Source organism: Nocardia sp. CDC159 (assembly GCF_023740735.1).
In the GTDB taxonomy this organism is placed as follows: Bacteria; Actinomycetota; Actinomycetes; order Mycobacteriales; family Mycobacteriaceae; genus Nocardia; species Nocardia pulmonis.
On record NZ_JAMRXH010000004.1, the window covers coordinates 165,390 to 394,348 of the forward strand.

The following is a 228,959-nucleotide window of genomic DNA, read 5'->3' on the forward strand; positions in this document are numbered from 1 at the left end:
CAGCACGCAGACGAAAGCGAAAGTAGGCAGCCGAACGTGAGTGCCATTGCATTGGGGATCCCGTCCGCACCGGCGGCGGTCCTCGCGCCCCGGCGGAAGACTCGCCAGCTGATGGTGGGCAAGGTCGGGGTCGGCAGTGATTTTCCGGTTTCGGTGCAGTCGATGACGACGACCAAGACCCACGACGTGAACTCGACCCTGCAGCAGATCGCCGAACTGACCGCCTCCGGATGCGACATCGTTCGCGTCGCCTGCCCGCGCCAGGAGGATGCCGACGCCCTCGCCGCGATTGCCAAGAAGTCGCCGATTCCGGTGATCGCCGATATCCACTTCCAGCCCCGCTACATCTTCGCGGCCATCGATGCGGGTTGTGCCGCGGTGCGGGTCAATCCGGGCAATATCAAGGAGTTCGACGGGCGGGTCAAGGAGGTCGCCAAGGCGGCCGGTGCCGCGGGCATTCCGATCCGCATCGGCGTCAACGCCGGATCGCTGGACAAGCGGATGATGGAGAAGTACGGCAAGGCCACCCCGGAGGCGCTGGTCGAGTCGGCGCTGTGGGAGGCGAGCCTGTTCGAGGAGCACGGCTTCGGCGACATCAAGATCTCGGTCAAGCACAACGACCCGGTCGTGATGGTCGAGGCCTATCGGCAGCTGGCCGCGCAGTGCGATTACCCGCTGCATCTGGGCGTGACCGAGGCCGGTCCGGCCTTCCAGGGCACGATCAAGTCCGCGGTAGCCTTCGGCGCGCTGCTGAGCGAGGGGATCGGCGACACCATCCGGGTCTCGCTGTCCGCGCCGCCCGCCGAGGAGGTCAAGGTCGGCAACCAGATCCTGCAGTCGCTGAACCTGCGGCCGCGCAAGCTCGAGATCGTGTCCTGTCCGTCGTGCGGCCGGGCGCAGGTCGATGTGTACACCCTCGCCAACGAGGTGACCGCCGGGCTCGAGGGTATGGAGGTCCCGCTGCGGGTGGCCGTGATGGGCTGTGTGGTCAACGGGCCGGGTGAGGCGCGGGAGGCGGATCTCGGTGTGGCCTCCGGCAACGGCAAGGGGCAGATCTTCGTGAAGGGCGAGGTCATCAAGACCGTGCCCGAACATCTGATCGTGGAAACCCTCATCGAGGAAGCGATGAGGCTCGCGGAAGGGATGAGCGACGACGCAGGCACCGGCGAACCGGTCGTCACGGTCGGGTAGACCGCCGCTGACCAAAAACCAGCACGTTTACATTGTTCGTGGCAGGCTGTGAACGTGCGGAGTGTGCTGGAGCCGAGCCGCCGGACCCGCATCTCCGGGGCTCGTCAGCTTGCGAATCGCGATCTGGCCCAGGTGCTGCGAGTTCTGGATAGCGACCCGGTGGCGAGCTGTATGGTTGCCGCCCGATTGCAGGAATACGGACTGGATTCTCGCGGCGGGCACGGGGAGCTGTGGAGCCGCGGCGGTCCGGCCGCGTCGCTGTGCTTCTCCGGGGCGAATCTGGTTCCGCTGCGCGGCGGCAGCGAGGATCTCAAGGCCTTCGCCGAGCGGGCCACGCGCTGGCCGCGGCTGTGCTCGTCGGTGGTCGGCCGCCAGGAGCTGGCCCTGCCGCTGTGGGAGCTGCTCGCCGATCACTGGGGTCCGGCGCGGGACCTGCGCGACGAACAGCCGCTGCTCGCGCTCGACGGGACGGCCCGCACCGCGGCCGATCCGAAGGTGCGGCGGGTGCGGCCCGACGAGTTGGATCGGTACCTGGTCGCGGCGGTCGCGATGTTCACCGAGGAGATCGGCGTCGACCCGCGCAGCGGCGACGGCGGACGCGGCTATCGGCGGCGGGTGGCGAGCCTGATCCAGGCCGGGCGCGCCTGGGCCCGATTCGAGGACGGCGAGGTCGTGTACAAGGCGGAGGTGGGTGCGCTGTCGCGGCGCACCGGCCAGATTCAGGGCGTGTGGGTGCATCCGGAGTGGCGCGGGCGCGGGCTGGGCGCCTCCGGTACGGCGGCCATCGCGAATACCGTTGTCGCGTCGGGTCGTACCGCGAGTCTGTACGTGAACTCCTACAACGAGGTGGCCCGGCGGGCCTACGCGAAGGTGGGATTCCGGCAAGTCGCCACATTCGCCACGGTTCTGGTGGACTGACGCCGAGTGTCGCCCGGTTCGCGGGGCATCGGCTGTTTACCATCTGTGCCGTGTCCGACCGTCTCGCCGACCGTGTCCGTGCGCTCGCCGCGGGAGTTGTCGGCCTAGCCGTGGTCGTCGCGAGCGGTTGCACGGGAACCTCGCAGGGGCCCATCCCGACGGCGGACAAATTCGTCGGGGCGTTCGCACGCCACGATCTCGCGGCCGCGGCGGCGCTGACCAACCAGCCCGAGAAGGCCGGTGCGGCACTGGGGTTGGCGTGGGACAAGCTGCAGGCCGAGAAGTTGACCGCGTGGGTAGGAGCCGCACATGTGACGGGGGATACCGCCACCGTCGACTATACCTACGAGTGGCGGCTGCCCAAGCAGCGAACCTGGACGTATACCGGGCAGTTGCAGATGGGACGCAGCAAGGGCCGCTGGCAGGTGCGGTGGACCTCGGCCGATATCCATCCGAAACTCGGCAACACCCAGACCATGGAGCTGCGGGGCAATCCCGCGCCGCGGGCCCGGGTGAACGAGCGGGCGGGCACTGACGTGCTGGTTCCCGGTGTGGTGCACCGCATCTCGTTCACCGCCGCGGGGGCGCCCGATCCGGATGCGGTGGCCGCCGAACTGGCGGGCGCGCTGGGGCGATTCGACGGCAGGGTCACCCCCGAGTCGATTCTCGACGGCGCCCGTGCCGGTGCGTATCCGGTTGCGGTGCTCTCGGACCGGGAGTTCGAACAGGTGGACCCCGCACTGCTCGAACTGCCGGGGGTGAGCGCCGAGCGGCAGTGGGATCTGGTGCCCACCGATCGCGGCTTCGCGCCCGCCCTGATGGCCCGGGTGCGCCGGACCGTCATCGACGAGGTGGAGGGCCGGGCGGGCTGGAGTGTGGTCACCGTCAACGCCAATGGCGTGGACGTCGATGTGCTGAAAGAGGTCGCGCCACAACCGGTTCCGTCGTTCTCGCTGAGCATCGACCGGACGGTGCAGAATGCCGCGCAGCATGCCGTCGACGGGCGCGCCGAGCAGGCTGTGATGGTCGTGCTGCAGCCCTCGACCGGGGCGATCCTGGCGGTCGCGCAGAACCGGGCGGCCGATGCGGACGGTCCGGTGGCCACCACGGGGCTGTATCCGCCGGGCTCGATATTCAAGACCGTGACCGCCGCGGCGGCCATGACGGCCGGGCTCGCCGGACCCGATACCGTGCTGCCGTGCCCGAGCACGACCGTGATCGGCAACCGCACGATTCCCAATTTCAATCTGTTCACCATCGGCGACGCACCCATGGCCCAGGCCTACGAACGCTCCTGCAATACCGCCTTCGCCACGCTGGCCAGCAAGTTGAAGCCCGACGCGCTGACCGTCGCCGCCGCGAAACTCGGTGTGGGCCCGGACTACACCGTCTCCGGACTGCCCACGGTCTCCGGCTCGGTCCCCGCGGCGGAGGACCTCGTGCTGCGCACCGAGAACGGCATCGGGCAGGGCAGGGTTCTGGTCAGTCCGTTCGGCATGGCCCTGCTCACCGCGGCCGTCGCGCACGGTTCGGTCCCGACGCCCTATCTGATATCGGGCCACCCGACCGCCATCACCGGCGCGGTCCCCGCCTACCCGCCCGCCATCGTCAACGGCCTGCGGATGATGATGCGCAAGGTGGTCACCGGGGGAACGGCCGCGCGGATCGCCGATCAGGGCGAGGTGTACGGCAAGACGGGGGAGGCGGAGGTGGAGGGCGGCTCGCACTCGTGGTTCATCGGGTACCGCAAGGATCTGGCGTGGGCGACGCTGGTGGTGCGGGGCGGGAGTTCGGACAACGCGGTCGCGCTGACGCGGGACATGTTGGCGGCGTTGCCACCCGGGACGGCGTGAGCCGCGGTCAGGGCAGGTACAGGGACTGGCGAAGGCGTCGATCCCGGCAACTGCGTGCCAGGGGACGGAGCGGGTGTTGCCGGGATCGACAGGGGTTCGCGACTATCGATATTCGGTGCGATCAAGGAGAGTGCACCCGGTCGGGCGCTGCCGAGCGGGAATGGGGGACGGGGCCGGACATCTCGGCGGACGCGTCTCCGAGCAACTCGACGACGCCCGCCCCGGCCAGGATCATGCCCACGGTGACGAGGGCCAATGTCGAACGCTTCATGGTCTTCTCCCTTGTGGGTGAGTGAGATCGAAGGCTCGAACGTGCGATTCGCCGACTGTTGGCCGACTCGGAAAACGGTAGCCCGACAACGCTGGAAGATTCAACCCCCAACCTTCCCGATCGGATGTATGTGAGGAATGTCCGACCAGCTCAGGGGGTATCCGGCGGCGCTATTCGGCGCGGCGCAGGCTCGCCGCGAGGTGGTGCTGTTCGGGTTGCCCGACGGCTGCCATCCGCAGGCTGTAGTCGATGGTGTCGCCGGAGAGGTGGATCGAGCGACCCAGGGAGGTGACGATTTTGGCGGTCGTGGTGCGACCGAGGGCGGTCGAGCCCAGTTCCATCCGCAGGCTGTCGTCGCCGACCTTCAGGGTGCCCTCGCAGATCTCGGTGATGCCGGTGGGGTGGGCCAGGATCAGCTCGATGCGGTCGGGTCCGGCGCAGCGCAGATAGCCGGTTTCGGCATGCAGCGGGCGGCCGTCCTCGGCGTGGCGGGTGCGTTGGCGGTAGGTGAGGAATGGGCGGCCGACATGTCCGAAGTGAATCTCCTCGTGGTAGTCGAACGATGCGATCGTCGGATACTCGCCGCGGCCGGAACCGCGCCAGACCCCGAGCAGCGGGGCCAGGTGGGCGATATCGGGGTGGGGTGCGACGGGAGGCTGGGCTTCGGGCACGGCGGCCAGCATAGTGGGCGGACGCGCATTCGGGGCCCCGACCGCGCGCGCGGATGCCGCTCGAGGGAGCAGGGGGTCTTGACGGCTCGGGCTCGGCTGCGCCTCCGCCGCTTCCGGCGATGTCTCTGTTGTGATGGTGCACAGGGAGGTGGCGCGATGACCCTCGAGGTGCCGCGGCGGCGGGCCGCGATGCAGGGGTGGGTGCTCGCGCTGCGGTTGATCCGGCCGTCGGTGCGCAATGGCGAGGTGCTCACCGCGGTGCTCGCGCCGACAGTGTTCACCCTCGGGTTCTACGTGCCGCTGAATCGAGTGATGAATTTCGTGGGCTTCGGGCTGAGCAGTTATGCGCAGTTCCTGATGCCGATGATCGTCATGCAGGCGGTCTCATTCTGCGCGACGGCCGCGGCGTTCCGGGCGGCCGCGGACGCACGCGACGGATTGACCGCCCGATTCGCGACCATGCCGATGCCGTCGGTGACGCCGCTGCTGGCCCGGACCGCCGCCACCGGATATCGGATCGCGCTGTCACTGCTGGTCGCACTGGTGTGCGGGCATGTGATCGGCTTCCGGTTCTACGGAAGCTGGTGGCACACCGCGGGTTTTCTTGGCTTCGGGCTGCTGGTCGGGGTGATGCTCGGTCTGGCCGGGGACGTGCTGGGGACCCTCTCGAAGAGTCCGGAGGCGACCACGCAGGCGCTGATGCTGCCGCAATTGATCCTCGGCATGGTGTCCACCGGCTTCGTCCCCGCTCACCAATTCCCGCGCTGGATCCAGGGATTCGCGCGCGATCAACCGGTCTCGCAGTTCGTGGAGGTCATGCGCGCGCTGGCCGGTGACCGTTCGGGTCGGACCGCGGTGGTGAGCTGGGCGACGCTCGGGCCCGGAATCGCCTGGGCGAGCGCCGGATTGGTGAGTTTCGGCGGCGTGGCCGTCATCGTGGCGTTGCGGCGGCAGCGATGAACGTCGAATTGCCGGTGGTGACCCGGCGGACCGAGTCCGGGCGGTATGCGCTGTCGCAGACGCTGATCCAGACCCGGCGGCTGCTCGTGCGTTGGCGGCGCGACCCGTTGACGATGGCGCAGTCGCTGGTGTTCCCGGCCGGATTGCTGATTGTGCTGAATACCGTGCTGGGACGGCAGATCTCGGCGTTCTCCGGGGTCAGCGCGCTGTATGGATCGGTGCCGATGGTGACACTGGTGTCTGCCATGTCCGGCTCGCTGGCCGGGGCCGTCACCCTGGGCCGCGAGCGCGACGCGGGGCTGCTGGCCCGGCTGTGGGTGCTGCCGGTGCATCGCGGCTCAGGTCCCGCGGCGCGGGTGCTCGCCGAGGGCGTGCGCATCCTGACCTGCACCCTGGTGCTGTTCGGGGTCGGAGTGCTGCTCGGTTTTCGATTCCGGCAGGGCGCCGCGGCCGCGGTGGCGCTGGTGTGCGTGCCGGTGGTGTACGGGCTCGGCTTCGCCACGCTGGTCACCGCGGTGGCGGTGTGGACCGCCAAACCCGCTCTGGTGGAGGCGATTTCGCTGGGTTCATCGCTGCTGATGTTCTTCTCCACCGGCTTCGTGCCGCTGGCGGCCTATCCGGACTGGGCGAAACCGATTGTGGCGCATCAGCCCATGAGTCATGCCGTGGACGCCATGCGCGGACTGTCGCTGGGCGGGCCGGTGCGCGGGCCGCTGCTGGCGACGCTGGCCTGGTCGCTCGGCGCGATCGCGCTGTTCGCGGTGCCCGCCTACCTAGGCTACCGGCGCGCCAGCCGCCGCTGATCAGCGCAGGCCCTCGGCCACCTCGGTGATCATCTCCGCTGAATCGCGCGGGCTCAGCGCCATCGCGCGCAACTGGTCGAACATCACGCCGAAGCGGCGAATCTCGTTGTGGCCCTCCACGATGTCGTCACCGGCGATGCCCTCGACGTAGACCAGTTCGGGGTCGGCGGGGTCGGGGAAGTCCAGCAGCACGAACGAGCCGACCATGGCCGGATGCGCGCCCGCCTTGAACGGCAGGACCTGCAGGATCACATTGCGCTTATCCGATTCCTCGGTCAGCCGCAGCAGCTGTTCGCGCATGACGTCGGGACCGCCCACCACCCGCCGAATCGCGGCCTCGTCGAGCACCACCCACAGTTCGAGCGGATTGCCGTCGCGAATGAGCACCTTCGAGCGTTCGACACGGGCGCGCAGCCGCTGTTCGATGACGGCGGTCTCGACCTTGGGCATGGCGGTGTCGAGCACCGCCCAGGCATACCGTTCGGTCTGTAAAAGGCCGGGGATGAACGAGGTCTGGAACAGCCGCGCCGACAGCGCCTCGGTCTCGAAGTTGATGTAGGCGGCGTACACCTCGGAGACGGCCGCCTCGAATGGCCGCGACATGCCGGGCTTCTGCGCCTCCGACAGCAGTTGCAGCGCATCCGATCGCTGCGGATCCTCGACCCCGTACAGATCCAGCATCGCCATCAGGGTGCGCCGCTGCGGTCGCGCCTGGGCGGTCTCGATCCGGTACAGCGTGGTGACGTTGATGCCGGTGCGGGCGCTCACCACCTCCTTGCTGAGGCCCGAGTTCTCCCGCATCTCGAACAGCAGCGCCGCCAGCCGACGGAGCCGGACCGTCAGAACGGTGCGCTTACCTGCCATCGCGCGAATCCTCCTTGGCGCAGCGGAGTGGTGGCGGAGGGGCCGTAGGCGGTGAGCATACATCTCGGACCGTACGCTCAGGACGGTTCGTGCTGTCGCGCTGCGATGTCGCCCGCGCGGGTGAGCCGCGGGTCGTGCTCGATGATGTGCTCGCGATGTAACTCGACTGTGCGCTCCTCGATGGTAGCGGTGCTGAATCGCGCGATCGCGCAGCGGTTTTCGGCTACGGATCGTTCCGCGGCGGTGGAATCCGGCCATCGGGTTCGGTGCCCGCGTCGCGCTCGATCTCGTGCAGCTTATCGATCAGATCCAGAATTGCCTCGCGGCTGCGTTTGGACAGTCCGACCGAGCGCATCGCGATCGTCCGGACGCCCCGCTCGCGCAGCACCGCGGCGAAGTCCAGATCCGCGCTGGTGGCGTCCTCGTCGAGGAAGAACGCGGGGGGTTTTCCGAAGAACGCCGCCAGCGCCTTGAGTCGCTCACCCGTCGGGTTGGTGTGCTCACCGGTGCGCAGCTTGTGCAGGGTGACCGCGGAAATCTGCAGGCCGGTCGCCTCGCGGATCTCGTTGGCGATCGCCTTGACGCCCGGCACGCGGCGCCCGGCCCTGGCATAGTGCTCCTCGATCAGCGCGTTGAGCTTGTCCGTCAGTCCGCTGATCGGCTGTGGCCCCTGGTCGCTCACGATGTTGCACCTCCTAGGCCAGTGTTCCCCCATGCTTCTTGTTTAGCAAACTGAACAAATTTGGGGCAAGACGCAAGACCTGTGTTCACTTGGGTTGACGGCGGGTCAACCGTGGGCATAGTGTGCCGGGCAAAGCCGTTGAACCACTGTCGGTTCGAGACGTGCTGGTTTTACTTCCACCCGGAGACGACTCGGATATGATCGGCACCTCTCGGCGAGGTGCGGATCGAAACGAAACGGCCCGATTGGGGCTAGGGGGTTGAAAGGGGTTGACTCCTCGGAGAATAGCCGACTTTCGCTGTACCTGAAAGTGATCGAGTAGTCAGCTGTGCTGCTACGATTGACCTGAAAGAGCAGGCTTATGGCCGATGAGGTTTGTACCGACTCATTAGTTCCGCTCGCGGGGGGTATTTGTTCGGTCCACGACTGGCTGTCGCGGGCCTCGTCCATTCCAGTCGAATTGGTTCCGGTGGACTCGCTCACCATCGGATATTCGGCGCGGGTACGCAGCGAAACGAATGCCGAGCACATTCGGACCCTTTCGGAGGTGGAGTCGCCGCTGCCTCCCATCATCGTCCACCGGTCCACCATGCGGGTCATCGACGGCGCCCACCGGTTACAGGCCGCGCTGGCGCTGAATCGAGATACCATCGCCGTCAGGTATTTCGACGGCAGCGAGGAGGACGCTTTCGCCCTGGCGGTCCGGGCGAATGTCGCACACGGGCTACCGCTTTCGCTGGCCGAGCGCAAGTCCGCGGCCCGGCGTCTGATCGAATCGCATCCGCAGTGGTCGGATCGGCTGATCGCCGGAATGGTCGGACTGTCGCACAAGACGGTCGGGGGGCTGCGGCGGCGTTCAGATGGGGAAGATCTCCAGTCGAACGATCGGCTCGGTCGGGACGGGCGGTTCCGGCGGCTCGACATCTCCGCGGCCCGGCGATCGGCCGAGGAGTACATCAGGACCAATCCCGGTGCGTCGCTGCGGGAGATATCGAAGTCGGCGGGCATCTCGATCGGGACCGCGAAAGACGTGCGGGACAACATGACTCGCATCGTGGTGATCCCGCAGGAGTCCGAGGTCACCTCGCTGCCGGAGGAGGCGGCGCGGCGGGCGGGGGCGGGTGCCTCGGTGCAGCAGGCGATCTTGAAAAATCTACGCAACGATCCCGCGCTGCGGCTGAAGGACAACGGGCGGCAGCTGTTGCGACGCCTCGCGCTATCGATCATGAACGTCCATGAATGGGAGGAGATGACGATAGAAGTGCCATCGCATTGTCGCGGTGCACTCGCGCGGCTGGCCCGGGCCAATGCCAAGTCGTGGCACGACTTGGCCAGCAGATTGGAAAACGGAGCGGCCTAGCGGCGAAGGCGGAAAGGGGTGGCAACCCATAGGGGTTGCCACCCCTTTTTTATGTGTGTCGGAGGGTGACCGAAAATGTTCGACTGAACACGGGTTTGCGCTGAAAACTTGTTTCCAAGCGGTATTGCTGGCCGCTGCGAATCTCTGTTAGAAATACGTCCGGAGCGGAACAATCGGCTCCGCATGAAATGAGATTCAAGGAGATGAAAATGATCGACGTGACCAACGTTGCCGACCTGCAGGACTTCGACGCCACCTCGGCTTCCGCCGAGCGTGTCGCCTCGATCTCGTCCAACGGCTGCTAATTATTTCCAGCCGTGTTGCCGGTGCTCATGGGCCTTGCGCTCATGGGCACCGTCCCGGCGATTCACACCGAAGATATGTGGAAGTAGAGGTTCACCGATGAGGGTTCTCTTGTTTGTCACGGGAGCATTGAACGCCTGCTTTCTGCCGGTGTGGATCAATTGGATGAAGGCCAATCGCCGAGACGATTCGATTCGGATCGTGCTGTCGCGGTCGGCCACCGAATTCGTCACCGTCCGCAGCGCCGCCGCGCTGTCGGGCACCGCGATCGCGGTGGACAGCTGGGACGATCCGGTGCTGCTCGCCGAATCGCCCTCCCCGCATACCTGGCTGGCAGGTCACGACCTGATCCTGGTGGCGCCCGCGACGCTGGACACGCTCGCCCGGATCGCGTCGCTGGATGCCGCCACCCCGATGCTCAACGCCCTGCACTGCACCGCGGCCACCACCTGCCTGGCCCCGAATCTGCCGCCCGGGGCGGATCGGAACCCGGCCGTGCTCGCATTGCTGAAAACGCTGCGGGAACGGCACAACACCCTCGTGGTGGAACCGGTGCTGCGGCCGAGTGTGAGCATCGACGACCATGCCCTGGTCATGCCGCCCATTTGGGATGTTTTCGCGATGTTGGACGCTCGGGCACAGGACGAGGCGGCGTAACAATGCAGTTCTATCTCGAAACTCTGGCCGATCCCGAATACTTCGCCCCCTTGGAAACGTGGCGGCTGGATGCGATTCGTAATCCACATCTCGCCGCGATTCCGAGCGGTCCGATCGACTGCCCCGACATTCCCTCCCCATGGCACGCCGAGCAGCGCGGGCCGTGGACGGTGGTCGCACCGATCGGGCATCAACTCCAGCCGCAGGGATGGAAGGCGCATTTGGCGCCGATGCTCGAGGACGTCCGCGACGTCGTCGAGCGGACCGCCCGGCTGTGTGTCCGGCGCGGCTGGGCGTTCAAATATCTGAGCCGATACGAATACGCCTGGGCGCTGAACGGCAAGTACGCGCCGCGGGAGGCATCGGGAAAGATCGTGGTCTTCTATCCGAACGCCGACACCGATCCGGATGCGTTCTTCCGCAAGCTGTTCGAGGAGTTCGGCGCGCTGCGTGGGCCCCGCATCCTCGGCGACCACCGGCTCGGGGACTCGATCGTGCACGCCCGCTACGGGTCCTTCGTCGCCCGTCACGTCCCCGACGCCGAGGGCGAGCCGGTGTTGGCCATGGCCGATGCGACCGGTCGGCTGATACCCGATCGGCGCGGTGTGCGCCCGCACACTCCCGAATTCGTCGAGCGCCCGGCGATTTTCGACGAACTGCCCGCCGACCGCCCCGCTGGCTCCGACCGCCCCATCTACCGGGTGCGCGGCGCGTTGCACATGTCCAATACCGGTGGCGTCTATCGGGCGACCAACACCGAGACCGGCGACGAGGTGGTGCTGAAGGAGGCCCGCCACCATACCGGCCGCGACGCGGGCCTACGCCCGGCGACCGAACGGCTGCGCGCCCAGCGCGACGCCATGCGGCGGCTGCGCGATATCGGCGCCGTGCCGGAGGTGCTCGACCATTTCACCCAGGGCGACAGCGACTTTCTGGTCTACCGCTTCGTCGAGGGCTCCACCCTGCAGGAGTGGTCGGCGGCGCGCAATCCGGCCCTGATCCAGCCGCAGCCGGATCGTCCGGTGCCGTGGGAGGCGGCGCAGCGTTTCGCGGCGGCGGTGACCCGGCATATCGAGCGGCTGGCCCGAATCGTGGCCGATGCGCACCGCGCCGGGGTCGCGCTGGTGGATCTGCATCCGGCCAATGTCATCGTCGGGTCCGACGGCGAACTGTGGCTCATCGACCTCGAGGCCGCGGCCGACGCCGAGGACGAATCGGCCGTATTCGTCGGTGCGCAGGGCTTCTGCCGTCCGGGAGTCGGGGGTAGGGCCGCCGACGAATTCGGGCTCGCGGCCGTCGAGCTCTATCTCTACGTGCCGATGCTGCCCATGACGTCGTATGTGCCGGGCGCGCTGGCAGGTCTGATCGACTTCGCCGCCGCGACCTTCCAGCTGAGCCCGCAGTGGCGCACGGATATGCGCAAGCGGCTGGGCGTGACCGAACGCACGGGCACCTTCGTCGCCGCCGAGGCGATTCGCCCCCGGCTGGAACGCTATTGCGCCACGCTGGCCGAAACCCTCAGTGGGTGTTGCGATTTCGAGGACAGATACCCGATCCCGTGCAGCCCCACCGGTTTCGGCGAGTTCACCCGCTTCGGCATCAGCCATGGCCCGGCCGGTGTGGTGTGGGCGCTCTCCCGCCACGGCGCGGTGCCCGAACCGGTGGCCACCGGCTATCGCACCTGGCTGGGGAAGAATCTGGACCACTTCGGCGCACTCGGCAACGGACTGCTCGACGGCTGGTCCGGCAATATCGTCGTGAGCGCGGAAATCGGCGCCGACGATCTGGCCGAACAACTGCTCGACCGCTTCCTCGCCACCGCCGAGATCACCGCGAGCGGCACGAATGTCCGCGGCGGGCTGGCCGGGCAGATCCTGCTCGCCGTGTGGTGCCGCAACGCGGGTCTGACGGTGACGCCGGAATGGCTCGAATCGGCCGCCGACGAACTGCGTCGACGCGTCGAGGCGATTCTCGAACGCGGTGAGGTGGTGCCGACCGGGCTGCTGAACGGCCTGTCGGGCGCGGCGCTGGCGCTGATCCGCGCGCACGAGGTGGTACCCCGGCGCGCCTACCTCGCCACCGCCACCGCCGCGCTGGACGCCGAACTCACCACCTATGAGCCGCACGACGCGGCCGAGGGCCTGCTCTTCCACTGGGACAAGCGGATTCGCCTGTTGAGCTATCTCGATCGCGGTAACGCCGGGCTGCTGATCGCGGCCGCGGAAAGCGGCGGCAGGTGGCATCCGGGCGCACGAACCGTCGCCGCGCTGCAGCGGGCCGCCTGCAGTCGGGTCGGCGTGCAGCCGGGTCTGTACATCGGCCTCACCGGCGGGCTCGCCGCCAATGCGGTGCTGCGCCACCGGACGGACTGGCTGGACGGCGAGTATCTGGACCGGTGCAACGAGGCGATCGCCGCGAGCGTCGCGACCTTCTCCGGCCCGGGCGCCGGCGGCTTCCACGTGCCCGGTCAGCTGTCGGCCCGCGCCGCGGTGGATTTCGCCACCGGTGCTGCGGGTGTGCTTGCGGCGCTGTCGTTCTGGTCCGGGCGCTCGTCGGCGTGGCTGCCGGGAATCTGCCGATAGGGGAGACGATGACGGTATCGCGTGGGCAGCCGAGGCGGGAGCGACCGGTGGCCGTGGTCACCGGTGGATCGCGCGGCATCGGCGCGCGGATCTGTGACCGCCTGGTCGCGGCCGATTACGAGGTGCACTTCTGCTATCGGCAGGCCCGGCGGCGAGCCGACGCCACGCTGACCCGGCTGCGGCGCCATCCCGGCGCCGCGGCGCACGCCTGTCAGGCCGATATCACCGATCCCGACCAGGTCACCGCCTTCGCCGCCGCGGTGGGCCGTGGCGTCGACGTGATCGTGCTGAACGCCTCGGGCGGTATGGAGCGCGACGCCGCGCCCGGCTACGCGGAGCGGATCAACGGCGAGGCCCAGGTGGCCGTGCTCGACGCCTTCGCCCCGGCGCTGCAGCCCGGTGCGACGGTCGTCTATCTGACCAGCCTGCAATCGCATCGGTTCGGCGCGATCGAGGAATACGACAGCTATCTCGGCATCGCGCGCAGCAAATATCGCGGGGAACGGTTGGTCGCCGCGTGGTGTGCGACCCACGCGCCACAGGCGGTGTACACGGTCGCGGTCAGCGACATGGTCGACGGCACTCCCGCCGCCATGCTCATGGACCTGCGCGAACCCGCCGCCTCCGCCGAGCGCCGCCGGGCCGCCGAGCGCTCGGGCGTACCGCTGCCGACGGTGGATGCGGTTGCGGCCCACGTGGTGTCGATAGCGCTCGCCGACCGTGCACCCGGTGCGTATGTGGACTATGTCGCGGGCGGGGCGATCACCGAGGCAGCGGTACGACAAGTCGGATCCGATCGGAAGGAGTACCCATGCACGACGCCGTTCGCCGTGCCGCGACCCGAGGCGTGCTGATCGCAGTGACCGGTGCCGCCCTCACGGGCTGTATCGGGATGAACGAATTCGACAAAGGCTCTGGGCCCAAGGGGGATTCGGTGACCTCGGCGCAGGCGCGGGAGGTGTTGCTGCAGGGACTGGGCGTCGGGGCGTTCGCCGACGCGTGCGACCGGATCGACTGGGCCTGCCCGATCACCGAGGTGGTGGCCGAATCCGATTATGTGGTCACGATCCGCTCCTCGGTGTCCGACAGCCGATGGGAGCCCGCCGGACGGGGCGCGCGCAGCGCTCTGAAGTATCTACGCCAGTCCCAGCCGATGTCCCGGGTCACCACCGTGAAATACACCAATGCCAAGGGCAACGTCCTCGACACCGCGGACCGGCTCACCTCCTCGATCGGTGACTGCCCGTTACCGTGCGGGAGCCCGCGATGAAGAATCCGTCGAAAACCGCACTGCTGCAAGATGTCCGCGCCTCGGCCGACTACGCTCAGATCGTCGACGCCGGATGCCGGGCGGCCGCGCTGATCGAATGCCGCCGCGAACGGATTCGCGAGATCATGGTCGAGATCGCGACCTTCGACAGCATCGAGACCGAGATCGAGGACGCGATCCGCCTGTTGCGCACGGCGGGAGTCGAATTCCCAGCCTACCGCCGCAGCGATCCGGACACTCAGCTGCGCGTATTCCTGCCCGCGAACAACCTGCTCTACAGCCTGGCGCTGTTCGTGCTGCTGCCCTCGCTGTATCTGGACAATGTGCTGGCGCGTCCGGCCAGCCGGGTGCAGTCGCTGTATCTCCAACTGGCGCAGCTGCTTTCCGACGGGCCGATCGATATCGCCGCCCGGCTGCGGACCTATTCGCAGCAGTCGTTCATCGACGTGTCGCAGGGCAGCGTCGTGGTCTTCAACGGCCGCCCGGACAACGGCCGGACGGTGCACGCCGAATGCGCGAGCGGACTGTTCCTCGGTTTCGGCGCGGGCATCAATCCCATTGTCGTCGGGCCGGATCTGGCCGGTCCCGAACTGCACACCGCCGTCGACGCGACCCTGCGGGCGCGGCTGTACAACAACGGTCAGGACTGCCTGTGTCCGGACGTCGTCTTCGTGGACGCCGCGGTGGCAGCGGATTTCGCGACCGAGCTGATCCGCCGCCTGCGCCGGATCCCGGTCGTGTCCAGCGGCGCGCATCCGGGGCTGATCAGTTCGCCACTGGCCGACACCGAGACCTACGACCGGGCCGTCGCGGCGGTGACCGCGCTGGACGCCACGGTCGTGTGGTCGGGTAAGGCCAGCGCGCATCCGCGGCACTGCCCGACGGTGGTGTCGGTGCGGCGGATCGACGAGGGACCCGCACATGCCCCGGAGCTGTTCGGGCCGATCTTCAATGTCGTGGTCTACGACCGGTTCGACGAGGTGGCGTCGTTTCTGACCGCACCCGGCAACGCCGAGCTGGGCATGTACGTCAGCGCGTTCGGCGTCGCGGAGCTGGTCGGCGTGGAACGGCTGGGCACTGCCCGGAATACGGGTTCGCGCACGGCCTTTCAGTTCGAGAGCGGTCACGAGCCGTTCGGTGGCTTCGGCGTCGACGGCACCCTGCTGGCCGGTGCGGGCCTGACCCCGACCGGCAAGCCGCTGCTGTTGTCGGCGGAGCTGGCCCGCCGCTCGTCTGGATACGGAGCTGCGCATGCGCGATGAGGACAAACCGCGGCTGGGGCAGATCCGGCGCGAAACCGTTGCCGCGCTGGACTTCCTGCGCTGGCACAGCCAGATCGGCAAGGTGCTGAGCCGCTACCTGCTCGAGCTGCCGGAGCCGGAGGCCGAACGCAATGCGGCCAATATCGTGTTTCGCTCCCCGGAGGTCATCGACTGGGCGGCCGCCACCTACGCGCTCGCCGAGCACGAGGAGCGGCCCACCCTGCCGACCGAGGTGCTCAATGCCGACGGCTGCCGGGTGTTCGGCAACGGCACCAAGCGGGGCTGGCGCGGTGCGGCGCTGGCGGTGTGCTGCGAACACGAGATGGCCCTCGACGTGCTGGCGGCCCTGGCCGACGGCACCGGCGAGCCGCTGTGCGTGCTGCTGGAGGCCGAGTTGTCCACGTTTGCGGCGGCGCAACCGGCGGTGCGGGTGACGATCGGCAGTTTTCGCCATGGGTGAGAGCCACGGGCTGCCCGTCGTCGACGGTGCGCGGCTGAGCGCCGCGAGCCTGGAATCGCTGCGCCGCGAACTGGATTCGGTCGCCGTGCCGGGGCGGCACGCGATCCTCGCCCCGGCCGACCCGCGCGCCTGCGCGCACACCTACCTGGCCGCGCGTTCGCTCGGGGTGCCCCTGGTGCTCGGCACGCCGCAGCAGCAGGCGCGGGCCTTCGAGCCGTATCGGCGGGTGGCCGGGTTGACCGTGGTGTCGTGCCCGACGCCGCAGCTGTCCGAGCCGGTCGCCGTCATGGCCACCACCTCCGGCACCAGCGGCAGCGGCCGGTACGTGGCGTGGTCGGCGCGATCGTTGCGCTACCAGGCGCATACGACCGCCAAACGGCTGGGCACCTCCGCGGCCACGCGCTACGCCATGGCGCTGGGACTGGGCAGCTCCTACGGCTTCAGCGTGCTGAACCTGACCCTCGAATGCGGCGGCGAATTCCGGGCCCGCGAGGTCACCGCGGTGGGACCGCTGGTCGAGCTGTTGAAGGCGGGCGGCTGCGACAGCCTCGACACCGTGCCCGGCGTGTGGCGCTACCTGCTGCAGGCGATGCGCGAGGACGACGAACTGGCCGCGGCCGTGCGGCGGCTGGCCGTGCGCGGGGTCGGCGGCGAGGTGATCTCGCACCGGCTGCTGGATGCCTTCCACGATCTGGACGCGCCGCTGCACAACGGGTACGGACTGACCGAGGCGGGCCCGAATGTGGCGATCTCGATCGGTGAGCACTATTCGCGCCGGCACGTCGGAACGCCGTTGGCGGGCACCGACGTTCGCATCGTCGACGACGAGATCCAGGTTCGCAGCGACAGTGTCGCGGCGTATGTGTGGGACGGCCGCACGCGGCGGCTGACGCCGAATCCGGATCTCACCGACGACGGCTGGCTGCGGACGAAGGATATGGGCGCGCTGGAATCCGGCGGCCTGCTGGCCGTGCACGGGCGGTTGGATTCGGTGCTGGTCAGCCACGGCACGAAACTGCATTCCAGCGTGCTCGAACAGCATGTCCGGGGCACGGGAGATCGGCCACTGGAAGCCGCTGTGCTGCAGGTGGATCCCGAGCGCGACGGCCGAGTTCGACTGGTGCTGGTGGCGATCGCCGCGGAGATCGACCGATCCGGCGACCTCGAGCGCTCGATCGTGGCCGATGCCAAGCGGTTCCCGGCTCAGTTCAAGGCGCGCGACATCCTGCTGATGGATGCGGCCGACGTCCCGCTGACCGCGGCCGGGAAGCTGGATCGCCGTCGGCTCCGCGCCGCGGTGGCGGCACATCTGAACGGATCGATGGAGATGCCATGCAAGCAACTGTCGTAGATTACGTCGGCGCCCATCGCGTCACCGATATCGACGGGGCCTCGGCGTTCGAGCCCGGACCGCATATCCTCGGCGCGCGGATCGCGCAGCGGCCGCGGGCCGAGGTGCTCGCCCACTGCGTGGACCTTCTGCTCGAGCGCAATCCGGGACTGGCCGAATCCCGGCTGGGCATCGTGGAGGCGGCACAGACCACGGGCCGGTATGTCCCCGCGAATCTCGAGGAGTATCTGCCGCCGCCCAGCCAGACCCTCGCGCGGTTCGCGGATCGGCTCGGCGAGCGGCTGCTCATCTCGCACGCGTGCGCGTCGGGTGGGCTGGCGCTGGCGATGGGTGCGGCGCTGCTGGGGCGCGGCCGGTTCGACCGTGTGCTGGTGCTCGGCGCGACGGCCCCGGGCTTCATCGAACGGGCCGCATTCGCCAGCTCGGGTGCGCTGTCGCCGCACGAGTACTGTCGACCCTTCGACGCCGCGGCCGACGGGACGGCGCTCGGTTTCTTCGTCGGCGCGGTGCTGCTCGGGGCCGAGCCGGTCGCGGGTCGTCCCGTGATCGGCGGCATCGGCATTCAGACCCTCGGCCTGGGTGCGCAGTCCGATCCGGCCAGCCAGCTGTGGTGTATGACCAGCGCGGTGCGCCAGGCGGGGGTCACCCCACAGTTCGTGTCCGCACATGCCACCGGAACCCAGCACGGGGATCGGGTGGAGCTGGACGCGGTCGCGGCCCTGGGCCGTTCACTCGATACCGAGCTGCACGTCTCCTCCTGTAAGGGCGAGGTCGGCCATTCGGTGCATTCGGCCGGATTGGCCTCGGCCATCGTCGCCCTCGAGACGTTGCGGCGTGGCCGGATCTTCGGCACCCGGCACTGCCACGAACCGATTGCCGCGGCGGGAGCGCAGGTCGTCGCGCACGGGAAGACGGTCGACGATGTCGGCCCGACGGCGGGCATCGTCAACGCCTTCGGTTTCGGCGGGACGTCCTGCTCGATTTTGGTCCGGAAATGAAGGGAGCCAATGCAATGGACAACAACACGATGGAGCGCGAGCTGCTCGAGGTGGTCGCCACCGAGGTCGAGCGGATCAACGATCTGGACGACACCCCGGCGGTCTCGCTGTCGGACACCATCACCGACGATCTGGCGCTGGATTCGCTGGGCGTGCTGGAGCTGGTGCTGCGGTTGCAGTCGGCGTTCTCGGTCTCGCTGACCGAGGACGAGGTGGTCGCGGCGACCACGGTCGGCGACCTGCTGAAGTTGCTCAACAGCAAGAATCCGGTGCTGCGATGATGAAGCTCGTCGCGCTCGAACCCGTGCTGACGCAGGAGGATTCGCAGCGCGCCGCCCGGCTGATCGCCGCCAATCCCATCTCGGCCGTCTCCACCGCCGGACCGCAGTGGGTGCGCGAAGGCGATGCGGCGGCGCTGCTGGAACAGTCCGCGGTGGCGTTCGTGCTCGCGGGCGGGGAATCCGGGCTCGGGGTGGTGCGCGTACAGCGCCTGCAGACGCCCGGCGTCTTCGAGATCGCGCTGCACAGCGCCGACGATGCCGCATTGGAATCGGTCGGCGTCGCGGCCGGGCTCGACGAGCTGCTGCGCTATGTCACCGCCACCACCGAGGTGCATCGGCTCGAGCTGTGGTTCGGGGTGTACAACCGGCTGCTGCTGGACTACTGCCTGGAATCCGAGCGGTTCCGCTGCGAGGGCGTGCTGCGCGACCGGTATTTCGCGGCGGGGCGCTACTGGGACGGGCTGGTGTGGTCGGTCACCGGCGAGCGGCTGCGGTTGCCCGAAAACGATTCGGCCGCGGCCGAATTCGAGCAGGGCTACCAGCGCACCGCGGCCCGGCTGCGCCGGATCATCCGCGACCAGCTGACACCGCCGGAGGCGGGCCGGTGACGATTCTGGGCCGGTGGACCCGGCTGGAGGAGAGCCGGGACGTGGACCCGTCCGCCATGCTGGCCCGGGTCTTCGAATCCTCGGCGCAGCGGCTGTTCGCCGGATCCGCGCTCGCGCCGGTCGACGCGCACGGACTAGGCAGCATGGCCGCCGCCTCGGATCGGTTGCTGGGCTATATCTATCGCCGCGACGAAGCCGCCGCCCGGCCGATCGGCATCTACGATTGCCGCCTGGCCGATCCGGGCCGGATGCATGTGGGCGTGGTGCTGGCCGGGGACGCGGGCTGGGGCGACGGCGTCGGCATGGACGCGATGCTGGCGCTGCTGCGATATCTGTTCCACTTCGAGGCCCGGCGCGGCTTCGAAATGGCCGCGGCCGTGCACAACCCGCATACCGTGCGGATTCTCCTCCATCGCGGGGTGCGGCCGGAGGCGGTGCTGACCGATGCGGTCGCCGACGGCGCGCGGCTGGTGGAACTGGCGGTCGGGACGTTGACGGAACCGGAATTCGCCGAGGTGGGCTATGAGGTGCCCGGATCGAGCGAATTCGACGACGGGCGCTGGGTCGCGGTCAGGGATCGGGTGCTCGCCCAGATTGGGGAGCGGTCATGACCTTCGGCGATATCGAAACGGCCGGACCGGCACGGGAATTGGCGGAATTCGTGGGCCGCGCGGCGGGCCGGTCGCGATCGATCGTGGTGACCCAGGAACGGATTTCGGCATTCGGGGAGATCACCGAGGATCGGCAGTGGATCCACATGGATCCGCCGCGGGCCGAGCGCATCGGAGGCACCATCGCGCACGGAATGCTGATCGCCTCGCTGATCCCGGTGCTGCTCGGCGAGATCATCGAACCGCCCGCGGGTGCGCCCATTCGGTGCGATCGGATTGTCAATCTCGGTTTCGAGCGGCTGTCGTTCGCGACGCCGGTGCGGGCGGGGACCGCGATTCATCTGGAGGGGAATGTGGTCGAGGCGGTCGCCGCCGGACGGCAGCGGGTGGATGCGCGCTGCGATGTCACGGTGTGGACCGACACCGCGCCGCCGCGGGTGAGCGCGGCCGGTGTATTGCGTTTGCGGTTCCTGCTATGAGAAGGCTTGCGGTGGACGGTATCTGGGCGGAAATGGTCGACATCCTGGAGCGTCGCGGACCGCGGCTGTACATCGGGGTGCCCGGGGACGAACCCGACATCATCGATGCGGCCCGGGCGGCCGGGGCGACCTGGTCCGCGCAGCAGGATCAGCGCACCGCGGGCTATGCCGCGGTGGGATGGTCGCGGATCACCGGGCGCGCGGCGGTGCTCGCCACCGCCAGCGGGCCGAATCTGCTCAATGCGCTCATCGGCATCGCCGAGGCGTACACCACGCGCACACCGCTGCTGGTGGTGACCACGGTGGTGCGCGATGCGGTGGTGGGTCGCGGGGGGTTCCAGGAATTTCCGGTGGCCGGACTGTCCGGCGGGTTGTTCACCTGGACCCATCGCATTGCCGATCGGGCCGAATTGTCCTGGGCCGTCGCCCGCGCCCTGCACCTGGCCGAGCACGGCCGGGGCGGGCCCGTACATCTACTGGTCGATCCCGAGCTGGTCGACGCAGAGGCGGTCGAGATGCCCCGAAACATCGAAGCGGGGCAACCGATTCCACCCGGGCAGACCGCCGAGGCGCTGGGCCCGGTGCTCGCCGCGCTCAGCGCCGCGCGCCGGCCGGTGCTCCTGTTCGGCGGGGGCACGCGGCGGGCGGACGTCGTTGAATTCGGTGTGCCGCTGGCGGATTCGCTGAACGCGCTGTGCCTGGTGACGGCCTCGGGGCGCGGGGTGTTTCCGGAGGATCATCGCCGCTTCGGCGGGGTGGCCGGGCTGTATCTGCCGCCGCAGACCCGGGCGGCACTGCACGACGCCGATGTGGTCGTGGTCCTCGGCAGCCAGCTGGAGGAGACGGCGCTGATGGGCTGGGAGCATCCCGACCGGTCCTGCCTGGTGCACGTCGACACCGATCCGGCCGTATTCAATCGCGCGGTGGCGGCGCGCTTTTCGGTGCTCTGCGAGGCCGGGTTCTTCGTGCGCGTGGCCCACCGCGAGCTGCCCGCGCCGACCGCGCACGCGGCCGCGTGGTGGACACCCTGGCAGCGGGTGACGGGTGAGACGGCCGGTGGCATCGAAACCGTGCGATTCTGGTCGGCATTGCGAGAGGCATTGCCCGGCAACGGGATCGAGGTGATCGCGCAGGAGAACGGGCTGGCCGATCTGTGGGGTTACTACGCGCCGTGCTTCACCCTGCCCGCGGGCATCGCGCCGCTGGTGCCGGGCGAGCAGACGCCGCTGGGCTTCGGCCTCGGCGCGGCGCTGGGCGCGGCGCTCGGCGGGCGGCGCGCGCTCGCGGTGGGCGGCGACGGGGCCTTCCTGACGAACCTGCCGACGCTGGTGGCGGCGGGGCGGGCGCGGGCCGATATCTGCTACATCTGTCTCGACAACGGCGGATTCGGCTGGCCCTCGCTCGCTCGCGACGATACCGGTATGGTGGATTTCGATGTGGCCGATGGCATTTCGGCGCTGGCCGGTACGGCCGGATTCGGCGTGGAGATGGTGTCGAAGGCGGAGTCGCTCGCCGAGACGCTCGCCGGTGCACTCGCTGCCAGCGGTCCGCGTCTGGTTGTGGTGCGACTGTGCGATCGTCCCTCCTTTCCGCCGACGGCCCCCGGTGATCTGTAGTAGCGTTCTGACCAGATACTTCTGGATGAAAGGAAGTGTTGTGACGGGGAACCCGCAGCTTCCGGTCCTGCGGACGGATGCCATCAGCGTGACCTTCGGAAAAAGAGATGCCGCGGTGGCCGCGCTGGACGGCGTCGATCTGGCGATCGCGCCCGCGAGCTTCACCGTGATCATGGGCCCGTCCGGATCGGGTAAGACGACGCTGCTCAGCTGCCTGAGCGGCCTGCTCGCCCCGACCAGCGGCACCGTGCACTACGGCGACACCAGCCTGTACGCGCTGTCCGATCCGGAGCTCTCGCGCCTGCGGCTGGAACAGTTCGGCTTCGTCTTCCAGGAGTACGGCCTGCTCGAATCGCTGTCCGCGCGCGGCAATATCCTGCTGCCCGCGCGCGCCGCGGGCAAGCGGGTGGACCGCACTCGGCTGGCGGCGCTGTGCGACGACCTGGGCATCACGCGATATCTGGATATGCGCCCCGACGAACTGTCCGGCGGCACCCAGCAGCGCGTGGCCTGCGCCCGCGCCCTGATCGCCGAGCCGCGGGTGATCTTCGCCGACGAGCCGACCGGCGCGCTCGATACGCACAACGCGGGACTCATCCGGCAGCTGCTGCGCCGGATCGTGGACGAGCGCGACATCTCCATCGTCGCGGTCACCCACGATCCACAGTTCGTCGAGTACGCCGATCGCGTGCTGCTGATTCGCGACGGGCGGATCGAACACGATCTGGTCGACGCCACCGTCGAGCAGGTGGTCGCGCACTCCCAGCAGCGGGTGGCCGTGTGAATTCGTCCCATATGCGCATGACCTGGGGCGTCGCGGTGGGCCAGCTGCGCCAGTATCGGCGGCAAACCGTGCTGGTACTGGTGGTTTCGATCGCGCTGCTGGTATCGCTGCTGATCCCCGCGGGTCTGTATCTGTCCTATCGCGACAAGGTCGCCCACGCCATCGAGACCACGGTCCTGCCGGGCGAGCTGATCGTCACCGCCGATGCCGCGCTGCCGGGCGCCGCCGTGGCCGATGCGCTACGCGCCGCGCCGCAGGCGTGTGCGCTGTCGCAGTTCTCCGGTCAGGTGGTGGTGTACACCGCATCGGCGGCCTCGGCCTCGGTGCCCGGATCGTTCCTCCGATCCGACGGCGGTTGTGCGGGTTCGGAGCCCGCGATCGCGCCCGGCGAGATCCTGGTGCGGCCCGGTACCGGGGTCGTCGGGGTGATGGGCAGCAGCGGCGCGCGGGCCACCGTCACGGCCGATACGCCGACGCCGACGAGCGCGGCGGCGGTGCGCTTCGCCGACGAGCCGACCGCGCGCGAAATCCTCGGCGTGCCGGGTGGTTACACGCTGGTGACGCTTGCCGGTCCGGACGCGCGCGCGGCGGCCGATCGGCTCGCCGCGGCCGGGGGCACGGTCAGCACGCGGGCAGCCTATCTCGATCGGCTCGCGGGCGAGCAGATCGCGAATGTGAGCTTCGTCGGGGTCATCGCGATCACCTTCATCGTCGTGCTGATCGGCGGCCTGACCGCCGCCCTGGTCTTCTCGCTGGCCCTGCTGGCGATGCAGCTGCGACCGCAACTGGACACGCTGCGGCGAATCGGGGTGTCCCGCTCCCGGATTCGGGCCGTGCAGGCCGTTCAGGCGGCGCTGATGCTGGCGGTCGCCGCCGTGATCGGCACGCTCATCGCGGTGTTCACCGATGCCGCGGTGCCGCCGGGGCGGGTGCTGCTGGGCACCTTCCCGGTCGACGGGGTGCTCCTCGGACCGGCGCCGGTGGCCGCGGCATGGGTGGCGCTGGCCGTGGTGTTCATCGGCGCGTGGTTCCTGGGTGATGCGATTTCCAGTGGTACTCGGCAGGTTTCGGCGGCGCACCCGGCGCGGCTCGGTGCGGTGCGGCGCATACTGCCGCCGGTCGTCGCGGTCGGTGCGATCACCGCCGGGCTCTGGTCGACGCTCGAGTCGCGGCTCGGCTTCGGCGGTCTGGTCGCCGGGTACTGTCTGGTGCTGGTCGGGCTGTTCCTGCTGGCCGCCCCGGCGCTGCGGGTGTTTCGGCCCTTCGGCGAGATCGGCGCGGCGCGCGGCCGACTGCTGCCGTGGTTCGGGATCGGCAGCGTGGCACGGGTGCGAACACAGGCCGCGGTCGCGGTGTCGTGTATCGGATTCACCGCCTCGCTGGTCTCGATCATCTCGGTCTTCGCCACCTCCACCGACGCGTCCATCAACCGCCAGATCGATGCGAATGTCGGCGCGCAGGTGGTCATCGAGCCCAAGACAGGATTCGTGATCGCCGGTTCCGATGTCACCGCGCTGCGTGGGGTACCCGGGCTGGCGGGTGTCGTGGCCGTCGCGCCGCAGGCCGGGGTCGATCTCGCGAACCGATCGAGCAACGGGGTCGCCATCGACGGTCGGCTCGACAGCGGCGCGTTGCAGATCGCGATGGTCGACGGCGCGGCCGACACCAGCGGCGGGCAGGTGCTGCTGTCGCGGACCACGGCCGCAGACCTCGGTGCGCGCGTGGGTGATTCGCTGCCGCTGGCCGGTACGCCGGTGCGCATCGGCGGCATCTACGGCGATGCGCCCACGCTCGGTGATTTCGTGGTGCCCGCCGATCCATCCTTCGTCTCCGGATTCCAATATCTGCTGATCAAACAGAGCGATCCGGCCGCCCGCGCGGGCATCGACGCCGTCGCGGCCACGCTGCCCAATCTCGCCGTGCGCTCGATCTCGGAATACACCGTGCAGCAGAAGGCCGAATCGCGGGTGATCATCGCGGCGCTGACCCAGCTGTCCACGGTGGTCGGCGCGGGCCTGCTGCTCGCCCTCGGCGTCGTGCTGGGCGTGCTGACCGGCGGGCGGCTGCGGGAGTGGGCGACCTTCCGCCGACTCGGGTTCAGCCGCGGACTGGTGTTGCGTACCGTCGGTGTGGAGGGTGCGGTGGTCGCGATCGTGGGCGTGCTGGCCGGATTGGCGGTCGGATCGGCCTTCGGCTACGCGGTGTGCAAATACCTGCGGTGGGTGGGCCTCACCGATGTGGTGTTCGATCCGGTCACCTCGGCGGGCGCGGGCGTGGCCCTGGTCGCCATCGGGGTGGTCGTGTACGTGATGGCGTGCTCCAGCACGCTCCGGCAGTTGCGGTAGGGCCGCAGGGAGGGGTCGGCGTGAATCCGATTGCGGGACTGGGCGACAACCCGATCGTCGCCGTCATTCTGTTGTGTGAGATCGGCTTCTGGGTCACCGTGGGGCTCGGCCTGCTGCTGCGGTATGTGCTGCGGCTCGGGACGCTGAGTTCGATCGTGCTGGCGCTGGTGCCGCTCATCGACGTCATCCTGGTCGTAGCCGTGGCGCTGGACGTGCATCGCGGCGCCGAGGTCACCGGCGTGCACCGGATCGCCGGAATCTATCTGGGCTGGACGGTGGTGTTCGGCAAATCGACCGTCCGGTGGCTGGACTCCTGGTTCGCCTACCGGTTCGCGGGCGGGCCGCGGCCGCAAAAGCGGCCCAAGGAGGGGCCGGAGGCGTATCGCGCGGAAATGAGGTCGTTCATCAAGTGGCTCGTCGCCGCGGGAATCGCGCTCGTGGTGTGCTTCGGACTGTCGGTCACGGTGGCCGATCCGGCCCAGGCCACGGCCCTGCGCGGAGTGTTGCAGCCGCTGGGCGTCATCACCATCGTGTGGTTCCTGACCGGGCCCGCATGGGTGAAGGGCAAGAAGGAGGTCAGCCGGTGAACGCGCAGCGGCCCGTCGCGATCGTCACCGGCGGCGCGCGCGGCATCGGCGCGGCCTGCGCGACCAAACTCGCCGCCGACGGATACGACATCGCGTTCTGTCATCGCCGGGTCGGGTCGGCCGCCGACGAGGTGGAGGCCGACTGTCTCGCGCACGGCGCCAAGGTCTTTCGTCGCACCTGCGATGTCGGCGACGCGGCGGCGGTCGAGGAGTTCGTGAGCGGTGTGCGCGAACAGCTCGGCGATCCGGCGGTGGTGGTGGCCTCGGCCGGGATCACCCGCGACGCGCTGCTGATTCGCGCCACCGACGACGACTGGGACGAGGTGCTGCGCACGAATCTGTCCGGGGTGCGCCACGTCTGCAAGGCGGTCGTCCCGGTGATGATGCGGCGAGGGGCCGGATCGATCGTCGCGCTGTCCTCGGTGGCCGGGCTGGCGGCATCACCGGGCCAAACCACCTACGCCGCGACCAAGGCCGGGATCATCGGGTTCGCCAAGACACTGGCGCTCGAGGTGGCGCGGTTCGGCATCCGGGTCAATACGGTCGCGCCCGGACTCATCGCGACGGATATGACCGAGGCGATGGGCGCGGAGGCACTGGCGGCGGCGCGTAAGACCATTCCCATGCGGCGGTTCGGTGAGCCCGATGATGTGGCCGCGCTCGTCGCGTTCCTGGCCTCGCCCGCGGCCGGTTACATCACCGGGCACACCTTCTGTGTCGACGGCGGCCTGACCGCCTGAGCGGTGAATTCGCTCCGGCACAACGTATCTCGATTTCATTGACGCGACTTTCGCGGCTGGAATAAGGTCGGTGGCGAGCGGTTTCGTCAGCGATGGTTGTTCGCGCACGCTGTGCATTTCTCGGGAAAGTTGTTCGGGGAGGAGTTCTTTTGACTGACGTGCAGATCCGGCCGATCGGTTGGGGCGGTCGGTTGCGGGCAGCGGTCGCATCCGGTAACCGGGAATATCCGCCGATCATGCTCATTCCATCGGTCGGCGAATATCCGATCTACGACGAGAAGCTGTATTCGGTGATGACCTCGGACACGGTGCGGGTCACCGCCTTCGAGCGGGCGGTGCGCAGCTGTGCGCCGGGGCGTACGGTGCTCGATATCGGCACCGGGGCCGATGCGAACTGGGCCATTACCGCCGCGGCCGCCGGTGCCACCCGGGTCTGGGCCGTCGAGGCGTTGCCCGAATCGGCCGAGCAGGCCCGCAAGGTCATCGCCGAGCACGGATTCTCCGATGTCGTGACCGTGCTCGAGGGCGACTCCTGGAATATCGAGCTGCCCGAACGCGCCGACGTCTGTGTTTCCGAAACCATCGGTACCATCGCGAGTTCCGAGGGGATCTGCGCGATATTCGACGATGCCCGGCGGCGGCTGGTCCGCGACGGCGGGATCTTCATTCCACATCGCGCCGAAACCGTCGCGATACCCTTCGATTTCGATGCGGTGCTGCGTGGGGCCCGCCCGGCCCTCATGGATGAATACGCACCCTATGTGGAGCGGGTCTTCGATTCCGTGGGACGGGCCTTCGAACTTCGCCTGTGCTGGACCGAAATCCCCGAGATCGGTCGGCTCGCCGATCCGGTCGTGGTGGAGACCCTGCATCTCGGAGCGGCCGACCACGAATATCCCGCCACCAGATCACGGGCGCGAATTCGGCGGCCCGGCACCTTCGGCGGAGTCGCCCTGGGGATCCGGCTGTGGGTGAGCCCGCGGGACGAGTTGCGCATCGATTCCCTGGTGCAGCAGACGTCCTGGCTGCCGGTCTTCGTACCCGCCGACGCCGAGCGGCCGCGGCGCATCGAGGTCGGCGACGAATTCGAGATCGAATTCGACGCGAATCCGAGTCTCGATGGTATCCACCCGGACTATCGGCTCGGGCTGCGTTTCACCGGCGATGCGGGCGACGCGCTGAGGTGGGATGCGAAGTATCTCGGCGCCGCCGGTCCGCGGTCCAATCCGTTCTATCGCCGCCTGTTCGCCGACGAGTTGCCCGCGTGAGGATCTCGGCCATCATCCTGCGGCATCGGGGGCTGCTGATCGCCGGGACGCTGCTGGGGCTGGCGGGGGTGGCCGCCACGCTGGCCCAGCCGCTGCTCATCGGCGGGCTGATCGGCGTTGTCGCGGCGGGAGGTTCGGCGATCGGGCCGATCGCGGCGCTGTGCGGCCTGTTCGCGGCCGATGCGCTGCTGGCCGCCGCGCATTTCTACGCCATCGGCCGGGCCGGTGAGCACATCGTCCTCGATATGCGCACCACCCTCACCGGGCGGCTACTGCACGCCAGGATGGCGGCGTTCGGGCGGCTCGAGCACGGCGAGCTGTTCACCCGGACCATCGCCGACACCGCCCTCGCGCGGGCGGCGCTGACCTCGTCGGTGGCGCAGATCGTCACGAGCGGTTTCCTGGTGCTCGGCTGCGTCGCGGCGATGGGCTGGATCGACTGGAAACTGTTGCTGGTCACCGTCGGATGTCTGGGCGTCGCCTCGGCGGTCAGCGTGGCGCTGGCCCGTGCGGTACGCGCCGCCTCGGCCGAGAATCGAGCGGACAACGGCCACTACGGTTCCGGTGTCGCCCGGATCTTCGGCGCGTTGAGCACGGTCAAGGCGTCGCGGGCCGAGGAGCGCGAGGGCGCGCGGCTCGACGGTCTGGCCCGGACGGCCTGTGCGAGCGGCATCCGGGTGACCCGGCTGTCGGCGCTGTTGATGCCGACCATCAATGTCGGCCTGCAGACGTCGGTGGCCGTGGTCATCGCGTGGGGTATGGCCCGCACGGCGGCGGGGTCGCTGTCCATCGCGAACCTCACCGCGTTCGTCATGTATCTGTTCTATCTGGTGTCCCCGCTGGTGACGCTGTTCATGGCACTGGGGGAGTTCCAGCAGGGGCGGGCGGCGGTGGACCGGGTGGTCGATCTGGCGGGCATCGAGCAGGAGCCCGCCGTCGAAACAACGGTGGGGACGGGGGCGCTCGCGGTTTCGGCCCGTTCGGTGGGTGCCTTATCGGGTGCGGCTCTCGAGTTCGACGGGGTCACGTTCGCCTATCCCGATGTCGGCGCGCCTGCGGTCGAGGAGGTGTCGTTCGCATTGCCCGCGACCGGGGTGACGGCGATCGTCGGGCCGTCGGGCTCGGGGAAGACCACGCTGTTCCAGCTCGTCGAGCGCTTCCACGCGCCGCAGCGGGGCGTGATTCGGTTGGGCGGCAGCGATATTGCCGCGCTGCCGCTCGGTGTCCTGCGGGCGCGGGTGGGGTTGGTCGAGCAGCATTGTCCGCTGCTGCGCGGCACCGTCCGGGACAACATCGCCTACGCCTGCCCCGACGCCACCGACGACGAAATCGCCTGGGCCATCACGGCTGCCCACCTCACCGAGGTCATCCAGGGACTGCCGCACGGACTCGACACCGAACTCGGCGAGGGCGGCGCGGGCCTGTCCGGCGGTCAACGGCAGCGCGTCGCCCTCGCCCGCGCCGTACTCACCCGCCCCGATGTCCTGTTACTGGACGAGGCGACCGCCAATCTGGACTCCGATTCGGAAACCGCCCTGCGCGAAACCATCGCCATCCTCGCAACCCGCTGCCAGGTGATCACGATCGCCCACCGGCTCTCCACGGTCGTGGACGCCGACCGGATCCTGCTCATGCAGGACGGCCGGTTGCACGCCGTGGGTACGCACACCGAACTGATGGACACCCACGACACCTACCGCCGATTCGCGCGCCAGCAATTGGCCGTGCGCTGGTGAACGGCAACGTCTTAGGATCGGCTCGTGCCGAACGACATGCCGTCCGAAGGTCCCGCCGTGCCGATCCTGCCCGCGCGCGACCTGGCGGCCACCCTGGCCTTCTACGCACGGCTGGGGTTCGCCACCGAGAGCTATGACGCGGGTTACGGTTTCGTCCAGCGACACGCGATCGAGCTGCATTTCGCGGCCACACCCGAACACGATCCGTGGCGGAGTGCGGGGATGGCCTACGTTCCCATCGACGATGTCGATCGGGTGTACGCGGCGTTCGTCGCCGCAGGAGTATGGCGCACGGATTCCGGCGATCCCCCCTGCACCGATGCCGAACTGCGCCGCCGATGGAACATCGGCGAGGGACTTGCCCGAATCACCCCGCCCGAAGACAAGCCGTGGGGGATCCGCGAATTCGCGCTCATGGATCCGAACAACAATCTGCTCCGCTTCGGCCGGAGCAGCTGAGCGCGCACCACAAGCACCGAGTGCCGTAGCGGTATCCGCAACCCGGTGCCAGGTGACCACGACCGGTGCGGAAGGTGTGCTCTCTCAGAAGGGGCCGAGTGTTGCCGGGGCGTCGCCGGTGTGGAGGCGGCGCAGGAAGCCGAGGATTCCGGAGTGGCCGTAGGCCCAGGAGACCGCGCGGCGCTGGTCGGCGGGGTCGGCGGGGTTGACATGGGTGCCGTCGGTGAGGTCGTGGGCCAGCAGCTGGGTCGCGGCCGACCAGGCGGCCTCGGTGAAGTGGGCGTCGCGAGTGGCGTCGGACAGGCGCAGCAGGAAATCGCCCACGCCCGCGATGCCGCAGCAGGCGCTGGGATCGTTCAGTTCGGGAAGCCATGTCGCACAGGTGGTTCCGGCCGCGAGGGCCAGATCCATGGCCTCGGCGTCCCCGCGCAGCGCCGCCACCCGCAACAGTGTGGTGCCGATACCGGCCAGGCCGCGGCACCAGGACACGCACAGCCGTGCGGCGGTCCGGTCGGAGGAGCGGTCGATGAGCGCGCGGGTGTGCCGATAGAGCTCGGCGAGCCGGATGTTTACCGCGGGTTCGTCGGCGGGCAGGGCGCCCAGCCGGACGAGCTGTGTCAGGAAGGCGATGATTCCGGCCTGTCCGTGTGCCATTCCGATCGAGGCGTCGATGCCCGCGGCGGGCGGGAGATGATCTGGGGGACAAGGCTTCCGATCCTCGGTGCGATCGAGAAATCGGCTCGCGCAGGCGCGCGCCGCGGCCAGGTGGCGCGGGCGATCCTCCGGTGGCGTCGACACGGCCTCGGCGAGCAGGCAGTGGCCGAATCCGATGCCCGCTCCGCCCTCGACCAGATCGTCGCCGCCTGGTCGCCGATCCCATTCGGCGAGAACGGGATTCGTCGGCGATGGCGCATCGATGCCCTCGTCGCGCACGCGTCGCAGCAGGACGTCGATACCGGTCGATCCGACGAACAATCCGGGCGGCGTCCGGGTCCGCCGCGCGGTATCGGCCGCCGCATGCGCCAGCCGCCGGACCGCCTCGGCGGCCTCCGGTCGATCCAGGTGATGCAGCAGTTCCAGTCCGACCCCAGCCGCACCCTGCAGTGCGCCCGGTTCGGGCCAGCCGCCGGGCTGGTCCAGCAGCGCGTTGGTCCGTTCGATGATGGCGGCCCGCAGTTGATCGACGAGATCCGCTGGGCCGCGGTATATTCCGGCCACCGGAATGGCGATGGTGCGGAACCGCTCGGGATGTCCAGAGCCGAGTGCGCTCAGTGCCGCCCGGGGGCGATCGGGATCGGGGTCCAGCAGCCCCGCGATGCAGCGGATCAGCGGGGGCGGCTCCGGACCGTAGATGCGCCGGATGGCCTGGCGGGCCCGGCGGCGCGGAGTGTCCGGATCGGGCCCGGGGGCGGCGGGATCGGCGCCGGTGGCGGCGAACAGCAGCGTCATGCCGAGCGCGTACAGATCGTCGGCGATCGTGGTCGGCGCGCCGGACAGTTGGGCGTGGGTGGCGTAGCCGGGTGTACCACCGGCGGGGCGAACCTCGCCGTGATTGCACAGCCCGAAGTCGATGATCGTGGGCTCGCCGGTGTGCTGGCGGATGACGATGTTCTTCGGCGACAGATCCGCGACGATGAACCCGCGGGCGTGGATGTCGCCGAGAATCCGCGCGAGCCGGGTCGCGAGCCGATCCAATGACCGGCGCGTCTGCTCTGCCGGGCGTGCGGCCGCAACCCGATAGCGTCCGTTGCGCGCGACGTCCTGGGCAAGGGTGAACCGGCCGTCGAAACTGGTGACCAGGTACTCGTCGACACCGTGCCGGAAGTGATCGAGATACCTTGGCACGCCGCTTATTTCGCTGAGCCGCTCCAGAACGTAGTGCTCGTTGCGCAGCCTGACCCGGGCGTCGTGCCCGTCATCTGACTCGGCGACCCGCGCGCGCGCCTGTTTGACGACGACGCGCTCACCGGTGCGGACATCCTGCGCGTAATACACGTTGCCACTGAGGATTTCGACGAGACCGTACTTCGGTGCGTCGGCGGTCTCCAGGAATGGATCCACCGCCCAGGGCGGTTGCTGCTGGACCGATCGGGAATGCCAGGGAACGCCGCGCCGCCCGAAGGAACCATAGCGGTAGTAAACCGGTGCGTCCTCGGCGACGCGGTTGTCTCCGGGCACCCGCGGCGCGGCTTCGCCGCGCAGCAACTCGGCCAGCAGCGTGCCCAGTTCGCGAATCTGCGCCGGGCTCGGATAGATCGTCCACGCCTTACCGCCCGCCTCGCCGCTCACGGCCTGCAGCGCTGCCGCCGAACGGATCATCCTGAAATGGCAACCGGCCGCGAGCAATTCGGGCACCACGATCTCGGCCAGCCGTTCCAACTGCGACGGACGCGCGGAGATGTGCAGCTTCCATCCGTGATCGCGCAGCGATACCTCGGGATTGTGCACATGCAGCCAGGTCGCGGAGAGGTGCGCGCAGCGACCGTACTCGGTCGCCGCGCGCATCGCGTCCTGCTCGAAACCGTAACCACCGCGCATCGCGCTACCCGTCGTCGGTCGAACCACTCCGCTGCATGTTATGTACGGCCGACAGTCGGTCCCAGACAGAATTTTACGGGGGTTGACCGGATGAGCAGGCGAAACCCGTTGGCGCCCAAGGCGTCAGGGGTTCTTGACCTACCTGCTCGGCGCCCCGGCCGCGGTTCGGTTCGCGACCGCCTGGGTCGCCAGCTCCGTCAGGCGATTGCGGTCGAGCTTGCCCGACAGCGTCAGCGGCAGCGACGTCAGGTACACATACCGATCGGGCAGCATGTATTTCGGCAGCCGCTCCGCCAGCGCCGTGCGCACCGCCTCGGCCAAGGCGTCCTGCTCGGCCTGGTCCCCGTCGGCGACCAGACAGGCCGTCAGCAAGGGCGAACCTATCCGCCGCGGGACCACACACAGCGCCGCGTCGAGCACCCCGGGCTGGGCGCGCAGCACGGCCTCGATCTCACCGAGTTCGATGCGGTAACCGCGCAATTTGATCTGATCGTCGTTGCGGCCCAGGTACTCCAGCCCGCCGTCGGGCAACCGGCGGGCCAGATCGCCGGTCCGGTAGTACCGCGTCTTCGCGCCGGAGGAGTCGTCCCAGACGAAGCGCTGTGCGGTGAGTTCGGCTCGGTTCAGATAACCGCAGGTGACGCCCGGGCCGGACACCCACATCTCGCCGATCTCGCCGTCGGCGACGGGCCGATGCGGCGGCTCGGCGCCACGCAGCTCGATGGTCAGATGCGGCAGCGGAACACCGATGGGCGAGCGCACCACGCCGTCCGGATCCGCCTCGGTGATCTGGCGGAATGTGCAGTACACCGTCGTTTCGGTGGGACCGTACATATTGATCACCGTCGGCCGGTGGCCCTCGCATTGAGCCCAGAACCGCCGCACCGCACCCAGATCGATACTCTCCCCGGCGAAGATGATGTACCGCAGCTGTTCCGCCGGGTACCGGGTGAGGCTGGTGAACTGCCGGAACACCGACGGCACCTGAGACAGCACCGTCACCCGCTCCTCGGTCAGCACGCGCACCAGCGAAGCCGGTACCTGGGTGGCGTCGTGCGGGACGACCACCGCCTTGGCCCCGACGGCCAGCGGGGCCCACAGTTCCCACACCGAGACGTCGAAGCTGAAGGAGTGGAAGATCGACCAGCAGTCCTCCGGGCCGACCGCGAACAGCGGTAGCGCGTTGTCGAGCAGGCCGAGCACATTGCCGTGGGTCACCACGCAGCCCTTCGGCGCCCCGGTGGAACCCGAGGTGTAGATCACATAGGCCGGATCGCCCGGCCCCACCGCCACCGGCGCATCGGTCGGATCGCCCGGAGCGATCGGGGTGTCGAGGTTGTAAATCCGTATCGCGGCGGGCAATTCGGTCTTGGCCAGCGCGGCGGTGGAGCCGACCACGAACCCGGTGCCGGAGTCGGCCACGATGTAGTTCTGCCGGTCCACGGGATAGGTCGGATCGATCGGGACATAGGCCGCGCCGCAGCGCAGGATGGCGATCATTCCGACGACGACGTCCAGCGTCCGTTCCGCCAGCAGGCCGACCAGATCCCCCTTGCGCACACCCTGATCGGTGAGCCGCTTCGCCACCGCCGCGGTCCGGAAGCGCAGTTGTTCGTAGGTCAGAGTGTGCTGGGTGTCCGACAGCGCCACCGTGTCCGGTGAGTTCAGCGCAGCCTTGGTGAGGACGTCGTCGAGCGATTCGAGCTTGGTGGGTGTTGCCATGGGTCGACCTCTGTATTCGATGGGCGCGGTCTAGACTTTCGCTTCGACGTCGGCCTCGACCGCACTGGTGAAGACGCGCAGGAACAGCGGAATCAGGGCCAGGGTCATGATGGCGAAGACCCCGAAGGCCAGCTTCGCGTCGAACCACTGGGCGATCACGCCCGCCAGTGCGGAGCCCAGCGGAATCGAACCCCAGCCGAACAGGCGGTTGGCCGCGCTGTAGCGGCCCATCATCTCCTGCGACACCAGCCGCTGACCGATGGTGCGGGAGTTGACCGTCCACAGCGTGCCGCCCATGCCGCCGAGAAATGCCGCGGCGCCGACAATCCACACATTCGTGGTGAGTGCGGGTGCGGCCGTCATTGCCAGGGTCAAGATGATGTTGCTGAACATCACGCGGCGACGGCCGAACAGCCGGTTGCTCACCCCGACGACCATCGTGCCGACGACGCCGCCGACGCCCAGCGCGCTGACCATGGCGCCGTAATAGCCTGCGCTCAAACCCATTCCACTCGTCGCGACCAGCGGCATGAGGCCGAACCAAGCGCCCCAGCAGGCGCACAGCACCGCGACCACGATGCTGAACGTGCGCAGCAGTCGGTGCCCCAGCAGGAACTTCAGCCCCTCGGCAATCTGTTCGTGCACAGTCACTTTGGGCTGCTCCTCGGTCCGCGCGACGCGGAAGGTGCCGACCAGGAACAGCAGGATGATCACCGACAGCGCGTACGCGACCACCGTGGAGCCCAGCGCGATGGCCGTTCCGGCGGCGACCAGCAGGCCGCCCAGGAACGGTCCGGCGAATTCGTTGCAGACGGTTTCGGCCCCGGTCAGCCACTGGTTGGCCTTCTCCCGCCCGGCCGGGACGATCGCGTCCGGAATGAGCGCACCCGCGGAGGTCAGTGCGATGACCTCGGCCACGCCCAGTACGAGGCCGCCGACGTAGAGCATCGGCAGGTTGATCGTGTCCGCGAGTACGGCCCCGAACAGTCCGACCACCACCACGATTCGCATGCCGTTGGCCAGCCACAGCAGCTTGCGGCGGTCGGCGCGATCCACCAGCACGCCCACGTGCATGGCCGCGAACAGCCACGGCAGGGTCAGGGTGAGCAGCACCAGCGAGACCAGGGCGGGCGATTTGGTGAGCGTCGTGGCGATCAGCGGCAGCGCCACCTTGGTCACGCCGTCGGCCAGATTCGTCACCGCGGTGAACGAGACCAGTACGGCGGTGTTGCGGCCGATGGTTTCGGTGCCCGGCTCCGTGCGCGCGGCCACCGCCTCTTGGGGTTCCGTCATCGTCTTATCCCCTTTGTCGATATTTCTTGCCGCCTGCCGATGCGGCAGGTGATTACCCCAAGCATGCCGTGCCACAGGCGATTACGGAATACGGTGGGTGGCCGGGGACAGCGGAAAAACATCAGGTCGTGGCGACGTAACAGCTTCGGTGTATCGCTGGTACATCGAGAACACATCCGCGCTTGGAAACCTGTATCTCGAAGGCGCCTGCCACCGTGACTCGGCGAGGTTCGAGGACAACCGGACCATCCCAAACCGATGCGCCTTCGCTCCCCGATAGAAAAAGAGACAGACGATGCTGATCGACGCCAAACAGCAATACGATTCCCAGGGTTTCTGCGTGATGCCGCAGCGACTCAGCGATGCCATGCTCGCACAGGTTCGCGAGAGCATCTCCGAAATCTCCGGTATGACCCGTCCCGAGGTCGTCTACGAAAAGGACGGAAAGACGGTCCGCGCACTGCACGGCTGCCACCGGTTCGACGATGTATGCGCCGATCTGGTGCGACTGCCGCTGTTCGTGGAGCTGGCCGAGTCGATTCTCGGCGAGGAGGTGTACGTCTACCAGTTCAAGGTCAACATCAAGAACGCGGTCGACGGCGAGAGGTGGCCCTGGCACCAGGATTACGCGTTCTGGAGCATCGAGGACGGCATGCCCGCCGACCGCGCGATGAACATCGCGATCAACCTCGACGACGTCTACGACTGGAACGGGCCGCTGCAGGTGCTCGCGGGCACCCATCTGCTCGGGCTCATCCCCTCACCGGACCACGGCGCGACCTCCGGCGGCGACTGGCGTGACCACGTCTCCGCCGATCTGACCTACACCGTCGGTGACCAGGAGGTCGAGGAGCTCGGCAAACGGCACGAGCTGCATCGGCTCACCGGACCGGCCGGGACCATCTCGGCCTTCCACCCGAACATCGTGCACTCCTCGGCGCGCAACACCTCGAGCGATCGCCGCACCATCCTCTACATCACCTACAACGCGGTGTCCAACTCGCCGCGGCACGCGCATCGGCCGCATTTCCTCGTCGATCCGATCACCACGGCGGTGCGCAAGCTGGACCAGCCGCTCGCGCTGACCCCGGCCTAGCCGAGGTCGACGATCGCGAGAAGCCCAGCTCACGGCGCTCGATGTGCCGGGCCACAGCGGCGAGAAATTACGAGCACATCGAGCGCACATCGGCCTCGAGAAGTATGTGAAAGAAGAAGTTTCATGGACACCATCGATGAAAGCAGAGGGACCGTGGCGGATACAATGGACCTCGATGTCGCCATCGCACGTCATGCCACGGCGGAATTCGACGATTCGACATCTCTCGCCGATGCCGGGCTGGAATCGTTGTCGCTCATCAGGCTTGCGGTGGAGGCCGCGACCGACGAGGACGCAGAAATCGACGCGACCCGACTCGTCGACATTCACACCATCGGCGATCTGAAAGTCTGGCTGCGCGAACTCGCGGCCGCGGCTGCGGAGGCACAGGCATCATGACGGCGCTGAATTCCGACGTATTGACGCTTACCGACTCGCAAAAAGGACTGCTGGTCGTCGACGGCTGGGTGCCCACGCCGGAAATCTACAACCAGCTCATGCGATTCGATATCGATCCCGAACTGCCCGAATCCGCGGTGGCCGAGGCGATTTACACGCTGGTGACCATTCAGCCCGCCCTGCGGCAGGTGTTCCGGACCAAGCCCGAATTCCATGCCCTGTTCGCGCCGACGCCGCCACCGGAGGAGTTTCCGCTGGAGGTGGTCGAGACCGACCCGGACACCTTCGAGGACGGCGTGTGGGATGTGGTGCGGCGCATCGGATCCCGTCCGTTCGATCTGGCCGTCGGGCCCGCCTACCGGTTCGGGCACGTCCGGGCCGACGACGGCAGCGCGGCGGCGGTGCTGCTGTGCGGCCATCACGTCGTCGGCGACGGCATCTCGATGGGTCCGATCATCCGCGATCTGCAGGACGCCATCACCGGTAAGTACGACGCCGAGGCGATCTCCGCCAAGCAGGCCGAGCGGGAGAGGGCATTCGTCAAGGAGCTGGCGGCACAGGATCGGGCGACCAAGGCGGCGGTGGCCACCGAGCGCGCCAAGATCTGGGCCAAGGAGCTTGCGGATGTGCCGCCGCTGGTGCTCGACCCGCGCCCGGACCGGCCGACCGAGACGAAATTCCGTGGCGCACGGCTTGATTGGCGGCTCACCGAGGAGCAGTCGAGCGCTGTCAACGCGATGTGCAAGCGGCTGTCGGTGAGTCCGTTCGTCCTTTTCACCGCGCTCTACGGCGCGACGATGGCCCGGCACGCCGGTGTCGAGCGGCTGCTGGTGGGCAGCCCGTTCGCCGCGCGGCGCACAGTGAAATCCTTCGATCTGGTCGGCTTCTTCGTGCAGACCCTGCCGGTGACCGTCGAGGTCGACTGGACGCGCACGGTGGACGAGCACATCGGCCGGACGGTTCGCGATGCGGTCGACTACTGCCGGTCGAATCTGGACATCTCGTTCAACCAGCTCGTGGCCGAGGTGGGGCAGGATCGCACCAGCAATCGCAACCCGCTGTTCGCGTGCATGCTCGCCATGCAGGACACCTATGTCAACGCCGACAAGGGGCCGATCCTCGGGGTGAGCGAACCCGGTAACGGCACCGCCAAATTCGATCTGTGGCTCGGCGCCACACCGGTCGACGGCTGCTGGCTGCTCGAGCTGGAATACGACATCGAGCTGATCCGGCCCGAGGTCGCCGAGGGCATCCTCGACTCGCTGCGGACCGCGCTGCCGCGCGCACTGGCGGACGGGTCGGCCCCGCTGGCCGCGCTGTTCGCCGATGCCTCACTGGCACAGAGCCTTCCGGCTCCGGCCTGGCAACTGCCCGGCGCCACCCTGACCGAGCTGATCGACGCCGCGGCGCTGCGCACCCCGGACGCGGTCGCGGTCGAGGAGCCCGGCAAGCAGTTGACCTACGCCGAGCTGATCACCGCGTCCGAGCAGGTGGCCGCCGGATTGATCGAACACGGCACGGCCGCCCAGGATGTCGTCGCCATCGCCACCGAGACGCTGGTCAGCACGGTGGTGGCCATGCTGGCCATCCTGCGCTGCGGCGCGACCTTCCTGCCGGTGGATCTGACCCTGCCCGCCGAGCGGCTGGCCGGAATGCTGAGCCGGTCCGGCTGCAAGATCGTCATCGGTGACGGGGTGGACGCGCCGGGCGTGCGGACCATTCAGTGCGCCGAATTGTGCGGTCCCGCACGGATCGAGGGGCTGCGCGGTGATCCGGAGGCGGCCGCCTACCTGATGTTCACCTCCGGCTCGACGGGCGTGCCCAAGGGCGTGCTGATGGGTCAGCGGCCGCTGCTCAATCTGGCCGCGTGGCAGCTGACCGCGCTCGATCACGGTCCGGAGACGCGGTTCTTCCAGTACGCGCCACTGGGTTTCGATGTCTCCTACCAGGAGATCATCCCGACCCTGATGACCGGCGGCACGGTCGTGTCCCGGCAGCCGGTGGACCGGCGCGACTTCCCCGCGCTGGTGCGCCGGGTCGCCGAGACCGCGGTCACCCATCTGTTCCTGCCGGTCGCGGCGCTGCGGCCGTTCGTGCAGGCGGCGCGGGCCGAGGGGCTGCGGTTCCCGGCGCTCACCCACTTCTGCGTCTCCGGCGAACAGTTGCTGGTGGACGAGGAGATCCGAGCCTTCTTCGTCGAGCACGAGCGGTGCAAACTCATCAATCTGTACGGCCCGACCGAGACCAATGCCGTCACCGAGCACACGCTGCGCGGGCCCGACGGGCCGTGGCCGGTGCACGTGCCGATCGGCTCGCCGATGCCCGGCGTGGCCGCTTACATCGTCGACACCTCCGGACACCTTGCGCCCGTGGGGGTTCCGGGTGAGCTGTACATCGGCGGCAGCGTGCCAGCCGACGGCTACCTCGACGATCCCGAGCGCACCGCGGCCGGATTCCTGCCCGATCGCTTCGCCGGAGCCGGACGAATGTACCGGACCGGCGATCAAGTGGTCCGCGATGTCACGGGCGCGCTGATCTTCCTGGGCCGCAGGGACGCTCAGCTCAAGATCCGCGGCTACCGGGTCGAACTGGGCGAGATCGAGGCGGTCGCCACCCGCGCCGCCGGGGTGGCGCAGGCGGTCGCGGTGGCACACGGCTCCGGGGCCGAGCGGGAGCTGGTGCTGTTCCTGCGCTGGGAGGGCGATGCCGCGCCCGACCATGCCGCGGTGCGCACCGTCCTGTCGCGGGCGCTGCCCGCGTACCAGGTGCCCACCAAGATCTACGACATCGATACCGTGCCGACCTCGCGCACCGGCAAGACCGACCGCAATGCCCTTGTGGCACTTATCGATACGCTGACCCCGACCACCCCGGCCGACGCGCCGGAGCCGGAGTTCGCCGACGATCTGGAGCGGGAACTCGCCGAGATCTGGGCGGGCATCCTCGAGGTGGAGCGGCTCGAGCGCGATCGGTCGCTGCTGGAATACGGGGCGCATTCGCTCAATGTGTTCACCGCCTTCGCCCAGATCGAGGAGCGCTACGGGACGACGGTCGAGGTGCCGGACTTCTTCCGGGATCCGACCATCGCGGCGCTGGCCGACCTGGTCCGGGAAAAGGTACCCGCATGACCGCGGCGAATCCGGGCAGCCTGGTCACCCTGGTTCGGCGCGGGCGACGTCCGGCCTGTGTGATGCTGCCCGGCTCCGGCGGCGGGCTCTCGCCGTATCTGCGGCTGGCCCGCCATCTCGGCAAGACCTACAACGTGTACGGGGTCCTGCCGACCGGCATGCTGCCCGGCGAGCGGCCGGAGGACACCATCGCCGAGATGACCGCGGCCGTCGGGCGCGCGCTGGACAACGGCGGGATCCGGCCGGAGGTCGTCTTCGGCTGGTCCTTCGGCGGCATCATCGCCTGGGAGCTGAGCTGCGATCTCGCCGCGACCGGCGCCCGGCCGCGGGTGGTCATCGTGGACAGCTCGCCGCTGCCGCGCCGGGCCACGGCCGCCGAGGATCACGAGATCCAGAGCCGGATCCTGGCGCAGCTGGGTCCGCTGGCCAAGCCGGATCTGATCGATCGGGTGCTGAACATCTTCGCCGCCCAGATCGTCGCGCTGCGCGAGTACGAGGCCGAGCGGCACTACGACGGTCGCGTGCTGCTGCAGATGTGCACGCCCTGGGATACCGAGGCGACCGCCGCCGCGGTGCGGCGATGGAAGGAACTGGCCGGTGATCTGACCGTCGGCACGCTCGACGCCGATCACTACGACGTATTCGAACCGCCCTACCTGCCACAGCTCGTCGCCGCCATCGACGAGTTCCTGGGGAGCGCGGCATGAGCTCGGGCGGCCTGCCGCCGCATGTGGTGAGCAACAACAGACAACGAAGGGAAAGACCCATGCGAACCCTGTACGAATGGTTCTCCGACAGCGCCGACAGATATCCCGACACGATCGCGATCGAGGTCAAGGACGTCGCGATGACCTATCGGCAACTGCGCGCGGCGGCCGAATGGATGTCGGCGCGGATGGTCGAGGCCGCGGGCGGAAGGCCCCGCACGGTCGGACTGCTGACCTCGCGCGATATCGTCAGCTACGTCGGCTATCTGGCCGTGCAGCGGCTCGGTGCGATCGGCGTGCCGCTCAACCCGGCCGCGCCCGCGGTGCGCAATGCCGACATCACCCTCGAGGCGGCCATCGATCTGACCATGATCGACAACACCTCGGGCGAGGGTCTGCAGGAGTACCGGGAGAAGTCCGGCGTGCGGGTGCTGGACATGACCGGCGACAACTGGCGCGGCCTGTTGCGTCCGGATCCCGCCGCCGAGGTTCCGGAGCAGGGCAGGCCCGCGCCGACCGATCTGGCCTACATCACCTTCACCAGCGGTACCACGGGTAAGCCCAAGGGCGTGCCGACGATGCACCTCAGCGTCGACGCCTTCCTGTCCGACATCCTGACTCGCTTCGAGCTGCGCCCCGATTCCCGCGTATCGCAGACCTTCGAGATGTTCTTCGACGGCGTCGTGATCGAGAGCTGGGGCGCGTGGGGTGCGGGCGGGACGCTGTGCGTGTGCCAGCATTCCGACATCTTCACGCCGGTGAAGTTCATCAACGAGAAGCGCCTGACGCACTGGATGTCGGTGCCCTCGGCGATCTCGTTCGCCCGGCGGCTGCGCGCACTGCAGCCCGGCTGTATGCCGACTCTCAAGCGCGGCATGTTCGGCGGCGACGCGATGAATATCGAGCAGGCCGAGGCCTGGGCCGCGGCCGCGCCGAAGGCGGTGCTCAACAACTGCTACGGTCCGACCGAGACCACCATCATCATGACCGGTTACGAGGTGCCGCAGAACCGGGCGGACTGGCCGGAGACCTCCAACCGGTCGGTGCCCATCGGCTATCCGTATCCGCATCTGGAATGGGTGCTGCTGGACGACGATCTGCGGGTGTCGGACGACGGCGAGCTGTGTGTGCGTGGGCCGCAACGTTTCCCGGGTTATCTCGATCCGGCGGAGAACTTCGGACGGTTCGTGTTGGTGGAGTCCGACCGCGGCTCCATCTACGATGGTGACGGGCCGGTGACCGATGAGCACTACTACCGCACCGGCGATCGTTGTCGTATCGAGCACGGCGAACTGGTGCACCTGGGCCGCATGGACGGCATGGTCAAGGTGCGCGGAAACCGGCTCGAGCTGGGGGAAATCGAGTCCGCACTGCGTCGGCATCCGGCCATCGAGGATGCGGTCGTCGTCACGGTGCCCGACGCGGAGGGGGAGATCGATCTGCATGCGGTGTACACCGGCGGTGAGGTGACGATCGCCGAGTTCAACCAGTTGCTCTCGCGGCTGCCCGGCTATATGCATCCGCGCAAATTCCATCGCCGCGACACGATTCCGCTGACCGGTCTCAACAAGGTCGATCGCCGCGGTCTGTCCGCGGAGCTGGCTCGGCAGCTCGGTACGGCGGAAGCGGCCACGTCATGACCGGCGAACCGATTCCGGTCGAGCCGACCGCGCTGCAGGAGGCGATGTGGTGGCTGTGCCAGCGCGTCCGGGACGAGTCGGTGTACGCCATCACCTGGCGGCTGGCCTGCGATGCGGCGCCGGATATTTCGGCGCTGCGAGTGGCCTGGCAGGCGGTGGTCGACCGGCACGAGGCGATGCGCCTGTCGTTCGCGCTGCGCGACGGCGCGATCGAGGCGGCCGTGGCGCCCGCGGCGCCGGTGTCGGTGCGGTCGATCGAGGTGGACGATCCCGGTTCGGCCGGGACGGACGCGCTGCTGCTGGCGATCGCCGAGGAACTGCACCGGCAGCCGTTCGATCTCGCCCGCGCGCCCATGGGGCGGCTGACTCTGGTGCGGGTGGGTGAGCGGTACGAGCTGATCCTGACCGTGCACCACATCGCGCTCGACGGCTGGGCGATGCAGCTGCTGTTCTCCGATCTGGCCGAGGCCTATGCCGCGGCGCTGCGGGGGGCGGTGCCCGCCTTCGCCGCACCGGCGCCGTCGTGGGCGGAGTTCGCCCGTGAACAGGCGCGGGCGCGCCGGGCGGGCAAGTGGCAGAAGGGCATCGATCACTGGCGCAAGACCCTGGACGGGGTAGTCGCCACCACGGTCGCCGGTGATCGGCCGCGCTATGCCGGTGCCGGTGGGGTGGGCGCGATCCTGCGGCACACCTTCAGCGACGCGGCCGTGGAAGGCGTTGCCGCCCTGTCGAAGTCGGCCTCGACCACCTCCTTCGCCGTCGTGCTCGCCGCCGTGCAGGTGCTGCTCGCCCGATCGGGAGAGAGCTCCGATGTGGTGGTCGGCGCGCTGGCCGCGAATCGGATGAGCACCCGGGAGCAGCGGCTGGTCGGCTATACGGTCAATCTGTGCGCGCTGCGGGCGACCGTGGCCGAGCAGGACACGCTGGCCGAGGTGACCGGCCGGGCCCGCCAGTCGCTGTGGCAGATGCTCGCGCATCAGGGCGTCCCGTATCCGGTGGTGTTCTCCGAGTTGACCGAGTCGGCCCGGGCCGGGCTGGGCGACATCGTCCCGGTCATGCTGAACTACCTCGGACCGATCGGCGGTGGGCTGAAGCTCGGCGAGATCGGGATGACGCTGCTGCCCAGCCCGAACATCGCGGCGCGCACCGATATCGCGATCGCCTACTGGGACACCGAGAACGGCGGCATCACCGCCGAGGTGGAGTACAGCACGGCCCGCTACGACCGGGACACGGTGGTGCGGCTGCTACAGGATCTCGATGCGGTGCTGGCCCTCGGTGTCGAGCCCGACCGGCGGGTCGCGGAGGTGCCGGTGCGGACGAAATCGGTTCCCGCACAGGTCGATCACCATGTCGGCGTGCGGCCGGAGCAACCGGTGGACGCCGGTGCGGCGGCCGTGGACGAGGCCGAGCAGACCGTGCGCGACGTCTGGGCCGAGTTGCTCGGCTATCCGCCGGCATCGCGCGACGACAACTTCTTCGAAAGCGGTGGGCATTCGCTCAACGCGGTGGAGTTCGTCACCGCGCTAGTCGAGGCGACCGGATCACCGCTCGACCTCGCGACCTGGTTGGCCGAGCCGACGCCGCGCGGCATCCTGGCCCAGCTCGAGGGGGCGCGCCAGGCCACCGGCGCGGAGCGGCAGAGCACCGTGGTGTCGCTGCGTCCCGGTGCCGGGCTGCATCTGCATCTGTTCGCGGGTGCCGGTGGGTCGGTGCAGGACTATCGCGCGCTGATCGAGGCGCTACCCGCGGACTGGCGGGTCACGGTGTCGCAGGAACGCGAAGCGATGGAAGGGATTCCGGCCATGGCGGCGCGGTTCCGGGCGGACCTGGAGGCCGAGGGGCTGCGGCCGGATCTGCTCGGCGGCTGGTCGATGGGTGGGCAGTTGGCCTTCGAGGTCGCGATCGGGCTCGAGAATGCGGCGCCGGGCATCGTGCTGATCGACACGATTCCGCCGGTCGGCTTCGATGTGGAGGACGAGCCGCTGGCCCAGCGCCTGGCCGATTTCGCCGAGACGATGTGCCTGGCTCTCGGTGTGCGGCTGGCGGGTTCGTCGGTGGTGGCCGGTACGGCGGAGGACACCCTGGTGGTGTTGTCCGCGCGGCTGCGGGCCGCCGGTCACGAGGTGTCGACCGCGGCGCTGGCCGAACGCTGGCACACCCACGATCGGCACTATCGCGCGCTGTCGGCGTATGTGTCCGAGCACGTGCTCGCGGCACCGGCCACGATGCTCACCGCGGCCGTCACCGATGCCGACGCGGCGCGCTGGATCGGGCGCTTCGCCGAGGCGCCGCGGATCGAGCGGGTGGACGCCGATCACTACTCGGTGCTGCGGACACCGGCCGTCTCGACGGTCGCCAGGGCCATCGAGCGGTTCGCCGAGCTGGCGGTCCCGGTGCGGACCTCCACTTCCGGATGAGACGAGGGGGTGCCTGCTCCACCAAGAGCGGAGGAGGCACCCCTTCTGTTAGCAGTTACCTCGGTCGCGGGGATATGCCATTGTGACTTCAACTAGGTATGAGGGAGGTTCGGTGACGACATCGTCGGGGTCGGAACCGTCGCCGATCACATTCAGAATCTTGGGTCCCGTGGAGTACCTGGGACCGGACGGTTGGGTCTCCATCAGCGCGACCAAGCAGCGCACGCTGCTGGCGATGCTGCTGCTCTACGCCAATCGCAGTGTGCCCGCGCAGCAACTGTATTCGGAGCTGTGGCCGGATCGGCCGCAGGCGCGGGTGAGCGGACTGCTCGCGGGATGCATGTGGCGGCTGCGTGCCGCGATCGGTGACGAGGGTGGCACCAGGCTGATCACCACCGCCGGGGGTTATCAATTCGATGTGCCGCCGGGTGCGGTCGATCTGCACGTCTTTCAGACGCTGCTCGCCGAGGGGCGCGCCCGCCGAGCCGCCAACGACCTTGTGGGGGCGCTGGATTCGTTCACCCGCTCGCTCGAGGTCTGGCGCGGTGATGCGCTGGCCGATGTCGCGGCCACCCCCTCGATCATGGCCGAACAGTCGCGGTTGGAGGAGTCGAGGCTGTCGGCGGTGGAGGGGCGCTGCGGGGTCGAAATCGATCTCGGCAGGCACGAGGAGGTGCTCCCAGAGCTGAAACGGCTTGTCGCCCAGCATCCCCTGCGGGAACGGCTGCACGGTCTGCTGATGACCGCGCTGTACCGGTGCGGGCAGCAGGCGGAGGCGCTCGGGGTGTACCGGGATCTGCGCAACGTGCTCGTCGAAGAGCTCGGGGTCGAGCCGAGCCGTCCGCTGCGCGATCTGCACCAGCGGATCCTGCTGGAGGACCCCGGGCTGCTGACGACCATTGTTCCGGCCGCGGCCAAAGCCGCTGCCGCGCAGCGGGTGCCAGCCGGGCCGATCGCCAAACCACAGCTGCTGCCGCCCCCGCCGCGGGTCTTCGTCGCGCGCGAGGACGAGCGGCGCAAGCTGGCCGAGCAGCTGGTCGAGCCCGACGCCGTGGTATCGGTGCACGGCGCGGCCGGGATGGGCAAGTCCGCGCTGGCGCTGGTCGCCGCGCACGATGTGGCCGACCATTTCGCCGACGGGCAGGTCGCCGTCGATATGCGCGGGTCCACCTCCGCGCCGCTGCGCCCGATCGATGCCATGCATCAGGTGTGCGAGGCGTTCGGCGTGGTCGCGGCCTCGGTGGTGCTCGGTCACGATCAGGCGCTGCCGCGCTGGCCGCAGGAGCTGTCCAATCGCCGGGTGCTGCTGGTGCTTGACGATGTGATGAATATGCGGCAGGTGGGGCCGCTGCTGTCGGCCGCACCATCGGGGTGGTCCATTCTGCTGACCGGATGTTCGGCGGTCGGGGCGGTGGACAGCCGCAGCCATCTGCTGCTGAGCAAGCTTTCCGAGCAGGGTGCGATCGAGATGCTGCGCCGGTTGGTCGGCGAATCGCGGGTCGACGCCGATCGTGCGGCCGCCGCGCGGCTGGCCCGGCTGTGCGAGTACACGCCGCTGGCGCTGCGGATCGCCGGGGGCAAGCTGAGTACTCGACCGGAGTGGAGTGTGGCGGATTTCGCCGAACGACTCTCCGATACGCACGTGCGGCTGGATCTGCTCACCCACGGCGAGCTGAGCATGCGCGATCGCCTGACGGCCTGTCGCGCGCGGCTGGCGCGCGGCAACGATGCCGTGGGGTTGCGTGCGCTGGAGTTGCTCGGCGCGCTGGACCTCCCGGTCGTGACGGAGATGGATCTGGTGAAGCTGCTCGACGCCGCACCGGCGGCCGCGCATCTGGTCGCCGAGCGGCTGGTCGACGTCGGGTTGATCGAATCACTTCAGTTGGGGCGCTATCGAATTCCCGCCGCGGTTCGGCTGCTGGCCCGCGAGACGCAATCCGATCTCGCGATGGGGCGGGTGGCAGTCCAGCGGGTGGTGGACTACTACGTGGACGCGATCCGCGGCTGTGTCTCCGACAGCCGGCCGGGCGCCCAGCCGCGCGCGTGCATGCCCGGCAGGCAGGATCGGTCCGCGTGGTACCGAGCGCACCGGGCGACCCTGAGCCAACTGTCGTTGATCGACCGCACCGATGAGCTGCACAAGGCGGTCGACGATTTGAGGAACGCGTTGGGCGCCGGGAAATAGAATTCCAGCCAAAACTTCCGGGGGCTTGACTCTCGGGGTCGGTGGGTCAATCCTGTTCCGCGAGAGCGGAATTCAGCCAATGCCGCGAAGCGATGCGTTTCCGATTTGTCCGGATGTACAGTGGGCAACGGCGGCTTGGGGGAGCCGGGCTGAGCAGGGGCAGAAGGAGGTACCCACGTGCCTGGGGTACGGACCGGCGGGCGGCATTCTCGCGTTCTTCTATACGAAAGCAATGAGCTGGTGCGTGCCGGGATCGTCGCGATTCTCGCGGCCGAGCCGGACATTTCCGTGGTCGCCGATGCGGTCGGCGTCGGCAGCATCGGCGGCCTGATCCGTCGGCACGCGCCCAATGTGGTGGTCAGTGAGAGCGAGCCCGCGCTGCGGTCGGCGTTCGGCGAGTTGCCGGTGATCGCGATGTGCGATTCGATCGTCGAGGTAGACCAGGTGGTGCGGGCCGGCGTGCGCGGCATCGTGCTGCGCTCGGACGCGCGTCGCCGACTCGTACGGGCGGTCCGCGAGGTCGTGTCCGGTAACGCGTATATCGCACCGTCGGCCGCCGGATATGTGCTCGATCAATTGTGCGTTCGAATTCCGACCGTCGACCCACTCGTCAGCCGCGGCTTCGAATTGCTCACCGCACGGGAGCGCGAGGTATTGCGATTGATCGCCATGGGAATGAGCACCGTGGAAGTGGCCGCGACGCTGCACCGCACCCGCGCCACGATCAAATCCCATATTTCCCATATCCTGGCGAAATTGGGGGTGCAGGATCGCGGCCAGGCGATCGCGCTGGCCTACCGGTTCGGCCTGGTCTCCGTGGGCGACCGGGCACCGGCCGAGCCCGTCTATCTCACCGCGCTGTCCGGTTAGCGGACGCGCGCGGCGTGGCCGACCGCACCGGTGGCCACGCCGCGACGCACCGGCTCAGCGCGAGATGTGCATCATCCAGCCGGTTCGCCGGTAGCCGATGCGGTGGTAAATGCGTTCCTCGGCAGGGGTTTCCGCCATCAGGAACGGTGTGGTGATACCGGCCGCCGGACAGGAGCGGGTGAGCATGCCGACCAGCGCGGTGGCGATGCCGCGGCGGCGGTAGGTCGCCCGCACCCCGATCGCGGCCACCTCGCTGATGCCGCTATGCGGCGTGCCGCACAGACCCGAGCCCACGCCGTGCCCGGTGCGCCGGTCGCGGGCGAGGGCCACCAGGCCGCCGCCGTCGACGGTGCGCCGCAGCCGGGCCAGGTCGTGCGGGCTCGGCGCGGGCGCCCCGTAGGCGTCGTTCTGGACCGCGGCGGCCATCCACAAGTCGTCATCGGTCGCGGCGAGCAGCAGCTCGATCGAGTCGTCGGTCGCGTGCGCGACGGCGTCGGCGGGCGGACAGACCGAAATCGGCAGCCGCGCCTCCACGCGGAATCCGGCCGCCAGCAGCGCAGGCTCGAGGCGCGGGCACGGTTTTTCGAGATACTCCAACCTCGGTGTGCGGCCGCGCTCGGTGAATGCCGCGACCAACTCCTCGATCTCGGCCGGTGCCGGGTCCGCTCCGTCGTCGGGAACGGCGTAGTTCCGAAAGGGGCCGGAGTCCTCGGAGTCGAGCAGCAGGACGAATCGACCCACGCGGTGCGTGTGGTCGGCGGTCTGGGCACGCAGATAGGCGTGCAGATCGGAATCGAACGATTCGAACACAGGAAATGGCTTCCTTCGTCTTCGGGAAATGTGAAACGGACACGGCCGCCGCACGCCCGAAGCCGATTACCGGAACACCATCCGGAGGTCGGCGCGCAGCGGCCCACGCGAGGTCGCTGGCAATGGCCTCACCCTTCCTGTGGTCGATGAACGATCTGCCCGAACCTATCGATCGATGCGGGGACCGATCAAGTGAATTTCGCCGGTCGGATGCTCAGTTGTCGCTCCGATCGTGGTCTGTGTGCGGGACGACCGCGGCCGTGGTGGCATCGATGTCGACGTGGTGAACGGCGCCCTGCGGGTCGGCGATCTCGAATTCCCATACCTGGCGGCCGTGTTCGTCACCCAGTTCGGCGGAGGTCACCCGGCCGCCCGGTACCGTCGCCAGTGCCGCCTGTTCGGCCTGCTGTCGGCTGACCGGCGGTTGGGCCACCGTCGTACCGGGTTGGCTCGTCGTCGCCGACAGCGGTGTGGTCGCGGGCGCCGTCGTCGGGTTGGGGGAGCTGTCGTCCCCGCAGCCTGCCGCCGTCAGCGCCAGTATTGTTCCGGCCGTCAGTAGGGTCGCACGCAAAGCTCGTCCTCGGGAAGGGCTCGCAATCGTCATTACTACCGCCACCTCGATTCTCGTTGCGTTGCTGTCATTTCGCCGACGAGATACCCGCTTGCTGCCGGGATAACCGGAGGGCGGTGCGAGCGCGGAAAATGAGTGGCCTCGCCCGGTATCCGGGCGGCACCATGGTCGGCATGTTCCGGCAGCTGTTCGTCGCTACGCCCGCGGGTGCGGGCGCGATGGCTGCTGCCCTGGTGGTCGCATCCGCATTCGACGGCGCACGACGCTGACCTTCCCCGGGGAGTCCCGGGACCTCGGACGGGGGAGGTGGTTCGGCGCTGAGGTCCCAGCGATACACGACTCCCAGGGAGGGATTCCCGTCATGGCCAAGCAGGCCTTCATTCGCACCAAGCCGCACGTGAACATCGGCACCATGGGGCACGTCGACCACGGTAAGACGACCCTGACCGCCGCCATCACCAAGGTGCTCGCCGAGCGCGGCGGCGGCGCGTTCGTACCGTTCGAGCGCATCGATCGCGCGCCGGAGGAGCTGGCGCGGGGCATCACCATCAATATCGCGCACGTCGAATATGAAACGGCGACACGGCATTACGCTCATGTCGACATGCCCGGCCACGCCGACTTCGTGAAGAACATGATCACCGGCGCCGCCCAGATCGACGGCGCGATCCTGGTGCTGTCGGCGCAGGACGGCGTGATGCCGCAGACCGTCGAACATGTGCTGCTGGCCCGGCAGGTCGGGGTCGAGCACATCGTCGTCGCGCTGAACAAGGCCGATATCGGCGACGCGGAACTGCTGGAGTTGATCGAGCTGGAGGTCCGCGAGCTGCTGACCGCGCACGGCTACGACGGCGCGGGCACCCCGGTGGTGCCCGTCTCCGGACTGCGGGCGCTGCAGGGCGATCCGTACTGGTCGGCGGCGGTGCTGCGGCTGCTGGACGCGGTGGACACGCATATCCCGATGCCCGTGCGCCATCTCGACGCGCCGTTCCTGCTGGCGATCGAGAACGTGCTCACCATCACCGGCCGCGGCACCGTCGTCACGGGGGCGGTGGAGCGGGGCCGGGTGCACCGGGGTGATCCGGTCGCGGTGCTCGGCTACGGCCACGACGTCGAGACCGTCGTGACCGAGGTCGAAACCTTCGGGCGGACAATGGAGTTCGCTGAGGCCGGGGACAATGTCGCGCTGCTGCTGCGCGGGGTGGGTCGCGGTCAGGTCCGACGCGGGCAGGTGGTCGCCGCACCCGGCAGCGTCGCGGTCCACACGCGCTTCACCGCCCAACTGCACCTGCTGTCGGCGGACGAGGGCGGTCGCCGCACCCCCATCGCCACCGGTTATCGACCGCAGTTCTATCTGCGCACCGGCGACGTGGTCGGCGACGTCACGCTCCGTTCCGGGACGCTCGCCCTGCCGGGCGAGACCGTCGAAACGGAGGTGCGGCTGGGGCGGCCGGTCCCGCTCGAGCCGGGCCTCGGGTTCGCCGTTCGAGAGGGCGGGCGGACCGTGGCCGCGGGGACGGTACTCACCGTCGAATAGACGGCTGGTTGGCCCGCCGCCGAGGCGGGCCAACCAGGCTCCTCCGGCCGAGCCGCCAAGGATATTGGGCGACAAGGGTTTACGAAGTCTCTTAATGGGACTCATTGTGCTGCAAGGATATAACGAGTGACTGGATCTGAAAATCTTGGGGTATTTCCCTGTTCGCCTCTTGTAGTGCCCGTCACACCGCACTAGCCTGGCTGACATCTCAAACCTCCCATTCGGAAGGAAATTCGATGAAGACGCTGAGGTCGACGGTTGCCGGTGCCCTCGCTGTTCTCGCAATGGCGCCGGTGGTGGGCAGCGCCCCGGCCGGTGCGGCGACGTCCGAGGAGCAGATGCTTTCCGTGGTGAACGCGGCACGGGCGCGCTACGGGGCGTCGCCGATGGTGTGGGACGCCGACGCCGCCGCGAGCGCGGTGCAATACGCCCGAGCCTGCAAGTTCGAGCATTCGGCCTCGAACGGCCGCTACGGCGAGAACCTCTACGCGGGGACCGGTGAGCGCACCTTCCAGCAAGCGGTCGACAGCTGGATGGCCGAGGCGAAGGACTACGACTACAACAATCCCGGATTCTCTCCGAAGACCGGGCATTTCACTCAGGTGGTCTGGAAGGGCAGTACCCGGCTGGCCGTCGGCATCGCATCCTGCCCGGCGGGCACCATCTTCTCCCGGCCCAGCACCTTCGTGGTGGCCCGCTTCGTTCCGCCCGGCAATGTCAGCGGCCGGTTCGCGGAGAACGTCGGACGGCCACAGAACTGACCCTGTCTCGGTGCGCCAGTTGGCGCACCGACCGGTAGGAAAAGTCCTGTTGGACGGGCTTGTCCGGTTCTGATGTGCGGTAAGGGGACATTTACCACCGCAATGCGGTCGCAATCTTGCGTTCTTGCATTTGTAAGAGCATGATCCGAGCTAGCCTAGTTGTGGGCCACCGATCCGAAGAGCGGTACATCTGAACCCGGAGACCAATCATGTTGGTGCGATTAGTGTTGCAGTCGGGTACACGCGGGGAGCGGCGATGACCACCATGTCGATAGCCGGTGTACTGCCGACTGCTCCGCAATTGCTCTGTGCTTTTCAAGGCCGTCGATTCCAGGATCGGGCGCTGCTGCGTTCCGCACGCGCGCTCGCCGAATTGCATACTCGCCGGGCGCAGATGCGCGACCCGATCATGATCGCCGAGATCGATTGCCGACGGGGGGAACTCGTCGACGACATCAACGATTGGGTGGAGCAGGAGCTGCCCCAGCATCGGAACGGGGCGTCGCTGCATACCGAAAGTCTTGGTGCGGTGGTCGATCGCATGGCCCGGAGCTGGGTCGATGCCAATCAGGCCATTGATGTCCACGGCGCGCGCAGCGACAACACCCATAAACACTGGTATCACTTGGCCGAACTCGTCGACGGTTACACTGATCTCGTAATCGACGTGGCCGGTGGCCGCCGCCGGTTACCGGAGCAGTGATTCTGGGCCCCGACGCATTGACCCACTGGTCATTGCTCCATCGGTGACGTCGCCCGAGTAAGCGCTATACGGCCAGTGGCGCATCGGGCCGGGACGTCGCCCGCCGAGACGGCGGGCGCAACGGGGCGCCCCGCCCGGCGTGCCGCGTGGTCGACTGGCGCGGCACGCCCGTTCGTTCTCCAGGCGCGAACAATAGGATCGAGCGCGCGCCTGGCTGATTACTCAGCGCTCGACCGCGCGGCCGCGCAGCCTTCCCAGGATCAGCAGCGCGATGAGGGTGACCGCGGCCAAGAGGGTGGTTCCGGCTGCCGCGTCGAAGACCTCGCCGCGGTCGGTTGCGGCGAAGATGGTGATCGGCAAGGTCTTCCAGGTTGCGGGGTAGACGATGACGGTGGCGCCCAGCTCGCCCATCGACAGCGCGATCGCCAGGCCCGCGGCCGCGCCCAGGGCGGGTAGCAGCAGCGGTAGCGTGATGCGCAGGAGCACTCGCACCGGTCCCGCGCCCAACGATTCGGCGACCTGGCGGTAGGCCGGATCGAGCCGGTCCAGCGCGGCCGAGACCGTGCTGCAGGCGTAGGCCAGCACCAGCACCGAATGCGCCACGATCACAATCCATTTCGTGCCGCCCAGGAGCAGCGGGCGCTCGTTGAAGGCGATCAGCACACCGAGGCCGATGGCCACCGACGGGACCGCGACGGGCAGGTGGAATACCGCATCGGTGATCCGCCGCCACCAGCCGGGCGCCTCCCGCGCCGCGAGCGCCGCCCACGTGCCCAGTACCAGTGCGGCGGCCCCGGCCAGTAGCGCGGTCTGCAGGCTCACCGCCAGACTGGCCGCGTCCGCACCGGACAGGACGTGGCCGAAATTCGCAAATCCGAGGTCCGAGGGCAGCGGTCCGGTCCATCGCCCCGCCAGCGCGGCCGCGACGACGGTCGCGATCGGCGCGGCGAAGACGATCAGCACGACGAGCGCGAAGGCGCCCAGCACCAGCGCGCGCCCTGCCCGAGTCCACACCAGCACGGCTCAGCCCTCCTTTCGAATCCTGGTGAACCAGGCGAAGATCAGCCGGTACGAGAGGTACAGCGTCAGCGACAGCACCACCTGCACCGAGGCGAGCACCGCCGCGCCCGGCAGATCGAAGGTGACGATGCCGCGGGTATAGATGAGCGCGGGCAGCGTGATGACGCCCTTGGCCCCGGTGAACAGCACGATGCCGAACTCGTTGAGCGTCAACAGCAATACCAGGCTCCCGCCCGCCGCCAGTGCGGGCCACGCCTCGGGCAACACCACCTGCCGCAGCACCCGCCACGGCGACGCGCCCAGACTGGCGGCCACGTCCAGCTGCTCGCGCGGCAACTGCGCGAAGGCCGCCAGCAGCGGCCGCACCACGAACGGGGTGAAGTAGGTGATCTCGGCCAGGATGACGCCGGTCGGGGTGGTGAGGAAATTGACTGTGGGGGAGTCGGTTCCGGTGATTCGCGCGAGCAATGCCTGCACCGCCCCGGCGGTGCCGTAGAGGAACGTGAAGGCGAGCGTGATCAGAAACGACGGCAGCGTGAGCACGGTATCGATGAGCCGCCCCACCACCCCCGAACCGGGAAACGGCACGAACGCCAGCACCACCGCCACGAAGGTGCCCAGCACCAGGCAGCCGAGGGTCGAAGCCGCGGCAATGGACACCGTGTGCCACAACGCATCCCGGAACGCCTGCGAGGCGAGCACTCGCGACCACACCGCGGTGCCGCGCCCGGAACCGGTGTCCGAGGACTCGAGCAGTACCCGCATGATCGGATATCCGGCGATGAACGCGACCACCAGCAGCGGCGGCAGCGACCACAAGATCGGACGCCAATTACCCCGTGTGGCAGGACGTTCCGGTGGCTCGCCGACCTTCGGCTCGTCAATCGTCGCGACGCTCATGCCCGACCACCCCCGCTGTCTTTCCGGCGTGCCTTCCACCGGAATCGGCCGAGATCCCGGCGGAAGGCGCGCCGCCAGGACGGAGTCGTGGCGTGCCAGGATCGGCAGGTGGGGACGCTCACGCCCGCACCTCCCCGACGGCGGCCGGGATCAATACGCCCGCTGGATCCGGGAAACGGACGCCCACCACCGCGCCGACGGCCGGGTCCGCGTGCCCGGGCACATCGGCGGTCAGGCCGGTGGGCAGGCCGTTCACATCCAGTTCGAGGCGGGTGGTGGACCCGCGCCAGACCGCGGACACGACCGTGGCGGGTATGGCGTCGCGCTCGGTGGTGGCGCCGATCCGCAGGGTGTGTGGGCGGATACAGAGCAGGCCCTGGTCGTCGGGCGCCCAATCCAGTTGGCCCACACCGGGTGTCGGCGCCTGCGCGCGCAGCGTGCGGGCGCCCACCGTCACCAGGGCGGCCGTGCCGGAGACGCGGTTGACCGTGCACGGCAGCAGATTCGCGCCGCCGAGGAAGGCGGCGGTGAACGAGCTCGGCGGACGCCGCCAGAGATTTTCCGCGGTATCGATATCGACCAGGCGGGCGTCGCGCATGACCGCGATGCGGTCGGCCAGGGCCAGCGCCTCGGCCTGGTCGTGGGTGACGTACAGCATCGCGGTGTCGGGCAGCGCGTTGCGCAACTGCTGCAGTTCGGTGAGCATGGCCTGGCGCAACTGGGCGTCCAGCGCGGCCAGCGGCTCGTCCAGCAGCAGGACCCGGGGCCGGATGGCCAGGGCGCGGGCAATGGCCACGCGCTGCTGCTGACCGCCCGACAGCTCGCGAGGGAGTCGTCCGGCGTAATCGGCCATGCCGACCATCTCCAGCGCCTCGGTGACGCGGTCGCCGATCGCCCTGCGCGGCACCCGATGGGCCCTCAGGCCGAAGGCGACATTGTCGTGCACCCGCATATGCGGGAACAGCGCATAGGACTGCACCACCACGCCGATGCCGCGCGCGGCCGGGGACAGGTCGGTGACATCGCGACCGGACAGCCGGACGGTGCCCGAGGTGGGTCGGACGAATCCGGCCAGTGCCTTCAGAGCGGTCGACTTGCCGGAACCGCTGGGCCCCAGCAGCGCAACGGTCTCACCCGCGGCCACCCGCAGGGTGAAGTCGATCAGCGCCGCGGTGGCCCGGCGGCCGCGCCCGTATCGGACGCCGACCCGGTCGAATACGATGGCGGGCTCGGCATCGGCGATGCCGGTGACCGAGACGGCGGTCTTCGGTGCGGACATGGTTGCGCTCCTGGGGATTTCGGGTCAGCTACCGGTGGCCTTCTGATAGGCGGCGATATCGCCGTCCAGCTCGTCGAGCACCCTGTTCCAGTCCGGGTGCACGACGTTCACGCCCGCGAGGTAGGCCGCGGGCGACATGGTGCCCGCCGGGGCGGCGGCATCCTTCAGATCCGTGCGGACCGGGACCGCCATCGCGTCCGGGCCGAGGGTCTGCTGCACCTCGGCCGAGAGCAGGAATTCCATGAGCCGCTTCGCCGAATCCCGATGCGGCGCACCCTTTGCCAGCCCCATCACGTACGGGACGGCGACCGTGCTGCGCTTGCCGTCGGCGGTGGCCGGGAAGAACAGTTGGAACTTCGAGCCCTTGTCCTTGATGCTGGCCAGGTTCATCTGGATATCGCCGTTGGCGACCAGCAGTTCACCGTTGTCCACCTTGGGTTGCAGCTTGCCGGTGGAGGAGGACGGGCCGACATTGTTGGCCTGCAGCTTGGTCAGGTAGTCCAGCGCGCCCTGCTTACCGTAGAGCTGCTGCAGCAGGATCAGCACGGCCGTGCCGTCCCCGGCCTGGCCCGGGGTGGAGTACTGGATCTTGCCCTTCAACTCGGGCTTCAGCAGATCGTCCCAGGTCGATTTGGTGCTGTCGACCGCGGGATTGGCGATGAAGCAGAGGTGGTTTCCGGCCAGTGTCACGTACTTGCCGCCCGGATCCTTGTCGGTCTCGGCGATCGCGGCGGTGTCCACGCCACTGTCCCGCAGTAGGCCGGAGCGATCGGCCTTCTGGATGAACGGCGGCAGCGTGACCACGATATCGGCCTGCGGATTGGACTGTTCCTTGTCGACCCGATTGACCACCTCGCCCGACCCGGCCTCGACCAGGTTCACCGCGATTCCGGTCCGCGCCTCGAACTTCGCGAACTGGGTCTTGTACCAGGAGCCGAGACCGTCGGCGGAATACACTGTCACGGATTTGCCGTCGGAGGTGGCGGTGCCGGTGCCGCCGCAGGCGGCGGCGGTCAGGGCCAGGGCGGCGGCCGAGGCGACGGCAACGGTGGCGCGTGCCACGCGGATGGTCGAAATGCGCACGGTTACTGCAACTTTCGTCGGGTGCGGTGGGGTTACTTCAGCAGGAGGTCGGCGAATTCGCGGACCGATGCCACGATGTGGGTCGCTCCGGCGGCGCGCAGCCGTTCCTCGGTGTGCGCACCGGTCAGGGTTCCGGCGACGACGCTCGCGCCCGCCGCGCGGCCGCTCGCGATATCGCTGGTGGTGTCGCCGAGCACGGCCACCCGTTCGACGGCGTCGACGCGCAGGCGCAGCAGTGCGGTCAGGACGAGATCCGGATACGGGCGGCCGCGACCGGCCTCGGCGGGGGAGAGGGTGAGATCGGCGATATCGTTCCAGCCCAGGGCATTCAGCAGCTTGCCCTGGGTGCCGCGGCTGAACCCGGTGGTGAGCGCGACCTTGATCCCGGCCGTGCGCAGCGCCGTGATCGCCTCGGCCGCACCCGCGATCGCGGTGGCCTCGGCGGCGAAGTCGTCGTAGGCGGCCTCGAAGGTGCGGTTGGCCAGCTGCGCGCGGTTCTCGTCGCCGAACAGGGCACGAAAGACCGTGATCTTGGACTGCCCCATGGTGTCCAGCACGTAGGCGCGGGCGCCCTCGCGCTCGGGGCCCGTCTCCGGCAGCCCGGCGGCCGTCGCGGCGGCGTCGAAGGCCCGCAGCACCAGCCCGCCGTCGGCGACGGTGGTTCCGGCCATGTCCAGCACGGCCAGCTCGATCTGGTAGTCGGACAAGGGGTTTCCTCTCAGAGGTCGAGCAGGTCGGCGGTTTCCTCGCCGAGGGCGGGTCCGAGCGTCATGCCGCGACCGCCCGGGCCGGTGATCACCCAGACGTTGTCGGCGGCCCGGGCGCGGGTCACGATCGCGGCGGGGTCGATGCTCTGGCTGTAGACCCCGGCCCAGCGGCGCACGATCCGGGGGAGCCGGCGGCCCAGCAGTTCCTCGGTGACGGCGGTGAGGTGTTCGTAGGGGGCCTCGTCGACGTCGAAGGCGAACGGTTCGTCGTACTCGTGGGTGTCGCCGATGGTCAGCCCGCCGTGCAGGCGCTGCACGCACAGCAGCTGCATCCGGTGCCGGGCGGCGGTGAAGGTCTGGGCCTGTTCGCGATTCAGATGTTCGAGCGCCGGGCCGGCGAAGCCCGGATAGTAGCGGAAGCTGTCGCCGTCGGCGATGGCGGTGGTCAGCGCCTCGCCCAGCGGGGCGGTCTGCATCATCTGCAGGCGCACCCGGCGAACGGGGAGGTCGCCGACCAGCTCCCGGGTCAGCCCCGAATGCGCCGCGCCCGGACAGACCAGCACCCGATCGCCCTCGAAGCGGCGGCCCCGATCGTCGATCACGGTGGTGCCGGTGATCGTGCGGGCCTCGGCCCCGGCATAGAAGCTGTAGCGGCCGGTGGCCTCCATATACGCGCGCAGGGCGGGCATGGCCTGGCGCGACTCCACCGCCGCATCGGTCGAACAGTGCAGGCCCGCAAGGAATTTGCCGCGCAGCGCCGGATTGATCGCCCGCACCCGATCCGGATCGAGCAGTTCGAAACCGCGCTCGGCGGCGCTCGACCCGGCCGCGGCCGCCTCGGCGACGGCCAGTTCGGCCTCGGTGCGCACCAGCGTGATCGATCCGGCCGGGCGGAAACCGACGCCCGGCACCCGGCCGCCGATCTCCTCCCAGATCCGGCGCGAGCGCAGTGTGATCGCCAATTCCCCTGCGCTGCGGCCCGATACCCACACCAGACCGAAATTGCGGACGGTGGCGCCACGCGCCTCGGTCTCGCGCTCCACCTGCACGACCTCGTGGCCGCGGCCGATCGCCGCGAAGGCGTGCGCGGTGCCGAGGATCCCGCCGCCGATGATGACCAAACGCATGGGCAGCAGCATGGGCAATGGTCTAGACCGACGGGTGTGCGGTATGCCAACGCTGGGTTAACAATTGGTATAGACCAATCTCGGGTACGCTGTCCGCCATGGAGGTGACGCGGCTGCCGAAGGCGTATCGGGTGCGCACGCAGATCGAGCGCATCATCGACGAACTGGCCGAGGGCGATCCGGTGCCCTCCGAGCGCGAACTCGCGGGCCGGTTCGAGGTGGCGCGCGAGACCGTGCGGCAGGCCCTGCGAGATCTGCTGGTGGAGGGGCGAATTCGCCGCCAGGGTCGGGGCACGGTGGTCTCGCGGCCGAAGATGGTGCAGCCGCTGTCGCTGCGGTCCTATACCGAGGCGGCGCTGAGCCTGGGCCGCAAGCCGGGGCGGGTGCTGGTCGGCTGGGCGGATGTGCCCGCCGACGGCGACACCGCCGCCGCGCTGGATGTCGAGGTCGGCGTGCCGGTCATGCATCTCGAGCGCATCCTGCTCGCCGACGGCGAGAAGATCGGCCTGGAAAGCACGTTCCTGAGCCGGGAACGATTCGGCGGATTGCGCGGCGGCTATGATCCGACCACCTCGCTGTACGCGGCCATTCGCGCGGCGGGGGTGGTGTTCGGCTCCGCCCGCGAGCGCATCGAGACCGTACTGGCCTCCCCGCGCGAGGCGGCGCTGCTGGAATGCAGTACGGCGCTGCCGATGATCCTGTTGCACCGCCGCACCGTCGATTCCGGCGGTCGCCCCATCGAGCGGGTGCGTTCGCTCTACCGCGGCGACCGCATCGCCTTCGAGGCGCTGTTGCGCGACTAGCGCTACGCCTCGAACAGCAGGTACAGGCCGCTGAAGGTGATCGCGACCATGGCGAGCATCAGGGCCAGCTGTCCGGTGAGCCGGTGGGCGGGGGAGAGCAGCCGCAGGCTGCGGTCGTGCGCGGCGGCCACGCCGAGGATGTGACCGGTCAGCACGGCCAGGACCTTGATGCTGCCGAGCAGGGCGGGGTGGGTGGAGAGCACGTAGCGCACCTCGAGCCCCAGCGTCGCCTGCCCCTTCTCGACCAGGAAGGTCAGATAGTGGGCGATGAGATAGCCCGCGACGATCGGAGTGAGGCTGTGCGCCAGCCGATTCGGCAGCTGGGCGCGTTCGCTCGGTTCGAGTCCTCCGGCCGCGCGGGCCGCGGTGCGGAAGACGAGATAGACAACCGTGATGAAGGTGAACAGTCCCACGGTGCGGACGAGAGTGGCGAGCGCCGCGCCCTCGCCGACGCCGTCGGCGAGGGCGCGCCAGGCCGGCGAGGCGGAGAAGCTGTCGAACAGTGTCGATCCGAGCAGCGTGGCCGCCACCGCCGCCGAACCGGGCAGGGCCGGGGTGCCGGCGAGGTTGTGCAGCGGCGAGCGCAGCACGAAATCGCCGTTGCCGTCCCGCGCGAGCGGGCTCAGTCGGCCCAGCAGGCTGCTGTACACCTCGAGCGGATCGGCGCGCTCGGCCCAGATCGGGCCGAACAGCAGCAGGCCGCCGGTGCTGACGACGAGATAGCCGAGCACCCAGACGGCCACGGCCACAACCGAACTCGGCTCCGGCGAGGCGAGCTCCAGCCAGGCGAACGAGAAGAGTCCGGCCGCCCCCGGCCACAGCCCCCACGAGTCCGGATAGCGCAGTCGTCCCGCGCCGTGCCCCGACAGGCGGTGCAGCGCCCGCGGCGGAGACAGGAATTTCCACACCGGCCCCAACGCCATCGAGGCCATCATCACCCCGACCCACACGTAGATGTAGACGATGCCCGGCACCGGATTTCGCTGCGCGTCACTCGGACCGAGACCCGCCCCGACGAGCAGACCCACCGTCGCGGCCACACTGATCGCGGCCACCGCGATCCGCGTGCCCCGCGCATCGATGACACGGCGCAATCCCGCGGGCAGGGGCCGACCGGGAGCGTCCGGACGCAGCCGCGGCGTGCGCCAGAACAGGAACAGGATCGCGACCGAGAAGGTCAGCGCCCACGAACCGCCGATCAGGGCGTAGGACAGGGGAATCGGCAGATCGGCCGCACCGCCCAGGCCGTGCGCGCGGACGACCTCGGTCACGGGCGCACCAGCAGGGTCGTGACGGTGCGCCGGGCGTGATGCAGTTCGACATCGGCCCGGCCCGGGACGGTCACGGTGAATTCGAACCGCTGGTTCGGGGCGGCCTCGATCCGGAAGGTGTGCTCGGGTGCGGAGTGCACATGCAGTTCCTCGGTGGTATCGCTGTCGACGAGCAAGACGATCGGGCGCCCGGCCCGCGCTTCGGTGCTGGTGTTGGTCGGCGTCACCGCACCGTTGGCGATGTGGACGCGCACCGTCACCGGCTCGGAAGTGTCGGTGCCGCCCGATGTTTCGGCTCCGCAGCCAGCGATCGCGGCGATCACCAGCAGTGCGCCCCACGCGCGTGCTCTCACCCGTCCTCCTTCGCGCAATACTGTTCGTGCTCCTCGCAATCCCCCGCGCGCCGATCGCGCAGGGCGACCAGCAGCACCACGGCGACCACCACCACGGCCGGTGCGAACGCCGGTACGGCCAGCAGCAGACTGTGGTCCGCCAGCACCGTCACGCGCTCGGCCGTCATCGGCTGATCACCGAATCCGGTGCCGCGCCGCGCACCCGGGGACATCGGTCGTTGATCCGGCTCGCGCCCCACGACAGGGCACCGATCAGGGCCAGGCTGCACGCGAGCACGACCAGCGATGCCGCGGCGAAGAGCCAACCGGGCGCGTCGAAGGAGCGTTCGCGCTGCAGGACGGTGATCTCGGGGGTGAACGGGCGGTGGAAGGAGGCCAGAGCCGGTACTTCCTCGGCGCCGATCGCGGGATCGTCGGGCATGTAGATGGGCAGGGCGGTCAGCGTCCGGCCGTCGTGGATGCGCAGCACGGTCTTCCAATTGCCGTATGCGGGAACCGGTGTGGTGGAGACGAAGTGCTCGCCGTCGACGCGCCGCAACTGATCCACCATCAGCCCGCGACCCGGGCTGTCGTTGCCGACACCGCCCTGCCAGGCCAGGATCTGCACCCACTCCGGATCCGGGCCGACCAGGCCGGTGGGGTCGAGGCGGATATCGGCGGTCACCATGCGCCCGCCGTCCGACTGTCCCGCATCGGAGAGCGCGACGGTGGCGCCCGCATTGCGCGGCACCTCGACAACCAGGCCGTTCGTGGTCGCGGCCGCGAGAATCAGTACCGCGGCGACCATCAGCCCGCGCCGAACAGGCCTGCGTGGCAGGGCCTCACCGCGTACCACCATGCCCAGCAGCCCGCCGACCACCCCGCCCGCGATGCCGACCGGCACCGCCATGGCCAGCAGCTCCGGCCACATCGAGGCGGGCCAGCGGTTGACGAACATCCGCTGCACCCACAGCGATTCGAGCCACATCCCGGCCGTGGCGATGGCGAAGCCGCACAGCGCGCCCCACCACAGCGGTCGGCGTAGCAGGGGCAGCAGCGCCAGCAGCTCCACGATCACCGCGGCGCCCAGATACAGCGGAAAGACGTTGGCGGGGGCCTGGATCAGCGGTCCCGCGACGAGGAAGGCCACGACGGTGCGGACCACGACCGCGAAGGCCACCGCCACCAGGGTGCTGAACGGGCCCAGGGTGGCTCGCGCGGCGACCAGGGCGATCGAGGCCGCGACGACGAACAGCATGGGCTGCAGAACGAGCCGGAACTGCTGCACGCCGAAGTCGTATTCCACCGGGAACACCGACAGCCCGATCAGCAGCCCGCCGTAGGCGAAACAGCGCAGCATCCACAGCAGCCGGTTGTCGCGCCGACCCGGATCGGGGCGGTGGTTGCGCCCCTCGAACTCCAGCAGCAGCACCGCGACCAGCGACAGGCCCGCGCCGCCGATGAGCATGAGATGTGTTGGGCCCCAAAGCGTCACGTCCTGCCCGAACAGCCGATGCCAGAGGTCGTCGAGCGGGAAGCCGACGAGGGCGTAGAACCCGGCCGCCGCCAGCAGAATGCCGCCGACCGGTGCGTACCAGGTGCGAGTGATCCGTACCGCGGCCGGGCCCGGACGCTCGTCCAGCGGCAGCACGATCGCCGTCATGCCCGCGGTGAACAGGAAGAACAGGCCGACGAGGATGAAGTAGTGCGCGGGATTGGCCAGCGGTCCGGGATCGCGCCCCTTGCCGATGTGCAGGCTCACATCCCAGATGAAGCCGAGCAGCGCGGTCAGGATCGTGCCCAGGAACAGCGCGACCGGCAGCGCGACCCAGCCCGGCCGATTGAACCGCTGTCCCAGCCGATCGGCCGCCGCCCCCAGCCAGTGAATCCGCCTGGTGCGGTGCAGATATCCCACCCACAGCAGCAGGAGTGCGATCATCCCGGCCGAGGCGGTCAGGATGACGACCTGGTCCAGGGCCGCGCCCCCGGCCTCGGGGCCGCGGGCGGCCAGGGTGTGCGATACCGCGTACGTCGGGTCGGCCACGGCGATACCTCCGCCTTCAGAGAACATCCGTTCACTGAATTACCAACGCGGACGCGGAATATGTATCGATCTTGTCCTGCAGCGGATTTCGGCCATGTCGATTCACCGCACCTGGGGAATATCGAGAGCTTTTCGTTGGGTATCTATCAAAACGCGGAGACCTGTGTCACACTCGTTGATAGATCAGCCAGTCTTTATCTATCAATCCCGGGGTCGGTTCGGCTTCGAAGGAGAGGAGTCGACAGTGACCACAACGCAACCCGAGCCCGCACCGACATCCGCGCTGCGGACGGTCGGTCCCGGCTCGGCGACCTGGCGGTGGGGGGTGGATTGGCGAGTGGCGCTGGCCAGCCGGGCAGTGCTGTTGCTCGAGGTGGCGCATCCCGTGGTCGGTGCGGGAGTCATCGATCATTCCGAGTTCCTCAGCGATCGGTGGGCACGCATCTCGCGGACGTTCGCCTCGGCGCGGCGGGTGGCCGGATTTCATGGGCCCGATGCCGCCGTCGCGGAGGGGCAACGGTTGCGGGAGGTGCATCGCACCATCTCCGGGGTCGACGCGCACGGCCGCCCCTATCACGCGTTGAACGCCGACGCCTATCTCTGGGTGCATGCGACCGGCTATGCCGGCCCCGCCGTGGTCCGTCGAGCGTTCGGCGACCGCGTCGAAGCCGACCGTGAGGAGGCGCTGTTTCGGGAGTGGCAGGACCTCGCGGGCATCCTGCGGATTCCCGGCCGGGTCGTGCCGCGGACGCGGGCGGAGTTCTGGACCTATTACGAGCACACGGTCGAGACCGTGCTGGAGCGCAATGCCGCCACCGATCTGATCCTCGAACTCGACCGCAAGCCGATGCCGGTGCCCCCGAATCTCACTGTGCCGCAGCCTGTATGGAACGGACTCGCGACACCGCTCGCGGCTTTGCTGCGGCTGACCACGGCCGGCATGCTGGCGCCGACACTGCGGGCGCGACTCGGCGTGCCCTGGTCGTCGGCGCGCGAAAAGCGCTTCGGCCGCGTGGTCAGCACGGTGCGGGTGCTGGATCGACTGCTGCCGGAGCGAATTCGTCATCCGGCGGCCGAGCGCACCGACGTGCTGCCCTGAAATCCCTGTCCCGTCGACGAAGCCGGAAAAGGAAACGCGATATGCCCCAGACATCACCGACCGACTCGAATGCCGCGTCGACACCGCTGAATCGACGAGCGCGACGGCGGGAAACCGACGCGGTCGATACGCGGTTTCTCACCGACGAGATGACACCGTGGCTGTCACCGGCCTACGGCGCGGCGAATGTCGTCATGCAGCTGGCCAACGCCGGGGTCGCCTACGGCGTGATGGAGAGCAGGGTCGACAGCGGCAACCTGCACAAGCACCCGTTCAAACGCGCCCGCACCACCTTTACCTACATCGCCGTGGCGGTGGCGGGCAACGCCGAGGATCGCCGCATCTATCGGGACGCGGTCAACGCGGTCCACGCCCAGGTGCGATCGACTCCGCAAAGCCCCGTGCGCTACAACGCTTTCGACCCGGCGTTGCAGCTGTGGGTGGCCTCCTGCATGGCGGCCGTATTCGAAGACACCCGCAGGCTACGACGCGGCCGCACCCGCCACGATCCGGACACCATCTACCAGGCCGCGTCGGTCTTCGCGACCACATTGCAGGTGCCGCGGGAGATGTGGCCGCCGAATCGAGAAGCCTTCGACGACTACTGGAATCAGCAGCTCGACCGGCTGGAATTCGACCAGCGCATGCGCGAGTTCCTGATCGGCATTGCGCGCCTGGACTTCCTTCCGACCCCGATACGATGGTTGTTCGGTGGCTGGAATCTGTTCCTGACACTGGGTTATCTGCCACCGCGGCTACGCGACAAGCTCGACGTCACCTGGACCGCGCAGCAGCAGCGCCGATTCGACCGCTGGCAGAGCGTATTCCGAGTCCTGGACCGCCTCACGCCCCGGGCCGCGGTCCGGATGGCGGTACGGCTGGTCGTCTGGGATATGCGGTTGCGCAACAAGATCGGGGCCACGGTCGTATGAACACCCACGCGGAATTCTCCGGCTCCACAACCGCGCTGCTGGTCGATGGTGTGCCGATCGAGCTGATCTCGCCGGAGTCGCTCACCGCCGAAATGACCGGCCACTGGACTTATCTGCTGCTCGAGGGAGCGGCCTTCGTGATGCAGGGCATGCACCCGATCATCGCCGACGTGGTCGACCGTTACTCGGTCGCCCGCACCGACCCCCTCGGCCGCGGCATTCGCTCGGTGGACTCGGTACTGCGCTGGGTATACGGCGGACTCGAGGCCATCGAGGAAGGCAGGCGACTACGGTCGCTGCATCAACCGCTCCAGATGCGCAACACCGAGGGCCGCCGTATCAGTGCGCTGGATCCCGGTGCCTACCAATGGGTTGTCGCCACCGCCTACATCACCACCCTCAACGCGGGCCCGCTGCTGATCGGACGCGAGTTCACCACCGCCGAACAAGAAGAACTACTGCGCGACAACGTACGGCTGGCCCGCATCCTGCAGGTGCCGATGCGGGGCTACCCCACCACCCGCGAGGAATTCGACGCCTACTTCACCACCATGATCGAAACCACCCTGCGGGCACACCCCGACGTAGTGGACGGACTGGCCCAGCTGCGCCGCGGTCTACCTCACCCCGAGGCGCTCTCCCGCATCCCCGCACCGATGCGGCCGATGGTCGTCGTCGCCGCGCGTCCACTGCTGCGAGTGGTGTACCTGGCCATGGTGGCGGCCATGGACGAACGCATCCGTGCCATGCTCGGCGTCGAGCTGAGCCCTCGCGAAAACACCCGCGTGCGAGCGATTTTCACCGCGGTCCGGATGGCCTACCGGATCCTGCCGGACCGGCTCACCTATTTTCCGATCGCCTACCACGCCCGCAAGCACCACCAATGCATCCGGGCGATGAAACGACGGGAACTGAACTCCGCCGCGTATCGGGTGCGGCCGAAGCAGCCGACAGGCTGAACCCCGAACCTGTAGTTACTGGCTATTCTCTTGCTCTCCATAGCTCGGAGCCGGTCGACAGGAGAACTTGCTGTGCGCTCTTGCACGGCACTCCGCACATTGCGGCGATGTAGCTCCCGCCCTTATGTGAGTTTAGATTCCATGAAAACCCATCCGGAAGAACGAGATGCGTGTCACACTCTGATAGTTCTCTTATTGCATATCTATCACTCGGGACAGCGGAGCTCGAGGGAGAGGAGTCCGCGATGACGGCCGCCCAGCGCGACCGTGCGCCCGAAGTCGGGCCGCACACCGGCTCCGATCCGATCTCGCTGCGGCAGCGGGCTTTCGAGCTGGCCTGGTATTTCGTGACGGCCGGGTTCGCCTTCGTCGAGGCGTGCGGACGGACGGTGTCGATGCTGATCGCGGCCGCCCGCTGGACCGTCGTCGACATCGTCGGGCTGCGCTTCTCCTGGGCCGAATTCGTTACTCAGGCATGGTTCATGGTGCGGGTGTCGGCGCCGCCGGCGGTATTCATCTCGATCCCGTTCGGAGTCACCACGATCATCCAGGTGTCGGGACTGACGACGCAGATCGGCGCGACCTCGGTCGCGGGCGCGGCCGGCGGGCTGGGGATCATCGGCCAGGCCGCGCCAATGGTGGCCGCGCTGCTGTTGGGCGGTGCCGCCGGGTCGGCGATCGCCTCGGATCTGGGGGCGCGCACGATCCGCGAGGAGATCGACGCCATGCGCGTGATGGGCCTGGACCCGACGCGGCGGTTGGTCGCGCCACGGCTGGCCGCGATGGTCGCGGTGGCACCACTGCTGTGCATTCTGGTCATGATCGTCGGCATCTCGACGACCTTCGTCATCAATGTCACCGTCATGCACGGGGCACCGGGCAGCTTCCTGTTGTCGCTGTCGGCGTTCTCCTCCTCGCTCGACGTGGCGATCGCGCTGGGCAAGGCCGTCGTCTTCGGCGTCGCGGTGGTCGCGGTTGCCTGCTACTGCGGGCTGACCGCCCGCGGCGGGCCGCGCGGGGTCGCCAATGCGGTCAACGCGGCCGTCGTGGTCGGCATGGTGACGGCGTTTCTGCTGAATCTGCTGATGACCCAGCTGTTGAGCATGTTCCACCCACCGAGGATCGGCTGATGACCGCCCTACCGACCCATCCCGAGGCCGGGCCGGACCGCTCCGGCCCGCCGACGGCCACCACGAGCACACCGTCGAGATATCGTCCGCCGCTGTTCGGTCCGCTCGCGATGGCCGGACGGCCGGTCGGCACCGCCTATCGCGCGGTTCAGGCGGTCGGGCATCAGGTGAGCTTCGCCGTCGGCGCGGTGGCCGCGGTCCCGTTCGCGCTGCTGCACTACCGACGCCAGATCGCTCTGCAGATTCGCCACATCACTTGGGGGGCAGGCGGAATCGTCGTCGGCGGTGGCACGGCGATCGTGCTGCTGTTGATCGGGGCAGCCGTCGGCGGGGCGATCGGAATCATCGGCGTGATGTTTCTGAACATGGTGGGCATGGGTCCGCTGGCCGGATTCGTGTCCGCCTACGGCAACACCCGCGAGATCGGCCCGATGATCGTGGCGCTCGGGTTCGCCGCGCAGGCCGGATGCCGGATCACCGCGGAGCTGGGATCTATGCGTATCAGCGAGGAAATCGATGCGCTGGAAGCGATTTCGGTGCGGCCACTGCCGTTCGTGGTCACCACCCGGCTGATCGCGACGGTCGCCACGATCGTCCCGTTCTACGTGTTCTCCCTGACCATCAGCTACGCCTCGGCGTCGATCTTCGTGCAGTTCCTGCACAGCGAGACCGCCGGGACCTACCAACATTATTTCCGAAACTATCTGTCGGGCAACGATATCGGACTGTCGCTGGTGAAGGCCGTGATATTCGTCGCGGCGGTTGTGCTCATCCACTGCTATCAGGGGTTCTACGCCGTCGGCGGCCCGGTGGCGGTCGGCGAGGCGTGCGGGCGGGCCATCCGCGCCAGCCTGGTGGTGATCGTCGTGCTCGACATGATGCTGACCCTGCTGTTCTGGGGGACCGACACCGGCATCAGGATCTCGGGGTGAACCGGCGATGACGACATTCCAGGATCTGTCCGGACGCTCCGCCGGCCCGTTGGCGCTGTTCGTCCGCGGCGCACTGGCCCTGCTGGCGGTGGCGATCGCCGCGACCGCCGTCCGCTACGCGACGACTCACCGATCCGGCGCCGCCGAGCTGCGGGTCGTCACGGTGACCTCCGCCGACACCAGCGGTGTGAACGTCGGATCCCCGGTTCTGTTGCGCGGCACCCACATCGGTACCGTCACCGCCATTGCGCAGGGCTCGGCCAGCCAGCGGATCGTGCTGTCGCTGGCGACGTCCGCGGCGAATCTGCTGACCGACGCGGCCACCACCCGGATCGCGGCCACGAATCTGTTCGGCGCGGCGGGCGTGGAGATCGTTCCCGGCGACCGGCCCGGTCACCGGCTGACACCGGGCACCCTGCTGGCAGGCCAGCAGCAGGTCGACCGTAGCCTCATCGACGTCCTGCGCCGATTCGGCCGCATGCTCGGCATGGTCGATCTCGGTACCCTGACCGATCTCGGCTACAACAATGCCGACACCGCCATCACCGGCGCCGCGGACGGCATCCGGCTGGCGACCGTACTCACGGATCTGATGCTGCCGCCGGGCGCCGACGCCCGCACCTACTTCCCGATCCGCGACGGGAGCGTGACGCTCGAGGCGGCGGCACCGCTGGCTCCGGCGGTGCTGGCCCTGGCGCGCTCCCTGCTCGACCACAGCGACGCGCTCGTGACCCACCGGGCCGGGCTGTCTGCCGCACTGAGCGGAGTGAGCGATCTGTTCAGCTCCGTGGGCCGACTGCTCGGCGACGATCCCCACCTCGTCCGCGAGCTGTCGACCGCCTTCGACACCATATCCGGCCCGGCATGGCCGGTGGTCGTCTCACTCGGCTCGTTGCCGATTGCGTATTCACAAGCGGGACAGATGATTTCACGAATCGATCGGGCGATTCCGATCCGCGACGGCAAACCGGTGCTGCAGGTCGACATCGCCTCCCAGCTGCCGTTTCTGACCGCAAGTGCCACGGGAGGTGCCTCGCGATGAGATTGCCCCGCAGATCGCTGCTGTGGCTGGCGCTGTTCGCGGCCGCGATGTCGGTGGGCGCGGCCGGATTGATCCGGCTGCTGGACCGCCCGGTTCCCGACTCCACCGCCCGGTACTCCGCGGTGTTCACCGACATCTCCGGGCTCTACACCGGAGACGATGTGCGGCTGGCCGGTGTCGCAGTCGGGAAGGTGGCCTCGGTCGAACTGTCCGGCGGGCAGGCGGTGGTGGGATTCACGCTACGGCCCGATGTGCCGATCCGCACCGGCACCGTGCTGGCCATCCGATTCCAGAACCTCACCGGTGAGCGCTACATCGCGATCCAGCACGGCGGCGAAACGCCGGGCGCACCCATCCCGCCTGGCAGCCGCATCGACACCGCCCACACCCGCCCGCCGATCGACCTCACCGCCGTATTCAACGGTCTGGCACCGATTTTCGACACGATTTCACCGACCGACGTCGACAGGCTCACCCGCGGTCTCGCGGCCTACCTGGAAGGCGACGGGGCCGGGCTGGGCCCGCTGCTGGCCGATATCGGCTCGATCACCCAGGCGGTGGGCAGCCGGGATCAGTTGATCGGTTCGCTGGTCGCGAACCTCCAATCCGTCGGTGAGACACTGCAGGGTCGGTCGGCTCAGGTCACGACCCTGCTCACCAGGATCAAGGTCCTCATCGACACCCTGCAGTCGCGTCTGGATGCGATCAACCACACCCTCGACGTGAGCCCCGCCGCCGTCGGCCGCATCGGTGCGCTGCTCGCCCACCTGAACGATCAATGGGACACCCTGGCCCCCGAAACGCTCGCGGCCCTGGTGCGATTGGTCGGCCAGGGCCGGGTCGACGACGCCGAGAGTCTGTTGAAGACCCTCCCGATCGGGATCGACTCCGTGCGCACGCTGCTCGAGCAGCTGCGCCGGATCACCCCGACCTCGTGTGACTCGCCCGATGCGGCCACCCTGATTCCGCAGTCCATCACGGTCGGCGATCGGACGGTGCAGCCATGCCGTTGATCGCGACCGTCCGCGCGGCCGCCCGCGGGCTGCGCCACGACCGCTCCGCCGGGACCGACCGGATGCGCGCCCTGCTCACCGGTGCGGGGGCCATCGCCGTCACCGTGATCGCGCTGCTGGCCGCCGCGGTCTTCTACTTCGTTCCGCCCACCGAACAGAGCGTCACCGCCCACCTGGCCGCCGCGGCGGGCGTCCGGCCCACCGATCAGGTCCGCGTCGCGGGCATTCGCGTCGGGCAGGTGCGCTCGGTGCGGCTGGACGGTCATCGGGTCCGGGTGGTGTTCGGGCTGCGCCGCGACGTGCACATCGGCGAGCGCACCCGCCTCGACGTCAAACTGCTCACCCCGCTGGGCGGGCGCTACCTGCAACTCACCCTGGCCTCCGGGGACACCACGCGCACCCGCTCGATACCGGTCGAGCGCACCACCGTTCCCTACGACCTGCCCGCACTCACCCAACGGGTGACCCAGGGCATGCGGGAGGTGGATCCGACGGCGCTGCGGCAATCCCTCGCCGCGCTGCGGGCCGCGGCCGAGCACAGCGACAATCTCGTGCCCTCGATCATCACCAATCTGCAGCGCCTGATCACCACGATCGGTGTCCACAACGCCGACATCGACCGCGCCCTGTCGGTGCTGAACGAGTACTCCGATGCGATGGTCGCCGACAAGACCACGCTGACCGAACTCGTCGCCCACGCCAACGATGTGTCCCGGGTTCTGGCCCGGCGTCGCGGCGAGATCACCGAGATCATCGTCGGCATCGCGCAGCTGTTCGCATTCGTCCATCGGCCGCTGATGCTGTACTCCGGCAAGATCGAACCCGCTCTGGACGGACTGCGGCAGCTGCTGCTCACCGCGGACAGCGCCCGCGCCGATATCGATCACCTGCTCACCTCCACCGGCGCATTGCTGCGCACCTGGAATGCACTGGCTGGCAACCCCTGTCCCGCCTCCGAACCGGAGTGCCCGCGATGAAACACACCATCCGCCGTGTCATCGGCAGCGCCGCAACACTTCTCGTCACCACCACCGCGGTGGGCGCGTGGTCCTCGGTACCGAATCCACTCGCCGACACCGCCGCGGTGTGCGCCGAATTCACCGACGCCGTCGGCCTCTACGCCGGGAACTCCGTCACCGTGCTCGGTGTCCCGGTCGGCAAGGTCACCACGGTCGAACCCGCGGGTGACCGGGTGCGGGTGCATATGTGGGTCGACAGCGATATCCGGCTGCCCGCCACGGTGGGCGCGGCCACGCTGTCGGATTCGATGCTGACCGATCGCCATGTCGAGCTCACCGGCACCGATGCCGCGGGGCCGGCGCTCGATCGGTCCGGCTGCATCCCGCTCGACCGCACCCAGACTCCGAAATCGGTCAGTGATCTCTACGCGTCGGCGAACAAGCTCACCGCCGCCCTCGGCGACGGCGGCGACACCCTAGGTGCGCTGCTGTCCACCGCCGCCCAGCAGGTCGGCGGCCAAGGCACCGCGGTCCGCGATCTGCTCGCCCGGGCCTCGGCGCTGATCGGCGACCCGAACGCCCGCGACCGACAACTGAGCCAGCTGTTCGACAAACTGGCCGGACTCACCACCACCGCGGCCGCCGATGCCTTGCTGCTGCAGCGGGCCCTCGACGAGACCGGCCCGGCAATGGACACCTTCTCCACCAACTTCCGCGGTGGCGTGCGCGACATCGTCGGCACCGGAACCGAATTCTCGCCCGTGCTGGGCCGCATCCACGACCAGTACTACGAGCTGCTGATGGCCGTGCTGGACATCGCCGTGCCGGTGGCCCACGCGGTCGTGCCGCTCGCTCGTCCCATCGGCACCATTCTCGATCTGCTGCCGCTCGCCCAGAACGCACCGGCCACAGGAGCGCCGCGATGAGTCCCCGTACCGTTGTGCTGCTGCGCCGGGCCGTGGCCTCGCTCGCCATCTCGGCCACCGTATTCACCGCTGCCGCATGCACATTCGATCCGGCCGATGTTCCGCTGCCCGGCTTTCCCGCCGCCGGCGCCGGCTACCGGCTGCATGCCGAATTCACCAGTGCGCTGAATCTGCCGCAGCGGGCGCCGGTCAAATCCCAGGGCCAGGCCATCGGCTCGGTCGCCGGAGTGCGGCTGGCCGGTGAGATCGCGGTCGTCGACCTCGACATCGACACCGGCATCACCGTCGCGGCCGGCACCCGTGCCGAACTACGCCAGGACACCCTGCTCGGCGATCTGTACCTCGCCCTCGATCCGCCCGCGAAACCCGCGGGCGCACTAGCGCCCGGAGCCACGATTCCGATCGCGGACACCACCGCCAGCAATATCGAAGACCTGCTGAACGGCCTGGCCAGCATGGTCAACGGCGGCACGGCCGGAATCCTGGGCAGGGCCGCCCGACAGGTCGGTGCGGCATTGCCCGACGATCCGCAGCGCATCCGCGACATCGCCGCACGCCAGGCGCGGATCGTGCACGAACTCGACGCCAACCGTGCGTCGTTCGACCGGATGCTCACCGACGCCGAAGCCACCGCGCGCGCCCTCACCGCCGATCGCGAAACCATCACCCGCACACTCACCGAGTGGCCTGCCCGTCAGGACGGGATCAACGCCCTCGTCCCGACCTTCGCCCGCTACTTCGACTCGATCCCGCAGTTCGCCGTACCGGTGGCGCAGATGGCCACCGACGCTCGCGCGCGGGAGATCACGGCCATCATCGACATGCTGGCACCGCTGCTGCGCACCACCGTCACCCTCGATCTGACCCTGCCGAAACTGATCGGCCCGCTCGATGCGCTGATCACCACCAAACTCGTCCCCCTGGCCGCCGGACAGGGCGGCATCGACGCCCGCATCGCCGCACCGCCGGTGTCACCCGACGTCCTGAGCGTCCTGCGAGCCACCGGAATGGTGACCAAATGAGAGCATCCGCGCTGTCCGCCGTGGGGCTTGTCGCCGCGACCCTGCTGACGGGCTACTACCTGATATTCCATCAACTCGGCGCCCGCCCACTGCGGCATACCATCACCGTCACCGCCCAGCTGCCCGCTTCCGGTGGACTGGAGCCGGGCGCGCCGGTCACCGTGCGCGGCATCAAGATCGGCGCGGTGCGTTCGGTCTCCCCGACCACCGCGGGCGTCACCATCGAGCTCGGACTCGACTCCGACAGCCGCATTCCCGCGACGACGCCGTTCGTCATCGAGAACGCCAGCGCCATCGGCGAGCAATTCCTCGACTTCCGGCCCACCGGCACCGCGGGGCCCTACGTCGCCGACGGCGCCGTGCTGCCGCCCGGCCGGGGCACGATCCCCGTCAGCGTCGGACAGGCGACCGACGCCATGGCGGCCATGGTGAGCAGCATCGACCCCAACGATGTCGCCACCGTCGCGCGCTTCCTCACCGACGCCGCCGGCGGCTCGCAAGCCGATGTACGCAACCTGGTCGCGTTCGGACACCTCGTCGATCGGTCGCTGACCGAACGCACGGGCACGGTCGCCGACCTGTTCGACGCGATCAGACGGCTGGCGGCGCTGGGCGCGGCGAACACCACCCAGCTCGCGGCCCTGGCCGTTTCGATAGAAGACCTGGCGCAGGTGTGGCCCGTGATCGGGCCGCTGTTGCCTGGTGTCGCCGATCACCTCGCCGACAACGGGCACAAGGCGGCACTTCTCGTCGACGGGGCAGCACCTCGCCTGCGATCACTGATCGCGGACGGATCGACCTTCGTCGATCAAGCCGTACCCGATCGCTACCGACGCACCGACGCCCTGGCTCCCATCGACGTCGGATCGTTCACCAGCCTGCTGCTGACCATGTTCCCCGAATCCGGGCGCATGCAGCTGCCACCGCCGACGAAATGAGCCCTGCCATGATCACCACCGACAACTGCCCCGAGGCCCGCGCGAAAGACGAGTCCGGACACGATGATTCGCGTACCGAGCCCCCGACCGACGACAAGGTGGCCGAAAGCCGCACCGGCGCAACGGAAGAGCGAGTCGGCGCTCCGGACGAGCGAGCGCCACGGTGGCGGCGGCACGCCCTGACCGCGGCCGTCGTCCTGCTCACCGGTGCACTCGGCGGCACCGGCTGGGTGGCCGTCGACCAGCACCGGCGCGTCGGTGATCTGACCCCCGTCAGCGCCCGCTACCACGACGAGCAGGCGGCTCTGGCGGCCGCGACGATGTTCTTCGCCACCGTCACCACCTACGACCACCGCAACCTCGACGCCTACACCGGCGCCGTCGCCGACGCCTCGACCGGCACCTTCCACGACCGCTACAGCGCCGCGGGCGGACCCATCAAACAGTTGCTCTCCGACGCCCAGGTGATCTCCACCGGAAAGGTGGTCAGCGCTGGCATCGCCGGGTACACCGGCGATCGCATCACCGTCATCGCCTTCATCGACCAGACCTACCAGAACAAGGACACCGCGCAGCCGCGCACCGAAACGCTGCGGATGAGCGCCGATCTCGTCCGCGTCGGCGACCGCTGGCTCGTCTCCGATATGAGCCCCAAGTGAACCGAGCGCCCGCGACGCCGCGCCGACAACGCGCGCGGTGACTACTGCGGTCGACAGCGAATGCGGTGATAGAAAGGGGAAAGTCCAAAAACCCCGATCAAACGGAGTCCAAGTGGTCGATCCCGCAAGTCTTCTCGGCTTCGTGCCCGACGGGTTGGGCACCCTGGATCCGACCGCCCGCAAGATCGTCACCGCCGCGCGTATCTGCTTCACCGACAGCGGGTTCGCCGACACCACAATGCAACGCATCGCCGACGCGGCCGGGGTCGGCGTGGCCACGGTGTACCGCCGATTCGGCCACAAACAACAGCTGGTGCGGCTGGCCATCATGGATGAGGCATTGCGCGTGGCCACGCTGCTCGCCGAGGTCGCCGACCACACGACCAGCCCCGAGGACACCATCGTCGAGGTGTTCACCACCTTCGTCCACGCGGCATCCGCGCCGAAACTGCTCACCCGCAGCATCCGCGAATCCCCCGCGGCCGGGGAGCTTTCGGCCTTCCTCACCAACGAAGCGGCCATCGCCGTGGCCCGCATGCTCGTCACGGCCCACCTCGACCGGTGGCAGACCAGCGGAGAGCTGTCCGCCGATCTCGACACCGCCGTTCTCGGCGAAATGATCGCCCGCCTGATGATGTCCCTGGTCGAAACCCCCGAATCCGTCATCCCGGTCCAGAACGTCGACCGGGCTCGCGACTTCGCCCGAAGCTACCTCGTACCACTCGTACAGACCTGGCGCACACAACCATTCACCGCGCGACGTCCTGCTCCTGGATGACCGACACCGACTGTCTGTCGGATGGTTCGGGGAGAACTTGGCGCGGAGTGCGGGATCGGTGATCCGCAATCGGCCGCGCCGAACCGGTCGGCCCCGTCCGGACGGACTGATCGCCGTCGCGGCCGGGAGAATCGGACCGCGGTCCGGATCAATTGCCCGGTCCGCATGCGCTCCGTCGCTGCGGATACGCTAGTGAGCATGTCTGTCCGCACCCGCAAACCGCTCGTTCCCGGAACTCTCTCGCCGATCCGCGAGGTGCCGCGCTCGATCGAACGCCCGGAGTACGCGTGGAAGAAGACCGTCAACGAGGGCCGCGAGCCGTGGGTGCAGACGCCGGAGACGATCGAGAAGATGCGCCTGGCCGGAAAGCTGGCGGCGCAGGCGCTGCAGGAGGCGGGTAAGGCGGTCGCGCCGGGGGTGACCACCGACGAGCTGGACCGGATCGCGCACGAGTTCCTGTGCGATCACGGCGCGTATCCGTCGACGCTGGGCTACAAGGGTTTCCCGAAGTCCTGCTGCACCTCGCTGAACGAGGTCATCTGCCACGGCATCCCCGACTCGACGGTCATCGAGGACGGCGACATCGTCAATATCGACGTCACCGCCTACATCGACGGGGTGCACGGTGACACCAACGCCACCTTCCTGGCCGGTGATGTCGACGAGGAGGCGCGGTTGCTGGTGGAGCGCACCCGCGAGGCCACCATGCGGGCCATCAAGGCCGTGCGGCCGGGTCGCGCGCTCAATGTGATCGGCCGTGTCATCGAGTCCTATGCCAACCGCTTCGGCTACGGCGTGGTCCGCGACTTCACCGGCCACGGCGTCGGCCCGACCTTCCACAGCGGCCTGGTGATCCTGCACTACGACCAGCCCGCCATCGAGACCGTCATCGAGCCGGGCATGACCTTCACCATCGAGCCGATGATCAACCTGGGCGGCATCGACTACGAGATCTGGGACGACGGCTGGACCGTGGTCACCAAGGACCGCGAGTGGACCGCCCAGTTCGAACATACGCTGGTGGTCACCGAGGACGGCGCGGAAATCCTCACGTTGCCGTGAGCGGTGCCCTGCTGGTCGCGGGGACGACCTCGGACGCGGGCAAAAGCGTTGTGGCGGCGGGCATTTGCCGGATGCTCGCGCGGCGGGGCGTGCGGGTCGCGCCGTTCAAGGCGCAGAACATGTCCAACAACTCCGTGGTCACCCTCGACGGCGGTGAGATCGGGCGGGCGCAGGCGCTGCAGGCGCGGGCGTGCGGGCTGGAGCCGAGCGTGCGGTTCAATCCGGTACTGCTCAAGCCCGGCAGCGATCGGCGCTCGCAGCTGGTGGTGCGCGGGCGGGCCGTGGACACCGTCGGCGCGGCGGACTACTTCCGGCACCGTCGGCGGCTGCGCGCGGTGGTGGCCGACGAATTGGCCGCCCTGCGCGCCGAATTCGACGTGGTGATCTGCGAGGGCGCGGGCTCACCCGCCGAGATCAATCTGCGCGCGACCGATCTGGCGAATATGGGCCTGGCGCGGGCGGCGAGGCTACCGGTGCTGCTGGTCGGCGATATCGATCGCGGCGGCGTGCTGGCCCATCTGTTCGGCACCGTCGCGATCCTGGAACCCGAAGACCAGCAATTGATTTCGGGCTTCATCGTCAACAAGTTCCGGGGCGATGTGGACCTGCTGCGCCCCGGCATCGATCAGCTGACCGCGCTGACCGGTCGCCCCACCCTGGGCGTGCTGCCCTACGCCGAGGAGCTGTGGATCGACGCCGAGGACTCCCTCGGCACGGTCGCCGACGCCCCCGTCGGCCGCCCGCGTCCGCCGATCGGCCGCGATTGGCTGAGCGTGGCCGCGATCCGCCTGCCCCGCATCTCCAACTCCACCGATGTGGAGGCGCTGGCCTGCGAGCCCGGCGTCGCGGTGCGCTGGGTGAGCGAACCGTCCCGCCTCACCGAGGCCGATCTGGTGGTGCTGCCCGGCACCAAGGCCACCGTGAGCGATCTGAACTGGTTGCGCCGCACCGGAATCGCCGACGCCCTGACCGCCCGCGCCGCCGCGGGCCGCCCCATCCTCGGCATCTGCGGCGGCTACCAGATGCTCGGGCGACGCATCGTCGACCGCGTCGAATCCGGCGCGGGTGAGGTCGCGGGCCTGGGCCTGCTCGACCTCGACGTCGAATTCGCCGATCCGAAGATCCTGCGCCGCACCGAGGGGTACGGCCCGGACGCAATCCCGGTGCGCGGCTACGAGATCCACCACGGCCGCGTCCGCCGCACCACCGATCCAGCCTGGCTGGACCTCGACGACGGGCCGGAAGGCAGTGTGCGCGGCCCGATCTGGGGCACCCACCTGCACGGCCTGCTGGAATCCGACGATTTCCGCCGCAGCTGGCTGCGCGAGGTGGCCGCCCACTCCGGCCGCAGCGCCTTCACCGTCGCACCCGACACCTCGGTCGCGGCCGTCCGCACCGCCCAGCTCGACCTCCTCGCCGACCTGATCGAAGAACATCTCGACCTCGACCACCTGGAGCGCCTGCTCACCGCGGGCGCACCGATGGGGTTACCCACGCTCGCGGTCGGCCTGGACGCCCCTGACGAGCCCTTGCCCGGAGCAGCCATGGTCGGAGAGTGACGTTCGACAAGTAGGCGGCCGCGGCCGCGGGGGTGCGATCGCTGGGCCGAATGGTGTTCAGTGACACGCGGTCCGAGGGCAGGGCGCGGTGTAGCGTGGGTCGGCATGGAAGCTCGGCAGGTCACGGTGGGGGATCGGGTGTGGGGTGTGCGCATCGGCGGGCCGCAGTCCCGGCACACGGTGCTGCTGCTACCCGATGCCGGTGCCGCGCCGGATGTGTACGACGCGGTGAGCGCGCGGTTGCACAACTCGGATCTGCGAACGGTCGCGGTCGAGACGATCGAGGGGCTGGACGCGGCGGCGGTCTACGCCATTCTCGACGAGCTCGAGGTGCCGTGGGTCAATGTCGTCGGATGCGGGGCCGGGGCGGATCTGGCGTGGCAGCTGTGCTCGCGCGGATTCGGCCGGTTCATCGGGCTGGTGGCCGCCGGGCGCGGGCATCCGGCCGCGGCGGGCGCCGACGGCGAGATCGTGGATTCGGGCTGCCCGGCCGTGGAGATTCCGACCACGCTCATCGCCACCAAACGCCTGCCGCGGGCCGTGGCCGAGGGCTCCGGTCGCCACGTCTACGGCGAATTCCGGATCGCCCAGGTGGACGTCGCCGATCCGGCCACCGAGGCCGACCACGAACTGGCCACCGAGATCGTGCTGCGCAGCGGGATGTGGTGACGCGCTAGCTCGCCTTCGCCCGGAAGGCGGCGAGCCAGTCGAGCCAGGAGTCCAATTCCTCGAATGCCTTGGCGCGCACCGCGGTCGAGGACAGGAAGACGTCGTGGCGGGCGCCCTCGATCGGCACGATCGAGGTGCGATCGCCCAGGCAGCCCGACCAGCGCTGGATCTGGCGCACGTCGAGCACCACATCGGAGACATCGGCCGCAGGGCCGTATTTGCGCATGAACCTGGTCACCTTGGACCGCAGCACCAGGGTCGGGACGCCGACGTCGAGGCCGCGCTGCAGCTGCGCGTGGCCCTGCCGGATCGCGCGCAGCCAGCCGAGGTGGACCGGGAATCCGGTCAGCGGCTTCCAGTCCAGGTTGTAGTCCCATTCGCCGGACACCGTGTGGTGCAGGCTGTCGCCGTAGGTGGTCAGCTCGCCGACCGGCAGCTTGGTCATCGCGCGCAGCCTGCCCAGCCGGTTGATGACGGCCGTGCCGACCGTGCGGTAGTAGGACGGGCCCTGCAGGTCGAACCACGGGCTGTTCAGCACCAGTCCCGAGATCTCGTATGCCGCAACGCCTTCGGAGCGGTTGAGTCGATCCAGCCACAGCGAGCTCACCAGCCCGCCGGTGGAATGGGCCATCACCAGCACCGGCAGCTTCGTCTCCTTGCGCACGATCTCGAGCGCCCGGTTGAGCTCGGCGTCGTAGAGCGCGAGATCGCTGACGTAGTGCGCGGTCTGCCCGGGCCGCCGCGAGCGCCCGCATTTGCGCAGATCCAGGGCGTAGAAGCGATGCCCGCGCGCGGCCATGTGCTCGGCCAGATGCTTCTGGAAGAAGTAGTCGGTGAACCCGTGCAGATACAGCACCGCGCTGGTCGCCGTGTCGTCGCTGTCGGCGACATAACGCACGAGAGTGGCCTCGACCGTGCCCTCACCGTCCGGATCGGGGCCCAGCGGGATGGTCTGCTGCTGGTAGTCCGCGCCCAGCACATCCGGCTGCCACGTGCCGGTACCCGGCCGCGCGACCTGCGTTTCGTTCGTCACAGCTCCACGATATTCGACCCGCTCGGCGTCGGCATCGCCGAGCCGAATCCGTCACATCCGGGGTTGTCGTCTTCGGAAACGGGCATGGCCAGGGGCAGAATTAGGTGGAAGTGAACGGCGGGTAACCTTCCCGCTGAAGTTGCTGACCCGCGCAGGACAAGGAAGTCGAACGAGCCGTGCCGAACGCTGCGATGACTGAAAAGACCGATGTAGTCCTCATCGGTGCCGGCATCATGAGTGCCACCCTGGGCGCACTGCTTCGCCAGTTGCAGCCGGACTGGTCCATCACCATGTTCGAGCGCAAGGACGCGGCCGCGCCGGAGAGCAGCGACCCGTGGAACAACGCCGGGACCGGACACTCCGCGCTGTGTGAGCTCAACTACACCCCGCAGAACGCCGACGGCTCGGTCGACATCTCCAAGGCGATCGATATCAACGAGCGCTTCCAGGTGTCGCGGCAGTTCTGGGCCTACGGCGTGGAGAACGGCGTGCTGGGCGACCCGTCGCAGTTCATCAACCCCGTCCCGCACGTGAGCTTCGTGCACGGCGCCGACAACGTGACCTATCTGCGCAAGCGCTATGAGGCGCTGTCGCGGCATCCGCTGTTCGACACCATGCAGTACATCGACGCCCCCGACGAGTTCGCCCGCCGACTACCCCTGATGGCCAAGGGTCGCGACTTCTCCGATCCGGTCGCGCTGAACTGGACCGACGGCGGCACCGATATCGACTTCGGCTCGCTGACCAAGCAACTGCTGGCCTATCTGGGTGGCTCCGGCGTGTCGATCGCCTTCGGCACCGAGGTGCGCGACCTGTCCAAGCAGTCCGACGGCAGCTGGAAGGTCAAGGTCCGCAACACCCGCACCGGCGAAACCCGCACGGTCGTGGCGAAGTTCGTCTTCGTGGGCGCGGGTGGTTACGCGCTGCCGCTGCTGCAGCGCTCGGGCATCAAGGAGATGGCCGGTATCGGCGGCTTCCCGGTGAGCGGGCTGTTCCTGCGCTGCACCAACCCCGAACTCATCCAGCAGCACGAGGCCAAGGTGTACGGCAAGGCGGCCGTGGGCGCACCGCCGATGTCGGTGCCGCATTTGGACACTCGCGTCATCAACGGCGACCGCGGTCTGCTGTTCGGCCCATACGCGGGCTGGACGCCGAAGTTCCTCAAGGACGGCAAGAACTCCGACCTGTTCAAGTCGGTCAAGCCGAACAACCTGTTCTCCATGATCGGCGTCGGCCTCACCGAGATGAGCCTGACCAAGTACCTGATCTCGGAGCTGCTGAAGTCGCAGAGCGGCCGGGTGAACTCGCTCGAGGAGTTCATCCCGCGCGCCGACGGCCACGACTGGGAGCTCATCACCGCCGGTCAGCGCGTGCAGGTCATCCGGCGCAAGGGTGCGGGCGGTGTGCTGGAATTCGGCACCGCGGTCATCGCCGCCGCCGACGGTTCGATCGCGGGCCTGCTCGGCGCCTCGCCGGGCGCGTCCACCTGCGTCAGCGCCATGCTCGACGTGCTGCAGCGCTGCTTCCCGGCGCAGTACACCGCGTGGATGCCCAGGCTGAAGGAAATGGTGCCCTCGCTGGGTGTGAAGCTGTCGGAGAACCAGGCGCTGTACCACGAGGTGTGGAACTGGACGAACAAGGCGCTGCATCTGACCGCGAACAACACGCCCACCCTGGCGCGGAACTGATCTATGTGATAGCAAGACGCGATGATGTCAACGGTTGCACTCAAGAGGTCGTGGGCCGCGGATCTGGACACCGCGACCCTTTACAAGCTGTTGAAATTGCGCGTCGAGGTGTTCGTCGTCGAGCAGAAGTGCGCGTACTCGGAGTTGGACGGATTGGATCTGCTGCCGGAGACCCGGCACTTCTGGCTCGACGACGAGGGTGAGATCATCTCCACCCTGCGCCTGCTCGAGGAGCACAACGAGGGGGTGAAGTCCTTCCGCATCGGCCGCCTGTGCACCGCCCAGGAGGTCCGCGGCCACGGCTACACCACCCGCCTGCTCCAGGCCGCCCTCGCCGAAACCGGTTCGGCCACGGTGCGTTTGAACGCCCAGACCTATCTCGTCGACATGTACACCAAGCACGGCTTCAAGCCCGACGGCGCGGAGTACATCGAGGACGGCATCCCGCACATCCCGATGCGGCGCGGCTGAACCGATCCCGGTCCCGCAACCGAGAACGGTTGCGGGACCAGGTGTTTGCGGGGGTCGCAGCGGCTCGGGCCGGTCCGGCTAGGGTGAGCGCGTGACCGACACTGCTGAGGTATTCGTGGCGCGGGTGATCGAATGGGCCCGTTCGCAATCCGATATTCGGGCGGTGCTGCGCACCGGATCGCGGGCCCGTGGGGACGGGAGCGTCGACGCGCTGTCCGATCACGATATCGAGCTGTACACCACCACGCCCGAGCGGTATCTGGGCTTCGACGAGTGGCTGTCGGAACTGGGTGAGGTGGCGGTGAACATCGAACTCGACGGGCCCTACGACAATCCCGCGCATCTGGTGTTCTTCGCCGACGGCAGCAAGGCGGACTTTCAGGTGCTGCCGGTGGATCTGCTCGGACAGCTGACCGCCGACGGTCTGGACGAACTGCACGAGCGCGGCTATCAGGTGCTGTACGAGCGCGATGGTGTGACGGCGGGGCTGCCCGCGGCGACCGGTGGCGCGCCGGAGGCCGAGCTGCCCGACGAGACGGAGTTCCGGGAGCACTGCGCCGAATTCTGGTTCGAGATCGCCCATGTGCCGCGGTATCTCGCGCGCGGGGAGCTGTGGGTGGTGCGGGCGCGCGATTGGGAGACCAAGGAGCTGCTGCTGACGGCGATCGAATGGCATGCGCTCGCGCACTACGGTGCCGGGCACGACGTCTGGCACAACGGCACGAAGATGCGGGAGTGGGCCGCGCCGGGGGTATTCGCGCGGGTGGAGGCGATGTTCGCGATCGAGGACCCGCTGCGGCAGGCGCGGGCGGCGGCCGATCTGTTCGCCGAGCTGAGCCGTGCCATCGCCGAGGCGTGCGGATTTCGCTATCCGGAGGACCTGGAGCGGGCGATCCGCCCGGTGCTGGACGAGTTGCCGAGCCGGTGATCGGTGTGCGAGGACTTGTGCGAGTGCGGTGACTCACAGCGGGGCCGTCGCGGGCGGGATCGGGGGCGCGCCTAGAGTTGGGGCGTGTCCGATTCCTCAGCGTCTGTCGTCGTGCGCCCGGATTCGCCCGATTCCGCCCGCGAGAGCGAGGCCGGGTTTCCGTTCTCCGCGATCGTGGGGCAGGAGCGGTTGCAGCTGGCGTTGATCCTGTGCGCGGTGCATCCCGGAATCGGCGGCGTGCTGGTGCGCGGGGAGAAGGGCACCGCGAAGTCGACCGTGGTGCGGGCGCTGGCGCAGCTGTTGCCGCCGGTGAGCGACGAGCGGGGTGAGCGGCCCGCGCGGCTGGTGGAGCTGCCGGTCGGCGCGACCGAGGACCGGGTGGTCGGGTCGCTGGATCTGCAGCGCGTGCTGCGCGACGGTGAGCAGGCTTTTCGGCCCGGCCTGCTGGCGGCGGCGCATCACGGCGTGCTCTACGTCGACGAGGTGAACCTGCTGCACGATCATCTGGTGGATGTGCTGCTCGACGCCGCGGCCATGGGGCGGGTGCACATCGAGCGCGACGGGGTGTCGCATTCGCATCCGGCGCGCTTCGTTCTGGTCGGGACGATGAATCCGGAGGAGGGCGAGCTGCGTCCGCAGCTGCTGGACCGGTTCGGGTTGACCGTGGACGTGGCGGCGTCGCGGGATGTGGACGTGCGGATGGCCGTGGTGCGGCGGCGGCTGGACTACGAGGCCGATCCGGCGGGGTTCGCGGCGCGCTACCACGCGGCCGATCGCGAAGTGGCGCAGCGCATTCGGGTGGCGCGCGCCCTGCTCGGCGAGGTCGTGCTCGACAATGTGGAGCTGCGGCGGATCGCGGCGCTGTGCGCCTCCTTCGATGTCGACGGCATGCGCGCGGATCTGGTCGTGGCCCGCACGGCGACGGCGCACGCGGCCTGGCGCGGCGGCGATCGGGTCACCGCCGAGGATGTGCGCATCGCGGCGGAACTGGCGCTGCCGCACCGGCGTCGGCGTGACCCGTTCGACGAGCCCGGTATCAGCGAGGATCAGCTGGACGAGGCGATGCGGGAGGCGGCCGAGCAGGCGGCGCGAGCCGAAAAGCCCGAGGCGGAGGCGGATTCGCCCCGCGACGACGATTCCGGCGAGCCGGGACCCGACGACTTCGACGGCGGCCCCGACGATCCCGACGACGGTCCGGACGCGCCGCAGGGCGGGCCGGGTGGCGGCTCGCGGGAGGGGCGGGCCGGGGCGCCCACGAATTCCGTTGCGCGACCGCCGCGTTGGGAGATTCCGGGTGTCGGCGAGGGTGCGCCGGGTCGCCGGTCGCGGGCGCGTACCCGGCACGGGCGGGTGGTCCGGTCCACCGCCGACACCGCGGGCGGGCTGCATCTGCTCGGCACCGTGTTCGCGGCCGCGCCGCATCAGCAGGCGCGCGGGCGGACGACCGGGCCGCTGGCGCTCGAGGCGGGCGATCTGCGCGGTGCGTATCGCGAAGGGCGCGAGGGCAATCTGGTCGTGTTCGTCGTCGATGCCTCGGGGTCGATGGCCGCGCGGGATCGGTTGTCGGCGGTCACCGGGGCGATCGTCGCACTGCTGCGCGACGCCTATCAGCGCCGGGACAAGGTCGCGGTCGTCACCATGCGCGGCGTCGAGGCCGAGCTGGTGCTGCCGCCCACCTCCTCGATCGATATCGCCGTCCGCCGCCTGGCCGATCTGCGCACGGGCGGGAAAACGCCACTCGCGCAGGGACTTCTGCGGGCCCGCGACCTCGTGCGGCGCGAGCGGGTGCGCGACCCGCAGCGGCGGCCGATGCTCGTCCTGCTCACCGATGGTCGCGCCACCGGCGGTGTCGATCCGGTGCCGCGCGCCCGCACCGCCGCGCGGCTGCTCGCCGGGGACGGGGTGGCCGCGGTGGTGATCGACTGTGAGCGCGGGATGATCCGCCTCGGCCTGGCCGCCGACCTGGCGCGGGATCTGCGGGCGACCTACCTCCAATTGGCCGAGCTGACCGGCGATTCCGTCGCCGGGGCGGTGCGGGCGGGAGTGTCTCGGATTACCCGAGCGGCCTGACGTTCCGGCTCACTTCCCGTGGTCCGCGCGCCGGAGGAGATACGGGATCGTGAGGTGGTGGAAGGGCCGCACCACCGCCCAGATCGGGCGCGCGATGGGACGATCGAAGCGCACCAGTGTCGACCAGGTGACCGCCGATTCCGTCGTCACCACGATGTTCTGCGCGCGGAGAAGCGGCGAAACCGCCTCCAGCACGACGACATCGGGCTTCCGTTCGACGATCCGCCACCCGAGGACATGATCGTCCGCCGTCCCCAGCCGCAGTCGCAACACCAGCCGCCACCCCAGAGCGACCACCGCCCGAACCACCGCGGGCGCGCCCTCGAACACCGCCCGCGCCCACCATTCGGCGGGCCGCCGCCGCGCATTCGTCCCGAGCTCGAAGGCCGAGGAATACTCGGCGCTTTCCATCTCCGCGCTGATCGGCGCGCCGGCAGGCACGCCCACCCGCAAGGCTCGCTGTCCGGCCATGTCCACCACTCTCCCAGATCTACTACCTAAAGTAGTACAAGATCCGTCGCGGGCGGGCAAGCATTGCGACCCTGTCATTTCGCCACCCGCCCCGCACGCGCTCTCGCTGTCCGCTGACCCCGCACGCGTTCCCGCTGTCCGCTGCCCCGCGCTCGTTCCCTCTTTCCGCTGCCCACGCTCCCGCTGCCCACTGCCCGCTGCCCCCGCACCCGCTCCATCTCCGCTGCCCCCCCGCACCCGTTCCGTGTATCCGGCGCGCCAGCGCCGGATACAGGGCCTACCGCCACAGCAGAACCGGCGTATGGCAACGTGACCCGCAACGCAGGTGTGGAAGGAGAGGGCATGCCTCAGGGTGTTCCGGTGACGGTTCCCGATGACGGGCTGACGACGCGGCAGCGGCGCAATCAGCCGGTGCTGGCCGTGCATACCGGGCCGGGGAAGGGGAAGTCGACCGCGGCGTTCGGGATGGCGCTGCGGGCCTGGAATCAGGGGTTCGATGTCGCGGTGTTCCAATTCGTGAAGAGTGCGAAGTGGAAGGTGGGGGAGGAGGCGGCGTTTCGGACGCTGGGGCGGCTGCACGAGGAGTCCGGGGTGGGCGGGGCGGTCGAATGGCACAAGATGGGGGAGGGGTGGTCGTGGACCCGTAAGCAGGGCAGCGAGGAGGATCATGCCGCCGACGCGCTCGCGGGCTGGCGGGAGATCGCGCGCCGACTGGCCGCCGAACAGCATCGGTTCTACGTCCTGGACGAATTCACCTATCCCCTGAAGTGGGGCTGGATCGATGTGGACGAGGTGGTGCGGACGCTGCGCGAGCGCCCGGGCAATCAGCACGTCGTCGTCACCGGCCGCGACGCGCCCCAGGCGCTGATCGACGCCGCCGACCTGGTCACCGAGATGGCCAAGGTCAAACATCCGATGGACGCGGGCCGCAAGGGCCAGCGGGGCATCGAATGGTGAGGTCTGCGGCTGCCGTCGTCATCGCCGCGCCCGCCTCGGGCAGCGGAAAGACCACGCTCGCAACGGGTTTGATCGGGGCGCTGCGGGCCGCCGGACATCGGGTCGCACCGTTCAAGGTCGGTCCGGACTATATCGACCCCGGCTATCACGGCCTCGCCGCCGGTCGCCCGGGCCGCAACCTGGATCCGGTGCTGGTCGGCACCGATCGGGTGGTGCCGCTCTACCGCTACGGCGCGCAGGGTTGCGATATCGCCGTGGTCGAGGGCGTCATGGGGCTGTTCGACGGACGCATCGATGACAACCACGCGGCGCCGATCGCCGAGGGCTCGACCGCCCAGGTCGCCGCGCTGCTGGGCGCGCCGGTCGTACTAGTGGTGGACGCGCGTGGGCACAGCCAGAGCCTGGCCGCGCTGCTGCACGGCTTCGCGACCTTCGACAGCGGCATCCGGCTCGGCGGGGTGATTCTCAATCGAGTCGGCAGCGAACGGCACGAGGAGGTGCTGCGGGCGGCGTGCGCGCGGGTCGGGCTGCCGGTGCTGGGGGCGCTGCCGCGGATGGCCGAATTGGTCGTTCCCTCCAGGCATCTGGGTTTGATTCCGGCCGTGGAGCACGGTAGTTCCGCCCGCTACGCCGTCGACGCGATGACCGAACTGGTCGCGGCGCATGTCGATCTGGGCGCGGTGGTGCGCTTGGCCGGGGCGAATACCCCGGGGCCGGTGTGGGATCCGGCCGAGGCGGTCGCGGCCGGTGGCGATGGGGCGACGGGCGGCCCGTCCGCTGGGGCGCGGGCCGATGGCACTGTATCGCAAGGACGTTCGGTTCCCACGGGCGAGCCGGTGATCGCGGTGGCGGGCGGCCCTGCCTTCACCTTCGGCTATGCGGAGCATCGCGAATTGCTCGCGGCCGCCGGGGCACGGGTGGCGGTATTCGATCCACTGACCGAAGAGTTGCCCGGTGGCGCGGCGGGATTGGTGCTGCCCGGTGGCTTTCCCGAGGAGCACGCCGCGAATCTGGCCGCGAACACACCGCTGCTGGACGCGGTCGCCACGGCGGCCCGCGACGGAATGCCGATCCATGCCGAATGTGCGGGCCTGCTGTATCTGACCCGCTCGCTCGACGGCCACCGCATGGCCGGAGTTCTCGACGCCGCGGCCGAATTCGGCCCCCGCCTCACCCTCGGCTACCGTGACGCCGTCGCGCTGGCCGATACCGCGCTGTGGGCCGCGGGCGAACGCGTGCGCGGCCACGAATTCCACCGCACCCGCCTCACCGAGGCCGCCGCCGAACCACCCGCCTGGGCCTGGCGCACCCCTTCCGGCGAAACCGTCCGCGAGGGCGCGACCGTCCACCGGGTCCACGCCTCCTACCTGCACACCCACCCCGCCGGAAATCCGGCCATGATCCACCGTTTCGTCACCGCCGCAGCCCAATTCGCCACCGTCCGAATCGATGGCTGACCTGGCCGTCGGCATCGGCTTCCGCCCGGGCACCCCGGCACGCACATTGCTCGCCGCCATCCGGAAGACGATCGATCCGACCCGAATCCACTGCCTGGCAACGATAGACCGCCGCGCCGAGGATCTCGCCTTGATCGCCACCGCCACCGAACTGGGCGTACCGATCGTCGCCTGCACCCCGGCCGAACTATCCGCGACCTCGGTCCCGAACCCCGCCACGCGCACCGCGAATGCCGTCGGAACCGCCAGCGTCGCCGAAGCCGCCGCCCTGTGCGCCGCGGCGACAACCGAGCTGCTGCTGCCCAAGCGGGTGTGCGGGGGCGTAACCATCGCGGCCGCTCACGTGCACTCGCTTTGAGACGGTTGTCAGGCACGCCAGGAGTTCAGGACCTCGTCGAGGCGGGGGCGGATTTGGGCTCGAGCCTGCATGCGGGAGACGCCCCGCATGAGGAGGTGGTCGTAGTCGGTGTCGCGGTGGCGGATGGAGGCTATGACGGCGAGGGTGAGGGCCTCGGGGGAGAGGAGTTTGGCGGCGGCGGTGCGGCCGACTCGGCCACTGCCGCGGACGGCGGCGTGAGCGGCGATTTCGGTGGCACGGTCGGCGGGGCAGCGGGGGAACAGGCGGCGAATCTCCGCGGCCATGCGGGCGCAGAATTCGACATCCTGTTCGGCGCGGCGGACGCGGTCGCGCTCGCGGCGGCGGGCGCGGGCCTCCTCGTCGGCGAGGCATTGCTCCTCGGCGCGGGCCAGGGCGGCCTCCTCCACCAGGATGCCCAGGCGTTCGTAACGCTTGCGGCGGCGATTGAAGCGGACCACCACGGCCGCGAGCGTGCTCTCCTTCTTGGCGCGGCGGCTCAGCGCCGCGTTTCCGGCGGGCAGGAATTCCAGATGGTCCAGGTCCGAGCAGGCCGGACACAGCGGCCCGGCCGCGGAGGCGATCAGATACGGCCCGGTCTCGGCGCATTCGACGCACTGCCACGGCTCCGCCGCCTCGACCACCGTCAGATCCGGAGCCTTGTTCTGCCGCCGGATGACCTGCTCCCGCCGCGCCGGACTCAGCTCCGCCGACAGCCAGTGCACCCGGAAGACCTCATCGCCCCCGTCGTCGACGAACCGCAACGCCTCGCGATCGCGCCCACCCGACAGATACACCGCCGTGCTCGCGGTGAGCCCCCGCTCCCGCGCCCACTCGCCCAGCAGCTCCGCCGCATCGCGCATCCGCCGCCCGTCCACGGCCGCGACCTGCTCCAACGACTCCGCCTGCCCCTGCCGCCACCGCTCGACCTGCCGCGACCGCACCCACCCCAACCCGGTGAACACATCGACCGCCGACACGTATTTCCGCTGGGCCAGAGCCGCTTCCGCGGCCTCGCCCACCCGCCGCCGCAGCTTGGACACGAGTGAGAACCCTAGCGCAGCGGGGCCGATACTCTGGAGGGCGGCTGGGAACCAGAATCGACCGGGGGGTGCAGATGTCGACCGATACCGTGCTCGAACCGATCCGCGACGATCCGGATGCCGTCCCGCAATCCCCACCGCGCTGGTCCCTGGCGACCCGCTTCGGATTCCGTTTCTGCTTCGCCTATTTCGCGCTGTTCTATATCACCACCGGCCAGCTGATCGTCGCCCCGCTCGGGTGGGCGGCCCAGTTTCTGCCCGAGGCGGTGCTCACCGCCCCCGGCAAACCGGTGCAGCCGCTGGTGAGCTGGGCCGGAACGCATGTATTCGGAGTCGACCTCGAACTCGACCAGCCACCGGCCACCGGCAGCGGCGACACCGCGGCGAATTGGGTGACGATCGCCTGCCTGCTCTTCCTGGCGGTCGTCGCGGCCGTCGTGTGGTCACTGCTGGACAGCCGCCGCGCCTATCCGTTGCTTCTGACGATCTTCCGGCTGGTCCTGCGTTTCGGCCTGGCGGCCACCATGTTCGGCTACGGCTTCGCCAAGATCTTCCCCGCGCAGATGCCCATGCTGCTGCACCGCTACGTCCAGCCGTTCGGCGATATGAGTCCCATGGGCGTGCTGTGGACCCAGATCGGCGCATCCCAGCCGTACCAGATCGCGCTGGGCGCGGCCGAGGCGCTCGCGGGGGTGCTGCTGATACTGCCCTGGACGGTCACCGCGGGCGCACTGCTCGCGCTGCTCAGCATGGCGCAGGTGTTCCTGCTGAATATGACCTACGACGTGCCGGTGAAGCTGTTCTCCCTGCATCTGCTGGTGCAGGCCGCGCTGCTGCTCGCCCCCGAATCGCGCCGGCTGGCAGGCTTTCTGACCGGCCGCGCGATTGCGGCGACGAGCGTGCCCCCGCCCGGTCGGAGCCGGATCGCCCTGGCGGCGCAACTCGTCCTCGGCCTGTGGATCATGGCCGGCGCGGCGCACGCGGGCTGGACCGGATGGCAGCAGCTGAGCCACCGGTCGCCGCTGCACGGCATTTGGGACGTCGGCGAGTTCACCCTGAACGGTCAACCCCGCCCGCCCCTGACCACCGACGGCGAACGAATTCGGCGCATCGTCTTCGATCGCGTATTCGACGGACCCGCGGGCCCGACCACGGGTACCGCCGTGCAGAGCATGTCCGACGGGCTGCGCAACTACGCGGGCCGGGTCGATATCGACGCGCGCAGTATCGAACTGGTCAATCCACAGGGCGGAGCGCCCTATCTGGCGGTCGTGTTCGACCGCCCGGCGCCCGACCGGATGGTGCTCGACGGAACCCTGCGGGGGCAGCCGGTCCGCATGGTCCTCCAACGCATCGACGAGACCAAGCTGCCGCTGCCCAGCCGCGGATTCCATTGGGTGCAGGAGTTTCCCTACAACCGCTGACCTACGGCGCCACCGCGGCCCAGTCGGCGAAGCCGGTGGGATCGTGGCGGCCCATGCTGGCGTGCTCGAACAGGCCCCAGCCTTCCTGGTCGCCGCAGCGGGCTTGGCCGACATGGTCGATCACGCCCCAGGGGATGCGCGCCGCGATCTCGGGGTCACCGAGGTCGTAGCGGACGCTCGAGGACCAGTCGCGGCCCATCCAGCGGCCGTGCTGCCAGTCCGGGTCGCCGCCGTAGCCCGCGCCGATATGCAGCGGAATGAAGGTGTGCGGGCGGATCTCGACCTCCAGCGGCTTGCCGTCGGGGGTAGTGAGATCCAGCCGGGCCGATACCGGATGCCTGGTGCCGGAACGGTATCGAATGTGCACCCGGGGCCAGCCCAGCTGCTCGACCCGGCCGTCGCGCCAGATGCGGGTGGCGTCGTTGAGGGTGCGGAAGCCGTCCGGGTTCTCCTGCACGATCACGATGATCGTGAACTCCTCGAAGCGCAGCGGTACGTACAGCCACCAGAATCCGCCGGAGCCCTCGGCGGCCGCGCGGCCGGGTGGATCGGCCTCGCCGACCGGCCGAATGCCCCAGGACCGGTCGCGGGTGCCCAGCCACACGGCCGGATCGACGGCGATCTCGGCGCCGTCGACGTGCAGTGTGCCGGTCCATGAGCCGACCTGTGCGAAGCGCTGCGCGTCGATGATCGGGCGGTTGCCGGACAGTATGGTGTGCGGCTCCTCGTTGACCGCCGGGAACGAGCCGTCCCAGGTCAGGTCGAAGCCGAGATCGTCGTGTTCGCAGACGATCCGGATGCGCCGCAGCGGTTCGAGGATCTCCACCCGGTAGCCGCCGACCCGCAGATTCAGGTCGCGCTGTTCCAGTGCGTCGGAGAACCGCACCGAGCGCACGATGTCCCCGCGGCGCACGATGGCGTAGGCGTCGGTCACCCCGAGATTGGGATATACGCCCATACCGGTGATGAGCATGGTGCCGCCGTCACGATCGTGGGCATTGAAATAGCTGCGGTCGTAGAAGTTTCGGTCGCTGGTGCCGACCCGGGCCATCGACAGCGGGGTCTGATGGATCGGATACTCGTCCAGTGGTACCGGTGTGTGACTGATGGTCACAGCATGAACCTCCTTGTCGTTCAATCCCATTCGTAGGTTCCGGCGAGCAGCGCCTCGAGGCTCGCGCGGTGCATGACGTAGTTGTCGCGGTCGGCGGTGTCGGAGTCCTCGCCGAAGTGGATCATGCGGCGTTTGACCCGGGCCATCACGATGCCGTGGCGCAGCGCGGCGTAGACGATGTACCAGTCCAGCTCGCGCAGCGTATGTCCGGTCAGACTCTCGTAGTGCGACACCACCTCCGCGCGGCGCAGATAATCGGGCAGGCCCGGCTGGTGGAACTGGGTCGCGATGTCCTGGAAGAAGCGGTGGATGAAGATCAGCCACGCCACGTCCAGCTCGCGTGGCCCCAAAGCCGCCATCTCCCAATCCAATACGGCGACCGGATCGAAACCGTTGTAGATGATGTTGCCCGGCCGGGAGTCACCCCAGCTGAGCACGTCCGGTCCCGGATCGGCGGGGAAGTTCTGCTCGAGCCAATCGAAGGTGCGCTCCAGCAACGGGATTCGGTAGCCGTCGGCGCCCAGCGCCCAGTCGTACCAGCCCCGGTACCACTCGAGGTGGCGCCGCAGCGAGGACCCCTCGACAGCCCCCAGCATGGGGAACTTCGCCGCCGCATCGGGAATGGCGTGGATCCGGGCGATCACATCGACGGTGTTGCGGGTCAGCCGCAGTCGCTCCTCGGGGGTGGCGTCGAACAGCCAGCCGACGAACACGTACGGCGGATTGTCCTCCGGAATTCGCCCATCCACCCGACCCATCACGAAAAACGGTGCGCCGAGCACGGATTCGTCGGTTTCCAGCCAGTGCAGCGGCGGGACCGGAACGTCGGAATGCGCCGCGACCCCGGCCATCACCTGGTACTGCGTGATCAGGTCGTAGTTCTCGAAGATGGGCATGGCACCGGCCTCCGGCGGCATGCGCACCACGTACGAACCGGTCGCGGTGCGGCCGTTCCGCTGCCACGACGCGTCGAACAGCACCGAGCCGCTGGACATTCCGGCCGACTGCGGGCGGGTGATGCCGGTGATCTTCGGTGTGCCGTCGGCCCCGACCCTCCCGGCCAGCCAGCGCGACAATCGCTCGGCGAGGTCGTCGAGATCGCGGGCGCTGATCGTCAGCTCGTACCGATCCCCGGGGTCACGGTCGGGATCGACCGTCATGATCTGCCCTCCTGAACAATGGAAAATGGTGCATGGAAGGTAACGTGTTGCAATCAGTGTGCGGAGCGGAATCTGCGAGCCAATACGTTCAGTACCGGTGACTGGGACGGGACTTGCCGGGCGGGGTGTGGCCAGTACGAGTGAAAATGCTGGGGGCGGTACGTAAGTCCTACGGCGTAGCGGGAATTCAGGGTGATATTCAGGAATTTCCCGGAGTCGGGTGTAAGCCGGGTTTCCGTAGTTTTCATTCGTCGACTTTCACTGTGAAGAGGGGACGAATGTGAGCGCTGTCGCCGCGGTGTCGGAATCTGTACCAGCGGATGTCAAGACACCGGAACGGGTGGGCTGGAATCCGTTGACCCGAGTCGCCTTCCGATTCTGCCTACTGTATTTCGGCCTGTTCTGCCTGGTCTATCCGCAGCCGGTGAACGTATTCCTCGGCCCGGCATTGAAGTGGGTGCCCGAGGCCATTCAGTTCCAGACGGACATGCTGGAATCGCCGCTGCGCTGGGTGGGGAAGGCCGTCTTCGGGGTCGAGGCCGAGTTGCATGCCACCGGAAGCGGTGATCAGACGATCTTCTGGGTGCAGCTGTTCTGTCTGCTCGTGATCGCCCTGACCGGAACGCTGCTCTGGTCGGTGGTGAGCCGCCGCCGCGAGCATCGGCGCCTGGCGGGTTGGTTTCTGCTGTTCATCCGGCTGTGTGTGGCCGGGCAGATGTTCTTCTACGGTTTCGCCAAGCTGATTCCCGTGCAGATGTGGATGCCGGGATTGGCCACACTGCTCGAGCCGTACGGAAATCTCACGCCGATGGCCGTGCTGTGGAATCAGGTCGGCGGTTCACCCAGCTATCAGATACTGCTCGGTGCGGCCGAGGTCGGGGCCGGTGTGCTGCTGTTCATTCCGAGAACCGCGCTGGCCGGGGCGATGCTGAGCACGATCGCCATGGCGCAGGTCTTCGTGCTGGATATGAATTTCGATGTGCCGGTGAAGATCCTGTCCGGCCATCTGATGCTGATGGGCTTCATTCTCATGGCCCCCGAGGCGCGTCGGCTCATGGACCTGCTGGTGCTGAACCGCACGGCATCACCGTCGACCGCTCCGTACCCGTTCCGCACCAGCCGATCTCGCTGGCTCGCGGCCGCGGTTCAGGTCCTGCTCGGCGTCTGGGTGGGTGCGGGATGTTTGAACGAGAGCCTGGCCCTCTACCGAGAGGAAGGCTCCGCCCGCCCCAAGCCACCGCTCTACGGTATCTGGACGGTGCAGGAGTTCACCCGCGACGGCCAGCTCGTGCCGCCGCTGCTGTCCGATGAAACCCGCTGGCAGCGAGTGGTTTTCGACGCACCGGAAATTATGGAGTTTCAGCGCATGGACGGCACGTTCGCACCCGTCCAGGTCCGGGTCGACACCCAGGCCCGCCGCCTGGATCTGCGGCAGGCGCCCGGCCCCGCGCCGTTCCGCCCCACCCCGGCGCAGATGCCGGATATCCGCGGATCGTTCACCTACGACCAGCCGTCCGCGGATCGGCTGCGGTTGGACGGCGACCTCGACGGCCACCCCGTCGTCATCACCTTCACCCGCCTCGACCCCGACACCCTGCCGCAGCGCAGTCACCCGTTCTCCTGGGTGATGGACCATCCCAACTTCTGACTCAGCGTGCCTCGGACCCGATCTGGTTGGCCCAGTTCGGGTTCGGGGCGTAGAACTCGCCCGATCCGGGGGTGAAGGCCGCCCGCGCCACGGCGCGGTCCTGCAACCGGCCCGCCAACCAGGCCGTCGGATAGCCCAGATAGCCGTAGACCCCGGTGGTGCAGGGCTTGGAGGCCGCGGCGCAATCGGGCTGGCCCTGAATGTCGTTGTGATTCGGGCCGATCAGCGTTCCCCACGCCTTGGTCACCGATGCCGGGACCGCCTCGTAGTAGTCGCGATTGGACTGCAGGCCCGAGGACAGTCCGGACAGCCGCTGCGAGGGCGAGATCAGCGCATCGCTGGAGCCGTTGACGAAGAGCACCGAGCCCGAACGCAATCGGCCGGTATCGGCGCACCGGCGACCGTTCGAGCAGAAGGTCTGCGCGGGAATCTCCACGGCGACGGCCGTTTCGATGAGTCCGCCGGACGCGATCATGGCGTTGACCACACCGGTCGCACCCTGGGAATGTCCCATCGCGCCGACGGCCGCGGTATTCAGTCTGCCGTGGAACACGCTCGCCGGATCATCGGCCTGGGAGATGAGATACCGTGCCGCCGCGACGATATCGGCCCCGTCGCCGGTGTTCTGATTCTCCGTCGCCACCACCACGAACCCCCACGACGCGAGATGCCGCAGCAGATGGTCGTATTGGCGCGGAACAGCCGAGGTGCCATTGCCCCAGGTGATGATCGGATGCCGCACCCCGTGCGCGCCGAGATCGGCCGGATACCAGACGTCGTAGGCGGCGCCGGTGGAATCGCAACAGCCGAAAGCCTCCTGCGTGCGCACCGCCCACGGGCCGGGCTGCAGATACTCCGCCTCGATCGCGCCCGCCGGATGGTACGGCCCGTCGGCGGAGGCGGCCGGTGCGCACCCGAGTGCCAGGGTCGTCAGCGCCACCAGGATCCACACCGCGGCTCGTCGCATAGTCGCAGCATAGAAGCAGACCTTCCGGTACGGACACCGGTCGCGGGAATTCGAGATCCGCCGGTCGGGTTCGCCTCCCATGTGACGGTCACTCTTTCGGACGAACTGAAGAAGTATCTCGACGACGGCAAACCCTTCGCCACCGTGGCCACCATCGGCCGCGACGGACAGCCGCACCTCACGGTCGTCTGGCTCGAGCGCGATGGCGAGGAGCTGGTCTTCTCCACCACCGTGACCCGGCAGATGTACAGGAATCTGCTGCGCGATCCGCGCATCACGGTGCTGGTGAATCCGCCGGACAACCCGTACGCGTATGCCTCGATTCGCGGGCTCGCGACGATCACACCGGATCCGGAGCGCGAGCTGCCGGATCGGCTGTCCTTCAAATACAACGGCAAGCCCTACGCCGAGTTCAATCCGGCCTCGGTCGACGACGCCGATCGGGTGATCGTCCGCGTCACCCCGGCCAAGGTGCTCGGCCGACTGTAGTTCCACCCAGCGGGCGCATCGTGCGGTCGGTGTTGTGGCACAACCTCGACACACCCAGCATGGGCGCGGCCATCGCGCTGGAGAACCGCGATCAGGACCTGGCCAACCGGGACCCGAAGGTGCGGGCGTACCTGGAGTCCTATGCGAATCGCCGCCGGGGCGGGTCGTAGGCTCGAACCTTGTGCCGTACCACCCAGAAGACTCCCATGCCGGTGACCCGAACTACTTGGTCGGGCTCGATCTCGCGGGCCGCCGCGTGGTCGTGGTGGGCGGCGGCACGGTCGCCCAGCGCCGCCTCGGCCTGCTGATCGCCTCCGGCGCCCAGGTGCACGTGGTCAGCCGCGAGGTCACTCCGGCGGTCGAGGGGATGGCCACGGCCGGGCAGATCACCCTGGATCTGCGCGACTACGCCGACGGCGATCTGGACGGGGCCTGGTACGCGATGGCGTGCACCGACGAGCCCGAGACCAATGCGGCCGTCGTCGCGGAGGCCACCCGTCGGCGCATCTTCTGCGTGCGCGCGGACAACGCCCGTCTCGGGACGGCCGTCACGCCCGCGACCGCGCGCTACGAGGGGTTGACCCTGGGCGTGCTCGCGAGCGGTCGACATCGCCGCTCGGCCGCGGTGCGCACGGCGCTGCTGGAGGCATTGCAGTCCGGGGTCGTGGCCGAGGATGCCGAGCCGATGGCCGCCGGGGTGGCGCTGATCGGCGGCGGGCCCGGCGATCCGGATCTGATCACCGTGCGCGGGCGACGGCTGCTGGCGCGGGCGAATCTCGTTGTCGCCGACCGGCTCGCGCCGCCGGAACTGCTCGCGGAGCTCTCGCCCGAGGTCGAGGTGATCGATGCGGCCAAGATCCCCTACGGGCGGGCCATGGCCCAGGACGCGATCAATACCGCGCTGATCGAGGGCGCCAAGGCCGGGAAGTTCGTGGTGCGGCTCAAGGGCGGGGATCCGTACGTCTTCGGGCGCGGCTACGAGGAGCTCGAGGCGTGCGTGGCGGCCGGGGTGCCGGTGACGGTGGTACCCGGGGTGACCAGTGCGATCTCGGTGCCGGCCCTGGCCGGGATCCCGGTGACGCATCGCGGGGTCACCCACGAATTCGTGGTGGTCAGCGGGCATGTCGCGCCGGATCATCCGGATTCGCTGGTCGACTGGCCCGCCCTGGCCCGGTTGCGCGGGACCATCGTGCTGCTGATGGCCGTGGAGCGGATCGAACAGTTCGCCGCGGCGCTGCTGGCGGGCGGGCGACCGGCCCAGACCCCGGTGACGGTGATCCAGGAGGGCAGTCTGCGCACCCAGCGGGTGCTCCGCGCGGATCTGGCGACGGTCGCCGAACGCGTTCGCGCCGGAGGCATCCGCCCGCCCGCCATCGTCGTCATCGGCCCGACCGCCGGATTCACCGCCGCCACCGCCGAAGACGGGGCGCCAGGCCGGGCATGAGCGCCGCCCCGCGCGCGGCGGGGCGGGGTGCGGGTATCCGATACAGTGAGTCACTGTGCTCGATAACCCCGCTGCGACGACGCATTATCCGGTGACCAAGCGGGCCTTCGGGCTGCCGATTCTGGTCCTCAGCGGGTTACAGCTGATGGTGATCCTGGACGGCACCATCGTGATTCTCGCGCTGCCGCGGCTGCAGGAGCAGATGGGCCTGTCCAGCTCCGGCAGCGCGTGGACGGTGACCGCCTACGGTCTGACCTTCGCCGGTCTGATGCTGCTGGGCGGACGCCTGGGTGATCTGTTCGGCCGCAAACGCATGCTGATCATCGGCGTATCGCTGTTCACCCTCGCGTCGCTGGCCTGCGGTCTGGCCCAGAACGAGGCGATGCTGATCGCCGCGCGCGCGGTGCAGGGCAGCGGGGCGGCGATCGCCGCGCCGTCGGCGATGGCGCTGGTGGTGAGCACGTACGCGCCGGGGCCGGTGCGCAATCGGGCCATCGCCATCTTCGGTTCGATGGCCGGGGTGGGTTCGGTCGGCGGTCTGGTGATCGGCGGGGCGCTGACCCAATTGGATTGGCGGCTGATCTTCTGGATCAACGTGCCGATCGGTGCGCTGATTCTGCTCGGGGCGATCTACAAGCTGCGCGACACCTCGCATCACCGGCTTGCGCTGGATGTGCGCGGGTCGGTGCTGGGCACGCTGGCCTGCGTGGCGATCGTGTTCGGCGCGACCGAGGGGCCCGAAATGGGCTGGGGCAGTCCGTGGATCATCGGTTCGCTGGTCGCCGGGGTGATCCTGCTGATCGCCTTCGTGCTCGCGGAACGGTCGGCGGAGAATCCGGTATTGCCGCTGTCGCTGTTCGAGGATCGCGATCGCGTGGTGACGTTCGTGGCGCTGCTGCTCGGTTCGGGCGTGCTCGGGGCGATGACGTACTTCGTCGCGCAGTTCCTGCAGAACGTCATCGGGTACAGCCCGCTGGTGGCGGGCCTGGCGTCGATTCCGTTCACGCTGGGCGCGGGCATCGGCACGGCCGTCGCGTCCAAGGGCGCGATGTACATCCGTCCACGCTGGCTGCTGCTGTTGGCGGCGGTCTTCCTGTCGGTGGCCGGACTATACGGCTCCACGCTGGACGGCAGCGTGCACTACTTCCCGACCCTGCTGATCCTGTTGACCGGAGCGGGCCTGGGCGTCGGCATCGTGATCGTGATCGCCCCCCTGTGCCTGCTGGTGGGAGTGCCCGTCTCCGACGTCGGCCCGCTGTCGGCGATCGGTCAGATGATCTTCAATCTCGGGACGCCCCTCGCGGTCGGCATTCTCAGCCCTGTCGCGGCCTCCCGCACCCTCGCCCTCGGCGGCCGCACCGGCCGTGCCGCGGATATGTCCCCCACCGAGATCGCCGCCCTCGGAAGCGGTTACACGCTGGTCCTGTTCGTCTGCGGCATCGGCTCGATCATCGTGGGCCTGATCGCCCTCGCCCTGCGCTACACGCCGCAGGAACTGGTCGAGGCCCAGCACGCCGAACAGGTGGCGCAGCAGAGCTGACCCGCACGGCGCGATCAGCCCGCCGCGGGCGGTTGTTCGCCGAGTTTGCGGGTGATGAACTGCCGCAGCCGGTCGACCTCCCGCCGCAGCAGCGCATTCTCCGCCTCGAGTGAACCGATGACCGCCCGTGCCGCCGCGGGTGAATCGAATGCATCGGTCGGCTTCGACGGCGGGGTCTGCTCGGTGGCCATGCTTCGGATGCGGGTGCGCATGGTCGCCAGCTCGGCGCCGCATCGGGTCAGCACCCGGGTGGCCGCGCCCTCGGGCTCTCGGATCAGGGCGAGCAGGATGTGTTCGGTGCCGATGTGGCTGTGGCCCAGCGCCATCGCCTCACGCAGGGACAGTTCCAATACCGACTTGGCGTGAGCCGTGAACGGAATATGCCCCGCCGACGCGTCGTCGGAGTCCACGCTGCCGACCTGTTCGGCCACGTCGGCCCGGATCCGCTCCGGTTCGATGCCGCACGACCGAAGTGCCCGAACGGCCACGCTGTTCTCGTCGTACAGCACGCCGAGCAGGAGGTGTTCCGTGCCGATGTAGTCGTGCCCGCGGGCACGTGCCTCCTCCTGGGCGAGGATCACAATCCGGCGGGCCTGATCGGTGAAGCGCTCGAACACCCTCTCATTGTGCGCCGATTTTCCTGGGAGACTTCGCCCTTCGGCGCGATGCGCTAACCCGGCAGGTGGGTGACCGCGATCGCTCGTTCGGTGAGGCTGCCCAGATAGATGGTGCCGTTCTGTTCGGCCACGCCGGTGACCATCGCGTAGTTGTCCGGCTCGCGCTGGAGATCGTGCACGAGGTTTCCGTCGAAGTCGTAGGCCTGCACCCAGACCGTCTTGGCGGGCTTGGGTCGCAGGGCGTCGGGGACGGACCAGACCACGCGGCGGATGAGGCCGGGGAGGGGAAGCAGCTTGTCCAGCAGCGGATTTCGCGGGGTGACCAGGGTGACCCAGGCCAGGCCGTCGGAGCCCAGGCCCATATTGTCGGGGAAGCCGGGGAGGTTTTCCACCAGGAGGTCGGAGGTCCCGGCCCTGGGGCCGGTGAGCCAGTAGCGCGTGATGCGATAGCCCGCGGTCTCCGCGACCAGAACGCAGGAGCGGTCGGGTGCGAGGACGATTCCATTGGCGAATTTCAGCTCGTCCAACAGGGTTTCGACCTTGCCGTCCGGGGTGCGCCGGAACAGGCGGCCGGTGTGGGAGCCCTCGAGGATGTCGCCCATGTACTTGTCGAGGGGGTAGCGGCTGGTGGAGGAGGAGAAGTAGATGGTGCCGTCGGAATCGGCGACAACATTGCTGGCGAACGGAAGCCGCTGCCCGTCCACCTCGTCGACCAGGACCTCGAGCGTGCCGTGCGGTTTGTCCAGGCGCAGCAGCCCCCGTTGGAAATCGCAGATCAGCAGCGAGCCGTCGGGATCGGCGTGCAATCCCAGCGGTCGGCCGCCGGTGTCGGTGATCTTCTCGACCGCTCCGTCGGTGGGATCGACCGCGAACACCGCGCCGCCCTCGACCCCGCCGACGACTCTGCCGTCCGGCGCCAGCACCACGTCCTCGGGCCCGACCCCGGGCAGCGGCAGCAGCCGCGGCTGGGGCATCGGTGGCGTACTGCGGGTTTCGCGGGCGCGGGGCGTCGCCGGGGGCGGGGTCCAGCGCTGAGCCTGGAACGACATGGCCCGAGGGTACCGCGCTCAGGCCCCCGAAACGTGCCGATCGGCCACCGCGAGGGCCTCGTCGAGGATCGCCAGCCCCTCCTTGGCCTCGGCCTCGGTGATCGTGCACGGCGGCACCGCGTGCAGCCGATTGAAATTGACGAACATCAGCAGCCCCGCCGCCCGGCAGGCCGCCACCACCTCGGCCATGGCCGGGCTGGTTCCGCCGTAGGGCGCCAACGGTTCCCGCGTCGTCCGATCGCGCACCAGCTCCAGCGCCCAGAACACCCCCAGCCCCCGGACCTCGCCGACGCTCGGATGCCGCTCGGCCAGCTCCCGCAGCCCCGGACCCAGCACCCGCGCGCCGATGCCCGCGGCGTTGTCGACGATGCCCTCCTCGGCCATCGCGGTGATGGTCGCGACCGCGGCCGCCGTCGCCAGCGGATGCCCCGAGTAGGTCAGCCCGCCCGGATAGGCCCGCTCGTCGAAGGTGCGCGCGATCTGCGGCCCGATGGCGACGCCGCCGAGCGGGACGTAACCCGAATTCACCCCCTTGGCGAAGGTGAGCAGATCGGGCACCACATCGAAATGCTCGATGGCGAACCACTTTCCGGTCCGCCCGAATCCGGCCATCACCTCATCGGCGACGAAGACGATGCCGTACCGGTCGCACAGCTCGCGCACCCCGGCCAGGTAGCCCGGTGGCGGCACCATGATGCCCGCGGTGCCCGGCACCGATTCCAGCACGATCGCCGCGATCGTCTCCGGACCCTCGAAGGCGATCACATGTTCCAGATGGGCCAGCGCCCGCTGGGTTTCCTCCGCCTCGTCGCGGGAGTAGAACTGCGAGCGATACAGGAACGGCCCGAAGAAGTGCACCGTCCCCGCCGCCCCGCGATCATTGGGCCAGCGGCGCGGATCGCCGGTCAGGTTGATGGCGGTCTCGGTGCCGCCGTGATAGGAGCGGTAGCGCGACAACACCTTCGGTCGTCCGGTGTGCAACCGGGCCATGCGCACCGCGTGTTCGATCGCGTCGGCCCCGCCATTGGTGAAGAAGATCCGGTCCAGCTCGCCCGGGGTCCGTTCGGCGATCAGCCGCGCCGCCTCCGAGCGCGCCGCATTGACGTGCTGCGGCGCGATGGTGCACAGCTTGGCCGCCTGCTCCTGCACGGCCGCAATCACTTTCGGATGTTGATGGCCGATATTGGTGTTGACCATCTGCGAGGAGAAATCGAGCAGCCGCCTGCCCTCGCCGTCCCACACATAGCTGCCCTGGGCCGCGGTGATGGTCATGGGCGCGATCTGCTTCTGCGCCGACCAGGAGTGGAAGACGTGCCGACGGTCCAGTTCGTAGGCGCGGTCGGCCTCGGCGCGCGCGGCCTCGACGGTGAGTCCATTGGGGAGTGTCATCGAGCCTCCGTCAGTTGTTCTGCGGGAAACCGAGATTGAGCCCGCCGTGGCTGGGATCGAGCCAGCGGGTGGTGACGGCCTTGGTGCGGGTGAAGAACTGCACGCCGTCGGTGCCGTGCGCGTGCGAGTCGCCGAACAGCGAGGCCTTCCAGCCGCCGAAGCTGTAGTAGGCCATGGGCACCGGAATCGGCACATTGATGCCGACCATGCCGACCTCCACCTCGGTGTGGAAGCGCCGCGCCGCGCCGCCGTCGTTGGTGAAGATGGCGGTGCCGTTGCCGTAGGGGTTGGCGTTGATCAAAGTCAGTGCCTCGTCGTAACTTTCGACGCGCACCACCGACAGCACCGGTCCGAAGATCTCGTCGGTGTAGACGCTCATCTCGGGGCGCACGTGATCGAGAATCGTGGGGCCGAGCCAGAATCCGTCCGCCTCGCCGTCGACCTCGATGCCGCGACCGTCGAGTACCACCGCGGCGCCCTCGGATTCGCCCGCGGCGATGTACTCGGCGACGCGATCGCGGTGCTGGCGGGTCACCAGCGGTCCCATATCGGTGCCGCGGGTGCCGTCGCCGGTGCGGATGGTCTTGGCTCGCCGCGTGATTCGATCGACGAGTTCGTCGGCCACCTCGCCGACGGCGACCACCACGCTGATCGCCATGCAGCGCTCGCCCGCCGAGCCGAAGCCCGCGTTCACCGCGGCGTCGGCGGCCAGGTCCAGATCGGCGTCGGGCAGCACCACCATGTGGTTCTTCGCCCCGCCGAGCGCCTGCACCCGCTTACCGGCCGCGGTGCCGCGCTGGTAGACGTAGCGGGCGATCGGCGTCGAGCCCACGAACGACACGGCCCTGATGCCCGGGTTGTCCAGCAGCTCGTCGACGGCCACCTTGTCGCCCTGCACGACATTGAACACTCCGGCGGGCAGTCCGGCCTCGGCCCACAGCTGGGCCAGCCACAGCGACGGCGAGGGATCCTTCTCACTCGGCTTGAGCACCACGGTATTTCCCGACGCGATCGCGATCGGGAAGAACCACATCGGCACCATGGCCGGGAAGTTGAACGGCGAGATGATCGCCACCGGGCCCAGCGGCTGGCGGACGGCGAAGATGTCGACCTTGGTGGAGGCGTTCTCGGTGAAGCCGCCCTTGAGCAGATGCGGTATGCCGCAGGCGAATTCGACCACCTCCAGGCCGCGGGTGACCTCGCCGACCGCATCGGCGAGCACCTTGCCGTGCTCGGCGGTGATGAGGGCCGCCAGTTCGTCCTTGCGCTCGTTGAGCAGTTCGCGGAAGCGGAACAGGATCTGGGTGCGGCGGGTCAGCGAGGTGTCGCGCCAGGCCGGGAACGCCGCGGCCGCCGCGTCCACGGCCGCGCGCACGTCGGCCGCGGTGGCCAGCGCCACCTGCCCGCTCACCACGCCCGTGGCCGGATTGGTGACCGGCAGGCTGGCCTCGCCGGTGCCGGTGAACGGCTTGCCGTCCACCCAGTGCGCAATGGTCTGCATGGTTCTCCTCGTTCCGGTGAGTGGGACGGTATGGCGGCGGTCGCGGCCGGACCGGCAGGCTGTCGACCGGGCCTGGAGCAACTATCACCCGGGTCGGGACCATTTTCACCCGACAAAACGTCGACCATTCGCCATTTCGTATTACGATTCGTCGATGCTGCCGACCGTTGCCGATGTCCTCGCGATGCCCGTCGTCAGAGCGGGTGAGCCCGAGGTGATGGGTGGTGCGGCGGGGCTGGCGCGGCCGGTGCGGTGGGTGCACGTCGGCGAGGTGGCGGATGTGGCGTCGCTGCTGTCCGGCCGCGAGCTCATCCTCACCACCGGCCAGCCGCTGGCGCACGGCGCGCCCGCGAGTATCGCGTATCTGGAATCGCTTGCCGCGGCCGGTGTCTCGGGGCTGGTCGTCGAATTGGGTAGCTACGTGCCGGAATTGGGTCCGCACGTCACCGCCGCGGCCGACCGGCTCGGGCTGCCGGTGGTGGCGCTGCGGCGGATCACCCGATTCGTGGAGGTCACCGAGGCGGTGCACCGGGTGATCGTGGCCGATCAGTACGCCGAACTGGAGTTCGCGCGGTCGGTGCACGAGACCTTCACCGCGCTCAGCGTGCGCCGCGCCGCGCTGGCCGAGATCGTGAAAACCGCGGCGAATCTGCTGGATTCGTCGATCATCCTGGAGGACCTCGCCCACCGCGTGCTCACCCTGACCGCCCGGCACACCTCGGCGGCGGCGCTGCTGGACAACTGGGAGGCCACCTCCCGCCTGCTCTCCGAGGACTGGAATGTGGTGCCGGTCGGCCCGCATACCGAGCGCTGGGGGCGGCTCATCCTGCGCTCCCACCGAATTCCCTCCGCCCGCGCCCGGATGGTGCTCGAACGCGCCGCGCAGACGCTGACCCTGCATCGCATGATCGAACGCGACCGCTTCGGGCTGCACCGGCAGGCGCAGACCGGACTCGTGGAGGATATGGTGAGCGGCCGCCTCGCCGACGAACAGGACGCCATGGCCCGGGCCGCGGCGCTGGGCCTGACCCGGCGCGCGCGGTATGTGCCAGTGGCCGTCCAGATTGTCGCGCCCGCGGAGAGCGATCCGCTGGCCCGCGAGCGCCGCGGCGCGGCGCTGCTCGACGCGGTCGGGCACGGGGTGGCGCTGGCCAAGGCGACGGCCCTGAGCACCGCCGATCAACAGCGGGTCAGTCTGGTCCTGGCGGTCGGACGCGGCGGTGATCTGGACGAGCGGCTGACCCAGGTGTGCACGGCCGTGGCCGCCGAGGTGCGCCGCGTCGACGGGGTGCAGCGGGTGGCCATCGGCGTGGGGGCCGATTCGGAGTCGCTGCTGGACACCGCGCGCGAGCTGACCCATGCCGGGCATGTCGCCGAGGTGGCGCTGTCGCTGCGATCCACCCAGCCGCGCGCGTTCTACCGCAGCGGGGACGTGCGGCTGCGCGGGCTGCTGTCGCTCATCCGCAACGAGCCCGGTGTGCAGCGCTTCGCCGAGACCGAGCTGAGCGCGCTGCTGCGGCACGACATTCGCCACCGCGGCGATCTGGCCGTCACGCTGCGGCAGTTCCTCGACGTCGCGGGCAACAAGACCGAATTGGCCCGCCGCATGAACATCAGCCGCCCCACCCTCTACGACCGGCTGGCGCGCATCGAGCGCATCCTCGAGGTCGACCTCGACGACGGGGAGGTGCGCACCTCGCTGCACACCGCGCTGCTCATCCGCGACCTCACGGCCACACCCGACGAAACGTAATCGCGGGCATGGCATTCCGGCCGAAACGTTGCCAATGTGTGCCGAGTCACAGAGTTCGTTTCCGTCGGTAACCCGGTTTCATTCGCACGCAACATTCCGCTGCCGACAATTCACCTCGGGTCTTTCGACCGGATGATGAGGAGTTTGCGTAATGGACACGACTACGGCCGCATCCTCGCCGACCGCCGCGGATGCTCGGCCCGTGCACCGGCTGAAACCCAATGCGGTCGGCCTGCTCGGCGTGGTGTTCATGGCGATCGCCACCGCGGCCCCGATCACCGCGATGACCGGGAATGTGCCGTTCATGATGGCCTCGGGCAGCGGAATCGGCACGCCCGCGGCATTTCTCGTCGCGATGGCGGTGCTGGCGGTGTTCGCGGTCGGCTTCACCACGATGTCCAGGCACATCACCGCGACCGGCGCGTTCTACGGGTTCATCTCCTACGGACTGGGCCGCACGGTGGGTTTGGCGGCCGGGCTGCTGGCCACGTTCGCGTACATGGTGTTCGAGCCGTCGCTGGTCGGCATCTTCGCCAGCTTCGCCACCAACACCTTCACCGATCAGGTGGGCGTGCACATTCCATGGTGGGTGTTCGCGATCGTCATGCTGGCGATCAATGCGGTCGGCACCTGGTTCGGCGTCGCGGTGGCGGAGAAGCTGCTGGTGGCGCTGCTGGCCACCGAGGTGACGGTGCTGGCCGTGCTGGCGGTGTCGGTGGCCGTGCACGGCGGTGGGCCGGAAGGCTTTTCGCTCGCGCCGCTCAATCCGGTGAACGTATTCCACGGCGCCTCGGCGGGTTTGGGGCTGTTCTTCGCGTTCTGGTCGTGGGTCGGATTCGAGTCGACGGCGATGTACGGTGAGGAATCGCGGGATCCGAAGCGAATCATCCCGCGCGCCACCATGATCGCGGTACTGGGCGTGGGCGTGTTCTACGTCCTCGTCTCCTGGATGGCGATTTCGGGCAGCGGCGCGGATCGGGCGCTGGCGCTGGCGGTTTCGGATCAGCCGATGAGCGTGTTCTTCGATCCCACCGCCCGCTACGTCGGGCCCTGGGCGGTGCACACCATGCAGTGGCTGATGATCACCGGCTCGCTGGCCTGCGGAATGGCCTTCCACAACTGCGCGGCCCGCTACCTGTACGCCCTCGGGCGCGAGGGCGTGCTGCCGGTGCTGCGCCACACGGTCGGGCGCACCCACCCCCGGCACGGCTCGCCACATATCGCCGGGCTGGTGCAGACGCTGGTCGCGACGCTGATCGTGCTGGCCATGGGGCTGGCGGGCAAGGACCCCTACAGCGGGATCTATACGCTGCTGGCGATTCTGGGCACGATGGCCATCCTGGTCGTGCAGTCGGCGTGCTCGTTCGCGGTGCTGGCGTACTTCCGCAACCACCATCCCGAAACGCGGCACTGGTTCAAGACACTGCTGGCGCCGCTGATCGGCGGTCTGGCGATGCTGGGCGTGGTGGCACTGCTGATCGTCAATATGAGCACCGCGGCCGGCAGCGAGGCGGATTCACTGCTGCTGAAGGCAACGCCGTGGCTGGTCGCCGCGGTCGCGCTGATCGGGATCGGGTACGCGCGGTATCTGAAGCGCCGCGACCCGCGGCGATATCTGCTGCTGGGCCGGACGGTGCTCGCGGAGACCCACGAGCGGTGAACGATCCGGCGTGCCCCGGGCCGGCGACCCCCCTCTCGGCCGCCGGAGTCTGGTCGTTCGGTCGAGCAAATAATGCCTATCAATATAATGACAAGCACCGGCAGCCTTTCATGGCCGACATGGGCTGTCAACCGGACCTAGGAGACAGGATGGACTCCGACTAGGGGTGAAAATGCTTGGAGGAGGCGACGACCGGGTGGACCGGGTAGCTTGTTCATCGTGACGACAGATGTTCTGTCATTCTGGTGACAGGCCACGCGGAGGGCGAGGAAGGGAGAACGGTGGCGGACGGGGTATCGGACGGCCCCTCGCTGAGCGAGAAGATCAATTATCTCTTCGAGACCGTGCACCCCAAAGACCGCGGACCGTGGTCACACCCGGAGGTTCATCGGATGACGGGTATTTCGATCGGCACCCTGTCCGAGCTGCGCAACGGTAAGAACACCAATCCGACCAAGCAGACCATGGAGAAGCTGGCCCGGTTCTTCGGTGTCGACGCGGCCTACTTTCTCGATACGCCCAAGAGTGCGGAAATCCGGCAGCAATTGGAACAACTCAAAGGACTGCAAGCGCTCACCGTGGCCATGCAGGGCAGCGAAGCCGAGTCCGTCCTCGCTCGCATATCCGAACTGTCCCCGAGCAGTCTGCGCGCACTGGCAGAGGTGGTGGAGACGCTTCGCGGACTGGAAGAACGATCAGATATCTGACGATGATGCCCGCACCTCGCAAGTCTCCCATGGCGATCTTTCCCGCCTTCCGACGTCGTCGACCGGTGGACGACTACTTCGGTCGAATACGGCGCCGATGCGATCAACTCATCGAAGAACTGCAGATCACCACGCCGTTCCGCGTCGACACGCTCATCGACAGCGCCGGTCGAGCGAGGGGGCGGCCCATCGTTCCGATACCGATAGCCCTGCCGCCCGCGGGGCCGACCGGCGTCTTGGTCACGACCGCCGACCGGCATTACATCTTCTTTCAGAAGAACACCTCGAGAATTCATCGAGAAAACATCATCCTGCACGAACTGGGACATTTGCTGTGTGATCATCGTGGAATGAACGACTTGAACCACGGCCGTTCGCTGTCATTGTTTCCGGACCTGGACCCCGCCATGGTCATCACCATGCTGGGCCGCGCGGCGTACTCCGACGAACAAGAACGAGAAGCCGAATTCATCGCGTCCGTGCTGCATACGAAAACGGCCGCGTGGTCGCCCGATTCGACCTGGGCCGTACCCTCGGATGTCGCCGATGTGATCGAACGGATCGAGCGTGTGTTCGGCACCGATCGGACCCTGTGAGCAAATGAATTCTCTCCTCTATCCCATATCGGCCGCCCTCGCCACACTCGCGTTGCTGTTCCGCCTGCCGGCGTTGCTGAGAAGGCCGGAGCCCGGCCTGATCGGACTATGCCTGACCTTTGCCGCGACTGCGTATACATTCATACTCTCGACACCGGCGGTGTGGATCCGGGTGAATGCCTTCTTCGAAATCAAGAATTTCGCGGGCATGCTCGCCCAGTGTGGCGCGTTGGCCATCGCGGTGGCACAGCAGGCAGTGGTTCTGGCGTGGGCATATCCGTGGTCAGAGGCCAGGAGGAGGATTCTGCTCCGCCTTGCGCTGTGGGTGGCCGCCGTCGGTTGCATGGTTCCGCTGTTCTTCATGTCGATCTCTGCCATGTCGAACGACCCCCTGCACTTTGCTGCCGACGCGGCCGGAATCCCCGCCTATTCCCTGTATTTGGCGGTTTATCTCACCTGTTTCATGATCGGTGTGTCCGAATCCGCGCGGCTGTGCTGGCGGTATTCGCTGAGCGTATCCCCCGGCTGGCTCCGCCGAGGTCTACGCACCGCGGCCGTCGGGTCGGCACTGGGGTTTCCGTATGCCGCCGTGCGGGTCGCCGATATCTTCGCGGCCAGAACGGGAGTCGATGCTCACCGCTTCGAATCCATCGCCCGCCTCGGGGCCGGTCTCGGCGGGTATCTGCTCGTTGTGGGGTGGACCATGCCCACCTGGGGGCCACGCCTGTCCAGAGTTTTCGTCTGGGTGCGACACCAGCGAAGTTTTTATGCCTTGAGCCCCCTGTGGCGAGCGCTGTACGAAATCATGCCGGACATCGCGTTGACTCTTCCGCGGCAAGCAGACCGACCCGCCCGCCCCGTCCGGCACATCGACTTCCATCTGTATCGACGGCTCATCGAGATCCGCGATGCCGCTGCGGCGCTGCGCCCGTACCACGACGAGGCCATCTCGCAGGTCATTCGGAGACGGGCAGCGGCGCAAGATATTACGGGACGGACGCTCGAAGCCATAGTCGAGGCGGCCGATCTCGCCGCGGCAATCGAGCGGAGAAGGCTCTGCATCTCGCCCCCCGACTTGGAGGTCTCGACTACAGAAGGCCATACCGAGCAACACAATCGGGCGGATGAGGGTCTTTATGGTGAACTGTCCTGGCTGACGATGGTCGCCGAGGCATTCGTCCGGTCACCGTTGGTGGTTTCGGCCGCCGAAATGGCTCGCAACTCACATGTCTCAACCCTTTCGGAGTAGAACCTTGAATTCACCCCTGGCTCCCTACGACGCGGCCTACCTCACGGATCCGCACCGCGTGCACCGCGACCTTCGCGACGGCGGCGTGGTGCACCGGGTGGTGCTCCCCGGTGGTGCGGCAGCGTGGCTGGTTACGCGGGAAGCGGATGTCCGGCGGCTGCTCACCGACGCCCGCTTGTCGGTCGACAAGCGAACGGCCACGGACGGGTACAAGGGCTTCGCACTTCCGCCCGCATTGGATGCCAACCTCCTGAATATCGATCCGCCCGATCACACCCGGCTGCGTCGGTTGGTCTCGCATGCCTTCACGCGACACCGGGTCGGCAACCTGGCCGGGAAGGTGCAGGCCGAAACCGATCGGCTGCTGGATCGGATGGCGGGCCGCGAACGCGTGGATCTGCTCGCCGAATTCGCGGTCCCGTTGCCGCTGACCGTGATCGGCGATCTGCTCGACATCCCGACCGACGATCGCATGAGGTTCCGAACCTGGACCGACACTCTGCTCGCGCCCGATCCCGCGCAGCCGCAGCAGGTGAAGGAGGCGGTCGTCAATATGGAGCAGTTCTTCGTCGATTTGATCGCCGACCGGCGCGCCGACCCCGGCGACGACTTCGTATCCGACCTGATCGCGGTGTGTGATGCCGGTGACCGGCTGAGCGAGGACGAGCTGGTATCCCTGGTCTTCCTCATCTTCTGGGCGGGCTACGAGAATTCGGTCCACCTGATCGGGAATTCCATCCTGGCGCTGCTCGACCATCCCGAACAGCTCGCCGCCCTGCGCGCCGCCCCGGGGGTGAGCGCTGGCGCGATCGAGGAGTTTCTGCGCTACGCCCACCCGAATCAGTTCGCCATCAGGCGGTTTCCCACCGAGGACATAGCGATCGGCGAGGTCACGATCCCGGCCGGTGACACCGTTCTCCTCGGCGTGGCCTCGGCCAATCGTGATCCGCGTCGGTTCGACCGTCCGGACATGCTGGATCTGGAACGCAAAGACAATCCGCACCTGACATTCGGCCATGGCGTTCACTACTGTCTCGGTGCCCCCTTGGCGCGGCTCGAGGCCGGTATCGCCATCGGCAGCCTGTTGCGGCGATTGCCGGAGTTCCGACTGGCGATCCCACGCGACCAACTGCAGCCGCGGGCGTCGTTCCGGGAGATCGGTCTGCAGTCGTTGCCGGTGATTTTCGCTTCCGCACCGGAATGATGAACCGGTTGCGGCCCCGGGGTGAGGTGGCCGGGAACCACGGTCGCGCTGGTCGTGTTGGCCAAGGCCGCGTGCCGACAGCTGCCTCATTCGCCCGGGTGTGGGTCTGGGTACCGGCGGTGGCAGCATGATCGACATGGTTGATACCGAGAGTTTGCTGGAGGTCGCGTACGAGGAAGCGCAACGGGGGCTCGCCGAGGGTGGCATTCCGATCGGGGCCGCGCTGTTCGACAGCGCGGGAAATCTGTTGGGGCGCGGGCACAATCGCCGCGTTCAGAACGACGATCCGAGCGTCCATGCCGAGACCGACGCCTTCCGCGATGCGGGCCGCCGCCGGGACTACCGCGACACCATCATGGTGACCACCCTGTCGCCGTGCTGGTACTGCAGTGGGCTGGTCCGCCAGTTCGGCATCGGCGCGGTCGTCGTGGGGGAGGCTCGGACGTTCCACGGCGGTCACGAGTGGCTGGCCGAGAACGGGGTAACGATCACCGTTGTGGACGACCCGCGCTGTGTGGCGATGATGGAGAAGTTCATCGCCGAACGGCCGGAGCTGTGGTTCGAGGACATCGGGGTCGCCGAATAGGTCCCGGCGGCGGGAAATTCCCGTGCGCGGGCGCCCGCGTTCGGCGAAGCTGGGCCGAGACGGTCGATGACGAAAGGGAGATGTCGTGCGGGAGTTCCGGTTCGGTGTGAGCATGCGTGCCTCGGATTCCCGGGGTGAATGGCAGCAGGCGGCCCGGCTGGTCGAGGACCTCGGTTTCGATACGCTGCTCGTACCCGATCACCTCGGGATGGTGGCTCCGTTTCCCGCCCTGATGTCGGCCGCCGAGGTCACATCGCGGGTGCGGCTGGGCACGTTCGTGTTGAATGCCGCGTTTCACCGGCCCGCGCTGCTGGCCCGCGATGTCGCGGCGGTCGATCAGCTCAGTGACGGGCGGTTCGAGCTGGGGCTCGGGGCGGGGTATGCGCGGGACGAGTTCGAGGCGGCGGGACTGTCGTTTCCCAGTGCGGGAGAACGCATTTCGCATCTGGAACAGACCATCGTGGAGGTCCGGCGGCTGCTGGCCGATCCGAGTCATCGGCCCCGGCCCGCGCGACCGGATGTCCCGATCGCGGTCGCGGGGCAGGGAGACCGGCTGCTGAGCATGGGCGCGCGCCTCGCCGATACCGTCGGCCTGGCCGGTGTCGTGCCGGGCGAGGACCCCACGGTGCGGGGGACGCTGCCCGAACGCATCGCGCTGCTGCGCCGCGCCGCGGGTGAGCGGATCGCCGAGCTGGAGATCAATATGATGGTCCTGGCCGTGCACATCACCGGTTCCGGTGCCCCGAATCTGGCCTTTCCTCGATTCTTCTACCCGGACTACTCGGACGAGCAGTTGCTCACGATTCCCAATGTCCTGCACGGCTCGGAGGACGAGATCGCCGATACCCTGCGGCATTTCCGCGCGGAGTACGGCATCACCTATTTCACGCTCACCAGCCACGATATGCACGCCTTCGCGAAGGTGATGGCGCGCCTGCGCTGATCGGGCCGGGGCGCTATCAGCCGAAGAGCTCCAGTAATTCCGACTTGCCGAACATGACCGCCGAATCCCGCGCCGAGGGCGTCCCGGCGTCGGGATCGGCGCCCGCGCCGACGAGTGCCTCGACGATCTCGTTCTCGCCCTTGAAGACCGCGCCCGCGAGCGGGGTCTGACCGCGGTCGTTGGCCCGATTCGGATCGGCGCCCTGGTCGAGCAGGATGCGCACGGCATCCGAATGCCCGTGATACGCCGCCAGCATGAGCAGCGTATCGCCGCGGTCATTGGTCAGATTCGCCGGAACCCCGGCATCGAGGTAGGCGCCCAGGGTCTGGGCGTCGCCGGTGCGTGCCGAATCGAAAACCTTCGACGCGAGCTCGATCAGCTCGGGATCCATTTCGGCGTTGCTCATCAGCCCACTGTAGCTACGGCACACCTCATAGACCCCGACGGCGCCGAACGCCACTGTTCCTTCGGCCTCCCGATCTCCAGGGCCGCCCTGACCCACAACTTCCGCGTCCTCCGCCAGGCGGCGTTGATCCGTCAGGTCAACCGGGGAAATCGTGGATTACCGCGGTGGCCGGATCATGGCGGTGACGGTTAGGCCATCGATTCGGAGTTGGGTGGTGGTTTCGAAACCGCAGTGGTGGTAGAGGGACACGTTGCGGGGGTCGGCGGTGGTGAGAAACAGGGGGCGGGTGGGGTGGATGGTGTTCAGCAGGAGGCGGGCCGCGCCGGTGCCGCGGGCATTCGGGTGGACGCCGATGAATTCGAGGGTGTGGGCGGTGGGGGGTTTGAGGTGGGCGGTGGCGCGGAGGTAGCGCAGGGTGCGGGTTACGGTGGGGAGACCGCAGTCGCGGGCCACCCGTAGGGTCCAGCGCAGTTGGGCGGGGGTGGGGGGCTTGGTCTCGGGGGTGGTCACCAGGGCTACCGCGTGTGGAATGCCTTGGGGGGCAATGGCGTAGCGGTGGAAGCCGGGGGCGGTTGCGAGCATGGCGAGGGTGGCGGTGAACCAGGTGCGGCGGGTCACGGTGTTGTCGCCGCACAGGTGGCGCATGCCGGGCTCCTCGGCGAAGGCGGCGGTCAGGACGGCGGCACAGGCCGCGGGGGTGGGCGCCGTATCGATATCAGGCATGGCGCTGTTGCATGGGAGCTTCCGGAATCAGGTGGGAGATCAGCAGTTTGAGGTAGAAGATGGGGGTGAACCAGGCCAGGGCGGTGGGTAGGGCGTAGACGATCGGGGTGATCGTCACGACGGTCAGCCAGGCGGCCATGGCGGTCGGGCGCTTGACGCCGAGGGGGACGCGTTCGATGAGCGCGGCCGCGGCGAGTAGCAAGACGGCGTTGACGGCGAACCAGTCCCAGGCCGCGGGGAGCAGTACGAAGGCGACGGCGGCCAGGTGTGCCAGGTGCAGGGCGACGAAAGTCCTTCGCTTCCTGACGATTCCGGGGGCATCGCGGTGGTACCAGCGTTTGGCCGCATTGGTGGCATTGGTGAGGACGCCGCCGACCAGATCGACGGCGAGCACGCCGATCAGCGCCAGCTTCCAGGCCGGCCACTGTGCGGCGGCGTCGAAATGCCAGAGATACCAGGCGATCACGGCCACGCCGAGCGCGCCGCCGACCAGTTCGACGGTCTCCTCCGCGCGGGTCTTGCCCGGGCCCAGGAAGCGTAAGAGCCGTCCCCGCCAACCCGGCGGCGTCGGCGGGATGGTCCAGTCGATGTCGGTGTGCATGCGATTCGTCCTCTCACACAGGGGAATCCGTGGGCCGCCAGAGCCCGGCGAGCAGCTGTAACACCTGATCGACCGCCTCGGCCGCACCCGGGGCGGCGTGACCGGCTCGGCGGGCATCCAGCAGCCAGGCATCGGCGGCGTGGAAGACCGCGCCGGTGGCGGCGGACAGCAGGGCCGGATCGATATCGCGGCGAATGACGCCGATGGCCAGGCCGTTGTCGAGCACCGCGGTGAGCCAGCGGTCGAAACCGGGGGCGGCGCGCTCGGCGGCCGCCCCCACGAGGGCCGCGTCATCGGGGTGGTGAGCCAGATGTTCGAGCAGCCGCAGCATGCCCGTGCGCAGGCCGGGCCAGAAGTGTGCGGCGGTGGTCGCGGGCGTCCACGGTCCCAGTGCGGCGGCCAGGCGGTCGAGCACATCGGTGAGCACGGTCTCGAGCAGATCCTCGCGGCCGTCGAAGTACTGATACGCCGAGGTCTTCGAGATACCCGCGGCGGCCACGATCTTGTTGTAGGAGGCGGTGGCATGGCCGTCGCGGGCGAAGTGTTCGCGCGCCACGCCGAGGATCTCGGCGCGGCGCTGCGCTGACAGCCGGTGGAAGCGAGGCAGGGGCATGTACTAGTAGTACACCCCGACGGTGCACACCGCTAGTGCACAGGTCGTGGGGCTACCGATCAGCGTGCGACCGGCCGCGCCGATTCGGCGGTTACCACGATGTTGCCGCCGAGGCGCTTCGCCTCGTACATCGCGGCATCGGAGGCCAGCAGGGCATCGAACCGGGCTCGGCGATCCCGGGGCCCGGAGCGGGTGAACAGCGCGACCCCGACGCTGGCGGTGATCGTGATCGGGAGGTCGGGCATGGTTTCGATCGCGGCGCGAAGGCGTTCGGCGACGGCCGCGGCCGATTGGTCGCGGCCGCGCCCGACTACCACGAATTCCTCCCCGCCCGTCCGCGCGATGAGGGCGTCGGCGTCGGCCGCCGCGCGCAGCCGGTTCGCCGTTCGCTTCAGGACCTCGTCACCGAAGGGGTGGCCGTAGGTGTCGTTCACGGTCTTGAAGCGGTCCAGATCCAGCGTTATCGCATAGAGCGGATCGCGGCCGTAGCCGCCGCATTGCGACAGCTGCGAATCCAGGCCGCGTCGATTCAACAGCCTGGTGAGCGGATCGGAGAGCGAGTCCAGGCGCAGCAGCAGGTGGGACAGGTGCATCGTGGGAATCGCCAGGCCGATCAGGGCGGCATTGGCGATGACGAGCGCGACGCCCAGGGCGAGATCGCCGTGCCAGCGGCCGCTGCCGTGGACGGTGAGCACCGCCAGCGCCACGGCCGACAGCAGCGTCCAGCACACGTGCAGGGCCAGTACGCGTGGACGGTGGAAGACCGCCAGATAGGTTCCGGCGGCGACGAGCATGAGTATTCCCATCGCCCCCAGCACCCGGTCCGCCACCAGCAGGCTGTCGGCGGTGACGACGAGGTCGACCAACGCGATCCAGGTCAGCGACTCGCACTCGCTCGGCCAGGGCAGCAACCACCAGCGCAGCGCCCACAGCCCCCCGATCGTGGCAGCCAGCGTGTTGACGGTCATTCCGACGGGACCGCGCACACCGGCCGGGCTGATCGCCATGAGAGTGGCGTTGACCAGCATCATCGCGCCGCCGAGACCGATCAGCAGCTTGGTCCAGCCGAGCACGGAGTGCGACCGCAGGAAGCCGATGACCCAGCGGTAATCGGCCCGGTCCTCCCATCGGGGCCGAGACGACGAACGCTGCTTCAGCAACGTGTCACCGCCCTCCTCGAGCGCGGATCAGGTACATGTAACTGAAGGTACCAGCGTCTTGTCGAGAAGGATGCTAGGAAGTTGCGCTTATCACCAGCCCGGCGCGGCCGGGATCAGTTGTAGGACTTCGCCACGCCGTCGAGCAGGTGTTCCAGGGTGTCGTAGGCGGGGGTCTCGACGACGTCGATGAGTCGGTCCGCGACCGGGGCTCGGTGTTCGCTCGCGACCCGGGCGAACTGGGCCGGATCGTCGGTGCGGAAACCGTGCCGGGCCGCGAGGGACTGGAGTTCGGGGTCGGTGGACAGCAGCCTGCCGATGCGGTCGCCCTCGGGGGTGAGCGGGACCAGGGTGTGCCGGGACAGCACGGTCGGGGAGGGGTAGAGCAGCGTCATCTCGGGCTTGATTCGGTGCTGCACGACCGCCTCGACGTACTGGGATTCGTAGATCATCACCAGCGGGGTGGGGCCCATGCCCGCCGAGAGATACTGGTCGAACGGTCCCTCGCTGGAATTGTCCGAAAAGCCTTGGCCGACGAAGAGTTTCGCGATCTTCTGCACCGCGAACTCCTCGGCCCTCGGGCCGCGGACGATGGTGTTGTCGTTGGCCACGTAGCTCGCGATGGCCAGATACATGGCCGCGGAGTTGGAGGTGCGCGGGTCGGTGGTGGAAACCAGGATGTTCTTGCGCACCGGGTAGACGGTGTTGCCGGGTAGCTGATCCCACTGCACACCGGTGGCGATCAGGTCCAGATAGCGGTTCATGTCGAAGCTCGGGACGGGGCCCGGCCGGACGACACCCGCGGCGGTGAGCAGATCGGCGATCGGTTTGAATGTCGCGATCGCCATCGGGGAGGAGAAGGGCGTGTATTTGGCGGTGAGATTGCGCTGGCGCAGAATGCGTTCGGCCGCCGGGGCGCTGGACGGGAAGGCGAAATCGTACTTGCCCAGATCCACCGAGGTGGCAATCTGCCGGGAACCGGCCGGATCGACCTCGACGCGAATTCCCTTGTGCGCCAGCGCCCGCACCACCTCGGGATCGCTGAAGAAGGCGTGCTTCTCCGACCCGACCACGCCGCGCAGAACCGTCGGCGCGGCGGAAGGGGGAGTCGGTTCACCCCCGGTCGCGCCGAGGGCGATCGCGATGACGGCCACCACGACGACCGCGGCGAGGGGAACGGCCACTTTGCGCGCGGACCACGGCGAGGCGGCGTAACCTCGAATGCGCGAACGCAGCCGCTCCGCGAATTCGGAGGTGGTCGGGCTTTCGACCGCAACCGGTTGTGGCGCAGCGGTTTCCGCGAAGACGGTCGCGTCGACCTCGAGATGCCGCCGGACGATCCGCTCCACCAGAATCGGAACGAAGTCGCGCACCGAATGCCCCTCGAAGCGACCCAGCGCCGATACCACGGCATCCTCGATCTGCCCCGGGGAATACTCGTCCCCGTAGTCGGCGGTGAGGCGGTCGATCAACTCGCGCAGGGCTTTTTCCTCGCGCGCCATTTTGTCTTCTCGGGTGGCATGTTTGCCCACGCCAAGCTCCTCGGCAATGCATTGGGATCGGCGGCGTCGTCCACGCGCCGCGCCAACATTACGACACGCCCCGGGATATCCCAAGTTAGGTAATCGGTTACGTAAGGCAAATCGCGAAAACGGCTGAATCGGAAAGATTCCGGTAACCGAGCGTATTTCGAGAGTTCACGCCATATGCACCCTCGAATTCATTTGTCACGAAGTGATCATGCGGCGTGGCGTCGCGCGGACGGTCGCCAACGACTACACCGGGGTGATGAACGGCGATCCGTACCACATCATGGTCGCCTCCATATACGCCTTCGGTGCAACGGATTTCGATGCGCACCGGGCGCTGGAACCGATGACGAGGGGTGCGGTCGTACCCGGAAAGAATCGGGGGGTCACGAGGAGCATCCGGGGCTGGCCGAGTATCTCGCGTGCGGCTAGGTACCGGGCGCGGCGGCGCACACCGGGCGGCGCACTGGATTACGCGCTCTCCGACACCCCGGATCCGGACTGGGGCAGCGCAGCCGAGGACGCCCCGCCCTCGTTCGGCTCCGGCGGCCGGTCGGTCAGGTGAGGACGAGCAACTCCGTCGAGGACGCGATCTCCACCCGCAGCCCCGCCTGCTCGGCCACCTTCGCCAGCTCGCGCATGGTGGTCGGCTCGGAACGGGTCAGGACCAGGGCGCGGGCGAGCAGGCCCTTGTGGTGTTTGTTGAAGTGGCTGACGACCGTGCGGGTGCCGTCGGGGCGTTCAGTGAGGACGGTGGCGGTGATCGCGCCCGGGATGCGACCGAGTTGCTGATAGGTGCCCGAGCGCAGATCGACGACCAGTCGACCGGCGGTCTCCTCGCGCAGCGCCGGGACCAGGACGGGCTTCCAGATCGAGGACAGGGTCGGCAGGCCGGGCAGCTTCGAGCCGCCCGAGAGCCGATAGGCCGGAATCGGATCGGCCGCGCGCACCACACCGAACAGGGCCGAGCCGATGGCCAGGCGTTCGAAGGCCCGGTCCCGCTGTGTCTTGGTGAACGAGGTGGCGGCCAGTGCGTCGTAGAGCACACCGGTGTAGCGGGTCAGGGCCGGGCGGGTGGGGGAGGTGCGCAGGGCGGCGTTGCGGGCGATCTCCGCGTCGGCCCCCTTGCCCAGACCCAGGGCGCCGCGCGCGGCCGCCGCGTCGCCCGCCAGCGCGATGAGCTCGGTGATCAGCTTGTCGCGCACGGCGGTGAGCTGCGGCAGCGACAGGGCGTCCAGATCCAGCGGGCCCAGTTCGCCGCCATCGGACTTGGTTTCGGAGGGAGGCAGGATCACCAGCACGAGCCGATACGGTACCGGCGCGAACGGTTGAGGCTGGGAGGCAGGAGCCGAATTGGCTGATGCCTTTCGGACATCGCCGGAGCACGGGCTACGCTGTGCATCCGTGATCACCCGTCTCTCCCACCTGTTCCTGCGCACCCTGCGTGACGATCCCGCCGACGCCGAGGTGCCCAGCCACAAGCTTCTGGTCCGCGCCGGATACGTCCGCCGCGTCGCGCCGGGTGTGTACTCGTGGCTGCCGCTGGGTCTGCGCGTGCTGCGCAAGATCGAGGATGTGGTGCGCGCGGAGATGAACGCGATCGGCGCCCAGGAGATCTCGCTGCCCGCGCTGCTGCCGCGGGAACCGTATGAGACCACCAAGCGCTGGACCGAGTACGGCGACAGCCTGTTCCGGCTGCAGGACCGCAAGAAGGGCGACTACCTGCTCGGGCCGACGCACGAGGAGCTGTTCGCGCTCACGGTGAAGGGTGAGTACAACTCCTACAAGGATCTGCCGGTCATCCTCTATCAGATCCAGACCAAATACCGCGACGAGGAGCGGCCGCGCGCGGGCATCCTGCGCGGGCGGGAATTCGTCATGAAGGACTCGTACTCGTTCGATCTGGACGAGGACGGGCTGAAGAACAGCTACAACGCCCACCGCGAGGCGTACCGGAAGATCTTCGACCGGCTCGGGGTGCGGTATGTGATCGTCTCGGCCACCTCGGGCGCCATGGGCGGCAGCGCCTCGGAGGAGTTCCTGGCCGACAGCCCGGTGGGCGAGGACACCTATGTGATCTGCCGGGAGTCCGGCTATGCCGCGAATGTGGAGGCCGTGGTCACGCCCGCGCCGCCGGAGATTCCGATCGAGGGGCAGCCCGCGGCGCAGGTGTACGACACTCCCGACACCCCGACCATCGCCACGCTGGTCGAGTGGGCCAATACCGCGGTGGCCGAGCGGTTCGGGCGGCCGATCACCGCGGCCGACACGCTCAAGAACGTGATGGTCAAGCTGCACCACCCCGACGGCAAGACCGAGATCGTCGGCATCGGCGTGCCCGGCGATCGCGAGGTGGACGACAAGCGGCTCGGCGCGGCGGTGGAACCGGCCGAGGTGGAGTTGCTCACCGAGGAGGACTTCCGGGCCAATCCGTTCCTGGTCAAGGGTTACATCGGCCCGAAGGCGCTGCAGGACAACGGCATTCGGTATCTGGTCGATCCCCGCGTGGTGAACGGAACCTCGTGGATCACCGGGGCCGACGCGCCCGGCAAGCATGTGGTCGGCCTGGTCGCCGGTCGGGACTTCACCCCCGACGGGACGATCGAGGCCGCCGAGGTCCGCGACGGCGATCCCTCGCCCGACGGCCGCGGCGTGCTGCACGCCGCGCGCGGCATCGAAATCGGGCACATCTTCCAGCTCGGCTACAAGTACACCGACGCGTTCGAGGTCGATGTGCTCGGCGAGAACGGCAAGCCGGTGCGGTTGATCATGGGCTCCTACGGCATCGGCGTATCCCGCATGGTGGCGGTGCTGGCCGAACAGCAGCACGACGACAAGGGGCTGCGCTGGCCCAGGGAGGTCGCGCCGTTCGACGTGCACGTGGTCATCGCCAACAAGGACGAGGCGGCGCGCGCGGGCGCGGAACAGGTTGCGGCCGAACTGGATTCCTCCGGTCTCGAGGTCCTGCTCGACGACCGCACCGCCTCGCCCGGGGTGAAGTTCAAGGACGCCGAACTGCTGGGCATGCCGCTGATCCTCGTGGTCGGCCGCGGCTGGGCCGAGGGCAAGGTGGAGCTGCGTGACCGCTTCGCCGGGACCAGCGAGGAGATCCCCGCCGCGGAGGCCGTGCGAACCGTCCTCGCCCGCGTCCGCGGCTGAGCCCCGTTCGATTTGCGGACCGATCACGAATCCGGTTATCTCGGAACGTGATCAAGCCCACCCTGGGTCTGCTGGTCGTGGTCGCCGGATTGACGGGATGCTCCTACGGCCCCGACAATCCGTCGACCGCGCAGGCCATCGCCGCCGTCCCGAGCACGACCACCACCCCCGTCAGCGACGGCGACCGAGCGTTCCTGAGCTCGCTGGGCGTCAAGGGCGGCGGCCTGGCCAGACTCGCCATCACCTCCCCGTACGGCGCGATCAGCACCGGCCACAACCTCGCCGAGGAATTCGAGCGCCTGGTGAATACGGGAATGGCCCCCGCCCAGGCCTTTCCGGCGTTGGTGGACAATTTCGTCCACGGCGACGGTTTCGATCAGGATTCGATGACGGCCGCGGAGGTGGCAGATCTGGTGCGGCTCGCCGTTGGCATCTACAAGCCGCAGTATTCGATCGATGTGAGCTGAATTCGAGCACTTTTCGGCGTGTCTCTTGCGGCGCGCCGATTGTGGAATGCGTTGGTGGAGTTGGGCATTCGACCGTGAAGCACTCGTCGTCACCTCGGCGTACCGTGCCATGTATGCCTGGTCACCAGCACGAAAGTTTGGTCGAACTGTTTCGGCCCCAGCCGATGCTCGCGGCCTGGTATTTACGGCATGTGTTCGGCGAGCCGATTCCCGATTCCGATCGTGCACACACCGAGTCTTGCGATTTCACGGACGTCGGCCCGAAGGAGTTCCGGGGCGACGGCGCGTTCGCGTTGTACGACCCGGTCGGTCGTGCGCAGGCCGGAATCTGTGTAGAAATCCAACGCGGGAAGGACGATGCGCGCCATTGGAAGTGGCCGGTCTATCTGGCCACGCTTCGCGCGCGGCTGCAATGCCCAACTTATCTATTGGTCGTAGCTCCGGACCGGGATGTCGCCGCCTGGTGCCGAAGACCGATTGCTCTCGGCCACCCGGGCCTCGTACTCCATCCGTTGGTCCTCGGGCCGGACCGCATTCCCGCCATCACCGACCTTGCCGAGGCCATTGCCGCGCCGGAGCAAGCGGTCTTGTCGGCGCTCGCCCACGGTGACGGCCCGGCCGGTGAGTTCGTGCTGGCGGCCACCCTCGTCGCGCTCCGCAAAACCGAGGGTGAGCTGGGAAGAATGTACTATGACATGGTCGCGTCCGCTCTGTCCGGCGAGGCCAAGCGCCGTTGGGAGGAGCTTATGAAGACTTACGAGTACCAGAGCGAGTTCGCTCGGCGTTACGTCGCCGAGGGCAGGGCCGAGGGGAAGGCCGAGGGGAAGGCCGAGGGCGAGGCACAGGCATTGTTGCTGGTGCTGGAGGCCCGCGGTGTTCCCGTGACCGAGAACGCCCGCCGCCGCATCACCACCTGTAGCGACTTGGATCAGCTCGGACGGTGGCTACGCCGCGCGGCCACCGTCGATACAGCGGAGGAGCTGTTCGACGAGACCGAAGCAGCCGGTTGACGGGAATGCGGCGCCGACTCACCCCTTCCCCGGAAACGCCGCCGTCGCCGGGTTCGTCCCGAGAATCGATTGCCAAGTCGCAAGGCGTACAGCCGATTCGGTAAGGGACTCGATGCCGGTGCGGCGGAGTTCGGGGGTGGTGGCGCGTTCGACCACCGCGCGCCAGGCCGCGGTGGTGTCGGATTCGACGGCCACCGCGAGTCTGGCGGCGGGGATGGGGTCGTTGACCGGGAAGGGTGGGGTGTAGGCGGCGGCGGGGCTGGGGAGGGGGGCGCCGAGGGATTTCAGGGCGTCGATGGTGGCGTCTCGGCGGGCGCGGTGGGCCGCCAGGTACTCGGCGACGATCCTGGTGCGTTCGGGGGAGGCGTAGGCGGCTATGACGCCGTAGGAGTAGACGGCGGCGTATTCGGCGGACAGGGCCTCGGCGAGGGCTTGGTGGTCGTTGTTCATGCGAGCAGGACTCCCGCGTGGGTGGCGCAGCAGGCGCTGATCGAGGCGAGCAGGCCCGCCCGGTAGCCGGACAGGGTGGCGGCGAGGTCGGCGGCCGAGCGCTGGGAGCGGGTGAGCTGGTCGCGCAGGGCGGCCAGCGTCGGCGGGGGTGCGAGTGCGGGTGGTTCGGCCACCGGCGGGGTGCCGGACCTCGGCTTGGTGCCGTCGCCGTATACGCCCAGGGCGCGGTCGATTTCGGCGCGCAGGGCGTCGGCGTGCTCGGTGCGCTGGTTGGCGATCAGGGTGAGCGCGGCGGTCCGCTGGGGGGCCACGGCGGCCGCGGCCCGGGCCCACACCGCGTCGGTGCGGGCCGATTGTTCCTGTGCCAGAAGGATATCCGGTTCCGGGGGCGCTTCCTGCGAGCAGGCCGCCGCGCTCAGGGCGCCGGCCGCCAGCACGCTCCCGCCCGCGATCCGCAGCATGGATCGGCGGTTCAGGGACGGCGGAGAGACTGCGACAGCGCCCGGCCGTGGCGGCGGGTCGACGATATGGGTGCGCGGCACGCCTACATCGTGCCAGGGATTGTGGCGAGACAATCCGCCGAGCCCACTCGACACGCTGTGAACTGCCCCTTCGACTGTCGAGAAGCCGTGAACCCCCATGGGAAACTGGAGCAGGTTGGCTGGTCCTTTACACTCTTCGGGCGCGTTACGCTAGACCTTCGGCGGAGTATTCCGTCGAGCCCGCGCGCCGACTGGGTCCGACCAGGACCTATACCGACAACTCCACCTCGCCACAACTGAACCAGGAGCCGCCCCATATGCCGATGCCGACCGAGGAAAGGGTGAGCCAGCTTGTTGCTGAGCTCGTCGAGCGCCGAGGATTCGACCTCGAGGGCGTGGCGATAACGGCTGCCGGGCGGTCGCAGGCGCGCGTGCAGGTCGTGGTGGACAGCGATTCCGGGGTGGACCTGGACGAGATCGCGGAGCTGAGTTCGGAAGTCTCCCAGGCGTTCGACGACGCCGGTGATTTCGGCGAGACCGCATATCTGCTCGAGGTCACCACGCCGGGAATCGACCGGCCGTTGACCGCGCCCCGGCATTGGCGCCGCGCCCGCGGCCGCAAGGTGCGCGTCGAATTACGCCCCGGAGCGTCCGCCCCGGAAAACAGTGACCGTTTCGAGGCCAGGGTGGGGGTCGCCACCGACACCGAGGTCGCGCTCGTGCTCGGCGGCAAACGAAAACCCCACCGCGTCACCGTGCCTCTCGCCGATATCGAAAAGGCCGTCGTCCAGGTGGAATTCTCCCCACCCGGCGCGGCGGAGATGGAGCTCGCCGGGGGAGTCGCCCCCGGCCGCCCGGAGCCCGGCGCCGGGGAGTCCGTGGACGTCACAGATGGAGAAACACAGGAACCAGTAGCCGCGTCGACCGAAGGGATCGTGGAATGAACATCGAAATCGAAGCCCTGCGTGCGATAGTCGCCGACAAGGGGATCTCGATGGAGACGGTGATCTCCGCGATCGAGTCCGCGCTGCTGACCGCCTATCGGCACACCGAGGGCCATCAGCCCAACGCGCGCATCGACATCAACCAGAAGACCGGCGTGGTGCGGGTGATGGCCCGCGAACTCGACGCCGACGGCAACGTGATCTCCGAATGGGACGACACCCCGGAGGGTTTCGGCCGCATCGCGGCCACCACCGCCCGCCAGGTCGTGCTGCAGCGGCTGCGCGATGCGGAGAACGAGAAGTCCTTCGGCGAATTCTCCACGCACGAGGGCGATATCGTCGGCGGCGTCGTGCAGCGCGACGCCCGCATGAACGCCCGCGGCACGGTCGTGGTGCGCATCGGTAGCGAGGCGCACGGCGCGGAGGGACTCATCCCGCCCGCCGAGCAGGTGCCCGGGGAGAGTTACGAGCACGGCGACCGGATCAAGTGTTACGTCGTGGGCGTCTCGCGCGGCCCGCGCGGTCCGCAGATCACGCTCTCGCGCACACATCCGAATCTGGTGCGCCGCCTGTTCGCGCTCGAGGTGCCCGAAATCGCCGACGGCTCGGTCGAAATCGTCGCGGTGGCCCGGGAGGCCGGACATCGCTCCAAGATCGCCGTGCGGACGAATGTGCCGGGCGTGAACGCCAAGGGCGCGTGCATCGGGCCCATGGGCCAGCGCGTGCGCAACGTGATGAGCGAGCTGGCGGGCGAGAAGATCGACATCATCGACTACGCCGACGATCCGGCCACCTTCGTCGGGAATGCCCTGAGCCCCTCGAAGGTTGTCTCGGTGACGATCGTGGATCCGGAGGCGCGCGCGGCGCGCGTGGTGGTCCCCGACTTCCAGCTCTCCCTGGCCATCGGCAAGGAAGGTCAGAACGCACGGCTCGCGGCGCGGCTGACCGGCTGGCGCATCGACATCCGTTCCGACGCGGCCCCCGATGTAGCGGGTTCGATGCGGACCGAGGCGCATAGGGGTTAGCGCGCCGGGAAAACCTGCCGGGAGGCCGGTTTGTGCTGGTAGAAAACGGCTCGCCCCCCGCGCGAGGTGGCGGCAGGATGACATGTTGGTAACTAACAAGAGGGCTGGATGCGGAGATCGGGACATGGCAGCGGTAGAGTGGTGTCAGGCTCAGCGCGAGTCTTCGACCTCTCCGCGCTCCGGACCCGTTCGGACGTGCGTCGGATGTCGGAAACGCGAGCTGGCCGCCGATCTGTTGCGGGTCGTGGCGCTGTCGTCGCAAGACGGTGTTGCGGTCGTTCCCGATCCGCGGCACAGACTGCCCGGAAGGGGTGCCTGGTTGCACCCCTCTTCGGTCTGTCTGAGCGCGGCAGTTCGGCGCCGAGCGTTCGGCAGAGCGCTAAGAGTGTCCGGAAAACTGGATATCTCAGCCCTGGAGCACTACGTGGAGAACAGGCACGAGCACTCATGAGCACACCGTGATGAAGTACCAGCGATGATCGGCCATCGAAGATAACCGGAGGTCGTGCGGGTTTACCGTCCCACTCGGACGGATGCCACGCTCGACCTCTCAGTGAGGAGAGCAGTGGCAGGCAAGGCCCGCGTGCACGAGTTGGCAAAAGAACTCGGTGTCACGAGCAAGGAACTACTCGCAACGCTCAAGGAGCAGGGCGAGTTCGTGAAGTCGGCGTCGTCGACGGTGGAGGCCCCCGTCGCCCGTCGGCTTCGGGAATCGTTCGCCTCGAAGTCCGCCCCGGCGAACGGCAGCAAGACATCCGCGAAGCCCGGTCAGAACCAGGCGCGCCCCGCGGCCAAGCCCGCGTCCGGCGCGACGCCCGGTCCTCGTCCCGGCCCGCGTAACCCCGCACCCAGCCCGGCGCAGGCCAAGCCCGCGACCCCGGCTGCGCAGACCCCGGCCGAGGCGGCTCCCGCCGCCCGGTCCGAGGCCCCGGCCCGGCCCGAGTCCTCGGGTGTGAAGCCCGGACCCGCGGTCAAGCCCGGCCCGGCCCCCAAGCCCGGTGCGCCGCGTCCGGCCGCGCCGTCCCCGGCCGCGCAGGGTCAGCCCGATCAGCAGCGTCCGGCGTCCGGTGGCCCGCGCCCCGGCCAGCAGCAGCGTTCGGGCGGTCAGTCCCACTCCGGCCCGCGTCCGGGCGGCGGCCCCCGTCCCGGCCCCAAGGCGCCGCGGGTGGGCAACAACCCGTATTCCTCTTCCCCGGCTCCGGAGCGTGAGCGTCCGGCGCCGCGCCCGGCCCCCGGTCAGGGCGGTCCGCGTCCGGGTCCGTCGCAGGGCGGCCCCCGACCGACGCCGGGTCCGCGTCCCGGCCCGAGCCAGGGCGGTCCGCGTCCGGCCGCCGCACAGGGTGGCGGCCCGCGTCCGGGCGGCCCGCGGCCGAGCCCGGGCTCGATGCCCCCGCGGCCCAATCCGGGTGCGATGCCGCAGCGTGCGGCGCGTCCGGGCCCGTCCGGCGGTGGTCGTCCGGGTCGCCCGGGCGGCGCTCCCGGCGCCGGTCGTCCCGGTGGCGGCGGTGGCGGCAACTACCGCGGTGGCGGTGGCGGCGCTCCCGGCGGCGGCGCCGGTGCGGGTGCTCCCGCGGCCGGTGGCTTCCGGGGTCGTCCCGGCGGTGGCGGCGGTCGTCCCGGTGGTCCGGGCGGTCGCGGCGGTGCCGCGGGCGCGTTCGGCCGCCCCGGTGGCGCGCCCCGCAAGGGCCGCAAGTCCAAGCGGCAGAAGCGGCAAGAGTACGACTCGATGCAGGCCCCGAGCGTCGGCGGTGTGCGGCTCCCGCGCGGCAACGGCGAGATCATTCGCCTGGCCCGCGGCGCCTCGCTGTCGGACTTCGCCGAGAAGATCAACGCCAACCCGGCCTCGCTGGTGCAGGTGCTGTTCAACCTCGGCGAGATGGTGACCGCCACCCAGTCGGTGAACGACGAGATCTTCGAGCTGCTCGGCTCGGAGATGAATTACGTCGTGCACGTGGTCTCGCCCGAGGACGAGGACCGCGAGCTGCTGGAGAGCTTCGACCTCACCTACGGCGAGGACGACGGTGACGAGTCCGATCTGCAGGTCCGCCCGCCGGTGGTGACCGTCATGGGTCACGTCGACCACGGTAAGACCCGACTGCTGGACACCATCCGCAAGGCCAACGTCCGCGAGGGCGAGGCCGGTGGCATCACCCAGCACATCGGCGCCTATCAGGTGCAGACCCATGTGGGCGAGGACGACCGCCTGATCACCTTCATCGACACCCCGGGTCACGAGGCGTTCACCGCCATGCGTGCCCGTGGTGCCAAGGCCACCGACATCGCGATCCTCGTGGTCGCCGCCGACGACGGCGTCATGCCGCAGACGGTGGAGGCCATCAACCACGCGCAGGCCGCGGACGTGCCGATCGTGGTGGCGGTCAACAAGATCGACAAGGAAGGCGCGAACCCGGAGAAGATCCGTCAGCAGCTGACCGAGTACAACCTGGTCGCCGAGGAGTACGGCGGCGACACCATGTTCGTCGACATCTCGGCCAAGCAGGGCACCAATATCGACCAGCTGCTCGAGGCGGTCATTCTCACCGCGGACGCGGCGCTGGACCTGCGGGCCAACCCGGATATGGACGCCCAGGGTGTCGCCATCGAGGCGCATCTGGACCGCGGCCGCGGTCCGGTGGCGACCGTGCTGGTGCAGCGCGGCACGCTGCGGGTCGGCGACTCGGTGGTGGCGGGCGACGCCTACGGCCGCGTGCGCCGCATGGTCGACGAGCACGGCGCGGACGTCGAAGAGGCGCTGCCGTCGCGTCCGGTCCAGGTCATCGGCTTCACGTCGGTGCCCGGCGCCGGTGACAACCTGCTCGTCGTCGAGGAGGACCGCATCGCCCGGCAGATCGCCGACCGGCGCAACGCGCGCAAGCGCAACGCCCTGGCCGCGCGCAGCCGCAAGCGGATCAGCCTGGAAGATCTGGATGCCGCTCTGAAGGAGACCTCGGAGCTGAACCTGATCCTCAAGGGCGACAACTCCGGTACGGTCGAGGCGCTCGAGGAGGCCCTGCTGGGCATCGAGGTCGGCGACGAGGTCCGGCTGCGGGTCATCGACCGCGGTGTCGGTGGCGTCACCGAGACCAACGTCAACCTGGCCTCGGCGTCGAACGCGATCATCATCGGGTTCAACGTCCGGGCCGAGGGCAAGGCGACCGAGCTCGCCAACCGCGAGGGCGTGGACATCCGGTACTACTCGGTGATCTACCAGGCCATCGACGAGATCGAGAAGGCCCTCAAGGGCATGCTCAAGCCGATCTACGAGGAGGTCGAGCTGGGTCGCGCCGAGATCCGCGCGATCTTCCGTTCCTCGAAGTTCGGCAATATCGCCGGCTGCATGATCACCTCCGGGTCGGTCAAGCGCAACGCCAAGGCCCGCCTGCTCCGCGACAACGTGGTGGTCGCCGATACGACGATCCAGTCGTTGCGCCGCGAGAAGGACGACGCCATGGAGGTCCGCGAGGGCTTCGAATGCGGTATGACGTTGGGCTACAACGACATCAAGGAAGGCGACGTCATCGAGGCCTACGAGCTTCGCGAGAAGCCGCGGGACTGATGTGCCGAAAGGTGTGCCGGGTGAGGGATATTCACCCGGCACACCTGAGGCGTCGCCGAATCATCAAGAGGTGAGCCGTTGTTCGTCGGAGCATTGGAGTTCGACATCCTGCTCGGCGATGTGCATTCGTTGAAGGAGAAGCGCTCGGTGGTCCGGCCCATCCTGGCCGAACTGCAGCGCTTCGGGGTGTGCGCGGCCGAGGGCGGGGAACACGACCGATATCGGCGCACACTGCTGGGCGTGGCCATGGTCAGCTCCGGGATGGGACATCTCACAGAGGTGCTGGACCGATGTGAACGCCACGTCGCGGCGCGTCCGGAGTTACAGTTGCTGGCAGTGCGCCGCCGCGTCTTCGGACCCGAAGACTGAACCGTCAGCACGGCGGCGGGAGGCCCGGGCCTCGCGCCCGATCTCGCCGCCGTAGAGCAAGAGTGAGGAGGGTCGGCCATGGTGGACCAGGCCAGAGCACGCCGACTCGCGAAGCGGATCGTTTCCATCGTGGGCAACGCGATCGAATACGAGATCAAGGATCCGCGGCTGCGTTTCGTGACCATCACCGACGCCAAGGTGACCGGCGACCTGCGAGAAGCGACCGTGTACTACACGGTGATGGGCGAGTCGTTGGCCGCCGACCCGGATTTCGAGGGCGCCGCGGCGGGACTGGAGAAGGCCAAGGGCGTGCTGCGTTCCAAGGTCGGCGCCGCCACCGGCATCAAGTTCACCCCCACCCTCGCCTTCGTCCTGGACACCGTCCCGGACGCGGCGCGGCAGATGGAGGAACTGCTGGCCAAGGCCCGCGCGGTAGACGAGCGGGTGGCCCAGGTCGCGGCCAACGCCACGCACGCCGGTGAGGCGGATCCGTACAAGACCGACCGCGACGAGGACGACTGACCGTCCGTGGTCACGATGGACTGGCGATGACTGCAGTTACCCCGGCGGCGGAGCTCGCCGCGGTCGTGGAGGTGCTGGCCGCCGCGCGGTCGGCGACCGTGTTGTGTCATGTGCAGCCCGACGCCGACACCATCGGCAGCGGTCTGGCGCTGGCGCAGGTGCTGTCCCGGCGTGGCGTGCCGGTGCGGGTGTCCTTCGCCGAGCCCGCCGAACTGCCCGCGTCCATGCGGTCGCTGCCCGGTATCGAGTATCTGGTGCCGCCCGCCGAGGTGCCGCCCGAGGTCGACGTGCTGGTGGCGGTCGACTGCGGCAGCGTGGGGCGGCTGGGTGCGCTGGCCGATCGGATCGGCGGCGCGGCGACCACGCTGGTGCTCGACCACCACCGGTCCAACACCAGGTTCGGGACGATCAATCTGATCGACGATACGGCCGAGTCGACGACCAGCCTGCTGGCCCGGGTGTTCGACGCCTGGGGCGAGCCGATCGACCGCCCGGTGGCGCACTGTCTGTTCGCCGGGCTGGTCACCGATACCGGGTGTTTCCGCTGGGCCGGACCCGGCACCCATCGACTTGCCGAACGATTGCTGGCTACCGGTATCGATGGCGCGGGGATTACCCGCACGCTCATGGACACCCATCCCTTCGGCTGGCTGCCCATGCTGTCGCGGGTCCTCGCCACCGCCTGCCTCGAGCCCACCGCGGCCGGGGGCGCCGGCCTGGTCTACGCCTTCGTGCGCCGCGCCGATCTCGACGGCCTGCGCTCGGAGGAGGTCGAGAGCGTCATCGACGTCATCCGGACCACGGCCGAGGCGGGAATCGCGGCCGTATTCAAGGAATCGCGTGCCGCCCCGGAGCAGTGGACGGTCTCGCTGCGCTCCCGCGACAGCGGGGTCGGCACCGACGACGGTGTGGATGTCGCGGAGGTCGCGACGCGGCTGGGCGGGGGCGGACATCGCTACGCGGCCGGGTACACGACGGCGGGGACGCCGGAGGATCTGGTGGCGGCGCTGCTGGCGCAACTGCGCGCCTGAACGGTTCGGCGCCGTCGCCGCATGCGCACGTCCCGTCCCGGACGGCGCTCGATGCTGTGTGATTGCTTGCGGGCGGTTCGTCCGCTAATCGTCCTATGTTTGTCGGTGCCGTATGCGATGGTGATCGCGACGATCCGACGACGGACGGGAGGGACGCGTGAGTGGGGTGGTGACGGTCGACGCGGGTCGGGTGGGGCCGCGGCGGATTCTTGGGATCGCGATTCCGACGCTGGGGGTGCTTGTCGCGGAACCGATCTATCTGTTGTTCGATATGGCCGTCGTGGGGCGGTTGGGGGCGTTGGCGTTGGCGGGGTTGGCCGTCGGGGGGTTGATTCTCACCCAGGTCAGTTCCCAGCTGACGTTCCTGAGTTACGGCACGACGGCGCGGTCTGCTCGGCGACACGGTGCGGGGGATCATCGCGGGGCGGTGGCCGAAGGGGTACAGGCGAGTTGGGTGGCCATCGGGGTGGGGACCCTGATCGTCGTGGCGCTGCAGGTGTTCGCGGGGCCGATCGCGCGGGTGTTGGCGGGTGGGACCGACATTGCCGACGAGGCGCTGCTGTGGGTGCGCATCGCGTCGTTCGGAGTGCCGTTGATATTGCTGACCATGGCGGGCAACGGATGGTTGCGTGGGGTGCAGCAGACGCGCCAGCCGTTGACGTATGTGGTTGTGGGGCTGGCGATTTCGGGGGTGCTGTGCCCGACCCTGGTGCACGGCCTGTGCGGGGCGCCGCGGATGGGGCTGGCCGGTTCGGCAGTGGCGAATCTGGTGGGGCAGGTGGTGTCGGCGGGGTTGTTCCTGAACGCGCTGGTGCGGCAGCGGGTTTCGCTCGCGCCGCGGTGGCCGGTGATCCGCGCGCAATTGGTGCTGAGCCGGGACCTGATCGTGCGGTCGCTGTCGTTCCAGGTGTGCACGATATCCGCCGTCGCGGTGGCCGCGCGGTTCGGCGCGGCCTCGGTCGCGGCGAATCAACTGGTCATGCAGCTGTGGTCCTTCCTCGCCCTGGCGCTCGACGCGCTCGCGATCGCGGCGCAGACGCTGACCGGGGCCGCGCTCGGGGCGGGTGACGCGCCGGGGGCGCAACGGCTGGCGCGGCGGGTCACGGTGTGGTCGACGGTGTTCTCGGTCGTGCTGGCGGTCGTGCTCGCGGCCGGATACGAGGTGATCCCGCGATTGTTCACCGACGATCCCGGTGTGCTGGAGCGAATGCACGCGGTCTGGTGGATCTTCATCGCCCTGCTGCCCGTCGGCGGTGTCGTGTTCGCCCTGGACGGGGTGCTGCTCGGGGCGGGCGACGTGGCATATCTGCGCACCACCACCATGGGGTCGGCGCTGCTCGGTTTCCTCCCGCTGATCTGGCTGTCGCTGGCGCTGGACTGGGGTATCGCCGGGCTCTGGTGCGGTCTGAGCGCCTTCATGGTGTTGCGACTCGTGGCGGTGAGTGTGCGGGCGCTGTCGGGGCGCTGGGCGCGGGTGGGGGCCGAGGTGCCTCGGTTGGCCGCATGATCGGTGGGCGTGGGAATCTGGAATCGGGTGCCGCGGTTGCCTCCGAGGTCGCGGTCGACTAGCAGAGAGGTAGTCCGGGTGGTTCCGAAGCTGATGGCGGTGAGCGATATCCACGTGGGGCACCAGGGCAACAAGCCCGTGGTGGAGGGGATACACCCGGACTCGCCCGAGGACTGGCTGATCGTCGCCGGTGATGTGGGGGAGCGTTCCGACGACATCCGATGGGCGCTGAAGACGCTGCGGGAGAGATTCGCCACGGTCATCTGGGTGCCCGGTAATCACGAGCTGTGGACCACGGCCAAGGATCCGGTGCAGATGCACGGGGCCGCGCGCTACGACTACCTGGTAGCGATGTGCCGGGACCTCGACGTGCTCACGCCCGAGGATCCGTTCCCGGTCTGGACGGGTGCGGGCGCCGAGGCGTACGGGGGCGGGGTGACCCTGGCGCCGATGTTCGTGCTCTACGACTACTCTTGGCGACCCGAGGGCACCACGACCAAGGCCGAGGCGCTGAACGTGGCCCGCGAACGCAATGTGGTCGCCACCGACGAATTCCTGCTCTCACCGGATCCGTACGTGACCCGCGACGCCTGGTGTCATGCCCGGGTGCAGTACACCAAGCGGCGGCTGGACGCGCTCGAGCCGGAGACGCCGCTGGTGCTGATCAACCATTTCCCGCTGGTGCGCGAGGCGACCCGGATGCTGTTCTATCCGGAATTCGCGCTGTGGTGCGGCACCGATCTGACGGCGGACTGGCACACCAGCTACAACGTCGTCTGCTCGGTCTACGGCCATCTGCACATCCCGCGCACCACCTACTACGACGGGGTCCGCTTCGAGGAGGTCTCCCTCGGCTACCCCCGCGAATGGCAACGCCGCGGCCTGCCCGACAAGCTGCTGCGCCAGATCCTGCCCGCCCCCGAATATGGTCCGGGCGACCTCAACGAATGGGGCGGCCACTTCAAGATCACCCCGGAAATGCGCGCTGCCGCAGCCGAAATGCGCCGCCTGGCCGACAAGCGCCGCGGCCTGGCCTGAGGTGGGCGGGCCCGGACGCCCGGTTCGAGAGCTCCGATAGGCTCGGGATGGCAAGCAGGGATCGAGTCAGGAGGCGGTCATCGAACAGCGGGCTGGCGCCGCGCGGATCATCGGCAGGATTCTGCCCGAGGGTGTGGCCGCGGCCGAGTTGCTGGAATATCCGGAGGGGCTGAAGCCGCATCCGGGTGAGGAGCATCTCATCGCGAAGGCCGTGGAGAAGCGGCGGCGTGACTTCATCGGCGCCCGGTACTGCGCGCGGTTGGCGCTGGAGCAGCTGGGCGAGCCGCCGGTGGCGATCGGCAAGGGGGAGCGGGGGATGCCGCTGTTCCCGCGCGGGGTGGTCGGCAGCCTCACCCACTGCGCCGGATATCAGGCCGCCGCGCTGGCGCATCGGCTGCGCTGGCGCTCGATCGGTATCGATGCCGAACCGCACGACACCCTGCCCGAGGGGGTGCTGGAGTCGGTGAGCCTGGCGCCCGAGCGGGACTGGTTACGGGCCGCGATTCCGGAGGTCGGGCTGCATCTGGATCGTCTGCTGTTCTGCGCCAAGGAGGCCACCTACAAGGCGTGGTTCCCATTGACGTTGCGTTGGCTGGGTTTCGAGGACGCGCACATCACCTTCACCGTCGACGACAGCGGTTGCGGAGGAACCTTCCACAGCGAACTGCTGATACCCGGACGGACCAATGACGGGGGCGCGCCGCTGACCTCGTTCGACGGCCGCTGGCTGATCAGCGACGGGCTGATCCTGACCGCGATCGCGCACGGCTGATGGGCGAGACGCGGACCCCGCTGGTGGATGCCCTGGGCGGGCTGCTGGTGGTGGACAAGGACGGCGGGTGGACCAGTCACGATGTGGTGGCCCGATGCCGAAAGCTGTTGCGCACCAAGAAGATCGGGCACGCCGGAACGCTGGATCCGATGGCCACCGGGGTGCTGGTGCTCGGTGTGGAGCGGGCCACCAAGATGCTCGGGCTGCTCAGCCTCACCACGAAGTCCTACACCGCCACCATCCGGCTGGGGCAGTCGACCATCACCGACGACGCCGAGGGCGAAGCGGTCGCGACCACCGCCGCCGGACATCTCGACGATGCCGAAATCACCTCGGGCATAGCCGAATTGACCGGCGATATCCAGCAGGTGCCGGCCACCGTGAGCGCCATCAAGGTCAACGGCGAGCGCGCCTACGCGCGGGCGCGCGCCGGGGAGGACGTACAGCTGGCCGCCCGGCCGGTGACCGTGAGTCGCTTCGACGTGCTCGCCCGCCGCGATATCGACACCGGCACAACCACCTTCGTGGACCTGGACGTCGAGGTGGACTGCTCCTCGGGCACCTACATCCGAGCCCTGGCCCGCGACCTCGGCGAAAAGCTCGGCGTGGGCGGCCATCTCACCGCCCTGCGCCGCACCCGGGTGGGCCCGTTCACCCTCGAGCACGCCCGCACCCTCGACCAGCTCGCCGAGGAGCCGGCCCTGAACCTCGACATCGATGCGGCCGCCGCACTGGCCTTCCCGCACCGGGAGATCACCGAGGCCGAGGCGAATTCGCTGCGCGATGGCCGCTGGCTCGACCCGATCGGCATACAGGGCGTGCACGCCGCTCGCACCGCCGACGGCAAAACCATTGCGCTGCTGGAGGAGAAGGGCAAGCGCTCCTCCCCGGTCTTCGTCGTCCGTCCCCGCGGCCTGATCGACTGACGCGGGGCGACGACGGCGACCCGGGCTAGCAGATGACGATGTCGCTGCCGGGGAGCGTCCTGCACAGCATGCCGGACGAGAGGCTGTCGAAGGATCCCGTGCCCGGCATGGTGCTGCCGACCTCGTGCGCCGACGGAGCGACCTGATCGGATGGGGCCGGTTCCAGGGTGATCTGTGCCGTCGCCGGTGCGGCGGCGATGGCCACCGCCGTCGCGCCCGCGGCGATCGCTGCGAACGTAATCCGCTTGATGGACAATGCTTTCCCTTCGCTGTGAGCTTGCGGGATCACCCTATTCGGCGGGCGCGCATCCGAAACGACGGCATTTTCCATGCCCCCGGTTCCGCGGTATCGCTCACTCGCATTCCGGCGTGCCGGCGCCGGGATCAAGCGGTGGTGCGCGGTGGTGTGCGCCCGGCGGTGCTGGCGACGATGCGCACCGCCGCGCGGCTCAGCGGTACGAGGCCGTCGGCATCGATCTTGTCCATGGTGTCGCGGGAATCGAAGAGATACATCGGCGCGCTGAGGAATTGGACCAGCGGGACGCCCGCGCGATGGAACAGCGCGCCATCGGTCGGTGGCTCCGGAAAGAACGCGTCGGGGGCGAACACCAGTGAACGGCGCAGGCGCTCGGCGGTGATCGCGTCGAGCACCACCCCGGCGAATTCGGGGCTGGTGAACCACCATCGGACCTCCGGATCGGGGGTGGGGACGAGTTCGCCGTTCTCCGGGCGGCAGTGCAGGGCCGCGTGTTCCAGATGCAGCTCCAGCACCACCTCGGGCAGCAGGTCCGCGCGGTGGCGTTCGACGAAGGCTCGGGTACCGGCATGGTGGGTCATATGACCGGCGGTGAGCAGGAACAGCAGGTTGTGCGGCCGCCGCGATCGCGGTACCCGTGCCCAATGGGCGGCCGCCGCCAGTACCAGTGCGATGCCGGAGGCGTCCTCGACGGCCGACGCCCAGGGGGCATCGTGATGTGATCCGACGACGACCCAGTGGTCGGAGTTGCCGGGCAGGGTGGCGACCACATTGGCGCTGGTTGCCGCGCGCACCTCGGATCGCGCGGTGAGCAGCCCCGTGCACGGACCCTCGGCCATCAGGCCGAGTAGCCGCAGGGAATCCGAGCGGGACAGCCACAGGCCCGGAATCGGCCGCCGCACCGTGTCGTAGGGGACGTAGTAATCGCGGGTGTCCCAGGGGAATCCGGTGGTCGCGCCGAGGTAGCCACCGGCCCCGGCGGCCATGGCGGGTTCGGCCACCTGCTGCATGCGTGGGGTGAAGGGCAGTGTCTGGGTGAGGGTGTCGAATTCGCGGTCCGGATCGTATGCGCCGAGCGCCGTATCGCGGAGCGCGGCCTGCGGCAGCTCGACCAGACCGATCTCGTCGACGGCGAGAAATCCGGGGGCAGCGTCGATGTCGTCGGTCAGGCGGGCCAACGGGCCGGTCGTGCCGGAGGTCGGCGCGGTGAACGGCAGCGGAAATCCGCGCAGGGCGACCTGCCGGCTCGGATCACGGTCCAGCCGGGCCAGCAGCGACGCCTCGCCCGGATACCAGGCGGGCACCTCCACCGGTTCCGTGCGGACCTCGAGACCCCACTCGCGCAACCGCCGCGCGGCCCAATCCCGGACGGCCGCGTCGGCCGGATAGCCGGGCCGCCGAATGCCCTGGGCCACAATGGTTTCGATCCAGGACAGCATCTCCTCCGCAGACGGCAGGCCGTCGAAATCGTCCGACATACCGGTCACTCCACTCGCTCGGCGGTAACACCAGGGCGTGCCGATCGGCAAGCAGCGCCGATTCGCACACTACGGGCGAAATCCGGCGATCGCGCGACTAGGGTCGGGCGCGCAGCCGGTCCACCGCGTCGCGCATATGCTCGACCAGCAGTTTGCGCGCGCGGGCGGGAGCGCCCGCGCCGATGGCCTCGCGCAGCTCCACATGCTCCTGCGCCTGATCGCGCACATCGGCATAGGTCGTCTCCAGCGCGCCCAGGCACATCCGCGTCTCGATGAACAGGGTGCGTGCGGCGCGGATCAGCCGCGGGCTGCCCGCGCTCTCCACCAGCGCCTCGTGGAAGGCCTGGTCGGCGTCGGAAACCCCGGCGGCGTCGCCGCTCGCGGCGCTGGCGAGCATGGCCGAGACGCTGGGTTCCAATGCGGTGTAGGCGATTTCGCGGCGGCCGTCCAGGATCAACTCGAGCGCGCCGCCCTCGAGCGCGGTACGGGCCCGGTACACGTCCACGACGTCGTCGAGGGACAGTTCGATGACGAAGATGCCCCGATGGCGAATGCTGTGCAGCAGCCCCTCCGACACCAGCCGCTGCATGGCCTCGCGCACCGGCCCGCGCGAGACGTCGAACCGCGCGGCCAGATCCGCCTCCACCAGCTGCGCGCCCGGGGCCAGCGCACCGCGCATGATCGCGGTGCGCAGGCGGTCGGCGATCATCTCCGCCGTCGACTGCCGGTTCACCGGCTCGAATTCAATGACCGGCATGGGTCAGCCTTTCCGAGAACAGCCTGCCGAGGTACGGCTCGCCGCCCGGCGGATGTCCCGCCAGGCGAATCCCCTCCCAAATGGTGACCTGGTTCGCGGTGAGCACCGGCTTGCCCAGCGCCGCCTCCAGTTCCGGCAGCACCTCGATCGTGTGCATGGCGGTATCGGGAATCAGCAGCGCCTCGGCATCCGGATGATCGTTCGCGAGGGCCAGTTCGCGCACCTGGGCCGGGGTGAGCGTGCCCACCTCGGCCGCGGTATCGATTCCCGCGCTGGACAGTGATACAACCCGGATGCCCTCGTGGGCAAGGAACTCGACGAACAGCGTGGCGACCGCGTCGGGATAACTGGCGCAGACCGCGACCGCGGACACCCCGAGCGCCCGCGCGGCGTGGACGAAGGCGAAGCTGGTAGTCGACGCCGGGACCCCGGCCGCCGCGGCCAGTCCGCGCTCCTGCTCGCGCGCGCCGTCGGCCCCGAATACGAAACTGCCCGAGGTGCAGGCCCACACCACCGCGCTCGGCCGATGCGGCGCAAGCAGTTCCGCGCCGCGGCGTAGCCGGGCGGGACTGCCCAGATCGAGTAGTTCGGGCACGGCGTGCAGATCGGTCCCGTAGATGTGGGCGACCCGCAGATCGACGTCCAGCAGCGCCGCGGCGCGCGGATAGTCGTCCTCGGCCGCGTGGTCGGGATAGATGAAACCGATCGTCGGAGTTGCCATGCGCGCTCCCTTCAAAAGACGTCCCGGAGCCAGCGCCCCGGCCCCATCATGGGCAGTTTCATCCGGCCCAGGCACGCCCACATGGTGAGCTGATTCGCGGTGAGCACCGGCTTGCCGAGCGCCTGTTCCAGCGGTTCGACCACGTCGTAGGTCGGCAGATTGGTGCAGCTGACGAAGATGGCCTGCGAGCGCGGATCGTCGGCATTGAGGATTCGCTCGGCGATGGTGCGATAGCCGACCTTCCAGATGCCCCCGCCCAAACCCAAATGGTCCGAACGAATCACCGCGCACCCGGCCTCGGCCAGGAACTCGTGCAACTTGCCGGTGAGGATCCCGTCGTAGGGGGTGATCACCGACAGCCGCGTCAACTTCAGCGCGTGAATCGCCTCCACCAGCGCACCCGAGGTCGTGACCGCGTCGCGAGCCCCCGCGTGCCGGATGGTGTCACACAGCGATTTCTCGTAGGCCAGCCCCTTGATGAAGCTGCCCGAGGTGCACAGATAGGCGATGACCTCCGGCTCGACGTGCAGCACATTGCGCGTGGCCGCCGTGAGATGCGTTGCGTCGGAGACCAGTTCGGCCATCTCCAGCGATACCGGTACCGGCTCGTAGGGGGTGCGCGCGAGATGCAGGCTCACCTCCAGCGGCGCCCAGCGCCACAGTTCCCGCTCCAGGGCCAGGTCGAAGGGCGCGATGATGCCGATACCCCGCTGGGCGACCGGGCCGTCGATACCGGGAAAGTTCAAGTCCACGAGGGCCCCTCTCGCGTCAGCCGGGTAATCCTCCGCACACGATCGGATTGTTGACAATCATACGATGCGTTCATAATGTGTCAATGTGGTTGAGGGCCCCCTAGTCACCGTACTGCACGATGGCACCAGGCCCGATGCGGAGCTCATGCGCCCGGTGGCCGAGCGTGCCACGATTCGCCACGCCACCGACGCCGAGCTCGCCGCGGCGTTGCGTGGTGCCGACGTGCTGTTCCTCTACGACTTCATGAGCACGGCCGTCCCCGGCGCCTGGTACGCGGCCGACCGGCTGCGCTGGGTGCATGTGGGGGCGACCGGAGTCGACGCGGTGATGTTCGCGGAATTGATCGACAGCGATGTCGTCGTCACCAATACCCGCGGCGTATTCGACGGTCCCATCGCCGAATACGTCCTCGCCCAGATCCTCGAATTCGCCAAGGATCTGCCCGAATCGCTGCGGTTGCAGCAGCGGCACGTCTGGCGGCACCGGGAGTCCGAGCGGGTCGCGGGCGCGTCGGTGCTGATCGTCGGGACCGGGCCGATCGGCCGCGCCATCGCCCGGCTGCTGCGCGCGGTCGGCATGCGGGTGCGCGGGCTCGGGCGCACCGCCCGCACCGGCGATCCCGATTTCGGCGTGGTCGGCACCGATCTGCACGCGGAACTGCCCGCGGCCGACTATGTGGTCGCGGTCGCGCCGCTCACCCCGCGCACCCGGCATCTGTTCGACGCACGCGCCTTCGCCGCGATGAAACCACACGCCCGTTTCATCAATGTCGGTCGTGGGGAACTAGTAGTGACAGACGATCTCGTCGCCGCGCTGCGCACCGGCTCGCTGGCCGGGGCGGCGCTCGATGTCGTCGATCCCGAGCCGCTGCCCGTGGGCCACGCGCTGTGGGATCTGCCCAATGTCCATCTCACGCCCCACAATTCCGGCGACTTCCGCGGCTGGCGCGACGAGATCGTCACCGCGTTCGCGGACAACTTCCGGAAGTGGATCGACGGCCGACCACTGGACAACGTGGTCGACAAGCGGCTGGGTTACGTACCCGGCTGAAGGGAGTCAGCTATGGCCCACCCCGATACCGGCACACCCACCGAGCCCGCGGAGATGACCGCGGTCGAACTGGTCACGGCCTATTCCGCCGGCACGCTGTCGCCGGTCGAGGCGACCCGCTCGGTGCTCGACGCCATCGCCGAGCGCGACGGCGAACTGAACGCCTACTGCCTGGTCGATCCGGAGCGGGCGCTGGTGCAGGCCAAGGAGTCCGAGGCGCGCTGGCATTCCGGTCACGTGCAGGGGTTGCTGGACGGGGTGCCGATCTCGATCAAGGACATCTTCCTCACCGAGGGCTGGCCCACCCGCCGCGGCTCGCTCTGCATCGAACCGGACGTGCCCTGGCCGCTGGACAGTCCGGTCACCGCGCGGCTGCGCGAGGACGGGATGGTGTTCCTGGGCAAGACGACCACGCCCGAGCTGGCCTGGAAGGCGGTGACCGACAGCCCGCTGACCGGCATCACCCGCAATCCCGCCGATCCGTCCAGGACTCCCGGTGGTTCCTCGGGCGGCAGCGCGGCGGCGGTCGCGGCTGGGATGGGTCCGGTCTCGGTCGGCACCGACGGCGGTGGCAGCGTGCGGATTCCGGCGTCGTTCTGCGGCATCGTCGGATTCAAACCGACGCACGGGCGCATCCCGCTGTATCCCGCGAGCCCGTTCGGCCCGCTCGCGCACGCCGGGCCGATGACGCGCACGGTCGAGGACGCGGCGCTGCTGATGGACATCCTCTCGCTGCCCGATCCGCGCGATCCGACCGCGCTCGCGCCGACGCCGACGACGTTTCGCGGGCAGTTGCAGCGCGATCTGCGGGGCCTGACGGTCGCGTACTCGGCGACGCTCGGGTATGTCGACGTCGATCCGGAGGTGGCGGCGGTCGTCGCGGCGGCGGTGGGGCGGCTCGACGCGGCGGGTCTGCGGGTGCTGGCCGCCGATCCGGGTTTCCGCGATCCGCTGGTGGCCTTCGAGCGGCTGTGGGCGGCCGGGGCGGCGGCGATGCTGTCGAAATTCCCGGCGGGCACCCGCGATCGGGTCGATCCGGGGCTCGGGGAGGTCTGGGATCACGGGCAGTCCCTCGGCGCCGTGGACTATCTCGACGCGCGCGCGGTCGCCGCCGAGATCGGCATCGTGATGGGCGCCTTCCACACCGCCCACGACGTGCTGATCACCCCGACCGTGCCGATCCCCGCATTCGAGGCGGGGCACGACGTGCCGCCCGGCAGCGGGCTGCGCGGCTGGCCGCAGTGGACGCCGTTCACCTACCCCTTCAACCTGACCCAGCAGCCCGCCATCAGCATTCCGGTCGGCGTCACCGCGGCCGGGCTGCCGGTGGGCATGCAGATCGTGGGCCCGCGCCACTCCGACGATCTGGTGCTGGCGCTGGCCCGGTTCGCCGAAGCCGTGCTGGCGGACTGAGTTTCAGGCGGTGTGCAGGGCGAAGGGGTGCACCACTCGATCGAAGGTCCACCCCTGCCCGTCGCCGCCGATGCAGCTCTGGGCGCGGCCGTTGCGCTTGGCCGCCAGCAGCGCCGCGTCCGCGGCCAGCAGCAGGCCCTCCAGCCGGGCGTCGGAGCCGAGGCTGGCCACGCCGACCGATACCGACAGCCCGGTCAGGGTGGTCTCGCCGTCGCGGGCGCTGACCGTGCGCAGCCGCGCCGAATTCAGCTGGACGTTGAGGCTGCGGGCGACCGCGAGCGCATCGTCGGCCGTGGTGCCCGGCATCAGTACCAGGAATTCGTCGCCGCCGTAGCGGGCCACCAGATCGGTGTGCCGGGTCACCGCGCGCAGAATGCCCGCGACCTGGCGTAATGCGTTGTCCCCGGCCAGATGTCCGTGCTCGTCGTTGATCAGCTTGAACCGGTCGAGGTCGGCGATCAGCAGGGTGATCGGTTCCCGTTCCGCCCCGGCCAGCGCCCGGTCCGCGTGGTGATGCCAGGTGCGGCGGTCGAGCAGTCCGGTCAACCAGTCCAATCCCTGCTGCCCGACCGGTGTCCCGCAGGTGGGACAGCACGGACATTCGGCACGCAGCACGCCGCGATCATCCCCCGCGCGACGTACGTGACGGCCGCGAAGCAACCCCCTGAACACGGCAGTTCCCCCTTCCCAATTCGGTGAGCACGACCACAGCTGACCAGACCGTAAAGAGCCCGGGGGCGAGCGTCTACGTGCGGACTGCACAGCCGATGTGCGCGGATCGAGCGACTGGCACAAACGACAAGAGGTCATCGAAAGTTTCGCCCCCCGTTGGCCCTTGGTTCTGGGCCGGATGCACACGCCGGTGTCGCGAACCGTGCCGATCGCACATGACACGCGTGCTCGAACCTCAGTAGCATGCGAATCCCGCTACGCTACAACGGAAATCAGGGGGAAAGCATGACCGCAGCCCCGGTCGGGCACGACGACTACGCACTGTCTCGGGTCCCGCGATCGGCCCGCTATCCGTGGCTTTCGGTGGCCACGCAGCGATTCGGGCAGATCTCGGGTCTGAGTCAGTTCCTACTCGGCGCCACGCTGGGGTTCGGATTGCCGTTCTGGCAAGCGTTTCTGGCATTCACGCTGGGAGCCGTTGTGCTCGAGGCGGTTTCCATCGCGGTCGGCATCATCGGGCAGCGTGAGGGGTTGTCCACGTCGGTGTTGAGCCGCTGGACGGGATTCGGCCAGGGCGGTTCGGCGGTGGTGGCGCTGGTCATCGGATTCAGTGCCATGGGCTGGTTCGGGGTGCAGTCCCAGCTCGCGGGCAAGAGCCTGGCGAAGATTCTCGGCGGGTTGCCGGTGTGGGGCTGGTCGATGCTGTTCGGCCTGCTGGTCACCCTGATCGTGACCTACGGATTCCGGTGGATGGCTTGGACCGCCTACATCACCGTCCCGGCCTTCCTGCTGCTGGCCGGGGTGTCGGTGGTGGTCGAGCTGAGCCGCCACGATCTGGGGCAGCTGCTCACCGATGCCGCGCCCGGGCCGCAGCTGAGCCTGGTGCAGGCCGTCACGCTGGTCGCCGGGCAGTTCATGGTGGGCGCGGTCATCACCCCGGACATGACCCGGTTCAACCGCACACCCGGTGACGTGGTCAAGCAGACCATCGTGGGAATCACACTCGGCGAGTGGGTGATCGGTTCGGTCGGTGTGCTGCTGGCACACGCCCTGCGCAGCAAAGACGTTGCCACCATTGTCACCTCGTCGACCGGCTGGGTGGGCGTGATCGTGATCGTGGTCGCCGCGCTCAAGGTCAACGACTGGAATCTGTACGTATCCTCCTTGGGCCTGGCCAATTTCGTGAAGACGGTGTTCGGCTACCGGGTGCACCGCGCGTGGGTGTCGATCGTGGTCGGCGTGATCGGCAGTGCGCTGGGGGCGGCCGGGATCCTCTCCCGCTACACCGATTTCCTCAATCTGCTCGCGGTCGCGTTTCCGCCGATTCCGGCCATCATGGTCGCGGAGTACTTCGTGGCGCGCCGATGGCGCTCGCAGCTGTCGGACGCCGGTACGGGTGTGCCCCCGACCTCGCCGATGTGGGTGCCCGCCACGCTGGTGATCTGGTTGGCGGCCGCGCTGTTCGGCAAATTCGTGAAGTTCGGCCTGCCCAGTGTGAACGCGCTGGTGGCCGCCTTCGTGCTCTACCTGCTGGCCGACCGGATCGGACTGCTGCGCGGCTTCGGCGTGCACCGCACCGCTTCGGAGGAGACCAATGTGGCTCGGCAGCAAAGGGTTTGACCCATCAACGAGTCGACCCCGCCGCGCCGGCTCCCGTACGCTGATCGCATGCGTATTGGCATCGACGTCGGCGGGACGAACACCGACGCCGTCCTGATGGACGGCGCCCGGGTCGTTTCCACCGTGAAGACGCCGACGACCGAGGACGTCACCTCCGGAATCATGACCGCGCTCGGTGAACTGGAGAAGAACTCCGGGGTGAATCCCGCCGACGTGCGGGCGGTGATGATCGGAACGACGCATTTCATCAACGCGCTCGTGGAGGCCAACCGGCTCGCGCCGACCGCGGCCCTGCGGCTGGGGCTCCCGGCCACCGCCGCGCTGCCGCCCATGGTGGACTGGCCGGAGTCGCTGGTGCGGGCGGTGGCCGGGCGGCCGTATCTGTGCCACGGCGGATTCGAGTACGACGGCCAGACCATCTCGGATCTGGACGAGAACGAGATCCGCTCGGCCGCCCGCGACATGCTCGACCGCGGCGTGCGCAGCGTGGCGATCTCCTCGGTGTTCTCGCCGGTCAGCGCGGAACACGAGACGCGCGCCGCGCAGATCATCGCCGCCGAGGCGCCCGGCATGGTGGTCAGCCTCTCGCACGAGATCGGGCGGCTCGGCCTGCTGCAGCGGGAGAACGCCACCATCATCAATGCCGCGCTGGTCGAGATGGCCGCGCAGATCGTGGACGGACTCGCCGCCGCGGTGCGCGCGGCGGGGGTGACCGCGCCGCTGTATCTGAGCCAGAACGACGGCACGCTGATGGAGATCCACTACGCCAGAAAGTATCCCGTCGCCACCTTCGCCTCCGGGCCGACCAATTCGATGCGCGGGGCCGCGTTCCTGTCCGGGCTCGCCGACTGCGTGGTGGTCGATGTGGGCGGCACGACGACCGATGTCGGTGTGCTGCAACGCGGTTTCCCGCGCGAGGCGGCCACGGAGGTGGTCGTCGCCGGGGTGCGCACCAATTTCCGCATGCCCGATGTGATCTCGCTCGGCCTCGGCGGCGGCTCGCTGGTGCGCGAATCCGATTCCCTCGGCATCGATGTCGGGCCGGACAGCGTCGGCTATCGGCTCACCGACACCGCGCTGGTCTTCGGCGGCGATGTGCTCACCGCGACCGATATCGGCGTGGCCGCGGGCGTGCTCGACCTCGGCGACGCCGCCCGCGTCCGGCATCTGTCCGGGGATTTCGTCAAGCGGGCGCTGGCCACCATCGAGACCAAGATCAGCCAGGTGATCGACCGCATGCGGACCTCGCGCGAACTGCCCCCGGTCGTGGTGGTCGGCGGCGGCGAATTCCTGGTGCCGGACACCCTCGACGGTGTCGACGGGGTGCATCGCACCGAACATTTCGCCGTCGCCAATGCGATCGGGGCGGCCATCGCCCAGATCGGCGGCGAGGTGGATCGCATCTATCCGCTGGCGCCCGGACGCCGCGAGGCCGTGCTCGATGCCGCCAAACAGGAGGCCGTGGATCGCGCGGTCGCGGGCGGCGCCGATCCGGATCATGTGGAAATCGTGGATGTGGACGAGGTACCGATCGCCTATCTGCCCGGCAACGCGACCCGGATCAGGGTCAAGGCGGTGGGCGACCTACTGCTGACGAGTCGCCGTGGGACGTGAACTGAGAGAAGAGGATCTACCCGACCTCGCCCGCGGCGCCGCGCTGCTGGGCACCGGCGGCGGAGGAGATCCCTACCTGGGACGGATGCTGGTGCAGCAGGAGTACCGGCGCGGGCGCACGGTCGAGCTCATCGATCCGGAGGAGATCGCCGGGGACGCCCTGGTGATCCCGACCGCCGGAATGGGCGCGCCGACCGTGCGGATCGAGAAGCTGCCGCGCGGCACCGAGGCCGCGCTGGCGCTGCGGACGCTGGAACGACATCTCGGCCGCCGCGCCGACGCCACCATGCCGATCGAATGCGGCGGTTCCAATTCCATGGTGCCGCTGCTGGTCGGCGCGCAGCTCGGGCTGCCGGTGGTGGATGCCGACGGCATGGGCCGCGCCTTCCCCGAACTGCAGATGCTGACCTTCGGTGTGTACGGAATCCACGGCTCGCCCATGGCCTTCAGCGGCGCGCACGACGAGCACGGGATCATCGACACCGGCACCGACAACCTCCGGCTGGAGCGGCTCGCGCGCGGGGTGACGGTGCAGCTGGGCGGGACGGCGAATATCGCGCACTACTCCATGACCGGAGCGGATGTGCGCCGCACCGCCATTCGCAACACGCTCACCCTCGCTCTGCGGGTCGGGCGCTGCCTGCGCGAGAGCCGGGAGTGCCATCGCGATCCGTTCCAGGCGCTGACCGCATTGTTCAAGGAGACCAGCTACGGCCACGGCGCACCGGTGTTCACCGGCCGCATCGTGGACGTGGAACGCCGCACGGTCGGCGGATTCGCGCGCGGCCGGGCGCTGATCCGGGCCTTCGCCGACGAGTCGACGCTGGAACTGTCCTTCCAGAACGAACATCTGCTCGCCCGCGTCGACGGCCGGGTGCGGGTCATGGTCCCCGACCTCATCACCGTGCTCAACGCCGAGACCGCCGAGCCGATCACCACCGAGGCGTTGCGCTTCGGCCAACGCGTCACGATCTACGCGATCGCCGCGCCGCCGATCATGCGCACCCCCGAGGCGCTGGCCGTATTCGGCCCGCGCGCATTCGGTTTCGATCTCGACTTCCAACCGGTCGAGGAACTGGCGTGATCGTCGACAAGCTCGGCGCCGAGGACGTCGACGCCCTGCAGCGCGGGGCCAGTCTGCTCGGTTCCGGCGGCGGTGGTGACACGCATCTGAGCGCGCTGTGGCTCGGTCAGGAGCTGGCGGGCGGGGCCGAGGTCGGCCTGCTCGATATCGACGAGCTCGAGCAGGGCTGGGTGCTGGGCATGTGCGCATTCGGCTCGACCGCCTCGGTCGCCATCGAAAAGCTGCCCGCGGGAGACGAACTGCGCCGCTGCGTGGCCACGGCCGAACATCAGCTCGGCATCGACGTGGATGCCATCGCGGTGGTGGAGATCGGCGGCAGCAATGCGCTGATGCCGTTCATCGCGGCCGCGCAGACCGGTAAACCGGTGGTGGACGGCGATCTGATGGGTCGGGCGTTCTCCCGGCTGGATCAGACCGTCGTCGCCGCCGACGAGCTCACCGGCGCGTGGGTGACCGCGGAGGCGCGCGGTGCGGCCGTGATCGTCGACGGCGTGGACGCCCGCACGGCCGAGCGCGTGCTGCGCGGTGCGCTCACCGGCCTGGGCGGCTGGGCGGTGCTGGCGTATCCGCCGATCTCGGCGCAGATGTATCGGCGGGTCGCCCTGCCCGGCACGGTGACCGATGCCATCGATCTGGGGCGGCGGCACCGATCGGGCGTGGCGGCGGGCGACGACGGCGACGCGCTGGCGGACCGGCTGGGCGGTGACTTCCTGGGTCAGGGCACGGTGCTCGAGGTGCATCGGTACGACGGCGAGGGATTCGCCCGCGGCAGCGTCGCCGTGCGGACCGTGGACGGGCGGCGGGTGCTGCGGATCGAAATGCAGAACGAATATTCGATGGTGCTGCGCGACGGCGAGGTGGTGGCCACCGTCCCGGACGTGATCTGCCTGCTCGACGCGCACAGCCTGCGGCCGATCCAGACCGGTCAGGTGCGGCGCGGACACGAGGTGGCGATCATCGTGCTGCCGGTGCCCGACCGGCTGTGGCATCCGGAGGTGCTGCCCCGCCTGGCGCCGCGCGCGCACGGTGTGGACGCGGATCCGGTTCGGACGCATCTGAATCGACGGAGGAGGCTCATGCTGTGAAGGCAACACCCGGCCCCGTGTCGCTGCGTCAGTTGGTGACTCATCCGGCGCTGGCCGGGGCGCGCCTGGTCGGCGGTCCGGTCCTGGACGGCGTGGTGCGGCGCGTGCACGTGCGGTCCGGTGTCGATGCCTCGGGGCTCGGCGACGGGGATCTGCTCGTGGTCGCCGGGCTCGGCGACTCCACCGGATGGCAGGTCGAGGCGGGCATCCGCCGCTGTGCGTTGGCCGGGGTCGCCGCGCTGGTGCTGCCGGGCGGGGCGCGGGGGCCGCTGGCCACCAGTGTGCTGCTCGCGGAGCGGCTGTCGCTGCCGCTGCTGCTGCTGTCGGAGTCTGCCAGCCCGCACGACGCGGCATTGCGTCTGGCACAGCTGATTTCGACGCCCGAGGTGGTGCGTTCGGAATTCGTGCTCGATTTCCTGCGCCGCATTCACGGCCGGGCCGACAGCCTGCAGGCGGTGACCAAGGCCGCGACCGAGGTGCTGCAGGCGCCGGTGAGCGCGCTGGGGCCCGACGGTGAGCTGGTGCACGGCGACCATTCCCCGGCGGAGTTCCGTCGGGATCTGACGTTGCCGCAGGTCGTTGCGGAGGGGGAGACGACGTTCGTGGTCCATCCGGTCAGCGCGAATTCCGCGCCGCTGTGGATGGCCGCCGCGCTGTCGCGGCCCGCCCCGGCGATGGTCGAGATCGCCCAGGCCGTCCTCGCCACCGCGGAGCCGTGGGTGCTGGCCTGGCTGGCGACCCAGCGCCTGGACGCCGAGCGCGACGCCCGCGCCCGGACCACGCTGCTGTCGGATCTGCTGCGGTTGCGCGAGGAGGCGGGCCCGGTGCCGCGGCATCGGGCCGCCATTCTGGGGTGGCGGCTGGACGGCTGGCATATCGGTGTCTATGTGCGCAGGCTCAACGAGTCGCCCTACGACAATCTCGGCGACCGCGACGAGGTGCTGCGGGCCCTGGTGGACGGCGGCATCAGCGGCCCGCTGGTCGAGCAGTCCGACGGCTGGGTCGCCTGGCACACCACCAAGGACGAGCCGTCGCCGCAGGAGGTCGACGAGCTGCTGGGCTCGGTGCGAAAGTCGTTGGCGCGGTTGGGCTCCCGGATGGAGGTCGCGGCGGGCGTGGGGCGTGGCCATCCCGGTATCGGCGGGCTGGCCCGCACGGTGGACGAGGCGCGCGAGGCCGCGCTGTCCATCGACCCGACCATCGTGGAGGTCACCCAGGACACCGGCACCCGGGTCGCGCACATCGACACCCTCGGCGTGGGGCGGCTGGTGCGGGCCTGGACTCGCTCGCGCTCGGCGCGGGCGCTGGCCAGCACGCTGCTCGCCCCGCTCGCCGATCAGGAACTGCTGCTCACCACGCTCGACGTCTATCTCGAACACGAGTCCTCGGTGGTGGCCACGGCCGCCGCACTCGGCCTGCATCGCAACACCGTTGCCGACCGCATCGCCCGATCCCAGAAGATCCTCGGCGTCAACCTGCGCGACCCCGAGGACCGGCTGGCGGTCGAACTGGCCTGCCGCACATTGCGTCCCAGGGTTCGCAGGGTGCATCAGGCCTCGGTCGTCTGAGCTGGATCACCCGGCTCGTATCGTTGTGAGCGAATCCGGCACGGTTCGTCGCCCAGCGCTACGGATTCTCGTCGTGGACCCATCCACGGGCATCGCCACGCCGAATGTCGATCGGCGACGTATCTTCCGCCGGACCGTCCGGCATCGCTATCCGACGAGCCCAGTAATACGAAGGAGTTCAGTATGTCGGTACGGCGTACGTCACGACCTCGTCGTGGTTTCCTCCGCGGTACCGTGGCGCTGGCGACCTTGGCCTGCGCAGGTGTCGTTCTGGCCACCTCCACTGCCCGCGCCGATGTGGGAGAAGACCTCCGACGGTTTTCCGCGGAGTGCAAGAAAAAGGGCTATACCGCCGTGGCGGGATTTCACGAAGGCGAGATCGTCTATCGCGGTACGAGGAAATACAACTCGTACGACGCCCAGAAGAGTTTCCGACGAGAGGGCGCTCTGCCGCGGGGCGCATGTGTGAAGGTGCGTGGCCACGTCGAGGGCCACTACGCGTCTACGGATTACGGTTGGGTCAAGGGAAACGGCGGCGACTACCAGTATTTCTACAATGCGGTGAATCTCGATGGCAGCTATGCCGGATACTGGGTTCGGGACGCAGAACTGCACTGGATCAAATAGGCGAAGCTACGCTCGACCTGTCATTCTGCTCGGGCGAAGGTCAGGGTTTCGCCCTCCACTCCGCGCAGCCACAGGTTGTTGCAGGCCGTGGCCATGTCGGACAGGCCCTCTTCGATGGTGGCGAAGACGTTACCCGGGACCCAGCCCACGTCGCCGTTGACGAGCAGATTGTTGCGGCCGTAGAACAGGGCCAGATCGGTGGCGCCCTGGGCGGCGTGCGCGGCGGAGCCGGGTTCGTAGCCGTAGGCGGGGTTGCCGATCTCCCAGGGCTCGAAGTCGAACAGGCAGACGTCGCCGGGAATCGGTGTGACCGTGGGGTTTTCCCGGCGCGGGGCGGCGGTGATGCGGGGGACCAGGGTGTAGACCTCGTTGCGGGCGTATTTGGCGTGGAAGGCGTCGCCCTCCTGGGGCAGCGCGTTCCAGACCGCCTCGCAGGTGCGCGGGGCCTCGTCGTCGAGCAGGCGGGCACGGCAGGTCACATCGGCCTTGGTGAGGGTGATCGTGAGGTAGCGGGGCATCGGGAACTCCCTGTCGCGGTTCACAACTCGTCGAGGACGGCGGACCAGATGGCCAGCGCCTCGTCGATCTGCTCGGCGGTGACGATCAGCGGTGGAATCATGCGGACGACGTTCATATGCGCACCGCAGGTGAGCAGCAGCAGGCCCTTGTCCACCGCGAGCCGCTGGGCGGCGGCCGCGGTCTCGGTATCGGGTTCGCCGGTGGGCGTGGTGAATTCGGCCCCGACCATCAGGCCCAGCCCGCGCACGTCACCGATCGCCTTGTTGGCGCGGGCGCGCACGCCCGCCAGCAGCTGTCGACCGCGTTCGGCGGCATTGCCCACCAGCCCTTCGGATTCGATGACATCGATCGTGGCCAGCGCCGCGGCGCAGGCGACCGCATTGCCGCCGTAGGTGCCGCCCTGCGAACCCGGCCAGGCCCGGGCCATCAGCTCGCGCGGGGCGGCGATGCCGGAAAGGGGGAAGCCGCTGGCCAGGCCCTTCGCGATGGTGATGATATCCGGGCGCACGCCGAAGTGCTGATGCCCGAAGAACTTTCCGGTGCGCCCGAATCCGGTCTGGATCTCGTCGAGGACGAGCAGGATGCCGTGCCGGTCGGCGCGCTCGCGCAGGCCCTGGAAGAAGCGGGTGTTGCCGGGGATGTACCCGCCCTCGCCGAGCACCGGCTCGACGATGAACGCCGCCGTCTCGGCCGGGGCGGTGAGTGTGGTGAGCACATAGTCGAGTTCGCGCAGCGCGAAGTCGGTGGCCTGTTCCTCGCTCCATCCGTAGCGGTAGGCGGTCGGGAACGGCGCGACGTGCACGCCGGACATGAGCGGGCTGAAACCGGCCGAGAAGCGAGTGCCGGAGGTCGTCATGGTCGCCGCCGCGACCGTGCGGCCGTGGAAACCGCCATGGAAGACAACGACATTCGGCCGACCCGTGGCCTGCCGGGCCAGCCGCAGCGCGGCCTCCACGGCCTCGCTGCCGGAGTTGGCGAGAAAGACCGATTCGAGCCCCTCGGGCAGGACCGTGCCCAGCCGCTCGACCAGCGCGAGCATCGGCCGGTGCAGGACGGTCGTGTACTGACCGTGGATCAGGCTGCCGATTTGGGCGCGCGCCGCTTCGACGACGCGCGGATGGCAGTGGCCGGTACTGGTGACGCCGATGCCCGCGGTGAAGTCGAGATAGCGGCGGCCGTCGGTGGCGTGCAGATAGCAGCCCTCACCGTACTCGACGGTGATCGGGGTGGCCTGCTTCAGAACGGGGGAAAGTGCCGTCATGTGATCCGCCTCCCGAGCGACCCGGAATTGTCTATTGTCTGATTGTCGACAATATGCATAACATGGCGAACGGTGCCGCAGCAATGGGTGAGGAGCGCGCGATGACGCAGACCGACAGCCTGAGCCGAGCCGAGCGGGCCGCCGTCGATAGCGTGCCGACCGGGGTCTATATCGGGGGACGGTGGCAGCGGACGACGGCGACCATGGCTGTGCACGATCCCGCGACCGGGCAGCCGCTGTGCCGGGTCGCCGATGTCGGGCCGGAGCAGGGGCTGGCGGCCTTGAGCGCCGCGGCCGACGCGCAGCGCGACTGGGCCCGCACCCCGGCGCGCGAGCGCAGCGACATACTGCTGCGCGCCCATCGCCGCCTGCTGGCCGAGGTCGAGCGGCTGGCCTTGATCGCGACGCTCGAAATGGGGAAACCGCTGGCCGAGGCGCGGGGTGAGATCGCCTATGCCGCGGAGTTCTTCCGCTGGTTCGCCGAGGAGGCGGTGCGGCTGGACGGCGGTTATCTGCCCGCCCCGGCCGGTAACTCGCGCTTCCTGGTGGCGCGCCAGCCGGTGGGGCCGAGTCTGCTCATCACGCCGTGGAACTTCCCGATGGCCATGGGCGCCCGCAAGATCGGACCGGCGCTGGCGGCGGGCTGCACCTGCGTGGTCAAACCGGCCGAGCAGACGCCGCTGTGCACGCTGGCCCTGGCGGAGATCCTGCACGAGTCGGGGGTACCCGCGGGGGTGGTGAATATCGTGACCACCTCCGATCCGGGGCGGCTGATGACACCGCTGATCCTGGACCCGCGCTCGCGCAAGCTGTCGTTCACCGGATCCACCGAGGTCGGCAAGAAACTGCTGGAGCAGTGCGCGCGCACGGTCATGCGCACCTCGATGGAGCTGGGTGGCAACGCTGCGTTCATCGTCTTCGACGACGCCGATCTCAAGGCCGCGATCGAGGGGGCGCTGGCGGCGAAGATGCGCAATATCGGGCAGGCGTGCACCGCGGCGAATCGAATCTTCGTGCAGCGCGGGGTGTTCGAGGAGTTCGCGCGCGGGCTGGCCGAGCGGATGGCGGCGCTGCCGATGGGGCGCGGCACCGAGGCGGGTGTGGTGGTGGGGCCGCTGATCGATGCCGACGCGGTGGCGAAGGTGAGCGATCTCGTCGCCGATGCGCGGGCCGCCGGTGCGCGCGTGCTCACCGGCGGCGAGGCGGTCGACGGCCCCGGAAACTTTTATCCCGCAACGGTTCTGGCGGATGTGCCCGACAGTGCCCGAATGTGCCGCACCGAGATCTTCGGCCCGGTCGCGGCCCTGAGCACCTTCGATACCGAGGACGAGGTCGTGGACCGCGCCAACGACACCCCGTACGGCCTGGTCGCCTACGTGTACACCGAGAATCTGCGGCGCGGGCTGCGCGTCTGCGAGGCGCTCGAGACGGGCATGGTCGGGTTGAATCAGGGGGTGGTGTCGAGTCCGGCCGCACCCTTCGGCGGGGTGAAGGAATCCGGGCTCGGCCGCGAGGGCGGGCTGGTCGGGATCGATGAATTCCTGGAACTCAAGTACATCGGAGTGCAGCTGTGAGCTATTCGATCGCGACCATTCCCGGTGACGGCATCGGCGTCGATGTGACCGCCGAGGCGGTCAAGGTGCTCGACGCGGTGCTGCCCGGCATCGCCTGGACCGAATTCGACTGGTCGTGTGAGCAATACCTGCGCACCGGCGCGATGATGACGCCGGACGGGCCGCGACTGCTCGCCGAATTCGACGCGATTCTCCTGGGCGCGGTCGGCTTTCCGGGTGTGCCGGATCATATTTCCCTGTGGGGCTTGCTGATTCCCCTGCGTCGCGCCTTCGGCCAATACGTGAACCTGCGCCCCGTCCGCCTGCTCCCCGGCACCGAATCCGCCCTGCGCGACCGCACCGCCACCGATCTCGACATCCTCATCGTCCGCGAGAACTCCGAGGGCGAATACTCCGAAATCGGCGGCATCCACAACCCCGGCCGCCCCGAGGAATTCGTGCTCCAGGAATCGGTCTTCACCCGGGTCGGCTGCGAACGCATCATCCGCTACGCCTTCGACCGGGCGCGTGAGCGCAGCGGCCGACTCTGCTCGGCCACCAAATCCAACGGCCTGATCCACTCGATGCCGTACTGGGACAACATCTTCGTCCGGATATCCACCGAATACCCGGACGTCACCACCCGCCAGATGCACGTCGACGCCCTGGCCGCAGAGATCGTGCTCCACCCCGACCGCCTCGACGTCATCGTGGCCTCCAACCTGTTCGGCGACATCCTCTCCGACCTCGCCGCCGCGGTGACCGGCGGCCTGGGCCTGGCCCCCTCGGGCAATATCGACCCGACCCGTACCGGCCCCTCGATGTTCGAGGCCGTCCACGGCAGCGCCCCCGACATCGCCGGACAGGGCATCGCCAACCCGGTCGCGCAAATCCTTGCGGGGGCAATGCTGCTGGACCACCTGGGGGAGAAGTCCGCGGCGGCGGCGGTCGATCGCGCGGTGTGCGAGGTCCTTGCCGAAGGCAGCGTGCGCACTCCGGATCTCGGCGGCACGAATACCACGGCGGAGCTGGGCTCGGCCATCGCCAAGAGGGCGGCGGAACCGACGATCAGTGCGTGAGCCAAATGGCTTCGGCCGCTGGGCTGCCGAGATCTATGGTGCGCTCGCCGATGCGGATGGCGATGGTGCCCGCGAAGTCTCGGCGTTCGACGACCGTGATGGGGGTGTCCAACGCGATGCCCACCGAGTCGAAGTAGCGGAGCATGGCGGGGTCGAAGTCGGCGATGCGGGCGACGCGGCCGGATTCGCCTGCTTCGAAGCGGCTCAGTTGGCGGGCCTCGGGGGTGGGGACGGCGCCGTCGACCGAGGGGATGGGGTCGCCGTGTGGATCGCGGTCGGGGTGGCCAAGTTTGGCGGCGATGCGTTCGACCAGGGTTTCGGAGACCGCGTGTTCGAGGACCTCGGCCTCGTCGTGAACCTCGTCCCAGCCGTAGCCGAGCTCGTTGACCAGGAAGGTCTCGATCAGCCGGTGGCGGCGGACCATGGCGATGGCGGCGCGGCGGCCGTTCTCGGTCAGCGTGATCGACCCGTAGCGGGCGTGTTCGACCAGTCCCTGGTCGGCCAGCTTGCGCACCGCCTCCGACACCGTGGACGCCGAGACACCGATGCGCTCGGCGAGCAGCTTGGTCGACACCTTCTCCTGCGACCACTCCTGGGCGGTCCAGATCACCTTGAGGTAGTCCTGGGCGACGGAGGTCAGCGAGGGTGCGACCGTGGTGGAGTCGCCGTTGGTGGCGATGTCTCGTTTTCCGGGCACGTGACCGAGCTTAGGCACACCTGCTCCGGTTTCCCACATCGGCGCGCGCGGCCCTCACCGGGGTGACGCCCACATGACCAACCGCGAATCCGGGTGCTACCGCGCTGTGAACATCCGCACCGCCGAATGCTGTCCGTGACCCGGCTTGCGTAGGCTGCCGGGTGTGCAGAGATGGCGAAGTCTCGAGGAGATGCCCCCGGACTGGGGCCGGTGCGTGCTCACGATCGGGGTGTTCGACGGGGTGCACCGCGGACACGCCCAGTTGATCAGTCGCGCCGTGAAATCCGCTGCGACGCGCGGGGTTCCCTCGGTGCTCATGACATTCGATCCGCACCCGATGGAAGTGGTGCGGCCTGGATCGCATCCCGCGCAGCTGACCACGCTCACCCGGCGCGCGGAACTGGTGGAGGAGCTGGGCGTCGACGTGTTCTGCGTCATGCCCTTCACCCATGACTTCATGAAGTTGACACCCGCCCGCTACGTGCACGATCTGCTGGTGGAGAAGCTGCACGTGGCCGAGGTGGTCATCGGCGACAACTTCACCTTCGGCAAGAAGGCCGCGGGCACGGTCGACACCATGCGGGAACTGGGCACCCGCTGGGGGTTCGAGGTCGACGGGGTCAAACTGGTCGGCGAGCACGCGGTCACGTTCTCCTCCACCTATATTCGCGCCTGCGTGGACGCCGGTGACATGGCCGCGGCCGCCGACGCGCTGGGCCGCCCGCACCGGGTCGAGGGCGTGGTGGTGCACGGCGACAAGCGCGGGCGGGAGCTGGGCTTCCCGACCGCGAACATCGCCCCGCCCATGTACGCCGCGATTCCGGCCGATGGGATCTACGCCTGCTGGTTCACCGTGCTCAGCCCCGGTGCGACCGTCGGAACCACGCTGCCGGGCAAGCGCGCCATGGCCGCGGTCTCGATCGGCACCAACCCCACCTTCTCCGGCCGCTCCCGCACCGTCGAGGCGTATGTGCTCGACGCCGATATCGATCTCTACGGCCAGTACGTGGCCGTCGACTTCGTCGAGCACGTGCGCGGGCAGCGCAAATTCGCCTCGGTGGACGAGCTGGTCCAGGCCATGGGCCGGGATGTGGAGCACACCCGCAAGGTGCTGTCGGCCGCGGAGAAGTAGGCCGATTCGGGCGCCTCGCCTCGGTCCGGTAAGCTGGTTCGTCGGGTTTGCTGCGGTCCGCGGTGGCGCCCGCCCGGGACTCCCCGGTTCTTCCGAGCGCGGACTGGAACACCAGGAGTGAATCAGTGGCTCTGACCACCGAGCAGAAGAAGGCGATTCTCACCGAGTACGGCGTGCACGAGAAGGACACCGGTTCGCCGGAGGCCCAGATCGCGCTGCTGACCAAGCGGATCTCCGACATCACCGAGCACCTCAAGAAGCACAAGCACGATCACCACACCCGCCACGGCCTGATGCAGCTCATCGGCCGTCGCAAGCGCCTGTCGAAGTACCTGCAGGACAAGGACATCCAGCGCTACCGTGCGCTGATCGAGCGGCTCGGACTGCGTCGCTGAGCTACGCGACCCACGAGCCGCACCAGGCGGCTCGCATGCCAGCCGACGGGGAGGCATAGAATCTCCTCGTCGGCTGGTCGTGTGTGCGGACCCTTCGGTACCGTCCACGATGAGACGACACGGCCGTACGCACCCGAATTCGTGGCGTCGGTCTTCGGTAGTGGTCTTTCGGCACCCGGTTGCCGGAGGGCTTCGATCGATGACCGCCTCCGCGTCGCCGATTCCAAGGGGAAACGGTCGGGTGTGCGCGTCGCAGCCAGGAGGGCTGCCGCGCGCCCGAGCCGGGTACGGCTGACGAATGCCGGATCGCGCCGCGCGGCGCTCGGATCCGGCGAAGACGAGAGGTTGAGAACAGAAATATGTCAGACACAGTGACCAGCTCCGCGATCGAGGTCGAGCCCGGTGTGTTCGAGTCGGTCGCCCTGATCGACAACGGGACCTTCGGTACCCGCACCATCCGCTTCGAGACCGGCCGCCTGGCCAAGCAGGCCGCCGGTTCGGTCGTCGCCTACCTCGACGACGAGACCATGCTGCTGTCGGCCACCACCGCCGGTAAGCAGCCCAAGGACCAGTTCGACTTCTTCCCGCTGACGGTCGACGTCGAGGAGCGCATGTACGCCGCGGGCCGCATCCCCGGCTCGTTCTTCCGCCGCGAGGGCCGCCCGTCCACCGACGCGATCCTGACCTGCCGCCTGATCGACCGTCCGCTGCGCCCGTCGTTCGTCGACGGCCTGCGCAACGAGGTCCAGGTCGTGGTGACGGTGCTGAGCCTGGATCCGAAGGATCTCTACGACGTGGTCGCCATCAACGCGGCCTCGGCGTCCACCCAGATCGCGGGCCTGCCGTTCTCCGGCCCGGTCGGCGGCGTGCGGGTGGCCCTGATCGAGGGTCAGTGGGTGGCCTTCCCGACCACCGAGCAGCTCGAGGGCGCCGTGTTCGACATGGTCGTCGCGGGCCGCGTGGTCGAATCCGGCGACGTCGCGATCATGATGGTCGAGGCCGAGGCCACCGAGAACGTCATCGCGCTGGTCGAGGGCGGCGCGCAGGCGCCGACGGAGACCGTGGTGGCCGAGGGCCTCGAGGCCGCCAAGCCGTTCATCGCCCGGCTGTGCAAGGCCCAGCAGGACCTGGCCCAGCTGGCGGCCAAGCCCACCGAGGACTTCCCGGTCTTCCTGCCCTACGAGCAGGATGTGTACACCGCCGTCGAGGGCACCGCGAAGAACCCGCTGAGCGAGGCGCTGTCCATCTCGGGCAAGCAGGAGCGCGAGGAGCGGATCGACGAGATCAAGCTCGAGGTGCTGTCCAGCCTCGCCGAGGACTTCGAGGGCCGCGAGAAGGAGATCGGCGCGGCGTTCCGCTCGGTCACCAAGAAGCTTGTGCGCCAGCGCATCCTGTCCGACGGCTTCCGCATCGACGGCCGCGGCCTGGCGGATATCCGCGCGCTGTCGGCCGAGGTCGCGGTGGTGCCGCGGGCGCACGGTTCGGCGCTGTTCGAGCGCGGCGAGACCCAGATCCTGGGCGTCACCACCCTCGACATGGTGAAGATGGCGCAGCAGGTCGACTCGCTCGGCCCGGAGACCTCCAAGCGCTACATGCACCACTACAACTTCCCGCCGTTCTCCACCGGCGAGACCGGCCGGGTGGGCTCGCCCAAGCGGCGCGAGATCGGCCACGGCGCGCTCGCCGAGCGCGCGCTGGTTCCGGTGCTGCCCTCGCAGGAGGACTTCCCCTACGCCATCCGTCAGGTGTCGGAGGCGTTGGGCTCCAACGGTTCCACCTCGATGGGTTCGGTGTGCGCCTCGACCCTGTCGCTGCTGAACGCCGGTGTGCCGCTGAAGGCCCCGGTCGCCGGCATCGCGATGGGCCTGGTGTCGGACACCGTGTCCAACGACGCGGGTGAGCAGGAGGTGCGCTACGTCGCGCTGACCGACATCCTGGGCGCCGAGGATGCCTTCGGCGACATGGACTTCAAGGTCGCGGGCACCCGCGATTTCGTCACCGCGCTGCAGCTGGACACCAAGCTCGACGGCATTCCGTCGAAGGTGCTGGCCGGTGCGCTGAACCAGGCCCGCGACGCGCGCCTGACCATCCTGGACGTGATGGCCGAGGCCATCGCCACCCCGGACGAGATGAGCCCCTACGCACCGCGCGTCACCGCGATCAAGATCCCGGTCGACAAGATCGGCGAGGTGATCGGGCCCAAGGGCAAGGTCATCAATCAGATCACCGAGGACACCGGCGCCAACATCTCGATCGAGGACGACGGCACCGTGTTCGTCGGCGCGACCGACGGCCCCTCGGCGCAGGCCGCGATCGATGCGATCAACGCGATCGCCAACCCGCAGCTGCCCAAGGTCGGCGAGCGCTTCCTCGGCACGGTTGTCAAGACCACTGCCTTCGGCGCGTTCGTCTCGCTGCTGCCGGGTCGCGATGGCCTGGTGCACATTTCGAAGCTGGGCAACGGCAAGCGGGTCGGCAAGGTCGAGGATGTCGTGAACGTGGGCGACAAGATTCGCGTCGAGATCGCCGATATCGACAACCGCGGCAAGATCTCGCTGGTGCCGATCGAGGACGAGAACGAATCCGCCGACAACACTGCTGCGGCGGAGGCCGGTGCGGAGTAAAAAGCTCGGTGTGACGAAGAAGAAGTCAGCCGCCCCCTTGCTCGTTCCGACCGAGCAGGGGGGTTCTTCTCTCCGAATGACGGCGACGGATGCCCCGCTCGCCGACAGTGGTGTGCGCCGGACCGTGCTGCCGGGCGGATTACGGGTCGTCACCGAACATGTGCCCGGGGTGCGTTCGGCGTCCATCGGGGTGTGGGTCGGTGTCGGTTCGCGCGACGAGACCCCCGGTGTCGCCGGTGCGGCGCACTTCCTGGAGCATCTGCTGTTCAAGGCGACGCCGACGCGTTCGGCGCTGGACATCGCCCAGGCGATGGACGCGGTCGGCGGTGAGCTGAACGCGTTCACCGCCAAGGAGCAGACCTGTTACTACGCACACGTTCTCGACGAGGATCTGCCGCTGGCGGTGGACATGGTCTCGGATGTGGTGCTCAACGGGCTGTGCCGGGCCGAGGATGTGGATGTGGAGCGCCAAGTCGTGCTCGAGGAGATCTCGATGCGCGACGACGATCCGGAGGACACCGTCGGCGACGCGTTCCTGACCGCGCTGTTCGGCGATCATCCGGTCGGGCGGCCGGTCATCGGCACCATCGAATCCATCGAGTCGATGACCGCCGCGCAGCTGCGCGGTTTCCACGTCCGGCGCTACCGCCCCGACCGCATGGTGGTCGCGGTGGCGGGCAACGTCGAGCACGAGCACACCGTCGAACTGGTCTACCGCGCCTTCGCAGCGCACTTGGATCCCACCCGCGACCCGGCCCCGCGCCGCGAGGGCCGCTTCCGCATGCGTACGCCCCCGCAGCTGCACTGGATGCGCCGCGACAGCGAGCAGGCGCATCTGGTGTTCGGCGTGCGGGCGTTCGGCCGTCACGAGGGCCACAAGCGCTGGCCGCTGTCGGTGCTCAACACCGTCCTGGGCGGCGGCCTGAGTTCGCGACTGTTCCAACGGATTCGGGAGGAGCGCGGCTTGGCGTACTCGGTGTACTCCAGCGTCGACACCTTCGCCGACACCGGCGCGTTCTCGGTCTACCTGGGCTGCCAGCCCGAAAACCTCGGCCAGGTGACCAGCCTGGCCCGCGCCGTGCTGGAGGAGGTGGCCGCCAACGGCATCACCGACGCCGAATGCGCCCGCGCCAAGGGCTCCCTACGCGGCGGACTGGTTCTGGGCCTGGAGGATTCGGGTTCGCGCATGAACCGCATCGGCCGCAGCGAACTCAGCTACGGCAACCACCGCAGCGTCTCGGAAACCCTGTCCCGCATCGACTCGGTGACCACCGAGGAGGTGTCGGCGGTGGCGCGAACGCTGCTGTCGCGGCCGTTCGCGGTGTCGGTGGCGGGACCCTACCGGCGGGCGCGGGAACTGCCCGCTTCGGTGCGCAAACTGGTGGATTGATCGGCATCGTAGGCGCGGTTGGCCGCGCCCACGATCGCGTCCAGTAGGCCCGGTATGGCCCTGTCGACCTCCTCGGTACGCAGCCGGGCGTAGGTGTGGCCGTCTTCTACGATGCGTTCGGTGATCCCCGCCTCGCGCAGGGTTTTCAGATGGTGGGTGGCGGTGGACTTGTTGATCGTGTCGTAGAGCAGGGCGCAGCGGAGGGGGCCGCCCGCGTTGCTGAGGCGGCGGACCATTTCCAGGCGGACGGGGTCTTGGAGGGCGCTCAGGACCGCCTGTACCGAGCCGACCGGAAACGATTCGACGATCGCATGGGTGTCGGACATGATCTTCCTCACTGGCCGGTTTGATGGGAATCGAACCGGAATCGGGGGTGTTGAGTTCGATCGCAATCAAACTTACCTGATGGAGAGGGATCGATGTCAGCGACTGTGGCGGTTGCCTCCGCCGAGAAGGCGGCCAAACCGTGGGCCTACGCACTGATCCTCGCCGCCAGCGGAGTGGCGCTGGGGGTGTCGGGCGTGCCCGCGCCGCTGTACGGGATCTACCAGCAGCAGTGGCATTTCACGCCGCTCACCACGACCATCGTCTTCGCGGTGTACGCGATCGCGGCGTTGGCGGCGGTGCTGGTGTCGGGCCGGATCTCCGATGTGGTGGGCCGAAAGCCGGTGCTGCTGGGCGCGTTCGCGACGATGGTGCTCGGGCTGGTGGTGTTCCTGCTGGCCGACAATGTGGCGATGCTGCTGCTCGCGCGGGCGCTGCACGGGATGGCGGTCGGTGCGACGGTGGTGGCGGGCGCGGCGGCACTGCTGGATCTGCGGCCCGGCCGCGGCGCGCGGTCGGGGCAGCTGAGCGGGGTGGCGTTCAATGTCGGTATGGCCGTGGCGATTCTGGGCTCGGCACTGCTGGCGCAGTACGTACCGCATCCGCTGCGCACGCCGTATGTGGTGATCACGCTGGTGTGCCTGGCCATCGCGGCCGGTGTGGTGGCGATGGAGGAGACCCACACCGCACGCGTCGCGGGGCCCATCCGGATCGCGAAACCCGCCGTGCCGCAGGAGATCCGGTCCGACTTCTGGTTCGCCGCACTGGGCGTGATGGCGGCCTGGTCGGTGCTGGGCGTGCTGCTGTCGCTGTATCCGTCGCTGGCCGCGGAGAAGACCGGGGTGCACAATCTGGTGTTCGGCGGGGCGGTCGTGGCCTCGACGGCCACGGCGGGCGCGCTGGCGCAGCTGTTCGCGACCGGCATACCGGCGCGACGGGCGGCCATCGCCGGGGATATCGGGATGGCGGCCGCGCTGTTGCTGACGATTCCCGCGCTGGCCACGCACAACTGGATGGTCGTGCTGGCCGCCGGTCTGCTGCTCGGCGGCACCTTCGGCCTCGGATTCGGCGGGTCGCTGCGGCATCTGTCGAATGTGGTGCCGCAGCACAAGCGCGGCGAGACCATGTCGGCCTACTATCTGCTGGCCTATTCGGCGATGGCGCTGCCGACCGTGGTCGCGGGGTGGGCGGCCACCACCTGGGGGATGGGGACAGTGTTCCCGTGGTTCATCGCGGTCGTCGCGCTGGCGTGCCTGGGCGCGGCGGGCATCGGTATCCGGGGCGGCCGGGCCTGAAACGCCGTCGCCGACCCGCGTCAATGATCTTGGCAGCCAATGGAACTGCTGGTAGGACTGCGGGTCGGCGGGCGGGCCGATAACATTCGGCTATGTGGTCGCGGGGGAGGTTCGGCGCCCGGCTGAGCGGGTGGATGCGGCGGTCGGCGCTGCTGCTGTCGGTGCTGTTCGCGGTGACCGGGGGGCTGGTGATCGCGGGTGCGGCCTGGTGGTTGCTGTGGCTGGCGCTGGGGGCGCGCGCCGAGACGCCGAATCAGGTGGAGCTCACCAAGATCGCGCTGTCGGTGGCCGCGGGAGTCGGCGGTGCGGTGGCGTTGGTGGTGGCTTATCGGCGGCAACGCGATTCCGAACGCAGCCGCTTCGCCGAACTGTTCGGCGCGGCGGCGAAGCAGCTGGGTGATGCGGATGTGGCCGTGCGGATGGCGGGGGTCTACGCGATGGCCGGGGTGGCCGACGAGTTCAGGGCCGCGGGACGCCGCCAGCAGTGCATCGATGTGCTGTGCGGCTATCTGCGGCTGCCGTACGAGCCGCAGGCCGGGGTCAATCATCTGGTCGGACGCACCGAGACGGTGGAAGGGGAGCCGAAAACCGAACTGCGCTACCAGTTCCGCCAGAACGACCGGGAGGTGCGGCGGGCCATCGTCGACGTGATCGTGGCGCATCTGCGGCCCTCGGCCGAAACATCCTGGTCGGACCGGGATTTCGACTTCGCGGGTGCGGTGCTGGAGGATTGCGATTTCCGCTATGCGGTATTCGCCGGTGAGCGAACGTATTTCGCCCGCGCGGTGTTCGTCGGTGCGCGGGCCACCACCTTCGAATACGCGAAGTTCACCGGACGCTACCTCTCCTTCCGCGATGCCGTCTTCGAGGGCTCGACCACACTGTTCCGCCAGACGGAGTTCGCGGCGCGGGAGAACGGCCGATCCGAGCGCCGGGGGCGCGGGGTCAAATTCGATGGGGCAGTGTTCCGTTCGCCGGTCGGCTTCGACGAGGCGGTGTTTCGGGGGCCGCAGGTATCCTTCCGGGAGGTCGGGTTCGAGAGGCGGGCCGCCTTCGACAATGCTCGATTCCTGGCGCGGTCGACGAATTTCGCTTCCGCCGTCTTCGCCAAGGAATACACGCTGTTCACTGGAGCGCGATTCCACGGGGAGGAGGTCTCCTTCGAGCGCGCCACCTTCGAGGGCGATCGCATCCGCTTCGACGACACCGAATTCGCGAGCGCATCGGTCGTCTTCAGCGGCGCGCATTTCGATGCCGCCGCCACCAGCTTCGACCGTGCCCACTTCGGCATCCGCTCGCGCTGGCGCAGCCCGGTCGCCATGCACACGCGCTTCATCGGCACCGATTTCCACGGCCGGATCTCCTTCGACAACACGGTGTTCGGCGGCCGCTCGGTGGATTTCTCCGGTAGCGACTTCATCGGCGAGATCCGCTTCGACCGGGCCAAATTCACCGCCGCGGCGATCATCTTCGCTCGACCGAAGATCTGGTCGGGAGTCAGCTTCTTCTGGGATCGCGATCCGCGGCTCAAACCGGCCAACGTCCAGCCCGACACCTGGCCGCCGACTCCCACCGACGGTCAGTGAACGCCGGGGAAGAAGGGGCTCTCCCGGATGCACGGCACCGGCATCGCCGTGGACGGAGACAGGGCGTCGAGGACGAATCGCCAGGCCCGTTCGCTGTAGAGGGTGGCGATGTGATCGGAGCGGTCCGCGGGACAGCCGTCCTGGAGGGTGATGTCGGTGACGTCGGGGCCGTGCAGATACTGCTGGTCGTAGGGCGTGACGATCTCGTCGTACCTGGTGACGATCGTGGTGTAGGTGACGCCGGGGCGGGTGTCGCCGTCGCCGTAGATCTGTTCGATCAGCGGGGCATCGATGGCCTGTTGGGTCAGCGCGGGTGCGACGAGGCCGAGCGCGTCGAAGATCCACCAGCCGACCGGCGGTATGAAGCTGCGCAGGAACGCTATGTCGCTGAGCGTGGTGCCGTGATTGGACGGTGATATGCCGACCATCTTGTCCACCTTGGTGTTACCGCCCAGCACGTTGATGTAGTAGAGCGGCAGGAGTCCGCCGCCCTGCGAGTGGCCGACCAGGTCCACCTTCGTCGCGCCGGTGGCGGCCAGCACGCGGTCGACCTCGGCGCCCAGGGTGCGCGCGGAGTTCGGGATGTCGTCGAGGGACTGCAGCGGTATCTCGCCGGGCAGCCAGGCCGGATTGCCGTAGTTGAACGTGAAGACGCAGAAACCGTTGTTCTTCAGAAACGGCGAACCGGCCGCGAATGCGAGTGCCTGGTTGGTGGCGGTGGAATTGATCAGAATCACCGGATTCGGGTGCTGCGCAGCGGGTTTGCAGTTCCAATCGTTCGCACCCGGTGGCGGGGATTCCGGGAACAGGCCGGGCAGAATTCCGGCGCCCAGATCGAAGGGAACGGGCAGCGGGCCGGTGGCCGGTTCCTCCGGAATCGCATCGGCCCGGCCGGGAAAGAGGGTTATCGCGACGATTGCGAGCAGCGAGCTCACCGCGGGAGTGACGACCGCCAACCGGCGTCGGAAAGTGGACATGAGTGCTATCTCCTGACGAGGTGGCACAGAAACCCCTGGTCGGGGCACTGTGACCTCGGTAACTACCAGATGAGAGTAACGAGGTGTATCACATATCAGAATCGGATTTGCGGAATCTTTGCACTGCCCCGCACCGATCTCGCCCACACCCCTCTCGGGGGCGTCGACAACGCGCTGTGCGCTCCGCTGACGCGGTAGCGTCGCGGGCATGAGGATTCGTGGTGCCGTCCTGGAGCGGATCGGGGATTCGACGCCGTTCGCCGACTCCAAGCCGATCGTCGTCGAGGACCTGGATCTCGGGGAGCCCGGGCCGGGAGAGTTGCTCGTCCGGATCGAGGCGGCCGGGCTGTGTCACTCGGATCTGTCGGTGGTGGACGGGAATCGGGTGCGGCCGGTACCGATGCTGCTCGGGCACGAGGCGGCGGGGCGGGTGGAGCGGGTGGGGCCCGGGGGAAGCGATCTCGCGGTGGGGCAGCGGGTAATCATGACCTTCCTGCCGCGCTGCGGGCAGTGCGCGGGGTGTGCCACCGACGGGCGCACGCCGTGCGTGCCGGGGAGTGTGGCCAACAACGCGGGAGAACTGCTCGGGGGTGGGCGACGGCTGGCTCGGGGCGGAGTGCCGGTGCATCACCACCTCGGGGTCTCCGGATTCGCCACGCATGCCGTGGTGGATCGGCGGTCGGTGGTGCCGGTGGACGACGATGTGCCGCCGGAGGTGGCCGCGGTGCTCGGCTGCGCGGTGCTGACCGGCGGTGGGGCGCTGCTGAATTCGGCGCGGCCGCGAGCGGGGGATCGGATCATGGTGGTCGGGCTGGGCGGGGTGGGGATGGCGGCGGTGCTGGTGGCGGCGTCGCTGCGCGAGGAGCTCGGCTGCGCGGTGATCGCGGTCGACACCCTGCCCGAAAAGCTGGCGCTGGCAACCGAACTCGGCGCCACCGAGGTCTACACACCGGCCGAGCTGGCCGAGCGGGGCGTGCAGGCCGAGGCGGTGGTGGAGGCGGCGGGCAATATCCGGGCCTTCGAGACCGCGGTGGCGGCGACCGCCGCGGGCGGGACCACCGTGACGGTGGGGCTGCCCAATCCCGAAGCGCGCGCGAGTATTTCACCGCTTGCGCTGGTGGCGGGCGGGCGTTCGATCGTCGGCAGCTATCTCGGCTCGGCCGTGCCGTCGCGCGACATCCCCGAATACGTGCGGATGTGGCGATCGGGACGGCTGCCGGTCGAGCGGCTGGTGTCGGCGCGGATCGGCCTCGACGACATCAACCACGCCATGGACGAGCTGGCGGCCGGGCACGGACTGCGGCAGGTGATCGTCTTCGACTGAGGCGCGGGCGTTAGGCTCGTCCGGGATTGTTCGGACGGCAGGTGAGGAGTTGACGGTGACCACGAACCCGATCCGGGTGGGTGTGCTCGGGGCGCGCGGCAAGGTCGGGCAGGCGATCTGCGCGGCCGTCGAGGCGGCCGCGGACCTGGAACTGGTCGCCGCCGTCGACAAGGACGACGCGCTGGACACCTTCACCGCGAAGGGGACGCAGGTGGTGGTGGATTTCACCCATCCCGACGTGGTCATGCCGAATCTGCGCTGGCTGGTCGAGCACGGCATTCACGCGGTTGTCGGCACCACCGGCTTCGACCAGGCCCGGCTCGACGAGGTGCGCGGCTGGCTCGCCGAGCGGCCCGAGGTCGGGGTGCTGATCGCGCCGAACTTCGCCATCGGCGCGGTGCTGTCGATGCGGTTCGCCGAACAGGCCGCGCGCTGGTTCGATTCGGTCGAGGTCATCGAGCTGCATCATCCGAACAAGGCCGACGCGCCGTCGGGTACCGCCTATCGCACCGCCGGGATCATCGCCGAGGCGCGCAAGCAGGCCGGTGTCGGCCCGAGCCCCGATGCGACGACCACCGAACTGGACGGCGCTCGCGGCGCGAGCGTCGACGGGGTGCGGGTGCATTCGGTGCGGCTGGCCGGGCTGGTCGCCCATCAGGAGGTGCTGTTCGGCACCCAGGGCGAGACCCTCACCATTCGGCACGACTCGATCGACCGCAGCTCCTTCGCCCCCGGCGTGCTGCTGGGTGTGCGGCAGATCGGCGGCCGCCCCGGACTGACCGTCGGCCTCGATCCGCTGCTGGACCTGTGAACCTTCCCGATCGCCAGGTCGCCAGGACCGTCGGCCTCATCGCCTTCCTGGTGCTGGCGCTGGCGTTCTACTTCCTGCTGCTGGGCCGGATCGCGGTGGATCTGTTCGGCACCGGAAAGCCCGCCGCCATCGCGATGGGCTTCGGCGTCCTGATCCTGCCCCTCGTCGGCGTCTGGGTGGTGGTCACCAGCATCCGCGCCGCCCTGGCCCATCAGCGCCTGGCCCGCCGCATCCACGACGAGGGCCTGGAACTCGACGTCTCCGACCTCCCCCGCCGTCCCTCCGGCCGCATCGAAAAGCCCGCCGCCGACGCCCTTTTCGAACAGGTCAAGCGGGAATGGGAGGCCGACCCCGACAATTGGCGCACCAACTACCGCGCCGCCCGCGCCTACGACTACGCGGGCGACCGCACCCGAGCCCGCGAAACCATGCGCCGGGCCGTGGCGCTGGAACGTGAGGAACGAGCCCGGCAGTCCTGAGCCCCCTCCGGGCCCGAACGTGGCCAGCGCGTGCCCCGCCGAGTACACGGCGGCCCCTCGTCGCAATGTAGACGACGTGTAGTCAGTTCAGTGGTGCTGCCGATGCTCTTGCGATGCAGAAGGTTTCGAATAACATCCGCAGCGCTGCGCGGATCATGGTTGCGGAACAGCAGGGTCGGGCGGCGCGCCCCGGCGCCGCGGGGAGGCTTCGCCTGGGTCGCTGGCGGGCCCCGATGCGCCGACTCCGCCCCCGGTTGGTCGCAGCGCCCGAAGGGTCATGTCCACGAGCGTTTCGCAGGCGTCGTCGGTCAGGGGCTGATGTTGAGCCAGTAGCCGGAAGTACAGCGGTCCCAAGGCCAGGTCGATCGCGGCGTCGATATCGAGGTCGGCGGCGAATTCGCCTGCGGCGACGCCACGTTCGAACAGCGCCCGGATCTCGCTGTGACGTGGGCGCAGGGCGCGGTCCTGGAATGCGGTGAGCACAACCGGATCGGATTGCCCGGCGGCGAGGATATCGGCCAAGATTCGGCCGGGACGCCCGCGCATGATGGCGGCCAAGTGCCCCAACAGCTCCCGCAGCACCTCGGCAGCGGGCCGCACTTCGGCGTCGGCTCGGTGTGGGTCGACGGGAACCATGCGTTCGAATCGGTCGAAGGCGGCCTCGATGACCACCGCGCTGCGGTTGGGCCACCAGCGGTAGATGGTGGGCTTGCTGATCCCCGAACGCTCCGAAATCGCCTGGACCGTGATGTCGGCCAGGGGCGTTTCCTGCACCAGGTCCCAGGCCGCGTCCATGATCGCGGTGCGGGCCAGGTCGCTGCGGGGACGCCCCGGACCTCGCCTCGCATCTTCTGTCGGAGACATGTTGGCAAACGCTATCACGTGCGGTACGCTGCGGTTAATAACTTAACGTTACGTCACGTAATGAAATTACTCCGATCAGTCCGCCGACCAGGTCACGGCACCGCGTTGAGTCCGCCCGCGATTTTCGACACCGGAAGGAAGTTGGAGCGATGACCACTGTGGAAACCATGAGGGGTCCGGTCGACACGGCCGACCTCGGGCGTACCTACATGCACGAACACGTCTTCGTCGTCAATCCGGACATGCAATACAACTGGCCGCGGGAATGGGGCAGTGACGACGACCGCATCGTCGAGGCGGTGACGAAGCTGCGCGCACTCGCGGCCCAAGGGGTGAAGACGTTCGTGGACTGCACCGCGCCGGGTCTCGGCCGCAACATTCCGCTGCTGGCGAAGGTTGCCGAGCAGGTGCCCGAGCTCAACATCATCGTCTCGACCGGCGTCTACATCACCGACGAGATCCCTTTCACGTTCTCGGTGCGCGGCCCGGGACTCAACGAGATAGCGGGTACCCAGGACCCCGAGCCGATGGTCGAGTTCTTCGTCGGCGACATCGCCGACGGCATCGGCGACACCGGTGTCAAAGCCGGAATGCTCAAATGTGCGATCGACACCGAGGGGATGACCGGAGGTGTCGAGCGGGTGATGCGCGCGGTCGCCCAGGCGCACCTGCAGACAGGTACACCCATCACCGTGCACACTCATCCCGACAGCAAAACCGGGCTCGACGTGAAGAGAGTGCTCTGCGACGGCGAGGGGGTCGATCCGCACCGCGTCGTGCTCGGCCACAGCGGCGACACCACCGATATCGCGCACCTGCGGGAGCTGGGCGATCACGGCTTCTGGCTCGGCTTCGACCGGTTCGGAGTCGACTTTCCCGACGGTTACGGCATGCCCACCTCCCAGTCCCGTAACGACACACTGATCAAGATGTGCCAGCTCGGCTACGCCGACCAGATCGTGCTGTCCCACGACACGAACTGCTACATGGACTGGATGTCACCGCAGACGCGCAATGCCTTTCTGCCCCAATGGAACTATCTGCACCTCGGCAATGACGTACTGCCCTACATCCGCGAACACGGCGTCACCGACGAACAGATCACGACCATGCTCGTCGACAATCCCCGCCGCATCTTCGAAGGCAAATGCTGAGGCCGTCGAACGGCCGCCCGGTAGAGGCGAATATCAACAGAGGAGGATTGTGATGGCACGCATTGATCTTCTCGACCCCGCCACAATGACACAGCGGGAGCAGCAGCTTTACAACCTGTTTCCCATCAACCTGACACGGGCAATGCTCGTCGCGGATCCGGATATCACGGAGGCTTTCCTGCGGCAGGGCAACGCACTACAGCAGTCGGCGTTGAACCCCGTCCTGCGGGAGCTGACGATCCTACGAATTGCCGCGCTCACCGGCTGCGATTACGAGCGCTTCCATCACGCGCCCCGGGCTCGACAGGTGGGGGCCTCCGACCAGGAGATCGCCGCCGCCACGACCGGCGACCTCTCCGCCCTCGACCCGATACAGGCCGCGCTCCTGCGCTACGCGGAGGAATGCGTGACCAAGTGGAAGGCCAGCGCGGAAACGTTCGAAGCCGCCCGCGCCGAGCTGGGCGACAGCGGTATCGCAATCGCCACCATGCTCATCGGCCACTATGTCCTGAACGCGATTTTTGCCGAAAGCCTGGAACTGGACATCGACCCAGAGCTGGCCGACTGGTCCATCGCTGATCGACAGGACCCCTCGCCCCCTAACGAAGCGGCCTCCGCCTCCTGAGGTTGCCGTGTGGTCACCACGGGTGGCGCTAGGCGACTTCACGGTCGGAATCGCCGTGGTGGTGCAGCGGTGGTAGTGCGTTCCAGTCGCCGGTATGTCACGCATCAGCAAGGCGCAGTCGAGGATCGCACTGCCCCGCGGGAACCGATTGCGGTCGTCGAAGAAGGTGGAGCTGACCGCGCGGATGTCGAGTGGCTCGACATGCCATGCGTCCGTGCGAAGTTCGACGCCGTCGAGACGGGCCTCGTCGCGGGTGGCGGAGAATCCGGCCTTGCCGTGTCGGAAGAAATCCGAGGCCTGCCTCAGGTCGGCGAACAGATCACTGCCCTGGAAACGTGGGGCGGTCCGGACGTCCACGCTCACCTCGGCCGTGCCGTCCTGGCTGGCGAAGGCTATATGCAGGTCCGTGGCCGTTTCGCGGACGGTGAACGATGCCCGGTGGTGCTCGCCGGGAAACAGCCGACCGCCAGCGAGGACGTTGATCATCGAACTGCTGTCGCGGCGTGGGATGTAGACCCCGGTCGAGCGGCCCTGTGGCCCATCCCATTCGACGGCGAACCGATGCGCGGCGTTCTCGCTGCGCAGCCCGGACCCGCCGGGCAGCCAGGCGGGCCGGACCTGTCCGAGCCGGATGAGGCAGATCCCGGCGACCGCCCAGCCGCCCACCTGCTGGGGCCGCAATCCAGCGGGTAACAGGCGCGCGGCGACGTCCGGGTCGACGCGGTAGTTCACCAGCAGGCGCCGTTCGACCACGCTGCTCAATCGAGGAGTCTTCATGCGCGCTCCCCGTCCGCCGGGGTGCGCCGCCGACGCCGCCGCTGGACGGCTTGGTCGGGGCAGACCGCGCTCAAGAACCTGCCGACGCACAACGCCAGCCGTTCCTCGACCAGCGAGTAGACGATCCGATTGGCCTCGCGCCGCTCACGGACGAGCCCAGCCGCCTTGAGCACGCCGAGATGCCGCGAGATCGACGGACCGCTGATCGGGAACCGACCGGCGATCTCACCCGCGGTCAGCTCGCCGGAACGGAGATCCTCCAGGATTTGCCGACGTGTCGAGTCCGCCAGCGCGCGGAACACGCTGGCCTCCTCCTCGGCACCAATCTCAACCACACCGGCAATTTAGCATATTAGCTAAATAGCGAACAATCGCGACTGCGCGCACTCGCCGGTCGGTCACGCCGATCGGGTCAGCCGCCGTGCCGCTTCGGTCAGGGTGGCGTCACGTTTGCAGCAGGTGAAGCGCACCAGGGTCTGCCACGGGGCGATGTCGTCGGCGAAGACACGGACGGGAACCGCGGCCACGCCGATCCGTTCCGGCATCGCACGACAGAAGTCCAGCGCGTCCGGCTCGCCGAGCGGTGCCACGTCGGCGCATAGGTAATAGCTGCCCGCGCTGTGCCGAACACCGAAACCGGCCGCGCGCAACGCATTCGACAAGAACTCGCGCTTGTCCGACAACTTCGCGCACCAGTGCGCCGTCCACTCCTGCTCGTTGTCGAGGGCGTGGGCGACCGCCAGCTGGAACGGGCCGCCGCTGGCGAAGGTGAGAGGTTGCTTGGCCGCGAGGATGCCCTCGAGCAACGGCGCGGGCGCGCAGGCCCAACCCACCTTCCATCCGGTGACGCTGAATCTCTTTCCGGCACTGGACACTACGATCGTCCGCTCCCGCATACCGGGCAGCGTCCCGAGCGATACGTGCTCGACGCCGTCGAAGGTCAGATGCTCGTACACCTCGTCCGACAGCACCAAAAGGTCGTGTTCACAGGCGATTTCGGCGATTGCGAGCAGCGCCGCACGATCCAGCACCGCGCCGGTCGGATTGTGCGGCGTATTCACCACGATCATTCGAGTCGCGGGAGTGATCGCGGCCCGCAGGCTGTCGACATCGAGGGTGAACCCGTCGCCGTCGGGCACGAGGCGTGCGGTCCGCCGCCGCGCCCCGGCCATCGCGATCGCCGCCGCATACAGATCGAAGTACGGCTCGATCACCACAACCTCCCGGCCGGGTTCCACCAACCCCAAAATCGCCGCACTCACCGCCTCACTCGCCCCGACGGTCACCAGCACTTCACCCTCGGCCTCATAGTCGAGCCCGATCCGTGCCCGATCCCGCACGATCGCCGCACGCAGCACCGAAAGCCCCCGGCCAGGAGGATACTGATTGCACCCCTCCGCAATAGCAACCCGAGCGACCTCCAACATGCCCGCCGGCCCATCCGAATCAGGAAACCCCTGACCGAGATTCACCGCCCCATGCCGCCCAGCCAACTCCGTCATCTCCGCAAAGATCGTCGAGGCAAACGGTCGCAGGCGCCGCACGGTTCGTGAGGAAGCCACACAAACAGCCTAAGCCTCGCGAACCGCCTCCCGCCTTCGCCGACCATTGTCAGCGGCGCGTTCATGAAGAAAACTGCGGCTTCGCGGTCGGTCGTCAATCGCCGTAGCGGTCATAGGATTCGAACTCGCCGAAGTCGTCCTGTAGCCAGCCCAGATCGCGCCAGGTGCCCGAGCCGTCGAGGGGGCCCTCGTAGGCGATTGACAGAAAACTGCCCGATTGGTCGTCGAGCCGCAGACGACGCCCTCGGCTGTACAAGAACATTGTCACGCTGACGTACGGTTGTCCGTCGATGCGCTGCATACCGAGTATCCCGTCCCAGGCCACCTGGAGGAATGGACTAGACGGCTCAGGACCTCGGATCAGAGAGGAGAACCCGTCCTCCATCTCGCCTGCGTCGAGCACGGTCACCTGCTCATCGAGGTGAGTGGCGAGGCTGGCGGCGAGGATGTCGATCGTCGACCTCCACCGGCCGGATGTGGGGTCGGCATCGGGGCCATTCTCGACTGTCACGACCAGTCGTTCCTTTCCCAGCACTCCCGGTTGGGATATTCCACTATGTTGTAGCCGTCACGTCTGTGGATCTCGACGTAATGCGGACTGTTCGCCCACTTCTCCGGTTTGACCGGTTTCGGATTCGGGGCTCTCCTGTCGATCAAACCATAGGCCGTGATGACCGAGGTCTTGTCGCCTGCTTCGGTGATCACCACGGAGCCCTTGTTGGGGTCTTCGGGGCCTGCCTGGTAGTAGACGTCGACCTCGCGGGTGTAGGGCTGGCCGGTGAGAGGGTTGAAGCCGTGGTATGTCCCGCTGAAGATCCGATCCGGGTTGTTGAGGATGGACGCCTGAACCTCGGGCTTGACGCGGTGGTTGGATTCCGCGTGCCCTGGATGGCCGCCTGGGTAGGGTGGTCGCGCACCGCGGAGCTCCCCGGGCGTGACCTGCCTATGGAAGTTCTCGAACCGCTCGCACGCTGCCGGTGTCAGGCCGAGCGGGTCGATGAACCTGAGCGGGTTGGTGGTGTAGGCGTAGGGGTTGGGTGCGGGGGCAAGGCCGAATGGGTCGGGTGTGAGGTACTGGCCGGTTTCCGGGTTGTAGTACCGGAACATGTTGTAGTGCAGCCCGGTTTCGGGGTCATGAATTTGTCCCGGGAACCGTAACGGCGAGCTTGTTTTCCCGCGCCAGTTGGTCCGGCCCCAGAGGTCGGTGCTGGCGGCGGCCGCGGGATCGGCGGTGTCGGGATCTATCAGTTCGGTTGGGGTGCCGACGAGGTCGGTGATGATCGCATAGAACTCGCGGTCGATATCTTCCCGAGCTGTGGCCTGAGTGATGGGGGCGTACGAGCCGGGGCGGTAGTGCCATCGGGTGGTGGACTCCGTGGTGTTCTGCTCGATGAGTGTGGAGCCGTCCCAGGTGAAGGTCGTTTGTTCGAGGACGGTGCCGTCGGCGGCGAGGTGTTGTTTGGTGGTGCGGCGGCCGAGGGCGTCGTAGGTGTAGTGCCACCACTGGCGGTCGGGGGTCCAGACGTCGGTGAGTTGGTCGAAGGCGTTGTAGCGGTAGTGCCAGACGTCGGGTTTGCGGGACAGGCGGACGGTGGTTTTGCGGATCAGGCGGCCGGCGGCGTCGTAGTGGTAATGGGTGCGGCCGTCTCGGATCAGCAGGTTGTTGCGGTATTCACGGCGGCCGTGACCCGGATCGGCGGGTCGGCTGGGTGCCTCCGGTGTGTGATTGGGCGGGGAAGTAGCCGCGCCGGTGATGTTGTTGAGCGCGTCGTAGGTGTAGCGCTCGGTGGGGTGGCCGTCGGTGGTGACGGTGGTTACTCGGCCGATGGGGTCGAGGCTGTAGTCGCGGTGTAGGGGGTCGGCTCCGTGGTGGGTGTAGGTGTGGGTGGCGAGGTATCCGTCTGAGCGGTAGGTGTAGTCGTCGCGCCGAAGTCGTTGTGGTGCGGGCCGGTTGGACACGCCCGGCTCCAGGGACAGCAACCGCTCCGGGAAGGCGGTTACCTCCTGATGGGCGACCAGGCCGAGATCGGTGAGTTCACGGGCGACGGCGATTTCACCGACACGCCACTCGATGAGGCGGCCGAGTGGGTCGTAGTCGAAACCGATGTCGTGGCCGTCGGTGGTGAGCTTGTCCGTGCGGCCGAGGATGTCGCTGTGCCAGCTGGTGACCGCGCCGGACGGGGTGGTGCGGTGAGTGCGGCGACCGCGCTCGTCGTAGGTGAACAGCATCGGCGACTGTTCGTCGAGTCGTTGTGAGGCGATCAGGCCCGTTGGTGTGTAGGTGAATTCGAGGGTGTGGGTCGTGTCGGCACCGATGCCGTTCACCGCGGTCAGGACTCGACCGGCGGGATCGTGGGTATAGCGGATCCACTCGTCATCGGTGGCGACCTCGACCAATCGGCCGAGAACGTCGTAGCGGTGGCGGCGGGTGATACCGGTCGCGGGGGTCGCGGTGGCGACCCGTCCGGCGGCGTCGTAGGTGTATTCGGTTGTGGCGCCGGAGTAATCGGTTTCCGAGCGCAGCCGTCCGGCGCGGTCGCGGTCATAGCGCCACATCTGGCCGAGCGGGTTGTGCACCGCGATGAGCCGACGCTCGGTGTCCCAGCGGTAGCGGGTGACCGTGCCGTCCGGTTCGATGCGCGATTCCGGGAGATCGAAGGCCCCGTAGGTGAATCGGGTGACGGCTCCGGCTCGGTTCGTGTGGGTAACGGCATTGCCTTCACCGTCGTAGGTCCACGATTCGCCGTGGCCGTCGGGATCGGTTCTACGCAGCAGTTTGCCGGTCGGCGACCACTCGAAGGTGGTGACCGCGCCCAGCGGATCGGTCACCTGAATCGGGCGTCCCGCGGCATCGCGTCGAATCTCGGTGACCGCACCGAGTGGATCGGTGACGAGCACCGGGAGTCCGGCCGCGTCGACATCTACGGTGGTACGGGCACCATTGGACGCCACGATCGTTGCGACCGCACCGTTGGGGTGGTGGGTGAATTCGATACGGTCACCGGAAGGATCGATCACCGCGGCCAGGTCGCCGTCCTCGGTCCACTCGCGCCGCCAGACCGCCCCGTCCGGACCGGTGATGGTGATAGGTCGGTTGCGCCACAGGTATTCGATGCGAATAGCCGTCCCGTCAGGACGGGTGATCGTCACCGGGTCACCGACACCGTTGTAGATGTAGGTCGCCGTTCCGGTGGGGTCCTTGACGGTCAGCGGCTTGCGTTCGGCGTTGTAGTCGATGTGGGTGTGGGCGCCGGTGGGGTCGATCAGGTCGCGTAGTTGTAGTTCGCGGTCGAAGCCGTGGGTGGTGACCGCGCCGAGGGAATCGGTGACGGTGGTGAGCCGGCCTGTGCCGTCGGCGAATTCCAGGTAGTCGTAGTCGGAGTTCAGCATGCCGGCGGTGCCGCGCTGAGCGACGACGCGGCCGGACTCGTCGTAGGTATTGACCATCCGGTTGCCGTTGGAATCGGTCCACGAGGTCATCCGGTGGTCGGAATCGTAGGTGAAGCGCGTCGTGGCGCCCGCGGCGTCGGTGACCGCGACCAGATCGCCTGCCTCGTAGGCGAATTCCTTGACCGGCGTGGCGAACTCACCCAGATCGGGGTCGTCGGTGACCAGCGACAGTCCGGTTACCCGGCCGCGCTCGCAGTGGACCCGGATGCGATAGCCGCCCGAGTGGCCGACCTCGGTCGGGATGCCGTCGGAGTCGTAGTGGAAGCGGATGCGGTTGTGGTGGCGGTCGGTGATGGCGGACACCGCGAAATTGCCGAGCCTGGCGTCGATGCCGTCGAGCCCCAGCTCGGGCGCGAAATGCCAGAGCAGTTCCCGTCGGCCGTCCCACACCCGGTAGCCGCCGGATTCGGTGCGGGTCAACGACCACTGCTGGCCGCCGGACAGCGGATGCACCGGCTCGCCGACCTCGGGATGCGGGTAGGCCAGCATGATGCCGTCCTCACCGATGAAGGTCACGCCCTCGTTCTCGACGACGAGGCGCACATCCAAGGTGGTCGACCACGACGGGCCGAACCAGCGACCGAACCGGTAATTCGAATGGTGGGCCCGCTTCAGCACCAATGGCAATACGCCCGGGAGTTCGAGATCCGTCTCGGGAAGCAGGAACTCGCCGGTACTGATATCGACCGGATCTTTGGAACAGGTCTTCTGATTCGGCGTCCGATCGTGCTCCGCGCCGGAGTTGCGCGCGCTCTCATGAGCACCCCGGTCGGCGCTCGCCATGTCCTGCGGTGTCGGCCCGTCGGACTCCCGATCCCGATCCGGACCACGGTCGTGGTCGCGATCCCGATCCCGATCTCGATCCCGGTCCTGATCCCGGTCCCGATCTCGATCCCCGTCGCGGTCCTGATCCCGGTCCCGATTCCGGTCGCGGTCCTGATCCCGGTGCCGGTCGCGGTCCTGATCCCGATCACGATCTTTCTCCCGGTCACGGTCCCGCTCGCGGTCTCGATCCTGATCACGGTCTCGCTCGCGAGTGCGTTCCTGGTCTCGGTCACGATCACGATCTTGCGCCGGATCGCGATCCGGATCGCGATCCCGCTCACGCTGTGGGTCGCGGTCGTGCGGCTTGTCCGTATCGCGTCGCGTGTCGCGGTCGGGCTGGGGGCCGCGATCCTGTTGTGGGTGTCGGCCGTGTGGGTTGTCGGGGTGGCCTGATCGGCCGTTGCCGGGGTCCGGACCCCGGCCCGGGTCATAGTGGGGGACAGGGGTATATCCGTCGTTCGGGTCGTGCGGGCTGGACCGACCCGGGCCTTCCGGATGCGTTCGGGGAATCGGGTCGGTGTGCGTGCGTAGTGGGCCGCGGTCCGGAGTGGAATGCGACGCGGTGGGCGAATGAGGTTGCGCGCGAACCGGAGACGGCTGGTCTACGCGGCTCACCGGGGCGGGATCGCGGAGGGGGGCCGTGGGCCGCGCGGGGTCGGGTCGGGGGCTGGAGGCCGGATCCGGATGCGCGCGCGACGCGGGCACCGGATCGGGCTGCGGGCGTGCGGGATTGGGGTCGGGGCGCGGCTGTGGGGTCGGGGCGTCGGTATGGGGGGTGGGGCCGTGCCATGCCGGTGGTGTGGGGTGCGTAGCCGCCGGGTCGGGACGCGTGTGTGATCCCGGGTTCGCCTCGCCATCCGGGTCGGCGGGGCGGTCCGTTTCCGCACGACCGTCCGGGCCCGGGTCGGCGTCGGTGCGGGGGGACGGTGTGCCGTCGGGGTCCGTGCGCGGTGTGTCGCCGTCGGCGCGGGGGTCCGAATGTTCGGGGTCGGTGCGCGAGTTCGGTCCCGGGTCCGGATCCGAACGCGGCGTCGGGTCGGCATCCGTACGCGAGGTGGGAGCGTCCGAATCGGCCCGGGGCGACGGTGTGGGATCTGTCCGCGGGCTCGGTGCGGAGTCGGCCTCGGGGCGGGCAGCCGGGCCCGACTCCGGGCGTGGACTCGGTTCCGGATTCGTGCGTGGACTCGAATCGGGATCCGAGCGCGAGGAAGGCGTCGGATCTGGATCGGAACGGGCGGCGGGAGTCGGATCGGGATTCGTCCGCGGGCTCGCGTCCGGATCGGTGCGCGGCGACGGGTCCGGATTCGTATGGGGACTCGGGCCGGAATCGGTACGGGGAGCGGGTTCCATGCGCGAACTCGGATCGGTGCTCGGCGACGGACCGGAATCTGTGCGCGGGCTCGGATCGGTGCGCGGCGAGGGGTCCGGATTCGTATGGGGGCTCGAGCCGGAATCGGTATGGGGAGAAGTCTCCGCAGGTTGCGTGCGTGGGCTCGGATCGGAATCCGTGCGCGGCGACGGATCCGAATCCGAGCGCGGGGTCGGGTCGGGGTCCGTGCGTTGCGGTGGTTCGGGGTCTCGGTGCGGGGTCGGGTCGGGGTCCGTGCGTTGTGGTGGTTCGGGGTCTCGGTGCGGGGTCGGGTCGGGGTCCGTGCGTTGTGGTGGTTCGGGGTCTCGGTGCGGGGTCGGGTCGGGATCCGAGCGTTGTGGTGGTTCGGGGTCCCGGTGCGGGGTCGGGTCGGGATCCGAGCGTTGCGGTGGTTCCGGATCCCGGTGCGGAGCGGGATCCGACCGCGGCGACGGCTCCGGCCTGTCGTTGCCCCCGGCATTCGACGGCGCGGGCTCCGAGCGCTGCGGACCGTGTTGCCCGCTACCGGAATCCCCGTGATCGCCGGTATCGGCCCTGGGCGCCGGGGTATCTCGCGTCCCCGCCTGAACCGGGTTCGGGTCGGCCGGGCCGTTCGTGCCCGAATGCGGCGCCGCACCGGCGCCCGGCTGCGGAGTACCACCGGCGTGCCCGCCGGGATTCGGTGTCCCGCCCTCCGGCAGGGAGTGCGGCAGGCGGCTCGCGCCACCGGGGCCGTCGGGGAGCGCACCGCGGGCGAGGTTCGTTGTCTTCCGCAACGCGCTGATCGCGATCTTGCCGCTCCCGGCGCCACCGGTGGCGGCGGTCAGCAGCGCGTCACCGGTCAACGAGCCCATGAACTCGAACGGATTGCGTCGGGCGTCGGACAGGAACGCACTCACCACTTTGCCCGGATCCGCGACGGCCACAACCAATCCCGTGCCCAAATTGGACAGGCCCTTGGCGTACTCGGCCGGATGGGTCAGGTTGTAGATATCGGTCGGGTTCACCTGGCGCACGAACTGGACCAGCCCGGTGAGGCTGGTGAGCAGACCGGCGCTGAAGTTCAACCACCCGTGTTCGAGGATCCCGCCCATATCCGAGATGTTGGATATCCAGCGCTCGGTGAACGGCGGTGTCTGCGGCGCCTTGTTGGCGGCGCCGGTGAAGGCGCCCGCCGCGACCGACGCGCCGTTGTCACGCTGCGTGCGCGCGCCCCGCAGAATCTCGCGGGCCTCGTTGCGCATGCCGGTCCAGGTATCGGTGAGTGTGGTCTGCGACTGTTGTTCCGCGGTCAGCGAATTCCACCAGGTCTTCTTCCGGCGCTCCTCCTGATCGGCGGCCTTCCACTTCTCGATGGCGTCGGCGGCCTTGTCCTGGGCGGTCTTCACCTCGTCGTGCCAGGCGTTCATCGCATTGGCCGCCGCGGTCATCGCGTCGGAGGCGTCGAACCACAGCTTGGGCTGCTTGTCGTAGACCTCGTTGAACGCGTCCGCGCCCGCACCGGTCCATCCGGCCGCATCGATCTGCTTGAGCGCCTGGCCGGTCGAGTCGATCGAACCGGCCATCTTCTTCAATTTCTCGGCGGCGGAATGGATCTCCGACGGTTCGCCGCGGATCAGCTCCTTGGGATCCTCGGTCTCACCCAGGTCCCGTTCCTCGACATCGCCACCGGTGCCCGACGCGATGTTGTCGCCCAGATCGTCCAGGCCCTCGCCCACACTGTCGAGACCGATGGCCCTGGCCCCGTCCGCGACGACATCCAGGCCGTCGTCGATGAGCTGACCGGCACCCTCGACGACGGACTCGACACCCTTCTCGATCTTGTCGCCGATATTGTCGATGAAATCGCCGAGACCCAACCCTACTGTCCCCCAGATTCTTTCATGATCTCAGCGGCTCGCTGCGAGGCGCCGGTATTCCAGCCGGGTCGCTCTCCGGTGATCAGGCCGCTCGCGGGGTTGACGTTCGCCAGTGCCTGCGGACCGACCTCCCCGACGATCTTCATATTGGTCTGGATGGTGCGATTCGCGTCCTGGAACGACTTGGCGCTGTAGTCGGCGTTGCGAATGTGGTTGAAGCTGTTGTCGGCGAATGTCTCTCGCCAGGAGCGCTTGGTGATCTGCTCGTCGGTCAGATGTGGGTTGCCCGCCATATGGGTCCACATCTTCTTGAGCGTGTCGTGACCCTTCTGGTCCATCTCGTGATAGCGCCCGGCCGCCAGACCCAGGGTGCGGGCGATCGCATTGCCTGCCTGCACCAGCGCCCGCACACCCCATGACCAGCGCTCGGTGAACTCCTCGAACGCCTTCTGCACCGAATGCTTGCCCGCCGCCTTCGTCGACAGGGTCAACAGCGAGAAACCGCGGCCCATATTGCCGGTCTCGCCGATACCCATCTCCGACAGGCCGCCGATGGTTCCTTCGATCCCCTTCGCCGCTTGCACCAGCACCGCGGGGTTGACATTCAGCTGATCGGTCATGACAGCCTCACGATTCCTCGACTATTCGGACACATCCGGTGGAAATGCCATCGGGGCGGCTCCCACGATGTCGACCGCGACGCCGGTGGGTTGCTCCCTCGATTCGGCGTACTCGAGCAGCCGCCAACCCCACAGCGTGTGATATCGGTACTCCCGGTCCGCCTCGATACCTCCCTCGGTCAGATGACTGCGCGTCACCATGTAGCGGGCGTACTCCTCGATCCCCGTGAACGCGCACAGCCAGTCGACCCCGCCCACCTGGGAGACGTAGACGCGATCGTCATCGGTCACCGGCACCAGCAACGCGGCCTGCCGAAAGGCGTTGCGCAGCGCTTCGGGCTGCCCGAAACCCGCGTAGAACGCAGCGATTTCACTGCGCAGGCATTCTCGACCGTCGTCCTCGGGCATCCCCCAGGAACCTCCCCTGCCACGCAGGTGTAGACCACCCGAACGAGTGCGTTAAAGTCTACGCCCACCCGACGACACATGTCAGTGGTCCGAATATTTGCTGTGCCGCTGCAATTTCGGGTGCGGATCAACTGCCCGCAAGGTAGAACTCCGGTTGTCCCATCTGCTCGCAACCTTTGAGCATTCCTATGCCAATGGAATTGGGGGCAGCCGATTTTTCAGAGCTCTCGGGCAAGTCCCCAACAGATCGATCGGTAGTCAGGGCATTGCCCGGTAGCGCGTGCTACGGGCTCGTCGAGACGGGCTGCTCGGTGCCGGGGAGCCAGTAGCGGGCGCCGTCGCGGGTGCGGTCGAGGCGCCCCGTCTCCACCAGATAGCGGCGAAGCGCGACGTGGTCGTCGAAGATTCTTGCCAGCCGTCGGTTGACCTGTTTCTCGGTGTAGAGGACGTTCGGGTCGAAATGGGTGCGGGCGATATGGCTGAGCAACTGTTCGCGTACTGCGCGGTGGCGGGACTTCAACGACGGCATCGACATCAACCGACCATCGCGAAAAAGGCGGTCGATGGCGGGGTCGCTACTTCCGCTGCCGCCGTCGGGCCGGGATCGAATCGGGGTAACCGTTTCTGTCGTTTCCCGCTTGCTCATCCGGCCAGTGTCATGCCGCCGTGTGGCGTCCACAACCGATTTATGAGTTTTACACTGGCTGCGGCGAGGCGTGATCTCACCGCCCCTGGCCCGGCACGCCACGCCGGGCCGTTTAATCGATGCGAAAGCGTTTCAATCCCCTGGGGATGGCTACAGTCGAGTGGTGAGCATCGAATGTTCGGGCGTCGTTGCGGCTTCTCGGGCGGATGTGTTCGAGTGGTTCGGAAGGCCGGGGGCCTTTCGGCGGTTGGCGCCGCCCTGGCAGCCGGTCGATATCGAGGTCGAGGCGGAGTCGCTGGCCGATGGGCGGGCGGTACTGCGGCTGCCGGGCGGGTTGCGGTGGGTGGCTCAGCACCAGGCTGGCGAATTCGATCCGCCGCGGCGGTTCGTGGATGAGATCGCGGTGGACGGGGTGGTGTCGGCGCCCGTGGGGCGGCTGTTGCCGTGGCGGCACACTCATGAGTTCGAGGCGGTGGACGACGGGCACACCCGGGTGATCGATCGGGTCGAGACGCCGATTCCCGCGGGTGTGCTGCGGCCCATGTTCGATTACCGGTATCGGCAGATCGCCGACGATCTCGCCGCGCATCAGCGCGCCGCGGCGGCCGGGTTCGGGCCCTCGACCATTGCGATCACGGGGGCGTCGGGGCTGGTCGGCTCGGCGCTGACGGCATTTTTGCGGACCGGCGGGCATACCGTGATCCGGCTGGTGCGCCACGCTCCGGCGAAATCCGATGAGCGGCAATGGGATCCGGATCGACCGGCCGCCGGCCTACTCGACGGCGTCGACGCGGTGGTGCATCTGGCGGGCGAGTCCATCGCCGGGCGCTTCACCGCCGAACACAAGCGTCGGATCGCCGAGAGTCGTATCGAGCCCACCCGCGCGCTCGCCGAACTGGCTGCCGCCGCACGGGTGCCGACCTTTGTCAGCGCCTCCGCGGTCGGGTTCTACGGCACCGATCGCGATGACGAGATTCTCGACGAAACCCGTTCCCGCGGTGCGGGTTTCCTCGCCGACGTGGTCGTACGCTGGGAGGCCGCCACGGCACCGGCCGAGGCGGGTGGGGTGCGCGTGGTGCGGGTGCGCACCGGAATCGTGCAGTCCCCGCGCGGCGGCACGCTGCGACTGCTGCGGCCGCTGTTCGCCGCCGGCCTCGGCGGCCGCATCGGCGACGGCCGCCAGTGGCTGCCGTGGATCGGCATCGACGACCTGACCGACATCTACCATCGCGCGCTGTGGGACACCGACCTGTCCGGCCCGGTGAATGCCACCGCCCCGCAACCGGTTCGCAATTCCGACTACACCCGGACCCTGGCCCGGGTACTACACCGCCCCGCGCTGCTGCCGATCCCGAAGTTCGGCCCCGCCCTGATCCTGGGCGGCGAGGGCGTCGACGAACTCGCCGCCGCCAGCCAGCGCGCGGTCCCCGCCCGGCTGATCGCCGTCGGGCATCACTTCCGTGATCAGGATCTCGAGTCGAACCTGCGTCATTTGCTCGGGCGGACGCGCGGCTGAAACCTGGCGCGCTCCGCATCGAGCATGCATCGTTACCGTGGCGTCAAGCCAACTCGTCGACGGCGGCCTCGAGCGAGCCGACCGCGCGCACCTCGGCGGGCAGCAGGGTCGTCGACCAGCCGGGGCCGCCGACCATGACGCGCGCGTCCGCGTCGAGGCAGGCTCGGACGGTCTCCGACAGCGCCGTGGACTCGTGGTTGGACCACAGCAGCACCGTCGGCCGCCGCGCGTGCCGGGACAGGGTGTCGGCGAGGGCGGCGGTGGGCACGTCCGCGCCCAGCATCAGGGCGGGGACAGCGCGTTCGGCCAGCGCCGCGCGCAGGACCTCGAGGGGTAGGGAATGGTGTTCGCCGCTGGTGCAGGCCAGCACGATCAACGGCGGCTCGGTCGAGGGCGGCGGCGGATTGTTGCGTTGCAGCACCGAGGTGACGCACCAGGACAGATGGTGCTCCACATCGATACAGCCCACCCCGCTGTCCTGTTCGGCGACGAGTTCGGCAAAGGCGGGGCGGCACAGGTTGTTCCAGGTGTCGGCCACGCCGAAATCCCGGAAGTGCTTGGCCAGCAGGCTCGTTACCGTCGTGGTGTCCAGCTCGAAGGCCGCGCGCAGCAGGGTGTCGCGATCACCGAATTCGATGGCCGGACCGCGCACCGCCGCGGCCGCGCCGGCGGGACTCGCCCCGGCGCGGATGAGCGCCAGCATGCGCTCGAGGGTGGCGATATCGGCCTCGGTGTAGAGCCGATGCTTACCGGGCCGGTGCTGGGAGGGGCCGATCCGATACCGCTGATTCCAGCTGCGCAGCGTGGCCGTCGGGATACCCAGCCGGTCGGCGACCGCGCGCACGGTGTATCCCGCGGCGATATCGGAGCTCGGACCGGCGGGCATGGGGTCATTCTGCCCGGTCGGGCACGTCGGTCTCGACACGGAGGGCGGGGGAGCGCATCGATGGGAAGGTTGTCATGCATCGATTTTGCATCGATAATGGGTAGGATGGGGGGTAACGACAAACCGAGGAGAACCTGTGTACGTGCCTCGCTCGACCCGAGTCCGCCGGATCACCGCCGCGGCGGCGCTGCTCGTGGGCACCGCCGCGACCGCGCTGTCAGCCGGTCCGGTCGCCGCCGCGCCACCGGCCCCGGTGCCTGCGCTGGAGCTGACGCGCTATCTGGGCACCTGGAATCAGCTGGCGGCCGTGCCGCAGTACTTCAACCTGGTCTGTGCCCGCGACACCCGCGCCGACTACGCCCTGGACCCGCAGGGCAACATCTCGGTACACAACTCCTGCACCACCTGGGCCGGAACCCCGAACGAGATCCGCGGCACCGCCACGATCAACGATCCGGTCACCCGGGCGCAGCTGCACGTGAGCTTCCCGGGCGTCCCGACCCAGCAGGCGCTGTCCGGCCCCACGAACTACATCGTGACCGCCCTCGGCCCGGAGTATTCGTGGGCCCTGGTCACCGATCCGAACCGGCTGTCGGGATTCGTCCTGTCGCGCGCGCCCCGGCTCGACGCCGGGGAATGGGCCGCCGTGCGCACCGCGATCGTGGCCGCGGGCCAGAACCCCTGCGTATATCTGACCTCACCGACCACCGGCGGGCTCGACACCTTCGCCCCGCTCTGCGCGGCGTGACGACCGATGTCTGACCCGACGCCCGCGAGGGTCGCGTCGCCGGCGCGCCTGAGCCGCCGCGCCGACCGGCGCGGCCCTCGTGGGCGTCGTTCCTTCGATCACCGAAACCCCTGGGAGCCGAACCGATGACCGTCACCGTGGTGTTGTTCACCCGGGATCTGCGGGTGCGGGACAATCCCGCGCTGGTGGCCGCCCATCACGAGGGCGCGGCCGTGGTGCCGCTGTTCGTGGTGGACGAGCGAATCGTCGCGGGCCGCCGGTCCGCACCCAATCGGGCGCGCTTCCTGGCCGCCGCCCTCGCCGAGCTCGACACCGAATTGCGCTCTCTGGGAGGCCAATTGGTCGTGCGCTACGGCGATGTCGTGGAGGCTGTGGCGGAGGTGGTCGCCGAGGTGCACGCCGACAGCGTGCATGTGGCCGCCGATGTGAGCTGGTACAGCCGGATGCGCGAGGAGGCGCTGCGCAAACGGTTGGCCCAGCGCAGCTGTCTGGTCTACACCCACGCCGCCTCGGTGACGGCGGCCGATCCGCGGGAGCTCAAACCGGCGTCGGGCGGGGATCATTTCGCCGTGTTCACCCCGTATTACAAGCGCTGGCTGGAACTTCCGCTGCGCCGCCCGCTGGCCGCGCCGCGCGGCCTGATCGTCCCGCCGGTGCGCTCGGAACCACTGCCGGAATTCGACGAGACCCTGGCGGAGAGTTCGCCGAAGCTCGCGGTCGGCGGGGCGATCAGCGGCCGAAAGGCCATGCGCCGCTGGATGTCCGGGTCGGCCGACGGCTATGCCACCGATTCCGACGATCTGGCCGCCGACGCCACCTCCCGGCTCTCGCCCTATCTGCACTTCGGTTGCCTCTCGGCGATCGAGGTGTTGCACGCCACCGACCTCAGCTCGCCGGGCGGGCAAGCCTTCGCCCGCCAGCTGGCCTGGCGCGACTTCCATCACCAGGTGCTGGCGGCGCGACCGGAGGTGGGCTGGCGCGACTACCGCCCGCGCGACATCCGCTGGCGCGACGATCCGCATGCCCTGCGGGCCTGGGAGCAGGGCCGCACCGGATTCCCGATCGTCGACGCCGGGATGCGGCAGCTGCGCGAGGAGGGCTGGATGCCCGGCCGCGCCCGGCTCATCACCGCCAGCTTCCTGGCCAAGACGCTGCGGATCGACTGGCGCATCGGCGCCGAGCATTTCCGCCGCTGGCTCGTGGACGCGGATGTGGCCAACAACCAACTCAATTGGCAGTGGGTTGCCGGAACCGGCACCGACACCCGCCCCAACCGTGTCCTGAACCCGCTGCGCCAGGCCGAGCGATTCGACCCGGACGGGGAGTACGCGCGCCGCTGGATTCCCGAGTTGCGGCATCTGGAAGGCGCGAGCGTGCACCGGCCCTGGCGCGCGCAGGTCCCGGCCGACGTCTATCCCGCGCCGATCGCCGAATGCAACGGGATGTAGCGCCGGGCCTCCTACCCGGGCGGATGAATCCGAGCCCAGTGCTCGGCGATATCGATCCGCCGGGCCAGCCACACCTTGTCGTGCGACTGGACGTAGTCGAGGAACCGGTTGAGCGCCGCGGCCCGCGCCGGGCGACCGGCGAGGCGGCAGTGCAGGCCGATCGACAGCATCTTCGGGGCCCCGGCCGCGCCCTCGGCGTAGAGCACGTCGAAGGCGTCGCGGAGGTAGGCGAAGAATTCGTCGCCGTTGGCGAATCCGGCCGGTGAGGAGAAGCGCATATCGTTGGCCTCCAACGTGTACGGCACCACCAGATGGTCGGTGTCGCGCACGCGGACCCAGTACGGCAGATCGTCGGCGTAGGAGTCCGAGTCGTAGGTGAAGCCGCCGTGGTCGACGACCAGCTCGCGGGTCTGCGGCGAGTCGCGCCCGGTGTACCAGCCGCGCGGCGGCTCGCCGAACAGCTCGGTGATGATCCGCACCGCCTCGGCCATATGCGCGCGCTCGGTCTCGGCGTCGACCATCTGATAGGAGATCCAGCGCAAGCCGTGACAGGCGATCTCGTACCGGTTGCGGCGGAACGCCGCCACCGCCTCCGGATTGCGCTCCAGCGCCCGCGCCACCGCGAAGACGGTCAGCGGGATGTCACGGGATTCGAAGGCCCGCAGCACCCGCCACAGCCCGGCGCGCGAACCGTATTCGTAGAGCGATTCCATGCTCATGTGCCGGTTCGGAAACGCCTGCGCCGGAACGATATCCGACAGGAAGGTCTCCGATCCGGGATCGCCGTCCAGGACGCAGTTCTCCCCGCCCTCCTCGTAGTTGAGCACGAACTGCACCGCGATATTCGCCTCGCCGGGCCAGTGCGGATGCGGGGGTGTGGGCCCGTAGCCCACCAGGTCGCGGGGGTAATCGGTGCTCACTGTCGCTCTCCTCGAAGGGCTTCCGGCGCGGTATCGGTCAGCTCGGCGAAGACCGGCTCGGCGCGCAGGCGCTCGCGGGCGGCATCGGTCAGCGTGCCGTAGACCCGCAGCCGGGCGAATCCGCCGTCGGGGTACACGTCCAAGCGCACCTCGGTCACCGGCTCGGGTGCCTCGATGGCGAACCGGTGCCGGGTGTCGGGCTGCAGATCGACCCGCGCCAGCAATTCCACTTCGCTTCCGTCGGAACGAATTCCGGTCAGTCGCGCCGCGCCCGGGCTGTTGAACAGGAAGTAGGAGGTGTCGATCTCCACCATGCGCGGCACTCCTTCGCCGGTGAGCCGCACCCGCACCCAGTCGTTGCCGCCGTCGCGCCGCCGCGCGGTCTCCCAGCCGTCGCCCATGACGCGGGCGCGCCCGGGCATCAGCAGATTCTGCGGATGGGAGTAGAAGCGGTTCGAGCAGTCCACCACCAGCCCGCCGTGCTCCAGGGCGGCCAGATCGAACGGCCCCGAATCCAGCCAGCGCAGATCGGGTTTCGCGAGACCGTGTACGCGCAGCCGCGCCACCCCGCCGTCGGGGTACATGCTCAATCGCACATGCGTGAAGCGCCGCTCCGATTCGACGACGAACGGATTCTCCGAATCCCCGTTCACCTTCGAGCGCGGCACCAGCGTCGTCCAATCGGTGCGGGCCGCGAGCTCCTCGGCGGACGGATATCCTTCCACCGCAATGCCTTCCACGGCGATCTCGGGCGGATAGTTGCCCTTGAACCACGCGGTGTCCACCACCACGCCGCGGATCACGCCGGGCACGCCGAGCCGCACGATGGCCCGGTCGCGATCGTCGACGTCGGGGGCGGCCCCGTGGGAGCGGCGGCGGCGCCGGGTCTCCCAGCCGTCGTAGAGCTGCCCCTTGTGCCCGAAGGTCGCGGGGACGAAGGTCGCGGCCTCGGGTCGGATCAAATTCTCCTTCTCCGCGAACGATTCGTCGTCGGCCCAGACGACCGCACCCCCGAGGGTGCGCACGGCCAGATCGGGCAGCAGGGTGAATTCGGTTGCTTCGCCGCTCATCGGGTCGGCAGTTTCCTTTCTCGCAACTGGGTGAGCACCTCGACCGTGGCGGCCGGTGCCAGTGCCGTGACGTCCTCGGGACCGAATGCGCCGCAATCCAATCCGCGCAGTACCACGGTCGCGAGCGCCTGGGCGGTGGCCGGTTCGTCGACGACCGCGCCGCCCTGCCGGCGCAGATACCGGTCGATGCGCGGGGCGGCCGCGCCCAGCGCGCCCCGGAAGAATGCGAACGTCGCCGCCCAGCGGGTCACCAGATGGCCCGGATGCATATCCCAGCCCTGGTAGTAGCCGCGCTCGAGCGAGCGCGTGACCAGCCGGAAATGCCGGGCGACGGCCGCGGCGACCTCGCCCTCGCCGCCCACCGGCATGACCTGCGTGGAGCCGTCGCACACCCACACCCCGGTCTGCGCGGCCGCGGCCTGCATGACCGCCTTGGCGTGGTCGGCGATCGGATGCTCGAGCGACTGGAACTGCGGGGAGATGCCGCAGGCGGCGCTGTAATCGTAGGTGCCGTAATGCAATCCGCTGCATCGCCCGGCCGAGCGGTGAATGGCGCGGGCCACGGTGGCGCTGCCGTCGGCGGCGATCACCGCCTGCGGGCTCTCGATCTGCAGCTCGAAACGCAATGCGTCCGAGGGCAATCCGTGCGCCAACTCCATTTCCTCGCACAATCGCACGGCGATGCCGACCTGCTCGACCGAGCGCAGCTTGGGGACGGTGAACACGAATCCGTCGGGCACACCGCCCGCCCCGTCCAGGACGCGCTCCAGCGTGCGCACGGCCCGCTGCCATTCCGCCCCGGTCAGACCCTTGATCCGGATGCCGCGGGAGCGGACCGCCGCGGGCAGCGCGGCAAGGATCTGCCCCGCGCGCCCGGCGTCGCGGTCCTCGACCTCGTCGCCGCGGCTGCCGTAGCCGTCCTCGAAGTCCAGCCGCAGATCCTGAATCGGGCCGTGCGCCAGGGTGTTCCGCACCCGGGCGAGGACGTCGGCCCCGGCCAGCTCGGTGAGCAGCGCGGTGTGGCGCTCGGCGAGTTCGCCCGCGCTCGCGCCCCACTGGTCGGGCAGCTCCTTGGTGGCGTCGGCGGCGCAGACGTAGGCGGTGTGGATCGGTTGGCCGGGCCGGTCGCCGGGATAGTGGCGGGCCAACTCGGCATCGATCTCGCCCAGGCGGGTGGCCAGACCGGACAGGAATTCGGGGGGCAGTGTCACGAGGCAGCTCCATCGGTGCCGAAGGTGGACAGTGGGCCGGTGTAGCGCTTGGGCGGCGGTGCGGCGAACTCACCCCCACCGGATTTTCGTAGGCCCAGCGTAACCAGGGATTGGACCCACAGCGTGGCCGCGGCGACGCCGTCGACGACCGGCACGCCGACCTCCCCGGTCAGGTACTCGCACAGATCGGCCATGCCCGCGCAGCCCAGTACGACGGCGTCCGAGCCGTCGGCGGCGACCGCGGCCCGGCAGGCGTCGGCGATGACGCCGCGGACCTCGGGGTCGTCGAGCTCGAGCACCGGTATGTCGGTGGCGTGCACGCCGCGGCAGAACCGCGCCATGCCGTAGCGCTCGGCCAGGTCCAGCGCCTGGCCGACGGTCCGCTCCAGCGTGGTGACGACGCTGAAGCCGCGCCCCAGATGGCTCGCGGCATGCATGGCCGCCTCGGCGATGCCGATCACCGGACCGCGCGCCAGCTCCCGCGCGGCATACAGCCCCGGATCGCCGAAACAGGCGATGACATAGCCGTCGACCCCCTCGGCCTCACCGCGGGCGATCTCGGCGAGCAGCCCGGGCACGGCCAGCGCCTCGTCGTAGTGGCTCTCGATGGAGGCCGGGCCCATGGTCGAGGTGACCGCCTCCACGGCGGTGCCCGGACCGGCGACGGCCCGGGCACACTGCTCGATGACGGCGGTCATCGCGGCGGTGGTGTTCGGATTGATGACGCGAATACGCATGTTCCTCACGGGGTTTCGGGGATGGGTAGACGGAACCGGCCGCGGGTGGCCAGTGCGAGATAGCCGAGCAGGCCGACCCCGCAGCCGATGAACCAGCTGTACTGCGCGGCGGTGTACATGCCGGTCACCTCGCCCGCGGTCAGCACCGGAAAGACCGCAGCGGCCGCGCCGAGCAGAGTGGCGATGATCGCGGCCGGGTTGTAACCCCCGCGGTACCAATAGCTTCCGCGCGGGGACAGGGTGAACAGATCTTCGACGACCACGTGCTGCTTGCGCACCAGGTAGTAGTCGGCGAGGAGCACACCGAACAGCGGGCCGATGCAGGCGCCCAGCGTTTCCAGCGTGTAGTGGATGACCTCCGGATTGTTGTAGAGGTTCCACGGGGTGATCACCAGCGAGCCGACGGCGGCGATCATGCCGCCCGCGCGCCAGGAGATCTTGCGCGGGTCGACATTCGAGAAGTCGAAGGCGGGGGAGACGAAGTTGGCGACGATATTGATGCCGATGGTCGCGATCGTGAAGGTCAACGCGCCCAGCACGATCGCGAAGGTGTTGTCGATGCGCGCGACGGTCTGCACCGGATCGGTGATGAGCTCACCATAGATCGGCACGGTCAGCGAGGCGGTGACCACGACCAGCAGGGAGAACACCAGGAAGTTGACCGGCAGCCCGAGCAGATTGCCCCGCTCGACCGCGGCGAACGAACGCGCGTAGCGGGAAAAGTCGCCGAAGTTCAGCATCGGGCCGGAGAAGTAGGACACCACCAGGGCGATCGCGCCCAGCATCACCGGCACCGCCGACCAGCCCGTGTGGGTGACCGTCGACAGGTTCAGATCGATGGCGTCCCACCCCGCCCGCGCGATCAGGTATCCGCACAGCGCGAACATCACGACATACACCGCGGGACCGCAGAAATCGATGAACCTGCGGATCGACTCCATACCCCGCCAGAACACGCACGCCTGCAGCACCCACAGCAGCAGATAGCTGCCCCAGCCCAGCATCGACAGTCCGAGGAAGCCGTGCTCGGCGACCACCGCGTACGGCGCCAATCCCGGAAACAGCTTGACCAGCACCACATCCAGCGCCGCCGACGCGAGAAAGGTCTGAATTCCATACCAGGCCACCGCGATCAGGCCGCGGATGATGGCCGGAATGTTCGCGCCCAGCACGCCGAACGCGCTGCGGCAGATCACCGGATACGGTACGCCCGTGCGCTGGCTGGGCTTGGCGACCAGATTGCAGAACAGTTGCACGATACCGATTCCGATCACCAGCGCGACCAGCACCTGCCAGCTGGCCAGGCCGAGTGCGAACAGGCTGCCCGCGGTCACATAGCCGCCGACGCTGTGCACATCCGACATCCAGAAGGCGAAGATGTTGTAGGCGCCCCAGGTCTGCCGCTCGAGCGGAGCGAGGTCGGCGTTGGTCAGCCGGGGGTCGTATGCCCTGCTCTCCGAACGGGCCGACGCTCGCGCCGGGGTTCCCACGCCCTCCTCCGGCGGCGCAACGGTCTCGCTCATGTCGCACATCCGATCGTCTGTCCCGCACGGCGGGAGTCTGATTCGGCGACGCTATCGAGCCGGTGTTGCCGCTCTGTTGCGAAAACTATATATCTTCGCGCGCCTTCGGCTCGGCAAACAGGCCGGTGTCGGTCGGCAGCCCCTCGACCACTGTATTCAATCGAGCATGGTGCTGCTCGGTGATCTTCAGCAACTCGGTGGCATCGCCCGCGAGAAAGGCCGCGAGCTGACGGCTGTGGTCGGCGTGCAGCACGGCGCGCTCGGCGGCGCTCACATGCACCATGGGCTGCACCGGTTCGGTGATGTTCCAGGCGTATTCGAGCATGTGCACCAGGCGGGCCATACCCGACGGGCGGGTGAGGGCGAGGTGGAAGGTGCGGGTCTCGCGGTGGTAGGCGGCCGGGTCGTCGTCGAGGACCGCTCGTTCGAGCCGCGCGTGCGATTCGGTCGCGAGGCGGTGGTCCTCGGGTCCGGCACGGTCGACGGCCGCCGCCAGCGCCACCGACTCCAGCCGCTCCCGCACGACATACAGCTCGCGCAGCTCCCCGGCGGTGAGCCGGGTGACGGTATAGCCGAAGTTCGGGCGGTGCTCGACCAGGCCCTCGCCGATGAGCGTCTGCAGCGATTCGCGCACCGGAATCGCGCTCACCTCGAAGCGCTGGGCGAATTCGCGCAGCGGCAGGCCGGTACCCGGCGGCAGATTGCCCTCCAGGATCAGCCGCCGCAGTTCGGCCAGGATCTCCTGCTGCGAATAGCCGCGCCGCCCGTCCCGGGGCGGGGTGAGCTCGGGCAGCCGCGGCAGGCGTGGTCGGGGAGGCACGCAGGTACCGTAGTACCCGGCGATCAGCGGCCGCCGAAAGCATCGTCCAAGGAATTGGGGGCAGGGCCGGATGCTTATGTTCCGGGTGCGGGCCGCGATCATCGGTGCATGACCCTTCGCAAACTCGCCGCAAGCGGATTGCTGTGTGCCGCATCACTTCTCGTCGCCGCCCCGTTGGCCCAGGCCGACTCCGGCAGCTCCTCGCTGAGCGGCCCGTCGTCGCTGAGCGGCCAGATCAATCCGGCCTGCCTCATCGCCCGGCTGGCGACCCTGTCGGGAGTGCCCCCGACCGGCGCCGACTGCTTCCCGCCCACCATCCCGGTCGCCCGGGTCGATGACGGTCAGGGCGAACTCGCGCTGCGCTGACACCCGTCGCGGCGGCCGCCTCCGAGCGCGGCGGCCGCCGTTCGCATTTTCGGGTCTGTCGTCCACGACTTCGTCATGGTGAATTCGCTGCACGACACCGAGGCGGCGAAAGCGGCCGTGGCCCAGGCGGTTTCGATGCTGCGCCGGGCGCTGCACGAATAGCGGCGCGCCCGGCGGACGATTCAGCCCGCCGCCGCGGTCTCGTGCACCGTGCGCCAGCGTAGGCCGTTGCGCGCCTGCGGATCGGGCAGCAGCAGCGCGGTGGTGAAGCGGGAGGCCGGGCCGTCGGGGCGGTGGTGGATCTCGCGGAAGCGCGCCACCGCGCAATCGTCGGTCCGGTGCAGCACATCGATGTCGACGATGTCGATCTTCAACCCCGGCATCGAGTTGCCCGCCCGCCGCAGGCCCTCCAGCAGCTGCGCGCGCGGCACCACCGCGCCCTGCAACACGACCATGGAGAAGTCGGGGTGCAGCTGGGAACCGAAGCGCTCCAGACCGGCCGCGTCGTTCTCGCCCAGCCAGCTCGCCAGGTCGTCGTGCAGGATGGACACTTCTTCGACGAGCGTGTCGTGATCGATGCTCACTGCCGAAACTCCCTTCTCGTTAGGCTCGACGGCATGGCTCGGTTGCTGATCGTTCATCACACGCCGTCCCCGCATACGCAGGAGATGTTCGAGGCCGTGCTGTCGGGGGCGACCGACCCCGAGATCGAGGGGGTCGAGGTGGTTCGACGGGCGGCGCTGGCCGTCACTGCGAGCGATGTTCTCGAGGCCGACGGTTATCTGCTGGGTACGCCCGCGAATCTTGGCTATATGTCCGGTGCGCTCAAACACGCCTTCGACACGTTCTACTACCCGTGCCTGGACTCCACTCGCGGCCGCCCGTTCGGATACTACATCCACGGTAATCAGGGAACCGAGGGCGCCGAACGGGGGATCGAGACCATTACCACCGGGCTGGGCTGGGAAAAAGCGGCCGCGCCGGTGATCGTCAGCGGCGCGCCGGACAAATCGGCGCGTGAGCGCTGCTGGGAGCTCGGCGGGACGATCGCGGCCCGGTTGATGGTTTGAGCGAATTCCGCCGCACACTGTCCCCCGATTTCTTGTGGCTCACACCTGAGCGCCCGACCCCGGCATACTCGTCAGATAGGTAAGCTCCGGGACCTGCCTGCGCGCGGTCGGAATTCCGGGGCGCAGGGTTCGCGGGAATTTGGGAAGAAGGTGACTGCGCCGTGGAGGCGACACAGCAGGGGACGTCTGGACCGGCCCGGATCGGGCTTGTCGAGGACCACGAGTCCGTCGCGCTCGGTCTGGCCACCATGCTGGCCCCCGAACCCGATCTGGAACTGGTCCTCACCGCGGGTACGGTTGGTGAATTGCTTTCGGCCGCACCGGAATTGGATTTGGTGGTGCTGGATCTGCGGTTGGCCGACGGGTCCACGCCGGAGGACAACGTGCGCGCGCTGCGTGAGCGCGGCCTCGAGGTGTTGGTGTTCACCGGCGCCGACAACCCGTTCCTGGTGCGTTCGGCCGCGCGGGCCGGGGTGCTCGGGGTGGTGCGCAAGTCCGAGGATGTGCAGACCGTGGTCTCGGCCGTGCGCGCGGCGGCCTCGGGCGAACAGGTGGTGACCACCGACTGGGCCGCCGCGATCGACAGCGACCCGCAGCTGTCCGACGTCGGCCTGAGCCCGCGCCAGCAGGAGGTGCTCACGCTCTACGCCTCGGGTGAGAAGGCCTCGCGCGTGGCCCGGCTGACCGGGCTGTCCGAGCAGACCGTCAACGACTATCTGGGACGCATCCGGCAGAAATACGCCGACGCCGGTCGCCCGGCCCCCACCAAGACCGACCTGTACAAACGGGCGGTCGAGGACGGGTGGCTGCCGGTGCCCGAGCGCTCGCCGCGCGTATGAGAGAGCTCGCGATGGGTACGGCCGACAGGGCAGTGCCGGGTAAGGCGCTGTCGTGATTGCCGCCGGTGCGTTGGAGACTCCGCTGTCCCGACCGGGACTGCTACCGCGAATCGCGGCATGGTGGCGAGGTCGGTCTACGGTGGAGCAGGATATGAGCGCGGTGGCGTTCGATCGCATCATCCGGCGGTTGGGACTGTCGGTGGGCATCGGCGGTGTGATCATGGGGCTGGTCGATCTGCCCGAGATCACCCAGCAGAGTCGGCACGCGGCCGAGTGGTGGACACCCGCCGCGGTCGCCTTGATGTTCGGGCTGTTCCCGGTGCTGGCCGCGGTCTCGATCGGCGCTCCCACCCGCTGGATCCGCGCGCTGGCCGGGCTCACCGCGTTGAGTTACCTCGCGGCTCTTGCCACGACGCCCTTCGCACTGCATCCGCACAGCATCGACGCGAATGCGCTGTGGATGTATCGGATGGTGCCGCTGGGCGTGGTGGCCGCGGCCCTGGCATGGTCGCGCCGCTCGGCGATCGGCTATCTCGTGCTGAGTTCGGCGGCCGCGGCGGGGACCAATATCTTCCTGGTCGAGGATTTCACCGCCGCCTCGGCGCTGTCGGCGTTCGCCCGGATCTTCGGGCTGTCGGCGCTGTTCCTGTGGTGCGCGACCTGCGCCCTGGGCGCGGCGGCGCAGGTGGACCGGGAATCGGCGATCGCGAGCCGCCGGGCCGCGGCCGCCGCGGCGGCGGCCGCCCGGGATCACGAGCGCGCCCGGTTCGCCGCGCTCATCCACGACGCCGTGCTGTCCACCCTGCTCGACGCCTCCCGCGGCGGCGAGAGTTCGGAGGTGCTGCGTCGGCAGGCCGAGCGCACCCTCGAACAGCTCGACGAGATTCGCGTGCAGACCCACGAACCCGATGTACTCGACGCGCGCGCCGCGGTCATCTTCCTGAGATCGGCCGTGCACGAGGTGAACCCGAGCGTCCGCTTCGCCACCCGCACGTGGCCCGGATTCGACGATCTGCGCATGCCCGTGCATGTGGCCGCCACCCTGGCGGCGGCGCTCGGCGAGGCGGTGCGCAACAGTCTGCGCCACGCCGCGGTGCCGGGGCGGACGGTGCATCGGACGGTCACCTGCACCATCAGCGCGGGCAGTATCCGGCTCGTCTTCGCCGACGACGGCGCGGGATTCGACGTGCGGCAGGTGTCGGCCGACCGGCTCGGCATCTCGGTGAGCATTCTGGGGCGGATGCGGCAGCTGGCCGGTGGGGCCGGATTCGTGGAATCGCAACCGGGGGAGGGGACCACGGTGACGCTGGTGTGGGGTGGCGATGGTTCGCACTGATCCGATCTCGGATGCCGACGCGCGCTTCGGTTTTCGCGATCTGCTCGGACTGCGCGGCGGGATGGCGTGGCTGTTCCTGGTGATCCTGGAACTGACCATCGTGCTCTACATGCTCGGCAATCTGGAGACCGCGCCGCCGGCCGCGGCGCTGACCGCGCTGGCGGTGCTGGTGACCGCCGGGGCGCTGGTGCTGGTGGTGCCGATCGATCCGTTGCCGCTGACGGTGACCGCGTTCGTGGCGATGTCCGCACCCGTGGCCGCGGCGCTGACCATGTCCTCCATGGGCGTCGACCGCACCCATCACATGCTGTGGACCACCTTCGCCTCGTCCTATGTGCTCGCGGTGCTGGTGCTGCGCGGGCGGATGGGCTGGGCCTGGCTCGGCGTGGGCGGGGTGGCCGGGGTCATCGCGATCTGGGGCGCGCGGATGGGTCAGTCGATCAGCACGATCGTCGCGCCCATCGTGCCGGTCGGCACGGTCGTGGCGATCTCGGTATTCGCGCTGATCATGCGGCCGACCCAGCAGTCGCTGCGCCGCCTGCGCGAGGAGGCGACCATCCGCGCCGCCGCCGAGGCGACCATGGCCGCCGCCGACGGCGAGCGGATCCGGCAGCTGGCCCGGCTCGACCGGGTCGCGCGGCCCATCCTGGAGCGCATCGCCGAGGGTGCGGCGCTCAGCGTCGCCGAACGCGAGGAATGCCGCCTGCTGGAGGCCGAACTGCGCGACGGCCTGCGCGCGCCCCAGCTGGTCACCGACGAGCTCAGCGGGGCGGCCCGCGGCGCCCGGGCCCGCGGCGTCGAGGTGGTACTGCTCGACGACGGCGGCTTCGCCGGTGTCCCCCCGTGGGTCCGTCAGCGCGTGATCGAGGCCGCCACCAGGGAATTGGACGCCGCCAACATCGGCTCGGTCACCGTGCGCGTCCTGCCGCAGGGTCGCCGCGTGCTGGCCACGGTGCTCGCCCATGCGCCGGACCACGACCGGCGCACGGAGATCGATACCGACGGCAACGTCAGGGTGTCGGATTGATCCTTTAGCTGTCGCAGCGGCCCGGCCCGCCCCGGCGCATCTGGTCGCGCAGGGCGCCCTGCACGGCGGTGGACAGCCAGGAGTTGAGGGATTGGCCGCTCTGGGCGGCGGCCTCCTCGGCGCGGGCCTTGATGTTTTCGACCAGGCGCAGGGTGACGCGGCTGATGTCGCCGGTCATTTCCTCGAAGGTGGGGTTGTGCGGTTCGTCGGTGGCGTTGGGGCGGACGTCGACGCGGGCATCGGTGCCGTCCACCGAAACGTGCACGGTGCGGTCGCCGAGGGCCGTGCTGATCTCGGCGGCCAGTTCCGACAGCGCGGCCAGCAGCGTGAGCCGGGCGGCGTTCTCGGTGGCCGCGGCCAGCGCCGCGGCGGTGGCCTGGGTCTTCTCGTCGCCGAGGGCGGCGGCGGCGATCAGGTCCTCGCGCAGCCGGGCGGTGTAGGCGTTCAAATCCATGACACCAGCGTGACGTCATATCTGACATCACGCAACCGGCAAAATGGCGTCACCGGAGTCGTCGCAGGATACCCGGGCATCCACGCCGGTCGATTACACGGACAACGGTTCAACGGCGGTTCTGCGACCGGGTAGCCTTTCCGACCATGACGTACGGTGAATCGACGCGAACCGAGCTGCGCGCGTCCGGCACGGTCGGTGTCGCGATGGTGACCCCCTTTACCGCCGAGGGCAAGCTCGATGTCGAAACCGGCGTCGCCCTGGCTACCAACCTGGTCGACCGCGGCGTCGACCTGCTCGCCATCTCCGGTACCACCGGCGAATCGCCGACCACCACCGAGTCGGAGAAGTTCGACCTGCTGCACGCCGTCGTCGAGGCCGTCGGCTCGCGCGCGACGGTGATCGCCGGGGCCGGAACCTACGACACCGCGCACAGCATCGAACTGGCCCGCAACGCCCAGCGCGCGGGTGCGCACGGTTTGCTGGTCGTGACCCCGTACTACTCGCGCCCCTCGCAGGAGGGCCTGGTCGCACACTTCACCGCGGTCGCCGACGCCACCGATCTGCCCATCACCCTGTACGACATTCCGCCGCGTTCGGTCGTGCCGATCGCCCCGGAGACGCTGCGTCGCCTGGCCGAGCATCCGCGCATCGTCGCGGTCAAGGACGCCAAGGGCGATCTGGGCGCGGGCGCGGAGATCATCGCCGAGACCGGGCTGGACTACTACTCCGGCGACGATGTGCTGAACCTGCCCTGGCTGTCGGTCGGCGCGGTCGGATTCATCAGCGTCATCGGCCATCTCGTGCCGGAGCGGCTGGTCGCGCTGCGCGAGGCCTATCTCGCGGGCGATGTCGTCCGGGCCCGGGACGTCAATGCCTCGATGCTGCCGCTGATGCGCGCGATGGCCCGGGTCGGCGGCGTCTCGCTGATCAAGGGCGCGCTGCGCGTGCTCGGCGTCGAGGTGGGCGCGCCGCGGTTGCCGCAGCTGCTGCCCGATACCGAACAGTTGCATGCGATCATCGCCGATCTGGAAGCGGCGGGAGTGATCGCGTGAGTGAGCCTATGAGTAATGATCCAGTGAACAATCGCCGTGTCCGCAGACGAGCCGCGAGCCGGGCCGCGGGCGCACCCGATCCCGTGCCCCCGATCGAGGTCACCGAACAGGCCAGGGCCGCCGAACGCCACGCGCAACAGACCGCGCGCGAGGCCGAGCAGACCCTGCGGGAGGCCGAGGCCCGCCGCGCGCCGGAGCGCGAATCGGCCGGCCGCGATCGGGGCCAGCCCCGCCGGGAGCCGGAACGTGCCGCGGCACAGTCGGATTCCGGTCGAGGCGATCGCTCCCGTCGGGGTCGCGGTCGCCAGAACGGTCGCGGCCGTGTCGAACCCCAGGCCGAGCCGCAGGCCCCGGCTGCCGATCCGCACGCCCTGCCGCTGCCGCCCGCGCTGCCGCGCAACGGCCTGCGGGTGTTCGCCCTCGGTGGCATCGGCGAAATCGGCCGCAACATGACGGTGTTCGAGTTCGACGGCAAGTTGCTGATCATCGACTGCGGCGTGCTGTTCCCCGAGGATCAACAGCCGGGCGTCGATCTGATCCTGCCCGACTTCCGGCCCATCGAAGACCGGATGGACGATGTCGCCGCGGTCGTGCTGACCCACGGCCACGAGGACCACATCGGCGCGGTGCCGTTCCTGCTGCGCCAGCGCCCCGATATTCCGGTCGTCGGCTCGAAGTTCACCCTCGCGCTGGTCGCCGCCAAATGCCGTGAGCATCGGTTGCAGCCCAAGCTGATCGAGGTCACCGAGGGCGAGAAGACCACGCACGGCCCGTTCGAGTGCGAGTACTTCGCGGTCAACCACTCGATTCCGGACGCCATCGCGGTGGCGGTGCGCACCCCGGCCGGGCTGGCGCTGCACACCGGCGACATCAAACTCGACCAGCTGCCGCTGGACGGTCGCCTCACCGACCTGGCCGGATTCTCCCGCCTCGGCGACGAGGGCGTGGACCTGTTCCTGGTCGACTCGACCAATGCCGAGGTCCCCGGTTTCGTCACCCCCGAACGCGAGATCGGGCCGGTGCTGGACAACGTGATCGGCAAGGCCACCGGCCGCGTCATCGTCGCCTCCTTCGCCAGCCATGTGCACCGCATCCAGCAGGTGGTCGACGTGGCCGAGCGGCACAACCGCCGGGTGTGCTTCGTCGGGCGGTCGATGGTCCGCAATATGCAGATCGCCCAGGATCTGGGCTATCTGAACATTCCCGACGGGCTCGTCGTGGATCTGGATCAGGCGGCCAATCTGCCGGTGCACAAGCTGGTGCTGATCTCCACCGGCTCGCAGGGCGAACCGCTGTCGGCGCTGTCGCGAATGGCCCGCGGCGATCATCGGCAGATCAATATTCGCGCCGACGATCTGGTGGTGCTGGCCTCGTCGCTGATCCCGGGCAACGAGAACGCGGTCTTCGCGGTCGTGAACGGCCTGGCCCGGCTCGGCGCGACCGTGGTGACCCAGCAGAGCGCGAAGGTGCACGTCTCCGGCCACGCCTCGGCCGGTGAGCTGCTCTACCTGTACAACGCGGTGCGGCCCACCAATGCCATGCCGGTGCACGGCGAATGGCGGCATCTGCGGGCCAATGCGGCGCTCGCGGTCGCCACGGGTGTGCCCGAGGATCGCGTGGTGCTGGCCGAGGACGGCGTGGTGGTCGATCTGGTCGACGGCATTGCCTCGATCGTCGGCCGGTATCCGGTCGGCCAGGTCTATGTCGACGGCCTGTCGGTCGGCGACGTCGGCGAGTCCACGCTGTCGGACCGGTTGATCCTGGGCGAGGGCGGTTTCATCGCCATCACCGTCGCCGTGGACGCCGCCACCGGCAAGGCGGTCAGCGCGCCGGAGGTGTCCGGGCGCGGCTTCTCCGACGATCCGGGCGCGCTGGCCGAGGCGCAGGAGCTGGTCGAGGCCGAGCTCATGCGGCTGGCGAGCGAGGGGGTGACCGAAACCCATCGCATCGCGCAGGGCGTGCGGCGGGTGGTCGGGCGCTGGGTGGCCGAGGCCTACCGGCGGCGGCCGATGATCGTTCCGACCGTCATCGGCGTCTGACGCGGGTGTGGCCCGGCCCACAGAGTGGGCCGATTCGGTGCGGTTATTCTCGGGACATGAGTCTGGCCCAGCGAGAGCGTCGTGCCCTGGTCGTGACCATGACAGCGGCCGGTCCGGACGCGCCGACCCTGTGCGGGTCCTGGACCGTTCGCGAGCTGGCCGCGCATCTGGTGGTGCGCGAGCGGCGGCCGGATGCCTCGCCCGGCATCCTGCTGAAACCGCTTGCGGGATATACCGAATCGGTGCAGGCGTCGGTGGCGCGCAAGCCGTTCCCCGACCTGCTCGAGCAGATCCGCACCGGGCCGCCGTGGTGGTCGCCGCTGCGCCCGATCGACGCGGTTGCCAATCTCACCGAGATGTTCGTCCACCACGAGGATGTGCGCCGCGGCCGACCCGGTTGGGAGCCACGGGAGTTGAGCGCCGCGGACGAGGCACGGCTGTGGAATGTGTTGCGCCGCATGGCCAAGATGGCCTACCGCAAGTCGCCGGTGAGTGTGGTGTTGGCGACGCCCGAGGGTGAGCGCGTCACCGCCCACAATGTCGGCGGTGACGCGGTGGTGCTCACCGGTAAGCCCTCGGAGCTCCTCCTGCACGCGTTCGGCCGCAACGAGGTTCGGCTCGAGACCGTCGGATCGGAGGACGGGGTGCGGGCGGTGTTCGCGGCCGATCGCAGCGTCTAGGGCTTGGCGGCCAGGCCCGAGACGATCAGCTGTTCCCACGAGGTGATCTCGCGCGGGCCCGACTCCGGTCGCCACTGCGCGCACGGGACCAGCCCGGGTGGGAGGATGTCGAGTCCGGCGAACAGCTTGGTGATCTCCGAATCGCCGCGCCAGCGGCCGCGTCCCCAGGTGCCCTGTAGCTTCTGCTCGGTCGCGACGGTCTCCTCGTTGTAGCCGGAACGGAAGTGGGCGATGTAGACCCGACTCCCGGACGCGATGCGCTCGACCCAGAACCGGACGATGCCGTACGGGTCCTCGTCGTCGTTGACGAAGCCGAGGACGGCGCTGAACAGCAGGCCGACCGGCTGGTCGAAATCGAGCAGCGACCGGGCGTCGGCATTGTCGTAGATCGACGCGGGGTCGCGGGCGTCGGCGAGGATGACGATGGTCTGCCCATCGGTCGCCATCCTCGCGCGGCCGTGCGCGACCACGATCGGATCGTTGTCGACGTACACCACCCGGGCATCCGGCAGCTCACGCTGCGCGATCTGATGCACGTTGTCCACGGTCGGTAAACCGCAGCCGAAGTCGATGAACTGTCCCACCCCGTCGCGGGCGATCTCCCGGACGGCCCGCTCCACCGCGCGCCGCGCGGTGGTGGCGATCCGCACCGACCCGGGCAGCGCGTCCATGAAGTACTGCCCGATCTCCTGATCGACGGCGTAGTAGTCACGATCCCCGAGCAAATAGCTATAGGTCCGAGCAATACTCGGCTTCGCCTGACCGGCCTTGACGTCTTCGTCGTTCATCTGCACCACACCAGCGTGGGGTTGGGACATGCACATACATGGTAGGAGCCCCCGCGCCGTTCCGGCGCGGTCGCGTGAATTTCGCTGGCTGAGCGGGACGGGGCATACGGTTTCCCGGCGGGGATCACACCGCTGATGTCCCTGGTGTGGGTGTTGCGGATGGTCTCGGTGGGGCGGTTGCGGCTAGCCTGAGGGGCATGGCAGGTAAGTCCCGCGGCAGCGCTACGTCGAGTTCGCGGGCGGGGTCGGCCCGGGGACGGACCCCGGGACGGTCGCGTTCCGGTGGGTCGCGGACCCGGGCGACGCCCCGCGGGCGGGCCGCTCCCGCGCGCCGCCCCGCACCGCGCCGGCAGTCGAACACCGCCCCGCTGGCCGTATTCGGCCGGGGGATCAACAACGGCTGGAATATGCTCGCGCGCGGCATGGGCGCGACGACCCGCACGCTGAGCCGGGCGGGAGAGATCGAGCACGGGCACCGCCGCGATGGAATCGCCCTGGTACTCATCGCCTTCAGCGTCGTCATCGCGGCCGCGGTCTGGCTGTCGGCGGGCGGCCCGGTCGGGCACGCGGTCGACACCGCGGTGCGCTGGATCTCCGGATCCGCCTCGGCCGCATTGCCTTTCGTTGCCACCTTCATCGCGGTCGTGCTCATGCGCACCGAACCGCATCCCGAGATCCGACCCCGGTTGGTGCTGGGCGGATTCCTGCTCGGCTTACCCGCGCTCGGACTGTGGCATATCGGCGCGGGCGCGCCGACCGATCTGCACGGCCGCGCCCACGCCGCTGGATTCGTTGGCTATGTCCTGGGTGGCCCGCTGCGCGACGGCCTGACCTCCTGGCTCGCGGTGCCATTGCTGTTGCTCACCATGGTCTTCGGCCTGCTGCTGGTCACCGGAACCACCGTGCGCGAGGTCCCCGAGCGGCTGCGCCAGCTGTTCGGCACGGCGAGCGGCGGCGACGAATACGACGCCTACGACGGCCAATACGGCCTCTACGACCCGGAAGGCTATGACGCCGACGGTTTCCCGAAGCACCGCACCTCGGCGCGCAAGCGCGGTAAAACACCTCAGGAGAACTATCCGACCGACGAATTCGGCGGCTCCGACGCGGTCACCGAGGTGATCGGCGAGCCGCCGCTGCGTGACGCCAAGGAGATCGTCACCCCCGAACCCGAAAAGCCGGCTCCGAAGCCGAAACCCAAGAAGGCCCCGAAGGTCGTCGACCAGACCCCGGAACCACCGCCGCCCCAGCAACTCGAATTCGTCACCGAACGCGAGGTCGAGGGCGACTACCACCTCCCCCCGCTGTCCCTGCTCGTCGACGGCGACGCGCCCAAGAAGCGCAGCGCCGCCAACGAATCGATGATCGAGGCGATCACCGAGGTGCTGGTGCAGTTCAAGATCGACGCCGCGGTCACCGGCTTCGTGCGCGGCCCGACGGTCACCCGCTACGAGGTCGAACTCGGTCCCGGCGTGAAGGTCGAGAAGATCACCGCGCTGGCCCGCAACATCGCCTACGCCGTGGCGACGGAGAACGTCCGGCTGCTCGCCCCGATCCCGGGCAAGTCGGCCGTCGGCATCGAGGTGCCCAACGCCGACCGCGAACTGGTCCGCCTCGCCGATGTGCTCAAGGCCCCCTCCACCCGAAACGACCACCACCCCTTGGTGATCGGCCTGGGCAAGAACATCGAGGGCGATTTCCTGTCCGCCAACCTGGCGAAGATGCCGCACCTGCTGGTGGCCGGTTCGACCGGTTCGGGCAAGTCGAGCTTCGTGAACTCGATGCTGGTTTCCTTGCTGCAGCGGGCCACGCCCGACGAGGTCCGGATGATCCTCATCGACCCCAAGATGGTGGAACTCACCCCGTACGAGGGCATTCCGCATCTGATCACCCCCATCATCACCCAGCCCAAGAAGGCCGCCGCGGCGCTGGCCTGGCTGGTGGAGGAGATGGAGCAGCGCTATCAGGACATGCAGGCCAGCAAGGTCCGCCACATCGATGACTTCAACAAGAAGGTGAAGTCCGGCCAGATCACCACGCCGCTGGGCAGCGAGCGGGTCTACCGGCCCTATCCCTACATCTTGGCGATCGTCGACGAGCTGGCCGACCTGATGATGACCGCGCCCCGCGACGTCGAGGACGCGATCGTGCGCATCACCCAGAAGGCCCGCGCCGCGGGCATCCATCTGGTGCTGGCCACCCAGCGCCCGTCGGTCGACGTGGTCACCGGTCTGATCAAGACCAATGTCCCCTCCCGCCTCGCCTTCGCCACCTCCTCGCTCACCGACTCCCGCGTCATCCTGGACCAGCCCGGCGCGGAGAAGCTGATCGGCATGGGCGACGGGCTGTTCCTGCCGATGGGCGCCTCCAAGCCGACCCGCCTGCAGGGCGCGTTCATCTCCGACGAGGAGATCGCGGCCGTCGTGGAATTCACCAAGAATCAGGCCGAGCCGGACTACCAGGAGGGCGTCACCGCCGCCAAGGCCGGTGAGGCCAAGGACATCGATCCCGATATCGGCGACGATCTGGACCTGCTGCTGCAGGCCGTCGAGCTCGTGGTGACCTCGCAATTCGGCTCGACCTCGATGCTGCAGCGCAAGCTGCGCGTCGGCTTCGCCAAGGCCGGTCGGCTGATGGACCTGATGGAGACGCGCGGAATCGTCGGTCCCAGTGAGGGTTCCAAGGCGCGCGACGTCCTGGTGAAGCCGGACGAACTGCCCGGGGTGCTGTACTCGATCCGCGGCGGGGGCGACGAGCCGCCGCCCGACACCGGCGACGCGCCGGAGTAGTTAGCGCTTGCGGCCGATCACGACCGGTTTGACCTCGGTCGGGATGGCCGTGAACGCCGACTCCGGCACGCCGAACGCCGCGGCGAGCACATCGCGCGGCATGGCATTGAGCGAGGCCACGATGCCGATGTCGTCGTAGGGTTCGCCCGCGCTGGAATTGAAGATCACCAGCACCTCCAAACCCGCGTCGGCGCGGGCGTTCTCGAAGTAGTGCAGATGGCCCTGCGGGGCGAAGACCAGATCGCCCTGCTCGGCCTCGAAGACGGTGTTGTGATAGGTGCCGTCGGGATGGGTGCCCAGGATCGACCACTTGGCCCGGCCGGAGATGACGAAGTTCAGCTCCCAGGCCGTGGGATGCCAGTGCGGTTCCCGGAAACCGCCGGGGTCGAGATGCACGAAGTACACCGACCCGCGCTGCCCGCCCAGGATCGGGAACGTATGCTCGTTCGCCCCTTGCAAATATCCGCCGTCGAAGCTGGTCCGCGCCGCGCCGGTGAGCTTGAAGAGGTGCTCGGCCCGATCGAGGCGCAGTTCCATATCGCCCTCGCCCGGCAGCGGCGCGGGCTCGGTCGAATTCGCCTTCGCCCCGATCAACCCGCCGCCGACCGCGGCCGCGGCCACCGCCGCCCCACCGAGGACCATGCGCCGATCGATACCCTTGCCGCTCTCGCCCTGCTGCTCAGTCGAATCCTCCGGCATCGGGTGCCCTTTCTGTGCGCCGGGATTTCGTCGGCCGACAACAGCGTGAGCGTACCGCCGCGTCGCCGCGGCACGCGGGAGGCTGGGACTAGCGGCGGCGCCCGATCACCACCGGTTTGATCTCGCCCGGAATCGCGGCGAACACCGCCTCCGGCACGCCGAACGCGGCGGCGAGCACATCGCGCGGCATGGCGTTCAGGGCCGCCACGATGCCGATGTCGTCATAGGGTTCCACCGCACTGGAATTGAAGAACACCAGTACCTCGAGCGGCGCGTCGGTGCGGGCGTTCTCGAAATAGTGCAGATGGCCCTGCGGTGCGAAGACCAGATCGCCCTGCTCGGCCACGAAGGTCACATTGCTGTAGGTCCCGTCGGGATGGGTGCCGAGCACGGTCCACTTCGCACTGCCGGAGATGACGAAATTCAGCTCCCAGGCGGTGGGGTGCCAGTGCGGCTCCCGGAACCCGCCCACCTCCAGGCGCACGAAATACACCGAGCCGTGTTGGCCGCGCAGGATCGGGAAGGTCTCCTCGTCGGCGCCCTGCAGATAGCCCCCGGCGAAGTTCTTCCGCGCGGAGGCGGTGAGCTTGAACAGGTGATCGGCCTGATTGAGGTGGGTGGCCAGATCGCTTTCCGACGGCATCGATGCCGCCGCCGCATTCGCCTTCGCGCCGAGCAGGCCGCCGCCCAGCGCCGCCGCGGCCGCCGCGGCGCCGCCGAATATGGCGCGGCGGTCTATTCCCTTGCCGCCCTGCTCGTCTCCGGGCACGGTGGAACCATCGGTCATCGGTTCTGCTATCCCTCTCTCCTAACGCCGGGATTTCATAAACCGACGACAGCACTGCATGGCATGCGACGAGCGCCCCGGAGCGAATGTCCGGGGCACCCGTGCGCATTGTCGAGCGTCGCGTACCGATCGATATCCAGGGCGTTACCGATCGGCCGGAACCCGCGACGCGGATGGGTATTTCAGGCGGCGAGCCTGACCTTGCGGTTGCGGGCCATATTGCGCTCCAGCATCGATAGCGACGCCGATACGCCGATGCTGGAATCGTCGAATTCCGGCAACCGGCCCTCGTCGGCCCGCAGCTGCGCCAGCGCGTCGTTGATGGCGGTGTGGGCGGCGAACAGGCACGGGGTGGAATAGATGGCCACATTCACGCCCAGGTCCTGCAGTTCGGGCAGCGACAGCCGCGGTGACAAACCCCCGGCGATCTGGTTGAACAGCAGCGGCTTGTCGCCGATGACCTTGCGTACCTTGCGAATCCAGTCCACACTGCGGACGCCGTCGACCAGGAGCACATCCGCATCGGTATCGGCCAGGGCCGCCGCCCGATACAGGATGTCGGACTCCTCGGTGGCGTCGGTACGGGCGACGACCACCAGATCGGAGCGGGTCTGCAGGACCAGGTTCAGCTTCTCCAGATACTCCTCCAGCGGCAGGATCTGCTTGCCGGAGACGTGGCCACAGCGCCGGGGCCGCTTCTGATCCTCGAGAATCACACCGGACGCGCCGATGCGTTCCAGATGCGTGACGACATGGCAGGCGACCTCGGGGTCGACGTAGCCGTCGTCGATGTCCACCAGCAGATGCTGATGCGGGAAGGCCAGCCGGAGGCGCTGCACGAAGTCGACGATGTCCGGCCAGGCGATGAATCCGATATCGGGCAGGCCGTAGTAGGAGGCGGCGAACCCGAAACCCGATACGAACATGCCGCCGAAGTGCTGGGAGGCCAGCGACGCGGAGTACATGTCGTAGATTCCGATGAGCGGGGTGATGTTGTCGTTGCGGATGTCTTGGCGAAGAGCGTTTCCATAACTCATGGCGACTCACCTGTGGAGATTTCTTGAACCCAGGCATGCGACGACAGTGTCGCGCCTGCATTCGGTTTGGACTACCGGATCGAAAAGAACCGGATGCCTGAAAATAACAGTTCCATCTAGTCTCGGTCAATAAGTTGTTCGCATCCGAGTTCCTCGTTGACAGGCGGAACTGCCGCATTCATACTTCCAGCTGGAAGTATGAAATAGACCGTTTTTAAAGCGTCCGATTCACCGGATTTCTTACGATTGTGTTTCCGAATTGTTTCGCCGCTCAATCGGTGTAGGACCAGCCCCGAACGGCATCGACGACTATTCGTACGACCGGTCCCGACGGCGGTGTTCGCCGATACTGCTCGTATTTCGTTGTCAGCCAGTCGATCGCGTTGCGGTGTTCGGTTCCCTCGGTGAAAACCGCTGCCGCACCGTCGAATCGGGCCCACCACAGTCGGGTCCAGTCCTCGTCGTACTCGTCGGCGAGCAGCGAAACCCGTTCGTTCTCGGCGATATTGCGCAGCCGCCGCAGCGCGGTGGTCGTCTTGGGTTTGTGATCCACGGCGATCACCACCACGGGTTCGGTCGGGGCCACGGCGAAGGTGACGGGCACCAGATGCGGCTGTCCGGCCGCGCTCACCGTCGCCAGCCGGGCGACGCGCTGCGCCCGCAGCCTCGCCCAGGACGCCGATCGATCCATCACGCCTGCACCGCGGCGGACTCCCACTCGTTCGGGTGGCCGTGCACCGAGGGGTCGTAGAGGACGACGAAGCGGGACCGCTGCGGAGCGGTGAGCGGGAACATGCCGATGGACAGCTCCTCGGCGGTGTAGGGCGTATCGCTTTTGATCCGAACCCATTTCGGCGTTCTGCCCTGCTGGTAGCCCCACTTCTGGAACACCGCGCACGACGGCTTGGCCGCCATGATCACCGACATCACCGGTAGCGCGTCGAGTTCCTCGACCGACGACACGAACCGTAGGCCCTCACTCATGGATCAAACCTACGACAGTCGGTGACGCGACACATGTTCTTGGGTGCGAACATCCGCCTCGCGCTCAGTGCGGGCGCGGCGTCGTCACGTCGAGCTCGGCCGTCGGCGCGGGCGCGGGCCGCGGGGGAGCGGGCAGATCCGGGCTGCCGTCGGCGATCACAACGGTGTTGCCGCCCAGGCTTTTCGCCCGGTACATCGCGGAGTCGGAGTAGCGCAGCAGCAGGCGGTAGGCGTCCTCGGTGTGACGGAACTCCGGACAGGCGACATCGAGGACGGCCAGGCCGACGCTGGCTGTGATGGTAATGGGCAGGTCGGGCACGGTCTCGATCGCGCGGCGCAGCCGCTCGGCCACCGCGGCCGCCTCGTCGCGCAGGGTGCCGACTATGACGAACTCCTCACCGCCCGTGCGGGCGATGAGGGTGCCGGGATCGGCGGCCGCGCGCAGCTGCCGGGCCGTGCGGACCAGGACCTCGTCGCCGAACTGATGTCCGAAGGTGTCGTTGACGGACTTGAAGCGGTCCAGATCCAGCGTGGCGACGTAGGCCGAGCCCCGCATGCGCCGGTCGATGCGCGACATCAGATACGAATCGAGCCCGCGCCGGTTGAGCAGCCCGGTCAGCGGATCGGACAGGGCGTTGACCCGCAGCAGCCAGTGGCAGAATTGCACGAAGGGCAGGATCACCCCGACCACGACGACCATCACGAGCACGATGTCCAGGCCGAGGGCGAGGTCCTGGCGCCAGTTCTGCGCGGGCGGCCGCGCGGGCAACCGGCCGGTGGCGATCAGGGTGGCCAGCGCCACGCTGGCCAGGACGGACCAGCCGATGTGCAGCGCCAGGATGCGCGGGCCGTGGAACACCGTGACGTATCCGCCCATCGCCATCAGCAGCACGACGCCCAGCACCCCGATGACCCGGTCGTGCACGAGCAGGTCGTTGACGGCCGTATCGATGTCGAAGATCGCGATCCACACCAGCGATTCGCGCTCGCGCGGCCAGGGCAGGAACCACCAGCGCACGGTCCACGCCCCGGCCACGACGGCCTCCACGACTCCCTGGACCATATCCACCGGTCCGCCGATATCGCCCTGGGCGACCGAGGCGAGCACCGCGATCAGCAGCATGACGATTCCGCCCGCGCCGAGCATGAACTTGAACGGGCCCAGCGCGCCGAAGGAGTCCATCGTCTCGACCAGCCAGCGATAGTCGACCCGGTCGCGCCACCAGGTTCGAAACATCGATCGACTGTCGGTCATCGAGTTGCCGCCTCGCGTCGGTTACCGGACTCCAGTGATTGCTGGGGGGTGGCTCGGATCTTTCGGCCTGGCGTACTGGTCGAGATTATGTTGTACCGCGTGTACCACGCAATGTGAAGTCCGACGCTAGGGTCGCAGTTGTTCGACGGCCTCGCGCTGGATGCGCTCGAACTGCGCGCCCATCGCCTCGGCCAGGGCTGAGGCCGCCGACAGCGGGCGGACCATCACCATCAGGTCGTCGATCTTTCCCTCATCGTTCACATGCACGAAATCGCAGCCGGTGAGGCGTTTCCCGGCGACCGTCGCCTCGAAGACCAGGGCGGTGTCGCGGCCGTTGGGATCGGCGATCTCGCGCAGGTAGCGGAAGTCCTCGAACACCCGCATCACCGCGCGCAGGATCGCCGCGGTGATCGCCTTGCCCGGATACGGCTTGAACGCCACCGGGCTGGTGAATACGACATCGTCGGCCAATAGCTGTTCGATCGCCGCCTCGTCACGAGCCTCGACCGCAGCACGGAACGGATGCATCTCCACCTCGCTATGCAACCAGTTGAATATGGTGTCGGCATCCTATCCGGGGACGTCCCAGAAGGCGAGCTCGTGTCGCATGCCCTCGACGAAGAACCGCTCGGCGCGCGCGGGGTCGGCGTCGACCTCGTCGAGCATCTGGGCGCAGCGCCGGGTCAGGGCGGCGAAGCCGGGATCGGCGTAGGTGTCGACCCAGCGGCGATAGCGCGGATCGGCGGGCGGGTGCTGGGCGAGGCGCTGTCCGAGCGTGGAATAGCCCCACATGCAGGGATAGAGCGCGGCCAGCCCGTCGGCATAGTGCGCGGCCGAATCCAGCAGGAAGGCGGTGTAGGCCGCGCACGGACCGCCCTTGCCGGCGGACTCCAGATCGGCGTCGAATTCGGCGGCCAGGCCGCGGTGCAGCGACAGCTCGTCGTGGAAGGTGGCGTGCGCGAGATCGACCAGATCGCCCAGATGGGCGGCCGGGGCCTGCCAGGCGAGCCGGGTGAACACCCGCACGTAGTCGAGCAGGAACAGATAGTCCTGCTCGAGCCAGGACCGGAAGACCGGATCGGGCAGTTCACCACTTGCGATCCCGGCCACGGTCGGATGTTCCAGTTGCCGCTGGACCCATGGGCGGCCGATCTCGTGCAGATGCTGCGAAAGACTCATACGACGATCATCGCGGCCTGCGGGCCTGCAGGGTGAATGTGAACGGAACGCGCTCGCGATGCTCGCGCAGCCGCCATTCGCCGTCCTCACCGCGCACCATGCGGCCGGGCAGCGGGGGCCACGGGGCGCTGTCGTGCTCGACCAGGGCGGTCAGCTCCAGTCCGGCGGCCAGTACGGCCGAAACGATCTCGCCCAGGCCGTGATTCCACTCGTGGATGACCGACTGTCGCATACGGCGGAACCGAGCCGCACCGGATTATTCCGTGAACGCGCCCAGCACCGGCTGCCACTCCACGAATCGCACCGCATCGATGAGCCCGTGCTGCGCGAACGGATCCTGCGCCAGCAGCTTCCCCATCGACTCGCCGTCCTCGGCGCGGAAGACGATCAGCGCGCCCGAGCCGTCCTGATACGGCCCGCTGGTCAGCACGACACCCTGCTCCACCAGGCTCGACAGCCAGCCCCGATGTTCGGGGCGGTGCTCGGCGCGGCGCGCGGCGGTGGCCTCGGAATAGGTGTAGTGGACGGCGAACAGCGCCATGAACGACTCCCGGAACGACTAGAGGGTCAACAGCATTCGAGTATTGCCGAGGGTGTTCGGCTTGACGTAACTGAGGTCCAGGAACTCCGCCACACCGGTGTCGTAGGACCGGCACATCTCGGCGAACACCTCCGCGGTGACCGGTGTGCCCTCGATCTCCACGAAGCCGTGCCGCCCGAAGAACTCGGTCTCGAAGGTGAGCACGAACAGCCGCCGCAGCTCCAGTTCGCGGGCGATGGTGATGAGCTGATCCACGATCAGCCGCCCGATACCCCTGCCCTTCACCTCCGGATGCACGGCCACCGTGCGCACCTCGCCCAGATCGGCCCACAGCACGTGCAGCGCGCCGCAGCCGACCAGCCGCCCGTCCAGTTCGGCCACCCAGAATTCCTGCACCGATTCATAGAGGGTGACCAGATTCTTCTCCAGCAGGATCTTGCCCGCGTAGCGGTCGACCAGGTCCTTGATCTGCTGGACGTCCGAGGTCCGGGCACGTCGCACGATCGGGGTGCTCGTCGCGGCGCTCGCGTCAGGCCCGGAGGCGGCAGCTTGCGTAACCACGGAGGGCCCGTGAGCGTCGCCATCGGGCACGGGCGCGCCGCCGATCGAATCACTGTGTGGTGCCCGTGTTGTCATGGGGTGCACAGTAGTCGGCTTCGGTACCGATAGTCTGGTGGAGTGCCGCACACCCAGCCCGCCCGATCGCCCGTCCGTGACCGGGCCCGCGGCGTGGCCGAAACCGTCGTTGAGGCCGTTGGGGGGTGCCGGTGAGCGTGCAGAGCGACGATATGGACCGCGCCTGGGTGGAGGCCACGAGAGCGCCGGCGAATCTGGTGCCCGCCGCGGCGGCGCGGACGGTGGAGCCCTCGGCCGTACCACTGATGAATATCGCCAACATCCTGACGGTGCTGCGCATCCTGATCGTGCCGCTGTTCCTGCTGGCGCTGTTCGCTGCGGGCGGCCACGACACCGGCTGGCGGCTCGGCGCGACCGCGCTGTTCGCCGCGGCCGCCATCACCGATCGCATCGATGGGCAGTTGGCCCGCAAATACGGCCTGGTCACCGATTTCGGCAAACTCGCCGATCCGATCGCGGACAAGGCGCTGATCGGCGCGGCGCTGATCGGACTGTCGACACTGGGCGATCTGGCCTGGTGGATCACGCTGGTCATCTGCGCGCGCGAGATCGGGGTGACGCTGCTGCGGCTGGTCGTGGTGCGCCGCGGCGTGATTCCGGCCGGGCGGGGTGGCAAGCTCAAGACCCTGGTGCAGTCGCTGGCGATCGGTGTGCTGCTGCTGCCGCTGTCGGGGATGTTCGAGACCGCTGGGCATTTGCTCATGTACCTGGCGGTCGCGCTGACCGTGGTCACCGGGCTGGATTACGTCGTGCAGGCGGCCCGATTGTGGTCGGGACCGGTCAAGCGGTCATGACCGATCCGCTGGCCGCGGCCGTTCCCGCGACGGAGCTCGTGGCACTGCTGCGGGCCGGTGGGACCACCGTGGCCACCGCGGAGTCGCTGACCGCGGGTCTGCTGGCGGCGACCATCGCGGGCGTGCCCGGCGCGAGCACGGTGCTGCGCGGCGGACTGATCGTCTACGCCACCGACCTCAAGCACAGCCTGGCGAGGGTGAGCGAACACACACTGGCCCTCGACGGGCCGGTCGCGGCGAGTACCGCCGAACAGCTGGCGGTGGGCGCGCGCACGGTCTGCGGGGCCGACCTCGGCGTCGGCCTGACCGGCGTCGCGGGCCCCGATCCGCAGGACGGACACCCCGTCGGCACCGTCTACCTGGGCCTGGCCGGGCGCGACGGCACCGAGGTGATGCGGTTGAAACTGGCGGGGGACCGGTGGACGATCAGGTTGGCGGCGGTGCGCGCGGCCGTCACCGAGATGATCCGGAGTCTCGGCGGCAGCCGGGCTCCGGACGCCGCGGTCGGGAACCAACCAGGCGCCCTGTGACGTTGTCACTGCATACGCTCGGTCCGGAGAACGTGAGGAGAACGAGATGACGCTGCTGCGAGAGGCAATAGGGGAAAGTCTGCGGCGCGCTCGGGTCGCCCAGAGCCGGACCCTGCGGGAGGTGTCGACCTCGGCCCGGGTGAGCCTGGGCTATCTGTCCGAGGTCGAGCGCGGCCGCAAGGAGGCCTCCAGCGAGCTGCTGGCCGCCATCTGCCAGGCGCTCGAGGTGCCGCTGTCGCAGGTGCTGATCGATGTCGGTGAGGCCATGGCCGGTGCCGACGGTCAGACCGCGCGCCGCGAGCCGGTCGCCGCCGACCGGCGGGTCGCGGTTCCGGCCGAGGCCGAGCCCGTGCCCGCCACCGATGCCGCCCCGGCGACCATGTCGGCGCTCGCCTCCATCGCCGAGGACACCCGGATCGTCATCCCGGCGCCCGGCGCGAAGAGGTTGGTGCTGGTTCAGGCGAAATGACCACCGCGGGCAACGCTGTACGACGGAGCGGAAACGGATAGATTCTCTATAAGCGTTGATAGCCGACGGGTTTGCCGTTCGGATCTCGGCGCACAGGATAGACAGAGGGACACCGAGGGTGCGTGACGGTCGCGCACTACAGTCGCGTACATGAGCGCGACGCGTCAGATGGAGGCGGGATCAATCGATGGCTAATCCGTTCGTCAAGGCCTGGAAGTACCTCATGGCCCTCTTCGATTCCAAGATCGAGGAGCACGCGGATCCGAAGGTCCAGATTCAGCAGGCTATCGAGGAAGCCCAGCGCCAGCATCAGGCCCTCTCGCAGCAGGCCGCGTCGGTCATCGGCAACCAGCGTCAGCTGGAGATGAAGCTGAACCGCCAGCTCGACGAGGTCGAGAAGCTCAATGCCAATGCGCGCCAGGCGGTCATGCTGGCCGATCAGGCGACCCAGGCGGGCGATACCGAGAAGGCGATCCAGTACACCAACGCCGCCGAGGCCTTCGCCGCGCAGCTGGTCACCGCCGAGCAGTCCGTCGAGGATCTGAAGGTGCTGCACGATCAGTCGCTGCAGGCCGCCGCCCAGGCCAAGAAGGCCGTCGAGCAGAACGCGATGCTGTTGCAGCAGAAGGTGGCCGAGCGCACCAAGCTGCTGAGCCAGCTCGAGCAGGCCAAGATGCAGGAGCAGGTGTCGGCCTCGCTGCAGCAGATGGACTCCACCCTGTCCGCACCCGGCACCACCCCGAGCCTGGACGCGGTGCGCGAGAAGATCGAGCGCCGCTACGCCAACGCCCTCGGCGCCGCCGAACTCGCGCAGAACACGGTGCAGGGCCGCATGATGGAGGTCCAGCAGGCCAGCATCCAGATGGCCGGGCACAACCGCCTCGAGCAGATCCGCGCCTCCATGCGCGGCGACGCCCTGCCCTCGGGCGATGCCCAGCAGGCCATCCCGAACCCGGCCGCGCAGCCCCAGATCAACAAGGGCCAGGCCGCCCAGCAGTAACGCTCGACCGCAGGACCGCTCTCGAAAGGCCTTGGTGTGATGGGGAAATCGCGGACACACCCGGAGTCCGCGACCACCCGCGCCCGCCGCCCCACCGCCCCCGCACCCCAGCCCCAACCGGCTGCACCCCGCCCGAGCTGGAAGTCGCTGTTCCCCACCGGCTTCCGTCCGCGGCCCGAGCCCATGTCCCCCGTGGATGACGGCATCCCTCCGCCCGAGCCGACCGGCGGCACCGACTCGCCCGTCCTCGAATCCGCGCATCCGCGACCCGCGGACCATCGGGGCACCCCGGCCCACCCCGACTCGACGTCCCGCCCGGCCACACCCGCGGGCCGGGATGCCGGCCCGCGGGCTACGACAACGAAGCGCTTCGGGCGGAAATCCTCGGCTGCGCCGACCGATTCGGCCAGCGCCGGACCTTGCCCGGAAACCACGACAGCACAGACGCGGCCGCACGGCTCGGCAGGCGGGCGGACGGGGCTGGAAGGTGCGCGGCCACAGGTGGATCCGGCGGATGGCGGCGCCCGACGGGATCCTGCCACGGGATGGGCCCGGCCGCGGAAGGATGCGGCAAATAACGGACCGCTGCGGGAGACGGAACAGGCGCGGCCGCGGGGTTCGGCGGATGGGCGTGCGGGTCGGAAGTCTGCATGGTCGCGGGGGGATTCGGCGGATGGTCCTATCCCGGGGGATCCTGCCGGGGCGCGGTCACGAGGTTCGATGGCCGATCGCTCCGGGGCCGGGGCGGGTTCGGCCGGGCGGCGCTCGTCGGGGTCGCGGGGTGGGCGCGTTGCGGGGCGGATCGTGCGGGACGTGTTGGGGGACAAGGGGGTCGAGGGGGATCCCATCGAGCAGGCGCGGCGGGTTTCCGAGGGGCTGCGGGAGGTGGGGGAGCATGCGCTGCACGCGGTGCGGAAGTGGGCCGATCCGCGGGAGCGGGAGTTGCGACGGCGGCGGCGGGTGCGGCGGCGGAGCCTGCGGTTGGGGGCCGCGTCGGGGATCACCGCGTTGGGGACCGCGGGGCTGGTGTTGATTTCGGCTCCCGCGTGGGCCGTGCTGGTCGTGGGGAGTGGGGCGGCGGCGCTGGTGACGGGCGCGGCGGTGACCACCCGGCGATATCTGGAACTGCGGCGCAATCCGTTGCCGGACGCGGCGTTCGTGCCGCGGAAGCTGCCCCCGGCCCGGTCGGCGGCGCGTGCCCCGATCGCGCGGCTGGTGCGCGCCGAACGCGCGCTGCACACCCTCGGCCGCCAGATCGCCCGCGGCGGCAGGCTGCCCGACGACGATCTGATCGACACCCTGGAGACCGCCGAATCGGGCGCGGCCGCCCTGCACGCCCTGGCCGCCGACGTCGTCGCCATGGAGACCGCGATCGATGTGGTGGCGCAGGTGAACTCGATCTCCGGCCCGGGCCTGGCCGACCACGTCCGCATTTCGGTCGACCGACTCGATGCCGGCGTCGTCGAATACGAACAGCTCGTCGCCGCCGCGAGCCGCATTTTGGCCGTCCCCGAAAGCCCGGCGTTGCCCGACGATTTCGGCTGGGCCCTCGCGGGCCTGCGCGACGCCGCGGACCGCCTCGACGGCTGGGCCCAGGCCCTCACCGACCTCGCCGACCGGCCCTGACCCCGCAGCGGTACCCACACCAAAGGGAATCCTCGCCCCGCCCGGCTCTGCGTCCTCCGACGCCGGTGGGCCCGCCGTGCGGCGGGGCACCTGTGCACCGGCCCTCCCGCCTCGTCGAACCGCGAGATCTTCGCGCCGGTCCCTCGATATCACTCATCGCCACCCGCATGCCCGCCGTGTCGCAACCGCTCCTGTGAACGTCACGGCCTAGCCCGCCAACGGGCACGGTCCCCCGCTCACCGAACCGGGAGGTCCCGGCGCAAGAGCATCACCTCGGCGAAACGGCACCTCGCACACCGACGCTTCCCCACACCCCACGGCTACTGTGGAAGGCAGGGCGGCAATCGTCGAGTCCGTTTGGCCGATTCCGCGCCGGGTATGTCGGAGCAGCCGGATCCCCTGAGCGAAGGTGTGGGCGCGTGGCATTCGAAGCCGAGATCACCGTGGACGCGACTCCCGAGGAAGTTTTCGCCGTGCTGTCCGACGGCTGGTTGTACGGATTGTGGGTGGTCGGCGCGTCGCATATTCGCGACGTGGACAAGGATTGGCCCGCGGTGGGTTCCCGCATCCACCACAGCGTCGGGCCGTGGCCGCTGACCCGTCAGGACGTCACGACCGTCCGCGCGGTCGAACCGCCGCATCTGCTCGAACTCGATGCCCGGCTGTGGCCGGTGGGCGCGGCGCGCATCCGGCTGGAACTCACCGGCCGTGGCGCCAACACCGTCGTCCGGATGCACGAATACGTCTGTCGCGGCCCCGGCAAGGTGTTGCCGGTGGACCTGCAGCAGCTGCTGCTGGTGCCGCGCAATACCGAATCGCTGCACCGGCTGGGCGATATCGCCGTGGGGCGGGCCCGCCCGCGGCGGTGATCGGCCGACGGAGCTTCGCCCGGTGCGGGTGTGCCGCGCAGGGCCCGGACGAAGGTCTCCGTCGGCCTGCCACCCCGGATCCGAGTGCCCGAGGGCACTGTCCAATTAGGGGTGACGTCTTCGGCTTGGGCGCCGGTCAGCGCTCACGCCGTTCGTCACGGTGCCGGGGATCCACGCCCTCGGTCTCGAACCGCTCCTTACGCACGGTGTCGGACACGGTGCGCTCGTCCTCGACCTCGTCGACCGCCAACCGGACCTTTTCCACCGGCACCGCCTGCTTGTTCACCTTCACCCGATCCGCATGCAGTGTGACCTCCTGCTCGGCCTCGCCGATCTCGGCATTGCGCACCGCCGACGGATCGGTGATCGGTTCCCGCTCGATACGAACCTCTTCGTGCTCCACCGGAACGGTAACCGATTGCTCCTCGGTCACAACGTATTTGCGCAGTCGTGCCTTGCCGACCTCTTCGGACTCGGTGCGGACGTTCAGCCGCTCCTCCGAGCGGACCAGGGCGTCATCGGCGGCCCTACGCTGGTCGTTGTCTGTTCGGTAGCGGCCGAAACCGGTCTGACTTGCCCGATTCGCATCGAGCCCGTAGTGGGCGAACAGCTGCTGCTCACCCTCCGGGCTGATGTGGCCGTCGTGCGCCACCTGCGGGGCCGACTTCACCCGTTCTTTGCTGACCGGCACGCCCAGAATGTGCTTGCCCGGATCATGCGACGCGCCGGTGAGTGGGATGAGCGCATCGCCGTGGAACATGCCGGTGGAGGTGGCGACCCAGCTCGGCGCGCCGGTGCGATCGTCCAGGTAGACCTGGGTGACGTCGCCGATCTTCTCGCCCTGGGCGTCGTAAACGGTGCTTCCGATCAAATCCTGCATAACGTTGGACATGAAAATTCCTCCCGTATGCGATTGCGGACAGCTATAGCTGTCGGGTAGCCGACGGTCCGCTGTCCAAACGCTGAGGAGGGTCCTACTGCACGGCCACCCGCTCGTGCACGGTGAGCAGCACATGATCGAAGCGCATCCGCAGCCCCGCCCGATTCGGCTCCAGATGCCGCACGTCGTGCACCAGTTGCGCGGCCAGATCGCGGATCTTGACGTTGGTGTGCTGGGAGCGCCATTTCAACACCGCGAAGGCCTGGTCGGCGTCGAGTTCGTAGACCAGCGACAGAATGCCCTTGGCCTGTTCGATCGGGGCGCGCGCCTCGATCATGTCCGGGATGATCTCGTCGATGACGTCGTTGCGCTGCTCGGCGAGGATGCCGGTGAGCTCGATGTAGTACCCGGTGGTGCCGATGACCGTCCCGTCCTCGGCGGTGTCGTAATCGGCGATCACGATCACCTCGTGTGTGTCGCCGTCGGCGTCGATGATGCGATGACGGCTGCAGAACGGCTCGGACGCCTCGACGATCCGCTCGATCAGCGTCTGGACCGACGCCCGATCCTCGGGATGCTGATGCGACAGCAGCAGTTCGGTGGTCGGCTCCACGGTCCCCGGCTCATACCCGTGCAGCCGCGCCAACTCGTCCGACCACTCCCACCGCCGGTCGGCAAACCGAAACCGGAACTCCCCCGCATTCGCACACGGCTCGTTACCGATCACACTGCCCAGCACGCTCACCAACTGCGGCTCGAGCTTCTCACCGTCGATCATCGAACCAGTATCCGCCACTACACCGGTTTCATCCGCGCCGCGGTCGGGTAATCCCGATCGGCGAGGCCCGGGCAGGAGCGCGTACGGAACCACAGCGCCGCGTCAGCACAGCCGCAAGTCGAGGTCGGCTCGTTCGGTGATGCTGTAGTGGGACAGCGGGCGGTCGTTCTCCAGCTCGATATCGTGCCGGTAGAGGCGCTGGTGGTGGGGGGAGATGCCCACTTCGGCCGCGATCTTCTCCTTCACCTGTGCGACCGTGGTGTCGGGGGTGACCTGGACGGTCAATTCGGGGCCGCCCGAGGCGCTCGGGGATTTGCAGTCCCGAGAAGTGTCGCCGGATGGTGTTGGGCAGTCCGGGTTGTCGAAGGGGAGCTCGCGGGGGGCGGGTTTGGGTGTGCCGAATGGGGATTCCGGACCGGTGGGGGCGGATTCGGCTCCGCATGCGGGTGGGACCATGGTCCGGCAGGGCGGAGTACCGGGGCCGCTGGGGGGTCCCGAAACCTCGGCTGCGGATCTCGTCCGGGGCGGCGGCGATTCGATGTCGTGGGAGGCGGCTTCCCGTTCGGCGGGTGCGCCGCCGGAGCCGCTGGTCGGGAGATCGGGGGTGCCGGGGACGCCGGGGCTGGCCGGGGTGGTCTTGGGGTCGCAGGGCAGGTGGATCGTCAGGATGGTGATCTGCTGCGCCGGCTCGGGCTGGGATTGGGTCTGGGGCGGCGAGGTCGGCTGGTCGCTGGGTTGGGCCGCGGCCGGTCCGGTCGACAGGGCGAGCCAGGCCGTGGCGGCGATGAGCAGGCAACAGGTCCTGTGGACGCTCATATCGCTCATTCAAGCTCGCCCGGCCGTCCGGCGAACTCTTCGCGTCCGGCATGTCGCGGACTATCGGCGGGCGCGCAGATAATCGCTGACCACCGCCGCGCCCAGTCCGTCCGGGTCCGGGGCCACGACGCGGCCGCCGCCGCGGCGGGCCACCAGGTCGACGAAGGCGGCCAGGCGGGGATCCTCGCCGAGCATGAACACCGTGATGGATGCGCCGAGTTTGGCCAGGGCGTCGACCTGGGTCATGGTGATGGCCAGGGTGCGGGGCTCGGGCGGCCAGCTGAAATACGCCTCGCCGTCCGATTCCAGATGTGCCGTGGGCTCGCCGTCGGTGACCACGAGCACGACCGGTACGGCATCGGGGTGGCGGCGCACATGCCGCGCGGCCAGCAGCAGCGCGTGATGCAGGTTGGTGCCCTGCTCCCAGACCGGCTCCAGGCCGGTCAGCTCGCCGATGTCCACGGTCCGGGCGTGACGGCCGAAGGTGATCAAACTCAGTGCGTCGGAACGGAATCGGGTCGCGATCAGATGTTGCAGCGCTAGCGCGGTGCGCTTCATCGGCACCCAGCGCCCGTCCTGCACCATCGACCAGGAGGTGTCCACGCACAGCGCCACCGCCGCGCGCGAGCGTTGCTCGGTCTCCATGATCTCCACATCGGAGACGTCCAGCCGCACCCCCCGCCCGCCCGTCGAGGCCGTCCGCAGCACCGCGTTGCGCACCGTGCGCGGCACGTCCCAGGGCTCGGTGTCGCCGAACTGCCAGGCCCGCGCGGCCCCCGTCGGTTCACCCGCCGCACCCGCCAGCGCGGTGTCGCGCTGACCGCGCCGAGACCGCAACTGCCCCACGATATTCCGCAGCGCCACCTCGCCGAGCCGCCGTAATGCCTTGGGCGTCAACCGCAGCGAACCGTCCGGCGCGCGCTCGAACAGCCCCTGGCGCCGCAGTTCGCGTTCCAATTCCGCGAGCCGGGCCGCGTCCGCCCGGGCCTCCTCGCCCAGCTGGCGGGCCAGTGCGTCCAGATCGATGTCCTCGAGCCGCGCACCCGGATAGGACTGCCCCAATTGCTCTGCCAGCGCATCCAGTTCGGCCAGGTCCTGCAGGGCCTGCGCGCCCTCGCCCAGCCCGAGCGGATCCTCGCCGCGAAACCGCTGCCCCGACTCCCAGTCCTCACCCGGTCGCAGCGCGCGCAGCCGCGCGTCCAGCGTCGAAATCTGTTGTGCCAGCCGGGGATCGCCGAAGGCCTGATCGATCAGTTCGGTCAGCTCGGCCCGCTGCTGCGCCGACATGGAATTCAGCATCCGCTGCGCGGCCGCGGCGCGGGCGGCCAGCGCATCGATCAGCTCGTCGGTATCGCGCGGATTCTCCGGGAAGAATTGGCCGTGCCGACGCATGAATTCGGCGAACTGCCGTCCGGTGTCCTCGCCCCGCGCATGCGCGGCCAGCAGGTCGTTGAGGTCGGACATCATCTGCCGGATTCGCTCGACATCCTTCGGACCGGTGTTCCGCAGCGCCTGCTTCATGCCCTGGAACCGTGAATCCAGCAGCTCACGGCCGAGCAGATCCCGAATCTTGGCGTAGTTCTCCCGCCCGGTCGCCGAACGCCAGGGGTACTCGGCCAGTTCGTTGACCGCCGCGGCGGTGCCCGGCGGCAGGGCGTCCAGGCGCGCCTCGGCGAAGCGGGCGTCGTCCGACGGATCAGGGAACAGCGCGGTGCGCTCGGCCCGCAGCGCCTCGTCCAGCAGTTCGCGGACCTGCTGCAGCGTCCCGTCGAGCCGGTGTCGCCGAGTGATCTCGGCTCGGCGCTGCCACAGCCGCCGGGTCAGCTCGTCCAGGCCGCGGGTGTCGCGCAGGCCGCGGCGCAGCAACTCCTCGAGCGCGCCACGCGGTGAGCTGCCCTCCATGACATCGCGCCCGATGTGGTCCAGGGCCTCGCGCAGATCCAGCGGCGGGTCCAGGGGATCGGGTCCGTCGTGGTAGGGGCCGTAGGCGTAGCGGTCCGTGCTCACGCCCCGTACACCGCCGTGCCGTCCGCGGCGTCCTTGGCGACCTGACGCGCCAGATACAGTGACTCCAGGGCGAATTCGACGGCCGCGGCGATGCGCGCGGGCGGATCGGAGGCGGCGACGCCCAGACGCCCGGCCACCTCGTGCAGGATCGGCAGTTCGGGCAGCGCCGAGAGCATCTCCGTGCCCGGCACCCGTTCGCCGGTGGTCACGAGATTGCCGTCGCCGAGGGCCTCGACCAGCGGCCGCAGATTCAGCCCGCCGAGCCGCCCGCGCGCGGTCTCGGCGAACGAGCGGCGCAGCAGATGGGTCAGATGCTCCTGTTCGCGGCCCTCCTCGCCGGATTCGAATTCCAGCTTGCCGCGCAGCACGGCGGGCACGGATTCGAGGTCGATCGGGCGCGCGACCGCCGGTCGCTCGCCGGTCAGGGCGGAGCGCCGCAGCGCGGCGGCGGCCACGGTCTCGGCGGCGGCGACCGCGAAACGCGCCGACACACCGGAACGCTGGTCGATCGCGGGCGATTCGCGCAGCTGCCGCACGAACCGCGCGAGCACCTCGATCAGTGGATCGCCCACCTCGGCGACGAGCTCGGCCTCCTGGCGCACCAGCGCCACCTCGGCCTCGACGCTGAGCGGGTAATGGGTGCGGATCTCCGCGCCGAAGCGGTCCTTGAGCGGGGTGATGATGCGCCCGCGATTGGTGTAGTCCTCCGGATTCGCGGTGGCGACCAGCAGCACGTCCAGCGGTAGCCGCAGCGTATAGCCGCGGACCTGAATATCGCGCTCCTCCATGACATTCAGCAGCGCGACCTGAATCCGCTCGGCCAGATCCGGCAGCTCGTTGATCGCGACGATGCCGCGGTGCGCCCGCGGTACCAGCCCGAAGTGGATGGTCTCCGGATCGCCCAGGCTGCGACCCTCGGCCACCTTCACCGGGTCCACGTCGCCGATCAGATCGCCGACGGAGGTGTCGGGTGTGGCGAGCTTCTCGGCGTAGCGCTGCGAGCGGTGCCGCCAGGCGACCGGCAGTTCGTCACCCGCCTCGGCGGCCAACCGCCTACCCAGCGGGGTGATCGGATCCAGCGGATGTTCGCCCAGTTCGGTGCCCGCGATCACTGGCGACCACTCGTCGAGCAGACCGATCAGCGTACGCAGCAGCCGCGTCTTACCCTGTCCGCGCTCACCCAGCAGCACGATGTCGTGCCCGGCCAGCAGTGCCCGCTCCAGCTGCGGCAGCACGGTCCGGTCGAATCCGACGATCCCGGGCCAGGGGTCGCCGCCGGATTCGAGCAGCTCCAGCAAATTCTCCCGGATCTCGGTCTTGACGCCGCGCGGGCGATACCCGGCCGCCCGCAGCTCGCCCGCCGTCCGGGGCAGATCTCGTGGGACTGTCACCATTTCGACGCTACGACGCCGCGGCGATCCCGTCGACCTTGTTCACCCGCAGGGAACACGCCGGAGGATTTCAGCGAGAGTTGAAACCATCGCGCTCCGCGCGGCGGCGGTAGCACTATCGGCTGGTAGTCGTCCGGGTAGGGGGAACGCGGATCGGAGGAAATTCGTGGTGGCTACCGAGCACGCTCGGCACTGTCGGACGCTGGAGTGCGCTGCGCTGTTGTTCCTACTCGTTCAGCTGTCGGGGTCGATCGCCGTGCAGATGGGCGCGCTCGGCGGGCCGGTGGGCGTTTCGGTCGGCTGGGGTGTACCGGCCTGGATTGCCTGCGGTTGCGGACTGCGGGTGGCCGCCCTGTCGCGGACGTCGTGGTCGCCGCTGCCGCGGCGGCGACCACGACCGCGGGCCGCCCTGCGGGTCCGGGCGACCGCGCTGGCCGCCGTGACGGCACTGGTCACCGCCTGCGCCGCCGAGGCGCACGAGATCACCGTCGTGCCGATCGCGGACCACACCGCCCGCACCCTCGGCGATCAGTGAACCGCGGCCTCGAAACCGTTGCGGCCCAACGGGGCCGGCGATACGAGGCGGCCGCCGTGCACAACCCCGATCAGCCCCAGATCCGCATCCAGCGCGACCAGATCGGCCCGCATGCCCGCGCGCAGCACCCCGACCTCGCCCAGGCCGAGCGCCCGGGCCGGATTCGCCGATGTCATGCGCACCGCGGCCGTGAGCGCCGCATCGAGATCGGTCCCGGCCGCGGCCACGGCCGCCCGGAACATCGCGTCCATCGTGGCGGTGCTGCCCGCGATAGTCGAGGTGCCGGTCACATGGGCCACCCCGCAGGTCACGGTCACGTCGACGGGTCCGAGCCGGTATCGGCCGTCGGGCGTACCGGCCGCGGCCATGGCGTCGGTGACCAGGGCGATTCGCTCGGATCCGGTGCGGCGCACCAGATCCCGCAGCAGCGCCGGGTGGATGTGGACGCCGTCGGCGATCAGCTCGACGGTCACCCGGGGGTCCTCGAGCAGGGCCAGCGCGGGGCCGGGCTCGCGGTGATGCAGCGGTCGCATGGCGTTGAACACATGCGTGCCGACGGTCGCGCCCGCCTCGATCGCGGCCCGGGTCTGCTCATAGGTGGCATCGGTATGGCCCACGGCCACAACGACATTCGCATCCTTCAGCCGCTCGATCGCCGCCGCCGCGCCGGGCACCTCGGGGGCGATGGTGACCATCCGGATGCCGCCGCGCCCGGCCGCGAGCAGGGCGTCGATTTCGGCCCGATCGGGATCGCGCAGTTGGTTCTCCGCGTGGGCGCCGCGCCGAGCCGGGCTGAGCCACGGCCCCTCCAAATGGATTCCGGCCAGGGTCCCGCCGCCGACCCGGTCGGCGAGCAAGGCGACCGTGCGCAGCAGATCCTCCGGCGCGGCGGTGACCAGGCTCGCCACGGTCGTGGTGGTGCCGTGGCCGAGGTGGAACCGGGCCGACTCCTCGATGGCCGCGACGGTGCCGTCGGAATAGGAGGCCCCACCGCCGCCGTGCACATGCATGTCGACGAAACCCGGCACCACGATGCCGTCGGGCAGGTCGATGTCCGGGCGGCGCGGCGCGGTCCCGGTGCCACACGCGGAGATTCGCGCACCCTCGATCTCGATCCAGCCCGGACGGCAGATCCGGCCGTCGAGCACGATCGTGCCCGCGCTGATCAGCATCACAGCGTTTCGGTCACCTTGTTCAGGCCGCGCGGGCGATCCGGATCACCGCCGCGCGCGATCGCCAGATGCAGCGCGAGCTGTTGCAGTGGAAGGATTTCCAGCAGTGGGGACAGCGGTTCGGGAACGCCCGTCGGCAGGGTGACCCCGCCGGTCAGGCCCGCGATCGCATCGGCCGCGCCGACGCCGAACACATCGGCCCGCAGCTCGGCCAGCCGCGCCAGCACCGGCCGCATCGCCCGGCCGCCCGCGCCCTCGGGCACGATCGCCAGCACCGGCACCGACGGGTCGATGGTGGCCAGCGGCCCGTGCAGCAGATCAGCGCCGGAGAACGCCTGCGCCGAGAGGTAGGAGGTCTCCATCAGCTTCAGCGCGGCCTCGCGCGCGGTGGGGTAGGAGTAGCCGCGCGCGGAGGTGATCAGGCGCTGGGCGAAGCGGTACCGCTCGGCGGTCGCGGCCAGCGATGCGCCGGACTCCAGTACCTGCGCGCCCAGGCGCGGCAATTCCGCTGTGCCCGAACCGTTTCCGCCGCGGGCGTAGTCGAGCATCAGATACAGCGCGAGCAGTTCGGCGGTGTAGGACTTGGTCGCCGCGACCGCGAGCTCCGGACCGGCCAGCAGGTCGATGTGCACCTCGGCGGCGGCCGCCAGCGCGGAGTCCGGATTGTTGGTCAGCGCCACGGTCAGCGCACCCTGGCGGCGGGCGACCTCCACCGACTGCACCAGATCGGGCGAGCCGCCCGACTGGCTCACCGCGATGAACAGGGTGTCGCGCAGATCCGGGGTGCTGCCGTAGACGGTCATGGTCGACGGCGAGGCCAGTCCGGCGGGCAGCGCGTGGTGGATCTCCACCAGATACTTGCCGTACAGCGCCGCGTGATCGCTGGTCCCGCGCGCCACGAACAGCGCGAAGCGCGGCTGATATTCGGTGATGCGGGCCGCGGCTGCGCGAATGGCGTCGGTGCCCTCGCTCAGCAGCCGCTGCCACGCCACGGGCTGTTCGGCGATCTCGGCCGCCATGAGCGCGCCGGGCTTGTCCTGATCTGTCATATCACTCCTCGTGGTGGATGGCTTGTCCGGCAACGGCCGCCGCGCCGCGCTCGGCGATCCGCTGCGCGAGCCGCAGGGCCCCGCGCACCGGATCGGTGTCGAGTACGCGCAGATCGGTCAGGCCGTGCTCGGTGAGTGTGTGCCGCAGCTGCTGCTGTAGCCGCGGCTGATGGACGGCCAGCCCGCCCGCCACGATCACCGGTCCGGTGTAGGACAGCCGGTGGGTGACGGTCAGGACCAGCTCTGCCAGATGGCCGACGGTGTCGTCGACGATCGCGCTGGCGACCGGATCGCCAAGCGCGGCCTGTTCGAAGACGATCCGGGCGCGCCGGGCCCAGTAGCGGCGGTCGGTGTGGTTGTAGAAGTGGTCGAGCAGTTGTTCGGTGCTGCGCAGCCCGCATTCGGCGGCCAGGGCCTGGCCGAGCCGGTCGGCGGGTTCGCCCCGGTCGACCCGGGCCAGCGCGCGCCGCACCGCCTCGCGCGCCACCCAGTATCCGCTGCCCTGGTCGCCGAGGAGATATCCCCATCCTCCGGCGCGCACCGACCGGCCCGCGTACCGGCCCCAGGCGACCGATCCGGTGCCGGAGATGAGCGCGACGCCGTCGTCCACGCCCGCCGCGGCCAGCACGAGTTCGCTGTCGTGCACGATGTGGATGATCGCGTCGGGTAGCCGCTCGGCCAGCAGATCCCGCAGCCGCGCCCGGCCCTCCGGCGTATCCGCGCCCGCCGCGCCCGCGCACACCACCGGCACGCCGTGACCGTGCACCCGCTCCAGCACGAGATCGAGCTGACGTCCGGCCTCGGCCACCCCGGCCGAGGCCAGATTGGCGCTGCCCGCGCAGGCCTCGGCGACGATCACGCCGTCCTCGGCCCGCACGGCCATCGTCTTGGAGCCGCCGATGTCCAGGCCGAGCGTGGCGGTCATGGGCGCACCCCTTCCTTGGTCGGCTCCGGCCACCGCGCGCCGTTGTCCCAATACTGCCGAATCTCCTCCAGCTGCCGCCCCTTGGTCTCCGGCGCCAGCCGGTACACGAACGCGAATCCGGCCACCGCCATCGCACCGAAGACCGCGAAGGTGCCCGCGCCGCCGAGGGATTGGAGCAGGGTCAGGAAGACGGCCGCCACGATCGCATTGGCCACCAGATCCGAGGTGAGCATCGCGCTCGAGCCCATCGAGCGCAGCCGGGCCGGGAAGCTCTCACCCGCGTAGACCCAGACCAGCGCGCCGAAGCCGAAGGTGAAGCCCACGGTGAACAGCAGCACGCCGAAGAAGCCGAACACCGTCAGCACGCCGCCGAAGTCCGAACCGGCCGCGAAGACCGCGATGAGCACGATATTCGCCGCGATCATCATGCCGATGCCGGACAGCAGGATGGGCCGTCGGCCCACCCGGTCGACCAGCACGAGCGCGACCAGCACCGCCCCCAGCGCGGCGACCTGGACCAGCGCGGGCAGCACGAGCAGCGCGAAGTGCCCCCGGAAGCCCATCGCCTCGAACAGCCGCGGGCTGTAGTAGACGATCGCGTTGATGCCGGTGATCTGGATGAAAAAGCCCAGTCCGACGACGAAGACGGTGGCCCGCAGATACGGCCGCCGCAGCATCTCCCGCAGCGCGCCCCCGGACTCCTCGCGCAGGCCGGTCTGGATCTCGGCCAGCGCGGCGTCGGCGTCGATATCCGGTTCCACCTGTCGCAGCACCCGGCGGGCCTGCTCGGTGCGGCCCTTCATCAGATACCAGCGCGCGGTGTCGGGCAGTCGCAGCAGCAGCACGGTGGTCAGCACCGCGGGCACCGCCGCCAGCCCGAGCATCCAGCGCCAGCTGTGCGAGCCCGCCAGCAGGTAGGCCGCGAGATAGCCGATGATGATGCCGAGCACGGTCGTCACCTGATAGGCGACCAGCAGTGCGCCCCGGATCCGGGTGGGCGCGGATTCGGCCACGAAGACCGGGACCACGACCACCGACACACCGATCGTCAGGCCCAGCGCCAGCCGCGCCACCATCAGCATCGGCAGTCCGGTCGACAGTGCCCCGAGCAGTGCGAACAGCGCATAGGTCGCCGCGACCAGCACCATCGACCATTTGCGGCCGATCCGATTCGCGAGCATGCCGCCGCCGATCGCGCCCGCGATCTCACCGACGACCACCGCGGTGGTCAGCAGTTCCTGCTGTCGGGTGGTCAGCCCGAACTCGTCGGTGATGAACAGCAACGCGCCCGCGATATTGGACAGGTCGTACCCGTAGATGACGCCGATGCTGGCGGCCGCCCCACCGACCAGCACGCCCAGCCGGGACGACGCCCGCAGCTCGCCCACGAACCCCATATTCTTCGCCTCTCACCGTTGAACAGGGAAGGAATTGGTGTATACCAATCTGACGCGCATGAGATTGGCATACACCAATTTCGGCGTCAAACCGGGGGCCTACCGGTAGGTTGTGCGCATGCACAACGCCGCTGAGACGGCCTTGGAAGGCACGCAGTCGCAACCGCGCTACTACGGCACCAAGCTCGCACTGCGCGAATTGATCGCCACGCTGGAACCGTCCACCTCGCTGCCGCCCGAGCGGATCCTCGCCGAACAGCTCGGCACGTCACGCACCACGTTGCGCAAGGCGCTGGCCGAGCTCGCCGCCGAGGGTCTGCTGCGCCGGGTCCAGGGCAGCGGCACCTTCGTCGCCCCGCCGAAGGTGGTGCATCTGCAGCAGCTGACCTCGCTGACCGACGATCTGAGCACCCAGGGGCTGCAGGTCTCCTCACGCATCCTGACCCTGACCCGGGTGCCCGCCGACGAGACCGCGGCCGAACGGCTCGCCATCGCCCCCGGCACCCGCGTCCACCGCCTGCGACGCCTGCGTTCGGTCGGCGGCGAACCCCTCGCGATCGAGACCGCCCACCTCGCGGACCGCCTGCCGAACCTCGCCCGCCGGCTCGCCGACAAGGGCTCGCTCTACCGCACGCTGCGCGACTGCTATGGACTGGAGGTGGCCGCGGTGGAGGACACCGTCGAAACCGCGCTCACCACCCCGGAGGAGGCCGCCCTGCTCGGGGTCGCGGTGGGATCCCCGATCCTGCTGGTGCATCGGCGCTCCTGCGATCCCACCGGCCGCCCCATCGAGTGGACCCGGTCGGTGTACCGGGGCGACCGCTTCCGCTTCGTCGCCCGCGCCTGAACTTCATCCCGCCGCGATGCGTCCGTCGCCGATGCGTCATAGTGATCATGGAGGCTGCACGGATGACCGGAACCGGTATCGGACGCGTGCTGGCGAGCGCGATCATCGCACTCGCCGTGGTGATCGGCGCGCCCGGCGTTCCTCGATCGGATGCGGCGAACGCCCGGCCGGATGTCGAGGTCAAATTCGATCTGGTTGCGGCGGCACTGGATTCGTCGGGCGGACCGAACGCGGACCTGCGCGCCACCTTCGGCCTCGGCGACGGGCCGCGGGCACTCGCCTACGAATACTTCGACACCGCGGCGCTGGATCTGCGCGAAGCCGGATGGAGTGTGCGGTTGCGGCACCGCGACGGCAGCGCCCTCGATCTCAACTACAAGAAGCGGTTCCCGGTGGCCGACGGCGATGTCGACACGGCACTGCGGCGAGCCGACGAGCAGGGCTTCGGCGCCTCCGACACCAACTACGACGCCCAGATCGACTGGACCACCGACAAACTGGTGCTGAGCTTCGCGGACAAGAAGTCCGAATCGGTCAAGGGCTACCGCGGCACCGAGTTGCCCGCCGAGGCGGTCGCACGCTCACTGCTGGTCGATCGAATTCCCGGCAAGCTGAAGAACTGGTCGGCCCCGAATTGGGGCCGGGACACCCTCGCCGCGTCGCGGCAGCACGGCCCGGTGCATGCCAAAGCCTGGCGGGGCATGTGGCAGGGCGTCGACATCGACCTGGAGGTGGTGCCGGTGCGCGCGTCCTCCGG

221 protein-coding genes and 1 pseudogene (2 of these 222 cut by a window edge) are annotated in these 228,959 nt (G+C 68.8%); 133 read left to right on the forward strand and 89 right to left on the reverse strand.

Annotated features, from left to right (window positions below; genetic code table 11):
* Positions 1-47, reverse strand: partial view of a DUF3558 domain-containing protein gene (locus NDR87_RS10720; protein WP_308212076.1) — the 5' end (the start) only. The gene continues 712 nt to the left of window position 1, outside the view; 47 of the gene's 759 nt are visible here — the first part of the coding sequence; the start codon lies at positions 45-47; its stop codon lies beyond the left edge, outside the window.
* On the opposite strand from NDR87_RS10720, the gene ispG reads away from it, so the two are divergent.
* From ispG to NDR87_RS10735, 3 genes are read left to right on the forward strand one after another with little or no spacing between them, the layout of a single operon-like run.
* Positions 37-1,191, forward strand: coding sequence for a flavodoxin-dependent (E)-4-hydroxy-3-methylbut-2-enyl-diphosphate synthase (gene ispG / locus NDR87_RS10725; protein ID WP_308212077.1), 1,155 nt, complete (start codon positions 37-39; stop codon positions 1,189-1,191). The genes NDR87_RS10720 and ispG overlap by 11 nt on opposite strands.
* 54 nt (positions 1,192-1,245) lie before the next feature.
* Positions 1,246-2,109 carry a GNAT family N-acetyltransferase gene (locus tag NDR87_RS10730; RefSeq protein ID WP_251911046.1) on the forward strand — a complete coding sequence of 288 codons (864 nt, stop codon included), beginning with the start codon at positions 1,246-1,248 and terminating at the stop codon, positions 2,107-2,109.
* A gap of 50 nt (positions 2,110-2,159) precedes the next feature.
* Complete coding sequence (locus NDR87_RS10735; RefSeq protein ID WP_251911048.1) at positions 2,160-3,962, forward strand: penicillin-binding transpeptidase domain-containing protein; 1,803 nt, start codon at positions 2,160-2,162, stop codon at positions 3,960-3,962.
* Positions 3,963-4,083: 121 nt separating this feature from the next.
* On the opposite strand, the gene NDR87_RS10740 is transcribed toward NDR87_RS10735, so the two are convergent.
* Positions 4,084-4,233 carry a hypothetical protein gene (locus NDR87_RS10740; protein ID WP_251911050.1) on the reverse strand — a complete coding sequence of 50 codons (150 nt, stop codon included), beginning with the start codon at positions 4,231-4,233 and terminating at the stop codon, positions 4,084-4,086.
* 170 nt (positions 4,234-4,403) lie between these two features.
* Positions 4,404-4,916, reverse strand: coding sequence for a peroxynitrite isomerase (locus tag NDR87_RS10745; RefSeq protein ID WP_251911054.1), 513 nt, complete (start codon positions 4,914-4,916; stop codon positions 4,404-4,406).
* A 144-nt stretch (positions 4,917-5,060) separates the two neighbouring features.
* On the opposite strand from NDR87_RS10745, the gene NDR87_RS10750 reads away from it, so the two are divergent.
* Positions 5,061-5,864 (forward strand): ABC transporter permease, encoded by an 804-nt coding sequence (locus tag NDR87_RS10750; RefSeq protein ID WP_251911056.1) that lies wholly within the window; start codon positions 5,061-5,063, stop codon positions 5,862-5,864.
* The gene (locus tag NDR87_RS10755; RefSeq protein ID WP_251911058.1) at positions 5,861-6,667 is read left to right on the forward strand and encodes an ABC transporter permease; all 807 of its coding nucleotides are present in this window, start codon (positions 5,861-5,863) and stop codon (positions 6,665-6,667) included. Before NDR87_RS10750 ends, NDR87_RS10755 begins: the two co-directional genes overlap by 4 nt.
* Here the strand turns inward: NDR87_RS10755 and NDR87_RS10760 are convergent, their stop codons facing one another.
* Positions 6,668-7,531 carry a helix-turn-helix transcriptional regulator gene (locus tag NDR87_RS10760; RefSeq protein ID WP_251911060.1) on the reverse strand — a complete coding sequence of 288 codons (864 nt, stop codon included), beginning with the start codon at positions 7,529-7,531 and terminating at the stop codon, positions 6,668-6,670. It abuts the gene before it with no gap.
* A gap of 223 nt (positions 7,532-7,754) precedes the next feature.
* A complete protein-coding gene (locus NDR87_RS10765) occupies positions 7,755-8,213 on the reverse strand; it encodes a hypothetical protein (RefSeq protein WP_251911062.1) in 459 nt (152 codons plus the stop codon).
* A 361-nt stretch (positions 8,214-8,574) separates the two neighbouring features.
* Between NDR87_RS10765 and NDR87_RS10770 the strand changes: the two genes are divergently transcribed.
* The 21 genes from NDR87_RS10770 to NDR87_RS10870 all read left to right on the forward strand — a co-directional run bounded on the left by NDR87_RS10770 (position 8,575) and on the right by NDR87_RS10870 (position 29,970).
* Positions 8,575-9,573, forward strand: coding sequence for a ParB N-terminal domain-containing protein (locus NDR87_RS10770; RefSeq protein WP_251911065.1), 999 nt, complete (start codon positions 8,575-8,577; stop codon positions 9,571-9,573).
* 402 nt (positions 9,574-9,975) lie between these two features.
* The gene (locus tag NDR87_RS10775) at positions 9,976-10,533 is read left to right on the forward strand and encodes a flavoprotein (RefSeq protein WP_251911067.1); all 558 of its coding nucleotides are present in this window, start codon (positions 9,976-9,978) and stop codon (positions 10,531-10,533) included.
* A 2-nt stretch (positions 10,534-10,535) separates the two neighbouring features.
* The gene (locus NDR87_RS10780) at positions 10,536-13,115 is read left to right on the forward strand and encodes a hypothetical protein (RefSeq protein ID WP_251911069.1); all 2,580 of its coding nucleotides are present in this window, start codon (positions 10,536-10,538) and stop codon (positions 13,113-13,115) included.
* Between the two features lie 8 nt (positions 13,116-13,123).
* Positions 13,124-13,969, forward strand: coding sequence for an SDR family oxidoreductase (locus NDR87_RS10785; protein ID WP_251911071.1), 846 nt, complete (start codon positions 13,124-13,126; stop codon positions 13,967-13,969).
* Positions 13,927-14,385 carry a hypothetical protein gene (locus tag NDR87_RS10790; RefSeq protein WP_251911072.1) on the forward strand — a complete coding sequence of 153 codons (459 nt, stop codon included), beginning with the start codon at positions 13,927-13,929 and terminating at the stop codon, positions 14,383-14,385. Before NDR87_RS10785 ends, NDR87_RS10790 begins: the two co-directional genes overlap by 43 nt.
* Positions 14,382-15,647 (forward strand): aldehyde dehydrogenase family protein, encoded by a 1,266-nt coding sequence (locus NDR87_RS10795; RefSeq protein ID WP_251911074.1) that lies wholly within the window; start codon positions 14,382-14,384, stop codon positions 15,645-15,647. The genes NDR87_RS10790 and NDR87_RS10795 overlap by 4 nt, the downstream gene beginning before the upstream one ends.
* Positions 15,637-16,107: a hypothetical protein gene (locus tag NDR87_RS10800; RefSeq protein WP_251911076.1), complete on the forward strand. Its 471-nt coding sequence runs from the start codon at positions 15,637-15,639 to the stop codon at positions 16,105-16,107. The genes NDR87_RS10795 and NDR87_RS10800 overlap by 11 nt, the downstream gene beginning before the upstream one ends.
* On the forward strand, positions 16,100-17,458 hold the full coding sequence (locus NDR87_RS10805) for an AMP-binding protein (RefSeq protein ID WP_251911078.1): 1,359 nt from the start codon (positions 16,100-16,102) through the stop codon (positions 17,456-17,458). Before NDR87_RS10800 ends, NDR87_RS10805 begins: the two co-directional genes overlap by 8 nt.
* Positions 17,440-18,456: a beta-ketoacyl synthase N-terminal-like domain-containing protein gene (locus NDR87_RS10810; RefSeq protein WP_251911080.1), complete on the forward strand. Its 1,017-nt coding sequence runs from the start codon at positions 17,440-17,442 to the stop codon at positions 18,454-18,456. Before NDR87_RS10805 ends, NDR87_RS10810 begins: the two co-directional genes overlap by 19 nt.
* 14 nt (positions 18,457-18,470) lie before the next feature.
* Positions 18,471-18,737, forward strand: coding sequence for an acyl carrier protein (locus NDR87_RS10815; RefSeq protein ID WP_251911082.1), 267 nt, complete (start codon positions 18,471-18,473; stop codon positions 18,735-18,737).
* Positions 18,734-19,345 carry a hypothetical protein gene (locus tag NDR87_RS10820; protein ID WP_251911084.1) on the forward strand — a complete coding sequence of 204 codons (612 nt, stop codon included), beginning with the start codon at positions 18,734-18,736 and terminating at the stop codon, positions 19,343-19,345. The genes NDR87_RS10815 and NDR87_RS10820 overlap by 4 nt, the downstream gene beginning before the upstream one ends.
* Positions 19,342-19,956, forward strand: a complete 615-nt coding sequence (locus tag NDR87_RS10825) for a hypothetical protein (protein WP_251911086.1) — start codon at positions 19,342-19,344, stop codon at positions 19,954-19,956. The genes NDR87_RS10820 and NDR87_RS10825 overlap by 4 nt, the downstream gene beginning before the upstream one ends.
* On the forward strand, positions 19,953-20,435 hold the full coding sequence (locus NDR87_RS10830) for a MaoC/PaaZ C-terminal domain-containing protein (protein WP_251911088.1): 483 nt from the start codon (positions 19,953-19,955) through the stop codon (positions 20,433-20,435). Before NDR87_RS10825 ends, NDR87_RS10830 begins: the two co-directional genes overlap by 4 nt.
* Entirely contained in the window at positions 20,432-22,051 is a 1,620-nt protein-coding gene (locus tag NDR87_RS10835) for a thiamine pyrophosphate-binding protein (protein WP_251911090.1), read from the forward strand. Before NDR87_RS10830 ends, NDR87_RS10835 begins: the two co-directional genes overlap by 4 nt.
* Positions 22,052-22,091: 40 nt before the next feature.
* Entirely contained in the window at positions 22,092-22,835 is a 744-nt protein-coding gene (locus NDR87_RS10840; RefSeq protein WP_251911093.1) for an ABC transporter ATP-binding protein, read from the forward strand.
* 17 nt (positions 22,836-22,852) lie between these two features.
* Positions 22,853-25,180, forward strand: a complete 2,328-nt coding sequence (locus tag NDR87_RS10845; protein WP_251911096.1) for a hypothetical protein — start codon at positions 22,853-22,855, stop codon at positions 25,178-25,180.
* A gap of 20 nt (positions 25,181-25,200) precedes the next feature.
* Positions 25,201-25,767 carry a hypothetical protein gene (locus NDR87_RS10850; RefSeq protein WP_251911099.1) on the forward strand — a complete coding sequence of 189 codons (567 nt, stop codon included), beginning with the start codon at positions 25,201-25,203 and terminating at the stop codon, positions 25,765-25,767.
* Positions 25,764-26,507 (forward strand): 3-oxoacyl-ACP reductase FabG, encoded by a 744-nt coding sequence (fabG, locus tag NDR87_RS10855; protein ID WP_251911102.1) that lies wholly within the window; start codon positions 25,764-25,766, stop codon positions 26,505-26,507. Before NDR87_RS10850 ends, fabG begins: the two co-directional genes overlap by 4 nt.
* A 149-nt stretch (positions 26,508-26,656) precedes the next feature.
* Entirely contained in the window at positions 26,657-27,775 is a 1,119-nt protein-coding gene (locus tag NDR87_RS10860; protein ID WP_251911107.1) for a methyltransferase domain-containing protein, read from the forward strand.
* Entirely contained in the window at positions 27,772-29,511 is a 1,740-nt protein-coding gene (locus NDR87_RS10865; protein ID WP_251911109.1) for an ABC transporter ATP-binding protein, read from the forward strand. The genes NDR87_RS10860 and NDR87_RS10865 overlap by 4 nt, the downstream gene beginning before the upstream one ends.
* 24 nt (positions 29,512-29,535) lie before the next feature.
* Positions 29,536-29,970 (forward strand): VOC family protein, encoded by a 435-nt coding sequence (locus tag NDR87_RS10870; protein ID WP_251911112.1) that lies wholly within the window; start codon positions 29,536-29,538, stop codon positions 29,968-29,970.
* A gap of 84 nt (positions 29,971-30,054) precedes the next feature.
* On the opposite strand, the gene NDR87_RS10875 is transcribed toward NDR87_RS10870, so the two are convergent.
* From NDR87_RS10875 to NDR87_RS10885, 3 genes are all read right to left on the reverse strand, one after another.
* On the reverse strand, positions 30,055-32,535 hold the full coding sequence (locus NDR87_RS10875) for a lanthionine synthetase LanC family protein (protein ID WP_251911114.1): 2,481 nt from the start codon (positions 32,533-32,535) through the stop codon (positions 30,055-30,057).
* A gap of 111 nt (positions 32,536-32,646) precedes the next feature.
* Positions 32,647-34,230, reverse strand: coding sequence for an amino acid adenylation domain-containing protein (locus tag NDR87_RS10880; protein ID WP_251911116.1), 1,584 nt, complete (start codon positions 34,228-34,230; stop codon positions 32,647-32,649).
* A gap of 30 nt (positions 34,231-34,260) precedes the next feature.
* Positions 34,261-35,523 (reverse strand): MFS transporter, encoded by a 1,263-nt coding sequence (locus NDR87_RS10885; protein ID WP_251911118.1) that lies wholly within the window; start codon positions 35,521-35,523, stop codon positions 34,261-34,263.
* Between the two features lie 295 nt (positions 35,524-35,818).
* Here NDR87_RS10885 and NDR87_RS10890 point away from each other — a divergent pair, with 295 nt between their 5' ends.
* The 8 genes from NDR87_RS10890 (at position 35,819) to NDR87_RS10925 (ending at position 47,968) form a co-directional block, all read left to right on the forward strand.
* A complete protein-coding gene (locus tag NDR87_RS10890; RefSeq protein ID WP_251911119.1) occupies positions 35,819-36,619 on the forward strand; it encodes a phytanoyl-CoA dioxygenase family protein in 801 nt (266 codons plus the stop codon).
* Between the two features lie 123 nt (positions 36,620-36,742).
* Positions 36,743-37,018: a phosphopantetheine-binding protein gene (locus NDR87_RS10895; protein ID WP_251911121.1), complete on the forward strand. Its 276-nt coding sequence runs from the start codon at positions 36,743-36,745 to the stop codon at positions 37,016-37,018.
* Positions 37,015-40,146, forward strand: coding sequence for an amino acid adenylation domain-containing protein (locus tag NDR87_RS10900; protein ID WP_251911123.1), 3,132 nt, complete (start codon positions 37,015-37,017; stop codon positions 40,144-40,146). Before NDR87_RS10895 ends, NDR87_RS10900 begins: the two co-directional genes overlap by 4 nt.
* A complete protein-coding gene (locus tag NDR87_RS10905) occupies positions 40,143-40,853 on the forward strand; it encodes a thioesterase II family protein (RefSeq protein ID WP_251911125.1) in 711 nt (236 codons plus the stop codon). Before NDR87_RS10900 ends, NDR87_RS10905 begins: the two co-directional genes overlap by 4 nt.
* A gap of 59 nt (positions 40,854-40,912) precedes the next feature.
* On the forward strand, positions 40,913-42,493 hold the full coding sequence (locus NDR87_RS10910) for an AMP-binding protein (RefSeq protein WP_251911127.1): 1,581 nt from the start codon (positions 40,913-40,915) through the stop codon (positions 42,491-42,493).
* The gene (locus tag NDR87_RS10915) at positions 42,490-44,913 is read left to right on the forward strand and encodes a condensation domain-containing protein (RefSeq protein WP_251911128.1); all 2,424 of its coding nucleotides are present in this window, start codon (positions 42,490-42,492) and stop codon (positions 44,911-44,913) included. The genes NDR87_RS10910 and NDR87_RS10915 overlap by 4 nt, the downstream gene beginning before the upstream one ends.
* Positions 44,914-45,082: 169 nt before the next feature.
* A complete protein-coding gene (locus NDR87_RS10920; RefSeq protein WP_251911164.1) occupies positions 45,083-47,098 on the forward strand; it encodes an AfsR/SARP family transcriptional regulator in 2,016 nt (671 codons plus the stop codon).
* Positions 47,099-47,338: 240 nt separating this feature from the next.
* The gene (locus NDR87_RS10925; protein WP_251911167.1) at positions 47,339-47,968 is read left to right on the forward strand and encodes a response regulator transcription factor; all 630 of its coding nucleotides are present in this window, start codon (positions 47,339-47,341) and stop codon (positions 47,966-47,968) included.
* A gap of 54 nt (positions 47,969-48,022) precedes the next feature.
* On the opposite strand, the gene NDR87_RS37700 is transcribed toward NDR87_RS10925, so the two are convergent.
* Positions 48,023-48,778: a GNAT family N-acetyltransferase gene (locus NDR87_RS37700; RefSeq protein WP_251911170.1), complete on the reverse strand. Its 756-nt coding sequence runs from the start codon at positions 48,776-48,778 to the stop codon at positions 48,023-48,025.
* Between the two features lie 214 nt (positions 48,779-48,992).
* The gene (locus NDR87_RS10935; protein ID WP_251911171.1) at positions 48,993-49,349 is read right to left on the reverse strand and encodes a PepSY domain-containing protein; all 357 of its coding nucleotides are present in this window, start codon (positions 49,347-49,349) and stop codon (positions 48,993-48,995) included.
* 131 nt (positions 49,350-49,480) lie between these two features.
* Between NDR87_RS10935 and NDR87_RS10940 the strand changes: the two genes are divergently transcribed.
* From NDR87_RS10940 to NDR87_RS10955, 4 genes are all read left to right on the forward strand, one after another.
* The gene (locus NDR87_RS10940) at positions 49,481-49,618 is read left to right on the forward strand and encodes a hypothetical protein (RefSeq protein ID WP_251911173.1); all 138 of its coding nucleotides are present in this window, start codon (positions 49,481-49,483) and stop codon (positions 49,616-49,618) included.
* A 92-nt stretch (positions 49,619-49,710) separates the two neighbouring features.
* A complete protein-coding gene (gene tuf / locus NDR87_RS10945) occupies positions 49,711-50,886 on the forward strand; it encodes an elongation factor Tu (protein WP_251911174.1) in 1,176 nt (391 codons plus the stop codon).
* 236 nt (positions 50,887-51,122) lie between these two features.
* Positions 51,123-51,647, forward strand: coding sequence for a CAP family protein (locus NDR87_RS10950; RefSeq protein ID WP_251911175.1), 525 nt, complete (start codon positions 51,123-51,125; stop codon positions 51,645-51,647).
* A 343-nt stretch (positions 51,648-51,990) separates the two neighbouring features.
* The gene (locus NDR87_RS10955; protein ID WP_251911832.1) at positions 51,991-52,350 is read left to right on the forward strand and encodes a DUF4254 domain-containing protein; all 360 of its coding nucleotides are present in this window, start codon (positions 51,991-51,993) and stop codon (positions 52,348-52,350) included.
* Positions 52,351-52,572: 222 nt separating this feature from the next.
* Here the strand turns inward: NDR87_RS10955 and NDR87_RS10960 are convergent, their stop codons facing one another.
* The 6 genes from NDR87_RS10960 to NDR87_RS10985 all read right to left on the reverse strand — a co-directional run bounded on the left by NDR87_RS10960 (position 52,573) and on the right by NDR87_RS10985 (position 58,466).
* Positions 52,573-53,370 (reverse strand): ABC transporter permease subunit, encoded by a 798-nt coding sequence (locus NDR87_RS10960; protein WP_251911176.1) that lies wholly within the window; start codon positions 53,368-53,370, stop codon positions 52,573-52,575.
* Positions 53,371-53,373: 3 nt separating this feature from the next.
* A complete protein-coding gene (locus tag NDR87_RS10965) occupies positions 53,374-54,270 on the reverse strand; it encodes a 2-aminoethylphosphonate ABC transporter permease subunit (protein ID WP_251911177.1) in 897 nt (298 codons plus the stop codon).
* Positions 54,271-54,388: 118 nt separating this feature from the next.
* The gene (locus tag NDR87_RS10970; protein WP_251911178.1) at positions 54,389-55,549 is read right to left on the reverse strand and encodes an ABC transporter ATP-binding protein; all 1,161 of its coding nucleotides are present in this window, start codon (positions 55,547-55,549) and stop codon (positions 54,389-54,391) included.
* 24 nt (positions 55,550-55,573) lie between these two features.
* Positions 55,574-56,632, reverse strand: a complete 1,059-nt coding sequence (locus NDR87_RS10975; protein ID WP_372494133.1) for a 2-aminoethylphosphonate ABC transporter substrate-binding protein — start codon at positions 56,630-56,632, stop codon at positions 55,574-55,576.
* A 32-nt stretch (positions 56,633-56,664) separates the two neighbouring features.
* The gene (locus NDR87_RS10980; RefSeq protein ID WP_372494134.1) at positions 56,665-57,339 is read right to left on the reverse strand and encodes a phosphonatase-like hydrolase; all 675 of its coding nucleotides are present in this window, start codon (positions 57,337-57,339) and stop codon (positions 56,665-56,667) included.
* Between the two features lie 11 nt (positions 57,340-57,350).
* Positions 57,351-58,466 (reverse strand): TIGR03364 family FAD-dependent oxidoreductase, encoded by a 1,116-nt coding sequence (locus NDR87_RS10985; RefSeq protein WP_251911180.1) that lies wholly within the window; start codon positions 58,464-58,466, stop codon positions 57,351-57,353.
* A gap of 98 nt (positions 58,467-58,564) precedes the next feature.
* Here NDR87_RS10985 and NDR87_RS10990 point away from each other — a divergent pair, with 98 nt between their 5' ends.
* Entirely contained in the window at positions 58,565-59,269 is a 705-nt protein-coding gene (locus NDR87_RS10990; protein ID WP_251911182.1) for a GntR family transcriptional regulator, read from the forward strand.
* Between the two features lie 2 nt (positions 59,270-59,271).
* Here the strand turns inward: NDR87_RS10990 and NDR87_RS10995 are convergent, their stop codons facing one another.
* From NDR87_RS10995 to NDR87_RS11010, 4 genes are read right to left on the reverse strand one after another with little or no spacing between them, the layout of a single operon-like run.
* Positions 59,272-60,540: a hypothetical protein gene (locus NDR87_RS10995; RefSeq protein ID WP_251911185.1), complete on the reverse strand. Its 1,269-nt coding sequence runs from the start codon at positions 60,538-60,540 to the stop codon at positions 59,272-59,274.
* Positions 60,537-60,893, reverse strand: a complete 357-nt coding sequence (locus NDR87_RS11000; RefSeq protein ID WP_251911187.1) for a hypothetical protein — start codon at positions 60,891-60,893, stop codon at positions 60,537-60,539. The genes NDR87_RS10995 and NDR87_RS11000 overlap by 4 nt, the downstream gene beginning before the upstream one ends.
* Positions 60,890-61,060, reverse strand: a complete 171-nt coding sequence (locus NDR87_RS11005; protein ID WP_251911190.1) for a hypothetical protein — start codon at positions 61,058-61,060, stop codon at positions 60,890-60,892. The genes NDR87_RS11000 and NDR87_RS11005 overlap by 4 nt, the downstream gene beginning before the upstream one ends.
* A complete protein-coding gene (locus NDR87_RS11010) occupies positions 61,057-62,943 on the reverse strand; it encodes a hypothetical protein (RefSeq protein WP_372494135.1) in 1,887 nt (628 codons plus the stop codon). Before NDR87_RS11010 ends, NDR87_RS11005 begins: the two co-directional genes overlap by 4 nt.
* A 217-nt stretch (positions 62,944-63,160) precedes the next feature.
* Between NDR87_RS11010 and NDR87_RS11015 the strand changes: the two genes are divergently transcribed.
* The 16 genes from NDR87_RS11015 (at position 63,161) to NDR87_RS11090 (ending at position 78,595) form a co-directional block, all read left to right on the forward strand.
* A complete protein-coding gene (locus NDR87_RS11015; protein ID WP_251911193.1) occupies positions 63,161-64,015 on the forward strand; it encodes an oxygenase MpaB family protein in 855 nt (284 codons plus the stop codon).
* Positions 64,016-64,056: 41 nt separating this feature from the next.
* Positions 64,057-64,947 (forward strand): oxygenase MpaB family protein, encoded by an 891-nt coding sequence (locus NDR87_RS11020; protein ID WP_372494136.1) that lies wholly within the window; start codon positions 64,057-64,059, stop codon positions 64,945-64,947.
* Entirely contained in the window at positions 64,944-65,906 is a 963-nt protein-coding gene (locus tag NDR87_RS11025) for an oxygenase MpaB family protein (protein ID WP_251911197.1), read from the forward strand. Before NDR87_RS11020 ends, NDR87_RS11025 begins: the two co-directional genes overlap by 4 nt.
* A gap of 245 nt (positions 65,907-66,151) precedes the next feature.
* Complete coding sequence (locus tag NDR87_RS11030) at positions 66,152-67,036, forward strand: ABC transporter permease (RefSeq protein WP_251911199.1); 885 nt, start codon at positions 66,152-66,154, stop codon at positions 67,034-67,036.
* Between the two features lie 110 nt (positions 67,037-67,146).
* Positions 67,147-67,968 carry an ABC transporter permease gene (locus NDR87_RS11035; RefSeq protein ID WP_372494146.1) on the forward strand — a complete coding sequence of 274 codons (822 nt, stop codon included), beginning with the start codon at positions 67,147-67,149 and terminating at the stop codon, positions 67,966-67,968.
* Between the two features lie 7 nt (positions 67,969-67,975).
* Positions 67,976-69,010 carry an MlaD family protein gene (locus tag NDR87_RS11040; RefSeq protein ID WP_251911204.1) on the forward strand — a complete coding sequence of 345 codons (1,035 nt, stop codon included), beginning with the start codon at positions 67,976-67,978 and terminating at the stop codon, positions 69,008-69,010.
* Positions 69,007-70,023 (forward strand): MCE family protein, encoded by a 1,017-nt coding sequence (locus NDR87_RS11045; RefSeq protein WP_251911206.1) that lies wholly within the window; start codon positions 69,007-69,009, stop codon positions 70,021-70,023. Before NDR87_RS11040 ends, NDR87_RS11045 begins: the two co-directional genes overlap by 4 nt.
* Entirely contained in the window at positions 70,014-71,000 is a 987-nt protein-coding gene (locus NDR87_RS11050) for an MlaD family protein (protein ID WP_251911209.1), read from the forward strand. The genes NDR87_RS11045 and NDR87_RS11050 overlap by 10 nt, the downstream gene beginning before the upstream one ends.
* On the forward strand, positions 70,997-71,908 hold the full coding sequence (locus NDR87_RS11055) for an MCE family protein (protein WP_251911212.1): 912 nt from the start codon (positions 70,997-70,999) through the stop codon (positions 71,906-71,908). Before NDR87_RS11050 ends, NDR87_RS11055 begins: the two co-directional genes overlap by 4 nt.
* Positions 71,905-72,930, forward strand: coding sequence for an MlaD family protein (locus tag NDR87_RS11060; RefSeq protein WP_251911214.1), 1,026 nt, complete (start codon positions 71,905-71,907; stop codon positions 72,928-72,930). Before NDR87_RS11055 ends, NDR87_RS11060 begins: the two co-directional genes overlap by 4 nt.
* On the forward strand, positions 72,927-73,868 hold the full coding sequence (locus NDR87_RS11065; protein ID WP_251911217.1) for an MlaD family protein: 942 nt from the start codon (positions 72,927-72,929) through the stop codon (positions 73,866-73,868). The genes NDR87_RS11060 and NDR87_RS11065 overlap by 4 nt, the downstream gene beginning before the upstream one ends.
* Positions 73,869-73,876: 8 nt before the next feature.
* On the forward strand, positions 73,877-74,527 hold the full coding sequence (locus tag NDR87_RS11070; protein ID WP_251911220.1) for a hypothetical protein: 651 nt from the start codon (positions 73,877-73,879) through the stop codon (positions 74,525-74,527).
* 112 nt (positions 74,528-74,639) lie between these two features.
* Positions 74,640-75,305 (forward strand): TetR/AcrR family transcriptional regulator, encoded by a 666-nt coding sequence (locus tag NDR87_RS11075; RefSeq protein WP_251911223.1) that lies wholly within the window; start codon positions 74,640-74,642, stop codon positions 75,303-75,305.
* 198 nt (positions 75,306-75,503) lie between these two features.
* Positions 75,504-76,367 (forward strand): type I methionyl aminopeptidase, encoded by an 864-nt coding sequence (map, locus tag NDR87_RS11080; RefSeq protein ID WP_251911226.1) that lies wholly within the window; start codon positions 75,504-75,506, stop codon positions 76,365-76,367.
* Complete coding sequence (locus NDR87_RS11085) at positions 76,364-77,926, forward strand: cobyric acid synthase (RefSeq protein ID WP_251911229.1); 1,563 nt, start codon at positions 76,364-76,366, stop codon at positions 77,924-77,926. The genes map and NDR87_RS11085 overlap by 4 nt, the downstream gene beginning before the upstream one ends.
* Positions 77,927-78,031: 105 nt before the next feature.
* On the forward strand, positions 78,032-78,595 hold the full coding sequence (locus NDR87_RS11090; protein ID WP_251911231.1) for an alpha/beta hydrolase: 564 nt from the start codon (positions 78,032-78,034) through the stop codon (positions 78,593-78,595).
* A 4-nt stretch (positions 78,596-78,599) separates the two neighbouring features.
* Here NDR87_RS11090 and NDR87_RS11095 read toward each other — a convergent pair whose 3' ends face one another.
* A complete protein-coding gene (locus NDR87_RS11095; protein ID WP_251911233.1) occupies positions 78,600-79,628 on the reverse strand; it encodes an alpha/beta hydrolase in 1,029 nt (342 codons plus the stop codon).
* A 191-nt stretch (positions 79,629-79,819) separates the two neighbouring features.
* Between NDR87_RS11095 and mqo the strand changes: the two genes are divergently transcribed.
* The 4 genes from mqo to NDR87_RS11115 all read left to right on the forward strand — a co-directional run bounded on the left by mqo (position 79,820) and on the right by NDR87_RS11115 (position 84,785).
* The gene (mqo, locus tag NDR87_RS11100; RefSeq protein WP_251911235.1) at positions 79,820-81,316 is read left to right on the forward strand and encodes a malate dehydrogenase (quinone); all 1,497 of its coding nucleotides are present in this window, start codon (positions 79,820-79,822) and stop codon (positions 81,314-81,316) included.
* Positions 81,317-81,337: 21 nt separating this feature from the next.
* The gene (locus NDR87_RS11105) at positions 81,338-81,787 is read left to right on the forward strand and encodes a GNAT family N-acetyltransferase (RefSeq protein WP_251911236.1); all 450 of its coding nucleotides are present in this window, start codon (positions 81,338-81,340) and stop codon (positions 81,785-81,787) included.
* A 91-nt stretch (positions 81,788-81,878) separates the two neighbouring features.
* Positions 81,879-82,715: an aminoglycoside 6-adenylyltransferase gene (locus tag NDR87_RS11110; RefSeq protein WP_251911237.1), complete on the forward strand. Its 837-nt coding sequence runs from the start codon at positions 81,879-81,881 to the stop codon at positions 82,713-82,715.
* 111 nt (positions 82,716-82,826) lie between these two features.
* On the forward strand, positions 82,827-84,785 hold the full coding sequence (locus NDR87_RS11115; RefSeq protein ID WP_251911837.1) for a magnesium chelatase subunit D family protein: 1,959 nt from the start codon (positions 82,827-82,829) through the stop codon (positions 84,783-84,785).
* Between the two features lie 9 nt (positions 84,786-84,794).
* Here NDR87_RS11115 and NDR87_RS11120 read toward each other — a convergent pair whose 3' ends face one another.
* Positions 84,795-85,256 (reverse strand): DUF2867 domain-containing protein, encoded by a 462-nt coding sequence (locus tag NDR87_RS11120; protein ID WP_251911238.1) that lies wholly within the window; start codon positions 85,254-85,256, stop codon positions 84,795-84,797.
* 342 nt (positions 85,257-85,598) lie between these two features.
* On the opposite strand from NDR87_RS11120, the gene cobO reads away from it, so the two are divergent.
* The 3 genes from cobO to NDR87_RS11135 are packed head-to-tail and all read left to right on the forward strand — an operon-like array spanning position 85,599 to position 88,028.
* On the forward strand, positions 85,599-86,213 hold the full coding sequence (gene cobO / locus NDR87_RS11125) for a cob(I)yrinic acid a,c-diamide adenosyltransferase (RefSeq protein ID WP_251911240.1): 615 nt from the start codon (positions 85,599-85,601) through the stop codon (positions 86,211-86,213).
* Positions 86,207-87,670, forward strand: a complete 1,464-nt coding sequence (locus tag NDR87_RS11130) for a cobyrinate a,c-diamide synthase (protein ID WP_251911241.1) — start codon at positions 86,207-86,209, stop codon at positions 87,668-87,670. Before cobO ends, NDR87_RS11130 begins: the two co-directional genes overlap by 7 nt.
* The gene (locus NDR87_RS11135; RefSeq protein WP_251911244.1) at positions 87,663-88,028 is read left to right on the forward strand and encodes a cobalamin biosynthesis protein; all 366 of its coding nucleotides are present in this window, start codon (positions 87,663-87,665) and stop codon (positions 88,026-88,028) included. Before NDR87_RS11130 ends, NDR87_RS11135 begins: the two co-directional genes overlap by 8 nt.
* A gap of 8 nt (positions 88,029-88,036) precedes the next feature.
* On the opposite strand, the gene NDR87_RS11140 is transcribed toward NDR87_RS11135, so the two are convergent.
* On the reverse strand, positions 88,037-89,068 hold the full coding sequence (locus tag NDR87_RS11140; RefSeq protein WP_251911246.1) for a DUF2293 domain-containing protein: 1,032 nt from the start codon (positions 89,066-89,068) through the stop codon (positions 88,037-88,039).
* 74 nt (positions 89,069-89,142) lie between these two features.
* On the opposite strand from NDR87_RS11140, the gene NDR87_RS11145 reads away from it, so the two are divergent.
* Positions 89,143-90,492 carry a DoxX family protein gene (locus NDR87_RS11145; RefSeq protein ID WP_251911249.1) on the forward strand — a complete coding sequence of 450 codons (1,350 nt, stop codon included), beginning with the start codon at positions 89,143-89,145 and terminating at the stop codon, positions 90,490-90,492.
* Between the two features lies 1 nt (position 90,493).
* Here the strand turns inward: NDR87_RS11145 and NDR87_RS11150 are convergent, their stop codons facing one another.
* Both NDR87_RS11150 and NDR87_RS11155 read right to left on the reverse strand, forming a co-directional pair.
* Positions 90,494-91,543 carry a hypothetical protein gene (locus NDR87_RS11150; RefSeq protein ID WP_251911838.1) on the reverse strand — a complete coding sequence of 350 codons (1,050 nt, stop codon included), beginning with the start codon at positions 91,541-91,543 and terminating at the stop codon, positions 90,494-90,496.
* Between the two features lie 83 nt (positions 91,544-91,626).
* Entirely contained in the window at positions 91,627-92,766 is a 1,140-nt protein-coding gene (locus NDR87_RS11155; protein ID WP_251911251.1) for a phosphotransferase family protein, read from the reverse strand.
* A 280-nt stretch (positions 92,767-93,046) separates the two neighbouring features.
* Between NDR87_RS11155 and NDR87_RS11160 the strand changes: the two genes are divergently transcribed.
* Complete coding sequence (locus NDR87_RS11160) at positions 93,047-94,414, forward strand: DoxX family protein (protein ID WP_251911253.1); 1,368 nt, start codon at positions 93,047-93,049, stop codon at positions 94,412-94,414.
* A 1-nt stretch (position 94,415) separates the two neighbouring features.
* Here the strand turns inward: NDR87_RS11160 and NDR87_RS11165 are convergent, their stop codons facing one another.
* A complete protein-coding gene (locus tag NDR87_RS11165; protein ID WP_251911254.1) occupies positions 94,416-95,381 on the reverse strand; it encodes a hypothetical protein in 966 nt (321 codons plus the stop codon).
* An 81-nt stretch (positions 95,382-95,462) separates the two neighbouring features.
* Here NDR87_RS11165 and NDR87_RS11170 point away from each other — a divergent pair, with 81 nt between their 5' ends.
* Genes NDR87_RS11170 through NDR87_RS11185 form a run of 4 tightly spaced genes read left to right on the forward strand, consistent with a single transcriptional unit; the run spans position 95,463 to position 98,854 of the window.
* Positions 95,463-95,870 (forward strand): PPOX class F420-dependent oxidoreductase, encoded by a 408-nt coding sequence (locus NDR87_RS11170; protein ID WP_251911256.1) that lies wholly within the window; start codon positions 95,463-95,465, stop codon positions 95,868-95,870.
* A 29-nt stretch (positions 95,871-95,899) separates the two neighbouring features.
* Complete coding sequence (locus tag NDR87_RS11175; RefSeq protein WP_251911258.1) at positions 95,900-96,040, forward strand: hypothetical protein; 141 nt, start codon at positions 95,900-95,902, stop codon at positions 96,038-96,040.
* Between the two features lie 11 nt (positions 96,041-96,051).
* On the forward strand, positions 96,052-97,314 hold the full coding sequence (gene cobA / locus NDR87_RS11180; RefSeq protein WP_251911259.1) for a uroporphyrinogen-III C-methyltransferase: 1,263 nt from the start codon (positions 96,052-96,054) through the stop codon (positions 97,312-97,314).
* Positions 97,315-97,369: 55 nt separating this feature from the next.
* Complete coding sequence (locus NDR87_RS11185) at positions 97,370-98,854, forward strand: MFS transporter (RefSeq protein ID WP_251911261.1); 1,485 nt, start codon at positions 97,370-97,372, stop codon at positions 98,852-98,854.
* 14 nt (positions 98,855-98,868) lie between these two features.
* Here NDR87_RS11185 and NDR87_RS37705 read toward each other — a convergent pair whose 3' ends face one another.
* The 4 genes from NDR87_RS37705 to NDR87_RS11205 are packed head-to-tail and all read right to left on the reverse strand — an operon-like array spanning position 98,869 to position 103,410.
* A complete protein-coding gene (locus NDR87_RS37705) occupies positions 98,869-99,471 on the reverse strand; it encodes a Clp protease N-terminal domain-containing protein (protein WP_251911263.1) in 603 nt (200 codons plus the stop codon).
* Between the two features lie 53 nt (positions 99,472-99,524).
* Positions 99,525-100,520, reverse strand: coding sequence for an SMP-30/gluconolactonase/LRE family protein (locus NDR87_RS11195; RefSeq protein WP_251911265.1), 996 nt, complete (start codon positions 100,518-100,520; stop codon positions 99,525-99,527).
* An 18-nt stretch (positions 100,521-100,538) separates the two neighbouring features.
* Positions 100,539-101,909: an aspartate aminotransferase family protein gene (locus tag NDR87_RS11200; RefSeq protein ID WP_251911268.1), complete on the reverse strand. Its 1,371-nt coding sequence runs from the start codon at positions 101,907-101,909 to the stop codon at positions 100,539-100,541.
* A 10-nt stretch (positions 101,910-101,919) separates the two neighbouring features.
* A complete protein-coding gene (locus NDR87_RS11205) occupies positions 101,920-103,410 on the reverse strand; it encodes a CoA-acylating methylmalonate-semialdehyde dehydrogenase (RefSeq protein WP_251911271.1) in 1,491 nt (496 codons plus the stop codon).
* Between the two features lie 154 nt (positions 103,411-103,564).
* On the opposite strand from NDR87_RS11205, the gene NDR87_RS11210 reads away from it, so the two are divergent.
* The 8 genes from NDR87_RS11210 to NDR87_RS11245 all read left to right on the forward strand — a co-directional run bounded on the left by NDR87_RS11210 (position 103,565) and on the right by NDR87_RS11245 (position 112,108).
* Complete coding sequence (locus tag NDR87_RS11210) at positions 103,565-105,163, forward strand: PucR family transcriptional regulator (RefSeq protein ID WP_251911274.1); 1,599 nt, start codon at positions 103,565-103,567, stop codon at positions 105,161-105,163.
* 151 nt (positions 105,164-105,314) lie between these two features.
* Positions 105,315-106,823, forward strand: a complete 1,509-nt coding sequence (locus tag NDR87_RS11215; protein ID WP_251911278.1) for an APC family permease — start codon at positions 105,315-105,317, stop codon at positions 106,821-106,823.
* A gap of 245 nt (positions 106,824-107,068) precedes the next feature.
* Positions 107,069-107,530 carry a helix-turn-helix domain-containing protein gene (locus NDR87_RS11220; RefSeq protein WP_251911280.1) on the forward strand — a complete coding sequence of 154 codons (462 nt, stop codon included), beginning with the start codon at positions 107,069-107,071 and terminating at the stop codon, positions 107,528-107,530.
* A gap of 65 nt (positions 107,531-107,595) precedes the next feature.
* Positions 107,596-108,126, forward strand: coding sequence for a hypothetical protein (locus NDR87_RS11225; RefSeq protein WP_251911283.1), 531 nt, complete (start codon positions 107,596-107,598; stop codon positions 108,124-108,126).
* Positions 108,127-108,130: 4 nt separating this feature from the next.
* On the forward strand, positions 108,131-109,375 hold the full coding sequence (locus NDR87_RS11230) for an MAB_1171c family putative transporter (protein ID WP_251911286.1): 1,245 nt from the start codon (positions 108,131-108,133) through the stop codon (positions 109,373-109,375).
* A 4-nt stretch (positions 109,376-109,379) separates the two neighbouring features.
* Entirely contained in the window at positions 109,380-110,579 is a 1,200-nt protein-coding gene (locus NDR87_RS11235) for a cytochrome P450 (protein WP_251911290.1), read from the forward strand.
* Between the two features lie 136 nt (positions 110,580-110,715).
* Positions 110,716-111,165 (forward strand): nucleoside deaminase, encoded by a 450-nt coding sequence (locus NDR87_RS11240; RefSeq protein WP_251911292.1) that lies wholly within the window; start codon positions 110,716-110,718, stop codon positions 111,163-111,165.
* An 85-nt stretch (positions 111,166-111,250) separates the two neighbouring features.
* Complete coding sequence (locus tag NDR87_RS11245; protein WP_251911295.1) at positions 111,251-112,108, forward strand: TIGR03621 family F420-dependent LLM class oxidoreductase; 858 nt, start codon at positions 111,251-111,253, stop codon at positions 112,106-112,108.
* A 16-nt stretch (positions 112,109-112,124) separates the two neighbouring features.
* On the opposite strand, the gene NDR87_RS11250 is transcribed toward NDR87_RS11245, so the two are convergent.
* The 6 genes from NDR87_RS11250 to NDR87_RS11280 form a co-directional block, all read right to left on the reverse strand.
* On the reverse strand, positions 112,125-112,514 hold the full coding sequence (locus NDR87_RS11250; RefSeq protein WP_251911298.1) for an ankyrin repeat domain-containing protein: 390 nt from the start codon (positions 112,512-112,514) through the stop codon (positions 112,125-112,127).
* 156 nt (positions 112,515-112,670) lie between these two features.
* Positions 112,671-113,237 (reverse strand): N-acetyltransferase, encoded by a 567-nt coding sequence (locus NDR87_RS37255; protein ID WP_286013359.1) that lies wholly within the window; start codon positions 113,235-113,237, stop codon positions 112,671-112,673.
* A complete protein-coding gene (locus NDR87_RS11265) occupies positions 113,230-113,838 on the reverse strand; it encodes a hypothetical protein (protein ID WP_251911304.1) in 609 nt (202 codons plus the stop codon). Before NDR87_RS11265 ends, NDR87_RS37255 begins: the two co-directional genes overlap by 8 nt.
* 13 nt (positions 113,839-113,851) lie before the next feature.
* A complete protein-coding gene (locus tag NDR87_RS11270; RefSeq protein ID WP_251911307.1) occupies positions 113,852-114,451 on the reverse strand; it encodes a TetR/AcrR family transcriptional regulator in 600 nt (199 codons plus the stop codon).
* A 59-nt stretch (positions 114,452-114,510) separates the two neighbouring features.
* Positions 114,511-115,611 (reverse strand): diguanylate cyclase, encoded by a 1,101-nt coding sequence (locus NDR87_RS11275; RefSeq protein ID WP_251911311.1) that lies wholly within the window; start codon positions 115,609-115,611, stop codon positions 114,511-114,513.
* A gap of 113 nt (positions 115,612-115,724) precedes the next feature.
* Positions 115,725-117,140, reverse strand: coding sequence for a three-helix bundle dimerization domain-containing protein (locus NDR87_RS11280; protein WP_251911314.1), 1,416 nt, complete (start codon positions 117,138-117,140; stop codon positions 115,725-115,727).
* 208 nt (positions 117,141-117,348) lie between these two features.
* Between NDR87_RS11280 and NDR87_RS11285 the strand changes: the two genes are divergently transcribed.
* Positions 117,349-117,702 (forward strand): hypothetical protein, encoded by a 354-nt coding sequence (locus NDR87_RS11285; protein ID WP_251911315.1) that lies wholly within the window; start codon positions 117,349-117,351, stop codon positions 117,700-117,702.
* Here NDR87_RS11285 and yaaA read toward each other — a convergent pair.
* Positions 117,695-118,438: a peroxide stress protein YaaA gene (gene yaaA / locus NDR87_RS11290; RefSeq protein ID WP_251911317.1), complete on the reverse strand. Its 744-nt coding sequence runs from the start codon at positions 118,436-118,438 to the stop codon at positions 117,695-117,697. The two genes, NDR87_RS11285 and yaaA, sit on opposite strands and share 8 nt — an antisense overlap.
* Before the next feature lie 103 nt (positions 118,439-118,541).
* Between yaaA and NDR87_RS11295 the strand changes: the two genes are divergently transcribed.
* From NDR87_RS11295 to NDR87_RS11305, 3 genes are all read left to right on the forward strand, one after another.
* Positions 118,542-120,296 (forward strand): proline--tRNA ligase, encoded by a 1,755-nt coding sequence (locus tag NDR87_RS11295; protein WP_251911319.1) that lies wholly within the window; start codon positions 118,542-118,544, stop codon positions 120,294-120,296.
* A gap of 47 nt (positions 120,297-120,343) precedes the next feature.
* On the forward strand, positions 120,344-120,763 hold the full coding sequence (locus NDR87_RS11300; RefSeq protein WP_251911321.1) for a hypothetical protein: 420 nt from the start codon (positions 120,344-120,346) through the stop codon (positions 120,761-120,763).
* A gap of 137 nt (positions 120,764-120,900) precedes the next feature.
* The gene (locus NDR87_RS11305) at positions 120,901-121,773 is read left to right on the forward strand and encodes a hypothetical protein (RefSeq protein WP_251941119.1); all 873 of its coding nucleotides are present in this window, start codon (positions 120,901-120,903) and stop codon (positions 121,771-121,773) included.
* A gap of 18 nt (positions 121,774-121,791) precedes the next feature.
* On the opposite strand, the gene NDR87_RS11310 is transcribed toward NDR87_RS11305, so the two are convergent.
* Together NDR87_RS11310 and NDR87_RS11315 are read right to left on the reverse strand one after the other, a co-directional pair.
* On the reverse strand, positions 121,792-122,223 hold the full coding sequence (locus NDR87_RS11310; RefSeq protein WP_251911326.1) for a ferritin-like domain-containing protein: 432 nt from the start codon (positions 122,221-122,223) through the stop codon (positions 121,792-121,794).
* The gene (locus tag NDR87_RS11315) at positions 122,220-122,765 is read right to left on the reverse strand and encodes a hypothetical protein (RefSeq protein ID WP_251911328.1); all 546 of its coding nucleotides are present in this window, start codon (positions 122,763-122,765) and stop codon (positions 122,220-122,222) included. The genes NDR87_RS11310 and NDR87_RS11315 overlap by 4 nt, the downstream gene beginning before the upstream one ends.
* 257 nt (positions 122,766-123,022) lie before the next feature.
* Here NDR87_RS11315 and rimP point away from each other — a divergent pair, with 257 nt between their 5' ends.
* The 11 genes from rimP to truB all read left to right on the forward strand — a co-directional run bounded on the left by rimP (position 123,023) and on the right by truB (position 134,395).
* Complete coding sequence (gene rimP, locus NDR87_RS11320; RefSeq protein WP_251911331.1) at positions 123,023-123,649, forward strand: ribosome maturation factor RimP; 627 nt, start codon at positions 123,023-123,025, stop codon at positions 123,647-123,649.
* Positions 123,646-124,674 (forward strand): transcription termination factor NusA, encoded by a 1,029-nt coding sequence (gene nusA, locus NDR87_RS11325; RefSeq protein ID WP_251911333.1) that lies wholly within the window; start codon positions 123,646-123,648, stop codon positions 124,672-124,674. Before rimP ends, nusA begins: the two co-directional genes overlap by 4 nt.
* Positions 124,675-124,798: 124 nt before the next feature.
* Positions 124,799-125,125 carry a YlxR family protein gene (locus NDR87_RS11330; protein ID WP_251911336.1) on the forward strand — a complete coding sequence of 109 codons (327 nt, stop codon included), beginning with the start codon at positions 124,799-124,801 and terminating at the stop codon, positions 125,123-125,125.
* Between the two features lie 114 nt (positions 125,126-125,239).
* Positions 125,240-128,230: a translation initiation factor IF-2 gene (infB, locus tag NDR87_RS11335; protein WP_251911337.1), complete on the forward strand. Its 2,991-nt coding sequence runs from the start codon at positions 125,240-125,242 to the stop codon at positions 128,228-128,230.
* 78 nt (positions 128,231-128,308) lie between these two features.
* Entirely contained in the window at positions 128,309-128,599 is a 291-nt protein-coding gene (locus NDR87_RS11340; RefSeq protein WP_251911339.1) for a DUF503 domain-containing protein, read from the forward strand.
* Between the two features lie 78 nt (positions 128,600-128,677).
* Positions 128,678-129,121 (forward strand): 30S ribosome-binding factor RbfA, encoded by a 444-nt coding sequence (gene rbfA, locus NDR87_RS11345; RefSeq protein WP_251911341.1) that lies wholly within the window; start codon positions 128,678-128,680, stop codon positions 129,119-129,121.
* A 26-nt stretch (positions 129,122-129,147) separates the two neighbouring features.
* On the forward strand, positions 129,148-130,152 hold the full coding sequence (locus tag NDR87_RS11350; protein WP_251911343.1) for a bifunctional oligoribonuclease/PAP phosphatase NrnA: 1,005 nt from the start codon (positions 129,148-129,150) through the stop codon (positions 130,150-130,152).
* Positions 130,153-130,309: 157 nt separating this feature from the next.
* A complete protein-coding gene (locus tag NDR87_RS11355) occupies positions 130,310-131,659 on the forward strand; it encodes an MATE family efflux transporter (protein WP_251911344.1) in 1,350 nt (449 codons plus the stop codon).
* Positions 131,660-131,737: 78 nt separating this feature from the next.
* Entirely contained in the window at positions 131,738-132,697 is a 960-nt protein-coding gene (locus NDR87_RS11360) for a metallophosphoesterase (RefSeq protein WP_251911345.1), read from the forward strand.
* Between the two features lie 106 nt (positions 132,698-132,803).
* Positions 132,804-133,469 carry a 4'-phosphopantetheinyl transferase Npt gene (gene npt / locus NDR87_RS11365; RefSeq protein WP_251911839.1) on the forward strand — a complete coding sequence of 222 codons (666 nt, stop codon included), beginning with the start codon at positions 132,804-132,806 and terminating at the stop codon, positions 133,467-133,469.
* Entirely contained in the window at positions 133,469-134,395 is a 927-nt protein-coding gene (truB, locus tag NDR87_RS11370; protein ID WP_251911346.1) for a tRNA pseudouridine(55) synthase TruB, read from the forward strand. The genes npt and truB overlap by 1 nt, the downstream gene beginning before the upstream one ends.
* Positions 134,396-134,420: 25 nt before the next feature.
* Here truB and NDR87_RS11375 read toward each other — a convergent pair whose 3' ends face one another.
* From NDR87_RS11375 to NDR87_RS11395, 5 genes are all read right to left on the reverse strand, one after another.
* Positions 134,421-134,726 carry a hypothetical protein gene (locus NDR87_RS11375; protein ID WP_251911348.1) on the reverse strand — a complete coding sequence of 102 codons (306 nt, stop codon included), beginning with the start codon at positions 134,724-134,726 and terminating at the stop codon, positions 134,421-134,423.
* Positions 134,727-134,779: 53 nt separating this feature from the next.
* Entirely contained in the window at positions 134,780-136,129 is a 1,350-nt protein-coding gene (locus NDR87_RS11380; protein ID WP_251911349.1) for a M28 family metallopeptidase, read from the reverse strand.
* Positions 136,130-136,226: 97 nt separating this feature from the next.
* On the reverse strand, positions 136,227-136,886 hold the full coding sequence (locus tag NDR87_RS11385) for a GntR family transcriptional regulator (protein ID WP_251911351.1): 660 nt from the start codon (positions 136,884-136,886) through the stop codon (positions 136,227-136,229).
* Entirely contained in the window at positions 136,873-137,607 is a 735-nt protein-coding gene (locus NDR87_RS11390) for a maleate cis-trans isomerase (protein WP_251911353.1), read from the reverse strand. Before NDR87_RS11390 ends, NDR87_RS11385 begins: the two co-directional genes overlap by 14 nt.
* A gap of 11 nt (positions 137,608-137,618) precedes the next feature.
* Positions 137,619-138,359, reverse strand: coding sequence for an Asp/Glu/hydantoin racemase (locus tag NDR87_RS11395; RefSeq protein WP_251911355.1), 741 nt, complete (start codon positions 138,357-138,359; stop codon positions 137,619-137,621).
* A gap of 145 nt (positions 138,360-138,504) precedes the next feature.
* Here NDR87_RS11395 and NDR87_RS11400 point away from each other — a divergent pair, with 145 nt between their 5' ends.
* Together NDR87_RS11400 and NDR87_RS11405 are read left to right on the forward strand one after the other, a co-directional pair.
* Positions 138,505-139,410 (forward strand): D-2-hydroxyacid dehydrogenase, encoded by a 906-nt coding sequence (locus NDR87_RS11400; protein ID WP_286013426.1) that lies wholly within the window; start codon positions 138,505-138,507, stop codon positions 139,408-139,410.
* 12 nt (positions 139,411-139,422) lie between these two features.
* Entirely contained in the window at positions 139,423-140,823 is a 1,401-nt protein-coding gene (locus NDR87_RS11405; protein WP_251911362.1) for an amidase, read from the forward strand.
* A gap of 3 nt (positions 140,824-140,826) precedes the next feature.
* On the opposite strand, the gene NDR87_RS11410 is transcribed toward NDR87_RS11405, so the two are convergent.
* A complete protein-coding gene (locus NDR87_RS11410) occupies positions 140,827-141,438 on the reverse strand; it encodes a GGDEF domain-containing protein (protein ID WP_251911365.1) in 612 nt (203 codons plus the stop codon).
* A gap of 342 nt (positions 141,439-141,780) precedes the next feature.
* On the opposite strand from NDR87_RS11410, the gene NDR87_RS11415 reads away from it, so the two are divergent.
* The 6 genes from NDR87_RS11415 (at position 141,781) to NDR87_RS11440 (ending at position 149,093) form a co-directional block, all read left to right on the forward strand.
* Positions 141,781-143,115 (forward strand): cytosine permease, encoded by a 1,335-nt coding sequence (locus NDR87_RS11415; RefSeq protein ID WP_251911368.1) that lies wholly within the window; start codon positions 141,781-141,783, stop codon positions 143,113-143,115.
* A gap of 48 nt (positions 143,116-143,163) precedes the next feature.
* Complete coding sequence (locus tag NDR87_RS11420; protein ID WP_251911371.1) at positions 143,164-144,729, forward strand: hydantoinase/oxoprolinase family protein; 1,566 nt, start codon at positions 143,164-143,166, stop codon at positions 144,727-144,729.
* On the forward strand, positions 144,719-145,813 hold the full coding sequence (locus tag NDR87_RS11425) for a DUF917 domain-containing protein (RefSeq protein WP_251911374.1): 1,095 nt from the start codon (positions 144,719-144,721) through the stop codon (positions 145,811-145,813). Before NDR87_RS11420 ends, NDR87_RS11425 begins: the two co-directional genes overlap by 11 nt.
* On the forward strand, positions 145,810-146,898 hold the full coding sequence (locus NDR87_RS11430; protein WP_251911377.1) for a DUF917 domain-containing protein: 1,089 nt from the start codon (positions 145,810-145,812) through the stop codon (positions 146,896-146,898). The genes NDR87_RS11425 and NDR87_RS11430 overlap by 4 nt, the downstream gene beginning before the upstream one ends.
* Positions 146,895-148,466, forward strand: coding sequence for a PucR family transcriptional regulator (locus NDR87_RS37710; RefSeq protein WP_251911379.1), 1,572 nt, complete (start codon positions 146,895-146,897; stop codon positions 148,464-148,466). The genes NDR87_RS11430 and NDR87_RS37710 overlap by 4 nt, the downstream gene beginning before the upstream one ends.
* A gap of 234 nt (positions 148,467-148,700) precedes the next feature.
* A complete protein-coding gene (locus NDR87_RS11440) occupies positions 148,701-149,093 on the forward strand; it encodes a hypothetical protein (protein ID WP_251941122.1) in 393 nt (130 codons plus the stop codon).
* Positions 149,094-149,113: 20 nt separating this feature from the next.
* On the opposite strand, the gene NDR87_RS11445 is transcribed toward NDR87_RS11440, so the two are convergent.
* Together NDR87_RS11445 and NDR87_RS11450 are read right to left on the reverse strand one after the other, a co-directional pair.
* On the reverse strand, positions 149,114-149,611 hold the full coding sequence (locus NDR87_RS11445; RefSeq protein ID WP_251911385.1) for a DUF3830 family protein: 498 nt from the start codon (positions 149,609-149,611) through the stop codon (positions 149,114-149,116).
* 20 nt (positions 149,612-149,631) lie between these two features.
* Positions 149,632-150,873, reverse strand: a complete 1,242-nt coding sequence (locus NDR87_RS11450; protein ID WP_251911387.1) for an aspartate aminotransferase family protein — start codon at positions 150,871-150,873, stop codon at positions 149,632-149,634.
* Positions 150,874-150,974: 101 nt separating this feature from the next.
* On the opposite strand from NDR87_RS11450, the gene NDR87_RS11455 reads away from it, so the two are divergent.
* Complete coding sequence (locus tag NDR87_RS11455) at positions 150,975-152,447, forward strand: NAD-dependent succinate-semialdehyde dehydrogenase (protein ID WP_372494138.1); 1,473 nt, start codon at positions 150,975-150,977, stop codon at positions 152,445-152,447.
* Complete coding sequence (locus NDR87_RS11460) at positions 152,444-153,505, forward strand: tartrate dehydrogenase (RefSeq protein ID WP_251911389.1); 1,062 nt, start codon at positions 152,444-152,446, stop codon at positions 153,503-153,505. The genes NDR87_RS11455 and NDR87_RS11460 overlap by 4 nt, the downstream gene beginning before the upstream one ends.
* On the opposite strand, the gene NDR87_RS11465 is transcribed toward NDR87_RS11460, so the two are convergent.
* Positions 153,495-154,220 (reverse strand): metal-dependent transcriptional regulator, encoded by a 726-nt coding sequence (locus NDR87_RS11465; protein WP_251911392.1) that lies wholly within the window; start codon positions 154,218-154,220, stop codon positions 153,495-153,497. The genes NDR87_RS11460 and NDR87_RS11465 overlap by 11 nt on opposite strands.
* Before the next feature lie 145 nt (positions 154,221-154,365).
* Here NDR87_RS11465 and NDR87_RS11470 point away from each other — a divergent pair, with 145 nt between their 5' ends.
* The 4 genes from NDR87_RS11470 (at position 154,366) to NDR87_RS11485 (ending at position 159,743) form a co-directional block, all read left to right on the forward strand.
* Positions 154,366-155,334, forward strand: a complete 969-nt coding sequence (locus NDR87_RS11470; RefSeq protein ID WP_251911395.1) for a bifunctional riboflavin kinase/FAD synthetase — start codon at positions 154,366-154,368, stop codon at positions 155,332-155,334.
* Positions 155,335-155,459: 125 nt separating this feature from the next.
* Complete coding sequence (rpsO, locus tag NDR87_RS11475; RefSeq protein ID WP_251911397.1) at positions 155,460-155,729, forward strand: 30S ribosomal protein S15; 270 nt, start codon at positions 155,460-155,462, stop codon at positions 155,727-155,729.
* Positions 155,730-156,088: 359 nt separating this feature from the next.
* Entirely contained in the window at positions 156,089-158,353 is a 2,265-nt protein-coding gene (locus NDR87_RS11480; protein ID WP_251911398.1) for a polyribonucleotide nucleotidyltransferase, read from the forward strand.
* A gap of 76 nt (positions 158,354-158,429) precedes the next feature.
* The gene (locus tag NDR87_RS11485; protein WP_251911400.1) at positions 158,430-159,743 is read left to right on the forward strand and encodes a pitrilysin family protein; all 1,314 of its coding nucleotides are present in this window, start codon (positions 158,430-158,432) and stop codon (positions 159,741-159,743) included.
* Here the strand turns inward: NDR87_RS11485 and NDR87_RS11490 are convergent.
* On the reverse strand, positions 159,692-160,069 hold the full coding sequence (locus NDR87_RS11490; RefSeq protein WP_251911402.1) for a helix-turn-helix transcriptional regulator: 378 nt from the start codon (positions 160,067-160,069) through the stop codon (positions 159,692-159,694). The genes NDR87_RS11485 and NDR87_RS11490 overlap by 52 nt on opposite strands.
* Positions 160,070-160,162: 93 nt before the next feature.
* On the opposite strand from NDR87_RS11490, the gene NDR87_RS11495 reads away from it, so the two are divergent.
* Positions 160,163-161,362 (forward strand): MFS transporter, encoded by a 1,200-nt coding sequence (locus NDR87_RS11495; protein WP_251911404.1) that lies wholly within the window; start codon positions 160,163-160,165, stop codon positions 161,360-161,362.
* A 92-nt stretch (positions 161,363-161,454) separates the two neighbouring features.
* Positions 161,455-162,948: a pentapeptide repeat-containing protein gene (locus NDR87_RS11500; protein WP_251911407.1), complete on the forward strand. Its 1,494-nt coding sequence runs from the start codon at positions 161,455-161,457 to the stop codon at positions 162,946-162,948.
* On the opposite strand, the gene NDR87_RS11505 is transcribed toward NDR87_RS11500, so the two are convergent.
* Positions 162,942-163,925: a triacylglycerol lipase gene (locus tag NDR87_RS11505; RefSeq protein WP_251911409.1), complete on the reverse strand. Its 984-nt coding sequence runs from the start codon at positions 163,923-163,925 to the stop codon at positions 162,942-162,944. The genes NDR87_RS11500 and NDR87_RS11505 overlap by 7 nt on opposite strands.
* A gap of 208 nt (positions 163,926-164,133) precedes the next feature.
* Here NDR87_RS11505 and NDR87_RS11510 point away from each other — a divergent pair, with 208 nt between their 5' ends.
* The 3 genes from NDR87_RS11510 to NDR87_RS11520 are packed head-to-tail and all read left to right on the forward strand — an operon-like array spanning position 164,134 to position 166,539.
* On the forward strand, positions 164,134-165,249 hold the full coding sequence (locus NDR87_RS11510) for an alcohol dehydrogenase catalytic domain-containing protein (protein ID WP_251911413.1): 1,116 nt from the start codon (positions 164,134-164,136) through the stop codon (positions 165,247-165,249).
* 55 nt (positions 165,250-165,304) lie between these two features.
* Complete coding sequence (gene dapB / locus NDR87_RS11515) at positions 165,305-166,060, forward strand: 4-hydroxy-tetrahydrodipicolinate reductase (protein WP_251911415.1); 756 nt, start codon at positions 165,305-165,307, stop codon at positions 166,058-166,060.
* Entirely contained in the window at positions 166,057-166,539 is a 483-nt protein-coding gene (locus NDR87_RS11520) for a hypothetical protein (protein WP_251911418.1), read from the forward strand. The genes dapB and NDR87_RS11520 overlap by 4 nt, the downstream gene beginning before the upstream one ends.
* Before the next feature lie 153 nt (positions 166,540-166,692).
* Here the strand turns inward: NDR87_RS11520 and NDR87_RS11525 are convergent, their stop codons facing one another.
* Positions 166,693-167,403, reverse strand: coding sequence for a TetR/AcrR family transcriptional regulator (locus NDR87_RS11525; RefSeq protein ID WP_251911422.1), 711 nt, complete (start codon positions 167,401-167,403; stop codon positions 166,693-166,695).
* A 149-nt stretch (positions 167,404-167,552) separates the two neighbouring features.
* Between NDR87_RS11525 and NDR87_RS11530 the strand changes: the two genes are divergently transcribed.
* Both NDR87_RS11530 and NDR87_RS11535 read left to right on the forward strand, forming a co-directional pair.
* On the forward strand, positions 167,553-168,557 hold the full coding sequence (locus NDR87_RS11530; RefSeq protein ID WP_251911425.1) for a phosphotriesterase: 1,005 nt from the start codon (positions 167,553-167,555) through the stop codon (positions 168,555-168,557).
* Positions 168,558-168,609: 52 nt separating this feature from the next.
* Positions 168,610-169,182 carry a carboxymuconolactone decarboxylase family protein gene (locus tag NDR87_RS11535; protein WP_251911426.1) on the forward strand — a complete coding sequence of 191 codons (573 nt, stop codon included), beginning with the start codon at positions 168,610-168,612 and terminating at the stop codon, positions 169,180-169,182.
* A gap of 219 nt (positions 169,183-169,401) precedes the next feature.
* Here NDR87_RS11535 and NDR87_RS11540 read toward each other — a convergent pair.
* The 8 genes and pseudogenes from NDR87_RS11540 to NDR87_RS11575 form a co-directional block, all read right to left on the reverse strand.
* A pseudogene (locus NDR87_RS11540) lies at positions 169,402-169,959 on the reverse strand (DUF2071 domain-containing protein); the annotation flags it as partial.
* Positions 169,956-170,294 carry a metalloregulator ArsR/SmtB family transcription factor gene (locus tag NDR87_RS11545; RefSeq protein WP_251911428.1) on the reverse strand — a complete coding sequence of 113 codons (339 nt, stop codon included), beginning with the start codon at positions 170,292-170,294 and terminating at the stop codon, positions 169,956-169,958. The pseudogene NDR87_RS11540 and the gene NDR87_RS11545, both read right to left, overlap by 4 nt.
* A gap of 63 nt (positions 170,295-170,357) precedes the next feature.
* Entirely contained in the window at positions 170,358-171,521 is a 1,164-nt protein-coding gene (locus NDR87_RS11550; RefSeq protein ID WP_308212079.1) for a pyridoxal phosphate-dependent aminotransferase, read from the reverse strand.
* Between the two features lie 94 nt (positions 171,522-171,615).
* Positions 171,616-172,032 carry a hypothetical protein gene (locus NDR87_RS11555; protein WP_251911431.1) on the reverse strand — a complete coding sequence of 139 codons (417 nt, stop codon included), beginning with the start codon at positions 172,030-172,032 and terminating at the stop codon, positions 171,616-171,618.
* Positions 172,029-179,003 carry a putative T7SS-secreted protein gene (locus tag NDR87_RS11560; RefSeq protein WP_251911433.1) on the reverse strand — a complete coding sequence of 2,325 codons (6,975 nt, stop codon included), beginning with the start codon at positions 179,001-179,003 and terminating at the stop codon, positions 172,029-172,031. Before NDR87_RS11560 ends, NDR87_RS11555 begins: the two co-directional genes overlap by 4 nt.
* A 2-nt stretch (positions 179,004-179,005) precedes the next feature.
* Positions 179,006-179,623 (reverse strand): type VII secretion target, encoded by a 618-nt coding sequence (locus tag NDR87_RS11565; protein WP_251911435.1) that lies wholly within the window; start codon positions 179,621-179,623, stop codon positions 179,006-179,008.
* Between the two features lie 21 nt (positions 179,624-179,644).
* A complete protein-coding gene (locus NDR87_RS11570; protein ID WP_251911438.1) occupies positions 179,645-180,031 on the reverse strand; it encodes a hypothetical protein in 387 nt (128 codons plus the stop codon).
* A gap of 283 nt (positions 180,032-180,314) precedes the next feature.
* On the reverse strand, positions 180,315-180,677 hold the full coding sequence (locus NDR87_RS11575; RefSeq protein WP_251911441.1) for a DUF2087 domain-containing protein: 363 nt from the start codon (positions 180,675-180,677) through the stop codon (positions 180,315-180,317).
* A gap of 163 nt (positions 180,678-180,840) precedes the next feature.
* Here NDR87_RS11575 and NDR87_RS11580 point away from each other — a divergent pair, with 163 nt between their 5' ends.
* Entirely contained in the window at positions 180,841-182,193 is a 1,353-nt protein-coding gene (locus NDR87_RS11580; RefSeq protein ID WP_251911444.1) for a TIGR01777 family oxidoreductase, read from the forward strand.
* Positions 182,194-182,236: 43 nt separating this feature from the next.
* Here NDR87_RS11580 and NDR87_RS11585 read toward each other — a convergent pair whose 3' ends face one another.
* A complete protein-coding gene (locus NDR87_RS11585) occupies positions 182,237-183,079 on the reverse strand; it encodes a MerR family transcriptional regulator (RefSeq protein WP_251911447.1) in 843 nt (280 codons plus the stop codon).
* A gap of 142 nt (positions 183,080-183,221) precedes the next feature.
* Here NDR87_RS11585 and NDR87_RS11590 point away from each other — a divergent pair, with 142 nt between their 5' ends.
* Both NDR87_RS11590 and NDR87_RS11595 read left to right on the forward strand, forming a co-directional pair.
* Positions 183,222-183,827 (forward strand): lipocalin family protein, encoded by a 606-nt coding sequence (locus NDR87_RS11590; protein WP_372494140.1) that lies wholly within the window; start codon positions 183,222-183,224, stop codon positions 183,825-183,827.
* 125 nt (positions 183,828-183,952) lie between these two features.
* Complete coding sequence (locus NDR87_RS11595) at positions 183,953-185,275, forward strand: deoxyribodipyrimidine photo-lyase (protein ID WP_251911451.1); 1,323 nt, start codon at positions 183,953-183,955, stop codon at positions 185,273-185,275.
* An 11-nt stretch (positions 185,276-185,286) separates the two neighbouring features.
* On the opposite strand, the gene puuE is transcribed toward NDR87_RS11595, so the two are convergent.
* The 6 genes from puuE to NDR87_RS11625 form a co-directional block, all read right to left on the reverse strand.
* A complete protein-coding gene (gene puuE / locus NDR87_RS11600; RefSeq protein ID WP_251911454.1) occupies positions 185,287-186,195 on the reverse strand; it encodes an allantoinase PuuE in 909 nt (302 codons plus the stop codon).
* A complete protein-coding gene (alc, locus tag NDR87_RS11605; protein ID WP_251911457.1) occupies positions 186,192-187,265 on the reverse strand; it encodes an allantoicase in 1,074 nt (357 codons plus the stop codon). The genes puuE and alc overlap by 4 nt, the downstream gene beginning before the upstream one ends.
* Complete coding sequence (locus tag NDR87_RS11610; RefSeq protein WP_251911460.1) at positions 187,262-188,476, reverse strand: aldolase/citrate lyase family protein; 1,215 nt, start codon at positions 188,474-188,476, stop codon at positions 187,262-187,264. The genes alc and NDR87_RS11610 overlap by 4 nt, the downstream gene beginning before the upstream one ends.
* On the reverse strand, positions 188,473-189,213 hold the full coding sequence (locus NDR87_RS11615) for an aspartate/glutamate racemase family protein (protein WP_251911461.1): 741 nt from the start codon (positions 189,211-189,213) through the stop codon (positions 188,473-188,475). Before NDR87_RS11615 ends, NDR87_RS11610 begins: the two co-directional genes overlap by 4 nt.
* A gap of 5 nt (positions 189,214-189,218) precedes the next feature.
* Positions 189,219-190,736, reverse strand: coding sequence for an NCS1 family nucleobase:cation symporter-1 (locus NDR87_RS11620; protein WP_251911533.1), 1,518 nt, complete (start codon positions 190,734-190,736; stop codon positions 189,219-189,221).
* Positions 190,737-190,821: 85 nt separating this feature from the next.
* Positions 190,822-191,556, reverse strand: a complete 735-nt coding sequence (locus NDR87_RS11625; RefSeq protein ID WP_372494141.1) for a GntR family transcriptional regulator — start codon at positions 191,554-191,556, stop codon at positions 190,822-190,824.
* A gap of 108 nt (positions 191,557-191,664) precedes the next feature.
* Here NDR87_RS11625 and NDR87_RS11630 point away from each other — a divergent pair, with 108 nt between their 5' ends.
* Complete coding sequence (locus tag NDR87_RS11630; RefSeq protein WP_251911535.1) at positions 191,665-191,922, forward strand: hypothetical protein; 258 nt, start codon at positions 191,665-191,667, stop codon at positions 191,920-191,922.
* A 182-nt stretch (positions 191,923-192,104) separates the two neighbouring features.
* Here NDR87_RS11630 and NDR87_RS11635 read toward each other — a convergent pair whose 3' ends face one another.
* Entirely contained in the window at positions 192,105-192,506 is a 402-nt protein-coding gene (locus NDR87_RS11635; protein WP_251911538.1) for a DUF4440 domain-containing protein, read from the reverse strand.
* A gap of 33 nt (positions 192,507-192,539) precedes the next feature.
* On the opposite strand from NDR87_RS11635, the gene NDR87_RS11640 reads away from it, so the two are divergent.
* The 4 genes from NDR87_RS11640 to NDR87_RS11655 all read left to right on the forward strand — a co-directional run bounded on the left by NDR87_RS11640 (position 192,540) and on the right by NDR87_RS11655 (position 196,194).
* A complete protein-coding gene (locus NDR87_RS11640) occupies positions 192,540-192,992 on the forward strand; it encodes a flavodoxin family protein (RefSeq protein ID WP_251911540.1) in 453 nt (150 codons plus the stop codon).
* A 161-nt stretch (positions 192,993-193,153) separates the two neighbouring features.
* Positions 193,154-193,831, forward strand: a complete 678-nt coding sequence (locus NDR87_RS11645; RefSeq protein ID WP_251911543.1) for a response regulator transcription factor — start codon at positions 193,154-193,156, stop codon at positions 193,829-193,831.
* Positions 193,832-193,982: 151 nt separating this feature from the next.
* The gene (locus tag NDR87_RS11650) at positions 193,983-195,167 is read left to right on the forward strand and encodes a sensor histidine kinase (protein WP_251911546.1); all 1,185 of its coding nucleotides are present in this window, start codon (positions 193,983-193,985) and stop codon (positions 195,165-195,167) included.
* Positions 195,154-196,194 carry a hypothetical protein gene (locus NDR87_RS11655; protein ID WP_251911548.1) on the forward strand — a complete coding sequence of 347 codons (1,041 nt, stop codon included), beginning with the start codon at positions 195,154-195,156 and terminating at the stop codon, positions 196,192-196,194. The genes NDR87_RS11650 and NDR87_RS11655 overlap by 14 nt, the downstream gene beginning before the upstream one ends.
* A gap of 4 nt (positions 196,195-196,198) precedes the next feature.
* On the opposite strand, the gene NDR87_RS11660 is transcribed toward NDR87_RS11655, so the two are convergent.
* Positions 196,199-196,648 (reverse strand): hypothetical protein, encoded by a 450-nt coding sequence (locus NDR87_RS11660; RefSeq protein ID WP_251911550.1) that lies wholly within the window; start codon positions 196,646-196,648, stop codon positions 196,199-196,201.
* A gap of 146 nt (positions 196,649-196,794) precedes the next feature.
* Here NDR87_RS11660 and dapA point away from each other — a divergent pair, with 146 nt between their 5' ends.
* Genes dapA through NDR87_RS11675 form a run of 3 tightly spaced genes read left to right on the forward strand, consistent with a single transcriptional unit; the run spans position 196,795 to position 200,422 of the window.
* A complete protein-coding gene (dapA, locus tag NDR87_RS11665) occupies positions 196,795-197,703 on the forward strand; it encodes a 4-hydroxy-tetrahydrodipicolinate synthase (protein WP_251911552.1) in 909 nt (302 codons plus the stop codon).
* Between the two features lie 8 nt (positions 197,704-197,711).
* Positions 197,712-199,742 carry a ribonuclease J gene (locus NDR87_RS11670; protein WP_251911555.1) on the forward strand — a complete coding sequence of 677 codons (2,031 nt, stop codon included), beginning with the start codon at positions 197,712-197,714 and terminating at the stop codon, positions 199,740-199,742.
* Positions 199,743-199,798: 56 nt separating this feature from the next.
* The gene (locus NDR87_RS11675; RefSeq protein WP_251911558.1) at positions 199,799-200,422 is read left to right on the forward strand and encodes a TIGR03085 family metal-binding protein; all 624 of its coding nucleotides are present in this window, start codon (positions 199,799-199,801) and stop codon (positions 200,420-200,422) included.
* Here the strand turns inward: NDR87_RS11675 and NDR87_RS11680 are convergent.
* Entirely contained in the window at positions 200,419-201,240 is an 822-nt protein-coding gene (locus tag NDR87_RS11680; RefSeq protein WP_251911561.1) for an SAM-dependent methyltransferase, read from the reverse strand. The two genes, NDR87_RS11675 and NDR87_RS11680, sit on opposite strands and share 4 nt — an antisense overlap.
* Positions 201,241-201,407: 167 nt before the next feature.
* Here NDR87_RS11680 and NDR87_RS11685 point away from each other — a divergent pair, with 167 nt between their 5' ends.
* Positions 201,408-203,999 (forward strand): DNA translocase FtsK, encoded by a 2,592-nt coding sequence (locus tag NDR87_RS11685; protein WP_251911564.1) that lies wholly within the window; start codon positions 201,408-201,410, stop codon positions 203,997-203,999.
* On the opposite strand, the gene NDR87_RS11690 is transcribed toward NDR87_RS11685, so the two are convergent.
* From NDR87_RS11690 to NDR87_RS11740, 11 genes are all read right to left on the reverse strand, one after another.
* A complete protein-coding gene (locus NDR87_RS11690) occupies positions 204,000-204,698 on the reverse strand; it encodes a cupin domain-containing protein (RefSeq protein WP_251911567.1) in 699 nt (232 codons plus the stop codon).
* A gap of 88 nt (positions 204,699-204,786) precedes the next feature.
* A complete protein-coding gene (locus tag NDR87_RS11695; RefSeq protein WP_251911570.1) occupies positions 204,787-205,485 on the reverse strand; it encodes a cupin domain-containing protein in 699 nt (232 codons plus the stop codon).
* Between the two features lie 182 nt (positions 205,486-205,667).
* Positions 205,668-206,522, reverse strand: a complete 855-nt coding sequence (locus NDR87_RS11700) for an oxaloacetate decarboxylase (protein WP_251911573.1) — start codon at positions 206,520-206,522, stop codon at positions 205,668-205,670.
* Positions 206,523-206,793: 271 nt separating this feature from the next.
* Positions 206,794-207,213, reverse strand: coding sequence for a TIGR03668 family PPOX class F420-dependent oxidoreductase (locus tag NDR87_RS11705; RefSeq protein WP_251911842.1), 420 nt, complete (start codon positions 207,211-207,213; stop codon positions 206,794-206,796).
* Entirely contained in the window at positions 207,213-207,506 is a 294-nt protein-coding gene (locus NDR87_RS11710) for a hypothetical protein (RefSeq protein ID WP_251911575.1), read from the reverse strand. The genes NDR87_RS11705 and NDR87_RS11710 overlap by 1 nt, the downstream gene beginning before the upstream one ends.
* A 64-nt stretch (positions 207,507-207,570) precedes the next feature.
* Positions 207,571-208,743 (reverse strand): diguanylate cyclase, encoded by a 1,173-nt coding sequence (locus NDR87_RS11715; RefSeq protein ID WP_251911578.1) that lies wholly within the window; start codon positions 208,741-208,743, stop codon positions 207,571-207,573.
* Positions 208,744-208,887: 144 nt separating this feature from the next.
* Complete coding sequence (locus NDR87_RS11720) at positions 208,888-209,289, reverse strand: nuclear transport factor 2 family protein (protein WP_251911843.1); 402 nt, start codon at positions 209,287-209,289, stop codon at positions 208,888-208,890.
* A gap of 42 nt (positions 209,290-209,331) precedes the next feature.
* Positions 209,332-209,940 (reverse strand): TenA family protein, encoded by a 609-nt coding sequence (locus tag NDR87_RS11725; protein ID WP_251911581.1) that lies wholly within the window; start codon positions 209,938-209,940, stop codon positions 209,332-209,334.
* Positions 209,941-209,947: 7 nt separating this feature from the next.
* On the reverse strand, positions 209,948-210,172 hold the full coding sequence (locus NDR87_RS11730; protein ID WP_251911584.1) for a hypothetical protein: 225 nt from the start codon (positions 210,170-210,172) through the stop codon (positions 209,948-209,950).
* A gap of 24 nt (positions 210,173-210,196) precedes the next feature.
* Positions 210,197-210,481 (reverse strand): YciI family protein, encoded by a 285-nt coding sequence (locus NDR87_RS11735; RefSeq protein ID WP_251911586.1) that lies wholly within the window; start codon positions 210,479-210,481, stop codon positions 210,197-210,199.
* Positions 210,482-210,499: 18 nt separating this feature from the next.
* On the reverse strand, positions 210,500-211,117 hold the full coding sequence (locus NDR87_RS11740) for an amino-acid N-acetyltransferase (protein ID WP_251911589.1): 618 nt from the start codon (positions 211,115-211,117) through the stop codon (positions 210,500-210,502).
* Between the two features lie 131 nt (positions 211,118-211,248).
* Between NDR87_RS11740 and pgsA the strand changes: the two genes are divergently transcribed.
* From pgsA to NDR87_RS11770, 6 genes are all read left to right on the forward strand, one after another.
* Positions 211,249-211,911, forward strand: coding sequence for a CDP-diacylglycerol--glycerol-3-phosphate 3-phosphatidyltransferase (pgsA, locus tag NDR87_RS11745; RefSeq protein ID WP_372494142.1), 663 nt, complete (start codon positions 211,249-211,251; stop codon positions 211,909-211,911).
* Positions 211,908-212,441 carry a CinA family protein gene (locus tag NDR87_RS11750; RefSeq protein WP_251911593.1) on the forward strand — a complete coding sequence of 178 codons (534 nt, stop codon included), beginning with the start codon at positions 211,908-211,910 and terminating at the stop codon, positions 212,439-212,441. Before pgsA ends, NDR87_RS11750 begins: the two co-directional genes overlap by 4 nt.
* Positions 212,442-212,487: 46 nt before the next feature.
* On the forward strand, positions 212,488-212,910 hold the full coding sequence (locus NDR87_RS11755) for a helix-turn-helix domain-containing protein (protein WP_251911605.1): 423 nt from the start codon (positions 212,488-212,490) through the stop codon (positions 212,908-212,910).
* Positions 212,911-213,097: 187 nt separating this feature from the next.
* Positions 213,098-213,910: a PspA/IM30 family protein gene (locus tag NDR87_RS11760; RefSeq protein WP_251911607.1), complete on the forward strand. Its 813-nt coding sequence runs from the start codon at positions 213,098-213,100 to the stop codon at positions 213,908-213,910.
* A gap of 720 nt (positions 213,911-214,630) precedes the next feature.
* Positions 214,631-215,536, forward strand: coding sequence for a hypothetical protein (locus tag NDR87_RS11765; protein ID WP_251911608.1), 906 nt, complete (start codon positions 214,631-214,633; stop codon positions 215,534-215,536).
* Between the two features lie 419 nt (positions 215,537-215,955).
* A complete protein-coding gene (locus tag NDR87_RS11770; RefSeq protein ID WP_251911609.1) occupies positions 215,956-216,405 on the forward strand; it encodes an SRPBCC family protein in 450 nt (149 codons plus the stop codon).
* A 136-nt stretch (positions 216,406-216,541) separates the two neighbouring features.
* Here the strand turns inward: NDR87_RS11770 and NDR87_RS11775 are convergent, their stop codons facing one another.
* From NDR87_RS11775 to NDR87_RS11795, 5 genes are all read right to left on the reverse strand, one after another.
* Positions 216,542-217,297 (reverse strand): DUF2382 domain-containing protein, encoded by a 756-nt coding sequence (locus tag NDR87_RS11775; RefSeq protein WP_251911610.1) that lies wholly within the window; start codon positions 217,295-217,297, stop codon positions 216,542-216,544.
* 82 nt (positions 217,298-217,379) lie between these two features.
* Complete coding sequence (locus tag NDR87_RS11780) at positions 217,380-218,063, reverse strand: PAS and ANTAR domain-containing protein (protein ID WP_251911612.1); 684 nt, start codon at positions 218,061-218,063, stop codon at positions 217,380-217,382.
* A gap of 102 nt (positions 218,064-218,165) precedes the next feature.
* Positions 218,166-218,879 (reverse strand): ubiquitin-like protein, encoded by a 714-nt coding sequence (locus NDR87_RS11785; protein WP_251911614.1) that lies wholly within the window; start codon positions 218,877-218,879, stop codon positions 218,166-218,168.
* 60 nt (positions 218,880-218,939) lie between these two features.
* Positions 218,940-220,886, reverse strand: coding sequence for a VWA domain-containing protein (locus tag NDR87_RS11790; RefSeq protein ID WP_251911617.1), 1,947 nt, complete (start codon positions 220,884-220,886; stop codon positions 218,940-218,942).
* Positions 220,883-222,280 carry an ATP-binding protein gene (locus NDR87_RS11795; protein WP_251911619.1) on the reverse strand — a complete coding sequence of 466 codons (1,398 nt, stop codon included), beginning with the start codon at positions 222,278-222,280 and terminating at the stop codon, positions 220,883-220,885. The genes NDR87_RS11790 and NDR87_RS11795 overlap by 4 nt, the downstream gene beginning before the upstream one ends.
* Before the next feature lie 166 nt (positions 222,281-222,446).
* Here NDR87_RS11795 and NDR87_RS11800 point away from each other — a divergent pair, with 166 nt between their 5' ends.
* On the forward strand, positions 222,447-222,812 hold the full coding sequence (locus NDR87_RS11800) for a hypothetical protein (RefSeq protein WP_251911620.1): 366 nt from the start codon (positions 222,447-222,449) through the stop codon (positions 222,810-222,812).
* Here the strand turns inward: NDR87_RS11800 and nagA are convergent.
* From nagA to NDR87_RS11820, 4 genes are read right to left on the reverse strand one after another with little or no spacing between them, the layout of a single operon-like run.
* Positions 222,806-223,987: an N-acetylglucosamine-6-phosphate deacetylase gene (gene nagA, locus NDR87_RS11805; RefSeq protein WP_251911622.1), complete on the reverse strand. Its 1,182-nt coding sequence runs from the start codon at positions 223,985-223,987 to the stop codon at positions 222,806-222,808. The genes NDR87_RS11800 and nagA overlap by 7 nt on opposite strands.
* Entirely contained in the window at positions 223,984-225,003 is a 1,020-nt protein-coding gene (locus NDR87_RS11810) for an SIS domain-containing protein (RefSeq protein ID WP_251911845.1), read from the reverse strand. Before NDR87_RS11810 ends, nagA begins: the two co-directional genes overlap by 4 nt.
* 31 nt (positions 225,004-225,034) lie before the next feature.
* The gene (locus NDR87_RS11815; protein ID WP_251911624.1) at positions 225,035-225,958 is read right to left on the reverse strand and encodes an N-acetylglucosamine kinase; all 924 of its coding nucleotides are present in this window, start codon (positions 225,956-225,958) and stop codon (positions 225,035-225,037) included.
* Positions 225,955-227,355 (reverse strand): sugar porter family MFS transporter, encoded by a 1,401-nt coding sequence (locus NDR87_RS11820; RefSeq protein ID WP_251911626.1) that lies wholly within the window; start codon positions 227,353-227,355, stop codon positions 225,955-225,957. The genes NDR87_RS11815 and NDR87_RS11820 overlap by 4 nt, the downstream gene beginning before the upstream one ends.
* A 118-nt stretch (positions 227,356-227,473) precedes the next feature.
* On the opposite strand from NDR87_RS11820, the gene NDR87_RS11825 reads away from it, so the two are divergent.
* Both NDR87_RS11825 and NDR87_RS11830 read left to right on the forward strand, forming a co-directional pair.
* The gene (locus NDR87_RS11825) at positions 227,474-228,202 is read left to right on the forward strand and encodes a GntR family transcriptional regulator (RefSeq protein ID WP_251911628.1); all 729 of its coding nucleotides are present in this window, start codon (positions 227,474-227,476) and stop codon (positions 228,200-228,202) included.
* A 62-nt stretch (positions 228,203-228,264) separates the two neighbouring features.
* Positions 228,265-228,959, forward strand: the 5' portion of a protein-coding gene (locus NDR87_RS11830) for a CYTH domain-containing protein (protein ID WP_251911630.1). Its footprint extends 157 nt past the window's final position; only the first 695 of its 852 coding nucleotides appear in the window; the start codon lies at positions 228,265-228,267; its stop codon lies off the right edge, out of view.

What these genes read in the sequence shown, in the direction of transcription:
- NDR87_RS10740 (WP_251911050.1), bottom strand. Translation starts at nt 4,233, where the DNA reads ATGAAGCGTTCGACATTGGCCCTCGTCACCGTGGGCATGATCCTGGCC.
- NDR87_RS10745 (WP_251911054.1), bottom strand. Translation starts at nt 4,916, where the DNA reads ATGCTGGCCGCCGTGCCCGAAGCCCAGCCTCCCGTCGCACCCCACCCC.
- NDR87_RS10750 (WP_251911056.1), top strand. Translation starts at nt 5,061, where the DNA reads ATGACCCTCGAGGTGCCGCGGCGGCGGGCCGCGATGCAGGGGTGGGTG.
- NDR87_RS10755 (WP_251911058.1), top strand. Translation starts at nt 5,861, where the DNA reads ATGAACGTCGAATTGCCGGTGGTGACCCGGCGGACCGAGTCCGGGCGG.
- NDR87_RS10760 (WP_251911060.1), bottom strand. Translation starts at nt 7,531, where the DNA reads ATGGCAGGTAAGCGCACCGTTCTGACGGTCCGGCTCCGTCGGCTGGCG.
- NDR87_RS10770 (WP_251911065.1), top strand. Translation starts at nt 8,575, where the DNA reads ATGGCCGATGAGGTTTGTACCGACTCATTAGTTCCGCTCGCGGGGGGT.
- NDR87_RS10775 (WP_251911067.1), top strand. Translation starts at nt 9,976, where the DNA reads ATGAGGGTTCTCTTGTTTGTCACGGGAGCATTGAACGCCTGCTTTCTG.
- NDR87_RS10780 (WP_251911069.1), top strand. Translation starts at nt 10,536, where the DNA reads ATGCAGTTCTATCTCGAAACTCTGGCCGATCCCGAATACTTCGCCCCC.
- NDR87_RS10785 (WP_251911071.1), top strand. Translation starts at nt 13,124, where the DNA reads ATGACGGTATCGCGTGGGCAGCCGAGGCGGGAGCGACCGGTGGCCGTG.
- NDR87_RS10790 (WP_251911072.1), top strand. Translation starts at nt 13,927, where the DNA reads ATGCACGACGCCGTTCGCCGTGCCGCGACCCGAGGCGTGCTGATCGCA.
- NDR87_RS10795 (WP_251911074.1), top strand. Translation starts at nt 14,382, where the DNA reads ATGAAGAATCCGTCGAAAACCGCACTGCTGCAAGATGTCCGCGCCTCG.
- NDR87_RS10800 (WP_251911076.1), top strand. Translation starts at nt 15,637, where the DNA reads ATGCGCGATGAGGACAAACCGCGGCTGGGGCAGATCCGGCGCGAAACC.
- NDR87_RS10805 (WP_251911078.1), top strand. Translation starts at nt 16,100, where the DNA reads ATGGGTGAGAGCCACGGGCTGCCCGTCGTCGACGGTGCGCGGCTGAGC.
- NDR87_RS10810 (WP_251911080.1), top strand. Translation starts at nt 17,440, where the DNA reads ATGCAAGCAACTGTCGTAGATTACGTCGGCGCCCATCGCGTCACCGAT.
- NDR87_RS10815 (WP_251911082.1), top strand. Translation starts at nt 18,471, where the DNA reads ATGGACAACAACACGATGGAGCGCGAGCTGCTCGAGGTGGTCGCCACC.
- NDR87_RS10820 (WP_251911084.1), top strand. Translation starts at nt 18,734, where the DNA reads ATGATGAAGCTCGTCGCGCTCGAACCCGTGCTGACGCAGGAGGATTCG.
- NDR87_RS10830 (WP_251911088.1), top strand. Translation starts at nt 19,953, where the DNA reads ATGACCTTCGGCGATATCGAAACGGCCGGACCGGCACGGGAATTGGCG.
- NDR87_RS10835 (WP_251911090.1), top strand. Translation starts at nt 20,432, where the DNA reads ATGAGAAGGCTTGCGGTGGACGGTATCTGGGCGGAAATGGTCGACATC.
- NDR87_RS10845 (WP_251911096.1), top strand. Translation starts at nt 22,853, where the DNA reads ATGACCTGGGGCGTCGCGGTGGGCCAGCTGCGCCAGTATCGGCGGCAA.
- NDR87_RS10880 (WP_251911116.1), bottom strand. Translation starts at nt 34,230, where the DNA reads ATGGCAACACCCACCAAGCTCGAATCGCTCGACGACGTCCTCACCAAG.
- NDR87_RS10885 (WP_251911118.1), bottom strand. Translation starts at nt 35,523, where the DNA reads ATGACGGAACCCCAAGAGGCGGTGGCCGCGCGCACGGAGCCGGGCACC.
- NDR87_RS10890 (WP_251911119.1), top strand. Translation starts at nt 35,819, where the DNA reads ATGCTGATCGACGCCAAACAGCAATACGATTCCCAGGGTTTCTGCGTG.
- NDR87_RS10895 (WP_251911121.1), top strand. Translation starts at nt 36,743, where the DNA reads ATGGACACCATCGATGAAAGCAGAGGGACCGTGGCGGATACAATGGAC.
- NDR87_RS10900 (WP_251911123.1), top strand. Translation starts at nt 37,015, where the DNA reads ATGACGGCGCTGAATTCCGACGTATTGACGCTTACCGACTCGCAAAAA.
- NDR87_RS10905 (WP_251911125.1), top strand. Translation starts at nt 40,143, where the DNA reads ATGACCGCGGCGAATCCGGGCAGCCTGGTCACCCTGGTTCGGCGCGGG.
- NDR87_RS10910 (WP_251911127.1), top strand. Translation starts at nt 40,913, where the DNA reads ATGCGAACCCTGTACGAATGGTTCTCCGACAGCGCCGACAGATATCCC.
- NDR87_RS10915 (WP_251911128.1), top strand. Translation starts at nt 42,490, where the DNA reads ATGACCGGCGAACCGATTCCGGTCGAGCCGACCGCGCTGCAGGAGGCG.
- NDR87_RS10940 (WP_251911173.1), top strand. Translation starts at nt 49,481, where the DNA reads ATGAGTGGCCTCGCCCGGTATCCGGGCGGCACCATGGTCGGCATGTTC.
- tuf (WP_251911174.1), top strand. Translation starts at nt 49,711, where the DNA reads ATGGCCAAGCAGGCCTTCATTCGCACCAAGCCGCACGTGAACATCGGC.
- NDR87_RS10950 (WP_251911175.1), top strand. Translation starts at nt 51,123, where the DNA reads ATGAAGACGCTGAGGTCGACGGTTGCCGGTGCCCTCGCTGTTCTCGCA.
- NDR87_RS10965 (WP_251911177.1), bottom strand. Translation starts at nt 54,270, where the DNA reads ATGAGCGTCGCGACGATTGACGAGCCGAAGGTCGGCGAGCCACCGGAA.
- NDR87_RS10970 (WP_251911178.1), bottom strand. Translation starts at nt 55,549, where the DNA reads ATGTCCGCACCGAAGACCGCCGTCTCGGTCACCGGCATCGCCGATGCC.
- NDR87_RS10985 (WP_251911180.1), bottom strand. Translation starts at nt 58,466, where the DNA reads ATGCGTTTGGTCATCATCGGCGGCGGGATCCTCGGCACCGCGCACGCC.
- NDR87_RS10990 (WP_251911182.1), top strand. Translation starts at nt 58,565, where the DNA reads ATGGAGGTGACGCGGCTGCCGAAGGCGTATCGGGTGCGCACGCAGATC.
- NDR87_RS11005 (WP_251911190.1), bottom strand. Translation starts at nt 61,060, where the DNA reads ATGACGGCCGAGCGCGTGACGGTGCTGGCGGACCACAGTCTGCTGCTG.
- NDR87_RS11010 (WP_372494135.1), bottom strand. Translation starts at nt 62,943, where the DNA reads ATGTTCTCTGAAGGCGGAGGTATCGCCGTGGCCGACCCGACGTACGCG.
- NDR87_RS11020 (WP_372494136.1), top strand. Translation starts at nt 64,057, where the DNA reads ATGCCCCAGACATCACCGACCGACTCGAATGCCGCGTCGACACCGCTG.
- NDR87_RS11025 (WP_251911197.1), top strand. Translation starts at nt 64,944, where the DNA reads ATGAACACCCACGCGGAATTCTCCGGCTCCACAACCGCGCTGCTGGTC.
- NDR87_RS11030 (WP_251911199.1), top strand. Translation starts at nt 66,152, where the DNA reads ATGACGGCCGCCCAGCGCGACCGTGCGCCCGAAGTCGGGCCGCACACC.
- NDR87_RS11035 (WP_372494146.1), top strand. Translation starts at nt 67,147, where the DNA reads ATGGCCGGACGGCCGGTCGGCACCGCCTATCGCGCGGTTCAGGCGGTC.
- NDR87_RS11040 (WP_251911204.1), top strand. Translation starts at nt 67,976, where the DNA reads ATGACGACATTCCAGGATCTGTCCGGACGCTCCGCCGGCCCGTTGGCG.
- NDR87_RS11045 (WP_251911206.1), top strand. Translation starts at nt 69,007, where the DNA reads ATGAGATTGCCCCGCAGATCGCTGCTGTGGCTGGCGCTGTTCGCGGCC.
- NDR87_RS11050 (WP_251911209.1), top strand. Translation starts at nt 70,014, where the DNA reads ATGCCGTTGATCGCGACCGTCCGCGCGGCCGCCCGCGGGCTGCGCCAC.
- NDR87_RS11055 (WP_251911212.1), top strand. Translation starts at nt 70,997, where the DNA reads ATGAAACACACCATCCGCCGTGTCATCGGCAGCGCCGCAACACTTCTC.
- NDR87_RS11060 (WP_251911214.1), top strand. Translation starts at nt 71,905, where the DNA reads ATGAGTCCCCGTACCGTTGTGCTGCTGCGCCGGGCCGTGGCCTCGCTC.
- NDR87_RS11065 (WP_251911217.1), top strand. Translation starts at nt 72,927, where the DNA reads ATGAGAGCATCCGCGCTGTCCGCCGTGGGGCTTGTCGCCGCGACCCTG.
- NDR87_RS11070 (WP_251911220.1), top strand. Translation starts at nt 73,877, where the DNA reads ATGATCACCACCGACAACTGCCCCGAGGCCCGCGCGAAAGACGAGTCC.
- map (WP_251911226.1), top strand. Translation starts at nt 75,504, where the DNA reads ATGTCTGTCCGCACCCGCAAACCGCTCGTTCCCGGAACTCTCTCGCCG.
- NDR87_RS11090 (WP_251911231.1), top strand. Translation starts at nt 78,032, where the DNA reads ATGGAAGCTCGGCAGGTCACGGTGGGGGATCGGGTGTGGGGTGTGCGC.
- mqo (WP_251911235.1), top strand. Translation starts at nt 79,820, where the DNA reads ATGACTGAAAAGACCGATGTAGTCCTCATCGGTGCCGGCATCATGAGT.
- NDR87_RS11105 (WP_251911236.1), top strand. Translation starts at nt 81,338, where the DNA reads ATGATGTCAACGGTTGCACTCAAGAGGTCGTGGGCCGCGGATCTGGAC.
- NDR87_RS11120 (WP_251911238.1), bottom strand. Translation starts at nt 85,256, where the DNA reads ATGGCCGGACAGCGAGCCTTGCGGGTGGGCGTGCCTGCCGGCGCGCCG.
- cobO (WP_251911240.1), top strand. Translation starts at nt 85,599, where the DNA reads ATGCCTCAGGGTGTTCCGGTGACGGTTCCCGATGACGGGCTGACGACG.
- NDR87_RS11130 (WP_251911241.1), top strand. Translation starts at nt 86,207, where the DNA reads ATGGTGAGGTCTGCGGCTGCCGTCGTCATCGCCGCGCCCGCCTCGGGC.
- NDR87_RS11135 (WP_251911244.1), top strand. Translation starts at nt 87,663, where the DNA reads ATGGCTGACCTGGCCGTCGGCATCGGCTTCCGCCCGGGCACCCCGGCA.
- NDR87_RS11145 (WP_251911249.1), top strand. Translation starts at nt 89,143, where the DNA reads ATGTCGACCGATACCGTGCTCGAACCGATCCGCGACGATCCGGATGCC.
- NDR87_RS11150 (WP_251911838.1), bottom strand. Translation starts at nt 91,543, where the DNA reads ATGGCCCGGGTCGGCACCAGCGACCGAAACTTCTACGACCGCAGCTAT.
- NDR87_RS11155 (WP_251911251.1), bottom strand. Translation starts at nt 92,766, where the DNA reads ATGACGGTCGATCCCGACCGTGACCCCGGGGATCGGTACGAGCTGACG.
- NDR87_RS11165 (WP_251911254.1), bottom strand. Translation starts at nt 95,381, where the DNA reads ATGCGACGAGCCGCGGTGTGGATCCTGGTGGCGCTGACGACCCTGGCA.
- NDR87_RS11195 (WP_251911265.1), bottom strand. Translation starts at nt 100,520, where the DNA reads ATGTCGTTCCAGGCTCAGCGCTGGACCCCGCCCCCGGCGACGCCCCGC.
- NDR87_RS11200 (WP_251911268.1), bottom strand. Translation starts at nt 101,909, where the DNA reads ATGACACTCCCCAATGGACTCACCGTCGAGGCCGCGCGCGCCGAGGCC.
- NDR87_RS11205 (WP_251911271.1), bottom strand. Translation starts at nt 103,410, where the DNA reads ATGCAGACCATTGCGCACTGGGTGGACGGCAAGCCGTTCACCGGCACC.
- NDR87_RS11210 (WP_251911274.1), top strand. Translation starts at nt 103,565, where the DNA reads ATGCTGCCGACCGTTGCCGATGTCCTCGCGATGCCCGTCGTCAGAGCG.
- NDR87_RS11215 (WP_251911278.1), top strand. Translation starts at nt 105,315, where the DNA reads ATGGACACGACTACGGCCGCATCCTCGCCGACCGCCGCGGATGCTCGG.
- NDR87_RS11230 (WP_251911286.1), top strand. Translation starts at nt 108,131, where the DNA reads ATGAATTCTCTCCTCTATCCCATATCGGCCGCCCTCGCCACACTCGCG.
- NDR87_RS11240 (WP_251911292.1), top strand. Translation starts at nt 110,716, where the DNA reads ATGGTTGATACCGAGAGTTTGCTGGAGGTCGCGTACGAGGAAGCGCAA.
- NDR87_RS11250 (WP_251911298.1), bottom strand. Translation starts at nt 112,514, where the DNA reads ATGAGCAACGCCGAAATGGATCCCGAGCTGATCGAGCTCGCGTCGAAG.
- NDR87_RS37255 (WP_286013359.1), bottom strand. Translation starts at nt 113,237, where the DNA reads ATGCCTGATATCGATACGGCGCCCACCCCCGCGGCCTGTGCCGCCGTC.
- NDR87_RS11265 (WP_251911304.1), bottom strand. Translation starts at nt 113,838, where the DNA reads ATGCACACCGACATCGACTGGACCATCCCGCCGACGCCGCCGGGTTGG.
- NDR87_RS11270 (WP_251911307.1), bottom strand. Translation starts at nt 114,451, where the DNA reads ATGCCCCTGCCTCGCTTCCACCGGCTGTCAGCGCAGCGCCGCGCCGAG.
- NDR87_RS11285 (WP_251911315.1), top strand. Translation starts at nt 117,349, where the DNA reads ATGCGGCGTGGCGTCGCGCGGACGGTCGCCAACGACTACACCGGGGTG.
- NDR87_RS11310 (WP_251911326.1), bottom strand. Translation starts at nt 122,223, where the DNA reads ATGAACAACGACCACCAAGCCCTCGCCGAGGCCCTGTCCGCCGAATAC.
- rimP (WP_251911331.1), top strand. Translation starts at nt 123,023, where the DNA reads ATGCCGATGCCGACCGAGGAAAGGGTGAGCCAGCTTGTTGCTGAGCTC.
- nusA (WP_251911333.1), top strand. Translation starts at nt 123,646, where the DNA reads ATGAACATCGAAATCGAAGCCCTGCGTGCGATAGTCGCCGACAAGGGG.
- NDR87_RS11330 (WP_251911336.1), top strand. Translation starts at nt 124,799, where the DNA reads ATGGCAGCGGTAGAGTGGTGTCAGGCTCAGCGCGAGTCTTCGACCTCT.
- rbfA (WP_251911341.1), top strand. Translation starts at nt 128,678, where the DNA reads ATGGTGGACCAGGCCAGAGCACGCCGACTCGCGAAGCGGATCGTTTCC.
- NDR87_RS11350 (WP_251911343.1), top strand. Translation starts at nt 129,148, where the DNA reads ATGACTGCAGTTACCCCGGCGGCGGAGCTCGCCGCGGTCGTGGAGGTG.
- truB (WP_251911346.1), top strand. Translation starts at nt 133,469, where the DNA reads ATGGGCGAGACGCGGACCCCGCTGGTGGATGCCCTGGGCGGGCTGCTG.
- NDR87_RS11375 (WP_251911348.1), bottom strand. Translation starts at nt 134,726, where the DNA reads ATGGAAAATGCCGTCGTTTCGGATGCGCGCCCGCCGAATAGGGTGATC.
- NDR87_RS11380 (WP_251911349.1), bottom strand. Translation starts at nt 136,129, where the DNA reads ATGTCGGACGATTTCGACGGCCTGCCGTCTGCGGAGGAGATGCTGTCC.
- NDR87_RS11385 (WP_251911351.1), bottom strand. Translation starts at nt 136,886, where the DNA reads ATGCCGGTCATTGAATTCGAGCCGGTGAACCGGCAGTCGACGGCGGAG.
- NDR87_RS11390 (WP_251911353.1), bottom strand. Translation starts at nt 137,607, where the DNA reads ATGGCAACTCCGACGATCGGTTTCATCTATCCCGACCACGCGGCCGAG.
- NDR87_RS11400 (WP_286013426.1), top strand. Translation starts at nt 138,505, where the DNA reads ATGCGCCCGGTGGCCGAGCGTGCCACGATTCGCCACGCCACCGACGCC.
- NDR87_RS11405 (WP_251911362.1), top strand. Translation starts at nt 139,423, where the DNA reads ATGGCCCACCCCGATACCGGCACACCCACCGAGCCCGCGGAGATGACC.
- NDR87_RS11415 (WP_251911368.1), top strand. Translation starts at nt 141,781, where the DNA reads ATGACCGCAGCCCCGGTCGGGCACGACGACTACGCACTGTCTCGGGTC.
- NDR87_RS11420 (WP_251911371.1), top strand. Translation starts at nt 143,164, where the DNA reads ATGCGTATTGGCATCGACGTCGGCGGGACGAACACCGACGCCGTCCTG.
- NDR87_RS11445 (WP_251911385.1), bottom strand. Translation starts at nt 149,611, where the DNA reads ATGCCCCGCTACCTCACGATCACCCTCACCAAGGCCGATGTGACCTGC.
- NDR87_RS11450 (WP_251911387.1), bottom strand. Translation starts at nt 150,873, where the DNA reads ATGACGGCACTTTCCCCCGTTCTGAAGCAGGCCACCCCGATCACCGTC.
- NDR87_RS11455 (WP_372494138.1), top strand. Translation starts at nt 150,975, where the DNA reads ATGACGCAGACCGACAGCCTGAGCCGAGCCGAGCGGGCCGCCGTCGAT.
- NDR87_RS11480 (WP_251911398.1), top strand. Translation starts at nt 156,089, where the DNA reads ATGTCAGACACAGTGACCAGCTCCGCGATCGAGGTCGAGCCCGGTGTG.
- NDR87_RS11485 (WP_251911400.1), top strand. Translation starts at nt 158,430, where the DNA reads ATGACGGCGACGGATGCCCCGCTCGCCGACAGTGGTGTGCGCCGGACC.
- NDR87_RS11490 (WP_251911402.1), bottom strand. Translation starts at nt 160,069, where the DNA reads ATGTCCGACACCCATGCGATCGTCGAATCGTTTCCGGTCGGCTCGGTA.
- NDR87_RS11495 (WP_251911404.1), top strand. Translation starts at nt 160,163, where the DNA reads ATGTCAGCGACTGTGGCGGTTGCCTCCGCCGAGAAGGCGGCCAAACCG.
- NDR87_RS11500 (WP_251911407.1), top strand. Translation starts at nt 161,455, where the DNA reads ATGTGGTCGCGGGGGAGGTTCGGCGCCCGGCTGAGCGGGTGGATGCGG.
- NDR87_RS11505 (WP_251911409.1), bottom strand. Translation starts at nt 163,925, where the DNA reads ATGTCCACTTTCCGACGCCGGTTGGCGGTCGTCACTCCCGCGGTGAGC.
- NDR87_RS11510 (WP_251911413.1), top strand. Translation starts at nt 164,134, where the DNA reads ATGAGGATTCGTGGTGCCGTCCTGGAGCGGATCGGGGATTCGACGCCG.
- NDR87_RS11525 (WP_251911422.1), bottom strand. Translation starts at nt 167,403, where the DNA reads ATGTCTCCGACAGAAGATGCGAGGCGAGGTCCGGGGCGTCCCCGCAGC.
- NDR87_RS11530 (WP_251911425.1), top strand. Translation starts at nt 167,553, where the DNA reads ATGACCACTGTGGAAACCATGAGGGGTCCGGTCGACACGGCCGACCTC.
- NDR87_RS11535 (WP_251911426.1), top strand. Translation starts at nt 168,610, where the DNA reads ATGGCACGCATTGATCTTCTCGACCCCGCCACAATGACACAGCGGGAG.
- NDR87_RS11565 (WP_251911435.1), bottom strand. Translation starts at nt 179,623, where the DNA reads ATGACCGATCAGCTGAATGTCAACCCCGCGGTGCTGGTGCAAGCGGCG.
- NDR87_RS11570 (WP_251911438.1), bottom strand. Translation starts at nt 180,031, where the DNA reads ATGCCCGAGGACGACGGTCGAGAATGCCTGCGCAGTGAAATCGCTGCG.
- NDR87_RS11575 (WP_251911441.1), bottom strand. Translation starts at nt 180,677, where the DNA reads ATGAGCAAGCGGGAAACGACAGAAACGGTTACCCCGATTCGATCCCGG.
- NDR87_RS11585 (WP_251911447.1), bottom strand. Translation starts at nt 183,079, where the DNA reads ATGCCCGCCGGTCCGAGCTCCGATATCGCCGCGGGATACACCGTGCGC.
- NDR87_RS11595 (WP_251911451.1), top strand. Translation starts at nt 183,953, where the DNA reads ATGACCGTCACCGTGGTGTTGTTCACCCGGGATCTGCGGGTGCGGGAC.
- alc (WP_251911457.1), bottom strand. Translation starts at nt 187,265, where the DNA reads ATGAGCGGCGAAGCAACCGAATTCACCCTGCTGCCCGATCTGGCCGTG.
- NDR87_RS11615 (WP_251911461.1), bottom strand. Translation starts at nt 189,213, where the DNA reads ATGCGTATTCGCGTCATCAATCCGAACACCACCGCCGCGATGACCGCC.
- NDR87_RS11620 (WP_251911533.1), bottom strand. Translation starts at nt 190,736, where the DNA reads ATGAGCGAGACCGTTGCGCCGCCGGAGGAGGGCGTGGGAACCCCGGCG.
- NDR87_RS11630 (WP_251911535.1), top strand. Translation starts at nt 191,665, where the DNA reads ATGACCCTTCGCAAACTCGCCGCAAGCGGATTGCTGTGTGCCGCATCA.
- NDR87_RS11640 (WP_251911540.1), top strand. Translation starts at nt 192,540, where the DNA reads ATGGCTCGGTTGCTGATCGTTCATCACACGCCGTCCCCGCATACGCAG.
- NDR87_RS11650 (WP_251911546.1), top strand. Translation starts at nt 193,983, where the DNA reads ATGAGCGCGGTGGCGTTCGATCGCATCATCCGGCGGTTGGGACTGTCG.
- NDR87_RS11655 (WP_251911548.1), top strand. Translation starts at nt 195,154, where the DNA reads ATGGTTCGCACTGATCCGATCTCGGATGCCGACGCGCGCTTCGGTTTT.
- NDR87_RS11660 (WP_251911550.1), bottom strand. Translation starts at nt 196,648, where the DNA reads ATGGATTTGAACGCCTACACCGCCCGGCTGCGCGAGGACCTGATCGCC.
- dapA (WP_251911552.1), top strand. Translation starts at nt 196,795, where the DNA reads ATGACGTACGGTGAATCGACGCGAACCGAGCTGCGCGCGTCCGGCACG.
- NDR87_RS11670 (WP_251911555.1), top strand. Translation starts at nt 197,712, where the DNA reads ATGAGTAATGATCCAGTGAACAATCGCCGTGTCCGCAGACGAGCCGCG.
- NDR87_RS11675 (WP_251911558.1), top strand. Translation starts at nt 199,799, where the DNA reads ATGAGTCTGGCCCAGCGAGAGCGTCGTGCCCTGGTCGTGACCATGACA.
- NDR87_RS11680 (WP_251911561.1), bottom strand. Translation starts at nt 201,240, where the DNA reads ATGTCCCAACCCCACGCTGGTGTGGTGCAGATGAACGACGAAGACGTC.
- NDR87_RS11685 (WP_251911564.1), top strand. Translation starts at nt 201,408, where the DNA reads ATGGCAGGTAAGTCCCGCGGCAGCGCTACGTCGAGTTCGCGGGCGGGG.
- NDR87_RS11690 (WP_251911567.1), bottom strand. Translation starts at nt 204,698, where the DNA reads ATGCCGGAGGATTCGACTGAGCAGCAGGGCGAGAGCGGCAAGGGTATC.
- NDR87_RS11695 (WP_251911570.1), bottom strand. Translation starts at nt 205,485, where the DNA reads ATGACCGATGGTTCCACCGTGCCCGGAGACGAGCAGGGCGGCAAGGGA.
- NDR87_RS11700 (WP_251911573.1), bottom strand. Translation starts at nt 206,522, where the DNA reads ATGAGTTATGGAAACGCTCTTCGCCAAGACATCCGCAACGACAACATC.
- NDR87_RS11705 (WP_251911842.1), bottom strand. Translation starts at nt 207,213, where the DNA reads ATGGATCGATCGGCGTCCTGGGCGAGGCTGCGGGCGCAGCGCGTCGCC.
- NDR87_RS11710 (WP_251911575.1), bottom strand. Translation starts at nt 207,506, where the DNA reads ATGAGTGAGGGCCTACGGTTCGTGTCGTCGGTCGAGGAACTCGACGCG.
- NDR87_RS11715 (WP_251911578.1), bottom strand. Translation starts at nt 208,743, where the DNA reads ATGTTTCGAACCTGGTGGCGCGACCGGGTCGACTATCGCTGGCTGGTC.
- NDR87_RS11720 (WP_251911843.1), bottom strand. Translation starts at nt 209,289, where the DNA reads ATGCATCCGTTCCGTGCTGCGGTCGAGGCTCGTGACGAGGCGGCGATC.
- NDR87_RS11725 (WP_251911581.1), bottom strand. Translation starts at nt 209,940, where the DNA reads ATGAGTCTTTCGCAGCATCTGCACGAGATCGGCCGCCCATGGGTCCAG.
- NDR87_RS11730 (WP_251911584.1), bottom strand. Translation starts at nt 210,172, where the DNA reads ATGCGACAGTCGGTCATCCACGAGTGGAATCACGGCCTGGGCGAGATC.
- NDR87_RS11735 (WP_251911586.1), bottom strand. Translation starts at nt 210,481, where the DNA reads ATGGCGCTGTTCGCCGTCCACTACACCTATTCCGAGGCCACCGCCGCG.
- NDR87_RS11740 (WP_251911589.1), bottom strand. Translation starts at nt 211,117, where the DNA reads ATGACAACACGGGCACCACACAGTGATTCGATCGGCGGCGCGCCCGTG.
- NDR87_RS11750 (WP_251911593.1), top strand. Translation starts at nt 211,908, where the DNA reads ATGACCGATCCGCTGGCCGCGGCCGTTCCCGCGACGGAGCTCGTGGCA.
- NDR87_RS11755 (WP_251911605.1), top strand. Translation starts at nt 212,488, where the DNA reads ATGACGCTGCTGCGAGAGGCAATAGGGGAAAGTCTGCGGCGCGCTCGG.
- NDR87_RS11760 (WP_251911607.1), top strand. Translation starts at nt 213,098, where the DNA reads ATGGCTAATCCGTTCGTCAAGGCCTGGAAGTACCTCATGGCCCTCTTC.
- NDR87_RS11765 (WP_251911608.1), top strand. Translation starts at nt 214,631, where the DNA reads ATGGCCGATCGCTCCGGGGCCGGGGCGGGTTCGGCCGGGCGGCGCTCG.
- NDR87_RS11775 (WP_251911610.1), bottom strand. Translation starts at nt 217,297, where the DNA reads ATGTCCAACGTTATGCAGGATTTGATCGGAAGCACCGTTTACGACGCC.
- NDR87_RS11780 (WP_251911612.1), bottom strand. Translation starts at nt 218,063, where the DNA reads ATGATCGACGGTGAGAAGCTCGAGCCGCAGTTGGTGAGCGTGCTGGGC.
- NDR87_RS11785 (WP_251911614.1), bottom strand. Translation starts at nt 218,879, where the DNA reads ATGAGCGTCCACAGGACCTGTTGCCTGCTCATCGCCGCCACGGCCTGG.
- NDR87_RS11795 (WP_251911619.1), bottom strand. Translation starts at nt 222,280, where the DNA reads ATGGTGACAGTCCCACGAGATCTGCCCCGGACGGCGGGCGAGCTGCGG.
- NDR87_RS11810 (WP_251911845.1), bottom strand. Translation starts at nt 225,003, where the DNA reads ATGGCGGCCGAGATCGCCGAACAGCCCGTGGCGTGGCAGCGGCTGCTG.
- NDR87_RS11815 (WP_251911624.1), bottom strand. Translation starts at nt 225,958, where the DNA reads ATGACCGCCACGCTCGGCCTGGACATCGGCGGCTCCAAGACGATGGCC.
- NDR87_RS11820 (WP_251911626.1), bottom strand. Translation starts at nt 227,355, where the DNA reads ATGGGGTTCGTGGGCGAGCTGCGGGCGTCGTCCCGGCTGGGCGTGCTG.
- NDR87_RS11825 (WP_251911628.1), top strand. Translation starts at nt 227,474, where the DNA reads ATGCACAACGCCGCTGAGACGGCCTTGGAAGGCACGCAGTCGCAACCG.